Source organism: Rhizobium sp. Rhizsp42 (assembly GCF_047304155.1).
Taxonomy (GTDB): Bacteria; Pseudomonadota; Alphaproteobacteria; order Rhizobiales; family Rhizobiaceae; genus Rhizobium.
Map to the genome: position 1 here is coordinate 115,344 of NZ_JBGLYS010000002.1, position 230,686 is coordinate 346,029.

194 protein-coding genes and 3 riboswitches (2 of these 197 only partly in view) are annotated in these 230,686 nt (G+C 61.9%); of the genes, 102 read left to right on the top strand and 92 right to left on the bottom strand.

Annotated features, from left to right (window positions below; all coding sequences use genetic code 11):
- The 4 genes from ACCD05_RS03310 to ACCD05_RS03325 form a co-directional block, all read left to right on the top strand.
- Nucleotides 1-808, top strand: the 3' portion of a protein-coding gene (locus ACCD05_RS03310) for an ABC transporter permease (protein ID WP_018898013.1). 155 nt of this gene lie to the left of the window's left edge; only the last 808 of its 963 coding nucleotides appear in the window; its start codon lies off the left edge, out of view; the stop codon is at nt 806-808.
- 19 nt (nt 809-827) lie between these two features.
- Nucleotides 828-1,772, top strand: a complete 945-nt coding sequence (locus ACCD05_RS03315) for a sugar kinase (RefSeq protein WP_112949419.1) — start codon at nt 828-830, stop codon at nt 1,770-1,772.
- 1 nt (nt 1,773) lies between these two features.
- Nucleotides 1,774-3,054, top strand: coding sequence for a D-tagatose-bisphosphate aldolase, class II, non-catalytic subunit (locus ACCD05_RS03320; RefSeq protein ID WP_112949420.1), 1,281 nt, complete (start codon nt 1,774-1,776; stop codon nt 3,052-3,054).
- Nucleotides 3,055-3,162: 108 nt separating this feature from the next.
- On the top strand, nt 3,163-4,176 hold the full coding sequence (locus ACCD05_RS03325) for a LacI family DNA-binding transcriptional regulator (RefSeq protein ID WP_112949421.1): 1,014 nt from the start codon (nt 3,163-3,165) through the stop codon (nt 4,174-4,176).
- Between the two features lie 82 nt (nt 4,177-4,258).
- Here ACCD05_RS03325 and ACCD05_RS03330 read toward each other — a convergent pair whose 3' ends face one another.
- A complete protein-coding gene (locus tag ACCD05_RS03330) occupies nt 4,259-5,407 on the bottom strand; it encodes a hypothetical protein (protein WP_112988767.1) in 1,149 nt (382 codons plus the stop codon).
- Nucleotides 5,408-5,777: 370 nt separating this feature from the next.
- On the opposite strand from ACCD05_RS03330, the gene ACCD05_RS03335 reads away from it, so the two are divergent.
- On the top strand, nt 5,778-6,968 hold the full coding sequence (locus ACCD05_RS03335) for an acyl-CoA dehydrogenase family protein (protein ID WP_112949423.1): 1,191 nt from the start codon (nt 5,778-5,780) through the stop codon (nt 6,966-6,968).
- Nucleotides 6,969-7,062: 94 nt separating this feature from the next.
- On the opposite strand, the gene ACCD05_RS03340 is transcribed toward ACCD05_RS03335, so the two are convergent.
- Both ACCD05_RS03340 and ACCD05_RS03345 read right to left on the bottom strand, forming a co-directional pair.
- Complete coding sequence (locus tag ACCD05_RS03340) at nt 7,063-7,191, bottom strand: hypothetical protein (RefSeq protein ID WP_413391131.1); 129 nt, start codon at nt 7,189-7,191, stop codon at nt 7,063-7,065.
- Nucleotides 7,192-7,212: 21 nt separating this feature from the next.
- The gene (locus tag ACCD05_RS03345) at nt 7,213-7,629 is read right to left on the bottom strand and encodes an organic hydroperoxide resistance protein (RefSeq protein ID WP_047504242.1); all 417 of its coding nucleotides are present in this window, start codon (nt 7,627-7,629) and stop codon (nt 7,213-7,215) included.
- 581 nt (nt 7,630-8,210) lie between these two features.
- On the opposite strand from ACCD05_RS03345, the gene ACCD05_RS03350 reads away from it, so the two are divergent.
- A complete protein-coding gene (locus tag ACCD05_RS03350) occupies nt 8,211-9,209 on the top strand; it encodes an NAD(P)-dependent alcohol dehydrogenase (RefSeq protein ID WP_413391237.1) in 999 nt (332 codons plus the stop codon).
- Between the two features lie 97 nt (nt 9,210-9,306).
- Here ACCD05_RS03350 and ACCD05_RS03355 read toward each other — a convergent pair whose 3' ends face one another.
- The 3 genes from ACCD05_RS03355 to ACCD05_RS03365 form a co-directional block, all read right to left on the bottom strand.
- A complete protein-coding gene (locus tag ACCD05_RS03355; RefSeq protein ID WP_112949425.1) occupies nt 9,307-10,623 on the bottom strand; it encodes an ATP-binding protein in 1,317 nt (438 codons plus the stop codon).
- Nucleotides 10,620-11,360, bottom strand: coding sequence for a response regulator (locus tag ACCD05_RS03360; RefSeq protein WP_112949426.1), 741 nt, complete (start codon nt 11,358-11,360; stop codon nt 10,620-10,622). The genes ACCD05_RS03355 and ACCD05_RS03360 overlap by 4 nt, the downstream gene beginning before the upstream one ends.
- Nucleotides 11,361-11,456: 96 nt before the next feature.
- Nucleotides 11,457-12,497, bottom strand: coding sequence for an alpha/beta fold hydrolase (locus ACCD05_RS03365; RefSeq protein ID WP_112949427.1), 1,041 nt, complete (start codon nt 12,495-12,497; stop codon nt 11,457-11,459).
- A gap of 308 nt (nt 12,498-12,805) precedes the next feature.
- On the opposite strand from ACCD05_RS03365, the gene ACCD05_RS03370 reads away from it, so the two are divergent.
- From ACCD05_RS03370 to ACCD05_RS03380, 3 genes are all read left to right on the top strand, one after another.
- Complete coding sequence (locus ACCD05_RS03370) at nt 12,806-14,575, top strand: cytochrome c biogenesis protein DipZ (RefSeq protein WP_112949458.1); 1,770 nt, start codon at nt 12,806-12,808, stop codon at nt 14,573-14,575.
- Nucleotides 14,576-14,623: 48 nt separating this feature from the next.
- Nucleotides 14,624-15,385 carry an alpha/beta hydrolase gene (locus ACCD05_RS03375; RefSeq protein WP_112949428.1) on the top strand — a complete coding sequence of 254 codons (762 nt, stop codon included), beginning with the start codon at nt 14,624-14,626 and terminating at the stop codon, nt 15,383-15,385.
- Between the two features lie 214 nt (nt 15,386-15,599).
- Entirely contained in the window at nt 15,600-17,066 is a 1,467-nt protein-coding gene (locus ACCD05_RS03380) for an MFS transporter (RefSeq protein ID WP_112949429.1), read from the top strand.
- Nucleotides 17,067-17,204: 138 nt separating this feature from the next.
- Here the strand turns inward: ACCD05_RS03380 and ACCD05_RS03385 are convergent, their stop codons facing one another.
- Entirely contained in the window at nt 17,205-19,151 is a 1,947-nt protein-coding gene (locus ACCD05_RS03385) for a methyl-accepting chemotaxis protein (protein ID WP_162724579.1), read from the bottom strand.
- A 294-nt stretch (nt 19,152-19,445) separates the two neighbouring features.
- Nucleotides 19,446-20,057: a nucleotidyltransferase family protein gene (locus ACCD05_RS03390; RefSeq protein ID WP_112949431.1), complete on the bottom strand. Its 612-nt coding sequence runs from the start codon at nt 20,055-20,057 to the stop codon at nt 19,446-19,448.
- Nucleotides 20,058-20,302: 245 nt separating this feature from the next.
- On the opposite strand from ACCD05_RS03390, the gene ACCD05_RS03395 reads away from it, so the two are divergent.
- From ACCD05_RS03395 to ACCD05_RS03405, 3 genes are read left to right on the top strand one after another with little or no spacing between them, the layout of a single operon-like run.
- Nucleotides 20,303-21,433: an ABC transporter substrate-binding protein gene (locus ACCD05_RS03395; RefSeq protein ID WP_112949432.1), complete on the top strand. Its 1,131-nt coding sequence runs from the start codon at nt 20,303-20,305 to the stop codon at nt 21,431-21,433.
- A 2-nt stretch (nt 21,434-21,435) separates the two neighbouring features.
- Nucleotides 21,436-22,500 carry a FecCD family ABC transporter permease gene (locus tag ACCD05_RS03400; protein ID WP_112949433.1) on the top strand — a complete coding sequence of 355 codons (1,065 nt, stop codon included), beginning with the start codon at nt 21,436-21,438 and terminating at the stop codon, nt 22,498-22,500.
- Complete coding sequence (locus tag ACCD05_RS03405; RefSeq protein ID WP_112949434.1) at nt 22,494-23,246, top strand: ABC transporter ATP-binding protein; 753 nt, start codon at nt 22,494-22,496, stop codon at nt 23,244-23,246. The genes ACCD05_RS03400 and ACCD05_RS03405 overlap by 7 nt, the downstream gene beginning before the upstream one ends.
- 4 nt (nt 23,247-23,250) lie before the next feature.
- Here the strand turns inward: ACCD05_RS03405 and ACCD05_RS03410 are convergent, their stop codons facing one another.
- From ACCD05_RS03410 to cysP, 4 genes are all read right to left on the bottom strand, one after another.
- Nucleotides 23,251-24,285 carry a sulfate/molybdate ABC transporter ATP-binding protein gene (locus ACCD05_RS03410; RefSeq protein ID WP_112949435.1) on the bottom strand — a complete coding sequence of 345 codons (1,035 nt, stop codon included), beginning with the start codon at nt 24,283-24,285 and terminating at the stop codon, nt 23,251-23,253.
- Complete coding sequence (gene cysW, locus ACCD05_RS03415) at nt 24,282-25,190, bottom strand: sulfate ABC transporter permease subunit CysW (RefSeq protein ID WP_413391137.1); 909 nt, start codon at nt 25,188-25,190, stop codon at nt 24,282-24,284. Before cysW ends, ACCD05_RS03410 begins: the two co-directional genes overlap by 4 nt.
- A 2-nt stretch (nt 25,191-25,192) precedes the next feature.
- On the bottom strand, nt 25,193-26,014 hold the full coding sequence (cysT, locus tag ACCD05_RS03420; protein WP_112426833.1) for a sulfate ABC transporter permease subunit CysT: 822 nt from the start codon (nt 26,012-26,014) through the stop codon (nt 25,193-25,195).
- A gap of 105 nt (nt 26,015-26,119) precedes the next feature.
- Nucleotides 26,120-27,106 carry a thiosulfate ABC transporter substrate-binding protein CysP gene (gene cysP, locus ACCD05_RS03425; protein WP_112949437.1) on the bottom strand — a complete coding sequence of 329 codons (987 nt, stop codon included), beginning with the start codon at nt 27,104-27,106 and terminating at the stop codon, nt 26,120-26,122.
- A gap of 298 nt (nt 27,107-27,404) precedes the next feature.
- Nucleotides 27,405-27,515, top strand: a riboswitch (TPP riboswitch).
- Between cysP and ACCD05_RS03430 the strand changes: the two genes are divergently transcribed.
- The 10 genes from ACCD05_RS03430 (at nt 27,508) to ACCD05_RS03475 (ending at nt 41,988) form a co-directional block, all read left to right on the top strand.
- Nucleotides 27,508-28,116: a YkoF family thiamine/hydroxymethylpyrimidine-binding protein gene (locus ACCD05_RS03430; protein WP_112949438.1), complete on the top strand. Its 609-nt coding sequence runs from the start codon at nt 27,508-27,510 to the stop codon at nt 28,114-28,116. Its footprint overlaps the riboswitch before it by 8 nt.
- A 36-nt stretch (nt 28,117-28,152) precedes the next feature.
- Complete coding sequence (locus ACCD05_RS03435; protein WP_413391140.1) at nt 28,153-28,977, top strand: ABC transporter permease; 825 nt, start codon at nt 28,153-28,155, stop codon at nt 28,975-28,977.
- Nucleotides 28,974-29,762 (top strand): ABC transporter ATP-binding protein, encoded by a 789-nt coding sequence (locus ACCD05_RS03440; protein ID WP_112949439.1) that lies wholly within the window; start codon nt 28,974-28,976, stop codon nt 29,760-29,762. The genes ACCD05_RS03435 and ACCD05_RS03440 overlap by 4 nt, the downstream gene beginning before the upstream one ends.
- On the top strand, nt 29,759-30,799 hold the full coding sequence (locus tag ACCD05_RS03445; protein ID WP_112949440.1) for an ABC transporter substrate-binding protein: 1,041 nt from the start codon (nt 29,759-29,761) through the stop codon (nt 30,797-30,799). Before ACCD05_RS03440 ends, ACCD05_RS03445 begins: the two co-directional genes overlap by 4 nt.
- 224 nt (nt 30,800-31,023) lie before the next feature.
- Complete coding sequence (locus ACCD05_RS03450) at nt 31,024-32,859, top strand: methyl-accepting chemotaxis protein (RefSeq protein ID WP_112949460.1); 1,836 nt, start codon at nt 31,024-31,026, stop codon at nt 32,857-32,859.
- A 433-nt stretch (nt 32,860-33,292) separates the two neighbouring features.
- The gene (locus tag ACCD05_RS03455) at nt 33,293-38,803 is read left to right on the top strand and encodes a glutamate synthase-related protein (protein ID WP_413391143.1); all 5,511 of its coding nucleotides are present in this window, start codon (nt 33,293-33,295) and stop codon (nt 38,801-38,803) included.
- Between the two features lie 2 nt (nt 38,804-38,805).
- On the top strand, nt 38,806-40,566 hold the full coding sequence (locus tag ACCD05_RS03460; protein ID WP_112949442.1) for a sulfite reductase subunit alpha: 1,761 nt from the start codon (nt 38,806-38,808) through the stop codon (nt 40,564-40,566).
- 254 nt (nt 40,567-40,820) lie between these two features.
- The gene (locus ACCD05_RS03465) at nt 40,821-41,024 is read left to right on the top strand and encodes a hypothetical protein (RefSeq protein ID WP_018898056.1); all 204 of its coding nucleotides are present in this window, start codon (nt 40,821-40,823) and stop codon (nt 41,022-41,024) included.
- Nucleotides 41,025-41,190: 166 nt separating this feature from the next.
- Nucleotides 41,191-41,415 (top strand): hypothetical protein, encoded by a 225-nt coding sequence (locus ACCD05_RS03470; RefSeq protein ID WP_112949443.1) that lies wholly within the window; start codon nt 41,191-41,193, stop codon nt 41,413-41,415.
- Nucleotides 41,416-41,733: 318 nt separating this feature from the next.
- Nucleotides 41,734-41,988: a DUF982 domain-containing protein gene (locus tag ACCD05_RS03475; protein ID WP_081992903.1), complete on the top strand. Its 255-nt coding sequence runs from the start codon at nt 41,734-41,736 to the stop codon at nt 41,986-41,988.
- Between the two features lie 15 nt (nt 41,989-42,003).
- On the opposite strand, the gene ACCD05_RS03480 is transcribed toward ACCD05_RS03475, so the two are convergent.
- From ACCD05_RS03480 to ACCD05_RS03495, 4 genes are all read right to left on the bottom strand, one after another.
- The gene (locus ACCD05_RS03480; protein ID WP_112949444.1) at nt 42,004-42,456 is read right to left on the bottom strand and encodes a hypothetical protein; all 453 of its coding nucleotides are present in this window, start codon (nt 42,454-42,456) and stop codon (nt 42,004-42,006) included.
- 23 nt (nt 42,457-42,479) lie between these two features.
- A complete protein-coding gene (locus tag ACCD05_RS03485) occupies nt 42,480-42,974 on the bottom strand; it encodes a hypothetical protein (RefSeq protein WP_047504318.1) in 495 nt (164 codons plus the stop codon).
- Nucleotides 42,975-43,153: 179 nt separating this feature from the next.
- The gene (locus tag ACCD05_RS03490; RefSeq protein ID WP_112435262.1) at nt 43,154-46,306 is read right to left on the bottom strand and encodes a multidrug efflux RND transporter permease subunit; all 3,153 of its coding nucleotides are present in this window, start codon (nt 46,304-46,306) and stop codon (nt 43,154-43,156) included.
- On the bottom strand, nt 46,306-47,403 hold the full coding sequence (locus tag ACCD05_RS03495) for an efflux RND transporter periplasmic adaptor subunit (RefSeq protein ID WP_112435263.1): 1,098 nt from the start codon (nt 47,401-47,403) through the stop codon (nt 46,306-46,308). The genes ACCD05_RS03490 and ACCD05_RS03495 overlap by 1 nt, the downstream gene beginning before the upstream one ends.
- 788 nt (nt 47,404-48,191) lie before the next feature.
- Between ACCD05_RS03495 and bcsN the strand changes: the two genes are divergently transcribed.
- From bcsN to ACCD05_RS03530, 7 genes are all read left to right on the top strand, one after another.
- The gene (gene bcsN, locus ACCD05_RS03500) at nt 48,192-49,202 is read left to right on the top strand and encodes a cellulose biosynthesis protein BcsN (RefSeq protein ID WP_413391147.1); all 1,011 of its coding nucleotides are present in this window, start codon (nt 48,192-48,194) and stop codon (nt 49,200-49,202) included.
- A 59-nt stretch (nt 49,203-49,261) separates the two neighbouring features.
- Nucleotides 49,262-51,451, top strand: coding sequence for a UDP-forming cellulose synthase catalytic subunit (bcsA, locus tag ACCD05_RS03505; protein WP_112435265.1), 2,190 nt, complete (start codon nt 49,262-49,264; stop codon nt 51,449-51,451).
- The gene (locus ACCD05_RS03510) at nt 51,451-54,027 is read left to right on the top strand and encodes a cellulose biosynthesis cyclic di-GMP-binding regulatory protein BcsB (protein ID WP_112949446.1); all 2,577 of its coding nucleotides are present in this window, start codon (nt 51,451-51,453) and stop codon (nt 54,025-54,027) included. Before bcsA ends, ACCD05_RS03510 begins: the two co-directional genes overlap by 1 nt.
- A complete protein-coding gene (locus ACCD05_RS03515) occupies nt 54,024-55,076 on the top strand; it encodes a glycosyl hydrolase family 8 (RefSeq protein ID WP_112949447.1) in 1,053 nt (350 codons plus the stop codon). The genes ACCD05_RS03510 and ACCD05_RS03515 overlap by 4 nt, the downstream gene beginning before the upstream one ends.
- A complete protein-coding gene (locus tag ACCD05_RS03520) occupies nt 55,073-57,445 on the top strand; it encodes a cellulose synthase (RefSeq protein ID WP_112949448.1) in 2,373 nt (790 codons plus the stop codon). The genes ACCD05_RS03515 and ACCD05_RS03520 overlap by 4 nt, the downstream gene beginning before the upstream one ends.
- Nucleotides 57,446-57,575: 130 nt before the next feature.
- Entirely contained in the window at nt 57,576-57,743 is a 168-nt protein-coding gene (locus ACCD05_RS03525; protein ID WP_165936891.1) for a hypothetical protein, read from the top strand.
- A gap of 99 nt (nt 57,744-57,842) precedes the next feature.
- Nucleotides 57,843-58,541, top strand: coding sequence for an HAD-IA family hydrolase (locus ACCD05_RS03530; RefSeq protein ID WP_413391150.1), 699 nt, complete (start codon nt 57,843-57,845; stop codon nt 58,539-58,541).
- A gap of 72 nt (nt 58,542-58,613) precedes the next feature.
- On the opposite strand, the gene ACCD05_RS03535 is transcribed toward ACCD05_RS03530, so the two are convergent.
- From ACCD05_RS03535 to ACCD05_RS03560, 6 genes are all read right to left on the bottom strand, one after another.
- The gene (locus tag ACCD05_RS03535) at nt 58,614-59,939 is read right to left on the bottom strand and encodes an extracellular solute-binding protein (RefSeq protein WP_112949449.1); all 1,326 of its coding nucleotides are present in this window, start codon (nt 59,937-59,939) and stop codon (nt 58,614-58,616) included.
- An 82-nt stretch (nt 59,940-60,021) separates the two neighbouring features.
- Nucleotides 60,022-60,873, bottom strand: coding sequence for a carbohydrate ABC transporter permease (locus ACCD05_RS03540; protein ID WP_112949450.1), 852 nt, complete (start codon nt 60,871-60,873; stop codon nt 60,022-60,024).
- Entirely contained in the window at nt 60,870-61,805 is a 936-nt protein-coding gene (locus ACCD05_RS03545) for a carbohydrate ABC transporter permease (protein WP_112949451.1), read from the bottom strand. Before ACCD05_RS03545 ends, ACCD05_RS03540 begins: the two co-directional genes overlap by 4 nt.
- Complete coding sequence (locus ACCD05_RS03550) at nt 61,798-62,898, bottom strand: sn-glycerol-3-phosphate ABC transporter ATP-binding protein UgpC (RefSeq protein ID WP_112988771.1); 1,101 nt, start codon at nt 62,896-62,898, stop codon at nt 61,798-61,800. The genes ACCD05_RS03545 and ACCD05_RS03550 overlap by 8 nt, the downstream gene beginning before the upstream one ends.
- Before the next feature lie 247 nt (nt 62,899-63,145).
- Nucleotides 63,146-64,657 (bottom strand): alpha-N-arabinofuranosidase, encoded by a 1,512-nt coding sequence (locus tag ACCD05_RS03555; RefSeq protein ID WP_112950628.1) that lies wholly within the window; start codon nt 64,655-64,657, stop codon nt 63,146-63,148.
- A 107-nt stretch (nt 64,658-64,764) separates the two neighbouring features.
- Complete coding sequence (locus ACCD05_RS03560) at nt 64,765-65,691, bottom strand: helix-turn-helix domain-containing protein (RefSeq protein WP_112950629.1); 927 nt, start codon at nt 65,689-65,691, stop codon at nt 64,765-64,767.
- Nucleotides 65,692-65,884: 193 nt separating this feature from the next.
- Between ACCD05_RS03560 and ACCD05_RS03565 the strand changes: the two genes are divergently transcribed.
- Nucleotides 65,885-66,244, top strand: coding sequence for a hypothetical protein (locus ACCD05_RS03565; protein ID WP_112950630.1), 360 nt, complete (start codon nt 65,885-65,887; stop codon nt 66,242-66,244).
- Between the two features lie 57 nt (nt 66,245-66,301).
- On the opposite strand, the gene ACCD05_RS03570 is transcribed toward ACCD05_RS03565, so the two are convergent.
- The 6 genes from ACCD05_RS03570 to ACCD05_RS03595 all read right to left on the bottom strand — a co-directional run bounded on the left by ACCD05_RS03570 (nt 66,302) and on the right by ACCD05_RS03595 (nt 75,306).
- Nucleotides 66,302-67,672, bottom strand: a complete 1,371-nt coding sequence (locus ACCD05_RS03570) for an alpha-glucosidase/alpha-galactosidase (RefSeq protein ID WP_112427077.1) — start codon at nt 67,670-67,672, stop codon at nt 66,302-66,304.
- A 21-nt stretch (nt 67,673-67,693) separates the two neighbouring features.
- Entirely contained in the window at nt 67,694-69,361 is a 1,668-nt protein-coding gene (locus ACCD05_RS03575; protein ID WP_026282706.1) for an ABC transporter ATP-binding protein, read from the bottom strand.
- A gap of 14 nt (nt 69,362-69,375) precedes the next feature.
- The gene (locus tag ACCD05_RS03580; protein ID WP_111560628.1) at nt 69,376-70,509 is read right to left on the bottom strand and encodes an ABC transporter permease; all 1,134 of its coding nucleotides are present in this window, start codon (nt 70,507-70,509) and stop codon (nt 69,376-69,378) included.
- Nucleotide 70,510: 1 nt separating this feature from the next.
- Nucleotides 70,511-71,518: an ABC transporter permease gene (locus tag ACCD05_RS03585; protein WP_018896863.1), complete on the bottom strand. Its 1,008-nt coding sequence runs from the start codon at nt 71,516-71,518 to the stop codon at nt 70,511-70,513.
- A gap of 108 nt (nt 71,519-71,626) precedes the next feature.
- A complete protein-coding gene (locus ACCD05_RS03590) occupies nt 71,627-73,714 on the bottom strand; it encodes an ABC transporter substrate-binding protein (RefSeq protein ID WP_112988773.1) in 2,088 nt (695 codons plus the stop codon).
- Nucleotides 73,715-73,839: 125 nt separating this feature from the next.
- Nucleotides 73,840-75,306 carry an alpha-glucosidase/alpha-galactosidase gene (locus ACCD05_RS03595; RefSeq protein ID WP_047504373.1) on the bottom strand — a complete coding sequence of 489 codons (1,467 nt, stop codon included), beginning with the start codon at nt 75,304-75,306 and terminating at the stop codon, nt 73,840-73,842.
- A 201-nt stretch (nt 75,307-75,507) separates the two neighbouring features.
- Between ACCD05_RS03595 and ACCD05_RS03600 the strand changes: the two genes are divergently transcribed.
- Nucleotides 75,508-76,398, top strand: a complete 891-nt coding sequence (locus ACCD05_RS03600) for an AraC family transcriptional regulator (RefSeq protein ID WP_112950599.1) — start codon at nt 75,508-75,510, stop codon at nt 76,396-76,398.
- Nucleotides 76,399-76,422: 24 nt separating this feature from the next.
- On the opposite strand, the gene ACCD05_RS03605 is transcribed toward ACCD05_RS03600, so the two are convergent.
- Both ACCD05_RS03605 and ACCD05_RS03610 read right to left on the bottom strand, forming a co-directional pair.
- A complete protein-coding gene (locus ACCD05_RS03605; RefSeq protein ID WP_112950600.1) occupies nt 76,423-76,872 on the bottom strand; it encodes a YbaN family protein in 450 nt (149 codons plus the stop codon).
- A gap of 84 nt (nt 76,873-76,956) precedes the next feature.
- Nucleotides 76,957-79,038 (bottom strand): FUSC family protein, encoded by a 2,082-nt coding sequence (locus tag ACCD05_RS03610; RefSeq protein WP_112988794.1) that lies wholly within the window; start codon nt 79,036-79,038, stop codon nt 76,957-76,959.
- A 152-nt stretch (nt 79,039-79,190) separates the two neighbouring features.
- Between ACCD05_RS03610 and ACCD05_RS03615 the strand changes: the two genes are divergently transcribed.
- The 4 genes from ACCD05_RS03615 to ACCD05_RS03630 all read left to right on the top strand — a co-directional run bounded on the left by ACCD05_RS03615 (nt 79,191) and on the right by ACCD05_RS03630 (nt 84,812).
- Nucleotides 79,191-79,652 (top strand): MarR family transcriptional regulator, encoded by a 462-nt coding sequence (locus tag ACCD05_RS03615; RefSeq protein WP_112950601.1) that lies wholly within the window; start codon nt 79,191-79,193, stop codon nt 79,650-79,652.
- A gap of 345 nt (nt 79,653-79,997) precedes the next feature.
- Nucleotides 79,998-81,299, top strand: a complete 1,302-nt coding sequence (locus tag ACCD05_RS03620; RefSeq protein WP_247750443.1) for an HlyD family secretion protein — start codon at nt 79,998-80,000, stop codon at nt 81,297-81,299.
- A gap of 64 nt (nt 81,300-81,363) precedes the next feature.
- A complete protein-coding gene (locus tag ACCD05_RS03625) occupies nt 81,364-82,665 on the top strand; it encodes a hypothetical protein (protein WP_413391160.1) in 1,302 nt (433 codons plus the stop codon).
- The gene (locus ACCD05_RS03630) at nt 82,650-84,812 is read left to right on the top strand and encodes a glycosyltransferase (protein ID WP_112435284.1); all 2,163 of its coding nucleotides are present in this window, start codon (nt 82,650-82,652) and stop codon (nt 84,810-84,812) included. Before ACCD05_RS03625 ends, ACCD05_RS03630 begins: the two co-directional genes overlap by 16 nt.
- An 86-nt stretch (nt 84,813-84,898) precedes the next feature.
- Here ACCD05_RS03630 and ACCD05_RS03635 read toward each other — a convergent pair whose 3' ends face one another.
- The 13 genes from ACCD05_RS03635 to ACCD05_RS03695 form a co-directional block, all read right to left on the bottom strand.
- Entirely contained in the window at nt 84,899-85,921 is a 1,023-nt protein-coding gene (locus ACCD05_RS03635) for an LLM class flavin-dependent oxidoreductase (RefSeq protein ID WP_112435316.1), read from the bottom strand.
- Nucleotides 85,922-86,398: 477 nt separating this feature from the next.
- Entirely contained in the window at nt 86,399-86,545 is a 147-nt protein-coding gene (locus ACCD05_RS03640) for a DUF1127 domain-containing protein (RefSeq protein ID WP_018896851.1), read from the bottom strand.
- A gap of 165 nt (nt 86,546-86,710) precedes the next feature.
- On the bottom strand, nt 86,711-87,679 hold the full coding sequence (locus ACCD05_RS03645; RefSeq protein ID WP_112435286.1) for a 3'-5' exonuclease: 969 nt from the start codon (nt 87,677-87,679) through the stop codon (nt 86,711-86,713).
- A gap of 204 nt (nt 87,680-87,883) precedes the next feature.
- The gene (locus tag ACCD05_RS03650; protein ID WP_112435287.1) at nt 87,884-89,563 is read right to left on the bottom strand and encodes an ABC transporter permease; all 1,680 of its coding nucleotides are present in this window, start codon (nt 89,561-89,563) and stop codon (nt 87,884-87,886) included.
- A gap of 27 nt (nt 89,564-89,590) precedes the next feature.
- Nucleotides 89,591-90,553, bottom strand: a complete 963-nt coding sequence (locus ACCD05_RS03655) for an ABC transporter substrate-binding protein (RefSeq protein WP_112435288.1) — start codon at nt 90,551-90,553, stop codon at nt 89,591-89,593.
- 28 nt (nt 90,554-90,581) lie between these two features.
- Nucleotides 90,582-91,655: an ABC transporter ATP-binding protein gene (locus tag ACCD05_RS03660; RefSeq protein WP_413391164.1), complete on the bottom strand. Its 1,074-nt coding sequence runs from the start codon at nt 91,653-91,655 to the stop codon at nt 90,582-90,584.
- Nucleotides 91,656-91,792: 137 nt separating this feature from the next.
- The gene (gene pqqE / locus ACCD05_RS03665) at nt 91,793-92,920 is read right to left on the bottom strand and encodes a pyrroloquinoline quinone biosynthesis protein PqqE (protein ID WP_112435290.1); all 1,128 of its coding nucleotides are present in this window, start codon (nt 92,918-92,920) and stop codon (nt 91,793-91,795) included.
- Nucleotides 92,920-93,213 (bottom strand): pyrroloquinoline quinone biosynthesis peptide chaperone PqqD, encoded by a 294-nt coding sequence (gene pqqD, locus ACCD05_RS03670; RefSeq protein ID WP_112435291.1) that lies wholly within the window; start codon nt 93,211-93,213, stop codon nt 92,920-92,922. The genes pqqE and pqqD overlap by 1 nt, the downstream gene beginning before the upstream one ends.
- Complete coding sequence (gene pqqC / locus ACCD05_RS03675) at nt 93,213-93,995, bottom strand: pyrroloquinoline-quinone synthase PqqC (RefSeq protein ID WP_162717988.1); 783 nt, start codon at nt 93,993-93,995, stop codon at nt 93,213-93,215. Before pqqC ends, pqqD begins: the two co-directional genes overlap by 1 nt.
- Nucleotides 93,967-94,881, bottom strand: a complete 915-nt coding sequence (pqqB, locus tag ACCD05_RS03680) for a pyrroloquinoline quinone biosynthesis protein PqqB (protein WP_413391166.1) — start codon at nt 94,879-94,881, stop codon at nt 93,967-93,969. The genes pqqC and pqqB overlap by 29 nt, the downstream gene beginning before the upstream one ends.
- Before the next feature lie 44 nt (nt 94,882-94,925).
- Nucleotides 94,926-95,021 (bottom strand): pyrroloquinoline quinone precursor peptide PqqA, encoded by a 96-nt coding sequence (pqqA, locus tag ACCD05_RS03685; RefSeq protein WP_018896842.1) that lies wholly within the window; start codon nt 95,019-95,021, stop codon nt 94,926-94,928.
- Nucleotides 95,022-95,165: 144 nt separating this feature from the next.
- The gene (locus tag ACCD05_RS03690) at nt 95,166-95,996 is read right to left on the bottom strand and encodes an aldo/keto reductase (RefSeq protein ID WP_112435294.1); all 831 of its coding nucleotides are present in this window, start codon (nt 95,994-95,996) and stop codon (nt 95,166-95,168) included.
- 22 nt (nt 95,997-96,018) lie between these two features.
- Nucleotides 96,019-97,212: an MFS transporter gene (locus tag ACCD05_RS03695; RefSeq protein WP_112435295.1), complete on the bottom strand. Its 1,194-nt coding sequence runs from the start codon at nt 97,210-97,212 to the stop codon at nt 96,019-96,021.
- A gap of 130 nt (nt 97,213-97,342) precedes the next feature.
- Between ACCD05_RS03695 and ACCD05_RS03700 the strand changes: the two genes are divergently transcribed.
- Complete coding sequence (locus tag ACCD05_RS03700) at nt 97,343-98,236, top strand: LysR family transcriptional regulator (RefSeq protein ID WP_112435296.1); 894 nt, start codon at nt 97,343-97,345, stop codon at nt 98,234-98,236.
- A gap of 78 nt (nt 98,237-98,314) precedes the next feature.
- Here ACCD05_RS03700 and ACCD05_RS03705 read toward each other — a convergent pair whose 3' ends face one another.
- A complete protein-coding gene (locus tag ACCD05_RS03705) occupies nt 98,315-99,304 on the bottom strand; it encodes an aldo/keto reductase (protein WP_112435297.1) in 990 nt (329 codons plus the stop codon).
- Between the two features lie 365 nt (nt 99,305-99,669).
- On the opposite strand from ACCD05_RS03705, the gene ACCD05_RS03710 reads away from it, so the two are divergent.
- The gene (locus ACCD05_RS03710; RefSeq protein WP_047504423.1) at nt 99,670-99,957 is read left to right on the top strand and encodes a hypothetical protein; all 288 of its coding nucleotides are present in this window, start codon (nt 99,670-99,672) and stop codon (nt 99,955-99,957) included.
- Nucleotides 99,958-99,992: 35 nt separating this feature from the next.
- Here ACCD05_RS03710 and ACCD05_RS03715 read toward each other — a convergent pair whose 3' ends face one another.
- A complete protein-coding gene (locus tag ACCD05_RS03715) occupies nt 99,993-100,898 on the bottom strand; it encodes a LysR family transcriptional regulator (RefSeq protein WP_162717989.1) in 906 nt (301 codons plus the stop codon).
- A gap of 291 nt (nt 100,899-101,189) precedes the next feature.
- Between ACCD05_RS03715 and ACCD05_RS03720 the strand changes: the two genes are divergently transcribed.
- The 3 genes from ACCD05_RS03720 to ACCD05_RS03730 are packed head-to-tail and all read left to right on the top strand — an operon-like array spanning nt 101,190 to nt 104,861.
- Nucleotides 101,190-102,635, top strand: a complete 1,446-nt coding sequence (locus ACCD05_RS03720; RefSeq protein WP_112435299.1) for a cytochrome c — start codon at nt 101,190-101,192, stop codon at nt 102,633-102,635.
- 50 nt (nt 102,636-102,685) lie between these two features.
- Nucleotides 102,686-103,213, top strand: coding sequence for a sugar dehydrogenase complex small subunit (locus ACCD05_RS03725; protein WP_112435300.1), 528 nt, complete (start codon nt 102,686-102,688; stop codon nt 103,211-103,213).
- Nucleotides 103,214-103,226: 13 nt separating this feature from the next.
- A complete protein-coding gene (locus ACCD05_RS03730; protein WP_112435301.1) occupies nt 103,227-104,861 on the top strand; it encodes a GMC family oxidoreductase in 1,635 nt (544 codons plus the stop codon).
- 117 nt (nt 104,862-104,978) lie between these two features.
- Here the strand turns inward: ACCD05_RS03730 and ACCD05_RS03735 are convergent, their stop codons facing one another.
- Nucleotides 104,979-105,689: a transcriptional regulator NanR gene (locus tag ACCD05_RS03735; protein ID WP_018896831.1), complete on the bottom strand. Its 711-nt coding sequence runs from the start codon at nt 105,687-105,689 to the stop codon at nt 104,979-104,981.
- A gap of 190 nt (nt 105,690-105,879) precedes the next feature.
- Here ACCD05_RS03735 and oiaX point away from each other — a divergent pair, with 190 nt between their 5' ends.
- The 13 genes from oiaX to dhaL all read left to right on the top strand — a co-directional run bounded on the left by oiaX (nt 105,880) and on the right by dhaL (nt 119,622).
- The gene (oiaX, locus tag ACCD05_RS03740; protein ID WP_112435302.1) at nt 105,880-107,139 is read left to right on the top strand and encodes a 3-oxo-isoapionate-4-phosphate decarboxylase OiaX; all 1,260 of its coding nucleotides are present in this window, start codon (nt 105,880-105,882) and stop codon (nt 107,137-107,139) included.
- A gap of 4 nt (nt 107,140-107,143) precedes the next feature.
- On the top strand, nt 107,144-108,478 hold the full coding sequence (locus ACCD05_RS03745) for a four-carbon acid sugar kinase family protein (protein WP_112435303.1): 1,335 nt from the start codon (nt 107,144-107,146) through the stop codon (nt 108,476-108,478).
- Between the two features lie 2 nt (nt 108,479-108,480).
- Nucleotides 108,481-109,239 carry a triose-phosphate isomerase gene (locus tag ACCD05_RS03750; RefSeq protein WP_112435304.1) on the top strand — a complete coding sequence of 253 codons (759 nt, stop codon included), beginning with the start codon at nt 108,481-108,483 and terminating at the stop codon, nt 109,237-109,239.
- Nucleotides 109,240-109,294: 55 nt separating this feature from the next.
- Nucleotides 109,295-109,732, top strand: a complete 438-nt coding sequence (locus ACCD05_RS03755; protein ID WP_018896827.1) for an RpiB/LacA/LacB family sugar-phosphate isomerase — start codon at nt 109,295-109,297, stop codon at nt 109,730-109,732.
- 76 nt (nt 109,733-109,808) lie between these two features.
- The gene (locus tag ACCD05_RS03760; protein WP_018896826.1) at nt 109,809-110,636 is read left to right on the top strand and encodes a phosphogluconate dehydrogenase C-terminal domain-containing protein; all 828 of its coding nucleotides are present in this window, start codon (nt 109,809-109,811) and stop codon (nt 110,634-110,636) included.
- A 76-nt stretch (nt 110,637-110,712) separates the two neighbouring features.
- Entirely contained in the window at nt 110,713-111,654 is a 942-nt protein-coding gene (locus ACCD05_RS03765) for a D-ribose ABC transporter substrate-binding protein (RefSeq protein WP_018896825.1), read from the top strand.
- 84 nt (nt 111,655-111,738) lie between these two features.
- Nucleotides 111,739-112,383 carry a DUF2291 domain-containing protein gene (locus ACCD05_RS03770; protein ID WP_112435305.1) on the top strand — a complete coding sequence of 215 codons (645 nt, stop codon included), beginning with the start codon at nt 111,739-111,741 and terminating at the stop codon, nt 112,381-112,383.
- A gap of 2 nt (nt 112,384-112,385) precedes the next feature.
- Complete coding sequence (locus tag ACCD05_RS03775) at nt 112,386-113,930, top strand: sugar ABC transporter ATP-binding protein (protein WP_112435306.1); 1,545 nt, start codon at nt 112,386-112,388, stop codon at nt 113,928-113,930.
- Nucleotides 113,927-114,991, top strand: coding sequence for an ABC transporter permease (locus ACCD05_RS03780; protein ID WP_018896822.1), 1,065 nt, complete (start codon nt 113,927-113,929; stop codon nt 114,989-114,991). Before ACCD05_RS03775 ends, ACCD05_RS03780 begins: the two co-directional genes overlap by 4 nt.
- A gap of 3 nt (nt 114,992-114,994) precedes the next feature.
- On the top strand, nt 114,995-116,029 hold the full coding sequence (locus ACCD05_RS03785; protein WP_112949644.1) for a Gfo/Idh/MocA family protein: 1,035 nt from the start codon (nt 114,995-114,997) through the stop codon (nt 116,027-116,029).
- Nucleotides 116,026-117,903, top strand: coding sequence for a hypothetical protein (locus ACCD05_RS03790; protein ID WP_112949643.1), 1,878 nt, complete (start codon nt 116,026-116,028; stop codon nt 117,901-117,903). Before ACCD05_RS03785 ends, ACCD05_RS03790 begins: the two co-directional genes overlap by 4 nt.
- Nucleotides 117,904-117,961: 58 nt before the next feature.
- On the top strand, nt 117,962-118,978 hold the full coding sequence (locus tag ACCD05_RS03795) for a dihydroxyacetone kinase subunit DhaK (RefSeq protein ID WP_112949642.1): 1,017 nt from the start codon (nt 117,962-117,964) through the stop codon (nt 118,976-118,978).
- Nucleotides 118,978-119,622 (top strand): dihydroxyacetone kinase subunit DhaL, encoded by a 645-nt coding sequence (dhaL, locus tag ACCD05_RS03800; protein WP_112437470.1) that lies wholly within the window; start codon nt 118,978-118,980, stop codon nt 119,620-119,622. Before ACCD05_RS03795 ends, dhaL begins: the two co-directional genes overlap by 1 nt.
- Nucleotides 119,623-119,650: 28 nt before the next feature.
- On the opposite strand, the gene ACCD05_RS03805 is transcribed toward dhaL, so the two are convergent.
- Nucleotides 119,651-120,850, bottom strand: coding sequence for an ROK family transcriptional regulator (locus ACCD05_RS03805; protein ID WP_112949641.1), 1,200 nt, complete (start codon nt 120,848-120,850; stop codon nt 119,651-119,653).
- Between the two features lie 232 nt (nt 120,851-121,082).
- Here ACCD05_RS03805 and ACCD05_RS03810 point away from each other — a divergent pair, with 232 nt between their 5' ends.
- The 5 genes from ACCD05_RS03810 to ACCD05_RS03830 all read left to right on the top strand — a co-directional run bounded on the left by ACCD05_RS03810 (nt 121,083) and on the right by ACCD05_RS03830 (nt 126,850).
- The gene (locus ACCD05_RS03810) at nt 121,083-122,321 is read left to right on the top strand and encodes an extracellular solute-binding protein (RefSeq protein ID WP_112436530.1); all 1,239 of its coding nucleotides are present in this window, start codon (nt 121,083-121,085) and stop codon (nt 122,319-122,321) included.
- Between the two features lie 99 nt (nt 122,322-122,420).
- The gene (locus tag ACCD05_RS03815; protein WP_112436531.1) at nt 122,421-123,317 is read left to right on the top strand and encodes a carbohydrate ABC transporter permease; all 897 of its coding nucleotides are present in this window, start codon (nt 122,421-122,423) and stop codon (nt 123,315-123,317) included.
- Between the two features lie 5 nt (nt 123,318-123,322).
- A complete protein-coding gene (locus tag ACCD05_RS03820) occupies nt 123,323-124,204 on the top strand; it encodes a carbohydrate ABC transporter permease (protein WP_245206634.1) in 882 nt (293 codons plus the stop codon).
- A 36-nt stretch (nt 124,205-124,240) separates the two neighbouring features.
- Entirely contained in the window at nt 124,241-125,761 is a 1,521-nt protein-coding gene (locus ACCD05_RS03825) for a DUF5060 domain-containing protein (protein ID WP_112436532.1), read from the top strand.
- 24 nt (nt 125,762-125,785) lie between these two features.
- Nucleotides 125,786-126,850, top strand: a complete 1,065-nt coding sequence (locus ACCD05_RS03830; RefSeq protein WP_112949638.1) for a sn-glycerol-3-phosphate ABC transporter ATP-binding protein UgpC — start codon at nt 125,786-125,788, stop codon at nt 126,848-126,850.
- A gap of 319 nt (nt 126,851-127,169) precedes the next feature.
- Here ACCD05_RS03830 and ACCD05_RS03835 read toward each other — a convergent pair whose 3' ends face one another.
- From ACCD05_RS03835 to ACCD05_RS03870, 8 genes are all read right to left on the bottom strand, one after another.
- A complete protein-coding gene (locus ACCD05_RS03835; RefSeq protein WP_112436534.1) occupies nt 127,170-127,379 on the bottom strand; it encodes a hypothetical protein in 210 nt (69 codons plus the stop codon).
- Nucleotides 127,380-127,546: 167 nt separating this feature from the next.
- Entirely contained in the window at nt 127,547-129,364 is a 1,818-nt protein-coding gene (gene atzF / locus ACCD05_RS03840) for an allophanate hydrolase (protein WP_112949637.1), read from the bottom strand.
- Nucleotide 129,365: 1 nt separating this feature from the next.
- Nucleotides 129,366-132,905 (bottom strand): urea carboxylase, encoded by a 3,540-nt coding sequence (gene uca, locus ACCD05_RS03845; protein WP_112949636.1) that lies wholly within the window; start codon nt 132,903-132,905, stop codon nt 129,366-129,368.
- A 3-nt stretch (nt 132,906-132,908) separates the two neighbouring features.
- Nucleotides 132,909-133,559 carry an urea amidolyase associated protein UAAP2 gene (locus ACCD05_RS03850; protein WP_112949635.1) on the bottom strand — a complete coding sequence of 217 codons (651 nt, stop codon included), beginning with the start codon at nt 133,557-133,559 and terminating at the stop codon, nt 132,909-132,911.
- 12 nt (nt 133,560-133,571) lie between these two features.
- Nucleotides 133,572-134,393 (bottom strand): urea amidolyase associated protein UAAP1, encoded by an 822-nt coding sequence (locus ACCD05_RS03855; RefSeq protein ID WP_112949634.1) that lies wholly within the window; start codon nt 134,391-134,393, stop codon nt 133,572-133,574.
- Nucleotides 134,390-135,214, bottom strand: a complete 825-nt coding sequence (locus ACCD05_RS03860; protein WP_112949633.1) for an ABC transporter ATP-binding protein — start codon at nt 135,212-135,214, stop codon at nt 134,390-134,392. The genes ACCD05_RS03855 and ACCD05_RS03860 overlap by 4 nt, the downstream gene beginning before the upstream one ends.
- Nucleotides 135,211-136,029 carry an ABC transporter permease subunit gene (locus ACCD05_RS03865; RefSeq protein WP_112949632.1) on the bottom strand — a complete coding sequence of 273 codons (819 nt, stop codon included), beginning with the start codon at nt 136,027-136,029 and terminating at the stop codon, nt 135,211-135,213. Before ACCD05_RS03865 ends, ACCD05_RS03860 begins: the two co-directional genes overlap by 4 nt.
- Before the next feature lie 64 nt (nt 136,030-136,093).
- Entirely contained in the window at nt 136,094-137,167 is a 1,074-nt protein-coding gene (locus tag ACCD05_RS03870) for a putative urea ABC transporter substrate-binding protein (RefSeq protein WP_112949631.1), read from the bottom strand.
- Nucleotides 137,168-137,240: 73 nt separating this feature from the next.
- Nucleotides 137,241-137,350: riboswitch (guanidine-I (ykkC/yxkD leader) on the bottom strand.
- 183 nt (nt 137,351-137,533) lie between these two features.
- Between ACCD05_RS03870 and ACCD05_RS03875 the strand changes: the two genes are divergently transcribed.
- From ACCD05_RS03875 to ACCD05_RS03915, 9 genes are all read left to right on the top strand, one after another.
- A complete protein-coding gene (locus ACCD05_RS03875) occupies nt 137,534-138,337 on the top strand; it encodes a potassium channel family protein (protein WP_112949630.1) in 804 nt (267 codons plus the stop codon).
- A gap of 85 nt (nt 138,338-138,422) precedes the next feature.
- Entirely contained in the window at nt 138,423-139,193 is a 771-nt protein-coding gene (locus ACCD05_RS03880) for a glucose 1-dehydrogenase (protein WP_112436543.1), read from the top strand.
- Nucleotides 139,194-139,422: 229 nt separating this feature from the next.
- Entirely contained in the window at nt 139,423-140,751 is a 1,329-nt protein-coding gene (gene hisD / locus ACCD05_RS03885) for a histidinol dehydrogenase (RefSeq protein WP_112436544.1), read from the top strand.
- A 4-nt stretch (nt 140,752-140,755) separates the two neighbouring features.
- Nucleotides 140,756-141,769: an alcohol dehydrogenase catalytic domain-containing protein gene (locus ACCD05_RS03890; RefSeq protein ID WP_112949629.1), complete on the top strand. Its 1,014-nt coding sequence runs from the start codon at nt 140,756-140,758 to the stop codon at nt 141,767-141,769.
- Nucleotides 141,770-141,818: 49 nt separating this feature from the next.
- A complete protein-coding gene (gene hutC / locus ACCD05_RS03895) occupies nt 141,819-142,556 on the top strand; it encodes a histidine utilization repressor (protein WP_112436546.1) in 738 nt (245 codons plus the stop codon).
- Nucleotides 142,557-142,597: 41 nt separating this feature from the next.
- Entirely contained in the window at nt 142,598-143,890 is a 1,293-nt protein-coding gene (locus ACCD05_RS03900; protein ID WP_112436547.1) for a hypothetical protein, read from the top strand.
- A 278-nt stretch (nt 143,891-144,168) separates the two neighbouring features.
- Nucleotides 144,169-145,185, top strand: coding sequence for an ABC transporter substrate-binding protein (locus ACCD05_RS03905; protein WP_112436548.1), 1,017 nt, complete (start codon nt 144,169-144,171; stop codon nt 145,183-145,185).
- Between the two features lie 24 nt (nt 145,186-145,209).
- Nucleotides 145,210-146,067, top strand: coding sequence for an ABC transporter permease (locus ACCD05_RS03910; protein WP_112436549.1), 858 nt, complete (start codon nt 145,210-145,212; stop codon nt 146,065-146,067).
- 1 nt (nt 146,068) lies between these two features.
- On the top strand, nt 146,069-146,851 hold the full coding sequence (locus ACCD05_RS03915; protein ID WP_112436550.1) for an ABC transporter ATP-binding protein: 783 nt from the start codon (nt 146,069-146,071) through the stop codon (nt 146,849-146,851).
- Here ACCD05_RS03915 and ACCD05_RS03920 read toward each other — a convergent pair.
- Nucleotides 146,848-148,857 (bottom strand): N,N-dimethylformamidase beta subunit family domain-containing protein, encoded by a 2,010-nt coding sequence (locus tag ACCD05_RS03920; RefSeq protein WP_413391186.1) that lies wholly within the window; start codon nt 148,855-148,857, stop codon nt 146,848-146,850. The two genes, ACCD05_RS03915 and ACCD05_RS03920, sit on opposite strands and share 4 nt — an antisense overlap.
- 244 nt (nt 148,858-149,101) lie before the next feature.
- On the opposite strand from ACCD05_RS03920, the gene ACCD05_RS03925 reads away from it, so the two are divergent.
- Nucleotides 149,102-149,431, top strand: a complete 330-nt coding sequence (locus ACCD05_RS03925) for a hypothetical protein (protein WP_413391188.1) — start codon at nt 149,102-149,104, stop codon at nt 149,429-149,431.
- A 47-nt stretch (nt 149,432-149,478) separates the two neighbouring features.
- Here ACCD05_RS03925 and ACCD05_RS03930 read toward each other — a convergent pair whose 3' ends face one another.
- Nucleotides 149,479-150,093 carry a biliverdin-producing heme oxygenase gene (locus tag ACCD05_RS03930; protein ID WP_112436552.1) on the bottom strand — a complete coding sequence of 205 codons (615 nt, stop codon included), beginning with the start codon at nt 150,091-150,093 and terminating at the stop codon, nt 149,479-149,481.
- 286 nt (nt 150,094-150,379) lie between these two features.
- Here ACCD05_RS03930 and ACCD05_RS03935 point away from each other — a divergent pair, with 286 nt between their 5' ends.
- Entirely contained in the window at nt 150,380-151,084 is a 705-nt protein-coding gene (locus ACCD05_RS03935) for a GntR family transcriptional regulator (RefSeq protein WP_112436632.1), read from the top strand.
- 126 nt (nt 151,085-151,210) lie between these two features.
- On the top strand, nt 151,211-152,152 hold the full coding sequence (locus ACCD05_RS03940) for a dihydrodipicolinate synthase family protein (protein WP_112436553.1): 942 nt from the start codon (nt 151,211-151,213) through the stop codon (nt 152,150-152,152).
- A gap of 65 nt (nt 152,153-152,217) precedes the next feature.
- On the opposite strand, the gene ACCD05_RS03945 is transcribed toward ACCD05_RS03940, so the two are convergent.
- Nucleotides 152,218-155,160 (bottom strand): PAS domain-containing protein, encoded by a 2,943-nt coding sequence (locus ACCD05_RS03945; protein WP_413391191.1) that lies wholly within the window; start codon nt 155,158-155,160, stop codon nt 152,218-152,220.
- Between the two features lie 283 nt (nt 155,161-155,443).
- Here ACCD05_RS03945 and ACCD05_RS03950 point away from each other — a divergent pair, with 283 nt between their 5' ends.
- A complete protein-coding gene (locus ACCD05_RS03950; RefSeq protein ID WP_018896790.1) occupies nt 155,444-155,590 on the top strand; it encodes a hypothetical protein in 147 nt (48 codons plus the stop codon).
- Nucleotides 155,591-155,695: 105 nt separating this feature from the next.
- Here ACCD05_RS03950 and ACCD05_RS03955 read toward each other — a convergent pair whose 3' ends face one another.
- The 3 genes from ACCD05_RS03955 to ACCD05_RS03965 form a co-directional block, all read right to left on the bottom strand.
- Entirely contained in the window at nt 155,696-157,888 is a 2,193-nt protein-coding gene (locus ACCD05_RS03955; protein ID WP_112949627.1) for a TonB-dependent siderophore receptor, read from the bottom strand.
- 171 nt (nt 157,889-158,059) lie between these two features.
- Nucleotides 158,060-158,944 carry a helix-turn-helix domain-containing protein gene (locus ACCD05_RS03960; RefSeq protein ID WP_112436556.1) on the bottom strand — a complete coding sequence of 295 codons (885 nt, stop codon included), beginning with the start codon at nt 158,942-158,944 and terminating at the stop codon, nt 158,060-158,062.
- 119 nt (nt 158,945-159,063) lie between these two features.
- Complete coding sequence (locus tag ACCD05_RS03965) at nt 159,064-160,077, bottom strand: substrate-binding domain-containing protein (RefSeq protein WP_112436557.1); 1,014 nt, start codon at nt 160,075-160,077, stop codon at nt 159,064-159,066.
- A 215-nt stretch (nt 160,078-160,292) separates the two neighbouring features.
- On the opposite strand from ACCD05_RS03965, the gene ACCD05_RS03970 reads away from it, so the two are divergent.
- The 5 genes from ACCD05_RS03970 to ACCD05_RS03990 all read left to right on the top strand — a co-directional run bounded on the left by ACCD05_RS03970 (nt 160,293) and on the right by ACCD05_RS03990 (nt 164,011).
- On the top strand, nt 160,293-161,093 hold the full coding sequence (locus tag ACCD05_RS03970) for an inositol monophosphatase family protein (RefSeq protein WP_112436633.1): 801 nt from the start codon (nt 160,293-160,295) through the stop codon (nt 161,091-161,093).
- Between the two features lie 126 nt (nt 161,094-161,219).
- Nucleotides 161,220-162,137: a DnaJ C-terminal domain-containing protein gene (locus tag ACCD05_RS03975; protein ID WP_112436558.1), complete on the top strand. Its 918-nt coding sequence runs from the start codon at nt 161,220-161,222 to the stop codon at nt 162,135-162,137.
- Between the two features lie 2 nt (nt 162,138-162,139).
- Entirely contained in the window at nt 162,140-162,469 is a 330-nt protein-coding gene (locus ACCD05_RS03980) for a chaperone modulator CbpM (RefSeq protein WP_112436559.1), read from the top strand.
- Between the two features lie 49 nt (nt 162,470-162,518).
- Nucleotides 162,519-163,013 (top strand): cupin domain-containing protein, encoded by a 495-nt coding sequence (locus ACCD05_RS03985; protein WP_112436560.1) that lies wholly within the window; start codon nt 162,519-162,521, stop codon nt 163,011-163,013.
- Nucleotides 163,014-163,612: 599 nt separating this feature from the next.
- On the top strand, nt 163,613-164,011 hold the full coding sequence (locus ACCD05_RS03990) for a helix-turn-helix domain-containing protein (protein ID WP_018896782.1): 399 nt from the start codon (nt 163,613-163,615) through the stop codon (nt 164,009-164,011).
- Between the two features lie 24 nt (nt 164,012-164,035).
- Here ACCD05_RS03990 and ACCD05_RS03995 read toward each other — a convergent pair whose 3' ends face one another.
- The 6 genes from ACCD05_RS03995 to ACCD05_RS04020 form a co-directional block, all read right to left on the bottom strand.
- Nucleotides 164,036-164,305: a hypothetical protein gene (locus tag ACCD05_RS03995; protein ID WP_018896781.1), complete on the bottom strand. Its 270-nt coding sequence runs from the start codon at nt 164,303-164,305 to the stop codon at nt 164,036-164,038.
- Between the two features lie 79 nt (nt 164,306-164,384).
- Nucleotides 164,385-165,128 carry a TfuA-like protein gene (locus tag ACCD05_RS04000; RefSeq protein ID WP_112436561.1) on the bottom strand — a complete coding sequence of 248 codons (744 nt, stop codon included), beginning with the start codon at nt 165,126-165,128 and terminating at the stop codon, nt 164,385-164,387.
- Nucleotides 165,125-166,381, bottom strand: a complete 1,257-nt coding sequence (locus tag ACCD05_RS04005; RefSeq protein WP_112436562.1) for a YcaO-like family protein — start codon at nt 166,379-166,381, stop codon at nt 165,125-165,127. The genes ACCD05_RS04000 and ACCD05_RS04005 overlap by 4 nt, the downstream gene beginning before the upstream one ends.
- Before the next feature lie 11 nt (nt 166,382-166,392).
- A complete protein-coding gene (locus tag ACCD05_RS04010; protein WP_280637067.1) occupies nt 166,393-166,518 on the bottom strand; it encodes a hypothetical protein in 126 nt (41 codons plus the stop codon).
- A gap of 120 nt (nt 166,519-166,638) precedes the next feature.
- Nucleotides 166,639-168,588, bottom strand: coding sequence for a BTAD domain-containing putative transcriptional regulator (locus ACCD05_RS04015; protein WP_413391240.1), 1,950 nt, complete (start codon nt 168,586-168,588; stop codon nt 166,639-166,641).
- Between the two features lie 260 nt (nt 168,589-168,848).
- Nucleotides 168,849-169,889: a glutamine synthetase beta-grasp domain-containing protein gene (locus ACCD05_RS04020; RefSeq protein WP_111560694.1), complete on the bottom strand. Its 1,041-nt coding sequence runs from the start codon at nt 169,887-169,889 to the stop codon at nt 168,849-168,851.
- A gap of 481 nt (nt 169,890-170,370) precedes the next feature.
- On the opposite strand from ACCD05_RS04020, the gene ACCD05_RS04025 reads away from it, so the two are divergent.
- Together ACCD05_RS04025 and ACCD05_RS04030 are read left to right on the top strand one after the other, a co-directional pair.
- Nucleotides 170,371-170,574 carry a DUF2735 domain-containing protein gene (locus tag ACCD05_RS04025; RefSeq protein ID WP_112436564.1) on the top strand — a complete coding sequence of 68 codons (204 nt, stop codon included), beginning with the start codon at nt 170,371-170,373 and terminating at the stop codon, nt 170,572-170,574.
- A gap of 142 nt (nt 170,575-170,716) precedes the next feature.
- Nucleotides 170,717-171,925: a TIGR03862 family flavoprotein gene (locus tag ACCD05_RS04030; RefSeq protein ID WP_112436565.1), complete on the top strand. Its 1,209-nt coding sequence runs from the start codon at nt 170,717-170,719 to the stop codon at nt 171,923-171,925.
- On the opposite strand, the gene ACCD05_RS04035 is transcribed toward ACCD05_RS04030, so the two are convergent.
- The 5 genes from ACCD05_RS04035 to panC all read right to left on the bottom strand — a co-directional run bounded on the left by ACCD05_RS04035 (nt 171,926) and on the right by panC (nt 179,169).
- Nucleotides 171,926-175,012: an efflux RND transporter permease subunit gene (locus ACCD05_RS04035; protein WP_112436566.1), complete on the bottom strand. Its 3,087-nt coding sequence runs from the start codon at nt 175,010-175,012 to the stop codon at nt 171,926-171,928.
- Nucleotides 175,009-176,085 carry an efflux RND transporter periplasmic adaptor subunit gene (locus ACCD05_RS04040; RefSeq protein WP_112436567.1) on the bottom strand — a complete coding sequence of 359 codons (1,077 nt, stop codon included), beginning with the start codon at nt 176,083-176,085 and terminating at the stop codon, nt 175,009-175,011. The genes ACCD05_RS04035 and ACCD05_RS04040 overlap by 4 nt, the downstream gene beginning before the upstream one ends.
- Nucleotides 176,085-177,158, bottom strand: coding sequence for an efflux RND transporter periplasmic adaptor subunit (locus tag ACCD05_RS04045; protein ID WP_112436568.1), 1,074 nt, complete (start codon nt 177,156-177,158; stop codon nt 176,085-176,087). The genes ACCD05_RS04040 and ACCD05_RS04045 overlap by 1 nt, the downstream gene beginning before the upstream one ends.
- Before the next feature lie 320 nt (nt 177,159-177,478).
- Nucleotides 177,479-178,300: a 3-methyl-2-oxobutanoate hydroxymethyltransferase gene (gene panB, locus ACCD05_RS04050; RefSeq protein WP_112436569.1), complete on the bottom strand. Its 822-nt coding sequence runs from the start codon at nt 178,298-178,300 to the stop codon at nt 177,479-177,481.
- Nucleotides 178,300-179,169, bottom strand: a complete 870-nt coding sequence (panC, locus tag ACCD05_RS04055) for a pantoate--beta-alanine ligase (RefSeq protein ID WP_112436570.1) — start codon at nt 179,167-179,169, stop codon at nt 178,300-178,302. The genes panB and panC overlap by 1 nt, the downstream gene beginning before the upstream one ends.
- A gap of 350 nt (nt 179,170-179,519) precedes the next feature.
- Between panC and ACCD05_RS04060 the strand changes: the two genes are divergently transcribed.
- Nucleotides 179,520-180,191 carry a J domain-containing protein gene (locus ACCD05_RS04060; RefSeq protein ID WP_112436634.1) on the top strand — a complete coding sequence of 224 codons (672 nt, stop codon included), beginning with the start codon at nt 179,520-179,522 and terminating at the stop codon, nt 180,189-180,191.
- A gap of 24 nt (nt 180,192-180,215) precedes the next feature.
- Here ACCD05_RS04060 and ACCD05_RS04065 read toward each other — a convergent pair whose 3' ends face one another.
- The 3 genes from ACCD05_RS04065 to ACCD05_RS04075 all read right to left on the bottom strand — a co-directional run bounded on the left by ACCD05_RS04065 (nt 180,216) and on the right by ACCD05_RS04075 (nt 182,647).
- On the bottom strand, nt 180,216-181,250 hold the full coding sequence (locus ACCD05_RS04065) for a Tim44 domain-containing protein (RefSeq protein WP_413391200.1): 1,035 nt from the start codon (nt 181,248-181,250) through the stop codon (nt 180,216-180,218).
- A gap of 107 nt (nt 181,251-181,357) precedes the next feature.
- A complete protein-coding gene (locus ACCD05_RS04070) occupies nt 181,358-181,816 on the bottom strand; it encodes a YbaK/EbsC family protein (RefSeq protein ID WP_112436572.1) in 459 nt (152 codons plus the stop codon).
- A gap of 39 nt (nt 181,817-181,855) precedes the next feature.
- Nucleotides 181,856-182,647, bottom strand: coding sequence for a DeoR/GlpR family DNA-binding transcription regulator (locus ACCD05_RS04075; protein WP_112436573.1), 792 nt, complete (start codon nt 182,645-182,647; stop codon nt 181,856-181,858).
- Between the two features lie 514 nt (nt 182,648-183,161).
- Here ACCD05_RS04075 and ACCD05_RS04080 point away from each other — a divergent pair.
- Nucleotides 183,162-184,655, top strand: coding sequence for a Do family serine endopeptidase (locus ACCD05_RS04080; RefSeq protein WP_112436574.1), 1,494 nt, complete (start codon nt 183,162-183,164; stop codon nt 184,653-184,655).
- Nucleotides 184,656-184,739: 84 nt separating this feature from the next.
- Here the strand turns inward: ACCD05_RS04080 and ACCD05_RS04085 are convergent, their stop codons facing one another.
- Nucleotides 184,740-185,906 carry a dihydrodipicolinate synthase family protein gene (locus tag ACCD05_RS04085; RefSeq protein WP_112436575.1) on the bottom strand — a complete coding sequence of 389 codons (1,167 nt, stop codon included), beginning with the start codon at nt 185,904-185,906 and terminating at the stop codon, nt 184,740-184,742.
- Nucleotides 185,907-186,177: 271 nt separating this feature from the next.
- On the opposite strand from ACCD05_RS04085, the gene ACCD05_RS04090 reads away from it, so the two are divergent.
- The 12 genes from ACCD05_RS04090 (at nt 186,178) to ACCD05_RS04145 (ending at nt 200,553) form a co-directional block, all read left to right on the top strand.
- Nucleotides 186,178-187,224 (top strand): LacI family DNA-binding transcriptional regulator, encoded by a 1,047-nt coding sequence (locus tag ACCD05_RS04090; protein WP_112436576.1) that lies wholly within the window; start codon nt 186,178-186,180, stop codon nt 187,222-187,224.
- Nucleotides 187,221-188,225, top strand: coding sequence for a Gfo/Idh/MocA family protein (locus ACCD05_RS04095; protein ID WP_112436577.1), 1,005 nt, complete (start codon nt 187,221-187,223; stop codon nt 188,223-188,225). The genes ACCD05_RS04090 and ACCD05_RS04095 overlap by 4 nt, the downstream gene beginning before the upstream one ends.
- 5 nt (nt 188,226-188,230) lie before the next feature.
- A complete protein-coding gene (locus ACCD05_RS04100) occupies nt 188,231-189,844 on the top strand; it encodes an acyl CoA:acetate/3-ketoacid CoA transferase (protein WP_112436578.1) in 1,614 nt (537 codons plus the stop codon).
- A complete protein-coding gene (locus ACCD05_RS04105; RefSeq protein ID WP_112436579.1) occupies nt 189,837-190,616 on the top strand; it encodes an enoyl-CoA hydratase/isomerase family protein in 780 nt (259 codons plus the stop codon). The genes ACCD05_RS04100 and ACCD05_RS04105 overlap by 8 nt, the downstream gene beginning before the upstream one ends.
- A complete protein-coding gene (locus tag ACCD05_RS04110; RefSeq protein WP_112436580.1) occupies nt 190,616-192,124 on the top strand; it encodes an aldehyde dehydrogenase family protein in 1,509 nt (502 codons plus the stop codon). Before ACCD05_RS04105 ends, ACCD05_RS04110 begins: the two co-directional genes overlap by 1 nt.
- 104 nt (nt 192,125-192,228) lie before the next feature.
- Nucleotides 192,229-193,491: an ABC transporter substrate-binding protein gene (locus ACCD05_RS04115; protein ID WP_018896757.1), complete on the top strand. Its 1,263-nt coding sequence runs from the start codon at nt 192,229-192,231 to the stop codon at nt 193,489-193,491.
- Between the two features lie 85 nt (nt 193,492-193,576).
- Nucleotides 193,577-194,530: a carbohydrate ABC transporter permease gene (locus ACCD05_RS04120; RefSeq protein WP_112436635.1), complete on the top strand. Its 954-nt coding sequence runs from the start codon at nt 193,577-193,579 to the stop codon at nt 194,528-194,530.
- Entirely contained in the window at nt 194,527-195,462 is a 936-nt protein-coding gene (locus ACCD05_RS04125) for a carbohydrate ABC transporter permease (protein ID WP_112436581.1), read from the top strand. Before ACCD05_RS04120 ends, ACCD05_RS04125 begins: the two co-directional genes overlap by 4 nt.
- A 4-nt stretch (nt 195,463-195,466) precedes the next feature.
- The gene (locus tag ACCD05_RS04130; RefSeq protein WP_112436582.1) at nt 195,467-196,582 is read left to right on the top strand and encodes an ABC transporter ATP-binding protein; all 1,116 of its coding nucleotides are present in this window, start codon (nt 195,467-195,469) and stop codon (nt 196,580-196,582) included.
- Nucleotides 196,583-196,602: 20 nt separating this feature from the next.
- Nucleotides 196,603-198,108 (top strand): GMC family oxidoreductase, encoded by a 1,506-nt coding sequence (locus ACCD05_RS04135; RefSeq protein ID WP_112436583.1) that lies wholly within the window; start codon nt 196,603-196,605, stop codon nt 198,106-198,108.
- The gene (locus ACCD05_RS04140; RefSeq protein WP_112436584.1) at nt 198,105-198,884 is read left to right on the top strand and encodes a 3-ketoacyl-ACP reductase; all 780 of its coding nucleotides are present in this window, start codon (nt 198,105-198,107) and stop codon (nt 198,882-198,884) included. The genes ACCD05_RS04135 and ACCD05_RS04140 overlap by 4 nt, the downstream gene beginning before the upstream one ends.
- A 13-nt stretch (nt 198,885-198,897) precedes the next feature.
- Nucleotides 198,898-200,553 (top strand): GMC family oxidoreductase N-terminal domain-containing protein, encoded by a 1,656-nt coding sequence (locus ACCD05_RS04145; RefSeq protein WP_112436585.1) that lies wholly within the window; start codon nt 198,898-198,900, stop codon nt 200,551-200,553.
- Between the two features lie 6 nt (nt 200,554-200,559).
- Here the strand turns inward: ACCD05_RS04145 and eutC are convergent, their stop codons facing one another.
- From eutC to ACCD05_RS04200, 11 genes are all read right to left on the bottom strand, one after another.
- Nucleotides 200,560-201,345, bottom strand: a complete 786-nt coding sequence (eutC, locus tag ACCD05_RS04150) for an ethanolamine ammonia-lyase subunit EutC (RefSeq protein WP_112436586.1) — start codon at nt 201,343-201,345, stop codon at nt 200,560-200,562.
- On the bottom strand, nt 201,338-202,723 hold the full coding sequence (locus tag ACCD05_RS04155) for an ethanolamine ammonia-lyase subunit EutB (protein ID WP_112436587.1): 1,386 nt from the start codon (nt 202,721-202,723) through the stop codon (nt 201,338-201,340). The genes eutC and ACCD05_RS04155 overlap by 8 nt, the downstream gene beginning before the upstream one ends.
- A 237-nt stretch (nt 202,724-202,960) precedes the next feature.
- On the bottom strand, nt 202,961-203,749 hold the full coding sequence (locus ACCD05_RS04160) for a class I SAM-dependent methyltransferase (RefSeq protein WP_413391242.1): 789 nt from the start codon (nt 203,747-203,749) through the stop codon (nt 202,961-202,963).
- A gap of 12 nt (nt 203,750-203,761) precedes the next feature.
- Nucleotides 203,762-204,532: an ABC transporter ATP-binding protein gene (locus ACCD05_RS04165; protein WP_112436589.1), complete on the bottom strand. Its 771-nt coding sequence runs from the start codon at nt 204,530-204,532 to the stop codon at nt 203,762-203,764.
- Nucleotides 204,529-205,569, bottom strand: a complete 1,041-nt coding sequence (locus ACCD05_RS04170; protein ID WP_112436590.1) for an iron ABC transporter permease — start codon at nt 205,567-205,569, stop codon at nt 204,529-204,531. Before ACCD05_RS04170 ends, ACCD05_RS04165 begins: the two co-directional genes overlap by 4 nt.
- On the bottom strand, nt 205,566-206,597 hold the full coding sequence (locus ACCD05_RS04175) for an ABC transporter substrate-binding protein (RefSeq protein ID WP_112436591.1): 1,032 nt from the start codon (nt 206,595-206,597) through the stop codon (nt 205,566-205,568). The genes ACCD05_RS04170 and ACCD05_RS04175 overlap by 4 nt, the downstream gene beginning before the upstream one ends.
- A 242-nt stretch (nt 206,598-206,839) precedes the next feature.
- Nucleotides 206,840-207,079: riboswitch (cobalamin riboswitch) on the bottom strand.
- A gap of 56 nt (nt 207,080-207,135) precedes the next feature.
- Entirely contained in the window at nt 207,136-207,522 is a 387-nt protein-coding gene (locus tag ACCD05_RS04180; protein ID WP_112436592.1) for a c-type cytochrome, read from the bottom strand.
- A 153-nt stretch (nt 207,523-207,675) separates the two neighbouring features.
- On the bottom strand, nt 207,676-208,908 hold the full coding sequence (locus tag ACCD05_RS04185; RefSeq protein ID WP_402930295.1) for an ABC transporter substrate-binding protein: 1,233 nt from the start codon (nt 208,906-208,908) through the stop codon (nt 207,676-207,678).
- Nucleotides 208,909-208,931: 23 nt separating this feature from the next.
- Entirely contained in the window at nt 208,932-209,984 is a 1,053-nt protein-coding gene (locus ACCD05_RS04190) for an aldo/keto reductase (RefSeq protein WP_112436594.1), read from the bottom strand.
- 10 nt (nt 209,985-209,994) lie between these two features.
- Entirely contained in the window at nt 209,995-210,345 is a 351-nt protein-coding gene (locus tag ACCD05_RS04195; protein WP_018896740.1) for a TIGR04076 family protein, read from the bottom strand.
- Nucleotides 210,338-211,096 (bottom strand): GntR family transcriptional regulator, encoded by a 759-nt coding sequence (locus tag ACCD05_RS04200; protein WP_112436595.1) that lies wholly within the window; start codon nt 211,094-211,096, stop codon nt 210,338-210,340. Before ACCD05_RS04200 ends, ACCD05_RS04195 begins: the two co-directional genes overlap by 8 nt.
- Before the next feature lie 100 nt (nt 211,097-211,196).
- Here ACCD05_RS04200 and ACCD05_RS04205 point away from each other — a divergent pair, with 100 nt between their 5' ends.
- From ACCD05_RS04205 to ACCD05_RS04225, 5 genes are read left to right on the top strand one after another with little or no spacing between them, the layout of a single operon-like run.
- Nucleotides 211,197-212,006: an ABC transporter ATP-binding protein gene (locus ACCD05_RS04205; protein ID WP_112436596.1), complete on the top strand. Its 810-nt coding sequence runs from the start codon at nt 211,197-211,199 to the stop codon at nt 212,004-212,006.
- Nucleotides 212,003-212,743: an ABC transporter ATP-binding protein gene (locus ACCD05_RS04210; RefSeq protein WP_112436597.1), complete on the top strand. Its 741-nt coding sequence runs from the start codon at nt 212,003-212,005 to the stop codon at nt 212,741-212,743. Before ACCD05_RS04205 ends, ACCD05_RS04210 begins: the two co-directional genes overlap by 4 nt.
- Nucleotides 212,740-213,651, top strand: a complete 912-nt coding sequence (locus ACCD05_RS04215; RefSeq protein ID WP_112436598.1) for a branched-chain amino acid ABC transporter permease — start codon at nt 212,740-212,742, stop codon at nt 213,649-213,651. Before ACCD05_RS04210 ends, ACCD05_RS04215 begins: the two co-directional genes overlap by 4 nt.
- Nucleotides 213,648-214,619, top strand: a complete 972-nt coding sequence (locus ACCD05_RS04220) for a branched-chain amino acid ABC transporter permease (protein WP_112436599.1) — start codon at nt 213,648-213,650, stop codon at nt 214,617-214,619. The genes ACCD05_RS04215 and ACCD05_RS04220 overlap by 4 nt, the downstream gene beginning before the upstream one ends.
- Nucleotides 214,620-214,623: 4 nt before the next feature.
- Nucleotides 214,624-216,084: an aldo/keto reductase gene (locus tag ACCD05_RS04225; RefSeq protein WP_112436600.1), complete on the top strand. Its 1,461-nt coding sequence runs from the start codon at nt 214,624-214,626 to the stop codon at nt 216,082-216,084.
- Nucleotides 216,085-216,144: 60 nt separating this feature from the next.
- On the opposite strand, the gene ACCD05_RS04230 is transcribed toward ACCD05_RS04225, so the two are convergent.
- Together ACCD05_RS04230 and ACCD05_RS04235 are read right to left on the bottom strand one after the other, a co-directional pair.
- Nucleotides 216,145-216,672: a hypothetical protein gene (locus tag ACCD05_RS04230; protein ID WP_413391212.1), complete on the bottom strand. Its 528-nt coding sequence runs from the start codon at nt 216,670-216,672 to the stop codon at nt 216,145-216,147.
- A gap of 162 nt (nt 216,673-216,834) precedes the next feature.
- A complete protein-coding gene (locus ACCD05_RS04235) occupies nt 216,835-217,092 on the bottom strand; it encodes a YMGG-like glycine zipper-containing protein (RefSeq protein ID WP_111560741.1) in 258 nt (85 codons plus the stop codon).
- 189 nt (nt 217,093-217,281) lie between these two features.
- Between ACCD05_RS04235 and ACCD05_RS04240 the strand changes: the two genes are divergently transcribed.
- Entirely contained in the window at nt 217,282-218,817 is a 1,536-nt protein-coding gene (locus tag ACCD05_RS04240) for a phospholipase D-like domain-containing protein (protein ID WP_112436602.1), read from the top strand.
- Here ACCD05_RS04240 and ACCD05_RS04245 read toward each other — a convergent pair.
- Entirely contained in the window at nt 218,767-219,738 is a 972-nt protein-coding gene (locus ACCD05_RS04245) for a lysylphosphatidylglycerol synthase domain-containing protein (RefSeq protein WP_112436636.1), read from the bottom strand. The two genes, ACCD05_RS04240 and ACCD05_RS04245, sit on opposite strands and share 51 nt — an antisense overlap.
- Before the next feature lie 45 nt (nt 219,739-219,783).
- On the opposite strand from ACCD05_RS04245, the gene ACCD05_RS04250 reads away from it, so the two are divergent.
- The 3 genes from ACCD05_RS04250 to treZ all read left to right on the top strand — a co-directional run bounded on the left by ACCD05_RS04250 (nt 219,784) and on the right by treZ (nt 225,002).
- Nucleotides 219,784-220,560, top strand: coding sequence for an endonuclease/exonuclease/phosphatase family protein (locus tag ACCD05_RS04250; protein WP_413391215.1), 777 nt, complete (start codon nt 219,784-219,786; stop codon nt 220,558-220,560).
- Nucleotides 220,561-220,638: 78 nt separating this feature from the next.
- Nucleotides 220,639-223,104 carry a malto-oligosyltrehalose synthase gene (gene treY, locus ACCD05_RS04255; protein ID WP_413391217.1) on the top strand — a complete coding sequence of 822 codons (2,466 nt, stop codon included), beginning with the start codon at nt 220,639-220,641 and terminating at the stop codon, nt 223,102-223,104.
- Between the two features lie 113 nt (nt 223,105-223,217).
- Nucleotides 223,218-225,002 (top strand): malto-oligosyltrehalose trehalohydrolase, encoded by a 1,785-nt coding sequence (gene treZ / locus ACCD05_RS04260; protein WP_112436604.1) that lies wholly within the window; start codon nt 223,218-223,220, stop codon nt 225,000-225,002.
- 43 nt (nt 225,003-225,045) lie between these two features.
- Here treZ and ACCD05_RS04265 read toward each other — a convergent pair whose 3' ends face one another.
- Both ACCD05_RS04265 and ACCD05_RS04270 read right to left on the bottom strand, forming a co-directional pair.
- Nucleotides 225,046-226,104: a DNA topoisomerase IB gene (locus tag ACCD05_RS04265; protein WP_112436605.1), complete on the bottom strand. Its 1,059-nt coding sequence runs from the start codon at nt 226,102-226,104 to the stop codon at nt 225,046-225,048.
- Between the two features lie 358 nt (nt 226,105-226,462).
- Nucleotides 226,463-226,999 carry a hypothetical protein gene (locus ACCD05_RS04270; RefSeq protein WP_413391220.1) on the bottom strand — a complete coding sequence of 179 codons (537 nt, stop codon included), beginning with the start codon at nt 226,997-226,999 and terminating at the stop codon, nt 226,463-226,465.
- Between the two features lie 16 nt (nt 227,000-227,015).
- On the opposite strand from ACCD05_RS04270, the gene ACCD05_RS04275 reads away from it, so the two are divergent.
- A protein-coding gene (locus ACCD05_RS04275; RefSeq protein WP_413391222.1) for a DUF4082 domain-containing protein crosses the window boundary here: on the top strand, nt 227,016-230,686 show its 5' portion. Its footprint extends 994 nt past the window's final position; 3,671 of the gene's 4,665 nt are visible here — the first part of the coding sequence; it begins with the start codon at nt 227,016-227,018; its stop codon lies beyond the right edge, outside the window.

Here is a 230,686-nt window from a genome sequence, read left to right on the forward strand (position 1 = left end):
TTCGGTCATCGCGATCGCCGCCTTCGGCATGACCTGGGTCATTCTGCTCGGTGAGATCGACCTGTCGATCGGCTCGATCATCGCTGTCGCCGGCATGGTCGGCGCGCAATGTTTCGCGTTCGGTATGGGCTTCGTTCCCGCACTCGTGCTGACGCTCGCCGCCGGCGCGCTTTTGGGTCTCGCCAACGGCGTGCTGACGGCGAAATTCCTGCTGCCGTCTTTCATCGTCACCGTGGCCACGATGGGTATTTATCGCGGCATGGTCAGCCTGCCGACGAACGGCGCGCCTGCCATGATCATGGAGCCGACCTGGACTGCTATCGGCACCCAGAGCTTCATCGGCATCCCGATCGTCATCTGGGTCGTGGCGGTGCTCTTCCTGTTCAACCACATCCTGCTCAGCAAGACCAAGTTCGGCCGCCGCGCCTATCTCACCGGTGGCAACCGCGAGGCAGCGCTCTATTCCGGCATCAAGGTCGATCGACTGAAGATCATCATCTTCATGATATCAGGCATCATGGCGGCGATCAGCGGCATTCTGCTCTCCTCGCGTCTGTTCTCGGCCCAAACCAACGCCGGCATGAGCTACGAGCTCGACGCCATCGCCGCGGCCGTTCTCGGCGGCACGAGCCTTGCCGGTGGTGTCGGCACCATGATCGGCACGCTGATCGGTGCGCTCATCATCGGCGTCCTCAACAACGGCATGAACATGCTGTCGGTGCCTTACTTCTACCAGCTGATCGTCAAGGGCCTCGTCATCCTCGTCGCCGTCTATCTCGACGTGCGCTCGAAGCGCGCCAAGCAGTAAACTTCAAGAGCAGATAGCCATGTCGAAAATCCTCACCATCGGCGAAATCCTGGTCGAAATCGTCGCCACCAATCGCGGTAATGGCTTTCGCGAAGCCGTGCCGCTGATCGGCCCCTTCCCTTCGGGCGCACCGGCCATCTTCATCGACCAGGTCGGCAAGCTCGGTCAGGAATGCGCGATCATCTCCCGCGTCGGCGACGACGATTTCGGCTGGGTCAACATTAATCGCCTGACCGAAGACGGTGTCGATGTCTCCGGCATCGAGGTTGTCCCGCAGGGCACGACCGGCAGCGCCTTCGTTCGCTACCGCGAGGACGGCAGCCGCGCCTTCGTCTTCAACATCCGCCACAGCGCCTGCGGCGAGATCGAGCTGTCGGAGAAGACGCTGGCGTTGATCGACGGCTGCACGCACATGCACGTCATGGGCACCGCTCTCTACGCCCCAAGCGTGGTAAAGAGCATCCTCACTGCCGTTGAACGCATCAAGGCCGCCGGCGGCACCGTGTCCTTCGACCCGAACCTGCGCCCTGAAATCCTCGATAGCCCCGGCATGCGCGAGGCGCTGCAGACCGTTCTATCGGTTACCGATCTTTTCATGCCGAGCGGTGAGGAACTGTTCCTGTTCGCCGAGGCGAGGACGGAGAAAGAAGCTGTCGCCGAGCTGCTCGCCAAGGGCATCAAGGCCATCGTCATCAAGCGTGGCGAAAAGGGTTCCAGCTACTTCGACAAGACCACCCAGATCGATCTTGAGGGCTACAAGGTCGAGGAAGTCGACCCGACCGGCGCCGGCGACTGCTTCGGCGCGACCTTCGTCACCTTCTGGCTGAAGGGAATGCACCCGGCCGAAGCACTGCGTTACGCAAACGCCTCCGGCGCCCGCGCGGTCACCAAGGCCGGCCCGATGGAAGGCGCATCCACCCAAGCCGAACTCGACGCCCTCATCAAAGCGCAAGGACAAGCCTGACATGCAGAAGAGCTACCTCACGGATATCGCACAATGGCGCCACGGCAACGGCGTAAAGGGCATTCCCTCGATCTGCTCGGCCCATCCTCTCGTCATCGAGGCGTCGATGCTGCACGCGCTGAAGCAGGATGCATGCCTGCTCGTCGAGGCGACCTGCAACCAGGTGAACCAGGACGGCGGCTATACCGGCATGACGCCCGCCGATTTCCGCGCCTTCGTGGAAAAGATCGCGGCCGATACCGGCTTTCCGCTGGGGAAGCTGATCCTCGGCGGCGACCACCTCGGTCCCAATCCATGGAAGAGCCTGCCCGCCGACGAGGCGATGGCCAAGGCCTGCACCATGATAGAGGCTTTCGCCAAGGCCGGCTTCACCAAGCTGCATCTCGACACCAGCATGGGCTGCGCCGGTGAGCCGATTGCCCTGCCCGATGCGATCACCGCTGAGCGCGCAGCAAAGCTCGCCTCAGTGGCCGAGGCGGCGCTGAAGAGCTCTGATGGCATCAAGCCGGTCTACATCGTCGGTACGGAAGTACCGATCCCAGGCGGTGCCATGGAAGAGCTTGATGAGCTCGAGGTGACCAAGCCGGAAGCTGCGCGCGAAACCATTGCCATCCACCGCCAGGCTTTCGAGGCCGCCGGCGTGTCGGATGCGTTCTCCCGTGTTGTCGGCGCCGTGGTCCAGCCGGGCGTGGAATTCGGCAACGAGAACGTCATTGCCTACGCTCCTGAAAAGGCTGCTGCACTGAGCGCCACGCTTTCGGACATGCCGGGCATGGTCTTCGAGGCCCACTCCACCGATTACCAGAGCCGCGACATGCTGCGCCAGCTCGTCATGGATGGTTTCGCCATCCTCAAGGTTGGTCCCGGCCTGACCTTTGCGCTGCGCGAGGCCTATTACGGGCTCGACCAGATCGCCGCCTTCCTGTTTCCCGACATGCGCAAGGAGACGCTGGTCGCGACCATCGAGCGCGTGCTGACGGCGGATCCCAAGAACTGGGACAAGTATTATCACGGCACGGACGCCGAAAAGCACATTCAGCGCCACTTCAGCTACAGTGACCGTATCCGCTACTATTGGCCGCAGCCGGAGATCGACGCGGCGGTGAAGGCACTGTTTTCGCTGCTGGATGGCGTGCAGATTCCGGAGACCCTGATCAACCAGTATCTCACAGGCGCCTATGTCGGCGTGCGTGATGGCAAGATCAAGCCGGAGGCACGTTCGCTGGCGCTCGCAGCCATCGACCGCGTATTGGAAGATTATTTCGAAGCCTGCCGCGCCTAAAGGCGCGGCTTGCACCGGCGCAAAAGTTTTGATTGAACTGCGTCAAATATTTCAATCGATTAAAAAAGCGGGTGGGACGCGCGTTTGTCAGACAGGCCGATCAAAACGATGGAGGACTTTTCCGAGTATGTCGGCCTATCGCGGCCGACGGTCTCGAAGTATTTCAACGACCCGAGCTCCGTGCGGCGCAAGACCCGCGACATCATCGAGGCCGCGCTCAAGGAGAGCGGCTTTCGCCCCAACCTCTTTGCCGTCAATCTCAATCGCCGGCGCAGCAACATCATCGGGATCATTATTCCCAACTCGACCGACCCGTTCTACATGGCGTTGACGCGCCGGGTCGAGCTCATCGCCAACGATGCCGGCTTTCTCGCCTTCGTGCTGTCGTCGGATGGCAATGCCCTGATGGAAGCGCGCGCCATCGAAACGCTGAAATCGATGAACGTCGCAGGCGCCATCATCGCCCCGCTCGGCGTGCAGTCGCATCACGAAACGCTGCTTGCGCTGTCGGCGTCGATACCGCTGATCTTCGTGGATTCGCCACTGGACGATGTCTCGCCTTTCGTCGGCACGAACAACCGCCAGAGCTTCCAGCTGATCGTGGATTATCTGTGCCGGTCCGGGGAACCCCCATGCTACCTGGGGATGCCGTCGGTCAACACCAATGCTTCGACGCGTGAGACCGCCTATGTCGAGGCGATGACAGAACTGCGGATGGAGCCGATCGTGCTGCCCATCGAAAAGGCGGCAGGCTGGGACTTCGAAAAATTTGGCTATGACGAAACGAAGCGAATTCTCGAGGGGGGCGGCTTCCCGACCGCGACAGTTCTCTGCGCGAACGACCGCGTTGCATTCGGGGCCATCGCGGCGGCCTTTCAGGCCGGCGTCAAGATCGGCCGCACGCCCGATTGCAGCCTGCGCATTGCCGGCCACGACGACCACCCACTGTCACGCTATGCCTGCCCGCCGATTACGACCGTCGCGCAGAGCTACAACGACATAGGCCGCATCGCCATGCAGTTGTTGCTGCAGAAACTGGACCAGGAGGCCGAAGGATCGGCGTTGAGCGTGCCTGAGCAAGTCCTGCTGAACGCAGAGATCATTCTCAGACAATCCGCATAAACCAGCCGCCATTCGTTTCACGCGTTGGACATCTGCTCATGTGTATCGGGGCGCCGATGCCGACGCCCCGAATGCAATGACATCAGCGGGTGGCAATGACCATCTTGCAAAGGCTGACCAAGCTGGCTTCAAAGCCACCCGATCGCACGACGTCCTTGCAGCGCGTCTTTGCCTTCGCACGATCCCTGGCCGACATGTCGTTGATCATCGCAAGGCTGCGATCCCGTTCAGGGGTTGCGCCGCTATCGCTGCTATCGTTGTCGCCCGTGCCGGTGCCGGGGGTGCCAGGATCGACGGAACCCGGGCCGGAGGGTGTCGTCGTCGACGGGATGGCAAGGCTGATTTCGGCAAGTGTATTGTCCCCCAGTCCGACGTTGGCCATCGCGTTGGCGCTGGCAAGGCCCGTGCCGCCTACGGTGGCATCGACATCCGCATTCACACCGCCCGAACCGCCGATGCTGGCCGTGACACCGGTGTCGAGCAGCGGACCACTTGTCGAGCCATTGCCACCGGAACCGGCGGTGTTTCCGCCGACCACGACATTGGCGTTGACATCGGCAAGCGTATTATCGCCGGCGCCGACATTGGCGACTGCAACTACGGTCGCGACGTTCGAGCCGCCCACCGCAGCGCCGACATCGGCATTCACGCCATTTGTGCCGCCAACGCTGACAGTTGTGCCAAGATCGACCAATCCGGCAGGGTTACCACTCGTGCCAGCAGCCTCGCCGCCAATCGCGACGTTTGCATTGACGTCCGCGAGCGTGTTGTCTCCAGATCCGACATTGGCGAGGGCGTTCACGGTCGCAAGGTTAGAACCGCCGATCACCGCATCGACATCCGCGTTGACGCCGCCGGTTCCACCGATTGTTGCTGTGGTACCGACGCCCAAGCCACCGGACGAACTGCCGGTGCCGCCGACGGAGGTGGCACTGTTGATGCCGCCGGAACCACCAACCGATGCGTTGACACCAAGACCGCCGCTAGAGTTGCCTCCGACATCCGCGTTCACGCCGCTGGCCCCGCCGACGGAAACATTCGCGAGGTTCGAGCCGCCGCCGACGGTGGCGTTGACCCCATTCGTGCCGCCAATGGACACGTTCAGTCCGCCGCCGCTACCGTTGACGCTGATCCCGTTGGAGCCGCCGATATCAAAGGCTGCGGATGGCAGCGGAACGAGGACGCTGGCACAGCCTGCGGCCAATGCGGCAATAGTTGACTTCATGTACATCATTTTTCTCCTCCGTTATGTCCTGAAGAGGACTGTGCCTCGGGTCAAAAAAAGCGGAAGTGCGCACTTCGAGAGCGATGCGGTGAGACCGATGTGGGCCTGCGACCGTTCGACAATCGTATATGAGTAAAGCTGCGAGCACGCGGTAGGTTCCTGACGTGCGCGGGGCAGCCAACGAAGCTGCCTAACGAAAGCTTAACGCCGCCCCGACATTGACAATAATACCCGCCCGGCAGATCGAACGGAGCCGGAAAGGCGCGCGGCGCTGAGGAAAGGACTTTTCAATCCCGCAATAGTTTATGGATTTAATGTTCTTTCCTTTCCTCTTCCGATCTCCCATCCATTATGAACCTCAGCCTGGGAGAGCGAGATGGACACGATACCCTACCCAACGGATCGAATTCGGCAGCTGACGGCACGTTTGATAAGCGAGGAGGAGGCGATTGCCGCGGCGCACCAGTTGGCGCATCGTCTGCGGGAGAGAGCAGATACCGATCAAGCGCCGACATCGTTACATGAAAAGTGCCAAGCATTGGCGCAATCCGGGCTTCTGGCGATAACGGTTCCGCCGGAATATGGCGGGATTGACGTCTCGAACACCATTCTTGCGAAAGTGATCGCGATCCTGACGGCCGCCGATGAGCATATTGGCGAGATCCCGCGTGACCATTTTTACATTCTTGAGGCATTGCGGACCGATGGTAGTGAAGAGCAGAAGAGCTTCTTCTTCCAGCGCACGCTTTCGGGCGACATCTTCGCCGGCAAGGAACGCGACGCCACCGCAAGCAGCACACTCGGCACACGGATCGAACGCGACGGCCTTGGCTATCGGATCAACGGTCGAGAGTCCTGCTCCGCCGACTTAGCCTCGGCGAATTGGATCGCGATCTTCGCGCTGAATGAAGATGACAAGCTGAGCCTCGCCTTTGTGCCGCCCGGCGCCGCCGGCATCGAAACGATCAGGAACATAAGCGGCAGCGCACCAAGCGATACCGCGATAATCAACAACACCTACGTTCAGGCCGATGCCGTCATTCCGCATTACAAGGGTTTTGAACGCCCGACGACGATCTGTCCCGCTGGCCAGATCATCGACGCCGGCATCCATCTCGGCATCGCGCGCGCGCGATTTGCCGAGACGATCGATGTGATCAAAGCACTTTCGTACCCCTGGACTGTCCGAGGCAAGGCATCGGACGATCCGAAGACGATCGCCAGAGTGGGAGAAATTGCAATCAGGCTGGAGGCGGCAACGGCATTGGTCGAAAGCGCCGGCCTCAAGATCGATATCGCGCAGGTCGAGACAACGGGAGACAGCGTCCTTGCCGCAACGCTTGCCGCCGCCGCTGCTCAAGCCGTAACATCGGAGATCGCCGTCCAGACCTCTGATGCATTGCGCGAACTCACCGATCTGCTCTTTGACAATGACGGCGCGGCAACCGATGGCGCTTGGCATGACGGGTGTACGCATGCAGCGCATGATCCCACACGCCAGCGATACCACGCGGTCGGCAACTACCATCTCAACGGCGTGACACCACAAGCAAGTAGCGTCTTTTAGCGTACCACGCGGGAAGACGAGCGCGCCGGCGTCGCCGCTGGCATCTGAATACGTCGAGGGCAGCGATCGACCACCCGGTCGATCGCTGTTTCCGTCAATACGCCACCTCGGAAAGGGCCAGCGCGCTGGCGAGCGGAGACAACTCGTTCGACATGGCATCGTAGATGCAGGGCGATGCGAGGACCGCCGCGATCATGATCGCGAAGACAGCTATCTTCATCATAACATCTCCCCTGCCGCCCTCTCAGACCAATGTCAGCTCGACGGCGATATTGCCACGCGTTGCCTTCGAGTAGGGGCATGTCTGGTGCGCATCCTCGACGATCGCGCGGGCGAGTTCGGGATCGATCCCCGGCAGGCTGATCGCCAGGCGCGCCTGCAGGAAATAGGCACCATCGGTGGTTCCGAGATCGACCTCGGCGTTGACCGCCGTCTCGGCTGGGAGCCTGAGCTGGCGCTTCCCGGCGGCCTTGGTCATCGCGCCGATGAAGCAGGCCGACCAGCCGGCTGCAAAGAGCTGCTCCGGATTGGTCCCCGGCTTGCCGCTGCCGGGAGGCGACAGGCGAATGTCGAGCTGCGCGTCATCGCTGCGGGCAAATCCCTCGCGGCCGCCTGTGGTGTGGGTCTTGCCAGTGTAGAGAACGGTATCGATCTTGGTCATGGAACACTCCTTTGTTGCGTCGCTTTGTTTTGTCGCTTGGGCGACGTCCGGTGACAGGGAGTGTTTTGATGGATCAGCGTATCCGGCATGTTTCGGAAAATGCTGGAAGTGTATCAGAACGTAGGCAACGGCTTCGTCGACATTTGGGCGTGGGCTGGCTGCCACAAGCTTTTTCATTCTGGTGTGAAACAAGTCGCAAGTGTCTCACCCGCACCCAGGGCATTCAAAGCCGTATCCGTTGATGCTACCCGGCGATATATTTGCCGCCCGTGGCACGTAGGCTTCGCGGAACGTGGCTGGGCTGTTCGTCACCGGCCTGATGTTAGACGACCGTCATTCATGCATGGGCATCATAGGGTTATGCCAGTTCATTCGACTAATCGTAGGCATAAGACGTCGATATAGTTCGGCCTCGCGTGGAGTGCCGGCATCCCGGCTGAGCACGACGCCGGTACGCGAATGCTGCCCATGGCGGGCATTGTCGCGACGTGACGAGAAGCATCATTCTAAAAGGCAGACCAGATATGACCCTTGCAATCAAAGCCGTAGGCACCCAAGCATCGGACCAACAGCTCGGCGTTATGAACATCGAACGTCGTGACTTGCGACCCGATGATGTGCAGTTCAACATTCTATATTGTGGAATCTGCCATTCCGATCTTCATCAGGTGAAGAACGACTTCGGCGCGAGCAGGTATCCGATGGTGCCCGGGCATGAAATAGTGGGACGAGTGACAGCCGTAGGCTCCGCGGTGACTTCGTTCAAGGTTGGAGATCTTGCAGCAGTCGGCTGCATCGTCGATTCCTGCGGCACATGCCCTGCCTGCCACCGTGACCTTGAAATGTTCTGCGAAGGTGTCGAGGGTACGACCTTGTCATATAATTCCCAGGACAGGGTTCTCGGCGGCATCACCTATGGCGGCTTCTCGCAAACATATGTCTGCAAGGAAAAGTATACTCTTCGGGTTCCCGAAAACCTTGATCTCGCAGCCGCCGCGCCACTTCTATGCGCAGGCATCACCGTGTACTCGCCGCTCAAGCACTGGGGCGCCGGAGCAGGGAAAGTCGTCGGGATCGTGGGTATTGGCGGGCTCGGCCACGTAGCGATACGCATAGCAAAGGCGATGGGTGCGCACGTCGTCGTGTTTACGACGTCTCCGTCCAAGGTTGAGGATGCCAAGCGTCTCGGTGCTCACGAAGCCGTTCTCTCCACCGATCCGGAACAGATGAAGAAGTTCAGCTCCAAGATCGACATCCTCCTGGACACGGTCTCGGCCTCTCATGATGTCAACAGCTACCTGAATCTTCTGGCGATCGACGGCAACCTCGTTCTGGTCGGCTTGCCCGCAAAACCGCTCGAAATTGGCGCCTTCAACGTGGTCAAGGGTCGGCGCAGCTTCTCCGGTTCCAATATCGGCGGCATCGCCGAAACTCAGGAAATGTTGGACTTTTGCGCCGAGCATGGAATCGTCGCGGATATCGAACTGATCCGTGCGGACCAGATCAACGAGGCTTTCGAGCGCCTTGAGAAGAATGATGTTCGCTATCGGTTCGTTGTGGACATGTCGACGTTGAGCTAACGTCCGCGCGCTTAAGAGCCCCTCGTAGCAGCATTTTCCATGCTGCTACGAGGCTGGAGTTGCTGGCGTGGCGGCCGAGGTCGCAGGGGACTGGCCCTTAGCGGAACCGAACCTCGGCCGCGAGGCCGCCATCCATGCGATTGTAGAGCCGCACCGAGCCACCGATCGTTCCGGCCAGCTGCTGGGCAATCGCCAGTCCAAGGCCGGTTCCGCCAGTCTCGCGGTTGCGTGATGTCTCGACACGGAAGAAGGGCTGCATGGCGCTTTCAAGCATATCGTCGGGAATACCCGGCCCGCGATCCAAGACGGTGACGACGACCTCGCCTTCCCCGCTCCGCTCGACGGCTATTTCGGCGCTACCGGCGAACTTCAGCGCATTGTCGATGAAGTTCGTGAGAATCCGCCGCAGCGCATGCGGCTTGGTCGACGCCGTGCCTTGAACGACGCCGAGCACGGTCACGGCCTTGCCGGTGTCCTGATAATCGTAGGCGATGCTGTCGATGAAAGAAGAGAGATCGATACGGGAGTTTTTCTCGCCGCTGCCATGCGAGCTTCTCGCATAGGCGATGCCGTCCTGCACCAGCCGCTCGATCTCGCGGAGATCGTTGACCAGCTTGTCCCTCTCCGGCGAATCGTCGGCCATGTCGGCGCGCAGCCGCATGCGGGTGATGGGGGTTTGCAGGTCGTGCGAGATCGCAGCCAGAATCTGCACGCGCTCCTCCAGATAATGCGCGATCCGGTCGCGCATCGCGTTGAAGGCGCGTGCGGCGTGGGCGACTTCGCTCGGCCCCCGCTCGCTCATCGGCTCGCCCTTCTTGGCCGGATCGAGCGTGTCGGCGGCGGCGGCAAGCGCGCTCAGCGGACGAATGGCCAGGCGTACGGCAAACCACGTGCATATGAGGAGAAGCGCCATCTGCGCTGCGAAGACGTAAGGCAGCCACTCCGCCAGCGGCATGACGCCGCGCGGCGTGACGTCGATCGTCAGCGGCGCACCATCGGACAGCGTCAAATGGGCCTGGAGCCTCTTGCCGTCACCGGGGATGGATTCGACCTTGAGCGGAAACTTGTGACCCGCCGCCTCCTCGATCCGTTCCGCGATCTCGGCGCCCCGGCCGGACATGTCGGACACGCCGGGAAGCCCCGGACCGAGAACGAGGCGATAATTGCCGCGGCTCAGGCGATCGACCCAGTCGGCCCGTTCATTGGCGGGCAGACGATCGATGACGGCGATCGAGGTCGCCAAATCGCTTTCCAGCGTGCCCAGCATAACGGCTTTGGCTGACATGTAGCGCTCGGCAAAGAGGATGCTGAACGACAAGCCATAGGCGATTGCCAGACCGGCAAATAGGATGAGAAAGAGCCGGGAGCGCAACGAGCCCGGCCACCAGCCGATGCGAGGGCGCGCCTCACTCATGTCCTCGGCTCCGATATCTCCACGGGAACGGCGAAGACATAGCCTTCGGCGCGCACCGTCTTGATATAAGTCGGCTCGCGCGCATCGTCGCCCAGCCGCTGGCGCACGCGGCTCACCAGAAGATCGATCGAGCGGTCGAACAACTCCGCATCGCGGCCCTGCGTCAGGTTGAGCAGCTGGTCGCGATTGAGCACGCGCTGGGGATGATCGATGAAGACACGGAGCAGCCGGTATTCGGCGCCGCTCAGCGCGATCTCGGTTCCCTCCTTGTCGAGCAGATGGCGGCCGACGGTATCGAGCCGCCAGTCGCCGAATGTCAGGAGTTGCCCGGCCTCGGTGATCTGCAGATTGGGCGGCAGCATGCGCGTCCGGCGCAACACCGCCTTGATCCGCGCCAGAAGCTCGCGCGCTGCGAAGGGTTTCGGCAGATAGTCGTCGGCGCCCATTTCGAGCCCGATGATCCGGTCCATCTCGTCGTCACGCGCCGTGAGCATGACCACCGGTATCGCCTTGTGCTTGCCGGCCCTGAGCTCGCGGCAAAGCACCAGGCCGTCGTCACCCGGCATCATCACGTCAAGCACGATCAGATCGACGGAATTGCCTTCGAGAAAGCTGCGCATCTGGCGGCCATCGGCGGCAACGGTCGTGCGCAGGCCGTTCTTCTTCAGGTAGCTCGATACGAGCTCGCGAATCTCACGATCGTCGTCCACGATCAGAATATGGTCAATGTGCTCCATGTCTCGTCTTTCACACGATTCGCAGCCTTGAAGTGAGCCATTAGTTTCGCGTCGGCCACCGCGAGTAAAGGGGATTTCGCGCGGTGGCCGATCACCTTAGAACGACGCGACGTCGATCACGGCCTGGGCAAAAGCCTCGGGCGCTTCCTGCGGCAGGTTGTGCCCGATGCCACCGGTTATGTTGCGATGCTCGTAGCGGCCGGAGAACTTGACCTTATAGGCCGACGGGTCGGGATGCGGCGCGCCATTGGCGTCGCCTTCCATGGTGATGGTAGGCACGGTGATGACGGGGCCCATGGCCAGCTTCTTTTCATAGGCATCGTACTTCGCTTCGCCTTCAACGATGCCGAGACGCCAGCGATAGTTATGGATGGTGATGTCGACGTGATCGGGATTGTCGAAGGCGGGTGCCGAACGATCGAAGGTTGCGTCGTCGAACTTCCAGGTGGGGGACGCGGTTTCCCAGATCAGCCGCACGAAGTCGCGAGTGTTGGCGGCATAGCCTGCGCGGCCGCGCTCGGTGGCAAAGTAGAACTGATACCACCAGGCAAGCTCGGCCTTCGGCGCGAGCGGCTTCTTGTTGATCTCCTGGCTGCCGATGAGATAGCCGCTGACGGATACCAGTGCCTTGCAGCGTTCCGGCCAGAGGGCAGCCATGATGTCGGCGGTGCGCGCACCCCAGTCGTAGCCCGCTACAATCGCGCTCTCGATTTTGAGCGCATCCATCAGCGCGATCATGTCTGCTGCGAGCGCGGCCTGCTGGCCGTTGCGTGGCGTATCCTTGGAAAGGAATGTGGTGGTGCCGTATCCGCGAAGATAGGGGACGATCACGCGGTATCCGGCCTTGGCGAGGATCGGAGCAACGTCGACATAGCTGTAGATATCATAAGGCCAGCCATGCAGGAGCAGGACGACAGGACCGTTTGCCGGGCCGGCCTCGGCGTAGCCGATATTGAGCACGCCGGCATTGATCTGCTTCAGCGATTCAAACGACTGGTGCCCGCCGACCTTGTTTGCAGGCGAAGCAGCAGCGGTCTGCGCGTTTGCCAGCGTCGCGGCGCCGAACTCGACAGCGGCGACGGTCATTGCGGCGATGCCGAAGAAGCGGCGGCGATCGAGGTTGATTGCGTTGGTCATGGGTCTCTCTCCTGTCCGTGTTGACTATGATCGCCATAAAGCCGGCGCCGTGTATCCCCGATGTGTCGCCGGCGGCCCGTTATTGCATACGACTGTAGCTCCCGCCCGCCCGGATACATTGCGATACAATCGCCAAACCTTTTCGCTGCCGATTGTTTCGCTCTAGCACGGCCCGCGATCGCTACAGTTCGACACACTTCTCCTAGAGGCCGGACACATCCCGGATACGTCATCACAACAGATTGTCGTCACTGCTGATCGAGCCAGTCGCCCTTCAGCATCCGCACCTGGTTTCAAAGGAGACGACGATGACGCTTCTCATCATTGCCTATCTCGGAGGGGCGCTGACCATCCTCAGCCCCTGCATCCTGCCCATCCTTCCCTTCGTTTTCGCCCGTGCCGGCCAGCCGTTTCTGCGCAGCACATTGCCGATGCTGATCGGCATGGCTGCCACCTTCGCGGTTGTCGCGTCGCTTGCGGCGGTCGGCGGCAGCTGGGCGATCCACGCCAATGAATATGGTCGCCTCGCAGCCCTCACCCTGCTCGCCATCTTCGGCGTCAGCCTGCTGTCGCCGCGGGTCGCAAGCACGATCACGCAGCCGGTCGTCGATTTCGGCAACCGGTTGGTGAAGGCCTCCGGCAAGCCGGGCGCTGCGCCGACGGCGCTAAGCTCGCTGACCCTCGGCATCGCGACCGGTCTCCTATGGGCGCCTTGCGCCGGCCCGATCCTTGGGCTCGTTCTGACGGGTGCCGCGCTGCAGGGCGCCAATCTGCAAACGACCTTTCTGCTCATCGCCTATGCAGCCGGGGCGGCCACTTCGCTTGCCGTCGCATTGCTCGTCGGAGGCAAGGTGTTTGCCGGCATGAAGCAGTCGCTTGGTGTCAGCGAGCGTGTTCGCCAGGTACTCGGTGCTGCAGTCCTTGCCGGCGCCGCCGCAATCGCGCTCGGCGCCGATACCGGCCTTCTGGCACGGTTGTCTTACGCCAGCACGACCTCGTTCGAACAGGCCGTTCTCGACCGTTTCAACGCAAGGCGCGATCTGGCGGCACCCGCCGAGGTCGCGAGCAACGGTGCAATGACCGCCGCCGGCAACCTGCCGTTCAAGGCAAGCCTGCCGGTCGAAGGCATCGCGCCATCGCTTGACGGTGCCGTCGAATGGCTGAACTCGCCACCGCTGACCGCCGAACAGCTGCGCGGCAAGGTCGTTCTCGTCGATTTCTGGACCTACTCCTGCATCAACTGCATCCGCACCACGCCCTTCGTTCGGGCCTGGGCCGAGAAGTACAAGGATCAGGGTCTTGTCGTGATCGGCGTACACGCCCCGGAATTCGCCTTCGAGAAGAAGATCGACAATGTCCGCAAGGCCGTCGCCGACGCCAAGATCACCTACCCCGTCGCCATCGACAACGACTACAAGATCTGGCGCGCCTTCGAGAACAACTACTGGCCGGCCCACTACCTGATCGATGCCAAGGGCCAGATCCGCTACCACCACTTCGGCGAAGGCAACTATCGCCAGACCGAACAGGCGATCCAGGACCTGATCCGCGAAAACGGCAGCGCGAAGGTGACCGCCAGCACGGTAGCGCCGGATGCCAAGGGCACGGAAGCAAGCCCTGATCTCAAGGACATCCGTTCCGGCGAGACCTACATCGGCTACGAACAGGCCACCAACTTCGCCTCGCCGGAAGGCCTGCACAACGACGCCAACAGAACCTACTCGGTCGGCGATCTCGGCCTCAACGAATGGGGACTGTCGGGCGCATGGACGATCGGCCGCGAGCAGGCAACGCTTGAGCAGGCGGATGGCGGCATCGCCTACCGGTTCAGCGCCCGCGACCTGCATCTGGTCCTCGGTCCGGACGCATCCGGAAAGCCCGTCCGCTTCCAGGTGACGATCGACGGCAAGGCGCCCGGTGCCAACCACGGCGCGGACACCGACGCCGATGGCAACGGCACCGTCACCTCAACCAGGCTCTATCAGCTTGTCCGCCAGGTCGGCGACATCGAGGCGCACAACTTCCAGATTCGCTTTCTAGACCCCGGCGTCGAAGCCTACGCCTTCACCTTCGGCTGAAGCTAACCCTCTACCCAACCTCACGGTCAATCCAAAGGAGACACTTCCATGAACCGTCGCATTATAGCCACCCTCGCCCTTGCATGCGCCACCAGCGTTGTCGCCTACGCGGCCGAAGCCGCCGAGGTGAAGAACATCGTCATCGTCCACGGCGCGCTCGCCGATGGCTCCGGATGGCGCAAGGCAACCGATATCCTGGAGAAGCGCGGCTTCAACGTCACGATCGTGCAGGAACCGATCACCTCGCTTGCCGACGACGTTGCCACCACCAATCGCGTACTCGATCTTCAGGACGGCCCGACGCTGCTTGTCGGCCACAGCTATGGCGGCATGGTCATCACCGAGGCTGGCCACAACGCCCATGTCGCGGGCCTCGTCTATGTCGCCGCATTCCAGCCGGACAAGGGCGAAAGCCTGCTGTCGCTGGCAAGCTCCAAGCCGGCGGGCGGCATGAACATCCGCGAGACGAAGGACGGACAATATCTCTACCTCGACCCCGCCGCCTTCGCCAACGACTTCGCCGCCGACTTGCCCAAGGACGACGCCGCCTTTCTCGCCAAGTCGCAGGTCTTCGCGGCAAAGCAGGCCTTCGCGGCGAAGATCGGCGCTGATCCCGCCTGGAAGACAAAGAAGAGCTGGTCCGTGGTTGCGACCGACGACCGGTCGATCAACCCCGCGCTTGAGCGCGACATGGCAAAGCGCGCGGGAAGTGCGGTGACGGAGATCAAGGCAAGCCACGCAGTCTTCGCCTCGCAGCCGGACAAGGTCGCGGCCGTTATCGAAGCCGCCGCGCATGAGGCTGGGAAGTAGAGACCTGGCCTTAGGCTATTGTCTGGACATAAGAGACAAGAGGGGAGCGCGAAGACAACGCGTTTCCCTCTCCCGTTCATCCAACCACTTACGAGAAGTTCACGGCCAAAAGCTCTTGACGCGGCGGCTGCGAGGAATAGTAAGGGCACTACCCAATAACCGTCGACGCCGCAGGCTTGATTGTCTACGCCGACGTTTGCCTCGAAAGCCTCCTATGACACAAAGAACTTCGCATCGCGGACTGGTCGTTGTCGCGATCATGGCAAGCATGGCGATGATCGCCATCGAAGCGACGATCGTCTCAACGGCAATGCCGCAGATCGCAGCCCAGCTCGGCCAGATCAATCTATATTCGTGGGTCTTTTCGTCCTTCCTTCTGACGCAGACAGCGACAACCGTGATCTTCGGAAAGCTGGCGGACATCTATGGTCGCAAGCCGATGCTGCTGGTTGGCATCGCGCTGTTTCTGCTGGCCTCCATCCTCGCCGGCTTCGCTTGGTCCATGCCGTCGATGATCGCGTTTCGCTTGCTGCAGGGGATCGGCGCCGGCGCCCTTCAGCCTGTCGCAATGACCGTGGTCGCCGATCTGTTTCCAGGCAACCAGCGTGGCAAGGTGCAGGGATACCTCGCAAGCGTCTGGGCGCTGTCCGCTGTCGTCGGGCCGCTTCTCGGCAGTATCATCATTCACAGCCTGCCGTGGGCCTGGATCTTCTGGATCAACATACCCGTCGGTCTTCTGGCGGCGCTGTGCTTCATCTTGTTCCTGCACGAGGAAAAGCGGCCGCGCGTCGTCTCGATCGACGTGCTTGGCGCCGCACTCTTCGCCGTCTCGATTTCCGCGCTGATGATCGCGCTCACCGAGGTGGAAAACGGCCTCTCCAGCTACACCATAGCAGCCTTCGTCATCTTTCTTTTCGCGCTCGTCGCCTTTATCTGGCAGGAACGGCGCGCCGAAGCGCCGATGGTCGCTCCCGACCTCTGGCTGAGGCGGCCGATCGCCTTCGCCAACCTGGCCGTCTTTTTCGCCAGCATGTCGATCATGGGCCTGACGACCTTCCTGCCGATGTATGTGCAGACCGTGCTCGACCGCTCGCCGCTTGTGGCCGGCTTTGCCCTGACCATGCTGCTGCTCGGCTGGCCCTGCGGCGCGACAATCGCGTCGCGTCAGTTCTCCCGCTTCGGTCTGCGCCCGATCATGATTGTCGGCAGCCTGTTCATACCGGTCGGAACCTGCCTGCTCGTGCTGCTGGCACCGTCCAGCTCTCCCGTGCTGGCAGCTGCCGGCTCGCTCATCATGGGCTTTGGAATGGGCTTGCTGAATATCGGCGCCCTCATCCTGACCCAGGAGAGCGTGACGGCTTCCGACCGGGGCAGCGCCACCGCTTCCAACGTGTTTTCGCGCAATCTCGGCAGCACGCTCGGTGCCGCGGTGCTGGGCGCGGTTCTGACCTATGGTCTGGCACACGCCAACAACGGGCAGGCGATCACGCCCGAGCAACTGCGGGCTCTGCTGAACGGCACCGGCGCAGCCCTTGGCGGCGGCGGCGAAATCCGCCTCGCTTTGCAGCAGGCTCTTCACGCGACCTTCATGGTGATGATGCTGATCGCCGTCCTGATTGTCCCGGCCTGCCTGCTGGTGCCGCATCAGCTAGCGCCGCAGGCGGCTCCGAAGAGCGCCTGATAGGGCCGCGCGCGAAGCCTGGCCGGCAAGGGCATGCATCGTCTGGTTTGGCCTAAGACAAAAAAGATCGGCCATGAGACATGGCCGATCCGCAATCACGTCTGCGCGGCGCCGTCACTCGACGCCGCAAGCTCCAGATCAGAACTCTTCCCAATCATTGTGCGCGACCGCAGCAGCGGCATTTCCACCCTTGAAGCTGGATGCCAGGCGCTGCGTCAACGCCCGCGCGTGCGATACCACCGGTCGCGATGTTTCGGTGGCAACCGAGGGCGATGTCCGCGCCGGCGAGCGAGCATGCTGGTCGAGCGTGAACTGACCGAGCAGCGCATTCAACGCGCTGGCTTCCTTGGCCAGGCTATGGCTCGCGGCATTGGTCTGTTCAACCATCGCCGCGTTCTGCTGCGTGCCTTGGTCCATGGTGTTGACCGCGGTATTGATCTCCTGAATGCCCGTCGACTGCTCGCGCGCGGCCTCGACGATAGCGCGGACATGCCGGGTAATTTCGGTCACTTCCGCTTCGATCTGGACAAGCGCCGTGCCGGTTTCTCCGACGAGATTGACACCGGTGCTGACCTGCGTTTCTGACGTGGTGATCAGGAACTTGATCTCCTTTGCCGCCTTGGCCGACCGCTGCGCGAGTTCACGGACTTCCTGGGCAACAACAGCAAATCCCTTGCCGGCTTCGCCGGCACGCGCCGCCTCGACACCCGCGTTCAAGGCCAGCAAGTTCGTCTGAAACGCGATGTCGTCGATAACGCCGATGATGTTGCTGATCTCGCCGGAGGATTTGGCGATCTCGTTCATGGCCGAGACGGCATTGCGTACAACGCCGCCCGACTTCTCCGCACCAGACCGCGTGCGCTCGACGAGCACGCTTGCCTCTTCGGCGCGTTTGGTCGAATCGCGCACCGTTGTGGTGATCTGTTCCAGAGCCGCTGCTGTTTCTTCGAGAGAAGCGGCCTGCTGTTCGGTGCGGCGCGCGAGATCATCGGCGGCAGAGCGAATTTCCGCGGCGCCGGAATTGATGACACCGGCATTCTGGCCTACCGCCTGCAGGGCAGCCTGCAGCTTGTCGAGCGACAGGTTGTAGCTGTTGCGCAGAGAATCCAGGTGATCGACGAATGGCTTGGATATGCGATGAGAAACATCGCCGTCGGCAAGCCGGCTGAGGCCGAGCGCGAGCGCTTCGACAGCTTCGCGGGTATCGGCGGCGTCCTTCTCCTTGGCAGCTTCACGAGCCCGGCGCTCATGTTCCGACAGCGAGCGGCCTTCATCGGCTTCGCGCTCAAGACGCGAACGTTCGAGCGCGTTATCGCGGAAAACCGCGACCGCCGCAGCCATCTGGCCAACCTCGTCCTTGCGATCCAGGCCTGGGGTCTCGCTTGCCGTATCGCCGGATGCCAGCGTCCGCATCCGCTCGCGAAGACGGTCGATCGGTGTGGTGATGCCGCGCGAGGCGACAAAGAGGCCAAGGGCGACGATGGCAAGCAGGGCAACGCCAAGTGCCGACAGGCCGGTGATGATCGTGTGGTCGGTCGTTGCCTGGAGGTCGGCGGTTCCTTCTTCCATCATCTTGATCAACTGATCGTTGCCACCAGCAAACAGCGGCAGTATCGCCGTCAGCTGATTGCCGGCGCGGCGCATGACCACAACGGCTTCGTCACGCTTCCCTTCCCTGACCAACGAAATGACCTGCTGACCCGTCGTGTCGAAGGCCGCGATAGCGGTCAGCATCGCCGCGGCCGGCTCAGCTCTCGATTCGACGAGGCGTCCGGTGGTTACGATGCGCTCCTTCATCAGAGCCAGGTTGTCGTTGTAGATCTTGATGGACGCCGCGAACTCGGGAGATGCGGGATCGTTGATCATCATCAGGCCCAGCTGGAATCCAAGCTGCAACAGGCCGCCGGTCGCCCTGGCGTTGAGGGTCGCCGCCATGCTTTCATGCGACAGGAAGCTTGCATATCGGCTGTCCGCATTCTTGAATTGCGTGCTGACATAGGCAAGTCCGGCGATCGCGGTGATACCCATCAAGGCAATCACGGCGACAATTTTCGTGCGAATTTTAGCGTTTTGAAGAAAGCTCATGGCAAGGCCTGACGCGCGGCCGATACTGTTCATCGCTCTACCGGCGGGCCCACGCATTCACGGGTCGACCAGGCATGCACGAACATCTACCGACATATGGAGGGGCATGGCAGCGCAACTCCACCGTCATGGCGAATAGCTCCTCCCAGAACTGCCGAGATCCATTCGTCATACAATTAACTTACAAAACCATTAAAACTGTCCGGATTGGCTGGCAACATGCTGATCTCGCCAATATTTTTCCTGGCGGGTTTGGCTGGGTGCGGCAACCAGTGCGCGATGGCGTTTCAGCGGCTAGGCCTTTAGCACCCCACCGGCTTTGACGATCGCTTCCGGCGTGTCGAGATCGAGACGCGCCGCCGCACCGATTTCCACACCGATGATGGGCAGGCCGCATGTTTCGATAATCCCGCGCGCGCCCATATCACCGTCAAGGCGCAGAACCGCGTCTTTAAGGGAGTTCGGCAGAATGACGGGATTGCCGGGTTGACCATCGGCGACGCAACGGACGATCGCCTCTCCCCGCGCGCCTTCAAATGTCTCGATCAACTGATTGATGTTCGCGCTGGATATCCCGGGCATGTCACCCATCATGACGAGGATGCCATCCGCGCCGGAGGATTGCCTCGAAGCAAATCCGGCCTTGAGCGAACTCGCCATTCCCGAACCGTAGGCGGGATTTTCGATGATGTGAAGCGGCAGATCGTGCAGGGCGTTTCTGATCTCGACCTGGCGATGTCCGACCACAACGATAACGGCTGAAGCCTCGGAGGCCAATGCAGCCCGCGCGACGCGACGAATAAGGGGAACGCCATCAAATTCGGCCAGCAACTTGTGAGCGCCGCCTTCTCCCATCCGGCTGGCTCGTCCAGCGGCGAGCACCACGATAGCGACCGAAGGTTTCATCCTCTTTTCAATCTCCCAGATCGCGATCAGGCGAAACCTGCCAGTCCTCGTTCGTACAACGCGGTCAATATGTTAACACCGCCTGCTGGTAGTAGCCAAGGGTCATCGGCGCAAGCAAGATCACTATGGCGTCAATGTCTTGACGACCGGTCGAGCATAGCTCTCGCACGCTAATCAAGATATAACTTGACTAATAAAGTCATAAAATAATAGACGGGGGTCAATTCCAAGGGAGTGACCGACCAATGCGCCTCACCGGCAAGATCCAAGCACTAGCAGCCGCCCTCTTCCTCTCGACCGCCTTGCCGGCTCTGGCCGATACCGTCACCATCAAGGACGTGACGGGCCGAAGCGTCGAAGTGAATACGCCCGTGAAGCATATGATTCTCGGCGAAGGCCGCCAGATCTACTTCCTCGCCGCGCTCGACAAGGAGAACCCCTTCGAACACGTGGTCGGCTGGCGTGACGATCTGCCGAAGGCGGATCCGGAGTCCTATGACGCCTATCTCGCCAAGTATCCCGATATCGCCAAGCTGCCGACATTCGGCGGCATGAAGGATGGCACCTTCGACATCGAGCAGGCGGTGGCGCTGAAGCCCGACGTCATCCTGATGAACATCGACGCCAAGACCGCGACGGAAGAGGCTGGCTACATCGAAAAGCTCGGTAAGGTCGGAATTCCCCTCGTCTACGTGGATTTCCGCGAGAAGCCGATGGAAAACACCGAGCCGAGCATGCGCGTCATGGGCCAGTTGATGGGCAAGGAAGCGGTCGCCGAGGACTTCATCAAGTTCCGCGCCGACAGCATCAAGCGCGTGACCGATGTGCTCGAGAAGAGCAACCCGAAGAAGCCCGTGGTCTTCGTGGAACGTGCCGGCGGCTATTCGGATGATTGCTGCATGTCCTTCGGCAACGAGAATTTCGGCAAGATGGTCGAGATCGCCGGCGGCATCAACATGGCCAAGGATATCATCCCCGGCACGTTCGGAACGGTCAATCCAGAGCAGGTCATCGCCTCCAACCCGGATCAGATCATCGTGACCGGCGGCAACTGGGACAAGTACGTCCCGGGGGGCGCCTGGGTCGGTGTCGGCTATGGCGCTGATCTAAAGGAAGCCCATCGCAAGCTCGAGGCTCTGACCAAGCGTCCGGCCTTCACGGGCGTCAAGGCCGTTGCTGACGGCAATGTGCACGCCATCTGGCACCAGTTCTACAACAATCCCTATCAGTTCGTCGCGATCCAGGAGATGGCGAAGTGGCTGCATCCCGATCTCTTCGCGGACCTCGACCCTGAAGCGACCTTCAAGGAACTGCACGCCCGCTTCCTGCCGCTGGATTACAAACAGGGCTACTTCGTCTCTCTGAAGGACATGTGAGCATGGCTGTCAGCGCCATCGAGACATCGACAACGGGGCGCGTGCAATATCGCGCCCTTGCCTTGCGCCGCATCCTGATCCTGCTCGCGCTCACCATCGCGCTGTGTTTGAGCATCGCGCTCGATATGGCGCTCGGACCGGCCAACTATTCGCTATCGGACGTGCTTGCGGCACTTGCGGACCCGAGCGCCGTGACTGCGCAGCTGCGGGTGATCATCTGGGATATCCGCATGCCGATCGCCCTGATGGCGGTCACGGTCGGCGCATCGCTGTCGGTTGCCGGCGCGCAGATGCAAACCATCCTTTCCAATCCGCTCGCGAGCCCCTTTACGCTGGGGATCTCGGCGGCCGCGAGCTTCGGCGCAGCACTGGCTCTGGTGGGCGGCGTTTCGCTGTTTCCCGGTGCCATCCAGTACATGGTGCCGCTCAACGCGTTCCTGATGGCGATGGCCGCAGCGCTCTTCATCCATTTCGCCTCGACGATGCGCGGCGTAAGCGTCGAGACCATCGTGCTGCTCGGCATCGCGCTGGTCTTCACCTTCAATGCGGCCCTGTCGCTGCTGGAATATCTGGCCTCCGAACAGGCGCTCGCAGCCGTGGTGTTCTGGACCATGGGGAGCCTCACCAAGGCGACATGGCCGAAGGTCTGGTTCACGGCCGCCGTTCTCGTCGTGACCGTTCCCCTGTTCATGAAGGATGCCTGGGCTCTGACCGCACTGCGGCTCGGCGATGACAAGGCGGCCAGTATGGGCGTCAATGTGCGGCGCCTGCGGCTGCAGACGATGATGATCGTCAGCCTGCTCGCGGCCATACCGGTCTCCTTCGTGGGCACGATCGGCTTCGTCGGACTGGTCGGCCCGCATATCGCCCGCATGGTCGTCGGCGAGGATCAACGCTTCTTCTTGCCGGGAGCCGTCATCTGCGGCGCGCTTCTTCTGTCCGTAACATCGGTGGTGAGCAAAATGCTCATTCCCGGCGCCATCCTGCCGATCGGCGTGATCACGGCGCTGGTGGGCGTGCCGTTCTTCTTCGTCCTCATTTTCAGCAACAGGAGACGCGCATGGTAGCGCTCGCGCTCAAGCAAGTTGGCGCGACCTATGGCCGGGTCAAGGTGCTCCAGGATGTCGGGATCGACGATCTTCGCGGCGGCAGCGTCACCGCGATCATCGGGCCGAACGCGGCAGGCAAGTCCACGCTCTTCAAGCGCATCGCCTCGCTGATCAAGGGGCCGGGGCTGGTCGAACTCTCAGATACCGAGGCCGGTCCGCGAACGATCTGCTACATGCCGCAGGACACCGGCGCCAACGCCGTGCTGACGGTCTACGAGTCCGTATTGCTGTCGGCAAAGCAGGGCAGCGGTTGGCGAGTTGCCGATGAGGAACTGGCGGCGATCGACCGACTCCTCAAGGCGCTGCGCATCGACGATCTCGCGTTTCGCGGGCTTGGCGAACTTTCCGGCGGCCAGCGCCAGCTCGTCTCTCTTGCCCAGGCGCTCATCCGCAATCCGGAAGTCCTGCTGATGGACGAGCCGACCTCGGCGCTTGATCTGCATCGGCAGGTGGAAGTTCTGGACTTCATCTCCGCCACGGCCAAACGCGATGGCATGATCGTTCTCATCGCGCTTCACGATCTCAATCACGCGCTGCGCTATTGCGAGAACACCGTCGTCATCAGCAACGGCAAGATGGCGGCGAGCGGCAAGACCGGCGACGTGATCACAAAGACCATGCTGCGCGATATCTACAAGATCGACGCGCGCATCGAACACTGCTCGCAGGGAACGCCGCTCGTCATCGTCGACGGTGCGATCTGAGCGCTTAGACTGCAGCCTGCGCTGCGCCAAAAACCTTGGCGCGGCGTACCGTCACGAAGCCGCGATCTCCCGCCCGGACAGAGCGCTCTGGCTCGACGTCGAATTCCAGTTGCACGCCGCTTTCGGTGCTTGCCAGAATGCGGCGACCATCCGGCCGGTCGAGAACACGGTCGACGCTGGCGTCGATGCCGGGGCCGTCTCCGGACCAATCGAGGTCGGCCGGACGCGCATAAATCTCACCAGTGCCATCGGCAATGCCGGGTGCCGCGACCGAGGCGCCGCCGGCATAGGCGACGCCGGAGCGGATTTCGGCCGGCAATACGTTTGCATCACCCAAGAATTTCATCACAAAAGCCGATTGCGGATCGCGGCAGACCTGCTCTGGCGTGCCTTCCTGAACGATCTTGCCATCCTTGAGGATGACGACGCGATCGGCGAGGTCGAGCGCCTCTTCCTGGTCGTGGGTCACGAAGATGGTGGTGATGCCGAGCTCGTGGTGGATCTCGCGCAGCCAGCGGCGCAGGTCGTGGCGCACATTGGCATCAAGCGCGCCGAACGGCTCGTCGAGAAGTAGCACTTTCGGATCGACCGAGAGCGCGCGGGCAAGCGCCACGCGCTGGCGCTGGCCGCCTGAGATCTGCGCCGGAAACCGGTCGCCCAGCCCCTCCAGCCGCACGAGGCGCAGCAGCTCGCTGACGCGCGCTTCGATCGCGGCCTTGTCGCGCTTGACCTTCGATACCTTCATGCCGAAAGCGATGTTTTCGCCGACCGTCATGTGCGGGAAGAGCGCGTAATGCTGGAAGACGAAGCCGACGCCGCGATCGCGTACCGGAATGTCGGTCGCGTCCTGGTCGCCGAAGAAGATCTGGCCGCCATCCGAGTATTCGAGGCCGGCGACCATGCGCAGGATCGTCGTCTTGCCGGAACCCGATGGCCCCAGCAGCGCGAGAAGTTCGCCGCTGCGGATATCCAGCGAGACGTCGCGCACCGCGCGGAACGTGTCGAAGGTTTTGACGACGTGGTCGAGGCGGATCTTCATGAGTTTTTCTCTGCTGGCTGGGCAACGAGGACAGGACGCGCGGCGGGCTTGGCACTGCTGGAGCGACGGCCGGCCCCCTGGCGCTCGAGCGCCACCTTGGCGACGATGGTGAAGATGGCGATGACCGCCAGGATCGAGGCGGCGGCGAAGGCGCCGGTTGCCTGATAATCGTGATAAAGCAGTTCGATGTGCAGCGGCAGCGTATTTGTCTGGCCGCGGATATTGCCCGAGACCACCGAGACCGCGCCGAACTCGCCCATCACGCGCGCATTGCAAAGCACGACACCGTAGAGCATCGCCCACTTGATATTCGGCAGCGTGACCGAGAAGAAGGTGCGCCAACCGGACGCGCCAAGCGACGTTGCCGCCTCTTCGAGATCGCGCCCTTGCGCCTGCATCAGCGGTATGAGTTCTCGCGCGACAAAGGGCGCGGTCACGAACATCGAGGCGAGAACGATGCCTGGAATGGCGAACAGGATCTTGATGTCGTAGGCCTCGAGCGTCGGCCCGAAGATGCCCTGCAGCCCGTAGACGAAGAGATAGGCAACGCCGGCCACGATCGGCGATACGGAGAACGGCACCTCGATCAGCACCAGCAGGAAGCGCTTGCCCCAGAAATCGAACTTGGTGATCGACCATGCGGCCGCGACACCGAACGCGGTGTTGATGGGCACCGCGATCAACGCGGTCAGCACGGTGAGCATGATCGCAGGCAGCGTATCAGGGTGGCTGATCGTGGCGCTATAGACCTGCCAGCCCTTGGCGAAGGCTTCGACGCCGATGATGACGAGCGGCGCCAGGATGAGGAACGCGCCGATGATCAGCACAAGGCTGATCAAGGTGCGCCTGACGATCGGCTGATCGCCGACGCGCGGCGGTTTGCGGCGGGTGGGAATGCTGCTCATGATCAGTTCCTCACCGTGTATCGCAGCGCCCGCGCCTGCATCCAGTTGGTCAACGCCAGCATGACGAAGGCCGTCAGCAACAGGACGGATGCGATCGCCGCGGCGGCCTGGTAGTCGTATTCCTCAAGCCGGATGAAGACGAGAAGCGCTGTGATCTCCGTCGACATCGGCTGGTTGCCGGCGATGAAGATGATGGCGCCGAACTCGCCGAGCGAGCGGGCGAAGGACAAGGACACGCCGGCCAGCAGCGCCGGCGTCAGCAACGGCAGCATGACCTTGCGAAAGATCGTCCAGTCCGAACCACCCAGCGACTGCGCGGCCTCTTCGTAAGCGGGATCGAGATCTTCCAGAACCGGCTGCACCGTGCGCACGATGAAAGGAAGGCTGGTGAAGCACATGGCGACCATGATGCCGATCGGCGTATAGGCGACCTTGATGCCGATACCTTCAAGCACCGAGCCGAACCAGCCGTTCGCCGCAAACAGCGTCGTCAGCGCGATACCGGCCACCGCCGTCGGCAGCGCGAACGGCAGATCGACCATCGCATCGACAAGCCGCCAGCCGGGAAAGCGATAGCGCGTCAGCACCCAGGCGAGCGCGAAGCCGAAAAACAGGTTGAAGATCGTGGCGCCGAGCGCCGACAGCACCGTGACCCGATAGCTGGCGAGCGCGCGCGAGGATGACACGATGCGCCAGTAATCCTCCGGCCCAAGGCTTGCGGCCTTGAACACCAGGGCGGCCAGAGGCAGCACGACGATAAGGCCGACATAGAGAAGGGTCACACCCAGCGACAGGCGTAATCCGGGCAGGACGTTGCGTCTCAAGCGGTCATTCCCTGTTTCATAAGTCCTGCTCTGCAAGCACGATGACGAAAGCGGCCCGGCGGGCAAACGCCAGCCGGGCAAAGCGATGTAATATCCGGTTAGGGCTTACCGGCTGCCATAAAGCTTGTCGAGAATGCCGCCGGACGCGAAGTGTTCCTTCTGGATCTTTTCCCAACCGCCGAAGGTCTCATCGACATTGACGAGGCGGATCGCTGGAAACTGGTCCTTGAACTCGCCGATCACCTTCTCATCGCGAACGCGATGGCCAAACTGCGCGGCAATCCGCTGACCTTCTTCGGTGTAGAGGAAGTCGAGATAGGACTTGGCGAGCGCTTCGGAGCCATGCTTGGCGGCGACCTTGTCAACGACAGCGACGGGGAACTCGGCAAGCAGGCTGACCGACGGGATCACGCCCTGGACTTTGTCGGAGCCGTACTGCTTCTCGATGCCGCGTGTCTCGGCCTCGAAGGTGATCAGCACATCGCCGGTCTCGCGCTCGACGAAGGTCGTCGTGGAGGCGCGGCCACCGGTGTCGAAGACCGGCACGTTGTCGAAGATCTTGGTGATGTAGGCTTCGATCTTGCCTTCGTCGCCCTTGTAGGCTTCCTTGGCCCAGGCATAGGCGGCGAGATAGGTGTAGCGTGCATTGCCCGATGTCTTCGGGTTCGGGAAGACCGCATGCACGTCGTCACGCGCCAGATCGCCCCAGTCCTTGATGTTCTTCGGGTTGCCGGCGCGCACCAGGAAGGATGGGAAGGAGTAGAAGGGCGACGCGTTGTTCGGGAAGGCCTTGGCCCAGTCCTTGGAGACGAAGCCATTCTTCGCGAGGAAGTCGATGTCCGTCGACTGATTGAACGTCACGACGTCGGCCTCGAGGCCCTCGATGATCGAGCGCGCCTGCTTGGAAGTGCCGGCATGCGACTGGTCGATCGTGATGCCCGGATGCTGCTTGATGAAGGCTTCGTTCTCCGAGGCGAAAAGCTCGCGGGAAACGTCATAGGATGCGTTGAGAAGCTTCGTCGGCTCTTCGGCATGGGCCTGAACGGAAAAAAAGGCGGCAAGCGCTGTGCCGAGAATCAGAAGGCGTTTCATCTATCGCTCCGGTGTTTCACTGTGCGGTGAAACTAATCGGACCGCCTCCAGATCGCGAGGAACCACCGCCCCCGGTTGCGTACAGGCTTAGAAATTCTGTCCCTTTTTCGCCATATTTCGCGGCGGTTTTGCTTCATGCGGCGCGGGAGCATACTTATCAAGCGTTCCTAAGCCTCTGCTAACAAAATGCTTTCCGCGCTCTGGCCATCCGAGCCTGCCGGATGAAAATCGGTGCGAGGTCATGGCTCACCAGCCCAATACATGGCCCTTGCGCTCGTCCGGGCTTTGGCGTATCACCCCGACATCACAGGGGTGCTCCGTAATGCCGGGGCTGAGATACGGTCGCATGATCGTGGACCCTCAAGCTGATCTGGATAATGCCAGCGGAGCGAGGTAGAGCGATGTTTTCCGGCGCGCAGATTTCACTGTATCCCATGACCGACGATTTCGTCGGTGTCATCACCCAGGCGCTTTCCGCGCTCGATCCCCATCGTGACAGGTTGCGGATCGAGACGGACGATATTTCGACGCTGATCATCGGCACGCCCGATGTCGTCTTCGCCGCCATGCGCGACCTGTTCGCGACAGCCGCCAGCAGCGGCAAGCATTGCGTGCTGCACGCGACCATCTCGCGCGGTTGCCCCGGAGAGCCTGACGATCCGATCTGCCAGACACCCGAATTGACCGGCCCCATTGCGCCGCTCGATGAGCGCAAGGCAAGGGCGCACCAGGCGGTCAAGGACGCGCCTGTCATCGGTCAGGAAACGGCCGCCCAGTTTTCGCTCTATACGCTCGGGATCGACGGCCACATGGACGAGATCTACGGCTGCATCGACTTCCTGAGGAATTCCGGTGTCTTCGAGAAATCGAAGAACTTCTGCACGAAGCTGCGCGGCGACACCGGCGCGGTGTTTTCGACCGTGCACGAGGCGCTGGTGCGCTTCGGCCCGCCGGCGGGCCATGTGACGATCGACCTTACCGTCTCGGCAAACAGCCCGTCCAAGCGCTAAGCGCCGACCCACGCTCGCGTTCAGAACGGTTCTATCATGTCGACATCACGTCTGCCTTCGCGGCAGGTCGTTTCCGGCCTGCACCATCATATCCGTACTGGTCTAAGCCGGGGTCTGCCGGCAATCGCGGCGGTCTGCCTTCTGGCGGCGGCCTGGGAGGCTTATGTCCGCCTGTCCGGCATCTCGCCCACGACCTTGCCCGCGCCTTCCCGCGTGCTTGCGCAGACCTTCCAGTCCCGGCAGGCCCTGTTCGACAACACGCTCCCGACATTGCGGGCGACGCTTGCAGGCTTCGGCTGCTCGCTTGCGGCCGCCTTCATCCTGTCGGTGCTGATCGATTTCTGCCAGTCCCTGCGCCGCGCCCTGTTTCCGCTCTTCATCATCAGCCAGACGCTGCCGCTGGTCGCCATCGCGCCACTGATCGTCCTGTGGTTTGGCTTCGGCCTGATGCCAAAGATTATGCTCGTCGCGCTCGTCACCTTCTTCCCGATGCTGGTAGCACTTTGCCAGGGCTATCAATCGACTGAGGACGAGCTGCAGCAACTGGTTGCCTCGATGGGCGCGCCACGCTGGAAGCAGTTCCTGCTGGCCCGCCTGCCATCCGCCCTACCCTTCTTCTTCGCTGGGCTGCGTATATCCATCACCTACGCCGTCGTCGGCGCGATCTTCGCCGAATATGCGGGTGCTGCCAAAGGGCTCGGCATCTACATGCTGAACGCCAAGAACAATTTCCGGCCCGATCTGGTGCTCGCCGCCGTGTTCGTCAGCGCCGCGCTGACCCTCACTTTGTTCGGCCTCACCGTGATCGCCGAACACCTGGCCATGCCATGGGCGAGACGCGGAAAGGGAAGCGCCCGATGACCGTGCCGCGCCTGGAACTCGACCACATCACCTGCCGCTACGGCGAAACGCCGGTCTTGTCGGACATCTCGCTGACGGTGAAGCCCGGCGAATTCGTCTCCATTCTCGGGCCTTCGGGCTCCGGCAAGTCAACGCTCTTCAAACTGCTGACCAGCGCGCGCAGGCCTGAGGGCGGCAGCATGCGCTTCGACGGCCAACCGCTTGACGGAACGATCCGCCCCTTCGCCTTCATGCCGCAGCGCGATGCGCTGATGCCGTGGCGGCGCATAATCGACAACACCACGCTCGGCCTCGAGGTTCAGGGCATGCGCCGCGCCGAGGCCCGCCGGCGGGTGCTGCCGCTGTTTTCAGAATTCGGCCTCGACGGCTTCGAACAGCATTATCCGGCAGAATTGTCCGGCGGCATGCGGCAGCGGGCGGCACTGCTGCGCACCGTGGTGCAGCACAAGCCGATGCTCCTGCTTGACGAACCCTTCGGCGCGCTCGACGCCTTGACGCGTGCCAGCATGCAGCGCTGGCTGGAGCAGATGTGGTCGCAGCACGACTGGACCGCGATGCTCGTCACCCATGATGTGCGCGAAGCGGTCTATCTCTCCGATCGCATCTATATCTTCTCGCCCCGCCCGGCCCGCGTCATCCGCGAGATCACCGTCGATCTGCCGCGCCCACGCATCTTGGACGGCGCGGCGCGGGCGCTTGCGGGCGAGATCGAGGCCGACATTCTCGACACGCTCTTCGATGCCCCGAACGACGCCACAACGACCAATTTGGAAGAACCACGATGAAAAACCCGATGCTGACCCGCCGCGCAGCCCTGGCTTCCGCCGCAGGGCTTGCTCTGACGCTGCCAATGTCACCGCTTCTGTCGAGGCCGGCCCGCAGCCAGGAGAAGCGCCCCGTCAAGGTCGCGCTGGACTGGACGCCGAATACCAACCACATCGGCCTCTTCGTGGCGCGCGACAAGGGATTTTATCGCGATGCCGGCCTCGACGTGGAAATCCTGCCTTATACGGACACATCGGCCGGCACGCTCGTCGCCAACCATGTCGCTGACTTCGGCATTGACGGCGCCATCGGCCTCATGACACAGCGGACAGCCGGCGCCGATCTCGTGGCGACCTACGCCATCGTTCAGACCGAGACCGGCCGCCTCGTCTTCAATGCCGATCGCGATGACATCCGCAGCCCCAGGGATCTCGACGGCAAGACCTATGGCGGCTTCGGCAGCGCCTGGGAGAACGCGCTGATCGGTTCGCTGATCCGGCATGATGGCGGCAAGGGCGAATTCGAGACCGTGACGCTCGGCACCTCCGCCTATCAGGCGCTCGCCAACGGCAGCGTTGATTTCACGCTCGAAGTCTACACCTGGGAAGGCGTGCAGGCGGAGCTCGAGGGTGTGAAGCAACGCGCCTTCCGCTACGCCGATTATGGCGTTCCGGACGAGCACACGACGCTGCTCGCCTCCAGCCAGGCATTTCTAAACGAGAAGCCGGACCTCGCCCGCGCCTTCCTGCAGGCAACCCGCAAGGGCTACGACTTCGCGGTCGATCACCCCGACGACGCGGTCGATCTGATGATCGCGGCCAATAGCGACGCGCTGACCAATCGCGCGCTTGTAGAGGCATCGCTGAAGGCGCTGATCGCGGGGCACTATTTCCGCACAAACGACGGCATTACCGGTCGCATCGATCCGGCCAAGATGACAGCGACCGGCGACTATCTGTTTCAGGCGAAAATCCTGAAGGATGCCGACGGCAAGGCGCTCACCACAGCACCTGACTTCTCGCGCTATTTCACGAACACGCCGCTCGACGCCGCCTGACAGCCGGCATGCCTGCACCATCCACGACACTCCTCCAATCGGTAGCCGATTGGAGGAGTGCTTCCCGTGGCCGAGGTGATCAAAAGCACAAGGCCAAGCGAGTAGCCTAGCGTGCAGTTTGATTAAAGCTTTACCGAAAATTCATGATGTACCGCCGATTGCTAGCAGGCGAATATTTTTACCATTACGGCGTTCTCGCCACTTTGATTTTCGGAGCTTTCATTTTGAAAAACCTAAGGATTTCACGCCAACTTTTTATGCTCGTGGGCCTGCTGCTCGTCATATTCTCGGGCATTGTCTACATGCAGATCAGCACATTGCGTGATGCCATCTACACCGAACGTTTCGAAATGATGCGCTCGCAGGTCGAAAGCGCCATCAGTGTGCTCGACACCTTCTACCAACAGGAGAAAGCCGGAACACTGACGCACGAAGCCGCACAACAGGCAGCCTTCAAGGTTGTCGAGAAGATGAAATACGAGCCTTCAGGCTATTTCGTCGGCTTCGACTACAATGTCGTCCAGATCTTCAAGGAAGGCTCCAAAAGCATCGGTCAGAACCAGTCCGGCACACAGGACAAGACCGGAAAATATATCTCCAAGGAACAGGTTGATCGCGGTATCGCTGGCGGCGGCCGCACGATCTTCTACTGGCAGAAGCCCGGCCAGCCGGCCGATCAGCTCTTCCTCAAGGGCAACTACTCGAAAGCCTTCGAACCCTGGAAGGTCGTCGTTGCGACCGGCGTCTACATGGATGACGTCGAGGCGCAGATCTGGAATGCGACGATTGAAGTCGTTGGTCTCTGTCTCGTCGCGCTGGCCATCGCCGTCGCCATGGCTTTCTACATCATTCGCAGCATTTCGCAGCCGCTGACTGCGATCCATGACGCGTTGGGCGCGGTTGCCAATGAAGATGTCAGCAAGGTCATTCCGCACACCGACCTGCGCAACGAAGTCGGCATGATGGCGAAAGCCACCAAGTCGCTGCAGGAAAAGGTGCGCGATCGCCAGGAGATGACCATCCGCCAGGAAGAGCAGCAGCGCGAGCTGAATGCCGAGCGCCAGCGCAGCGTCGATGCGCAGTTGCTCGACGCCGAGCAACAGGCGCATGTGGTCTCGACCATCGGAAGCTCGCTCGAGCGGCTGGCGAACGGCGACCTCACCGTCCGCTGCGATGATCTCGGCACCAAGTATGCCGGCCTGCGCGACAACTTCAACGATGCGCTCGCACGGCTTGAGCAGGCGATGTCGCGCGTCAGCCTGAAGGGCAACGACATTGCCGTCAGCAAGGAAGAAATTCGCCGCGCCTCCAACGAGCTCGCGCAGCGCACGGAACGCCAGGCCGCGAACCTCGAGGAAACCTCAGCGGCGCTCGACGAACTGACGGTTGCCGTCAGGCAGACTGCTGACGGCGCCCGCGAGGCGGCGCGGCGCGTCTCCAGTGTCAGCACCGAGGCCCGGCAGAGCGACGCCGTCGTCAGCGAAGCGATCAATGCGATGAACGGGATCGAACAGTCCTCCGCCGAGATCACGAAGATCATCGGTGTCATCGACGAAATCGCCTTCCAGACGAACCTTCTGGCCCTCAATGCCGGCGTAGAAGCGGCCCGTGCCGGCGAAAGCGGCAAGGGTTTCGCGGTTGTCGCGCAGGAGGTTCGCGAACTCGCGCAGCGGTCTGCCGCGGCGGCGAAGGAAATCAAAGGCCAGATTTCCAGCTCCTCGACGCAGGTCGAGCAGGGTGTGGATCTCGTCGGACGCGCCGGTGAAGCGCTGAAGAGGATTTCAAGCCAGATCGAAAGCGCCAACGAGATCGTCTCGAAGATCTCTCACAGTGCCCAGGAGCAAGACACGACCTTGCGATCGATCTCGCAATCGATGAACCAGCTGGACACGGCAACGCAGCAGAATGCCGCGATGGCGGAAGAGACGACCGCATCCGCCGAGGTGCTCGCCAACGACACCGGCGATCTGCTCGATCTGATCCGAGGCTTCCGCATTGCTCAGAGGGGTGGGGCGACGGCGCTTCACGACATGGGCCAGAAGATGCGGCTCGCAAGCTAACTCTCCGACGCGATCGAGTCGGCTCGATTATCGGAATAGATGTGGCGGCGTCTCCCCAGGCGCCGCCACATATCGTTGTGCTCATAACCTTTGCCGGCCAGGAAGTTTGCAAGCAGGCCGCGAGGAAAATCGCGCGCACCTCGAGTCAAACTTGACTCCAGCAATCAAGATAAGTAAGCAATGCTGACGTAATCAGAGGTCAGCCATCGGCGGCCGTTACGCGGGTCCATTTCGACGATGACAGCACGCGCCTACAGCAAAGTGACGGTCCTCACGGCAGCGATTGCGCAGCCGGCCGCCACGCGTGCGTCCACGCATACCGCCAATAAAAAACGCCTTTAAATCGCCAGCGGAGGAGCGTGCCAGGTCACCTGCGGCTCCGCCTGCGGGACTGAAACGACACGCGCCAAGGCGCGACCAAGGAGACGGGCAGATGAGCGCACAAGATCGGGTCACGGGCCTCTACGATATCAGCGAAGACAAGAGCAGCTGTGGCGTCGGCTTCATTACCCGCAAGGATGGCGTTCAGACCCATGACGTGCTGAAGCGGGGCCACGAGGCGCTCTGTGCCGTCCCGCATCGCGGCGGCATGTCGGCGGAAGGCGTCGGTGATGGCGCCGGCATCTCGGTCGATCTCTCCCTCTCCTTCTTCCGCGGCCTCACCGGTAAACCTGATCTCGCCGCCGGTCGTTTCGGCGTCGGCAATTTCTTCCTGCCGAACAACCCAAATGAGCACCAGCGCGCGGCCGATATCATCGAGGCGGCGCTCGCCGATGAGGGCTTGCCCGTGCTTCTCGTGCGAGACGTGCCTGTCGACAATGACGCGATCCGCCCGATCTCCGTGCGCTACCAGCTGCCGATCCGCCAATGGGTGTTTGCCGCTCCCGAGGCCGCGAAGACGCCTGCCGAATTCGACTGGCGCATCCACAAGGCGCTGCTTGCGATCGAAGCCGTTGCCTATACCGATCCGGCCTTGGCCGGCTTCTATCCGCTGTCGCTCAGCGCCCGCACGCAGGTCTTCAAGGGCCGGTTGAACTCCAACGAGGTGCTGCCCTACTTCCGCGATCTCGTGGACCCCGCGCACGAAATCCATACCATGTATTTCCACACGCGGTTTTCCACCAACACCGACCCGCACCCCTCCATGGCCCAGCCCTTCCGGCTGATGGCGCACAATGGCGAATTGAACACCGACAAGAAGAACCGCCTCTCCGAGGCTGCGATCGCGCTTGCCCGTAATTCCGCGATCATCCGCCCGAAAGGCCAATCCGACAGCTGCCGTCTCGACCAGACCCTGCAGAGCCGGGTGATGGAAGATGGCCTCGACCTCGTGACCGCCGTCGTCTCGATGATGCCGCCGGCGTGGGAGAATGACGAGACGCTGTCCGAAGACGTCAGGGCAATGTTCGAATATTTCTCGCTCTACGAGGAGAAGAACGACGGCCCGGCCGCGCTGATCTTCGGCAACGGCACCATCGTCGGCGCCAGGCTCGACCGGCTCGGCCTGCGGCCCCTGCGCACCGTCGAGACCTCCGATTATCTCTGCGTCATGTCGGAAGCCGGCCAGATCGCCTTTCCGCCCGAGACCGTTCTCCGGCGCGGCCGGATCGAGGCCGGCGGCATGCTCTACTTCGATCACGCGGCCGGCCGATCCTACTCGACATCGGAAGCGCTCGATATGCTCGCGGAGCAGCGCGACTACAAGACGCTGCTCGCTGACGCCCGCGTCCACCTCGAGGACCTGCCCGAAGTGCCGGCCGACCAGCAGGGATCCCCACTCCGCTACAATGGCGACCTCGAGCGTCATCAGCGCTACGTCGCCTATTCCCACAATCAGGAAAGCTTCAAGTTCCTGATGGATCCGATGCTGGCGACGGGTGCCGAGAAGATTTCGGCAATGGGTTACGGCAATGCCATCAACGCCCTTTCCGACCAGGAGGGCGGCGTTGCCAAATATTTCTCGCAGCGCTTTGCCCAGGTGACAAACCCGCCGCTCGACAGCATTCGCGAAGCCGACGGCATGACCCTGCGCGTGGCGCTCGGCGCCAAGCCGAACATCGGCGCCAAGGCCGCCCGCCAGATCGTCGTGCGCTCACCGATCCTCACTCATCTCGACATGCTGAAGATCCGTGAGCAGTCCGAGACGCCGTTGCGCCGCTTCGAGATGCTATACACGCCCGTCGCCGGCGATCCCAAGGCCAACGAGCAGGCGCTGGAGGCCGCGATCTCAAGGCTTTGCGACGCGGTGGAAGCCTTCGCCGCCGAAGAAGGCGGCATCGCTGTCGTCACCGATCGCCATGTAGCGCGCGACCGCGCGGCCCTGCCGATGATCATCGTCATCTCCGCCCTCAACCAGCGCCTGATCGAAACCGGCCTGCGCCTGCGCGTCTCCATCATCGCAGAGAGCGGCCAGATTTCCTCGTCTCACCATATCGCCGCGGCACTCGGCTTCGGCGCCTCGGCCGTCTATCCGCTCGGCGTCCAGTTCCGGGCCGAGGAGAAGTTCGGCGCCGATGCCGACAAGGCGTTCAAGCGCTTCGCCAAGGCGGCAGAAAAGTCGTTGATGAAGACGATGGGCAAGGTTGGCCTGTGCACGGCCGAAAGCTACATCGCCGGTGAATTCTTCGAGCCCAACTTCCTCGACACCAACGATCCCGTGCTGCGCCGCTATTTCCCGAATGTGAAGACCCCTGTTGGCGGCGTGAACTTCGCCGTCATCGCTCAAGCGGTGTGCGACTGGCACATGCGGGCGCTGACCGTTACCGGTGAAAACGAGATCCCGCTGCTCGGCCTTTTCAAGGAGCGCGCCGAGGGCGCCGGTCACTCATATGGCACGACCGCTGTCCGTGGCTTCGTTGACATGACCGAGGAGAAGATCGATTTCGAGCGGATGGCCGGCGACACCGACCAGTCGGAATTCTTCCGGCTTCTGCCACTCAACCGTCTGGAAGATGCCTTCGGCCTCAACGATGCCGCCTATTACAGCACCAGCTTCGAAAAGCTGACGCCCGAGGCGATCGACCGCTTCGAGATCACGCCCGGCTACCGCGCCTTCGCACGCATGATGATGGAAGAGCGCATGAGGCGCCCAGCGGCTTTGCGTGATGTGCTGGACCTGCCCGCCGATGTCAGCTTCTGCGGCAATGCCGAGGATTTCAGGCGCGAGATGGGACGTTTTTCCCGCAAGGGAAACAACGCCTTCATGGTGCGCGGCCTTTCCTGCGAGCGCGTTGGCGACGACGAGTTCCGGCTGCGCCTGACGACCTCGAATGGCAGCCAGCTGACGCTGCTTTCGGCACTTGCGCAGTCGCTCGTCATGCGCTTCGGAACCGACATCGTCGGCCACTGGCTGGAAGCAGGCGCTCTTGCCGTGCAGGCGAAGGGCGAGGCCCGCGACTATCTCTCGCTGCTGCGCACCGCGCCCGCAAGCATTCCGCTTTCCGAAATCCAGAACGCGAGCGAAATCACGTCGCTGCTCGCCTCGGGCGCCATGAGCCACGGCGCGCTCGTGGCCGCCGCCCATGAAGCGGTCGCCCACGGCACCAACATGGCCGGCGGCATGTCGAACTCCGGCGAGGGCGGCGAGCATCTGTCGCGCTACGGCACGATCCGCGCTTCCAAGATCAAGCAGTTCGCCTCAGGGCGCTTCGGCATCTGGGCGGGCTATCTCGCCGATCCGATGCTTGAGGAGATCGAGATCAAGATCGGCCAGGGCGCCAAGCCCGGCGAAGGCGGTCAGCTCCCCTCGCCCAAGGTGACCGTCGAGATCGCGGCCGCCCGTGGCGGCACGCCCGGCGTCGAGCTCGTCTCGCCTCCCCCTCATCACGACACCTATTCGATCGAGGATCTGGCGCAGCTCATCCATGACGCCAAGGCGGCGCGCGTGCGTGTTGTCGTCAAGCTCGTCTCGTCGGAAGGGATCGGCACGATCGCCGTTGGCGTCGCCAAGGCAGGCGCCGATGTCATCAATGTCGCCGGCAACACCGGCGGCACGGGTGCGGCCGCCGTCACCAGCCTGAAATACACCGGGCGCGCCGCCGAAATCGGCATCGCCGAGGTCCATCAGGCGCTTTGCGCCAACGGCTTGCGCGATAAGGTCACGTTGCGTTGCTCGGGCGCGCACCAGACGGCGAGCGACGTCATCAAGTCGGCTCTGCTCGGTGGCGACAGTTTCGAATTCGGCACCACCGCGTTGATGATGCTGAAATGCGTCATGGCGAAGAACTGCAACATCAAGTGCCCGGCCGGGCTGACCACCAACCAGGAGGTCTTCAACGGCGACCCCCGGGCGCTTGCGCAATATCTGCTCAACATCGCCCACGAGACCCGCGAGCTTCTGGCATCGCTCGGCCTGCCGTCGCTGCGCCAGGCGCGCGGGCGTTCCGATCTTCTTCATCTCCTCGATCACCCCTCAAGCGTCGGGCAGCTTGACCTCCGCGCGATGCTTGCGGTGGTCGAGGAGGTGAAGATTACCGACCCCGTCTATATGGAGAAGGATTACGCCGTCGATGACGGCTTCCGCGACCTCGTGCAGTCGGCGCTGATCGAAAACGGCAAGGAAACCGTCGAGCTCGGCGGCAATCGCTTCCTCAACAATTGCAACAAGAGCGTCGGCGGGCAGCTGGCAGTCGATATCGAGCGTATGCTGAACTACGAGATCGACGCCGCGACGGCAGCCACCCTGCCGGCGGTTCGCCAGGACGAGCGCGGCCGGCGCTTCCTCGAGCCCGGATCGGTCAATATCGCGACCTCGGGTTCGGCCGGGCAATCCTACGGCGCGTTCTGCAATGACGGTATGATGCTCACCCATACCGGCACCTGCAATGACGGTGTCGGCAAGAGCGCCTGCGGTGGCACCATCGTCGTCAAGTCGCCGGGCGGCGGCTCCGACGAGGCGGGCGGCAACGTGCTGATCGGCAACTTCGCGCTCTTCGGCGCCACCGGCGGTCGCACCTTCGTGGAAGGCCAGGCCGGGGACCGTTTTGCCGTCCGCAATTCCGGCGCGACATCAGTTGTCGAGGGCGTTGGCGACTTCTGCTGCGAATACATGACCAATGGCGCGGTTCTCAATCTCGGAAGCTTCGGCAAGGGCTTCGGCAACGGCATGAGCGGCGGTTTCGTCTATCAGTACGACCCGTACGGCGATCTGCCGAAGAAGGTCAGCCACGACTCGATCCTGCTCGGCTCAATCTCCGACGAAGGGGATGAAGCGGCCATCCATGGCCAAGCCGTGCACATGCTGCCCACCTGGCATCTGGCCGCGACCGGCTCGTCCAAGGCGCGCTGGCTCCTGGAGAACTGGGAGAGCGAACGGCACAATTTCGTCTACGGCATGCCGCGGGCGCTGCTGCTCTATCAGGATAGCGATCAGATCCTGAAGGCCAAGCCGCGCAAAGAGCTGATCGAGGAGCTGGCCTCGGCGCTCGCAGCCCATCAGGTCCGCAAGTTCAAGCTGGCCTATCGCGACCGCAAGCCAGTGCTCAACGGCCGCGTACCCGGCTACGGCGAGACAGACACGGACGAAATGTTCGCGCTGCTCAACAATTACACCGTGCTTTCCATGGCGCAGGGCCTGGCGATGGCGCGTGTGCCCAACGCGCTCGGCCCGTCCGAGCCGGCCGTAGAGAAGGCTGTGCGCAACCTCATCCTGACGGAGGATTTCGCGCTTATGAGCAAGCTGATGCGGCACGCGCGTGACGCTATCGACGGCCACAGCGACGAACAGCTGGCGGTGATGATCGCCGCCAAGCGACTTGCCGACTACAAGGAAGCGCTGGCGCGCCGCAACATCCTGTCGATGGATAGCCCCGGCACCTACGGCTGGATCATCCACCAGTACGCCCGCAACATCGAAAGGATCGGTCGCCTGCCGAGCTTCGAGGAGCTGTTCGCCAAGCGCGCGGTCTCCGACCTGACGACATCTGCCCGAACCAGCCGAGTGTGACGATGAAAGTGCCCTATATCCCCGCCGACGCCCCCTTCAATGGCGACCAGCGCGCCTGGCTTTCCGGCTTCCTTGCCGGCCTCCACTCACGGCTGGCGATCGATGGTGACGGCAGCGCCGCCGCCGCGGTAGCGCCGCAGCAGCCGGCATCAAGCCCACTGCATATCCTCTATGGCACGCAAACCGGAAATGCCGAGGGCGTGGCCATGGATGCGGCGGCGGCTGCCCGCGCTGCCGGGATGCAGCCGGTGGTCGAGGCGCTCGACGATATCGACATGGCTCGCTTCTCGACCATGAAGCGGGTGATCGTGGTGGTCTCCACCTATGGCGAAGGAGAGATGCCGGATAATGCGCAACTCTTCTGGGAGGCGCTTTCGGCGGACAGCGCGCCCAGACTGGAGACCATGAATTTCGGCGTGCTAGCGCTCGGCGACACCGGCTATGATGGCTTCTGCCAGGCGGGCAAGCTGATCGACACCCGGCTGGAGCAACTCGGCGCCCAGCGGATGGCGAACCGCCTGGATTGCGACGTGGATTACGAGGATGCCGCATCGGCCTGGGTGAACGAGACCCTGCCGGTCGCAGCAGCGATCGAAGGTGGAGCCACAGAGCCGGCCGAAGCGACGGCCCTGCCTGTCCGCGAGAAATCGCAATGGAACCGCAAGTCGCCTTATCCCTCGACCCTTGCCGTCAACCGGCTGCTCTCGGGTACACGATCCGCCAAGGAAATCCGGCATTTCGAGTTCGATCTCGGCGATAGCGGATTGGTTTACGAAGCCGGCGATGCCCTGGGTGTCATGCCTATGAACAATCCGTCCCTTGTTTCGGCCATTCTGGAGCGTCTGGGCGCCGACGCGGAAGCGGCCGTTTCCGGCCTCGCCCGGCCGCTGGGCCAGGAATTGACGGCCAGCTTCGAGATTTCCACGCCGTCGCGCGAATTCATCGCGGAGATCGAACGGCGCGCCAGCCATGAAGAGCTCAGCCATATCCTGCGCCATGGCGACAAGGAAGCACTGGAGAATTGGCTGTGGGGCAAGGACAGCCTCGACCTCCTGCAATTGCTGCCGGAGCGCGCGATGAGCGCCGCCGATTTCGTCGGCCTGCTGAAGCCGCTGCAGCACCGCGCCTACTCGATCTCCTCGAGCCCGCTTGCTGCCGAGGGGCGCGTGCACCTGACCGTTGCCAGCGTGCGCTACACGCCCAACGGGCGCGAGCACGGCGGCGTGTGCTCGACCTATCTGGCGGATCGTGCGGAGGGTGACATGGCCGGCATTTTCGTGTCGCAGAACAAGGCGTTCCGCGTGCCCTCGGATGATGCGACCCCTGTCATCATGGTCGGTCCCGGCACCGGCATCGCGCCGTTCCGGGCCTTCCTGCAGGAGCGGCAGGCGCGCGGCGCTGCGGGTCGGAACTGGCTGTTCTTCGGCGACCAGCACCGTGCCGACGATTTCATCTACGAAGAGGAGTTGGCTGCGATGAGCAGCGCAGGCCTGCTGACGCGGCTCGATCTGGCCTTTTCCCGTGACCAGCAGGAAAAGATCTACGTGCAGACCCGCATGCGTGAGAACGGCAAGGCGCTCTACGCCTGGCTGGAAGAAGGCGGGCATTTCTATGTTTGCGGCGATGCGACACGAATGGCACGCGACGTGGATCAGGCCCTGCACGACATCATCGCTGTCCACGGCGGCCATTCCGCTGATGCCGCGAGCGCCTATGTCAACGAATTGAAGCGCCAGAAGCGCTACGTTCGCGACGTCTACTAGGGCCAGGACTGGCTGGCTCCGTCACAATCCGAAAATGCTATCGAGCGGTCGAAAACATCGGCCGCTCGAACGCGTTTATCAACCCGGACCATGTGCCGGGTAGGAAAGCGTGCGCGTTCGTGCTCTCCTGGCACTATCAGGTGTCATTTCGGGACGCTGATGGCTATAGTTTATTGGATATTAATAACGTTGAACGAGACTCGCCTAGCCGTGACAGCGAAGCATGTAAATCGATGCAAGCAAGAATCGCTTGCATGAATGGCATGGCGGAAAACATGGAACATGAAGGTTTCGATTTACCGTTCCTCCTCAAGGAGATTGATATCCTTGCGGATGAACTCAGCAAGCTGCCCCCGTCGATGGACAGGACAGCGCTGGAACTTAGACTGGCACAGATGCGCCAGATCGTTGAACTGCGGCATACGCGCCGCGGCATGAAAAACCTCGATCCAAACTAACGGCTCGACTGTTATCATGTGGCACACTCGCCTGCCGCGGCTGCGGCAAGCGCAGACCCAGCCACCCACTCATGCATTGAGCGAGTTGTGGCCGCGTCGAGGATTGTGCTTCGATATTCCCGGTAAAGAGGCTAATAAGCGCGCAAGCGAATGAGAGGAATTGGCCATGGAACCGGAAACCGTAACGATCGACAACCGCAACGACTTCTCGCTTTGGGCGATCGAACGCGCCAAGCTGATCGTCAGCGAGCAGGGCACGGCGCTTGCGCTTGCGGCGCGTGACATGGACAACGCGGAGATCGGTCAGGCCGGCAATGCGCTCGGCCAGGCGATCGCCGACGCCATGCTCGAAGTATTCGACGGGCTGATGAACGGCGTTGCCGAGGAATAACGGGTTCACCGTTGCTCCGTTGACCGAACGATCGGCAAAAATTGCGCCCGATCTTCTTTGGGAACCTTTTCGCAGCTGAAGGGTTTTATCTGCGCAACGTATTGAAATCCGCGTTGCTGGATCAGCAAGCCCAATGCAGTCCAACCAAAAGCCCGGTGCAGCCCCTCGCACCGGGTTTTTTCATGCGCGGTACCGGAGCGCCCACGCTTGATGCATAAAGAACATACTATATGTTAAGGGCGCGGTGGCAGCTTTGCACGGCTGCCGCCAATCAAATGCGCTTCGAGGGGGTATAAAGCGTTGGACACGAGACCATGGATGATCCCTGTTCTGATCGCCTGCCGGCGCAGTGGCGCCGTTTATACGGTCACGAGTACCCGTGAAGCGCTCAAACTGCTTTTTACTGCTTGGCCGGTCGCTGAAGGCAAGGCCTACTTTTCCGCCCTGGAAGTGTGCGACGGCGTGGCAATCGGCAAGGCTTCACCGGAAGATGCGCGCCTCGCCTTTATCGCCGCGGCAGATGAAGCCAAGGTGCCATATGACGTGGTGCCCGCCGCACCGGTTCCGCTTTAGGCAGCGTCGCCGCGCTCACTCCTCGACGCCTTCCTCAAACGTGTAGGACGCGCACATTTCGTCGGAGCTTTTCGGCGCATGCCGACCGGTGAACACCGCAATCGCCGACAAGCCATCGCCGGCGGACCAATTTGCGACATAGGTGACCGGACCGGAGCCGCAGAGACGATTGCCGTTCAGCAACTCGAGATCCGAAGGATCGGCGACGCGATAGACGGAAGCCGGTACACGTTCGCCGTCGACGATGAAGTGATCGCCGACCAGATTGGAAAACGAAAGCTCTTCACCCGTTTCGAAGGTAATGCTGAAGTCGTCCATCGAGATATCGCCGGTAACGGACATGGCGGTGTTGCTGACAGCCTTGTACGCGTCAGCCCATGACGGGCTCGCTGCCGACAACGCAGAGAGCGATAGAATAAGACATGATTTGAAGAAGCGCACGGTGACCTCGGGTGAAAAGGCAGGCACGGCAGAGCCGTGCCTGCGCGATATTATTCGGCTGCAGGTTTCAGGGAGCTGATGATCGCCTGGAGTTCAGGCCCATGCGCCTCCTGCGTTCCCTGCGATCCCCAATAGGTGATGACGAGGAGCTTGCCTGGTTTGGGCGAGAGCAGCGAGAGGCCGATATTGACTGCGCCGTCATTGTCGGTGCCGGTCCAGTCGAAGTTGGTCATGTCCATGCCGTTGATCGGCTCATCGGACTTCTTCTGCGTCGAGCCGTCGACCTTCACGCCGTTCTTTTGAAGAAAGGCGATAGCGTCGTCGATGACCTTGTCGGTGCTCTTTTCGTCGGCGACGTCGATCGAAAGGTAAATAGCCGAGTCATCGGACGTCGCCTGGATCCCGGTTTCCGTTTCCTCGGGCTCCCAGCTATCTGGAATGGCGATCTGAGCGATGGGGGCGTCGCTCGGGAATGCAAGCGTCTTGGCCTGGCTGATGCCGGGTATGAGGGCGGCGAGAAGCGCCCCGACGAGAATCGTCTTCATGTAAGGTCCCTGGGGGTTAGAGAACATGTGTGCGGGCGCATATTAGCGCTGCGGCGTTAAAAAGATCCGCACATCGCCATCGCACGTTCGCTCCGCCCCAGAAATGGTTCAGGACCTGAAACAGTTCGGGCCGGCGTGGACATCATGTCCGCGCCGGCCCGTTGTTCGAAAGACCGTTGTTACTCGCCGGGAACGATCGCCGGGTTGTTGCCGGGAGCCGCTTGCGGACTATCGGCCTGCTTCGGCGCCTTCCAGGCGATCAGGCGGTAGAACATCGGGATGAAGAAGGTCGCGATGAACGTCGCCGCGAGCATGCCCCCGATAACGCCGGTTCCGATGGCGTGACGACTGGCCGAGCCCGCACCCGTGCTGATCGCCAACGGCACGACACCCAGAATGAATGCCAGCGACGTCATGACGATCGGGCGGAAACGCAGGCGGGCGGCTTCGATCGCAGCCTCGCCGGCCGACAGTCCTTCCTGGCGCTTCAGAACGGCAAACTCGACGATGAGGATGGCGTTCTTGGCGGCCAGACCGATCAGCGTGACCATGCCGATCTGGAAGTAGACGTCGTTGGTCAGCCCGCGGAGCATCGTTGCGAGCAGTGCACCGAACAGCGCGAACGGGATGGCCGTGATAACCGCCAGCGGCAGCGTCCACTTCTCGTACTGCGCGGCAAGGATGAGGAACACCATGATGATGCCGAAGAGCATCGCCTGCGTTCCCGCGCCGCCCGTTGCCAGTTCCTGGTAGGCCGAACCTGTCCAGGCGATCTGGTAGCTTGCCGGAAGGGTCTCACTCGCGACCTCCTGCAATGCGCGGATGGCGTCACCCGAGGTATAGCCAGGAGCCGGGTTGCCGGTGACCTTGGCCGAGTTGAACGCGTTGAAGCGTTCGACCTGGTCGGGGCCGATGATGCGCGTGACCTTCACCAACGCATCCAGCGGGATCATGCTGCCATTGTTCGAGCGAACGAAGACCTGACGGAGATCGTCTGGCGACTGCCGGAAAGCCGATTCCGACTGCAGATTGACCTGGTAATTGCGGCCATAGAGCGTGAAGTCGTTGACATAGAGGCTACCGAACGTGGCCTGCATGGCATCGAACACCGTGTTGATCGGCACGTCGAGCGCCTTTGCCTTCTCGCGATCGAGATCCGCGTGGTACTGCGGAACGCTGGCATCGAAGGTGGTGCGCACGGCGGTCAGCTCAGGGCGCTTCGAAGCCGCGGCAACGAGAGCATTCGCCTGTTCGGCAAGGTTCGCGATGCCGTTGCCGCCACGGTCCTGAACATAGGCTTCGAAACCACCCGTGGTGCTCAAGCCCTGGATCGGCGGCGGATTGAAGGCCAGAACCATCCCATCCTTGATATCGCTATTGGCGCCGATGATCGGCCCCGCCATGTTGCGGGCGTCCAGTGCCGCAGTGGTGCGCTCCTTCCAGTCATCGAGAATGATGAAGGACACACCGGCGCTGCTCTTGATGCCGCCGGCGAGGATATCGTAGCCGGAGACCGCGAAGACGTCGTGAACGCCTTCAAGCTTCGAGGTGTTGTCGACCACCTGGTTCATGACCGCTTCGGTGCGCGGAAGCGCTGCTGCCGGCGGAAGTACGGCAACCTGCAGTACCCAGCCCTGGTCTTCGTTGGGAACGAGCGATCCCGGGAGGGTGTAGAAGAGGTAGCCAGTCGCGCCAAGCAGGGCGCCAACGAGGACGAGACCGATGGCGAAACGCTTGACGAAGAAGCGAACGCCCGCCGTATAGCCCGACGTCAGACGGTCAAAGGCGCGGTTGAACACGCGGAACGGCAGCGCCGGTTCATGATGACCGGGCTTCAGGATCAGCCCGCAGAGCGCCGGCGTCAACGTCAATGCCACGATGCCCGACAGGATCACCGAGATGGCGATCGTGACGGCGAACTGCTTGTACATCTGGCCCGCAAGCCCGCCCATGAAGGAGACCGGGATGAAGACCGAGCACAGCACGAGCACGATTGCGACAACCGGTCCCGTGACTTCGCCCATGGCCTTGATAGCCGCGTCCTTGGGCGGCAGCTTGTCTACCGTCATCAGGCGTTCGACGTTTTCAAGAACCACGATGGCGTCGTCCACGACGATACCGATCGCCAGCACCAGGCCGAATAGCGTCAGCAGGTTGATCGAAAAACCGAGCAGATACATGCCGGCGAAGGTGCCAATGATCGAGATCGGAACCGCGATCACAGGGATAAGCGTTGCTCTCCAGTTCTGCAGGAACAGGAACACCACAATGACCACGAGGGCGATCGCTTCGAAGAAGGTGTGAATGACCTCTTCGATCGAGACCTGGATGAACTTTGTCGTATCGTAAGGAATACGATAGTCGATACCGTCAGGGAACGACTTCTTCAGTTCAGCCAGGCGCGTCGAAAGCGCTTCCATCGTGTTCAAAGCATTGGCGCCCGGCTGCAGATAAACTGCGATCGGAACGGCCGGCGTGCCATTGAGGCTGCTCTGTACCGAATAGCTCTTGGTACCAAGCTCGATGCGAGCGACATCCTTCAGCCGCAGCGTCGCTGCGTTGCTGGTCGAGCGCAGGATGATGTCACCAAAGGCTTCCGGGTCAGCCAGACGACCCTGCGTGGAAACGCTGTAGGTAAAGGGCTGTCCGGTGGCGCTCGGCTGATCGCCGAAACGGCCGGCCGCGAACTGCGAGTTCTGCTCCTGGATGGCCGCCGACACGTCGCTCGGCGTCAGGCCGTACTGCGCCATCTTGTCCGGTCGAAGCCAGACGCGCATGGAATAGTCGATATCACCGAGCACGTTGACATCGCCGATGCCGGGAAGACGCTTGAGATCGTCGATGACGTTCAAGAGCGCGTAGTTGCCGACATAGGCGCGGTCATACTGCGTGTTGTTGGAGAACATCGCCACGAAAGCGAGAATGGAGTTCGAGCGCTTGGCGACAACGACACCCTGACGGGTAACTTCCTGCGGCAAGGTCGAAGTCGCACGCTGGACACGGTTATTCACGTTGATCGCGGCCTGGTCGGGATCCGTGCCAAGCGCGAACGTCACCGTGATCTGCATGGTGCCGCTGTTGGAGTTCGTCGATTGCATGTAGAGCATGTTCTCGACGCCGTTGATCTGCTGCTCCAGCGGAGCGGCAACGGTCTGCGCGACAGTTTCAGCGCTGGCTCCGGGATAGTTCGCCGTAACGACGACCTGCGGCGGCACCAGTTCAGGATATTGCGCGATAGGCAGCGCCCGCAGGGCCAGAAGGCCCGCCAGAACGATGACAATGGAAATGACCGCCGCGAAGACCGGCCGGTCGATAAAGAACCTGTTACCCATCAGTTGGCCGCCGTCTCTTTCGTATCCTTGCCGGCATCGGCAGCCGCCGCTTCAGCCGTCGCGTTGACGGCCGAGCCCGGACGCACCTTGATGATGCCTTCTGTGATCAGCTGGTCACCGGCATCGAGGCCCGAATTGATGATCCAGTTGCTGCCGACCTTCTGGCCGAGCGTTACCGCGTTGATCTTGGCCTTACCGTCCTTGCCGACGGTATAGACGAACTGACCCTGCGGGCCCTGCATCAACGCTATCTCCGGAATGACGATCGCGTCATCGGCAGTCACGCCACTCACTGTCGCGCGTACAAACTGGCCCGGAATGAGCTGGCGATCGGGATTGTCGATGATCGCACGTGCCTGAATGGTGCCCGTATTGACGTCGACGGTGGCCGACGTGAAGTCGACAAGTCCCTCGTGACCGTAGGTCGAGCCGTCACCAAAGGTGAGCTTGACCCGCAGCTTCTGCTCCTGGCCCTTGCTCTTCATCAGATCGATGAGATGGCGGATTTCTCGTGCCTCGGAATCCGAGAAGGAGAAATTGACGTAAACGGGGTCCAGTTGGGTGATGTTGGTCAGCAGGCTGGAATCAGTGCTGATCAGGCTGCCTTCAGAGACCTGTTCGAGGCTCGTGATGCCGCCAATCGGCGCAGTCACCTTGGTGTAGCCGAGGTTGAGTTCGGCGGTCTTGACCTGGGCTTCGGCGGAAGCGACAGCCGCTTCGGCGAGTTCGCGCGCGGAAATCGCGTCGTCGCGGCTCTTCTGGCTGCCGACATTCTGATCGAAGAGGCTGATGTTGCGCTTTTCCTCGCGAATGCCCTGGCCGAGCTGGGCCTGAGCCTGCTTCAATCCGGCCTGCGCCTGCATCAGTGCCGCTTCATAGGGCGCAGGATCGATGAGAAACAGCACATCGCCGGCCTTGACCTGAGCGCCTTCGACGAAATTACGCTTCAGCAGGATACCGCTCACGCGAGCGCGTACTTCCGTCTGACGAAATGCCGAGATGCGAGCAGCATATTCATAGCTGAGCGGGACCGAGCTTGCGGCAACATTCACGGTTGTGACGGATGGAGGCGGTGGGGCCTCGGCCTGCTGGGCCATTGCCGCGGAAGACATGAATATCGATACAGCCGCTACAAGCACGCCGCTGCGAACGGTGGAAAAATGCCGCTGATTTTTATTTTGCACTTTTATTCGCCTTTACTTGGGCTCGATTCAACCGAGCAACCTTGGTTCCCTCCTCCCCTTGGCTCCTCCGCCAAGCTTTACTCCGTTGTGAAATTGGCGTGCGAGACCCCATCCACAAGCAACCAAACGAATTCCGCTAGTCGCTCGCCTGCCTCGAAGAACCTGCGCACGTCGATGAGGAAACAGCTGCCACTTCGCATCTGCTTCCGATTTTTCGTTTTTATATCCCGTATTTAACAGCCGACCGGAGCCGGAGCTCGGCCTTAGCATTTACGTAACAGCTCGGTCCGAACATGTTAAGATGCCGAAATCCGCATAAGGCCATGAAGCATGTTCATGAATGGCCTTCGATTGACCACAAGCGCGGACAGCCCTGCGTGCTTCGCAGTCTAGAAAATAGAATTTTGGGCGGCAAAAAATCGCTCTAAAGTATCTTTTTGTCTTTGTTATTATCCGAGCCTAATTTAGTCGTCTCAGCGCGCGGGAAGGCTGTGCCTTGCGACCTGGATGGCGGCGTATCGACGCAAGCAACTTTTTGTGTTCGCGAACCCAATCGCCACTACCTCAATGATCCGTAAATTAACGATTGGTTAACCATATCCGTCGTTTAGAATGATTAACGGCCGTCTGGTCGTTGATTCGAAGTCCGGTTGCCAAAATTGCGCCGGATACGGGGAAATACGATTGCGGCGATCGGAAACATGGGTTTGCTAAGATTGATGGCCCTTGCGGGGTTGGCTGGTCTTGCTGCCGGCTGCACATCGACTGGAAATATCAGACAACCGAGCGCCGCTGAAACAATCGCGAGCGAGAAAGCGCTTGTCCTGCCGCCACCCGGTGGGCCCTCTATCGTGAGCGTCGTCGAGCAGAAGCGCGGCAATGGCGTCGATCAGTCGATTTCGCTGTTCACCTCGTCCTCGGTCCCCGGCCAGAACTTTCTCAAGGTGCAGTTTCTCGGCGGGCGCGGCGAGAACCCAGGCGCCGGGAACTCCACCTACAAGATGGTCAATGAGAGCGCTATTGCGCGCGAGATGGCGACTGCCATCCCCGGTGTGCGGATGGCGCGCTCCGCGACGTTCCTGCAAAACAGCTACGGCCCCTTCGGCTATGCCTTCGGCACCAGCCACAACGGCGACACCTGTGTCTACGGATGGCAGCAGATCCGCTCCAGCCGCTCGGACCAGACACAGGCCCGCAATTTCGGCATGATCCAGGTTCGCCTGCGCCTGTGTGATGCGCGCGCAACCGAGCGCCAATTGCTGGGCGTGATGTACGGCTACACCGTGATCGGCACCTTCAACGGCGAAATCTGGAACCCTTACGGCATGACGCAAGGGGGCGACCCTACCATCGGACGCCCCGGAAACCCGATCTATCCCGACGAAGGCGGCTATCGCTCGACGCCGATGCCGATCGGCTACGAACCGGCCCCGACGCAGACCTACTCAAGGCCCGCGCCGTTGCGCCGCGCAGCAGTTCGCCCTGCCGCCACGGCACCGGTAGCGCCAACCTTGCCGCCGGCGATCGGCCCACGCGTGCCGGGACCTGACCTTTCCGAAAACGCGCCACAGGCGCCGCTGGAAGCGCCTGCGCTGGCCAACGCGTCGGTACGCCAGCCAGCCTCACAACAGACGATGACAGCGAGCGGCGTGAACGTGCCGTCGCCGGAATGCATCGGCAACACGGCGGCAAATGCCGCCTGCCAGAGATGACGATCAGCTAGGCCGGCATCGGAGAAGATGCCCGGCGCAATGCCTTTGAAGGAACGCCGATGCATAAGGCCCGCAGCATCTTGATCTGGGCAGTGGTTGCGATCTGTGTGGTCGCGCTGGTGACCCTGCCGGTGAATTTGCAGGCGCAGCTGATCGCCAGCATCACCGTGGTTGCCGTCATGGCGATCATCAAGGGCTTGAAGGGTGAAGGCACATGGCGCCTGATCGCGCTTGCCTTCGGCACCGCGATCGTCATGCGCTATGTCTATTGGCGAACGACAAGCACCTTGCCGCCGGTCAACCAGCCGGAAAACTTCATTCCCGGCCTGCTGCTCTATCTCGCCGAAATGTACAGCGTCGCCATGCTGGCGCTCAGCCTCTTCATCGTCGCGACACCCTTGCCGCCACGTCCTTCGCGCGTGGGAAAGCTCCAGCGCTTTCCGCACGTCGATGTGTTCGTGCCGACCTATAACGAGGATTCCCACCTCCTCGCCAACACGCTCTCGGCCGCCAAAGCAATGGACTATCCGGCGGACAAGCTGACCGTATGGCTGCTCGACGACGGCGGGACCGTGCAGAAACGCAATTCGAACAAGCTGCTGGAGGCGCAGGCAGCCGTTGCGCGCCACAATGAACTGAAGCAGCTCTGCGAGGAAATTGGCGTCCGCTATCTCACCCGTGAGCGCAACGAGCATGCCAAGGCCGGCAATCTCAACAATGGCATGCAGCATTCGACCGGCGAGCTGATCGCGGTTTTCGATGCCGACCACGCACCTGCGCGCGACTTCCTGCTCGAGACCGTCGGCTATTTCGACGACGATCCGAAGCTTTTCCTGGTGCAGACGCCGCACTTCTTCATCAATCCCGATCCGCTGGAGCGCAATCTGCGCACCTTCGACAACATGCCGAGCGAGAACGAGATGTTCTACGGCATCATACAGCGTGGGCTCGACAAGTGGAACGCGGCCTTCTTCTGCGGCTCTGCGGCGGTTCTGAGCCGCAAGGCGCTGGAATCGCAAAACGGCTTCAGCGGCATCAGCATCACCGAGGACTGCGAGACGGCGCTTGCGCTGCACGGAAGCGGCTGGAACAGCATCTATGTCGACAAGCCGCTGATCGCCGGCCTGCAGCCGGCGACGTTTGCGAGCTTCATCGGCCAGCGCAGCCGCTGGGCGCAGGGCATGATGCAGATCCTCAGGTTCCGCTTCCCGCTGCTTAAGCGCGGACTGACGATCCCGCAGCGCTTCTGCTACATGTCGTCGACGCTGTTCTGGCTGTTCCCCTTCCCGCGCACGGTCTTCCTGTTCGCACCGCTGTGCTACCTCTTCTTCGACCTCGAAATCTTCACCGCGTCCGGCGGTGAATTCCTGGCCTATACGCTCGCCTACATGCTCGTGAACCTCATCATGCAGAACTACCTCTACGGTTCGTTCCGCTGGCCCTGGATCTCGGAACTCTACGAGTATGTGCAGACGGTCCATCTGCTGCCGGCAGTGATCTCCGTGATGCTCAATCCAAGAAAGCCGACATTCAAGGTAACCGCCAAGGACGAGTCGATTGCCGTCAGCCGCCTGTCGGAAATCAGCCGTCCTTTCTTCGTCATCTTCGCGGTGCAGATCATCGCGCTGATCGTCACCATCTACCGCATCTATACCGAGCCTTATAAGGCCGATGTCACGCTCGTCGTCGGCGGCTGGAACCTGATCAATCTGATCATGGCGGGCTGCGCGCTCGGCGTCGTGTCGGAACGCGGCGAGCGCGCCTCTTCCCGCCGCGTGCGCGTCAACCGCCGGGCGGAATTCGGCATCAATGGCAAGTGGTACACGGCGTCGATCGAGGACGTGTCGGTGCATGGCGCTCGCCTGCACGTGTTCGACAAGCAGCTGGAGCAGTCGCTGGTCGGCGTCGAAGGCGAAGTGCGCTTCCGTCCGTTCAGTGGCGCCGATCTCGAAACGCTGCCGCTCGTGGTGCGCAACATTCAGCCGACGGACGGGCTGCTTGCCGTGGGCTGCCAGTATGTTCCGAAGAGCGCGCTGGATCACCGGCTGATCGCCGACCTGATGTTTGCGAACTCGGCGCAGTGGACGCAATTCCAGGAAGGCCGCCGCCGCAACCCCGGTCTGATCCGCGGAACGATCTGGTTCGTCGGCCTTGCGTTTTACCAAACGAGCCGCGGCCTGGTCTATTTCTTCCGCAGCATGCGGCCGGAGCGCGAAGAGCAGCGGCAAGTCTCGAAGGTGAATGGCTGATGCGGAAGATCGCCACCTCCCTCGGCTTCCTGCTTGCCGCTACCGCGCTCGCCTATGCGCAGACGTCGCCATTCGACATGTCGGGTGAACGTCCGCCGGAGGCAATTCCCGCCGTGCCGCGCATGACGCTTCCGGCGACACCCCCTGCTTCCGCTCCGACAACAACGCCGGCGCCGACGATCGCAATACAGCCGCCCGCGACACCCGCACCAGCCGCCCCGCCGGCAGCCGTAACACCTCTGCAGCCTTTCGCCGTCACTCCCGCGACACCGACCGTGCAACAACCGGCATCTCCGCCAGCGCAGGCGGATGCACCCGCCACGCAGCCAGGGCCAGTATCGTCGCCGACGCCAGCCGCGCAGACTGCAACGCCAGCAGCACAGCCGCCGCAGAAATCAGCGGCCGCAACAGCGTCCGCTCCGCTGCCTCCCGGCACATCGCGCCGCTATGTCGTGCCCTTCGCCAAGCTTGGACTGGACGGCGAATATGATCGCAAGTCGTGGTCTGTCTACCTGACGCCAGAGCAGGCAGCGGCACAGGCAACCTTCAACTTCACCTACCAGAACGCCATCGTCGTCGCGCCGGAGAGCTCGCAATTCACGATCCTGATCAACAACAGGGTCATTGGAGAGCAGCCCGTCGGCTCGTCTGATGGAGCGTCCACCGTCTCCCTGAGCATCCCGCCACGTCTGCTGCAGCCGGGGGCTAACCTGCTCACGATCGAAGCAAAGCAACGCCATCGCACCGATTGCACCGTGCAATCGACCTACGAGCTCTGGTCGGATATCGACCCCTCGCAGACCTATTTGACCTTCGTCGGCGAAGAGGCCGCGAAGTTCTCCAGCACCGACGCCATCCGCGCGATCGGCGTGGACGGCGCCGGCCAGACCGCGTTCAATTTCGTGGTTCCCGCGCTTGAGCAGCCGGGAACCACGAAGCCGCTCCTGAGGCTGGTGCAGGGGCTTTCGATCCTGAGCGGCATGCCGAACCAGACCATGTCGTTTACGAGTGGTTCCCTGCCCGCCTCGTCTCCTGGCCGGATGACGGTCGTGGTTGGCACGCCCAGCGAATTGCAGCCGCTGTTTGCCGTGCCGGTCGCCGCGCAGACGGCACCGCTCGCGACCTTCGCAACCGATCCACGCTCCGGCCAGACTGTTCTTTTGATTACGGGACCATCCTGGCCGGCGATCGCCACAGCAATCGAGACCATCGTCTCGACAACCGATCGCGCTGTCACAGTGCGCCGAGACGCGCTGGCCACGCAGCGGTGGACCGCGCCTGACGCGCCGCTTATCTTTTCAGACAGGACGATCGCCTTCTCACAGTTGGGTGTCAAATCGACCGAGTTCTCTGGCCGCCGCTTCCGTACGACCTTCAACATCGCTGTCCCGGCCGACTTTTACGCCAACGCCTATGGCGAGGCGACAGTGCTGCTCGACGCCGCCTATACGCAGAACGTGCTGCCGGGCAGCCATATCGATGTCTACGTCAACGGCAACATCGCCTCGACGCTACCAATCACCACGAAAGGCGGCGGCATCTATCGCCACCTGCCGATCCGCGTGACGATGCGACATTTCAAGCCCGGTCTGAACTCGGTATCGATCGAAACGATCCTGCAGACGGACGAGGACAATGTGTGCGTGCCGGGAACGGCGGCCGGCGCCGGACCGCGCTTCGCGCTGTTCGACACCAGCGAGTTTCACATGCCCGACTTCGCACGGGTCGGCCAACGCCCCAATCTGGCAGCACTCGCCGGAACGGGTTACCCCTACAGCCGTGCCGCCTCTCCGACACCGCTCTTCATCGACCGCGTAGACCCCGACACGCTCTCCGCCACGGCAACCGTGCTCGGCCAGATGGCCTTGATGGCCGGTCGGCCGATCGACGTCGAACCCGCCGCCTCGCCAGGCGCGATCGGCGACCGCGACGCCATGTTTGTTGGCTCCATCTCGCAGATGCCGCAGGCGGTTCTCTCGCAGCTCAACATCGCGACGACCAGCCAGGCAACATGGCGGCCGCTAGCCGCGACGCAGACGACGCCCAGCGAGACCAACGTTATGTTCGACGAATGGCGCTCCAAAGTGAGCGGCGGCGTCTGGCAGGGGCAGATCACCTCCTTCCAGGAATGGCTGCGTCGCAACTTCGATATTTCGCTGAGCACGCTGCAATTCATACCCGGCGCCGAGCAGGTGTTTACGCCCTCCAACACGAACAGCTTCCTGATCGCGCAAGGTGCGAATACGGCCGGTAACGGGACCTGGACGATCGTGACCGCGCCATCCGCCAAAGATCTCAGGGAAGGTGCTGATGCCATGACGTCGCAGCTGAACTGGCCGGAGATCGAGGGGCACGTAACGACCTATTCGGCCGCGACCGGCAAGATCGATACGGTGCCGGTCAGCCGTTTCGATTTCATCGCGACGGAGAGCTGGACCTTCGCCAACTATCGACTGATCGCCGCAAACTGGCTCTCGACCAACGTCCTGTCCTACGCGGTGCTGCTCGTCGTGTTGTCGCTGCTGATCGGCGTTGCGACGGCCGGCATGCTTGGAAGACTGGGCCGCCGCCAATGAGGGGCTGGCTGACGATAATGGTGGCGGTGGCACTAGCATCGCTGCTTTGCTTGCAGCAGCCCGCATCCGCGCAGACGGCAAAGATCGATGCTGCGTCGTGGAGTGCCTACAAGGCGAAGTTCCTCGACCCCACCGGTCGCATCATCGACAATGCCAACGGCAATATCAGCCATAGCGAGGGCCAGGGCTACGGCATGTGGCTCGCCTATCTGGCCAACGACCAGGCCGATTTCGAGCAGATCTGGTATTTTACCCGGACTGAATTGCTGCTGCGCGACGACGGACTTGCCGTCTGGAAATGGGATCCATCGGCCAAGCCGCATGTGACCGACGCCAACAATGCATCCGATGGCGACATGCTGATCGCCTATGCGCTGGCGCTGGCAGGCTCTGCCTGGAAGAACAACGATTACCTCGAAGCCGCCGCCAAGATCGCAAACGCGCTTCTGGCCAACGCCGTCGTCAAATCGGGCGGGCGCACGATCCTTCTCCCCGGTGTCGAGGGCTTCAACGCTCCCGGCCGCAAGGATGGCCCGGTCATCAACCCCTCCTACTGGATCTACGAGGCCATTCCCGTCATGGCGATGCTCGCCCCTTCCGACGCGTGGGGTGCGCTAACCGAGGACGGATTGACGTTGCTGCGCACAATGCAGTTCGGACCACGCAAGCTGCCGGCCGATTGGGTGAGCCTTCACCGTCAGCCGCAACCGGCCGAGGGTTTCGATGCGGAGTTCGGCTACAACGCCATCCGTATCCCGCTTTACCTCGCCCGGGCGGGAGTTTCGGACAAGGAACTGCTCTTACGATTATCGTCAGGAATGACCGCCGGCAATGGTGCGCCGGCAACGATCAACTTGAAAGACGGCCAGCCGAAACAATCACTTGATGACGCTGGTTATCGAATTGTTAACGATGTTGTGGCCTGTGTAGCACAAGGAACGAAGCTGCCCGCGTCGTCCCGGCAGTTCGCGCCATCGCTCTACTATCCATCGACCCTTCAACTCCTGGGGTTGGCCTTCGTCGCGGAGAAACATCCAGAGTGCCTTTGAAATCCTCGCTTGTCGCAGTGTCGGTCGCAGTGGTGGTGGCAGGTCTTGTCACCGCTCTGAAGGATCGCGCCGCCATTCAGGATATGCTCGGCCTCAACCAGCCCGCCGCAGCGCCTCAGCTGATGCTGATGGGCCGGATCAGTGGACCTGACGGTCCACCCAAGCAGCCGGCGGACATGCAGTCGATCGCCGAGCAGATACAGGCAACAGCAGGCGCACAGGCCCCGATCAACGCACAGCCGCAAGGCGAACCCGCCGCCCCGCAGCCAGACGCCGTCGCCCAAGCACAGCCGCAGCCACAACCGCAACAGCCGGCAGCGCAGAGACCGGCAGCCGCATCGACAAACCCGCAGCCTGCGGCGCCAAAGGTCGACGAAAGCGCGCTCCGCTATTTCGCGAGCCGTGGTGACAAGGCGAGGCTGCAGGCCGAGATATCGCGCCTTCAGGCGCTCTATCCGAACTGGGTGCCCCCGGCGGATCCGCTCGCCGTTCCCCAGAGCGGCGACAAGCAGCTCGAGGCGATGTGGCAGCTCTATTCCGAGGGCCGCTACGCCGAACTTCGCAAATCGATCGCCGACCGGCAGGCCGCCGAAGCCGGCTGGCAACCGCCGGCCGACTTGCTTGATCGCCTGGACGTCGCGGAAGCGCGCGCACGCCTGGTCAACGCCTCCGACCTGAAACAATACGCGACCGTCGTGCAGATCGGCGCGGCGACGCCGAGCCTGCTCACCTGCGCCGATATCGACGTGCTGTGGCGTGTGGCGGAAGCCTTCGCCCGCACCGACCGCACGCAGCGGGCGCAGGATGCCTATACCTACATTCTGAAGGCCTGCACCAACCCACAGGAGCGTCTGGCGACCATGCAAAAGGCGTCCGGCCTGTTGCCATATGCGCCGATGCAGGTCCTCCTCGGCCTTGAGCGTCCTGATGGAAACGGTGGTCGAGAATTCGACAGCATCCGCAACGACCTCGCGCGCAATTTCGTCGCCGCCAGCAACGCCAATCCCGACCTCGCCGTGTCGCCCGATTACCTGACGCTGGTGCAGCGACTGGCCGAAACACAAGGGCTCGCCTCCGACAATCTCTTGCTCGGCTGGTATCACCTGCGCCGCGAGAATTACACCGACGCGGAAAAGTGGTTCCGTGCCGCGCGCGCAAAGGAAGATTCCGCCAGCGCGTCGCAAGGTCTCGCACTGGCGCTGATTGCGGAGAAGAAGGAACAGGAAGCCGAAGACGTCATGTACAAGTGGCGCGGCGATTCCAAGGACGCCACCGCAACCTATCTCGCCGCCACCGCCAACCTCATGGCGCTGCAGCCGCCGGCGAATATTCCCGAGGAGGTGCTGAGCCGTATCGCGACCGAGATCATCGCGCAGAAATACGTGCCGACAGCGCAGCAATTCGGCTGGTACGCGCGCTCGCTCAATCAGCCGCAGACGGCTGCGCGCTGGTTTGAAACGGCGCTGCGCTGGAAACCGGATGACGAACCGTCTGCCTATGGCCTGGTGATCACGCGCGAGCAACTGAACGACCACCGAGGCGTCGCGGAAGTGCAGCGCCTGTGGGCGGGACGCTCGGCGCGCATTGCGCAACTCGGCGAGACCTCGGCCCTGACGCCGCAGGTGCGCGCGCCCCTTCCCGGACCCGGTCAGGCTCCGCAGTTTCAGCAAGTCCAGCCGCAACAGCAACAGGCGCCGCAGACGCAGACCTACCAGCCGCAAGTGATCGCCGAGCCCGCTCCCGTCGTGGCTGCAGCCGCTCCGGCCCAGCGCCCCGTGCCGCGGCAGGCAGAGCCAATTCAGCAGGCGTCGCGACCCGCCCCCGCCACGCGTGGCGCTCGCCAGATCCGCGGATGCTCAACGACGGTCGATGCCCGCCTGCTCGATCCCCAAAACGCACTGACCCGCGGCTGGTGCCTGATGGACCTGAACCGCCCGATGGAAGCCGTCGAAGCCTTCGAGGCCGCACTCGCCAGCCCAACCCGCAAGGTCCGCGAGGACGCTGCCTATGGCCAGAGCCTCGCCTATCTGCGCGCCGGGCTCTCCAACAATGCCGCTGTGGCGGCAACCAAAGCGCCGCAGACCCGCCAGCGGGCCGCAGAACTCCAGGTTTCCATCCTCGCCGATCGAGCGCTCGCCGCCTTCACCGCGAAGCGCTACCGCGAAGCGCTTGTCTATCTCGACCAGCGCGCGCAACTGCAGCAGGAACGCATCGATCTGATGGTCCTCAGGGGCTACAGCTACATGAACCTGCAGATGTACGGAGATGCCGAGCGCATCTTCAATGCCGCCGCATCCGTCGGCAGCAAGGATGGATACCGTGGCCTCGCGGATCTGAAGGATGCGACGCATCCCGAAGGCAAACAATAAGCCCTGTCAATCCGGATGATACGCATGGCGTGTCTCCGCAGCCAATCCCTCGCAAAGCGTGCTCTAGCTTGCCGCTCTTGACGTTCTTCTAAAAATGGAACATAATAAGAACAAATAGCGAGGTAAGCGTATGACCAGAACTGAGGAAGTCATAGCAAACGCATTGGCGGTCGTGGCCGCGTCGCGGGCGGAGCGAGAGCGTGATGCCGAACGACGACGCCGCGTCTTCGGCAAGATCGAAATCGGCCTGCCGCTCCCCAAGATCAAGGGGCAGCAACTGAGCCTGGATCTACACTGATCCTGGCTTAGAGGTCGGGTTTTCTCTTTCTGGACGGTTTCAATGTCAGGGCGGATCAGGTATCCCCGCTGGCTAGAAAACGAAGACGGGCGAGCACGTTTGTCCGTCACAGATGAGAAAGCTCGTCCATTGCCGGGTACCACGCCTTCCTGCTTCGACCGCCCCTACTCCGCCTTCCTTTTCGACATGGACGGCACGATCCTGAGCTCCCTTCTGGCCGCCGAGCGCGTCTGGGGCGCGTGGGCCGCACGGCAGGGGCTTGATGTCGAAGCATTCCTTCCGACCATGCACGGCGCACGCGGCGTCGATACGATCGCCAAGCTGAACCTGCCGGGTGTTGATCCGGTTGCGGAAGCAGCCGCCATCACCGAAGCCGAGATCAATGACGTCGAAGGCGTTTTCGCGCTGCCGGGTGCCGCGGCATTCCTGGCCTCGCTCCCGACAGACCGCTGGGCGATCGTCACCTCGTCGCCGCTTCGGCTTGCGCACAAGCGCCTGGAAGCAGCCGGCCTGCCGATCCCGAAATTCATCGTGACCGCCGAGGATGTCGAGATCGGCAAGCCCAATCCGCAGTGCTACATCCTGGGTGCCGAGCGTCTTGGCTTCAGCCCGAGCGAATGCCTTGTGTTCGAAGATGTGCAGGCGGGTATTCTGGCAGGCGAAGCCGCCGGATCCGATGTCCTGGTCATCACGGCGACCCAGCACCACGATCTCGAAACTTCGCACCCGACGCTTCACTCCTACGAGGACGTCAAGGTTCGGATTTACGAGGACGGCAAGGTTGGCCTCGGTAAATAACAGCAGAAATGAAAATGCCCGCCGCGAGACCTGCGGCGGGCATCTGCTCTTCGGCTCGGGAGAGAGTGAGCCTTAGATGTTGGCGAGCAACTCGTTGATGCGCGACTCCATGTCGGCAAGGGCGGCGTCGACGTCCTTCTGACCGGTGATAGCCGCGCTCATTTCCTGGCCGATAATGTCCTGGATCGCGAACTGGCGCTGGACGGTCGAGGGCAATGCGGTGCCGAGCGTTGCGATCGAGGCGATCGTGTCGCGGTGCGGCAGCGCCTTGAACTCCTTGGAGTCGAGAACGGCCTTGACCGCCGGCAGGTGTCCGGTGCGCGACCAGTCGAAGTCATTGTCGTGGAAGAACTTCAGGAACTTGCCGATCGCGGCATTTTCCTCATCGGAACGATCCTTGGTCGACACGGCCCAGCTGTGGCCATCCGCATACTGCGCCTTCTTGCCGGCGAAGAGCTGCGGATAGGGATAGACGGCGTAGCCGCCCTTGTTCAGTGCGGTGCCTGCCGTCTCGGACGAGGCATTATAGTCGCCGATCACCCAAGTGCCGTTCAGGTGCACGCCGCCTTCGCCGGCGAGGAAGGCATTGATGCTGGCGGCGTAGTCGAGATCCTTGACCGTATCGCCGTTGTCATAGATCGCCTTGTACATCTCGAGGACCTTCTTGGCCTCGGGCGTATTGATCTTCACCTGCTTCGGATCGGCGAAGAAGGCGGAATCCTGCTGGAAGAGATAGGTGTAGAGGTTGCGTGTATAGAGCGCGACTTCGTTGGCAAGATTCTGCACGAAGTAGGGCTTGCCGGTCTTTTCCTTGAACTGCTTGGCCTGAGCGAGAAGCTCTTCCGGGCTCGTCGGCAGCTTCGGCGTGCCGTCGGCGTTGACCAGTTCAGCCTTTTTGAAGAGGTCCATGTTGATGTGGTAGAGCATGGTCCAGTTGTCGATCGGCAGACCGTAGATCTTGCCGTCCTTTGTCACGCCGCCGAGGCTGGCGTCGGTAAAATCGGTCGGCGCGACGCCGACGGACTTCAGCACGTCATCGAGCGGCATGATCAGGCCCTTGCTCTGATAGTCCGCGAGAACCGACTGGTGGATGGTAACGATATCGGGCGGATCGCCGGCGGCAAACTGAGCGGTCAGCTGGTCATAGCCCGGCCATTCGACCGTGGTGACGGTCACATGCACATCGGGATTGTCGGCGTTGAACTTGTTGATCAGCGAGGTGATGATGCCGCACTCGCCGACCGCCTTGCTGACATCGGTGTTCTTGCCCCAATCGGCATCGCAGGCGCCGAAGAAGCGCTGCACCGTGAGCTCGGTGGCGGCGAATGCCGGCGATGCACCGATGAGCGCTATCACGGACGCCGCCGCCAGCATGTATTTCCTCAAATGATGTGTCATGCCCTTCTCCTCCTCTTCGGGGCTTTGCCCCTTTGGCTGGCCTCCTCCCCGGAAGCCGGTTGCGACGTCATCGCGTAAAGCCTCAGCGCACGGCGGCGCCAGAGACTGCCGTCACGATGTATTTCTGGAAAAACAGGTAGAGAACGAGAATCGGCGCGCTGGCAAAGACCGCCTGCGACATCAGGAAGCCGAGGCCTTCCGATTGCGCGAAATTGGTCTGTGTCGAGGCGATGCCGACCGTCAGCGTATACATTTCCTTCTTGGTGCCCGAGATCAGCGGCCAGAAGTAATCGTTCCAGGCGCCGAGGAAGGTGAAGATGCCGAGCGTCGCCTGTGCGGGAACCGTCAGCGGCAAAAGCACCTTCCAGAAGATCTTGAAGCGGCTGGCATTGTCGAGCAGTGCCGCCTCGTCGAGTTCCTTCGGGATGGCGCGGAAGTACTGCGTCATCAGGAACACGCCGAAGGGTGCCGACAGGCCGGGTAGGATCAGCCCGTGATAGGTGTTGTGGAACTTCAGCCAGCTGAACAGCTGGTGGCGGGCAATCAGTACCGCCTGCTCCGGAACCGCCAACCCCAGCAGCACGATGATAAAAAGCGTGTTGCGATAGGGAAAGTTCAGCCGCGCGAAACCGTAGCCTGCCAGCGACGAGAGCACCAGCGTGCCGATGGTAAGCCCGCCGGCGACGATCACGCTGTTCAGCACCCAGCGGAACACCGATGAGGTCGCCAAGATGTTGATATAGTTGTTGATCGTATAGGGCGCGTTGAAGACGGAATTCATGTCCGCCATCAGCTCCTTGTTGTCCTTCAGCGACAGGCCGATCACCCACAGCACCGGTGCAAGCATCACCAGCGCGCAGAGGATGGCGAGGAAAAGGATCACGCGGTCGCCCAGCGAACGGCCGACCATGTTGCCACCTGTTGCGACACTCATCCTTCTTCTCCCTTCCGGCGCGAAATGACGTACTGCGCCATGGCAGCGATGAGGATCAGGATGAAGAGGATTTCGGAGGCCGCAGCGCCCAGCCCGAGATCCCATTTGGTGAACGCCGCTTCGTAGATATAGAAAACGATCGGCTTGGAGACGTTATTCGGGCCGCCCATGGTCATCAGCTTGGCCTGGCCGAACAGCTGGAACTGCAAGACGATCTGAATGATCACGACGAGCGCGAAGGTGCGGCGGATCGACGGCAGCGTGATGTACCAGAGCGTTCGCCAACGGCTGGCATTGTCGAGCGCCGCCGCCTCGTAGATATCGCCTGGGATCTGCTGCAAAGCGGAGAGAAAGAGCATCATCGGCAGGCCGATGCACCACCAGATGGTCGCGATCGCGATGCCGATCATCGCCAGCTTCGGATCCGACAAAAACGCCGGCGGCGTGGCGCCGAACCAGCCGTAGATGGTGGCGAGCAGACCGAAATTGCCGATAAAGACGATGCGCCAGATCAACGTGACGATGGTGACCGACAGGACCGACGAGGAGAAATAGATCGTGCGCAGCGCCGCGGCTGTGCGCGTCTTGCGGTTCAAGGCGAGCGCCAGCATCAGGCCGATGATGGCGAGCGCAGGCACGGTCAGCAGCACGAAGTAGAATGTGTTGCCGATCGCCTGGATGAAGATCTTGTCGCGAAACAGCCTGAAGTAATTGTCGATGCCCACGAAGCGGCCGACACCAAAGGCATCCGCCTTGTGCAGGCTGAGCCAGATGCCCCAGAACAGCGGAACGACCAACAATGTCACGAAGAAGAAGAGATAGGGCAGAACGAAGATCGCGTTACGCCAGAGCGGCGCATTGATGTTCTGCACCTTCAGCCGCGCGGAAGCCTTGGCGAGCGTGGCGGCGCCGGACAGTGTAGTCTCAGCCATGGCCCGGCTCCTCGTTATGCCAGGCGCGACCCTCGGCGTCGAAGAGATGCGTTCTGCTGCCGTCGAGCGTCAGCCCCACCTCGTCGCCGATCGCGACGCGGCTGTTGCCGATATCCTCGGCGACGATGACGCTTCCATCGGTGAGCCTGGTGTAGAGCAGCGTACGGTCGCCCAGGCGCTCGAGCACATCGACCTTGCCCGTCGTGGTGGCCGGAACGCCGTTTGCGAGCTTCACGGCCTCGGCGCGGATGCCGAGCGCGTGGCTGCCGCCGTTGAGGCCGGCGGCGCGGATGGCGGTCTTGAGCTGCGTGCCGTCAGGCAGCTTGGCGCTGATGAAGCCGTCTTGTTGGGAGATCCCAACATCGAGGAAGTTCATCGTCGGTGAGCCGACGAAAGTGGCGACGAAGCGGCTGGCCGGGCGGGAGTAGATCTCCATCGGTGAGCCGATCTGCTCGATCTTGCGGTTGTTCATGACCACGATGCGATCGGCCAGCGTCATCGCCTCGATCTGGTCGTGGGTGACGAAAATCATCGTCGACTTCACGCGGTTGCGGAGCTGCGCGAGTTCGACGCGGGTGCGCACGCGCAGCGCCGCGTCAAGGTTCGACAACGGTTCGTCGAACAGGAATGCCTTGGGTTCCTTGACAATGGCGCGGCCGATGGCGACGCGCTGGCGCTGGCCGCCGGAGAGCTGGCCGGGCTTGCGCTCCAGAAGATGGCCGATCTCCAGCATGCGGGCGGCCTCCGCCACCCGGGCCGAAATCACGTCCGAGGGGACCGCGATGTTGCGCAGCCCGAAGGCCATGTTGTCGGCAACAGTCATGTGCGGATAGAGCGCGTAACTCTGGAACACCATGGCGATGTCGCGCTGGCCGGGCGGCAGCGTATCGATACGCTCGCCATTGATCGAGATCGTGCCTTCATCGACGCTTTCGAGCCCGGCGATCATTCTCAGAAGCGTGGACTTTCCGCAGCCGGACGGGCCGAGAAAGACCATGAACTCATTGGCCTTGATCGACAGCGACAGGCCGTCAAGCACGGTCATCGAGCCGTAGCGCTTGCTGACATTGCTGATTTCGATATTCGCCGTCATCCGGCTGCTCCCAAGCTGCAGTCAGAATCCGAAAATCCGATATGAACACATGGCTGGCACGAAACGGCGCGAATGGCGCCTGCTATGACAAGCAGGCCGCCTTCCGTCCATGATGGTGCCAAAACAGAAGCGGTTGCTCCCATCTTCTCCTCCCAGTGGCACGTCAAATCTGGTACGCTGACGTTAAATCATACAATTACGATGTCAACATATCTTCGATATGTATCAGTTATCGTGATTTATTTGATCAGGCCTGCAGCCGGATCACGCGATAGGACAATGGCGCGATCTTCGCCGTCAGCTTTCCATCGGCGAAGACAGAGCCGCTCGCCTTCACCGGCACCACATTGTCGGGCTTTTCGGCCGTGTTGGTGATGGTGAGATCCGAATGGGCGACGACCTGGTCGTCGATGACCTTGAGGTTGCCGAATTCAAGCAGGCTGGCGTCGAGATCGAGCGCTTCCGTGCCGTGGCGGTTGACGATGAAGAAGGTAACGGTCTTGGCATCCTTGTCGTGGACCGCTGAGACGTCGAGATAAGGAACGCTGCCGACATCCTCGACCTCGTAGGCCGGGCTGTCGACCATCAGCTTCAGTGCCGTGCCGCGGCCATAGACCGAGGCAAAATAGTAGGGGTAGAAGATCGTCTGGCGCCATGCGGCACCGCCAGGCGTCGTCATGATCGGGGCGATGACGTTGACCAGTTGTGCCAGGCAGGCGATTTTCACGACATCGGCGCGGTTGATGAAGGTGTTCAGGATACAGCCGACCTGCAGCACGTCCTCGAAGTTGTAGTCGTCCTCGAGCAGCGCGGGAGCGTGCGGCCAGCCGTTGGCGCCGGCGAGCGTCGCCTTGTCGCGTTCCTTGGAGTGGTACCAGACGTTCCACTCGTCGAAGGAGATGTAGACGTCCTTGGTCGAGCGCTTCTTCGCCTTGATATAGTCGATGACGCCGGCAACGGTGCCGATGTAGTTGTCGAGTTCGATGCTGCGGGCCAGATAATTGGCCGTGTTCTTAGCGCGGTTCTCGAAGTACATGTGCAGCGAGATGTAATCGACCTCGTTATATGTGTGGTCGAGAACGGTCGCTTCCCATTCGGGATAGGTCGGCATGTGGGCATTGGACGAGCCGCAGACGACCAGCTCCAGCGAGCTGTCGAAGGCGCGCATGGCCTTGGCGGTCTCATGCGCCAGTCGGCCATATTCGTCGGCCGTCTTGTGGCCGATCTGCCAGGGGCCGTCCATCTCATTGCCGAGGCACCAGAGCTTCACGTCCCAGGGTTCGGCGCGGCCGTTGGCGATACGCTTGTCGCTCCACTCGCTGCCGCCGGGATGATTGACATATTCGAGGAAATTGCGGGCTTCATCCAGGCCGCGCGAGCCGAGGTTGACGGCCAGCATCATCTCGGTCTTGGCGGATACGCACCATTCTGCGAATTCGTGCATGCCGACCTGGTTGCTCTCGGAGGTGTGCCAGGCGAGATCAAGACGCGTCGGGCGGCTTTCCTTCGGGCCGATGCCGTCTTCCCAGTTATAGGCCGAAACGAAGTTGCCGCCGGGGTAGCGCACGATCGGAACGTTGAGTTCCTTGACCAGATCGATCACGTCCTTGCGCATGCCGTTTTCGTCGGCGGTCGCATGGTCGGGTTCGTAGATGCCGGTGTAAACGGCGCGGCCCAAGTGCTCGATGAACGAGCCATACAGGCGCGGGTCGATGTCCGAGATCGTGTATTTGCTGTGCGCGGTGACCGCAGCCTTCATGATATCCTCCACCATATCACTCTTTGTGATCTATATCACAATTTGAGGTGAATAAAGCGGAAGCCTCGGCCGGGGTCAAGGGCAAAATTCAGAAAATCGGGTACAGTCTAGCGTGTTCTGATACGCAGCAGGATGTCCTGGTCGTAATTGCCGAAGCCGCGACCGAAAATATTGATGCCGCCAGGATGCTTGGCGTCGTCGCGAACGCCGATGCGCAGGCGAATCGAATGATGCTCGTCGAGTTTAAGATCCGGAAGCGCCACATCTGAAATGCGCAATCCATCGACGAAAGCGCCCTCGTCATTGATGCGGAAGCTCTTCAGCTTGCCATATTGCGAACCCTTCAATTTCCACCAATCCGGCGTGAAAACCCCACGTTTGTCGCCGAAATCGCCTGGAGACGTCCAGGTCCCGATGTCGATGCCATTGACCGTGAGCGTGATATCGGACGGCCAGTCGGCGCTGGTGCCGGGCACTTCCGAGCTCAGCTCCATGACGAACTCGATCTCGCGGATGCGGGTGTTGGTCAGCCTGGCATTGTTGGGAAACTGGTATTCGACATGCCCGCGCGTAAACCAGATCAGCGCCGTCTTCATGCGATCCGGATCAAGGAAGGTGTTGGGCACGTCGAGCAGGCCGATTATGCCATCCACCGAACAGAGACCGCAGGGCGCGGTCACATCGTAGCTGGTGTAGAGACCAAGCGGCATCGCCACCTCGATCGCATCCGATTCGGTTTCCTTGATTTCATTCTTGAAGACGACGAGGATCTCGTCGTACACGCTGTGACAGACCTTCTGGTTGCCCTTGCGCGCCTTCTGCGTCTCGGTGCGGATCAGCCCCGCCTCCTCCAGCATCTGCACGTTGGTCGAGACGCTGGACTGCGGTAGCTCAAGGATATCAGCGATTTCGTTGACGTTGAGCGGCCCCTTTTCATGCAGGAGCTTCAACACCGAAACCCTTGCCAGCGATGCCAGCCCTTTCAGAATGGGCATGCCCTCCTCGGGATCGACGACAAGAAAGTTGCGGCTCATTTTGATCCCGTTCGCGGAAGATGAAATGCATATTGCTGTTGTATATCGAATATTTTGATTTATTCAATTGCCCGAATTGAAATCGCCTGCGTGTTCATGCATTTCCATTCCCGGCTAATTTTACCGGCTGCGTTTCCGTCGTGGTCATGATCCCATGCTAAAAGTGGGTCATCGCAACATGGGGTCGCCGATCTTGAGAGCCACGTTCCGCACGACATTCCTGCTTCTGACCGCGCTGGCGCCAACGCTCGTCGTAGCCCAAGGCTGGCAGAACGACGGCCGGGGAACCTCCATCTGGAGCGTGGCGCCGTCCGAGGGGCAGTGCAATGTCAGCCAGGCGAAGAACCTCGCGCGGCGCGCAGGCATCATTCGCACCAATGTCGTCTATCAGGACAACGACACGCTAACGCTCCGGGGACTGACGGAATGGGGCGAACGCCGAGACATCATTTTCGCCAATGTTCGCGGCTGCCCCGAGATCGGTTTCCAGGATGTGTTGCCCTTGAATCAACGCCAGCCCCAGCCACAACCGCCGCCAGTTCAGCGACGCTAAAAAAGCCCCGCGGCTGAGCCGCGGGACTTCTTGAGGCCGTGACCGGGAGAGAGTTGGTCAGGCGGCCTGAACCTTGCGCGCGGTGCGCGCCCATGCCGGCAGCCAGTCGCCATGCGCGGCCAGCAGTTCGTCCGTCATCGCCCAGATCTGGTCGAGGTCGAGTTCGGCCGCCGTGTGCGGGTCCATCATCGCGGCGTGGTAGATGTGCTCGCGATTTTCAGTCATCAGCGCCTGAACGGTCAGCTCCTGCACGTTGATGTTGGTGCGCATCAGCGCGGTCAGCTGCGGCGGCAGGTCGCCGACGAAGGTCGGCTGGATACCGGATGCATCGACAAGGCACGGCACTTCGGCGGCGCAATTATAAGGCAGCGAGGTGATGCAGCCGTTGTTGCGGACGTTGCCGTAGATCACGGAGGGTTCGCCGGTCCAGACCGAATTGATGATCGACGAGGCATATTCCTTCGACTGCTTGACCTCGATCTTGTCGGCCGAGCGATAGGCTTCTGCCTGGCCCTTCCAGCGCTCGATCTGCTCGATGCAGCGCTTCGGATATTCGTCGAGCGGAATGCCGAACTTCTCGATCAGGTCCTCGCGGCCTTCCTTGATGAAGTAGGGCGTGTATTCGGCGAAGTGCTCGGAGCTTTCGGTGACGAAATAGCCGAGGCGGGTCAGCATCTCGTAGCGCACCTTGTTCGGGCAACGTGGGTTCCAGCCCGGCTTCGGCGCACGTCCCTCGCGGTAGGCGCGCACGAGATCCGGATAGAGGTCCTTGTAGGAACCGTCGGGCTGGCGATGCTCGAACTTCAGGTAGAAGGCCATGTGGTTGATGCCGGCCGAGCGGTAGCGGATATCCTCGTAGGGGATATCCAGATCGTGGGCGAGCTCCATTGCCGTGCCCTGCACCGAGTGGCAGAGGCCAACCTGCTTGATCGTGGGATACTTCTCGGCGATCGCCCAGGTGTTGATCGCCATCGGGTTGACGTACTGCAGCATGATCGCCTCGGGGCAGACCGCGAGCATGTCTTCGCAAATCTTCCAGAGGTGCGGCACGGTGCGCAGGCCGCGCATGATACCGCCGACACCGAGCGTATCGGCAATCGTCTGGCGCAGGCCGAACTTCTTCGGGATGTCGAAGTCGGTCACCGTGCAGGGCTCATAGCCACCAATCTGGAAGGCGACGACCACGAAGTCGGCACCTGTCAGCGCCTTGCGCTGGTCCGAATAGGTCTCGGCCTTGGCCTTTGCGCCCAGCGTCGAGATCAGCTTGTTGACGACGATCGCGCTTTCTTCCAGGCGCTGCGGATTGATGTCCATCAGGGCGATGGTTGCGCCCGACAGCGCGGGCCGCTGCAGAACGTCGCCGATGATGTTCTTCATGAAGACGGTGGAACCAGCTCCGATGAAGGTGATCTTGGGGTTTCTTGCCATAATATCCTCCGGCATTGGCAATCAGGCTACCTCGAAAGCGGCTTTGACGAGCCGTTCGGTGTAGGCGGTCTTGGGATTGGTGAGAACTTCGTTGACGGGCCCCTCTTCCATGATCTTGCCATGCTGCATGACAATCACCCGGTGGCAGAGGGCACGCACGACCTTGAGATCGTGCGAAATGAAGAGATAGCTGAGGCCGCGCTCGTCCTGCAGCTTGCGTAGCAGTTCGATGATCTGCGCCTGGACCGAGAGGTCGAGCGCTGACGTCGGCTCATCAAGCAGGATGAATTCCGGCTCCAGCGCGATGGCGCGGGCAATTGCGATACGCTGGCGCTGTCCGCCCGAAAATTCATGCGGAAAGCGCGACAGGATATTGCCCGGCATGCCTGCCGCGATCAGCGCCTCGCGCACACGGTCCAGCCGCTCGGCCTTGGTCGCGCCGAGCTTGTTGACCACAAGCCCTTCCTCGATGATCTGGCCGATCGTCATGCGCGGGTTGAGCGATGAGAACGGGTCCTGGAACACGATCTGCATGCGTGAGCGCAGCGGCCGCATCTCGGTGCGCGACTTGCCGTGGATCGGCTGGCGATCGAAATAGATCTCGCCATTGTCGGCGTCGTTCAACCTGAGCAGCGCCTGCCCGAAGGTGGTCTTGCCGGAGCCGGATTCGCCAACGAGGCCAAGCGTTTCGTGCTTGCGCAGCGTCAGCCCCAGGCTGTCGACAGCCACGAGCTCCTTGAGCTCCGGCTTGAAGAAGCTGCCGTGGCGCATCATGAAGGACACGCGCACGCCCTTGGCGTCGAGGATGACCTCGGAGCCCTCCGGCAGCGGGTTGGCCTGGCCGCGCGGCTCGGAGCTCAGGAGATGCTTGGTGTAGCTGTGCTGCGGATTGGCGAAGAGCTTTTCCGTCGTGTTGTGCTCGCGCATTTCGCCGTGTTGCATCACGTAAACGTAGTCGGAGAACTGCCGGACGACGGTGAGGTCGTGGGTGATCAGGATCACCGCCATCCGCATTTCCTTCTGCAGGTTGCGGATGAGGTTGAGGATCTGCGCCTGGACGGTCACGTCGAGTGCGGTGGTCGGCTCGTCGGCGATGAGCACATCCGGCTCGTTGGAGAGCGCCATGGCGATCATCACGCGCTGGCGCTGGCCGCCGGACAGCTGGTGCGGATACTGCTTCAGGCGCGCTTCGGGATCGGGGATCTGCACCTGCTTCAGCAGTTCGAGCGCGCGCGCTTCCGCCTGCTTCTTGCTCACCTTGCGGTGCACGCGGATCGCTTCGACAATCTGGCTGCCGATCGTGTAGATCGGGTTCAGCGAGCTCATCGGCTCCTGGAAGATCATCGAAATCCGGTCGCCGCGCAGCTTGCGGCGCTCGCGCTCGGGATATTTCAGGATGTTGGCGCCGTCATAGTCGACGGTCGATTTCGGCGCGACGACGGCGCGCTTCGACAGAAGCCCCATGACGGTGCGGGCCGTCACGGACTTTCCGGAGCCGGATTCGCCGACGATGGCTATGGTTTCCCCGCGATAGAGCTGGAAGGAGATATCCTTCACTGCCTCCACGGTGCCATGCTCGACCTTGAAGTTGACGCCGATGTTGCGGGCGTCGATGACCGGGCTTTCCGTGTGCGCATCGTGATCGAAGCGGACGGGCGGGGCAAACGAGTTGACGAGTGCGAGAGCCATGTTCTTCACCTCAATCAATAGGGATCGACCGCATCGCGCAGACCGTCGCCGAGCGCGTTGAACGCGAAGACAGTGACGAGCACGAAGCCGACGGGGGCGAGGATCCAGGGATAGGTGCCGATCACCGAATAGTTGGCGGTGTCCTGCAGCATCAGTCCCCAGGAAATCAGCGGCGGCTTCACGGCGAAGCCGAGGAAACCGAGGAAAGATTCGAGCAGCACGACGCTCGGGATGTGCAGCGTGACGGCAACGATGACGTGGCTCATCACATTCGGGAAGATGTGCTGGAAGATGATGCGCCGGTCGGTGGCGCCGACTGCCATGGCCGCACGGACGTAATCGATGCGGGCGAGCGCCAGCGTCTTGCCGCGCACCTCGCGCGACATCTGCGCCCAGCCGAGCGCCGACATGACGACGATGACGAAGGCGAGGAAGACATTGGTCGGCGCCGTCACCGGGATCAGCGAGGTCAGCGCCAGATAGAGCGGCAGCTGCGGAAAGGCGAGCACGATCTCCACGAAGCGCTGTACCCAGGCATCGAACGAGCCGCCGAAGTAGCCGGAGACCATGCCGACGGTCGTGCCGATGACGGTGACGATGAAGACGACAGTCAGCGCGATGGTGAGCGAGATGCGCGAGCCGATGATGGCGCGCGAGAGAACGTCACGGCCGAATTTGTCGGTGCCGAGGAAGTGCACCGGCTGGCCATCGACGGAGCCGAAGAAGTGGCGGTCGGTTGGGATCAGGCCGAGAAGGTTGTATTCCGAGCCCTTGACGAAGAAGCCGAGTACGCGCGGATTGTCGTAATCGGGGCCGACGATCGGCTGGAACGTGACCGGATCGAGCTCCTCGGATTCGCCGAGTGCATAGACGCGCGGCGGATAAGTGAGATTGCCGTCCTTGTCGTGGAAGCTCACCATTTGTGGCGGCGCGAAGCCGGTATCGGTGGCCTTGGGATCCATCGGCGCGAAGAAATCGGCGAACACGGCCATCAGGAGTAGCAGGCCGACGAGCACAAGGCCCATCATGCCGGTCCAGGAACGGCGCAGGCGCCGCCAGACCAGCGACAGATAGCTTTCATTGCCGTTATGCAGACCCTTGACGGTCTCTTCGTGCGGCGGCGGGGGAGCGGAATCGAAGGCGAGCATATCAGGCTCCTCCGTACTGGCGGACGCGCGGGTCCAGCATGGCAAGCAGCATGTCGGCGATGATGTTGCCGACGATCAGCGTCGCCGAAAGAACCATCATGAAGGTGGCGGTGACATAGACGTCGCCGATCGCCATGGAACCGACGATCGCAGGGCCGACTGTCGGTAGCGAGAAGATGATCGCCGTCTCGATTTCGCCGGTGAGCATGTAGGGAAGCACGACGCCCTGGTACATGACGAGCGGGTGGAGCGCATTGGGCACGGCATGGCGCATCACGACCGCGCTGCCTGACAGGCCCTTGGCGCGGGCCGTCTCGACATATTGCGCGTTCAGCGTGTCGAGCAGATTGCCGCGCATGACGCGCATGTTGTAGGCGAGGCCGCCGAAGGTGGCGATGGCCACGACCGGCCAGACGTGGCTGACGAGGTCGACGAATTTCGCCCAGGACCACGGCGCTCCGCCATATTGCGGCGAGAAGAAGCTGCCGATTTCAGAGACGTTGAACTGGAAGACGAGGAGGTAGACGATAATCAGCGCCATCAGGAAGCGCGGCACCGTCATGCCGAGGAAGGAGACGCCCGAGAGCAGGCTGTCGATCCAGCTGTACTGACGGGTGGCCGCCCAGATGCCGAAGCCGATGCCGAGAACCGACGCGAAGATGTGACAGACAAGCGCAAGCAGCAGCGTGCGCGGCAGGCGCTCGGCCACGACGTCGGCGACCGGCTTGTTGTAGAACATGCTGTAGCCGAAATCGCCTTGGGTGACGATGCCCTTGATCCAGGCGAAATACTGGATGACCATCGGCTGGTCGAGGCCATGGGCGACACGGTAGGCCTGGGCCTGCGCGTCGGCGGCTTCGAAGGACGCGCCGCTCTGGTTGATCAGCTGCGACCGGATATAGTCGGCATAGTCGCCCGGCGGAGCCTGGATGATCGCGAAGGTCACGATGCTCAGGATGATCAGGACGGGGATGGCGGACGCTATGCGCACGAGCAGGAAGCGTAACATCGGGCTCGTTTCTCCTTGCTGCCAGTCGCGCCTTTCGGTGCGGCCGGCTTGTTGATCTTGCCCGGCCGCGCATCACGCGCGGCCGGTCCGTTTCTTCGGGAGGAGAACTTAGTTGATCGGACCCTTTTCGCCGGGCTTGCCGGGCAGCTGCTCGGGGAACAGCTCGTACTTGCCCTGCTTGTCGGCGGCCACCCACAGGCGTTCGCGGATGACGGAGTCTTCAGCCCAGTTGAACATGAAGATCGGAGTACCAGCCGGCACGTTCGAGAAGCGCTTGTTGATGATCAGCGCACCCGGATATTCCGTGAGCCCGACGGTATCGACGTTTTCGGTCGCGACCTTCTGGTACTGCTTCATCAGCTCGACGCGCTCGTTGTTGTCCTGGCTCGTCTGGAACTTGGTGACGATATCCACGAGCTTTTCCTCGTAGGGCATCAGGTCGACCTTGCCGTCCTTGCCGGCACGGTGCTGCCAGCTGGTGCGCGGACCGACAGGAGCAAGCTGCTCCGTGTTCTGCACCACGGAAGCCAATTCCGGCGAGCTGCGCTGGATCAACCAATCGAAGCGGCCGCCGTAATGCGCGTCGTCACGCTTCGGACCGTCGAGGGCGTTCAGGATAACCTTGATGCCCAGCTTCTCCATCTGGCCGACGACGCCTTCGGCAAGGCTCTTGTCGGTAGCGTAGCCGTTGTTGACCAGAAGCACGATCTCGACGTTCTTGCCGCCTTCGGTCGATGCCGGGAAGTTCACGAAGCCGTCGCCGTCGGTATCCTTCAGGCCGACCTTTTCAAGCAGCGCCTTGGCACCCTTGAGGTCGAACGGATAATAGACCACCGAATTGCGATCATAGAAGCTCGTGCCCGAGGAAAGTCCACCCGGATAGATCGCCGTGAACGGACCCTTGACGAGCGAGTCGCCGATCGCCTTGCGATCGAGAGCCATGGTGACCGCCTTGCGGAAGTCCTCGTTGCGGTTCAGCTCGCGGATCGCCTGGCTGCGCCCATCCGGTTCGCCCCAGCCATTGGCCGAGAAGTTCATGCGCAGATTGTAGCCGATCAGGCGCGGGCCGAAGGCGAGACGAGCGGGTGCCGTCTTTTCGGCGGCGCGCTTGAGAGACGCCACGAAGTTTTCCGGCTGCTCGAGGTTCGAGATGTCGCCAGAGCCGGCAACGGCCTGCACGTCGCGGTCCGCCCAGGTGGAGAGCTTGTAGTGCAACTCATTGAGGTAAGGCAGCTGGTTGCCCTTCTCGTCGACCTTCCAATAGTAGGGGTTGCGGCGCATCACGATAATATCGTCGGGACGATACTCGACCGGCACCCAGCCACCCATGACAGGCATGTTCATGTACTCAGGCGGAAAAGCGTTCTTGAACTGGTCGTAGGTGTTCTTCGAATATTTCGGATGCTGGGGCTTCAGGATATGCGACGGGCCCGGGCAGAAATTCGGGTAGGCCATCGTGTAGAGATACTGCTTCGGGAACGCTTCCTTGAAGGTCCATTCGACGGTGTAGTCGTCGATCTTCTTCAGTGTGGTACCCTCGCCAAAGGCCTCGGGCGAAGCGCCGCCGCCAAGCGGCGAGACGTTTGGATCGACGACTTCGTCTTCCCAGTAGAACATGATGTCGTCGGCGTTGAAGGCAACGCCGTCAGACCACTTGGCGCCTTCGATCAGATGCATGGTCAGCTTGTGACCATCAGCCGACCATTCCCAGCCCTTGGCGAGGTTCGGAAGGGGCTCGGTGTCCTTGGCTTCGACCTGGAAGAGCGGTGCGGTGCGCGTCAGGCATTCGGAAAGGCCGATGTCGATGCCGCCCCAGCCTTGCGTCTGGCCGGCGCCGTAGTTCCAGCCCTCAGGCCGGCCGCCGATGACGTGGCGCAGCGTGTCGCCATAGACGCCGATGCCATCGACCATGTTGTCAGTCTTGAAGACCAGCGGCTCCTTGGGGAGACGGTCCTTGACGGGGGGAAGCTTGCCGGTATCGACAAAGTTCTTCTTCACCCAATCCGGCTCGTTATACGAGGGAAGCGCCTTGAACTCCTCAATGGAGTCTCTCGATACGTAATTGATCTTGCCTTCCGCCGGAAACTGCGGCGGAACGGGCGGTGTCGTCGGCTCGGAGGCGTAGGCGCTCAAAGCCTGGACCGAGACGCTCAGCGCCAGTCCGGCCAGAATACCAAGGTTGCGGTAATGTCTCATCGTCTCTCCCTTTTGTATCGGGACGCTTGTCGGCTGCCCCGGTTCTCCTCAACGATCCGGAAACGGGCTTGCAGCGATGGCGTCCCCTCCTTGGAACCCCATCGCCACCCGTCCTCCGGGGAAACTTACACGGCCTGCTTGAGCGCCGCCTTCTCGGCGCGGAGCTCGTCGATCGAGCGGACGTTGCGGCGTGCCGCACCCGCCCATTCGCGGGTCTTTACCGTCGACTTCGCCAGACGTTCCTTGGCCGCCGGGACCGCATCCGCATATTGCGGCAACCAGCGTGCCTGGGCGACGACCATCTCATCTACCATCTGCCATACCTCTTCCGGCGTCGCCACCGCGCCGACCAGCGGGTCGTGGAGGACGGCGAGCTTCAGGAGATCGATGTCGCCGCTGATGGCGGCATGAACCGACATGCGCTGGACGTTGATCGAGGCCATGCAGGTCGCGGCACAGGCTTCCGGAATGGTGATGCCGGAGACCATGTTGATGCCGAAGCGATCGACGAAGCCGGGCGACTCGATGATCGCATCCGAAGGCAGGTTGGTGATCACGCCGTTGTTCTTGAGGTTGAAGTGACCGCGATAGACGCGGCCCGTTTCCAGCGCCTCAAGAATGTGGCTGGCGTGCTCGTTGGAGCGCTTGGCCGGATCGATCGGTTTTTCGGCCGAAGCGAGGAACTGCGGGAACTCCGTCTCGAACCAGTTACGGGTTTCCGTGGAGTGGCGCAGATAGCCGCCGGTTTCGCCGTGGATCCAGTCGGACATGTCGATCCACTTGGTGATTTCATCCGGCCGCTTGCGGTACCAGGGCAGGTATTCCGAGAGGTGGCCGTTGCTCTCCGTCGAATAGACGCCGAAGCGCTTCAGGACGTCGATGCGCAGCTTTTCCTGCTGCGAGAACACCGGATGCGCCTCGAAGGCGGCAACCAGCTCATCCTTGCCGATCTTGCGACCGTTGAGCTTCAGGTCGACGAACCAGGTCTGGTGGTTGATGCCAGAGCAGATGTAGTCGAGCTCGGAGACAGACTTCGCGCCGAGCACCTCGGCGATCTGTTCGGCGCCGTGCTGGACGCCGTGGCAGAGCCCGACGGTATCCACCTTGCCGTATTCGATCGCGGCCCAGGTGTTCATAGCCATCGGGTTCGCGTAGTTCAGGAACTTGGCGCCCGGCTCGGCGACTTCGCGGATATCCTTGCAGAAGTCGAGGATGACGGGGATGTTACGCTGGCCGTAGAGAATGCCGCCGGCACAGATCGTGTCACCAACACACTGGTCGATGCCGTATTTCAGCGGAATTCTGATATCGTCGGCATAGGCTTCGAGACCGCCGACGCGCACGCAGCTGATGATGTAGCGTGCGCCGGTCAACGCTTCGCGACGGTTGGTCGTCGCCGTCACCTTGGTCGGCAGCTTGTTCGATGCAACAATCGTGTCGAGGATCTGCTTGATCATCTGCAGATTGTGCTCGCTCATATCCGTGAGCGCGAACTCGATGTCCCGGAACTCCGGAACGCACAGAATGTCGGTGAACAGCTTTTTCGTGAAGCCGACGCTGCCTGCGCCGATGATAGCGATTTTGAAACTCATGATCCTAGCCTCGATGCGATTAGAATGCCGGGATTGGATAACAGGAAGAAGAATAGGCCGCGGACTTGCGTCCGACGCCGAAAAAGGCCAGAAATCCGGCTAATTCTCCTCCCCGCCGCTCCTCAAGCCCGGCGGTGTTCTCTCTCTTGGGGCGGATTATGCGTAAAAAATTCTGGGCCGCCAGAGAAGGATTATGCTTTCATGGGTAATTCTGTGCTGCAGGATTTGATCGATCGCGGACCGTCCATGCGCACGGTTTCGCTGCCGCGCGGCCGACAATCCCTGCACACCATGCCGACAAGCACCGGTTACGAGGTGCGCGAGAATGCCACCTATGACTGGGACGGCCGCAAGCGCGGACAGACACCTTTTACGGTATTGCAGCATACGATCAGCGGCGCTGGCAATCTGCGCTACGAGAATCGCGAGTTGCGAGTCAAGGAGGGCGAGACGCTGCTGGTGCTGGTACCCCACAATCACCGCTACTGGCTGGAGGATGGCGATCGCTGGGAATTCTTCTGGATCTCGATGAACGGCGAGGAAGCGCTGCGCATCCATCGCTCTATCCTCGCTGTCACCGGCCCGATCTTGAAGCTACAGCCGCAGACGATCGAGCATCTTGCCGATTGCAGCCTGCGGCTTATCACCGGCGGCGAAACGCCGGGGCTGGCATCCTCCATCGCCTATGAGGCGGCGATGGCGCTTTATGACGACGTGTTCGGTTCGCATCCGGTGTTCAGCGAGGAATACCGGACGATGCAGCACGTGATCGACTACATCACCGACAATCTGGAAAAGCCGCTACCGGTGGAAGACCTTGCAAGGGTGGCAGGCCTCAGCCGCGCGCATTTTTCGCGCATGTTCGCCGCCAACGAAGGCCTGCCGCCGGCCGAATATGTGCTGCAGAAGCGGCTGAAACGGGCCGTCAAGCTTTTGACGAAGACCGCCCACATGCCGGTCAAGGAAGTGGCGATCCGCTCCGGCTTCGAGGATGCAAACTACTTCTCCAAGGTGTTCCGTCGCGTCTACGGCACCAACCCGACCGAGTTTCGCACGACGGGCATGTATGCCAGCGTGGGCAAGACACGCTGATAGCCGTAGATACCGCGAGGAAGATCAGTCCGCGGGCTTTTCCGGCGCGGCGCCATGATCGGCGTCCGAGGGCGCCGACGGGGATGGCAGCGGCCGCGACCCGACATAATAAGCACAGCCGCCAATCACCAAGGCGACGAACAACGCGAGCCATATGCCCGGGCTTGCCGCGAGATAGAACACCACATAACCGCCGGCCATGCCGGTGAGCGCCATGGCCTTGGCGCGCATCGATATGGCGCCCTGGTCACGCCAGGCCCGCAGCGTCGGGCCGAACGTCCGGTGGTTCAGCACCCAGGCTTCGAGGCGCGGCGACGAGCGGGTGAAGCACCAGACGGCAAGGATCAGGAAGATCGTCGTCGGCATCAGCGGCAGCAGCGCACCGATAAAGGCGAGGACCAGCATCAATATGCCAAGGACGAAATATCCTGCACGCAGAGTATAGGCGGTGACGCGGCCGGGTTTCACAGACATCTTCCGGTTTATAGAGGGCTGGATATCCCTTTCACGACACTGTCGCGGAATGCAAGGGCATAGCCGTCTTTCTGGTGCCCGGCACTATTCCGCCGCCTCTCGCAACGTCAACGGTTCGATATGGTGAAGCTGGTCGGCATTGGGGAACAGATTGTGCCGCAGACCGACCAACGCCATCAGGACCTTGCGCACCGCCGCCGATGACCTGACAGGGGCGCGAACGGTATCGATCGCCGCATCCACCGCCTGCAAAAGCGAAGAGGCTGGCTTCGTCTCGGCCCTGCGACGTCTTTCCATATAGAAGGATGCAACCGCATCGAGGACCTCGTCCACGGCTGCGCGTTGATCGGCGAGAAGCAGACCCTTGTACCCCTGCAGATCGACGACGCTGGTGCCGACCCGCATGTCCTTCAGCATATCCGCCTGGATGACGGCGGAACCCTCCGCGATAGAGGCGAGACGGGGCGCCATCAGCGAGAGCCGGTCGAGCATGGTATAAAGGAGGGCCTGGGGATCGCGCTTCTGCGACTTGCGCGCCACCGAAGCGATATCCGTCCACGCCGCCTTCAAGAGCCTGCGCGCACTCCACTCGGCACCGACCGAGCGAACCACGGCGGCAATGCCGATCGCCATCAGCGTTCCGAGGATGGTCGAGAGATTGGCGTTCAGGAAGGAGGCGAGATCGAAGCTCGGCCGCGATTGCAGGGTCAGCATGGTCGGGATGTTGGCGGACAGGGCCATGCCGAGCAGAAAGGTGGATGGCCGGGCGATCAGCACGCCGAGCGGCAGGAAGAGGAAGCTCAGCGCCAGCACCAGTGAGGAAAATCCGCTGAGAACGGGCATGACCGCGAAGACGAAGACAAAACTCAAAACGACCGCCACCATGCTGAAGATAGTGAACTTTCGGATCATCGGCGTCGGGTTGTCCATCGCGGCGAAGAAGCAGATGAGAATGCCCGCGATGACGGGCGCGCCGGCGCCGCTGCTCCAGCCTGTCATGATCCAGAAGACCGTTCCAAGCACGATGGCCAGCGCCGCCGCGAAGCCGGAGAAGAGCGCCATGCCATAGTCTTTATGAGTTGGGCGCGCGGTTGCCTGCGCGAGACCTGACGAATGCATCTTCCGGGCGGATCGTGATCCCGAGGCAATATCCTTTCGCAAGCCTGCGCACTCGTTCCAAATCTGCAAGAGGTCCCGCAGGCGAGCGACGAAGTCCAACAGGAGGAGATCCTGCCATCGGCTTGAGGACTTCGCTTCGGTCTCAAGCTCCTGAAGTGGCGCCACGAACTCGCTGAAGCGGTCCGCCGACATCGGCTCTTTCGTCCGCATCCACTCATCCGCACCGGCAATGAGCTTCGTTACCGCGGATGTGTGCTCATAGCCCGTCCTAGCGAGCTCGGCATCCACATCAACAAGACCGGAAACCACGGGAAGCAGTGTGATCATCAGCCCCTGAAGTTCACGCGAAGCACCGACGAGATCGCTGTGGCTCGAGGTGTCGTAAGACACATGGGTCGTGAACATTCTGATATCGGCGGCCTCGGCCGCAAGACGGCGGGAAGTGCGGACAAGCGTCGCGTCCTCGGGGCGTCTGTCGAGTGCTGCCGTTATCAGGACGGACGCATCCCTCAGCCAGGCATCAATACGCGCTGTCAGTACCGGCCCGGCATGGCGCGGGAAAACCACTCTGTTGATGATTGCCGCGCAGATGATGGCCACGAAAATCTCGATGACGCGCGAAGTGGTATAGGTGAAGACCGTCGCCGGATTGTCGACCAGCGGAAAGCTGGTCAGCGCAGTCGTATAGCCGGCCAGCATGAAGCCGTAGCTGCGCGGCGTGCGGTCGAGCAGGCTGATCGCAAGGCAGAAGGCGACCCATAGCGCGATCGCTAGGGTCAGCAATTCCGGCGCATTGACGAGATTGGGCACGAGCACGATGCTCATCGCCCCGCCCGCCGCCGTGCCGACCAGACGGTAGACCGCCTTGGACGTGCTTGCGCCCGATAGCGGATGCGCGACGATATAGACAGTGGTGACAGCCCAATAGGGGTTGGGCAGGTCAAAGCACAAGGCGATGAACAGCGCCAGCATGGCTGCGATGAACGTCTTTATCGAGAAAACCATGTCCCACGTATCGGGGAGCCAGGTGAGCTTCTTGCTTGCCATGAAAAACCGGAGGGGAGCGCAGCCGCTCGTCATGAATTAGATCGCCTACGTACTATTTGCATACGAATTAAAATAAAACAATATGCTTTACTGCGCGACCGCGCGCCTTTAGCGCTCTTTCAACGAAGGCCGGCGCGGGGAGGACGAACAGCATGACAAAGCAGACGAAACCCTTGAGCCGCAGGGCGGCGGTCACGTCCAGTATGCTGCAGGCGGGAAGCATCTGGAAGCGGATGGCGGAAAAGGCGCTGGCCGAAGATGGAATTTCGGCGTCACGCGCCAACCTCCTGCTCCTTGTCAGCCGCTCAGGCGGCGGTGTTCGCCAAGTGCAGCTTGCCGACAGCCTGGGGCTCGCCAGCCAATCGCTGGTCCGCCTGCTGGACGAACTGACGGCCAGCGGCCATATCGAGCGCAGGGACGATCCCGATGACAGGCGCGCCAAGACCATATGGCTGACGCGAGACGGACAGGAACTGGCCGATCGCGTCGAACGCGTCATCGCGTCATTGCGCGATCGAGTGCTTCGCAACGTCGAGGACGCGGACATCGAGGCCGCCTACCGTGTTCTCGATGCCATCGTACGGGCAAGTGGCGAAAATTCTACTAATGATTGAGCGCAAGAAGAATTGATACAAAACCGTCACAAATAAAGAGCAGGAAACCACCAATAACGAATACTCTCCTCAACTATTGCTGTCATTATTGCAACAGCAAGCGAATCAAATGAAAATTTCTAGTCAATACATCATTTTGAATACGCACATTTTATTTGCCTGAATATTTGGACTGCTATAAAAGACATTACAAATAAAAAATACTACCCCGGAAACGCCCTTCAAGTTACCTGCAGCATGATGATGTCAGGATTGAAGAAGATGAAGGCCGCAACCACGAGTATCGATCCGAGGGACCGTAAGATACTATCTGTATCGCGTATCCTAGGTTATGCGTTCGCATTTATGCTGATCTTCATCATCGCGATGGCGATGATCCCCAACCAGTTCTTCATCGTCTCGACACGGGCGGTGATCAACGCACCGGTGCAGATGATCGCCTCGCCCATCTACGGCAGAGTGGACAAGATTTCTCTGCAGGTCGGCCAGGTCGTCAATCTCGGCGACGTCATGGCGACGGTTTCGAATCCGAACCAGGATCAGACATCGCTGACCGGGCTCAGGCTTGAGAAGCTGGATCTGACCGAAAAGCTCAACAACACGACGAGCGTGGCAGCCGAGCGCACCGAGCAGCTGAACAAGGTCAAGTCGCAGATCGACAGCGTCAAGGCCGGCGTGCTGAGCGAGTTATCGGCGGTGATCGTCAATTCCGAATTCAATGTGCAAAACTATCAGGCCCGCCTCGCCGAACAGGACGCGCTGCTGCAGCGCCAGCAGACGCTGCTGAAAAAAGGCCTGATCTCGGATACGAGCCTTGAGCCGCAGCGCCAGAAGCGCAATGCGGCCCAGGCCGAACTTGATTCCGCCAAGGGCGAGCTGCGCCGCAACGAGATCGTCCAGTCGCTTGTCGGCCGCGACATCTATACCGGCGGTACCGTTGCCGCGAACCTGCTGACGCTTGAGATGCAGCGCACGAAGCTCGCCGGCGACATCGCCGAGGATAATATCGAAATCAACCAGATGACCGAGCGCAAGCAGCAGGTCGAAAACCTGATCTCGCGCGAAGAAGGACGCCTCGGCAAGACCGGCGCGGCCGAAGTCACCGCCGAGCGCCACGGCCAGATCGTCAGCGTCGATGCATCCTTCGGCGATTTCGTCATGCAGGGCCAGCCTGTCGCCAAGTCACTCGACTGCACCGAGGCTTTTGCGGCCGCCGTCTATCGAAGCCGCGATGTGACCGCGCTCGAGATCGGCACGCCGGCGATGGTCAACTTCCGCAGCCTGGGCGTCAAGCGCAGCGGCCACATCTACAAGATCGTCCGGTACTTCAACTCCGGCCCGGAAAACCGCTATTTCGCGAAATTCCCCGAGGCCGAGGGGCATGAGGTCTATGTTCTCGTCAAGATCGACGAGCCGACCGCCCAGGACGGCAGCGTGGCCCAGCAGAACAACGACAAGTTCTTCGGATGCCATGTCGGCGAGGATGTCATTGTCTCACTCGGCGAGACGATCACCTCGCGTATCGCGCGGTACTCGATGGCTGTCGTTGCCGGGCTGACATCGCCGGCAAGCATTCTCTCGGCTTCCACATCGCTGGACAAGGGCACCGGCCCGCGGCTGCCGGCCAACAAGACTGCGACACCCTGAAAAACCAAGCTGAACGTTTGTCTGCGTATCGCGAGGGGCGAAAATGAAGGGCATGAACTCGTCAATGCGTGAGGTTTGGCGCGCGGTGGTCGCATCACTCCTTGCCACCGTACTGTTTGCAGCAATAGTCGACGCCGCGCGTGCCGATGATGCAGGCAACAAGCAGCTCGCCTGCTCGATGTGCGACGCGCTGGCCGCGAAGATGACGGGCGAGCCGGAGCAGCCCTTCGTCTTTCGCAGTTTCGAGCCGGCCAATGGCGGCTCGGCGCTGCATCCGTCGCTGGAAAACACCGGCTTCACCTACGACAATGCGCTTGCGATGATGGCGCTTTACGGCTGCCAGCGCACCGCCGAAGCCCGCCGTGTTGCCGATGCGCTGGTGGTCGCGCTCGAGACCGACCGCCACTACCACGACGGACGCCTGCGCAACGCCTATCGCTCGGGCGCGGTCATTCCTGGCAAGGAAGGCATGCTGCTTCCCGGCTATTGGAGCACGGCCAGCAATTCCTGGATCGAGGACGGCTACCAGGTCGGCACGGCCACCGGCAGCACGGCCTGGGGCGCGCTTGCCCTGCTGATGGCCTATGAGGAGACCAACCAGCAGGCCTATCTCGACTCCGCCCGCAAGATCATGGATTGGATCCACCGCAGCACGGCCGACCCGAAGAATGTCGGCTATCTCGGCGGCTTCTTCGGCCACGAGCCGACACCCGAGCGGATGACCTGGAAGTCGACGGAGCATAATCTCGACGTCTACGCCGCCGATAGCTGGCTCGCCCGGCTGGACGCGGGTGGCGACTGGACGCATCAGGGCGACAGCGCACTGCAGTTTCTCAAGGCTATGTGGAACGAGCCGGAAGGCCGCTTCTATATCGGCAGCGTGCCCGACGGCAATGCACCGAATGTGGGCATGTCGGGCCTTGATGCCGAACTCTGGCCATTGATCGCTGTTCCGGACTTCAAGTCCAAGGCCGATCGCGTGATGGAATGGACGGATCTCAACCACGGAGTGGAAGGCGGCTACGACTTCAACAACGACCGCGATGGTGTCTGGCTGGAAGGCACGGCGCAGGCGGCGCTCGTGCTTCGCGAGACCGGCCACCCCGAGAAGGCCGAGCCGCTTTTTGCCACCATCGCCAAGCAGCGCGAGCCCGGCGGCCTCGTCTACGCCACGGAAAACGAACAGCTGACGACGGGCCTGCAGGTCGGGCCGAACTCCGCGCCCGGCGACTTCAAATACTACCGACTGCCGCATATCGGCGCGACCGGCTGGGCCGTTCTCGCCGCTCTCGACATCAACCCCTTCGTCGGCCGCAAGGGCCAAGCGACGGCCAGTAGCAAGGATGGTCCATGTCCCCCGAAGTAGTCACCTTGTCGGACTCGATTCTCTTCTCACTGCTGGCGATCGCGCTGATCGTGGGCTGTGCCTGGCTGCTGGACGCCAATCGCGGCAAGGACCGCGTCATCTTCGGCACGATCCTGGTGGTCATGCTCCTGAACTATCTGTATTTCCGCATCACAAAGACCTTGCCGGATTTCGAGTGGAGCGCCTACGCGGTCTGGCCCCGCTTTTATCTCGGCTTCGAAGTGGTCGTTATTTTCTACACGGTGCTTTCGATCGTCTTTTTCTTCAAGCGGACCGACCACAGCGGCGCGGCCGACGCCAGCGAAGCGCTAATCGCGCAGCATTCCCGCCACCCGGCCGTCGATGTCTTCATCTGCACCTACAACGAAGAGCTTTCCATTCTGGAGCGCACCATCCTGGCCGCCAAGGCGATCGACTACAGCAATTTCACAGTCTGGGTGCTGGATGACGGGCGCCGCGACTGGCTTCAGGATTACTGCAACGAGGTCGGCGTGCGCTATCTGCGCCGAAACGACAATGTCGGCGCCAAGGGTGGCAACATCAACAATGCGGTCAGGCGCTCGGCCGAGGACACCAACGCGCCCTTCATCCTCATTCTCGATGCCGACTTCGCACCGCAGCGCGGCATCTTGAAACGAACAGTGGGCCAGTTCATCGACACCGAAATCGGCCTGATCCAGACGCCGCAGTTCTATTACAACGCCGATCCCGTGCAGCATAACCTGCTGGCCTCGAAGGCATGGGTCGACGACCAGCGCATCTTCTTCGACGTCATGCAGCCCTCCAAGGATGGATGGGGTGCAGCCTTCTGCGTCGGCACATCCTGTATCGTCCGCCGTGATGCGCTCGATCTCATCGGTGGCATGCCGCAGGAAACGGTGACTGAGGATATCCACCTCACCTATCGCCTGATGCAGAAGGGCCTGAAGACGCGCTGGCTCAATGAACGCCTCAGCGTCGGTCTTTCGGCCGAAAGCCTCTCCGGTTACATTACACAACGCTGCCGCTGGTGTCTGGGCACGATCCAGGTCGCGCTCTTGAAGGATGGCCCGTTTCTCGGCCGTGGCTACACGCTGATGCAGCGACTGCACTATTTCCACGGCCTGCTCTTCTGGTTCTGCCGACCCTTCATCCTGCTGCTGATGGCCGCCCCCCTGCTCTTCTACTTCCTTGGCCTGCCCGCTATTCTGATGGAGCCGGAGGCGTTCTTCCTCTATGCGCTGCCGATGGTTGCCGGCATGTGGACGTTCCATTCCTGGGTTTCCGGACGGCGCAGCCTGCCGCTTTTCACCGAGGTGTCGCAGATGGTTTCGGCCATTCCGATCACCATCGCCCTTATTCACGCCCTTTTCCACCCCTTCGGCCGCCCATTCAAGGTCACAGCCAAGGGCGAGGATCGCGGGCGTGTGGAAGTGCTCTACCCGATCGCCGCGACGTTCTTCGCCATCATCGTGCTGACCTTTATCGGCATGCTCAACGGGCCGTTGCTCGGCACCTATAACGATCTCGACGGCTTCAGCGTCGCCTGGGGCATGGTTGTCATGGTCTACGCCTTCGTGTCCATGCTCGTCTGTATCGAACTCCCTCGCCCGCCCCTTGAGAAACTCGAGCTTGCGCTTGCCCGCGAGGGCCAGGTCGCCGGCGGCGGGAAGGCCGCTCCCTGCATGATCGATACGATCTCGGTCGATACGGCCAAGATCACGATGCGCGAGGAAAACGCGCTCAGCCAGATGCGCCTTGGCGACATCCTGATCTTCGCACCCTTCGACAATTTCGACGTCGCCGGGCAGATCACCAGCATGGATCGGGCGAATTCGGGCCTGTCACTCGCGATTGTCGCCATCAGGGACCGGCGCGACGATTATGAGATCAAGAAGGGCGCCGAGGACATCCGGCGCAAGATGGTGCAGCGCATGTTCAGCGAAATGCCGGAGGTGATGCCTGCACGCGCCTATCCTGTGCTCGCCGTCCAGGGGCTGATGCAGCGCATGTTCGCACGGCCCGCGGTTCTGGTCGGCGACATCGAGCCCTATACGCTGAATGGACGCGAAGCGCCGCGCAAGTTCCACAAGCCGCGCTTCTTCTCGCCGAAGGTTCCGCTGCTGCAACTTGGCGGTGGCGCCACTCCGCCGGCGGCGGCCGAGTGATGCGGCCCTATTGACGCAAAGAAAAATGCCGGGCCTCCTGGAGGTCCGGCATCTTTGTCAGCGGGTAGCTGTTGGGCCGAAGCGGTTCAGCGCCAGCCCAGGGCGGGCGCGACGTGCTTCAATATCTGCTCGACCACATGAGCGTTGTAGTCAACGCCCAGCTGATTGGGGACGGTCAGCAGCAAGGTGTCGGCCTCGGCGATTGCCTCATCCTTGGCCAGCTGCTTCACGAGCGCATCGGGCTCGGCGGCATAGCTGCGGCCGAAGATCGCCCGCGTCTTCTCGTCGATAAAGCCGATCTTGTCGTCGCCTTCCCCGCTGCGGCCGAAATAGGCCCGGTCGCGATCGTCCACCAGCGCGAAGATGCTGCGGCTCACCGATACGCGCGGCGTGCGCGTGTGGCCGGCTTCCTTCCAGGCTTCGCGGTAAGCGCGGATCTGAGCGGCCTGCTGCACATGGAAAGGCTCGCCGGTCTCATCGTCCTTCAGCGTCGAGCTCTGCAGGTTCATCCCAAGCTTGGCCGCCCAGACGGCGGTCGCATTCGAGCCGGAGCCCCACCAGATACGCTCGCGCAGCCCCTCGGAGTGCGGCTCCAGACGCAGCATGCCGGGCGGATTGGGGAACATCGGACGCGGGTTCGGCTGAGCGAAACCTTCGCCGCGCAGAACATCGAGCAGAACTTCCGCATGGCGACGGCCGATATCTGCATCAGACCCGCCCTCGGGCGGCTGATAGCCGAAGTAGCGCCAGCCGTCGATCACCTGCTCCGGCGAGCCGCGACTGATGCCAAGCTGCAAACGCCCGCCTGAGATCAGGTCGGCGGCGCCCGCATCCTCGGCCATGTAGAGTGGGTTTTCGTAGCGCATATCGATGACGCCGGTGCCGATCTCGATACGGCTGGTCTTGGCGCCGACTGCGGCAAGCAAGGGGAACGGCGAGGCGAGCTGGCGGGCGAAGTGGTGAGCGCGGAAATAAGCGCCGTCGGCCCCAAGCTCCTCAACAGCAACCGCAAGATCGATGGACTGGAGAAGCGCGTCGCCCGCCGAGCGTGTCCCGGATTGCGGCGACGGTGTCCAATGTCCGAACGAGAGGAAACCGATTTTCTTCATAATGTACACCGTGGAAGCGTGATTGACGAATTCATGCTTCATCGCACAGTTCCGGCCGTGGATACAGCGGTCCAGGTGTGACCACAGTGTCAACGCATCATCGCATCGAGCGGCAGTTTCACGTCGATGAATATGGCCCAGAATCGAAAAAGCCTGCCGCGGGAGGAGGTGCGGCAGGCTTTCGAAAAGAACCGAACAACAGCTGGGAGGAGGAGTGCTGTTGTTCCTCAGACGACCCTGGGAGGAGGAGTGGGGCGCCTGAACCACGAAGCTCTGCGGGAGGAGGTGCATCGCTTCGTTGAAATTGACTATATCCAATTCCTGTTCATTTTCTAGGCATCATTGTGCAGTGCAGCTATGCGTCCGGCGCATGGAATAAAATTTGACCTCCATGTGAGGTAATTTGCGGGCCAAAACGCGGAAACGCCCGCTACGATCGAGCGGGCGTTTCCGGACTTCAATGGGTTTTCGAAAGACTTAGAGCGCTACCGAAGCGCGCGCCACAGCGCGGATGTCGCCGCGGTCGATGCCGAGGTCGTTCAGTTCGCGGTTGCTCATGCGGCCAAGTTCAGTGACGGTCTGACGGTACTTGCGCCAGTTGTTCAGGCTGCGTGCTACGTTCATGATGATCCCCTTTCCTGAGGTTCGTTTGACGTCAGCAACCTTGATTGGCTCCGGCGTCGTTTGATGTCGCTAATATAGGTGCTTCTTTCTGAGCAAAACAGCGACAATGCATCACGCCACCCATGCATGAAATGCAGAGGTCAACCTATCGGCGATAAAAGAGAGCTACGCCCTGAAGCGATCGAAGGCCGTCAGGCGCCGGATTGGCGGATCGGCGTCCGGCCAGCGGTAGATATCCGACCGGAGAAAAGCGAGCTCATCCTCGAGCGCTTCCTCATCCACCTCGACCCACCAGGACTTCGGACGACCGTCGCTGCCGTCGGACCAGCGATAGCCGCGCGCCTTCAGGTGATCCTTCATGTCGAAGGGGCTGTTTTCGGCATAGATGCGGATGCGCGCGTGTTGGCTGGCCGCATAGAGTTCCGAAAACGCGGTGCCGGCGCCCGCATTCTGGCAAAGCACTTCGAGCAATGCGAAACAATCGTCGACGGCGCGATGGCCGTCGTGGAAATAACCCGCCTGGCCTACAAGGTAGCCAAGCTTCGTCCCCTCGAAGCCACGGGCCGACCAGTCGATCTCCGCGTTGGAGCAGGCCCAGGCCTTGCCGGCGAAAATCTGCGAGAAGGCCTCGCAGAACGGCCGGTCGAAGCCGGCATTGTGGGCGATGATCAGGTCGGCGGGCTCGATCAGGGCTTTCAAAGCCCCGAGATCGATCTCCTGGCCCGCGACCATCGCATCGGTGATGCCGGTCAGCTTGGTGATCTCTGAAGGTATCATCACCGTCGGCTGCTGCATGCCACCATAAACACCGGTCACGTCGCCGATATTGCCATCGTGGTCGAAGCTGAAAGCGATGACGCCGATCTCGATGATCTCATCCTTGCGATGGCTGAGACCGGTGGTTTCGGTATCGAGGATGACGCCACGGAGCGGAAAGCCGGGGCGCGGCGTTGCTGCGACGGCGCGTGGCTCGAGCTTCTTCAAGATTCGGTAGCGACCTGTTTCAAGCAGGCAATCGACCATGCCCTGTTCGCTGACATCGCTTGGAGGCTGCCTCTTCAGCGATACTTTGCGCGCTGCTTGTCCGGAGGCCTGGCTTGCGCCGCCCGAGAACATGTCGAACTGTTCTGCCATTATCTCTGATCTCTGCCGTCGTCCCCGTTCCGCCGCCGCAGCGAGCGAATCGAGTGGGTATACCCATAAAAACAATGGGGAAATCGAGCCGGTCGGCAAGGATAATCGGCAACCGGAGAGGGCCAGCGCCGGCAAGGCCCATATACGCTGTGGACAAAACGAGGGGCTTGGCCGCTCCCTGAGGGTCAGCAACGAAGCAGGAAACTACTCCGCGACGAGCCCGCTTCGTCTCAGAAGCGACAGCAGTAGCAGCGGGATCAGCGTCGTCAGGACGACAGTAACGAAGGCCATCGCCATGCCGAGACCGATCGATCCCTGCTCGAATTGCCGCCAGATGAAGACCGAGATCGTCTGCATGCCGACGGGCGCGACAAGGATCGACGCAACCAGTTCGCGGGTGGCAACCGCGAAGACGAGCAGCATCGCCGTAACGAGGCTCGGCGCGATCAGCGGCAACAGGATGCGGCGAAACGCGGTGAAGGCACCGGCGCCGCAGACGCGCGCAGCGGCTTCGAGATTGTCGCCGATCTGGTGCAGCGCCGCGGTGGTGTAGCGCATCGGCTGCGGCAGCAGGATACAGCAGTAGGCGAGAAGCAGGATAAGCGGCGTGTTGTAGGGCGTGATCGGCAGCACCGGCTGGTTCCACGCCAGGATGAGCCCGACCGCGACCACCACGCCGGGCAAAGCGTTCGGCAGGGCCGTCAAAAGATCGAGCATCATGCGGCCGCGGAACCGGGTTTTTGCCACCGCGTAGGCCGAGACGGCACCGAGGATGCCGGTCAGCAAAGCCGTGCCCAGTCCGAGCGCGAAGCTGTTGCCGAGCGCCCGCAACGCGCCGGCGCTGTTATCGGCGATCGCGGCGAAATTGGAGAGGCCGAGGTTGCTGACCGCTAGGCCGCCGGAGATCGTGTTCGACAGCGCGGTGGCCAGGATCGCCAGAAGCGGAATCACGGTGGCAAGCGTCGTCACGAGGCCGAAAAGCAGGAGAACCGGAATGGTGAGGATTCCAAGCGGACGTTTGTCCTTGGCCTGCGGCTTGCCGCCCGTCGTCACATAGGAGCGGCGCGCGAGGATCCAGCGCTGCGCCATAAAGGCGGCAAGCGACAGGATTACCAGCATCAGCGAGAAGACAGCGGCGCCGGCAAGGTCGATGGGCCAGTCGGAAATGCGCAGATCTATCTCGGTCACCAGCACATCGAAACCCGACCGCCGCCCAAGTGCCGCCGGCGTACCATATTCCTCGATCGCCGCAGCGAAGACCAGAAGCAGGCTGGCGGCCAGCCCCGGCGTCGAAAGCGGCAGCGTGATGCGCCAGAAGGCGCGCCAGGAAGAAGCGCCGAACACACGGCCTACATCGGCATAACGCGCTCCGACAGCTTCGATGGTGCGCGAGACCGCGAAATAGACCAATGGAAACGTGTTGAGCGCCATCACCGTCGTCATTCCCGCCAGGGAAAACAGGAAGGGCGCGAGGTGAACGCCGGTCAGCTGTTGCAGATAGCCACGCGGCTGCAGCGTCATGATCCAGCCCAGCGTCGCGATATAGGGCGGGATCATGAAGGGAACGAGCAGCGCCACGTCCCAGAAGATAGCAAAGGGCACCTTGAACAAGGCGCGAAAGACGGCAAGCGGCACGGCCAACAAGGCGGCCGCGAGCATGACGCAGATGCCGAGAATGACCGAATTGCCACCCATCCGCAGAAGCTTGGGATCGGACAGCATCTCGGGAAGGTGCAGGAACGGGGCGGCGAGAGAACTCCGCCCCAGTTCAGGGAAAATCGCCTGGAGGACGATGAAGACGAACGGCACGGCCACGACGACAATCAAACCCGATGTCGCCACCCATGCTATCGGCCCGGTGCCGGCTGCGCCGTTCGCTTTCATGCTCTTCAGTCTCGATTATTCTTCAGTTCAGTTGCCGGCAGCGAAGATCTTGGCGAATTCCTTCAGCGTCTCGTCACGCTTGCCGTAAACGGCAGTGGCGTCGATCTGCAAAACCTTGAGATCGGCAACCAGCGGGCGGTTAGCCGGGATGTCGCTGCGGGCAGGCATCAGGTAGGTGGCGGCGACCAGCTTCTGGCCTTCGTCGGACAGCATGTAGTCGATGAACTGCTTGGCTTCATCCTGATGCTTCGACCAGTTGAGGATCATCGCCGGGCGCGGCGCGACAACGGTGCCGGAAGCCGGGAAGATGACGTCGATCGACTCGCCCTTTGCCTTGCCGGCGAGCGAGATGTAATCGACCGCGCCGAAGACGGCGGCCTTTGCACCCTGCAGAACCGGGTTCAGGGCTTCGGCATTGGCGCCAGCGACAACGGCGCCGTTGGCGTCGAGCTTGGTGAAGAGGTCCCAGCCCTGGCTACCGGCAAGTGCCGCCACCAGTTCGAAGCTTGCGCCCGACTGCGCGGGATCCGGCAGGTTGACCAGGTCCTTGTATTCAGGCTTTGCGAGGTCGGCCCATTCGGTCGGCTTCGGCGTGTTGCTTGCCGGGTTCCAGGCGATGCCGAGCGCGGAAACACCCTGGGCAACAGCCGTTTCGGACTTGAGGAAATCAGGAACCTTGGCAGCGTTCGGGCTCGTGTAGGAAACCAGCCAGCCGCGCTTGGTAAAATCGGTCGCCGTATCCCAGGATGCAGAGATCAGCACGTCGACGACAGGATTGGCGGCTTCGGCTTCGATGCGCGCCATGATCTTGCCGGTCGTTGCCTGGAACACCTCGACCTTGTGGCCGGTCTGCTTGGTGTAACCGGCGGCAAGCTTCTCGATCAGGCTGCCGGGGCCTGCGGAGTAGACGGTGATATCAGCGTGGGCGACGCCTGCCGCAAGTACGCCGGCGATGAGGGCGAAGCCCGCACCAAGAAATGATCTGCTCATATGTGCCTCCATAAGTGTTTGATATGCTTCAGTTACGCGTGAACCAGCGCATGTCCCCGCTATCGATGACGAGGTTGACCACCTCACCCGCGACAGCGCGCTGACGCGCCAGGAATGTGAGTTCGCTTGCAGCCGGCCGGGCGCCCAGCGCGACCGTGGTCAGATAGCCATCGCCACGAAACTGCGAGTGGACGACCTCGGCCGGAAAGCCCTCCCCCGATGTCAGGCGCACGGCCTGTGACGGCAGCAGCACATGGGTCGCGCCGGCGGGAGCATTGTCGTCCTTCAGCACGATACCGGTTTGGTTGAGACGAAGACCGCCCTCATCGCGGGCGACAGGAACGACGCAGCCGAGGCGCAGGAACTCCGCGACTTCGGGCGTCGCCGGCGCGCTCACCAGCGTCTCGGGTGCCGCCATCTGTTCGATGACGCCGCCACGCATAACGGCAACCTGATCGGCCAGCGAAAACGCCTCGCTCTGATCATGGGTGACATAGATGGCGGTGAGGCCGAGATCCGATATCAAGGCGCCGATCTCACGCACCATGGTCTCGCGAAGCTCGCGGTCTAGGTTCGACATCGGCTCATCGAAAAGGACGATTGCCGGCTCGGCGACGATGGCGCGGGCGATTGCAACGCGCTGCTGCTGCCCGCCCGACATGTCGCTGATGCGCCGGGCCCCGAAACCGCCGAGACCGACCCGTTCAAGCGCCGCCGCAACACGTCGCTCGCAATCCTTGCGGCCGACGCCGCGCATCTCCAGCGGAAAGGCGATATTGTCCGCCACACTCAAATGCGGCCAGAGAGCGTAGTCCTGAAACACCATGCCGAGGCCGCGCTTTTCCGGCGGCACGAACAGGCCACCGGCAGCATCGGCCACCACGCTTCCGTTAATCTTTACGCTGCCCTTGGTCGGCGCCAGCAGGCCGGCCACAAGGCGCAGAAGCGTGGTCTTGCCGCAACCGGACGGGCCGAGCAGTGCAAGAACCTTGCCCTTTTCAAGCGCGAGATCGACGTTATCAAGAACCGTGTTTGAGCCAAAATGCAGGCTGAGACCCGACACCGACACGGCGGCTGGTTGTGCAGAAAAATTGGTTATCATGACTATCAACGGAAAGAAATTTAGCCGCTTATAGTCAGACGGAATGACACTTTCGTGACACAATTGTTAACGTGGGATGTATGACATCACAGAGTTGTGGGGCAAGGAATGGCCCCACAGCGCTGGAGGACAACCCTCTATCGACCGCGGTAAACGAAATCGCCAGGGACAGCCGCCGCATCCTTGTCGGCCTGTAGCGTCAGCGCATCGCGCAACGGCGAGCGAATGCAGACGGGATCGGTTGCGCTGGCATCGCCGGCAAGCGCCATTGCCTGGCAGCGGCAGCCGCCGAAATCGATCGCCTTGCGGTCGCAGCTTCGGCAAAGCTCCGGCATCCAGTCTTCGCCGCGATAGGCGTTGAAGGCGGAGCCGTGATACCAGATGTCGGACAGCGACTTCTCGCGAACATTGTCGAAGGTCAGCGACGGGATCGTCTCCGCTGCGTGACAAGGCAAGACCCGGCCCGACGGCGTGACGTTCAGGCCGATCCGTCCCCAACCGCCCATGCATGCCTTGGGATAGGACGAGTGGTGGTCGGCCGGCACGTAGTCGATGACCAGAATGCCTTCCAGGCGCTTGCGGGCCTCGACGACGGTCTTGTTTGCCCGCTCGACCTGCTCTCGCGTTGGCATCAAGGCGGCGCGGTTTCTTTCGGCCCAGCCGTGAAACTGCACGGTGGCGATCTCGATACGCCGGGCACCGAGCTTCACAGCGAGATCGAGCATATCGTCCAGCTGGTCCATGTTCTGCTTGTGGCAGACGGCATTGACCGTGAGCGGTATGCCGCTTGCCTTGACCCAGGCGGCGACGGCCATCTTGCGGTCGTATCCGCCCTTGTAACCGCCGACGCGATCGGCGCTTGCGGGGTTCGTTCCCTGCAGCGAGAGTTGCACGTGGTCGAGGCCGGCATCGGCAAGCTCAAGCAGGCGCTTCTCGGTGAGACCGACACCCGAAGTAATGAGATTGGTATAAAGGCCGGCCGCCGCACCCGCTGCTGTCAGCTCGACAAGATCGCGCCGCGAGGCCGGTTCCCCGCCAGACAGATGAAGGTGGAGCACGCCCATTTCGGCGGCCTGCTGGAAGACGCGGACCCATTCCTCGGTCGACAGCTCTTCCTTGATGCCCGTGAGCTCCAGCGGATTGGAGCAATAGGGGCAGGCAAGCGGACAGCGATGCGTGAGTTCGGCAAGCAGTGCCATTGGCGGCGGCGCTACTGAAGACAGCGGAGCGACCGTTTGCTTAACGACCCTTGCCTCGACGCCCATCACAACACCTGCAGCATGCGACGATTGGCGAGCTCACGGATGAATGCCAGGACATCGGTCGCGATCTGCTCGCGCGGCGCCTGGAATTCGGCGGCGAAGTCGTCGGCGATCGTGTCGAGATCGCGCTTGCCATCGAGCGCTTCGATGATCTTCACGGCGATCTCGTCGACCGCCATCGCGAGTTCGGGTGCGAGCAGAACGGTCTGTCCGCGCACCGGATCGTGGCGCAAACGCACGCCACGGGCCAGCTTGACGACCATGCTGCCGGTTATCGCGACCGTGTCTTCGCTCATCACGCGATCTCCTCGAGCTCGCCGATCACGCCTTCACGACCATCCCAGCCACCCGGCGGGATCAGGCCCGGCGTAACATAGGCGAAATGCAGCGCATCGAGCTGCGCCCACAACACCTCGGTCTTGAACGTCAGTGCGGCGGCTGCCGCATCCTGCTTCTCCAGCGTGTTCGCGTTCTCGAGCACATAGGCAAGGCCGAAGGCGACATCGACGGGTGCCTCGTTCAGACGCTGGCGGAAATAGGAGAGCGCCTGATCGTCGGCAAAGGCATAGTGCTCAAGCAGACCGGCGATACGATCGGCATGGATCTTTGGCGCGAAAAGCTCTGTCAGCGACGAGGCAACGGCCTCAAGCAGCGGCTTCTCGCGGACGAAGTGAACATAGGCTTCGACGGCAAAGCGCGTCGCGGGCAGGATGCCACGACCGGAGGCGACGTAGTCGGGATCGAGGCCGACAGCTTCGGCGAGTTTCAGCCAACGCCGAATACCGCCACCTTCGGTGAGCCCGCCATCGTGATCCTCGATGCGCGAGCGCCAGGCGCGCCGCATGTCGGCATCCGTGAGACGCGACATGAAGGCGGCGTCCTTCATGGGGATATGGCTCTGATAGCAATAGCGGTTGATCACCCAGGCGCGGACCTGCGTCATGGTGCATTGGCCGCCATGCAGCATTTTGTGGAACGGGTGCTTGTCGTGGTAGCGGTCCGCGCCGATCGCCATCAGCCGCGCTTCGAATGCCTGCCGGTCAGGTGCTTCAGTCAAAGTCGATCTCCATGCCGTCATGGCCAATCCGGAAGCCGCTCGCCTCGAGCATGTCGCGCTCGGGCCCGGCCCGCCAGATCGGATTGGTGTTGTTGATGTGGACGTAGATTTTCTTGGCGATATCGAGCTTCGACAGGGCCGCGAAGCTGCCATCGGGGCCGCTGATCGCCATATGGCCCATGCGCTGCCCGGTCTTATGGCCGACGCCGAGCGTGATCATCTCGTCGTCGGTGAACACGGTGCCATCGAAGAACAATGCGTCGGCGCCGTCGATCCGCGCGATGAGGCGATCGTTGATATGGGCACAGCCCGGAATGTAATAGACGCGCTTGCCCTCGCCAATCAGTTCGACACCAACAGTCTGCTCGCCTTCCAGCTGAAGCTCGGGTTCGCCGTTTTCCATGAACAGCGGCACCTTGCCAGGGACCGCGAAAAGCCGGGCCACGACGCCCGGGAGTAGCGAAAACGGCTGCTCGAGCGTTATCGTGTGGCGCTTTACAAAGGCGGGATCAAGGGCGCGGAAGACGGGGTTGTCGTCGATGATCTCGGCAATCGCCGCCGTAACGAAGATTTGCAGCGGCTGCTTTTCGCGCAGGATCAACAGGCCAGCCAGATGGTCGATGTCGCCATTGGTGATCAGCACGCTCTTAATCGGACTGTCACGCAGCGCCTTGGGATGCAGCGCGCTATTGTCGATGATCTGCTGCCTGATATCGGGAGAAGCGTTTAAAACCGCCCAGCTGTGGCCATCGAGACTGACGGCGAGCGATGATTGCGATTGTGGCCTGACACCGGATGCCGGATCGCGCGCAAGGCGGCAATTCTGGCAACCGCAATTCCATTGCGGAAGGCCGCCGCCCGCGGCGGCCCCAAGAACCAGACCGCGAAAGCCAGATGAATCTGTCACGCGCGGACCTCAAAAATTACAATACAGATTGGATTTAGCCGACCTTAGAAAAGGATCGGTTCGTTGCCGTCGGCAGGAGCGTAACGGTTGATTTCCATACCGCAGCTGACTTCAATGAACTTAGGGGCGTGCCAAGACATGTGTGTCTCCATTCATGCTGGTTTATCTACAAGAGTTCACCTAGGCCCACTCATGCTGCACTGCAATAGCGTTTTCAGCATGGCTGCCCGCCCAATGTCGCAAAGCCATCACAATCGCGAGATCGGGCGGGCGTACCAGCAAGACTACGCGGCAGAGTCCCATTCAGGCGCCAGGCCATCGGGGCTGACGATGCGGCCGCCGGCCCGCGCAAGCGCGTGGATCCGTGCCATGTCCTCATCGCTCAGGGCGAAATCGAAGATCGCGGCGTTCTCAGCAGCGCGGGTCTCCGAGACTGTCTTCGACAGCGTGACGAAGCCCTGCTGAACGATCCAGCGAAGCACGACCTGCGCGATCGAGCGGCCGTGCGCGGCCGCGATGTCGCTGAGGACAGGATCGCTGAGAACCTTGCCATCGGCCATCGCGTAATATGCGGTGAGTGACATGCCCAGCTCGCGCGCCGCCTCGATGACCGGGCGCTGATCGAGATATGGGTGATACTCGACCTGGTTGTTGGCGAGCGGCCGTTCGCTCAGGCGCGCGGCGTCCCTCATCAGCGTCGTGTTGAAATTGGAGACACCGATGTGGCGTGCCTTGCCCGCCTTGGCCACTTCGTTCAGCGAGGCGATCTGCTCTTCCAGGCTGACGGCGGTGTTCGGCCAGTGCAGCAGTAGCAGATCGACATAGTCGGTCTTGAGCTTCGACAGGCTTTCATCGACGGAGGCCAGGAAGGCGCTTCGCTCATAGTTTGCGACCCAGACCTTGGTGGTGAGAAAGATATCGGCGCGGGCGACGCCCGACGAGACGATCCCTTGGCCTACGGCAGCTTCGTTGCCATAGATCTGCGCGGTATCGATGTGGCGGTAGCCGGTCTTCAGCACATGAGAGACCATCCGCTCGGTATCGGCGGCTTCCATGCGGAACGTGCCGAATCCGAGCGCCGGGATGGAAGCGCCATTGGCGTTGACGAGTTTCATGAGGGGTTTCCTTTCGATCCTATCAGGCCGCGGAAGCGGCGGTTTTGGTTGAAGCAAGCGTCCGGCGGTCGAGCGAGCCGCTCCAGAGCGTCAGAACGAGAGCACCGACGACGAAGATGGCGCCGACCCATGGCGTGGCCCCAAGGCCGAGCGACGAGGCGACCACGAGGCCGCCGACCCAGGCGCCCGCCGCGATGCCGAGATTGAAGGCGGCAATATTCAAGGCCGAGGCGACATCGACGGCAGCCGGGCGAACCACGCCGGCAAGCTGCACGACGTAGATTTGCAGGCCAGGCACATTGGCGAAGGACAGGAAGCCGAGGGCAGCCAAAGTCGGGATCGTCAGCCAAGCCGACACGGCGGTGAAGCTGAAGATGGCGAGAACGATAGCCTGCGCGGAGAAGAGCCAGGCAAGAGCCTTGATAGGATCGCGGTTGGCGAGGCGCCCGCCGGCGATATTGCCGATGGCGATCGCGATGCCGTAGAGCACCAGGATCAGGCTGACAGCCGAGGCCTGGAAGCCGGTGACCTGTTCGAGAATAGACGCCAGGAAGGTAAAGGTGACGAAGGTGCCACCGTAACCGAGAGCGGTCATCGCGAAGACGATCAGCAGACGGCCGCTGCCGAGAACCTTGACCTGCTCGCCGATCGTCGCCGCCGGCGCCTTCTTGAGGTTTGTCGGCAAGAGGATCCAGAGACCCGCGAAGGCAATAACACCGAGGCCGGCGACAGCCGCGAATGTCGCGCGCCAGCCGAAGGTCTGGCCGATAAGCGTGCCGAGCGGAACTCCGGTCACGATCGCGACCGTCAAGCCCATGAACATCATGGCGATCGCCGACGCACGCTTGTTTTCGGGAACGAGGTCGGCCGCGATGGTCGAGCCGACGGAGAAGAAGACACCGTGCGCGAAAGCGGAGAGAACGCGGGCGACGAGCAGGGGCGCATAGCCCGGGCTGAGCGCTGCCATCGTATTGCCGAGAATGAACAGCGCCATAAGGCCGAGAAGCAGCAGCTTGCGATCGAGACGACCGGTGAGCGCGGTCAGAACAGGCGCGCCGAAAGTGACGCCGAGCGCGTAGACGCTGACGATCAGGCCGGCGAGCGGCAGGTCGATGTTGAGATCATTGGCGACGGTGGGCAGGAGCCCGACGATGACGAACTCCGTCGTGCCGATCGCGTAAGCCGCGACCGTTAAGGCAAAAAGGGCAAGGGGCATTGTGAATCCATCCAGTGACGATGCCGGACAAGCGGCGATTTGGGATGGCTGGAATATGGACCACTGACATTACCGCGATAAGCAGCTACATTGCCTCAATAGTTATGAATTGAATTCACAGGGGTGAGCAGTGGATAACACCGTCGGCGAGATGGAAGTCTTCGTGCATACAGCGAAGCTGCAGAGCTTTTCGGCGGCCGGACGCCTGCTGCGCATGTCGCCTTCGGCCGTCAGCAAGCTGGTGAGCCGGCTGGAGGAACGCTTGAAGACGCGCTTGGTGGTTCGAACCACGCGCAGTCTGCAGCTGACGCCGGAGGGTGAGGTCTATCTCGAGCGCGCGCAGCGCATTCTCGAAGACATCAAGGAAGCAGAGCAGATCGTCTCGACAGGCGGCGAGGCCGCGCCGCGCGGACGGCTGCGGGTGAGCGCATCGGTCGCCTTCGGGGTTCGCCATGTCGTCCCGCTGGTGCCGGAGTTCCTGGCCCGCTACCCGAACGTCCAGCTCGATCTTTCGCTGACCGACGGGATCATCGACATCGTCGAGGAGCGTGCCGATGTCGCGATCCGCTCGGGCAATCTCAGGGACACCTCGCTGAAGGCGCGCAAGCTGATGGACAGCCGGCGCGTGGTCGTGGCGGCCCCGAGCTATCTCGAGCGCATGGGAAATCCCGAAAAGCCAGCCGATCTCGACCGGCACAACTGCATGACATTCAACTTCCGGCAAACTTGGGAGGAGTGGCCCTTTCGGGACCCAGCAACCGGACAGACCTTCTCGAAGGCGGTTCACGGCAATGTCGAAGTGAACAACGGGCCGACCATTCGCAGTCTCTGCCTCGCGGGCGTCGGGCTGATCCGGGTGGGGACCTTTCACGTGCAGGAGCACATCGACGAAGGTCGTCTGGTGCCGGTGCTGGAAGCGTTCAATCCTGGTGATATCGAGCATATCCACGCCGTCTATCCCGGCCACCCGCACCTTGCGAGCCGTATCCGGGCCCTGATCGATTTTCTCGCCGAGCGGATCTAGCCGCGAACGTCGGCCAACGAAGCAAGAACGGCGCACCCGAGGCGCGCCGTTTCCAAGTTCGAATTCCGGGCTCGTATCTTAGAGACCGGTCGTCTTCATCAACTGCTCCGGATAACGCTCGCCCTCGACCTGGATGGCGGCGGCAGCCGTCTCGATCTGCGCGAGATCGTCGGCGCTCAGCGCCACATCGGCCGCGCCGAGGTTTTCTTCGAGACGATGCAGCTTCGTCGTGCCGGGGATCGGCACGATCCAGGGCTTCCGGGCCAGCAGCCAGGCCAGTGCAATCTGCGCCGGCGTCGCCTTCTTGTCTTCGGCAATGCGCTTCAGGAGATCGATCAGCGCCTGGTTCTTCTCCATCGCCTCAGGCGTGAAGCGCGGCAGCATCTTGCGGAAGTCGCCTTCGCCGATCTTCGTGTCCTTGTTCATCGCGCCGGTCAAGAAGCCCTTGCCGAGCGGGCTATAGGCAACCAGCGCGATGCCAAGTTCCTCGCACGCTTCAAGAATGCCGTTGGTTTCCGGCCCGCGCGTCCACAGCGAATACTCGTTCTGCAGCGCGGCGACAGGCTGCACCGCATGGGCGCGGCGGACGGTCTGTGCGCCCGGCTCGGACATGCCGAAGTGCTTCACCTTGCCTTCCGCGATTAGATCCTTGACCGTGCCGGCCACGTCCTCGATCGGCACGTTCGGGTCGACGCGGTGCTGGTAGAGCAGGTCGATGACATCGATGCCGAGGCGCTTCAGCGAACCCTCGGCTGCCTTGCGGATCTGCTCGGGGCGGCTGTTGACGCCGGCCATCTTGCCATCGACGATATTGAAGCCGAACTTCGTGGCGATCACCACCCGGTCACGCATGGGCCGGAGCGCCTCGCCGACGATCTCTTCGTTGGTGTAAGGCCCATAGACCTCGGCGGTGTCGAAGAACGTCACGCCGCGCTCGACTGCCTGGCGCACCAGCGTCACGCTCTCCTGGGTGCTCAGCGCATGGCTATAGCTGAAATTCAGGCCCATGCAGCCGAAGCCAAGCGCAGAGACCTCCAGTCCGCTTTTTCCAAGTATCCGCTTTTGCATTTTACGCTCCTTAAGGACGACCTTGGCCGTCTCACATCGGTATAAACAGGAAGTGCCTATGGCGCCTCGGAGCAGAGGTTGAGATGCATCGCTCATGGCTCAAGGCGCCAAATACTCCCGCGCCGTTAAGGTAGCACCGGTGCTGGGATGGCATTAGATCACCATTTCTGCATGGAGTTATGTCTGCGGCTCATGAGTTGGCGAAATGACCGATGACCAGGCAAACAACGCCGCCGTTGCCGTCCGGTCTTCGCCGACGCGCTCAGGGAGAAAAGAGGGTGCATTGATGAACCGGCGATTGCGCCTACATCAAGCATTATTGGCTGCTATCAGCGCGCGCCTTTCAGGGAAGGGGGTCGTCCATCATGAAGGGATCCAAGACCATTGTGCAAATGAGTGTCCGCGAACGGCAGGACATACTGGCGGCCGTTGCCGATGCGCTTGAGACCAGTGCCAAGGAGGCATTGATAGAAGGCAACGCCAGCTTCGCCGCGAGCTCGGGTAACCTGGCGCTGACCATTCGCGGCAGCGTGCATGGTCTCGCCAACACCGATCTCAAGGCCGCCGAATTCCTGCTGCAGCAAGCCATGACGCTGATCGAGCAATTCCGATTCCGCGACCCGCATCGTCCAGAGACGCTGACGCTTCATTAAACCCAATATCCGCGCCGAAGAGATGACGGCGGCTTTCAGCGGCCATCGTCAAACGTCCGCACATACTGCCTCAGGTGCGCCAGCAGCATCCTTGCATAGCCCGGAAGCTGCATCTCGTTTCTGACGCAAACGTAGAGTTCGCGGTCCGCCCAGGGCTCCGCGATCGGCACGACCTTGAAATCCATGAAATGCGCATAACGTCGCGCGGCGCTTTCGGGAATGATCGATACGCCAGCCCCCTGTTCGACAACGCGGCACGTTGCCTCAAATCCGGCAATCAGCATCCGGAAATGCGGCGTGCGCCCGAGCTCATTCGCGTGACGCTCGAGAAACTGCATCAAGGCCGGATTGCCTTGCTGGCCAATCAGCTTGAAATCCAGGACGCGCGGAAACGCAACGGCATCGGATGGCACATCCAGGTCGCGCGGTGCGATCAGCACCAGCCGATCCGGAACGAAGCGAAAGCGCTCCAGCCCGGTCATATCCGCCGAGGAGGCAACGATGGCGATATCGGCCTGCCCCTGTTTCAACAGCTTCACGGCCTCAAGGCTCGGCTTGTCCTCAACGCTGACACTGATATCCGGGCTTGCGGCAAGGAAGGCGCCAAGCGCCTGCGGCAAATGTTCGGCCAGCATATTGGTATTCGACAGCAACCGGACATGGCCGCTGCGACCATCCGCAAAGGCGTCGAGATCGGCCTCGATCCTGCGGGCATCGTCCAGGATCTGGCGGGCATGGCTCGCCAGCATCTCACCCGCCAAAGTCGGCTTGATTCCCCGCCCCGTGCGCTCGAAGAGCTCGAGATCGAAAGCCTCTTCCAGCCTCCTGAGACGCGCGCTCACAGCCGCCACGACGACATTGTTTCGCCTGGCGGCAGCGGTCAGACTGCCGCCATCAACGGCAGCCAGGAACATACGCAAATCGATTAGGTCGAATTTCACTGCTGAGCTTTCATTTTCTGTGAAAACTGTTTGTATGACAAATTGATTTTCAAACGCAGCATAGCGCGGTTATGACGATTGCCAAGTCGCGAACGTGACAGATCGACGCATAAAGTCATATCCTCATTTAGAGTGAATTTGTAGAGCAACTTCAGTAGTTTGCTTTACTAACATTGGCTTTGAGCGGCGCTTGTCGCATTCAGCCTCGCGGCGACGTGGATTGGCTACGCTCGTGGGAGGTGATGCAAAGCCTGTTGTCGTTTATTCATGCTTGATGAAAGCACGTCGATAATGCATTTGCACACCGCTATCTCTCGACCCCAATTCAAACGCCTGCGATCAATCGCACTCTGTCTGTCCGCGCTGGTGTCGATCGCCGGCGCAGCCTCGGCGCAAGATCAGACCGCGACGCAAAACGACCTGATTACGAGGGGACGTTACCTGGCGACCGCGGCAGACTGTGCCGCTTGCCACACCGCCCCGAACTCGGGACAGCCCTTTGCCGGCGGCTATGCGATTGAATCTCCGCTCGGCAAGATTTTCTCGACCAACATCACGCCATCCAAAACCGACGGCATCGGCACCTACAGCGAAGAAGACTTCGCGCGCGCTGTTCGCGACGGCGTTGCAAAGGATGGCAGCCATCTTTATCCGGCGATGCCTTACACGGCCTACGCCAAGATCTCCGACGAGGACATCTCGGCGCTCTACGCCTATTTCATGCAGGACGTGAAGCCGATCGATCACGCGCCGGAGAAGACCGCGTTGCCGTTCCCATTCAGCATCCGCGCCTCCATGTCCGTGTGGAACCTGCTCTTCCTCGATAAGGACCGCTTCCAGCCGGATGCATCCAAGTCCGCCGAGTGGAACCGCGGCGCCTATCTGGCCGAGGCTCTTGAGCACTGCAGCACCTGCCACACGCCGCGCAATCTCTTCATGGCAGAGAGCGGAAGCCAGGCGCTTTCGGGCGCTTCTATCGGCTCCTGGTTTGCACCGAACATCACCTCCGACAAGGTTGACGGTATCGGCGGCTGGTCCGACGAGGAACTCGTGCAGTATCTGCGCACCGGCCATGTCGCCGGCAAGGCGCAGGCGGCCGGCCCGATGGCCGAAGCCATCGAGCACAGCATGCAGCACCTGACCGAGGCGGACCTCAAGTCGCTCGTCGTCTATCTGAAGGATACGAAGCCAATCACGACGGGCGAAGCCAAGCCGCGCTACGATGTCGGTGAGCCCTCCACGGCGGAACTCGATCTGCGCGGCCTGCCTGGCCAAGCCGTGACCGAGAAGGGCTTCCATATCTTCAGCGGTTCGTGTGCCGCCTGCCATCAGGTTGATGGCGAGGGTAACGATCACTATCCTTCGCTCTTCCACAACACCGCGACCGGCGGCAACAACCCGGACAACCTGATCGCAACGATCCTGTTCGGCCTGTCGCGCACGATCGACGGCGTACCAACATTCATGCCGGCCTTTGGCGAGAACGCCGCTTACACGGATCGTCTTTCCGACAAGGACGTCGCCGATGTCAGCAACTACGTGCTTGGTCATTTCGGCAACGGCAAGGTGACCGTCACTGCCGCGGATGTCCTGCGTGTTCGCGAGGGTGGAGAGAAGCCGGTGTTGGCCGCGGTCGCGCCGTTCATCGTGCCAGCAGTCGTCGTGGCGCTGATCCTTGTCGCGCTCGTCATCGCGCTGCTCGTTGCCCGCCGCAGGCGGCAGCCGGCCCACGCCTGATCGTTTCACCCTTTCTCCCAGTTCTGACTGCCTCATCGAGGATATCAGCGATGCCAATCGACCCGAACAATGCGGGCTCCATCGTGAGCCGTCCCCTCCACCGCCGAGACCTCCTGCGCGCCACCGTGGCCGTTGGAGGACTGGCAGTCCTCTCCTCTTTCGCGGCACCCGTATCGGCGTTCGCAGCCGACGACGACGTGCAGGGCTTTACCAAGCTCTCTGAATTCCTGACCGGCTATGAGCTCGATCCGGTGCTCGGCGGACGCTTCTTCGCAGCACTCTCCAAGCGCAGCGCGACGCTGAAGGCCGACATCGCAGCCTTGCAGCAGGCTGTGAGCCAGTCGGGCGCCAAGGACATGGATGGCTTTCTCGCGACGAAGCCCGCCGATCCCGAGATGAAGACTTCCGCGAAGATCGTCTCCGCCTGGTATCTCGGCGTGGTCGGGGAACCGCAGGACGCGGAACTCATCACCTACGAGAAATCGCTCATGTACCGCCCGACCAAGGGCCTCCTTCCCACTCCGACCTACGGTCCCGGCCCGAACGCCTGGGGACCGAAGCCCGGCAGCAAGATCTGACAGGATAAAGACAATGGCAAACGACGCATATGATGCGGACCTGATCGTTATCGGATCGGGTGTCATGGGCGGCATCGTCGCCGCGCAGCTCGCCAAGGCCGGCAAGAAGGTGATCATTCTCGAAGCCGGCCCGCGTGTCGATCGCCGCGAGATCGTCGAGACCTTCCGCAACGCTCCGGTCAAGCTCTCGCTGGCAAACGCCAAGCTGCAGGGCGCGGGTTCCCCCTTCCCAAGCATGCCCTGGGCGCCATCCACCTATGGCGACTATCTGCAGTACGAAGGCCCGGTCAAGTACAACACCTCCTACCTGCGCGTCGTCGGCGGCACGACCTGGCACTTTGGCTCGGCGCTCTGGCGCATGATCCCCAACGACTTCAAGATCCAGTCGCTCTACGGTCGCGGTCGCGACTGGCCGATCGGCTATGACGATCTCGAAGACTACTACAACAAGGCGGAGCTGGAGCTCGGCGTCACCGGCACGGACGGCCAGGACGAAAGCGGCCAGGGCGGTGGCCCGATGCCGCCGCGTTCCATGCCATTCCCGATGAAGCAGTTGAATTCCAGCTACATGTTCACGACGCTGGCGGAAAAGCTATCGGTCGGCGGCTTCAACCCGGTGCTCGAACCGCATGGCCGCGCCTCGCGTCCCTACGGCAACCGCCCGGTCTGCGCCGGCAACAACAACTGCAACCCGGTCTGTCCGATCGGCGCCAAGTACGACGGCTCGATGCATATCGACGAAGCCGAACGCCATGGCGCCAAGCTGCTGGACAACTCGCCTGTTTACAAGGTGGAAGCCGGCGATGACGGCAAGATCACTGCAGTCTGGTACAAGAAGCCAGACAATTCCGAGCATCGTCTGACGGCGCGCTACTTCGTGCTTGCCGCTTATGGCATCGAGTCCGCCAAGCTGCTGCTGATCTCGACCTCGGACAAATATCCGAACGGTATCGCCAACTCCTCGGATCAGGTCGGCCGCAACCTCATGGACCACACCGGCATCAGCATGAACATGCTGACCAAGGAGGACATGTGGCCGGGCGAAGGCCCGACCGAACTGCTGGTCTATCTCAACCAGCGCGATGGCGCCTTCCGCAAGGATTACCCGAGCTACAAGATCAAGGTGCGAAACACGGTACCGACAGCCCAGATGACCGAAGGCTTCATCAAGAAGGGCATCATGGGCTCCAAGCTCGACGAGCAAATCCGCAAATACTCGGCCCGCTCCCTCAACTGGGCGATCGATTTCGAGCCGCTGCCGCTCGCCGAAAACCGCGTCACGCCGTCGAAGACCAAGTTCGACGCGCTCGGCATCCCGGTTCCGGTGCTCTACTATTCGGTCACCGATTACTGGAACGCCGGCCGCGACAGGGGCCTGGAAGATCTGAACAAGATCGCCCAGCTGCTCGACGCCGAGGTTCTGTCGACCGACGTGAAGTGGCAGAACCGCCAGCACGTCATGGGCACGACCCGGATGGGCGACGATCCGAAGGACAGCGTCGTCGACCGCGATTGCCGTACGCATGACCACCCGAACATGTTCATCGCCGGCACCAGCGTCATGCCGTCGGCATCGTGCATGAACCCGACATTGACGGGCGCGGCGCTCAGCGTGCGTATTGCCGAGCAGCTGATCAAGGAGATCTGATTTCAGCGCTCAAGAAGGTCTTGGCCGTACCGGTCGAGACCTTCCCAATCCTAAAATAGAAACAGCGACCGCCTCGCAGGCCGGTCGCTGTTTTCGTATCCACCGATGAAAGCGACGTCAGTCGCGATTGGTATAGAGCGCACTGGAGCGCTCGAGGTGCTTCAAGATCGCGGCTTCCGCGCCATTCGCATCGTTAGCCGCCAGACAGTCGAGGATCTGCTCATGCTCCACCAGCGTGAATTTCTCCTTGCCGGTCCAGATGAGCATGTCCGTGTGATAGGCCTTCAGCCATGCCAGCATTGCCTCGCTGACGGCGACGAAGATCGGGTTGCCGGAGATCTGCGCGATACGCGTATGGAACTGCATATCGGCGGCGATGAAGTCTTCCGCGTTGCCAAGCGACCGGCGCTGCTCTTCGATGATGTCGCGGAGATCGGTGATGTCGGCGGGAGTGGCCTTCACCGCCGCCTCGCGCGCCATGCCGCGCTCGAAGAAGATGCGTGAGCTCTTCAGATGATCGAGCGAGTCGGCGGATTGCGCGAGCATGATCTTTGCCGTCAGATCCACCTGGCGGAAAATCGATCTTGCGGTCAGTTGCAGAACCTTGGCGCGCTCTCCGTGCGATATGTTGACCAAGCCCATGTTGGCCAGCGACTGCATCGCCTCGCGGATCGCCGGCCTTCCCACCCCGAAGCGCTCCATCAGCACTCGCTCCGAAGGCATTTCGTCGCCAGGGCGAAGCTCGCCGGACGTGATCATTCGCTCCAGTCGATCAAAAACCTCATCGGATAGTTTGCGACGCACGATCTGTTCGATTGGCTGATTCATGGTGTCTCGCTGGCTCACAATATCCCTCCTTTATGCATGCTAGCGTCCCGGCACGAAAGGCCGTCGTCTGAAATCGGTCAGTGCTCTTTCAAAAAATTTTCATTGCAGAAATTGGAATACTCATTATACCAGTTCATGAGTTGACGCCATGGCAAACTTTCGGCCTAGGCAGGAGGAGCAACGAAACCTCATGATGATCACAGTTACCTACCGCATCGAAACGACCGGCAGCGTCGAGGCAATGGCCGCCAAGATCGCCAGCGATCAGTCGACCGGCACGTTCGTCCCCGTTCCCGGCGAGACGGAAGAGCTGAAGGCGCGCGTCGCGGCACGCGTTATCGCCATCCGCCACCTGCCCGATGCGGAATACCCGACCTGGCCTGAAGTCGCGCCCGGCAGCGGCCCCATCCACCGCGCCGACGCCGATATCGCCTTCCCGATGGACGCGATCGGCACCGATCTCTCCGCCCTGATGACCATCGCCATCGGCGGCGTATTCTCGATCAAGGGCATGAGTGGCATCCGCATCGTCGACATGAAGCTGCCGGAAGCATTCGCCACCGCCCATCCCGGCCCGCAGTTCGGCCTGCCCGGCAGCCGCCGGCTGACCGGCGTCGAAGGCCGGCCGATCATCGGCACGATCGTCAAGCCGGCGCTCGGCCTGCGTCCGCATGAGACGGCGGAGCTCGTCGGCGAACTGATCGAGTCCGGCGTCGACTTCATCAAGGACGACGAAAAGCTGATGAGCCCCGCCTATTCGCCGCTCAAGGAGCGCGTCGAAGCCATCATGCCGAAGATCCTCGATCACGAGCAGAAGACCGGCAAGAAGGTTATGTATGCCTTCGGCATCTCGCATGCCGATCCGGATGAGATGATGCGCAATCACGATCTCGTCCTGAAGGCCGGCGGCAACTGCGCCGTCGTCAATATCAATTCGATCGGCTTCGGCGGCATGAGCTTCCTGCGCAAGCGCTCGGGCCTTGTTCTGCATGCGCACCGCAACGGCTGGGACATCCTGACCCGCGATCCGGGCGCCGGCCTCGATTTCAAGGTCTATCAGCAGTTCTGGCGCCTGCTCGGCGTCGACCAGTTCCAGATCAACGGCATCCGCATCAAATATTGGGAACCGGACGACAGCTTCGTCGAATCCTTCAAGGCCGTCAGCACGCCGCTGTTCAGCAAGGCCGACTGCCCGCTGCCGGTCGCAGGTTCCGGCCAATGGGGTGGCCAGGCGCCGGACACCTATAACCGCACCGGCCGCACCACCGACCTGCTCTACCTATGCGGCGGCGGCATCGTCAGCCATCCGGGCGGTCCGGCGGCCGGCGTACGTGCCGTGCAGCAGGCCTGGCAGGCGGCAGTCGCCGATATCCCGCTCGACGAATACGCCAAGGATCACCCGGAACTCGCGGCCTCGATCGCGAAGTTCGGCGACGGCAAGGCAGCTTGAGACCATGACCAAACCTCTGCTTACCTATTACGGTGACGATTTCACCGGTTCGGCCGACGTCATGGAAGCGCTCGCTTCCAACGGCGTACCGACCGTGCTGTTTCTCGGCATCCCCAGCGCCGAGACCGCCAAGCGTTTCGCCGATTACCGCGCCTTCGGCATTGCCGGCACCAGCCGCAGCGAAACGCCGGAGTGGATGGAGAAGCATCTGCCGGCGATCTTTGAATGGCTGAAGGTGCTTGACGCCGACATCTGCCACTACAAGGTCTGCTCGACCTTCGATTCCAGCCCAGCGATTGGCAACATCGGCAAGGCGATCGAAATCGGCAAGGCACTCTATGGCCAGCCGGTCGTGCCTGTCATCGTCGGCGCCCCGCAGCTGAAGCGCTTCACAGCATTCGGCAATCTCTTCGCCGCCTACCAGGATCGCTACTACCGTATCGACCGCCATCCCGTCATGAGCCGCCATCCAGTAACGCCGATGGCCGAAGCCGACCTGACGCTGCATCTGGCAAAGCAGACGGCGCTGCCCGTAGCGCTCGCCGATCTCGTTACCACAGCAGCCGCCGATGCCGACCAGCGCATCGACAAGACGATCGCGGACCTCGATGGCATCCTGCTGATCGACGTGGATAGCGCCCAGTCGCAGGCTCTCGCCGGCCGCCAGGTCTGGCGGGCCAAGCGCGACGGCGGCCTCTTCACCGCCGGCTCGTCGGGCGTTGAATACGCGCTGTTGCAGGCATGGAAGGCTGAAGGCCTGCTTGGCGAACCGACGACCTTCACCGAGCCGGGCAAGGTCGATCGCCTCGCCGTCGTCTCCGGAAGCGTCTCGCCCACCACCGAACGGCAGATCCGCAACGCGACGGAAAACGGCTTTGACGGTATCGCCGTCGATCCGCTGGATCTCGTCGGCGAAAGCGGTGACCGCGCCATCGACGCGGCTGTCGCCGAGGGCGTCCAGCGCCTGAAGGAAGGCCGCAGCGTCATCCTGCACACGGCGCTCGGCTCATCGTCGGACAAGGGCACCGATATCGATCGTATTCCCGGATCCCGCCATCGCCTCGGCTCCGCTCTCGGCACCATCCTGCGCCGATTGATCGAGACCGAAAACTTGCCCCGCGCTGTCATCGCCGGCGGTGACACGTCGAGCCACGCGCTGCAGCAGTTGCGTGTGGACGCTCTGACGACCTTGCTGCCACTGCCGCAGACCCCCGGCTCGCCACTCTGCATCGCGCACGGCAACTACGCGCCGACCAACGGACTGCAGATCGCGCTCAAGGGCGGCCAGGTCGGAACCGACGGCTATTTCGCACAAATCCGCGACGGACGGAGGGCTTGAACATGCGCTACTGGGTTGGCACCAGCTTCAAGATGAACAAGACGCTGGGCGAGGCTCTGTCCTTTGCCGAAAAGCTTGCGGCTGCCGATGGCGATCGCCACGCCGATATCCAGCGCTTCGTCATCCCGCCCTTCACGGCGGTGCGTGAAGTCAAGAACACTCTCGCCGATAGCTCGGTGAAGGTCGGTGCGCAGAACATGCACTGGGACGCGGCCGGCGCCTGGACCGGCGAGATCTCGGCACCGATGCTGAAGGATTGCAACCTCGACATCGTCGAGCTCGGCCACTCCGAGCGTCGCGAGCACTTCGGTGAGACCGACGAAACTGTCGGCCTGAAGGTAGAAAGCGCCGTCAACCACGGCCTGATCCCGCTGATCTGCATCGGAGAGACCCTTGCCGAGCGCAATGCCGGTGATGCCGACGCGGTGCTGAAGCGGCAGGTTGAGGGCGCGCTGGCGCGCGTCACCACATCAGGCAAGGACGCGGAAATTCTGCTTGCCTACGAACCGGTCTGGGCGATCGGCGTCAATGGCATTCCGGCGACCGCCGACTACGCCGACGAGCGCCACGCGCGCATCGCCGATGTGGCCGCCAAGGCGCTCGGTCGCGCGGTTCCGGTTCTCTACGGCGGCAGCGTCAATCCAGGCAATTGCGAGGAACTGATCTCACAGCCGCACATCGACGGGCTGTTCATCGGCCGCTCTGCCTGGGCCGTCGAAGGCTATCTCGACATTCTGAAGCGCGTTGCCGCGGTCATCTGATCGCAGCCACCAATTCCACTCATCCAGCCCCCGAATGATTGAAAGGACACGGACCATGAAAATCGCCATCGGAGCGGATAGCGCCGGCAAGCCCTTGCTTGACGTGATCGCCGCCCACCTCGCCACCAAGGCGGGCCTCGAAGTGCACGATCTCAGCCAGGCCGGCTTTTACGCCGACCTTTCGCAGAACCTCGCGCAGACCATCGTCGACGGCCAGCACGAGCGCGGCATCCTGATCTGCGGCACCGGCATCGGCGTTTCGATCTCGGCCAACAAGGTTCCCGGCATTCGCGCCGCGCTGACGCACGACACCTACTCGGCCGAGCGCGCCGCGAAATCCAACAATGCGCAGATCATCACCATGGGCGCACGCGTGATCGGTCCGGAACTTGCCAAGTCGATCGTCGACACCTGGCTCGCCTCCGAATTCGATCCGAAGGGCGCTTCCGCAGGCAACGTCGACGCCATCAACAGGCTCGACGCGGTTAAGTAATACTTATTCTGGGGTGGTGATTGACTCATCATACCAGCAACGTTAACAATTCCAGCAAAACACGAAGTGAGGAAACATGACTTCCATTGCTCTGTTCGGCGCCGGCGGCAAAATGGGCTACCGGCTTGCAAAGAACCTCAAGGGTTCGCGCTACGACGTTCGCCACGTCGAAATCAGCGATATCGGCAAGGCACGCCTGAAGGACGATCTCGGCCTTTCGACCGTGGACGTAGACGTTGCGCTTGATGGCGTCGACGTCGTCATCCTGGCCGTTCCAGACACGCACATCGGCAAGGTTGCCGCCGGCATCAACGACAAGCTCAAGGCCGGCACCATGGTTGTCGCGCTCGACGCTGCCGCGCCGTTCGCTGGCCACTTCCCTGAGCGCCCTGACCTGACGTATTTCGTCACGCATCCGTGCCATCCGCCGATCTTCAACGACGAAACCGACATGCAGGCCAAGAAGGACCACTTCGGCGGCCTCTTCGCCAAGCAACATATCGTTTCGGCTCTGATGCAGGGTCCGGAAGAAGCCTACGCCGTTGGCGAAGAAATCGCCAAGACGATCTGGGCACCGGTCATGCGCTCGCACCGCGTCACCGTCGAGCAGATGGCGATGCTGGAGCCGGGTCTCTCCGAGACCGTTGCCGCTTCGCTGCTCGTCGTCATGAAGCAGGCCATGGATGAGTGCGTCGCCCGTGGCGTTCCGGAAGAAGCTGCGCGCGACTTCCTGCTCGGCCACCTGAACGTACTCGGCGCCGTCATCTTCGGCGAAGTCCAGGGTGTGTTCTCGGACGCTTGCAACAAGGCTATCGAATTCGGCATTCCCGCCCTGATGAAGGACGATTGGAAGCGCGTTTTCGAACCTCAGGAGATCGCTGACAGCATCAAGCGTATCACCTGATACCGATCCCGGGAGGGGGCAACCCCTCCCCTTTCACCGCCCTGCTGGGAACAGGGCTTCTTTTGGGAGGAAACCAATGAGACTGACACGTAGACTGACCGTCGCTGCCTTTGCCAGCGCGCTCGCATTCGGCGTTGCCATGCCCGCTTTTTCGGCGGACCTGATCGCCATCATCACCCCCGCACACGACAACCCGTTCTTCAAGGCTGAAGCCGTTGGTGCGGAAGCCAAGGCGAAGGAACTGGGCTATGAAGCGCTCGTCATGACCCATGACGACGACGCCAACAAGCAATCCCAGATGATCGACACCGCCATCGGTCGTGGTGCGAAGGCCATCATTCTCGACAACGCCGGCGCCGATGCAACCGTTGCCGCCGTCAAGAAGGCCAAGGACGCGGGCATTCCGTCCTTCCTCATCGACCGCGAAATCAACGCCACGGGTGTTGCCGCAGCGCAGATCGTCTCGAACAACTACCAGGGTGCCCAGCTGGGTGCGCAGGAGTTCGTCAAGCTGATGGGCGAGAAGGGCAATTATGTCGAGCTCGTCGGCAAGGAATCCGACACCAATGCCGGCATCCGTTCGCAGGGCTATCATGACGTCATCGACGACTATCCGGATCTGAAGTCGGTCGCCAAGCAGTCGGCCAACTGGAGCCAGACGGAAGCCTACGCCAAGATGGAAACCATCCTGCAGGCCAACCCGGATATCCAGGGCGTCATCTCCGGCAACGACACGATGGCCATGGGCGCCATCGCCGCTCTGCAGGCCGCCGGCCGCAAGGACGTGATCGTCGTCGGCTTCGACGGCTCCAACGACGTCCGCGACTCCATCAAGTCCGGCGGTATCAAGGCCACCGTTCTGCAGCCCGCCTACGCGCAGGCGCAGATGGCTGTCGAGCAGGCCGATGCCTACATCAAGAACAAGACTCTTCCCAAGGAAGAGAAGCAGCTGATGGATTGCATTCTCATCAACGCCGACAACGCCTCCAAGCTCGAAACCTTCGCGATCGCCAAGTAACGACAGCTTGAGACCAATGGCGAAGAGCGCACTCATTTGCGCTCTTCGTTCTTTATCCTATTCCATAAGATTGGAGTTTCGTGGATGGCGAGGGTCAGAAGCGCGGTTGTGATCGCATTGCTTGCGATGGCACTGCCGGGCTGCAAAATCATCAAAACGCCGACGGCGGAAGAAAAGGCTGCGGAAACGGCCAAGAGCGCTTTCGATCCTGCGGCAAAGGTCGAGGCCATCTGGCAGTCGCAGGCAATTCCCTATCTGCAAAAGCGGGCTGGTGAGCTGAAGGACGTCGTGGCACTTGCCGCGTCGAGCCCGGATCAGGCCGGCGAGAAATACGGCAACACACGCAAGCAGGCGAGTGCGCCCTGGACCTATGCGGTCAAGCTGAGCGGCAAGGTTGTCGCCGCCGATACTGCGTCGCGCGCGGCCACGATCGATCTGGACGCCGATGGCGATGGCAAGGCCGACGCCAAGGTGCAGATCGGTCCCGCCGTGCGCGGAACGGCGCTGCGCGATACGCTTGAATTCGTCAATTTCAACGAGTTCAAGAACCAGATCGAGTGGGCGCAATTCGGCAAGGCGTTCAACGAGAAGATCAACACCGCGCTCCTGGCGCCGCTACCGCGCGACGGTCTGACCGGCAAGACCGTGACGGTCACCGGCGCCTTCCCGCTGCCGGCATCCGGCCAGTTGCCGCTGGTGACCCCGGCCGAACTGACGGTGGGGCCGTAGCGATGAGCGAGACGATCGAACACGACGTTATCCTTCGCCTCGAAGAGGTCTCCAAGGTCTATTCCGGCATCGTCGCCGTCAAGCGCGCCGATCTTGAGCTCAGGCGCGGCGCGGTCAACGTGCTGGTCGGCGAGAACGGCGCTGGAAAATCGACGCTGATGAAGATCATCGCCGGCGTCGAGCGGCCCACGCTTGGACGTATCGTCCTCGATGGCGAGACGGTCTCCTTCGACAGTCCGGCCGACGCGCAGGCGCACGGGATCGGCATGATCTTCCAGGAGCTCAACCTCTTCGCCAACATGACGGTGGCCGAAAACATCTTCGCCACCCGCGAGATCACCCGCGGCATTCGCGGCATCGATCACAAGGCGCAAATCGAAAAGGCAAACGCCTTTCTGAAGCGTCTGGATGCCGGCATCAACGCCGAAACCATGGTCGAGGACCTGCCGATCGGCCAGCAGCAGCTTGTCGAGATCGCCAAGGCGATGTCGCTCAACGCCCGCATCCTGATCATGGACGAACCGACATCGGCGCTGTCTGCGGCCGAGGTCGAGATCCTGTTCAAGGTCATCGCCGAACTGAAGGCACAGGGTGTCGCCATCGTCTATATCTCCCACCGGCTGGAAGAGCTGATGCGGATCGGCGATTACATCACCGTGCTGCGCGACGGCCAGATCACCGGCCATGCGATGGTCCGCGACATCGACACGAAGTGGATCGTCCGCTCGATGATCGGCTCCGACGCCAAGGACTTCGCCAAGGCGGCCGACCATGAGCTCGGACCGGAAGCCTTCCGCGCCGAGGAGATCAGCCTCCCGCGCAGAACCGGCGGCCTGGCCGTCGACCACGTCTCGCTCTCGGTGCGCGCGGGCGAGATCCTCGGTATCTACGGCCTGATGGGGGCTGGACGCAGCGAGTTCTTCGAATGCGTGATCGGCCGTCACAAGCACTCGACCGGCAAGATCTTCATCGATGGCCAGGAGGTGCGCGCGCAGGATACGACGGGGCGGATCAGGAAGGGGCTTGCCCTCATCCCCGAGGACCGGCAGCGCGAAGGACTGGTGCAGGTGCTCTCCATCGCCAGCAATCTGACGCTCGCCAGCCTCGATCATTTCACCCGGATCTTTCACATCAAGGCCGGCGCCGAAAGGCAGGGCATCAACGACATGATCCGTGACCTCTCCATCAAGGCGCCGAACCCGGAGTTCGAGGTCACCTCGATGTCCGGCGGCAACCAGCAGAAGGTGGTCATCGGTAAGGCACTGATGACCAATCCGAAGGTTCTCCTGATGGACGAACCCAGCCGCGGCATCGACGTCGGCGCCAAGGCGGACGTGTTCCGCACAATGCGCAGACTGGCCGCCAAGGGCCTCGCAATATTGTTTTCAACCTCAGACCTTGAAGAGGTCATGGCCCTTTCCGACCGCATCGCCGTTCTCAGCAACGGCAAGCTGGTCGCCGTCTTCGACAGAAGCGAAGCAACGGAAGAGGCTATCATCGCGGCATCTGCCAAAGGTCACGGACACCAGGGAAAGCTCGCGTCATGACGGCGGACACCTCATCCACATTCGGGGCAAAGCGTTCGAGCGGCTCCATTCTTCTCACGCTGATGAAGCTCAGAACCTTCATCGCCCTTTTTGCCGTGATCATCTTCTTCGCGATCTTCGCGCCGAATTTCACATCCACGGCCAACATGATCCTGATGTCGAAGCACGTCGCGCTCAATGCCTTCCTGGCGATGGGCATGACCTTCGTGATCATCACCGGCGGCATCGACCTTTCGGTCGGCTCGATCGTGGGTCTGTGTGGCATGGTCGCCGGCGCCTTGATCCTCAACGGCGTGGAACTGCCGATCGGCTACACGATCTTCTTCAACATCTATGAGATCGTGCTGATCACGCTGGCCGTCGGCCTGGCGATCGGCCTGATCAACGGCTTGTTGATCACCAAGCTCAACGTCGCACCGTTCATCGCGACGCTCGGCACGCTTTATATCGCACGCGGCCTCGCGTTGCTCTCCTCCGACGGCCAGACCTTCCCCAATCTCGTCGGCAAGCCGGAATACATGACGACGGGCTTCGACGTCTTCGGCGCCGGCCGCATGCTGGGCCTGCCGGTTTCGATCTGGATTCTGATCGTGCTCGCCCTAATTGCCGCCTACGTGGCGCGCTCGACGCCGATCGGCCGGCATATCTTCGCCGTCGGCGGCAACGAGCGTGCGGCGCGCATGTCGGGCATTCGGGTCGATGTGGTGAAGATCTTCGTCTACATGTTCTCGGGCCTATGCGCGGCGATCGTCGGTCTCATCATCTCGTCCGAACTGATGGCCTCGCATCCGGCCACCGGCGAAAGCTTCGAGCTCAACGCGATCGCCGCGGCGGTTCTCGGCGGGACCTCGATGTCGGGCGGGCGTGGCACGATCGGCGGCACGATCATCGGCGCCTTCGTCATCGGCATCCTGTCGGACGGACTGGTCATGATGGGCGTCTCGTCCTTCTGGCAGATGGTCATCAAGGGGTTGGTGATTATCATCGCGGTTGTGGTGGATCAGGCCCAGCGCCGTCTGCAACAGCGCGTGACTCTCATGCAAATGGCAAAGGCAGGGTAAGCAATGACGGAATTGAATGGCGCACTCATCGGCTGCGGCTTTTTCGCGGTCAACCAGATGCATGCGTGGCAGGACGTGGCCGGGGCTTCGATCGTGGCGATCTGCGATCGCGACCCCGAGCGGCTGAAGATCGTCGGCGACCAGTTCGGCATCGACAGGCGCTATAGTGATGCTGCCCAGATGTTCGCCGATGGCGGCTTCGATTTCGTCGATATCGCCACCACCGTCCAGAGCCACCGCGCTTTGGTCGAGATGGCAGCCGCACACAATGTGCCGGCAATCTGCCAGAAGCCATTCGCAAAAACGCTCGACGACGCCAAGGCCATGGTCAAGGTTTGCGCTGATGCCGGGCTACCCCTGATGGTGCACGAAAACTTCCGTTGGCAGACGCCGATCCAGGCCGTGAAGAAGGTTCTGGAATCCGGCGCGATCGGCCAGCCTTTCTGGGGCCGCTTCTCGTTCCGTTCGGGCTATGACGTTTTCTCGGGCCAGCCCTATCTGGCGGAGGGCGAGCGCTTCATCATCGAAGACCTCGGCATCCACACGCTCGATATCGCCCGCTATATCCTGGGCGATGTGACGGCGCTCAGCGCCCGCACAAAGCGGGTCAACCCGAAGATCAAGGGCGAAGACGTCGCCACCGTCCTGCTCGACCATGAAAACGGCGCGACCTCGGTCGTCGATGTCAGCTATGCCTCCAAGCTCTCCACCGAGCCCTTCCCCGAGACGCTGATCGAACTCGACGGCACCGAAGGCAGCATCCGCCTGTCGCAGGGCTACAAGCTCGAAGTGACCGGCAAGAACGGCACCGAGATCTCGGACGTGTCGCCGACGCTGCTCTCTTGGGCATCGCGCCCCTGGCACAATATCCAGGAAAGCGTCTACGCCATCCAGCAGCACTGGGCCGAGCGCCTAGCCTCCGGCGGCGAAACCTCGACCTCGGGCGCCGACAATCTCAAGACCTTCGCGCTCGTCGAGGCCGCCTATGACAGCGCCGCCAGCGGCCAGACGGTTGATGTCAAGGCGATGCTGCGATGAGCACGCCGTCGGACAGCTTCCGGATTTACGGAACGCATGCGCTCGAGCAGAAGCCGGTCCGCCTCACTGCGGGCAGGCTGACTGCTGCTCTCAGTGACGGCAATCTGCGCACGATCGCCTATGACGGCGTGGAAGTCCTGCGCGCCGTCTCCTATCTCGTGCGCGATCGCGACTGGGGCACCTATTCGCCCGAGATCGCCGACCTGACAATCGAGCAGGGAGACGATGCCTTTTCGGTCCGCTACACCGCCCGTTGCAAGGGGCCGGATGCGACCGAGTTGTCGATCGGCGTACGGATCTCGGCGCAAGCCGGCTCGCCCCTCGTTTTCGAGGCCGATGCGATCTCGGGCACGGGCTTTGAGACGAACCGCTGCGGCTTTTGCATTCTCCACCCGATCGTCGGCGTCGCCGGCACGCCTGTCACGGTCGAGCATGCCGACGGACAGCGCGTCGAAACGCGGTTCCCTGATCTGATCGAGCCGTGGCAGCCGTTCATGAACATGAGCGCGATTACCCATACCGTCATGACCAACGTGACAGCGCGGTGCGGCATGGAAGGTGACGTGTTCGAGATGGAAGACCAGCGCAACTGGTCGGATGCCTCCTACAAGACCTATGTGCGCCCGCTCGCTTTGCCCTGGCCCTACGTGATACCGGCCGGTGAAACGGTCACGCAGCGCATCGTCCTCGATATTGCCGACAAGCGCCCGAAGCCATTGGCCGCGACGACGAATGGGCATTCGTCGCTGACGACACTGACGCTCGGCGAGCGGCGTGGGCGCATGCCCGCGATCGGCGTGATCGTCACGCCGGAAGAAGCAGGCGCCGTGGTCAAGGCAAGCGCCGTGCTCGCCGAGATCAAGCCGCAGGAACTGCTCTTCCACTTCGACCCGGCAGCGGGGCATGGGGCGGAAGCCTTCAAGCGCTTCGCCGAGGTGACCAGGCTTCATCCGGGCACGTCGACGCTCGAGATCGCCCTGCCGTGCAAGCAGCCGCTCCTCGACGAGACCACGCTGATCGCGACGCAGATGCGCGATGCGGGCTTCAAGCCGGACGCGATCATAATCTCGCCATCGGTCGATCGCCAATCGACACCGCCGGGCAGCAAGTGGCCGGAATGCCCGCCGCTCGAAGATGTCTACGACGCCGCGCATGCGGTATTCCCCGATATTCGCATCGGCGGCGGCATGCTCAGCTATTTCACCGAGCTCAACCGCAAGCGCGTTCCTTCCGAACCGCTTTCCTTCATCAGCCACTGCACCAACCCGATCGTCCATGCCGCCGACGACCTCAGCGTCATGCAGACATTGGAGGCCCTGCCCTTCATCACCCGATCGGTCCGCGCCATCTATGGCGACAAGCCCTACCGTATCGGCCCATCGACCATTCCCATGCGGCAGAATCCTTACGGAAGCCGAACGATGGACAATCCGAATGGCGGCCGGATACCGATGGCAAACACCGATCCGCGTCACAACGGGCTCTTCGCGCAAGCCTTCGCCATGGGCTATGTGTCGAAGGTACTGGACGCCGAGCTGGAATGCCTGACGCTCTCGGCTTTGACGGGGAGTTTCGGGCTCCTTGCCGGACAGAATGAGCCCTTCACCGCTGATGGACGCCGCCCGCTCTTCAACGCGATCAAGACACTCGCCGGTCTCGCCGGCACCGAGTGGCGGGAGTGCCTCTCTTCCAACCCATCGCGCGTTCTGGCGTTCGCGACAAAGACGGCGACGGCGTCGGCACTCTGGATCGTCAACATCACCGGCCAGGACCAGGAGGTTGATCTCGGATCGCTCCGGCTTTCCGACGCGCTGATGGGCGGCGTGCTCACTCTTTCCCCATATCAGGCGACCTCCATCGCGCTTTCGGATTGATCTTGCGTCTGGAAGGCGTAGCTATAGCCTTCCAGGCGCGGCAATCGGGAGGACCAGCGTGAAGACCAAAAAGCTTATCAATGACGGCGGCGCGGCGGTCGACGAAATGCTCGAGGGCATCCTCGCGGCGCATCCCGATCATCTCTACGCCATCGACGGATCGCCGCGATCGATCGTTGCGAAAAACGGGCCTCGCGATGGCAAGGTGGGGCTGGTGATCGGCGGCGGCTCCGGCCATGAACCGAGTTTCCTCGGCTTCGTCGGCAAGGGGCTCGCGGACGCGGCCGCTGTCGGCAATGTCTTTGCCTCGCCTCCGCCCGATCCGATCATCGAATGCGCAAAGGCGGTCGATCACGGCGCCGGCGTTCTCTTCATGTACGGCAACTATGCCGGCGACGTGATGAACTTCGACATGGCGGCGGAAATGCTTGCCATGGACGATATCGATGTGCGCACCGTGGTGACCACCGACGACGTCGCCTCCGCACCGCGCGACCAGAGAGAAAAGCGCCGTGGCGTGGCGGGTAACGTCTTCGTCTTCAAGGCGGCCGGTGCTGCCTGTGATCTGATGTACTCGTTCGACGAAGTCGAGCGTGTCGCGCGCAAGGCCAACGACCACACCTTCACCATGGGCGTCGCCCTATCCCCCTGCTCTCTGCCACAGACGTTGCGGCCGAATTTCGAGATCGGCGACCACGAAATGGAAGTCGGCATGGGCATCCATGGTGAGCCCGGCGTCTCGCGCGAAACGCTGAGACCGGCCGATGCTGTTACCGACGAACTGCTCGATGCGATCCTCAAGGATGCCAACATCGCGCCGGGAACCCGCGTGGCCGTCCTGATCAACTCGCTCGGCTCCACACCGCTGATGGAGCTCTACATCATCATGCGCCGGGTGAAGGCGCGGCTGGACGAGGCTGGCCTTATCATTCACACCTCGCTCGTCGGCAATTACTGCACTTCTCTCGAGATGGCCGGCGCATCGGTCACGCTCATGGCGCTCGATGACGAATTGCAGACGCTGATCGATCATCCGTGCGACTGCGCGATGTTTCGCAGCGGAAAGGCGATCTGATGGGTGACGTGACGACAAAGGACCTTCAGCGCCTCTTCCAGGACATCGCCAACGTGATGACCGCCGAGCGGGACAATCTGTGCCAACTGGACGGCATCATAGGCGACGCTGACCATGGGATCGCGATGGAGCTCGGCTTTTCGGCGGCAGGAAAGGCAACCGAGGCACTCGAGCCTGCCGCTACAGACCCGACGACAGTGTTCAACACGGCTGCCAAGGCGTTCCTGAATGCTGTCGGCGCCTCATCAGGCCCGCTTTACGCGACTGCCTTCATGCGCGCCGGCGCAGCGGTGAAGGGCAAGGCTACTCTTAGCGATGACGATCTGCTCGACGTCTTCGCCGCGCTGGCAAAAGGTATTCAGGACCGCGGCAAGGCCGAGATCGGCGAGAAGACGATGGTGGATGCCTGGGCACCGGCCGCCGCGGCTTGCGAAGAGGCCAGGGCACGCGGCGACAGCTTGCGGCAATGCCTTTCACAAGCGCTGCAAGCGGCCGAAAAGGGACGCGATGCGACCAAGGACATGGTTGCGAGCAAAGGGCGCTCTGCGCGGCTGGGCGAGCGGTCCCTTGGCCATATCGATCCAGGAGCGGCGTCCGCCACCATGGTCATATCGAGCATCCGAAGCGCCCTATCGGCGGAATAAGGCATGCGCTGAACTGCCGTCTCCGTAATCAGGACACAGCCGACGCTTCGTTGGTGATGCGTCCGTGTTGCCGCAACACGAGCGCGACCGCGCCCATGACCGTGTCGTCATTGCCGCGGAAGGTGCCGACGACGAAGCGCGGCCTGCGCTTTTCCGGTGAGTGGGCGGGCGGGGCGACGGAGTGGCGGGCGAAACTTCGCTCGAGGCCATCGATGAAACTCTCCCCCACCTCGGCCAATTTGCCGGCGATGATGAACAAGGGTGGATTGAGGATGGTGAAGGCAATCCCCATTCCCCAGCCCGCCATCTCGGCCGCGTCATCGACAAGCCGCGCATATCCTGGATCGCCATTGCGGGCGCGCTCGACAAACTGTTCGATGCTGACGGGCTCACCGAAGGACTGCTCGGCGTATCTCAGCAGCTGGAACCCGCCGGCGAAGGTCTCGAGACAGCCACGATTACCGCAGCGACACAGCGGTCCGCGCGGATCGAGCGACATGTGGCCGAACTCGGCGGCATATCCATGGGCGCCGCGCTGCACCGTGCTGTCGATGACGATCGCGCCGCCGATGCCGAGGTCGAACTTGAAGAGGACGAAGTTCGTCTCGCCCACGGCGGCTCCCCAGGTCATTTCCGCAAGCGCGCCGCAATGGCTCTCGTTCTCGATGTGGATCGGGCAACCGAGCTGCTCGGAAAACACATTGGCGATATTGGTGCCGCACCATGTCGGCAGGATGGAGCCGTTGAGGATTTCGCCGTCATAGGAGACAGGCGCGGAAATCGCCAAACCCACACCCAGCAGCTCGGACATATCAATGCCGAGCAAGGCACATTGCTCCTCAAGGCTGGCGCGCACGCATCTGGCGGCGTCATCAGGCGTATAGTCCGTATCCATCGCGAACCAGATGTCAGACAGCACGGTGTGCGCGAGGTCGCAGATCGCGATCCGAATTTCGCCGAGCCCGAGGAGCACGCCGGCGCAGCGACCCGCCGCAGGGTTCAGCGACAAGAGCTGCGACGGTCGTCCGAAACCGTTGCTCTTCGTGTCGACGTCGAGCACGACGCCGCTGTCTTTCAGCTCGGTGAGAAGCGTGGACACGGTCGACCGCGCCAACCCCGTCGATTTCACCAATTGCGTCGCGGTCGCCGACCCGATTGCCGCGATGGCGCGCACGATACGTCCCGCCGGCGCGGTCTGATCCTCGAAAAGTTCCCTGATGCCAACCATTCATAGCTCCTCTCCATGAAATAGGCCTGACTCGCCACTCGGCGGCAAGATATTTCTGATTAGAAAATAATCGCGCCTATTTCATAAGCGTTATCCGCCGTTTCGAAATATTAAGCCCGACTATGGCCACTTATGCAATCGACTTTGTTCATTTACGAAATAAGTCTTGACTCCGATCGGAATTTTCGAGAGTGTGCACATTAGCGGAGAGGACCGCACAAGGGAGGGTTTAATGACGATCAAGACTACACTCATGGCCACGCTATCCGTGCTCGCGATCACTGCGACGAGCCTGAAGGCGGAAGACCTGACGCTCTGGACACTGAACTTCGACAACAACGCCGCCAACGTCGCGCTCAAGAAGGTCGCAACCGACTTCGAAGCTGCAAATCCCGGCACCAAGGTTGAAATCGTTCAGCGCGCCATCGATGAGCACAAGACCGCGCTGCGTGTCGCGGCCGGCTCGAACAAGGGCCCCGACATCTACTTCAGCTGGGCAGGCCTTGGCCTGGGCGGCGAATATGTGAAGGCCGGCCTTTCGGCGCCGCTCGACAAATATTACACCGAATACAAGTGGAACGATGAGCTGCTGCCGGCAGCCGCCGCATTCGCCGATCTCTATCCGGGTGGCAAGCATGGCGTTCCCTTCACCTTCAAGGGCGAAGCCGTCTATTACAATAAGAAGCTGTTCCAGCAGGCCGGCATCACCGAAGAGCCGAAGACCTATGAAGAGTTTCTGGCTGACGCTGAGAAGCTGAAAGCCGCCGGCATTCCCGCCTTCACCTTCGGCGGATCGGTCAACTGGCACGTCATGCGCCTGATGGACGTCATCCTGGAAACGAAGTGCGGCGCCGAAAAGCACGACGCGCTGAAGGCCATGAAGGCGGACTGGTCCACGGAGCCTTGCGCCACCGACGCCTTCACCGAATTCGCCAAGTGGACGAAGGATTATACGCTGCAGCCTTTCATGGGCATCGACAACAAGCAGTCTTACAGCCTGTTCACGGCCGGACGCGCGGCGATGATGCTCGAAGGCGACTGGCTGGTCAGCCAGCTGGAAACCAGCGGCACCAACCTCGACGACTACGGCATGTTCCCGTTCCCGACCAATACGCAGCGCCTCTACGGTTTTGCCGAGTATAACTACATCAGCACCAAGAGCCCGCATCCCGATCTCGCCGCGAAGTTCCTCGACTACTTCCTATCGGCCAAGGTGCAGCAGGATCTCGTCGGCCAGATCAGCTCGACATCGGTCAACAAGAACGTCCAGTACGCGAACCAGAAGCCGCTCGAAGCCGAATGGCTCGATGTGTTCAAGACCTACGGCAAGGTCTACATGAACGGCGACCAGGCCTTCCCGCTTGACGTCACGACCGAGTATTTCCGCGTGATCAACGACGTCGCCGCCGGCAACACGGCACCTGCCGATGCAGCAAAGCAGCTGCAGACGTTCATCGCCGGTCGCACCTAAGTCCTCCCAGGACATTGGTCGGTCCCGCACGTCGCCGGGACCGACCACCGCTCAATCCAATGCCACTCGCCAGACACACGTCGCGCGGAGCAGATACCCATGTCATTGAAAAATCGAACACACGACCCGCGCTTCCAGGCGTTCCTGTTGCTCGCGCCTGCCATGGCGATCTACGCGGTCTTCGCGCTTTACCCGATGCTGAACGTCGTGGTCCTCAGCTTCCAGAAGTGGAACGGGCTGGATCCGCAACGCCCATTCGTCGGCCTGGCGAACTACCAGTACATCTTCACGCGCGATCCGGTGTTCTGGGTCGCCTTCAAGAACACGGTCATCTGGACCATCATGTCGGTGGTCTTCCCGCCGATGGTCGGCCTTCTTCTCGCGCTGACGCTCAATCAGAAGATCTTCGGGCGCAACACGTTTCGCGCCATCTTCTACCTCCCCGTCATCATCGCGCCGATCGCGGTCGCGACGATGTGGAAATGGATGTACGACCCCTTCTTCGGCCTGTTCAGCCAGCTCATGACCAATATGGGCCTGCAGATGTGGATCAAGGACTGGCTCGGCGACAAGAACATCGCGCTCTACTCGGTCTTCGTCGCCTATCTCTGGCAGTCCGTCGGCTTCTCGATGGTGCTGTTCCTGGCCGGCCTTCAGAACGTGTCGCAGACGCTGGTCGAAGCCGCCCGCATCGATGGCGCCGGCCGTTGGGCGATATTCAAGCATGTGACCTTCCCAGCGCTGCGCACCACGATGACCATCGTGCTCGTTCTCTCGATCATCTCGTCGCTGAAGGCATTCGATATCGTCTACGGCCTCACCGGCGGCGGACCGGCGCAATCCACGCAGATGCTGGCGCTCTGGGCCTTCACGCAGGCGATGCAGATCTTCGACTTCGGTCGCGGCGCCGCCATCTCGGTCGTCCTGCTGCTGATCACCATCGCGATCGTCGTGCCGTACCTGCGCTGGACGCAGAAGCATGAGGACACCGAATAATGACGATGACATCATCAGGACCGATATCCGTGTCTGAAACCATCACCACCACGAACAAGCCCGGTCGCGACCCCGTCCTGATCGGCCTGTGGATCGCGCTGATCATCGTCGCGCTTATCTGGTTCGCGCCTTTCGTCTTCATCGTCTTCACATCGCTGAAGACGAAGGCTGCGGTGACAAGCACCGGCGCGTTCATGCCGCCGGTCGAGTTCGCCTTCGAGAACTATGCCAGTGCATGGAGCCGCGGCAACTTCGCCGAGTCGTTCATGAACAGCGTGATCATCACCGTCTTCAAGGTGCCGCTCGGCCTCGCGATGTCGGCGATGGCGGCCTACGCACTGGCGAAGATCAAGATGAAAGTGAGCAAGCTCCTGCTGCTCATCGTCGTCTTCGGAACGATGATCCCCTTCCAGGTGATGCTGGCGCCGCTCTTCACGCTGGTTAACTCGTTCGGCCTGATCGACACCTATCCCGGCGTCATCCTGCCTTACATCGCCTTCGGCGTTCCCTACCAGGTCTTCATCCTGCACGGCTTCTTCAAGGGCCTGCCGAAGGAGCTGTCCGAGGCAGCGCTGATCGACGGCGCCACCCATTTCACCATCTTCCGGCGCATCTTCCTGCCGGTCTGCCTGCCGGTTCTGGCTGCGCTCCTCATCCTCGATTTCGTCTCAACCTGGAACGAATTCGCAATGGCGCTCGTCCTTCTGCAGGATCAGCACATGTGGACGCTGCCGCTCGGGCTGATGTCCTTCCAGGGCCAGTTCTCCAGCGATTACGGCCAGTTGAACGCCGCCATCGTGATGACGGTCCTGCCCGCGACGCTCGTCTATCTCATTTTCCAACGGTACTTCGTCTCCGGCCTCACCTCTGGTGCGGTCAAAGGCTGAGCGACCGAAATTTAAAGTCTTTCGAGGAGATCTTTCATGTCCACAGCAACAGTCGAAAAATGGGGTGTGTTCGAAGCGGCCTTCAACGGCCCGTCCGGCGGCAATCCCTATATCGACGTGAGCCTCGACGCCGTCTTCACCCACAAGAGCCGTGAAGTCCGCGTGCCGGGCTTCTATGATGGCGACGGCGTCTATCGCGTGCGCTTCATGCCCGATGTCGAAGGCGAGTGGTCTTTTCAGACGCGTTCGCAGACCGTTGAGCTCAACGGCAAGACCGGCGCATTCGTCGCGACCGCACCGTCTGCGGGCAACCATGGCCCGGTTCGCGTGCGCAACAAGTTCCATTTCGCCTATGCCGACGGCAAGCCGTTCCTCTCCTTCGGCACGACCTGCTATGCTTGGACGCACCAGCCGCTGGAGATGCAGGCGCAGACGCTCGAAACGCTGAAGACCGCCGGTTTCAACAAGATCCGCATGGGCGTCTTCCCCAAGGATTACCCCTATAACACCAACGAGCCGCTCTACCCCTCTTTTGAGAACGGCGCCGACGGCAAGGAAGATTTCGATCGTCCGAACCCGGTCATGTTCCGCCATTTCGAACAGCAGGTTGCGGCTCTTTGCAAACTCGGCATCGAAGCCGACATCATCATGTTCCACCCCTACGATCGCTGGGGCTATGCCGACATGTCGGCCGAGCAGGACTTCCGCTATGTCGCCTATCTCGCGGCACGCCTCGCCGCCTATCGTAACGTCTGGTGGGCGCTCGCCAACGAATACGACTTCCTGCTGGACACCAAGCCGGTGGAGCAGTGGGACCGCTACTTCCACATCCTGGAAGAGAACGATCCCTACCAGCACCTGAAGTCGATCCACAACGGCGAAGTGTCGATGAACTTCGATCACCGTAAGCCATGGGTTACACACACCTGCATTCAGAACCCCGATGTCAAGCTGACGCAGACCTGGCGCGACGCCTATGGCAAGCCCGTCGTCAACGACGAGCCGGAGTATGAAGGCAACATCGTGCAGTGCTGGGGCAACCTGACGGCGCAGGAACTGGTGCACCGCTTCTGGATCACCGTGACGCGCGGCGGCTATGCCGGCCACGGCGAGACCTATTCGCACCCTGATGATCTGATCTGGTGGGCCAAGGGCGGCGAGCTGCGCGGCGAAGCGTGGAAGCGCATCAGCTTCTTCCGCGACATCCTGGAGCAGGACGTGACGCACGGCCTCGATCCCATGGGTGCCGTCGGCGAATGGCCGTGGACCCGCGTTTCCGGCGTGCGCGATGGCAGCACCGACCTGCGCTACATCTATCTCGGCGAGCATCAGCCCGTCGTATGGTCTTCGGGCTTCCCGAAGGATGGCGACAACTACGAAGTCGACATCATCGACACGTGGAACATGACGATCACGCCCGCCAAGAAGGTGGAAGCGCCGATCCCGCATCCGACACGCCACGGCGCGATCGTGCGCGGCGGCAAGGCCGATGCTGCATTCGGCGTCGAGCTGCCGGGCAAGCCATATCTGGCACTTCGCGTGCGCAGCAAGCGTTGAGCAGGTCTCACAGGGAGGAATTCTATGTCCGGATTGGCCATTAGAAACGTCAAGAAATCCTACGGTGCCGTCGACATCATTCACGGCGTGGACGTCGATATCGCCGATGGCGAGTTCGTCATTCTCGTTGGCCCGTCCGGATGTGGAAAATCGACCCTGCTTAGGATGATCGCTGGGCTGGAGGAGATCACCGGCGGCGAGATTTCGATCGGCGGCCGCGTCGTCAACAATCTGCAGCCCAAGGATCGCGACATCGCGATGGTGTTCCAGAACTACGCGCTCTATCCGCAGATGACGGTGGCCCAGAACATGGGCTTCGCACTGGAACTGGCCGGCGTGAAGAAGGCGGAGATCGACAAGAAGGTCGGCGAGGCCGCCGGCATCCTCGGCCTCCAGCCGCTGCTTGGCCGCAAGCCGGCGCAGCTGTCCGGCGGCCAGCGCCAGCGCGTCGCCATGGGCCGCGCCATCGTGCGCGATCCAAAGGTGTTTCTCTTCGACGAGCCTCTCTCCAACCTCGACGCCAAACTGCGCGTCAAGATGCGCGCGGAAATCAAGGCCCTGCACCAGCGCCTGAAAACCACGATCGTCTACGTCACGCACGACCAGATCGAAGCCATGACCATGGCCGACAAGATCGTCGTGCTGCAGGGCGGTAAGGTCGAGCAGATCGGCACGCCGCTCGAGCTCTACGACCGGCCGCAGAATGTTTTCGTCGCGGGCTTCATGGGCTCACCGGCAATGAACTTCCTCGAAGGCAAGTTGACGGGCGACGACACACCGCGGCTGACACTGCCGTCAGGCCAACAGGTCGAGCTCTCGCAGGGTGCTGCGAACGCCGATGGCCGCGACGTCATCGTCGGCATTCGCCCTGAGGATCTCGCCTTCGCGCAAGACGGCGGCGTGCCGGCAACCGTCAGCGTGGTAGAGCCGACTGGATCGGAGACGCATGTCGCGCTAGAGGTCGAAGGCAAGGAGATCACCTGGGTCATGCGCGAACGCGCCGACCTGACACCGGGCCAGGTCGTCAAGCTGTCGCTGAAATCACCGAACGTGCATTTCTTCGACAAGGCCACGCAGCGCCGCATCTAGACTACGATGCAACGAACAATATCTCGCATCCTCCGTATCAGTGCGGTGGATGCAAGGTTTTGGCAGGCAGTATTGCCTTCAAGGCGTGTATTGTCCCCATCGCGTGGCTGGTAACCTTACCAGCTAACCAAGCAACGTACTTTCAGTTGCATGGCAACATGAAGCAATGCCATCAAACGGAAAGCGGTCCCAAACACCGTGGTCCGTGGGGTTACGGATCGGTAAACCCGTCCTCGCGGGGCGAGGACGGGTTCTAAATTTTCGATTATGCGATGAGATAGCTTTCAACGCCCGAAACCGGGCGTTGGCAGACAGTGGCTCAAGACGCCGTCTTGCCCTGTGTTTCAGCCTGTTCGGCACGCATGCCGGCACAAAACGCGGCCGTTCCGTTTGCGGAAAAGGCATGCGCACGCTTTTTGGCCGCCGTTTCGAGCAATTCGGCGAAAACGCCGAGGCTGATCCGATCGGCCCGCAGCATCTGGCGGATCATCGGATCCCTCAAGACTTCCGACATGGTCATGTCCTGCATGGCACGCTCCTTTGTTGCAAGGAGGAATACTACGCGCATGTAACACCCAAATGTCGCCAGCGTGGCAGGATCAAGGCAAACGACACGTTGCAGTTGCCGTATGCTGCCGGCAGATGACCCGCCACGCAGAGCAGCGGGGCATCCTCTTGGTTGGCCGAACGTATCCGTCAGTTGACCGGGGCCGAAGCCTTGAGCGAGGCGATGTAGGCACGCCAGCCGCCATGCGATGTCACCTCGACGGCATTGGCGACGGCATGCGCTTCGCAAAGGAAGCCCGAAATGCTGGCGCCATCATCGAGCGCGACCTTGCCGATCCCGAGCGGCGCCGGGATTTTCTGGACGAAGCGGCCAAAGCCGTCAGCGGGCAGCGTCCAGACCTCGACCTCCAGTCCATTTCCCGCGAACCCCGGCTCGCGGATGAGGCCGGGCTTTGCCGGCACCGTACCGCTCAGCGCAAACAGCCTGTAATCGCCAGCCGTTCGGCAGGTCTTCACCAGCCGCCCGCCCAGCGTGGTGAGCTCGTGGTTGAGTGGCATACCGGTCAGATGCGCGCCGACCACGACGATCGGAATGCCCGCAGGCGCGGTCTCGATAGGCGCCGATTGCGGCAGCGCGGCCGACTTGTCTTTGCCCATACCGCAGGGCGCTGCACGATGCAGCGCGTCGGCGACGAGCGCCAGGGCATCGTCGGTGAACGCCCGGCCGACGAGGGTGACGCCGGCAGGCAGATGATCCGCGCTGTCGAAGCCAGCAGGGATGGCGATCGCGGCGCAATCGAGGAGATTGACAAAGTTGGTGTACCGGCCAAACCGCCCATTAAGCTCCACCGGATTGGCGAGCATCTCCTCGACCTTGTAGGTCGTCGGCGAAGTGGGAAGCAGCAGGATATCGACCTTCGCCCACTCCTCTTCCGTCACCTGTTTCAATTCCGCGAGACGATACTGACCGTTGAAAGCATTGACGGCCGTCTTGCCTCGGGCGCCTTCGATGATCGACCGCACGGTTGGATCGAAATCATCAGCGTTGGTGGCCAGGAACCCTTCGACGGCAGCGAGCCTCTCAGCAACCCACGGGCCATTGTAGAGCAATTCCGCCGCCTGGCGGAACGGCGCGTAGTCGAAGGTCACGATGTCGGCGCCAAGCGCCTTCGCCCGCTCGATCGCCAGATCGTAGAGCCGCTCGACCTCGCGATCGCCGAAGAACTCGCGTTCCGTTTCGCCGAGCACGCCGATCCGCAAACGATCGGTCGGGAGCGACACCTCGCGTGGGTGCCGCGAGAAGGCGTCGCTGCGATCGAAGCCCTGCAGGACCTTGCGAACGGCAACGCCATCGCCGACCGTTGCCGCGAACACCGTGACACAATCCACGCTCTTGCAGGCGGGGACGACCCCCGTGTTCGGCACCAGCCCCGGCGTCGGCTTGATGCCGACAAGATTGTTGAAGGCTGCCGGCACACGGCCGGAACCGGCGGTGTCCGTCCCAAGACTGAAGGCCGCGAGCCCTGACGCTACTGCCACGGCCGACCCAGAGCTGGAGCCGCCTGACACATAGTCCGCGTCGAAGACAGAGCGCGGCGCGCCATAGGGCGAGCGCGTGCCGTTGAGACCGGTCGCGAACTGATCGAGATTGGTCTTGCCAATGAGGATCGCACCGGCTCCGAGCAACCGGGCGATAACGGTGGCGTCTTCATCAGGATCGTAGGCAAAGGCCGGGCATGCCGCCGTTGTCGGCAGGCCCTTCGCGTCGATATTGTCCTTGGCGGCAAAGGGGATGCCCCAAAGCGGCAGGCTGTTGGCTTCAGGCGCCCGCGCCATCAGCGCCTTCGCCGCTTCGCGCAGCGCATCGTCTGTGACCTTGGTGATGAAGATCGCCGGATCAGTTGATGCGGCGCGCCGTGCGATCACCTCTTCGACCACATCGAGCGGCGTCAATCCAGACGCATAGGCGGCGCGCAACGTCGCGATATCGAGAATGGTTGGCAACATGTCAGATCTCCTCGAGCACAACGATAATATCACCCGCCTTTACGTTTCTTCCCGTTCCCGCGCGCAATTCGCGCACGCGGCCGGGGGCGTGGGCCGTGACGTTGATTTCCATTTTCATCGATTCAATGATGGCAAGCGTGTCGCCAGCGGCGACTGGCGTGCCGGGTTCGACCAGCAATTTCCAGATATTGCCGGGTACGGCGCTGGCAACGCCGAAGCAATCGGCGGGGATATCGCCATCCATGCTTTCGGCGGCACCTTCATCGGTCACGAACGTGTCGAGCCCGGCTTCTTTCCAGCGATGGCGCTCGGCGTTGAACGCATCCTGCTGGCCGGCCTTGAAGTTGCCGATCGACAGCGCGTTGGCCTGCAGCTCCTGTTCATAGGCCGCGTAGGAGAATTCCGTCTCCTCGATCCTGATCGGGTACCCGCCATGCGGAAAGGCGCTACGCGCTTCCGTCAGCTCCTTGTGGTCGACAGGGAAGAACTTGATCTGATCGAAGAAGTTCAAGAGCCACGGCTTGTCCTTGGCAAAGACCGGTGTCCGGCGCCAGGTGTTCCACATCTGGATCGTGCGGCCGAACAGCTGATAGCCGCCCGGCCCCTCCATGCCGTAGATGCACATGTATGCGCCACCGATGCCGACCGCGTTCTCCGGCGTCCATGTCCGGGCCGGGTTGTACTTGGTTGTGACCAGCCTGTGGCGTGGATCGACCGGTGTGGCAACCGGTGCTCCGAGATAGACGTCCCCAAGGCCAAGCACGAGATAGTTGGCGTCGAAAACGACGTCGCGCACAGCCTGCTCATCGGCCAAGCCATTGATCCGCCGGATGAACTCGATGTTATCGGGGCACCATGGCGCATTCGGCCTGACGAGCTCCTGGTATTTCCGCATGGCAAGTTCGGCATCCGGATCGTTCCAGGAGAGCGGCAAATGAACGATGCGGCTCGGCACCTTCACATCCTGGGCGGCGGGCAATGTCTTCTCGATCTCGCCAAGCAATCCCAACAGGCGCTTGCGGGTGATCGTCGTGCCATCATAGTGGATCTGGAGCGACCGGATGCCGGGCGTCAGATCGATGATCCCCGGCAACCGGGACTGCGCGAGGGCCTCCATTAGCAGATGCACGCGAAGGCGAAGCGCGATATCCAGCGTCATCGGTCCGTATTCGACCAGCAGGTTGTCGTCCCCCTGGCGCCGGTAGACCACGGAAACCGGCCCCTCGTCGCTTGTGCCGACAATCGGCGAGCCGGCATCGGGGCGGGACCGGTGAACGGCCGGTGTCGCGATCGGATCGTCTGGCCGCGCGACGGGAACGAAGCGGACGCGGTCGCCCGGCTTCAGCTGGCCCATCTTCCATTGTTCGTCGCGCGCGATGACGGCAGGGCAGACGAAGCCGCCGAGGCTCGGGCCATCAGGCCCGAGAATGATCGGCATGTCGCCGGTGAAATCGATCGCGCCGATCGCATAGGCGTTGTCATGCAGGTTCGACGGATGAAGCCCCGCCTCGCCGCCATCGGTGCGCGCCCATTTCGGCGTCGGCCCGATCAGTCGAACGCCCGTGCGGGCGCTGTTGAAATGCACCTCGTAGGACGCCTGGAAAAGCTCGTCGATGTCTCCATCCTGGAAGAAGTCGGGGGCACCATGCGGACCATAGACGACGCCGATCTCCCAATCGCCGGTCAAAATCGGCGCCTCGACCGCGACCGTCGATGAGGTCGTCTGCGCCGCACGCGCCAGGCGCAGCACATGGCCCGTCTTCAACGTTCCTGTAGCATTGCCACCGAACTGGCCAAGGCCGAAGGTCGCGCGCGAGCCGAGGACGACGGGCGCGTCAAACCCGCCGGAGACGGCGAGATAAGAGCGCTGCCCCGCCCCCGATATGCTGCCGATGGACAGCACAGCGCCGACCGGAATCGCAATTGCCTGGCCATGCGGCACCTCGGCGCCATCAAGCGTCATCGGCATTCTGGCGCCGGACAGGGCGACGGTGACATCGCGAAAGAACTTCAGCGTCGGGCCGGATACGGTGAGCTCCAGCGCCGTCGTCGTTTCGTCGTTGCCAACAAGGCGGTTGGCATGGCGGAACGAACGCTCGTCCATCGGCCCGCTCGGCGGCACGCCGACATGCCAAAGCCCCAGCCGTCCCGGAAGCTCCTGCATGCTCGATTGCGCGCCGGGCGCGAGCACCTCGACAACATCGGGCACGAACTCGAGCCTGCGCAGCGCGGTTGTCGATACGTTGCCGCTTTCCAGCAACTCGGATTGCGCGATGACACGGAGATAATCGACATTGGTCTCGATGCCATAGATAGAGGTCTCGCCGAGCGCCGCTTTCAGCTTTTCGATGGCAGCCGACCGATCCTCGGCGGCAACGATGATCTTCGCCAGCATCGGATCATAAAAGGGGCTGACTTCGGTGCCCGTCTCGATCCAGCTATCGACGCGCGCCGTCTGAGGGAACTGCACCTGCGTCAGCAGGCCGGCGCTGGGGCGGAATCCGGCATGCGGCATCTCGGCGTAGACGCGCACCTCGATAGAAGCGCCCTGCGGCTTCAGATCGTTCGCGCGCGCCAGAATATCTTCCCCGGCCGCCTGGCGGATCATCCATTCGACGAGATCGATGCCATAGACCGCCTCGGTGACCGGATGCTCGACCTGCAGGCGGGTGTTGACCTCAAGGAAGTAGAACTCCTCGCGGGTCGGGTCATAGATGAACTCGACCGTGCCGGCGGACGCGTAGGATACCGAAGCGCCAAGCTCGGTAGCCGCGCGATGCAGGCGCTGACGCACGCCATCGCTCAATCCCGGCGCCGGCGTTTCCTCGAGCACCTTCTGATTGCGCCGCTGCAGCGAGCAATCCCGCTCGCCCAGCGCAACCACCCTGCCGTTGCCATCGCCGAAGATCTGCACCTCGACATGGCGGGCATCGGCGACGAAGCGCTCGATATAGACGCGTGCATCGCCGAAGCTTGCGGCCGCGGTGCGCTGCACACTCTCGAACGATGCCTTGAGGCTCTCAGGATCGACGCACAACTGCATGCCGATGCCGCCGCCGCCGGCGGTGCTCTTCAGCATGACCGGGTAACCGATCCGCTCGGCGGCTGCCAAGGCCTCGTCAGCGGACTTGAGCAACCCGCTGCCGGGGAGTAGCGGAACGCCGCTTTTCTCGGCGAGCTCGCGTGCCGTATGCTTGAGGCCGAAGACTGAGAGATGTTCCGGCCGTGGTCCGATGAAGGCGATGCCTTCATCAGCAAGCCGCTCGGCGAAGCCGATGTTTTCGGAGAGAAAGCCGTAGCCCGGATGCACCGCATCCGCGCCCGTCTCTTTACACGCGGCGATCACCGCGTCGACGTTGAGATAACTCTCGGTGGCCGGCGCCGGACCGAGGCGCACCGCCTCATCCGCCATCAGCGCCGGCATGGCGAAGCGGTCGGCATCGGAATAGACCGCTACCGAGGCAATGCCCATTTTTTGCAATGTGCGGATCACCCGGACGGCGATTTCGCCCCGGTTCGCAATTAGAACTTTCTTGAACATGGATCAGCCCTCTGCGTCCCAGATCAAGACCCGGATCGGCGTCGGGTCGAAGCCGTTGCATGGGTTGTTGATCTGCGGGCAATTGGAGATGACGCAGAGCACGTCCATCTCGGCGACGAGTTCGACGTAGTCGCCGGGCGAAGAAATGCCGTCGACGATGGTCATCTCACCATTCGGCTTGATCGGCACGTTCATGAAGAAATTGATGTTCGGCACGATGTCGCGCTTGCTCATGCCGTGCTTGGTCACTTCGAGCACGAAATTGTCGCGGCAGGCGTGGAGATACTTGGTCGCGTGGCCGAAGCGCACGGTATTGCTCTCGCACGAGCAGGCGCCGGCGGAGGTGTCGTGGCGGCCGCAGCTATCGGCGGTCATGCGCAGCATGACATTGCCCTCGCTCGACATCACCTTCGTGCCGACGCCGACATAGGCGGCACCCTGCGCGCGCATCGTGTCCTGATTGGAATAGCGTTCCGAGAAATCGTCGGCACGATAAAACAGCGTGTCGATCGCCTGCTGGCCGTAGCTGTCCTCGATGCGGATCGTCTGTCCTTTCCTGACGATGCCCGACCACGGCGCCTCGGCCGGTATGAAATGATCCTGCACGGCGTTATCGAGCGTGCGGGTATTGGATGTCTGAATAAAAATGCTCATGATCGCCCCTCCTTACGCCGATGCCATCGCGTTGTTTTCGAAACCCCTCACGGCTTCGGCCGTCGCCGTGCGCGCCAGATCGTCGGGCGCAGGTGCGGCCGCGCGGAAGCGGGTGATCGTGACCGGCTGCGGGGCGTAGACCGGGCTCGGGTCCAGCGGATGCGGGCAATTGGAGAAGCCGACGAGCATATCCATCTCGGCGCGCAGCTCGGTATAGTCACCGCTGTTGGAACGCTTGGCGCGCCAATGGAAACCGCCATCCTCATCCAGGCTGACGGGTGCGAAGAGATTGATCATGCCGGGAATATCACGACGGTGGAGCCCGAGCTTGGCCGCCAGGAGAACCAGGTTGTCGCGGGTATTGCGGGTCTTTTCACCCGGATATTTCGTAGCGTTGGTTGCGGCCGTGGAGCCGCCCATCAGGCAATCGTGAGCACCGGAGCTGTCTTCGGTGAGCGAAAACATCACGCGCCCCATATCGGAAAACAGCACGCGGCCTTTGCCAAGCGCCGTCGTCCATTGGACCTTCGCGGTATCGACCAGATTGAGCCGCTCGCTCGTATCATCGGCGTTCCAGGCAACGACGGCCACCGTTGAGCCACCCTCGCCCTGATCGACGCGAATGGCCTCGCCGCGCTTCAGCACGGTCGACCAGTACCAGCCACCCGGAATGACCTCCTGATGAATAACGGCGCTGCTCTCAAGCGTTGGTGCCGGCAGCGGGCTGGGCGTCGGAAGCGCCTTCGGCGCGAATTGCAGTCCTTTTCTCTGATGCTCTTCATAGCGGGCGCGGTTTGCCGCGATTTCTTCCGCAGAGCGGCTTACATGGATCATGCCTTATCTCCAGATGATGCCAGGTCGTCCTGGCGTTGCCCCGGAAATGCGATCGGGTCGTCCCGGTCAGGGCTGAAAATGGATGGCGTGCCCGCAAGGCGCGGGGGCCAGATCGAAATGTCGTTGGTGATCGACGCGCCGTAGCGCAGTTTCTCTTCCGGACGGTCGCGCCGCCGCTCGAAGGCAATGACGCGGCTCGCCAGCGTGAAAGCTTCGCGCATGTCGTGCGTGACCATGATGACGGTCATCTGCGTCTCGTTCCACAGCCGCTTCATCAGCGTATGGATTTCGGCGCGGATGCCGGGGTCGAGCGCGCCGAAGGGCTCGTCGAGCAACAGCACCTTGGGCTTCATGATCAATGCCTGCGCAAGTGCCAGGCGCTGCTGCATGCCGCCGGAGAGCTGCGACGGATACTTGCCCTCGGAGCCCGCCAGACCGACCTGCGCGATCAGATGCCGCGCCTCCTGCATCGCCTGCCTGCGCGCGGCGCCGAAGAGCTTGGCGCGATATCGGGCAGCGGTGAATTCCTTGCCCAGCATCACATTGCCGAGCACCGTCAGATGCGGAAACACGGAATAGCGCTGGAACACGACGCCGCGATCAGGCCCCGGTTCAGCCGGCAGCGGCTCGCCATCGAGCAGGATTGTTCCGCGCGTCGGCTGCTCCTGGCCAAGAAGCATGCGCAGGAAGGTCGTCTTGCCGCAGCCCGACGGGCCGACCAGCGCGACGAAGGCGCGCGACTGTACCGTCAGCGACACATCCTCGAGCACGATCTGGTCGCCATATTCCTTCCAGACCTTTTCAATCCTGAGCTCGCTCATGCCGGCTTCTCCAGCACGGACCAGGGGAAGACGGCGGCCGAGATGCGGTCGAGCACATAGTTCATCGCGACCGCAAGCAACGTGATCCAGATCACATAGGGGAAGATGATATCCATCGAGAGGTAGCGACGAACGAGGAAGATCCGGTAGCCGAGGCCGGAATCCGACGAGATCGCTTCGGCGGCGATGAGAAACAGCCAGGCCGGACCGAGCTGCAGCCTGAGACAGGTGATCAGCCGTGGAAGCACCTGCGGCAGCACCACCCGCAGGGCGATCTGCCAGGATGAGCCGCCCAAGGTCTCCGCCTTGACGATCTGCTCGCGCGGCAGTTCGAGCGCCTTCAGCGCCAAGTCGCGGATCATCGTCGGCGCGACGCCGATGGCGATCAGCGTGATCTTCGATGTCTCGCCGAGCCCCATGACGATGAAGAGGATCGGCAGCAGCGCCAGTGGCGGCACCATCGATATCACCGCCACAAAGGGCGCCAGCACTGCCCTGAGATAGGGCAGCATGCCGATCAGCATGCCGACAACCAGCGCGATCACGGTCGAGATGCCAAGGCCTGACAGCAGTCGGACGAGGCTCGCCGATGTGTCCGACCACAGCAGATACGCTCCCGTCCTCGGATCGGCGATGAAGGCCATGCGGTTGATCGCATCTCCAAGCACGGAGAGCGTGGGCAGAAGTTTGTCGTTGGCGTTTTCCGCCAGCCGCGCCGCCGAGCCGAAGGCATAGGCGATCACCAGCAGCACGAACGGCAACAGCATCAGGGCGAGTTGCGCCCCTTTGCTCGGCCTCGTGTTTATCCAGCGCATGAAGATGCTCCGTTCACGTTAGACAACGAACCGGCGCGAGTTCCCGCGCCGGCATCGGCGTCGCTTAAAGCGCGCCGTCGGCGGCGGCCTTCATGTAGGTTTCCGTGAAGCGGAGCTTGACGTTGCCGGCGTCGCCGAGAACCTTGCCATCGGGCATCTCGATGCCGATGACATCGGCGGACGGCGCGCCATTGCCGAGCAGCCCCTTCTCGAACAGGAAGTTGCGTACGAGATCCATGGTCTTCGGCAGGTTCGGCGAAGCGGTGAAGGCGACGGCATCCGCCGCCTTGTCGAACAGGCGGGTGACGGCCAGTTGCGCCTCGTATCCCTTGAGATCGGTTCCGGAGGCGGAGCCCATCGCCTCACGCGCCGCCTTGCCTTCGGCGCTATCGGCGGTCATCAGGGCGGTCGTCTCGTACCAGATGCCGGCGAGTGCCTTGCCGAAATTCGGATTGTCCTTGAGCACACCTGTATTGGCGACCATGAGGTCGATGATTTCGCCCGGGATTTGCGAGCTGTCGAACACCTTCTTGGCCGTCGGGTCTTCGAGAATGGTGGAGACGAGCGGGTTCCAGGTGACGACAGCCGTCACTTCGGGCGTCTTGTAGGCGGCGACCATGTCGGCATCCGACGTATTGACCACCTTCACGTCGCGCTCCGTCAGCTTGATGCTCTCAAGCGCGCGCGCCATCAGGTAGTGCGAGACGGAGAACTCGACGAGATTGACGTTCTGTCCCTTGACGTCGGCGAGGCTTGCCTTGTCCTTGAGGATGACGGCGTCATTGCCGTTCGAGAAGTCACCGACGATGACGGCAGTGGTATCAACGCCACCGGCCGCCGGAATGGAAAGGCCGTCCATATTGGTGAGCGTAACCGCATCGAAGGCACCGGCGGTATATTGGTTCATCGACTCGACGTAATCGTTGAACTGCGTGACCTCGATCTTGATGCCGTATTTATCGGCCCATTTCTTGACGATGCCGTGGTCAGCGGCGTAGCCCCAGGGCATCCAGCCGACATAGATGGACCAGGCGACCTTGAAATCGGTCTTCTGCTCGGCCCGGGCGCCAGCTCCGAAGCCGAGTGCCAGCGCTGTCGACAGCGCTGCGACTGAAATGATCTTCGAAAAAGTCTGCATTGAAATTCCCCTTTTGCGTATAGAAAAAGGGATTGGCACAGACCATCGCACCGCCAATCCCTTGGCTTACGAGGTCTCCCGGGCTTTTGTCCCGCCGTGCACCCGGTGGGATTTCTCCCCCAACCGGTGGCAGCTCTCGGACCAGTCACACATTTACGTGCCGGAACCCTAGCCACCAACTCTGCCCTTTCAAATGCAACATGCGTGCCAACTCGAAAATCGCGGTATTTCCGCATGGCTTGCTCGCGCATGCCAAAAAAAGCGGCGGCAGGGGCGGCGATTTTAGGCAGCTGCATCGGGGCCTGGATTTAATAGGTGCGGCAGCTTGGCGGTTGAAAAGCTGAAAGCGATTGATAGTTCTGGCGCATGAGCAACGCGCATACCGACTCAGGCGATGCAAACGGCATCGTCAAGAAACTCCGAAAACAACTGAACTGGCTGCAACGCGGGAGGGATATCCGTTCGCTTCAGCTGCAGGGTCTACTTGCCTTCGTGGATCTCGCCATCCTGGCCTTCTTCCTGTTCGGGCCATATCTGCGGACCGGGCCCTCCTATCTCATCATCGACTATATGATTGCCGTGTGGGTCACGATCGAACTGATCGCCCAGGCGATCGTCGCCGGCAGCCTGAAGGCTTTCGTGAAGCGGCCGATGAGCTGGATCGATCTCTTCATCCTGGCGACGCTGCTGCTTCCAGACTTGCTCTTCAACTTCACCTTTCTTCGGGCCATGCGGATCTGGGCGATCGGCAACAGCCCCTTCCTGAAGGAAGGCTTGAGGCGTCTCGGCTGCGCGCATCTGCTTGATGTGGTACGCGCCTGCGTCAACCTCGTGGTCTTCCTCTTCATCGTCACCGGCTTCGTCTATACGACGTTCTTCTACGGTCAGGGCGGATGGGAAGGCTTCGTGGATGCCCTCTATTTCACCGTGGCGACCGTCACGACGACAGGCTTCGGCGATATCACACTTCCAGGCGTCATGGGAAAGCTGACATCAATCGTCACGATGATCGTCGGCATTTCGCTCTTCGTCCGCCTCGCGCAGGCGGTCGTTCGGCCCTACAAGGTGAACTTCCCCTGCCCGCAATGCGGCCTGCAGCGCCACGATGCCGACGCCGTGCATTGCAAGGCCTGCGGACATCTGCTGAACATCCCCGACGAAGGCCAGTGACGGCGGCACCATCAGCCACGACCGTTATATGTATAGATATGATCGCGGAAAGATGCTTTCCTCGGCGCAACATCGGAGGGATCACATGTCCGGACATTCATTCAATCTGAAGGGGCGGGTCGCCGTCGTAACCGGCGCCAGCCGCGGCCTTGGCCAGGCGATCGCCCTTGCGCTGGCGGATGCTGGCGCGGACCTCTGCATCACGGCGAGAGAGCTGGCGTCGCTGCAGGACACGAAGGCAAAGGTTGAAGGCCGTGGTGTCCGCTGCATCGCCGTCGCGCAGGATGTCAGCGACCTTACCTCGATCGACGCCGCGCTGGAACAGGCCTGCGCTTTGACGGGCGGGATCGACATCCTCGTCAACAATGCCGGCATCGAGCAGGTCGCGCCTTCGCTCGACGTAAACGAAGCGCTGTGGGACCGCATTGTCGGAACCAATCTCAAGGGCGCGTTTTTCTGGTCGCAGGCGGCGGGCAAGCGCATGTCCAAGCAGGAGACCGGCGGGAGCATCATCAATCTCTGCTCGCTGACGTCGTTTGTCGGCGTACCCACTGCCGTTCCCTACGGCTCATCCAAATCCGGCTTGCTCGGAATGACCCGCGCGCTCGCCGCCGAATGGGCCGAGGCCGGCATCCGTGTGAACGCAATCGCGCCCGGCTATTTCAGGACAGCGATGACCGACGGCTTCTATGAGGACGAGGACTGGCAGGCGCGCATGCTGGCAAGGATCCCCCAGCGCCGCTTTGGCGAAGCAGCCGATCTCGGGGGCGCCGTCGTGTTTCTCGCCAGCGATGCGGCGGGCTATATCACCGGCCATTGTCTACCTGTCGATGGTGGCTTCCTCGCTTCCATCTGACGCATGACCACGCTTAAGTTGCAGCGCACAATTCTCGTCGCAAAGTGCGTTGACATGGCATGTATATACATGTTTCACTCGGCCAAAATAATAAAGCGGAACATCAATCCTCGACCTGAGCCACTGGTTTGAGTAGACAGCCGATCGAACGGACATCGGCGGCGAAGCTGTGCCCACTGCTGGGTTTTCGCCGGCGCTTGCCCAAGACGCCAACAAGGTTACGTGCACAATGACTGAAGTCTCCTTTTACGAATATTCGAAGCTTTCTTCAGACGAGAAATCGGCTCTGCTTCGCCGGTCGGAGACCGACATCTCCGGCTTTATCGAGAAGGTGGGCCCGATCCTTGAGGCCGTTCGCACGGAAGGTGACCGGGCCGTTGCACGCTTCGGCCGCGAACTTGACAAGGCCGACGTGTCGGAAAGCTCGATCCAGGTGACCGAGGCCGAGTTCGACGCTGCCTTCAAGCTCGTCGAGGACGACGTCATCGAGGCGATCAAGTTCGGTATATCCAATATCCGTACCTTCCACGAAGAGCAGAAGCCCGAGGCCATGTGGCTGAAGGAAATTCGCCCGGGTGCATTCGCCGGCGACCGCTTCACGCCGATCCAGTCGGTCGCGCTTTATGTGCCACGCGGAAAGGGTTCCTTCCCCTCGGTCACGATGATGACCTCAGTTCCGGCCGTGGTTGCCGGCGTGCCGAACCTTGCGATCGTCACCCCGCCGGCGCCGGATGGAAGCGTCGATGCCGCAACACTGGTCGCGGCCCGTCTCGCTGGCGTCAACACCGTCTACAAGGTCGGCGGCGCGCAGGCAGTCGCCGCCGTCGCCTACGGCACGGAAACGATCAAGCCGGCGCTGAAGATCGTCGGGCCGGGCAGCCCGTGGGTCGTCGCAGCAAAACGTCTTCTATCAGGCGTTATCGACACAGGCCTTCCGGCCGGCCCTTCCGAGGCGATGATCTTCGCCGACGACACCGTGCATGGCGGCCTTGCAGCACTCGACCTCTTGATCGAAGCCGAGCACGGCCCGGATTCGTCCGCCTATCTCGTCACCCACAGCCGCCGTGTCGCCGAAGAAGCGATCGCGGCCCTTCCGGAGCATTGGGGTCGGATGACGGAACAGCGCGTCGGCTTCTCCAAGACGGTGCTCACAGGCAAGTGCGGCGGCGTCGTGTTGACCTCTTCGATCGAGGAGAGCTATGCCTTCGTCAACGCCTACGCGCCCGAACACCTCGAGATTCTCTCGACAGACGCCTTCGCGCATCTCGGCCATATCACCGAGGCCGCCGAGATCCTGCTTGGACCACACACGCCCGTCAGCATCGGCAATTTCTGCCTAGGCCCGAACGCCGTTCTGCCGACCAGCCGGTGGGCGCGCACCTATGGCCCGCTTTCGGTGACCGACTTCGTCAAGCGGAGCTCGATCGGCTACGTCACGGCGCCTGCTTATCCCGAGTTTGCCGCGCATGCGCACAAGCTGGCGCTCTACGAAGGCTTCTCTTCGCACGCCAACGCCGTATCCGACGTGCGCGACGCCTATCTGAAGACGAAAGGCTGAGCCCTTGAAAGCGGTGCGCCTCCACGATGCGATGGATTTGCGGGTCGAAACGATCGACCCGCCGTCGGCCCCACCCAGTGGCTTCGTCAATGTGGAGGTCCGCGCAGCCGGCATCTGCGGCTCTGACCTGCACAACTTCCGCACCGGCCAGTGGATTAGCCGACGCCCCTCGACGGCAGGTCACGAGTTCTGCGGCCGGGTGACCGATGTCGGCGAAGGTGTCGAGCATCTAAAGGTCGGCGACTACGTGGCGGCTGACTCACGCGTCTACTGCGGCACCTGCCCGGCCTGCATGTCCGGCCGCAGCAACATATGCGAGGCGCTGGGCTTCGTCGGAGAAGCATGCGACGGCGGTTTTGCCGAGCATGTTCAGCTGCCAGCAAAACTGCTCTTCAAGCACGAGCCATCGCTGGCACCCAAGGTCGCGGCGATGGCGGAGCCGTTGGCGGTGGCGCTGCATGCCGTGCGACGGCTCAACCCAAGACAAAATGAACCGGTTCTCGTCATCGGTTGCGGCACGATCGGCGGCCTGAGCGGTCTGCTGCTATCGAGACTTCATAGGGGCAAACTTCTGTTTGCCGATACCAACGCCGAGCGCGCGGCGCTGGTCGCGCGCATCTGTGGCGGGACGGCTGTCGCCCTGGACAAGGCCGCGATCGATACGGCGCTGAATGGCGAACGGCTGCGCTATGCCATCGACGCGACGGGCAATGTTCATGCGATTGCCGCCGGACTCGATCTGCTTGCCGGTGGCGGCGCCTTGGCGCTTGTCGGCATCAGCCATGGCAAGCTGGATCTCGATCCGAATATCCTGGTCGAACGGGAAATATCGCTGGTTGGCTGCCACGCTTTCGCATCCGAGCTGCCGGAAGCGATCGCCGTGCTGCCTGAGTTGGAGCCGGCCCTTATCGAGTTCAGCGAGGTCCTGGCGTCGCTCGACGATGTCCCGGATGCCTATCAGCGGCTGCTCGAAGGCCGGAGCCAGAAATTGAAGACCATCGTCGAGATCGCGGATTGAGGTTCGCCACGCGATAGCCGGTCACGAGAACGAACTGGAGAGCTTGTCATTGAGTGCACTTTCGGATTCGGCATCGCCGCTCTACGAGAAGGTCAAGGACTTCGTGCTCGCGAACATCGGCAGCGGCAAGTGGGCGCAGAATGCCCGGCTGCCCTCCGAAAACGATCTCGTGAATTCGCTGGGCGTCTCCCGAATGACCGTCCATCGTGCGCTGCGCGAGCTCACCTCGGAAGGCCATCTTCGCAGGGTCCAGGGCGTCGGCACCTTCGTCGCGCCGCCCAAGGCGCAGTCGACGCTGATCGAAGTCAGCAACATCATCAACGAGATCCGTGATCGCGGCGGCAAGCATCGCGCCGGCGTCATCCTGCTTGAACGCGTCGAACATCCCGCGGCCGCGATTATCGACGCATTCGAGTTCGATCGGATCAAACCCGTCGACCACTCACTCGTCGTGCATTTCGAAAACGACATTCCGGTGCAACTGGAAGAGCGGTACGTCAACCCAGCGCTCGTCCCGCATTATCTCGATCAGGACTTCACCTCGATCGCGACACTGGAATATCTGCAGCGCTGCACGCCGCTGACCGAGGTCGAACATTTGATCAGCGCGGTGCCGGCCGGCCCGGAGCAGGCGCGCCTGCTGCAGATGCCCGAGCGCGACAGCTGCCTCGTTCTGCACCGCAAGACCTGGACCGGCGCCACGGTCGCGACCGTCAACACCTTCACCCATGTCGGCAGCCGTTACTCCCTCGGCAGCCGGTATCGCCCAACCCACAAGCCTGCCTGACAACACGCGTCAACACCAAGTATATTCGAGAAGCGCATTCCATGAGCCAGACCAACAGCCGAACCGCCATTATCCGCGATCACGCCAAGAAGCGTGATGGCGTGGCTGAGACACTTCTCGCCAACTTGCTTTTCGATCTGTTCGAGCTCGAGGCACAGAACCTCGCGATCAATTTCGACCAGTACAGCCTGAACTCGTTGAACGGCTTCTTCGAAAGTGGCGAGGAGAAATACTTCTTCAAGTTCCACCAGGAGGAAGGCGAGGAGAAGATGGGCGGCGAGTATTACCGCGCGGATATCCTGACGCGCGCGGGCCTTCCCGTCGATCAGCCGGTGATGATGTCGACCCTGCCAGGCGAACAGATCCTCGTCTACAAGCGCCGCTTCGACCCCCGGTTCTCCGACGTGCTGCGCGCGATCGATCTCGAGCCGGATGCGGCGGCAGCCGCTGACGCGGTGGATGCCGAGCGCAAGCTCAGCGAGGCCGTGCTGAAGGTCTATCTGGAGACGCTGCACCCGGTGACGCCGGGACAGGTGGCTGAAGAGCCCGTACACCGCCTGTTTTCCGCCCGCCTCGTCAGCGAACCCGGCGCGACATTCCCGGGTGGGCGCTACGAGAGCTTCTACATCGGCAAGCACTTCGCCTTCCCCGGCGTTTCGCTTGATTGGAGCGAATTCGCGGCGGCGCGCTTCGTCATCAACGGCATTGCCTATGAAAAGACGGTCGGCGAATTGTTTGACGACGCGCACGAGCGGCTGGCGCCGCTTCGCCTTGCCGATGCCGGCGGCGTCACCGCTCATGGCGACGCGCACAACGCGAACGTCTGGTATCGCAAAAGCGAGGACGGTGCGTCGCTGGCCTTCTTCGACCCGGCTTTTGCCGGCGAGCACATTCCAACCTTGCTTGCCGAAGTCAAAACCACCTTCCATAACATCTTTGCACACCCGCTCTGGCTCTACGAGCCGGCGTTGGCCGAGCAGAAATTCGACGCCCGAGCGCGCTACGCAGATGGCACCCTGCATGCCGATTTTGACTGGCAGCCAAGCCCGGTCCGTCAGGCCCTTCTCGACGCCAAGGCAACGGCGCTATGGAAGCCGTTGCTTACGGAGCTGAAAAACCGTGCGCTGCTTCCACAGGATTGGCGAACGGTGATCCGGCTCGGGCTCTTCCTTTGCCCAACGCTGGTCATGAACCTTCGCGCCGGCGCGGCCACGCATAATCCGACTTCCTCGCTGATCGGCTTTTCAACCGCCGTCATGGTGGGCAGCGAGCCGACAGAGGGGACGGATATCGTGACCCGGTTCCTCGACGCGATCGATCCGGAGCATGTGTAAGATGAGCGCTTCCAGCCATCACGAATTCGCCAAAACGCGACATCAGCGATTGCCGAAATCGACAGGCACATTCATAGAGGGGTAGAGGTTTTCTGACTTTTCGCGGCGTCAATTGGCGTTGTCGCGCAGATTCAGATTTACAAGTTCGGGCAAAGAAATGACTATACATAATGCTGTTCAGCCGACCGCCCAAAATATAGGCTGAACATACAAAACACACGAATGACGTCTCGGCTTCGAGCCTAGCGAACACATCATCGTAGAAAAGAGGGGTTACCATGACATACGCATCGATCAAGTCTCACATGTCGCGCCTGGCCATCGTCGCCGGCGTTATCGGCGCTCTCACGCAGGCCGTCCCGGCTGCAGCAGCCGACATTCCCGCCAAGCCGGAAGCAGGCACCTTCAAGCTCGGCATCGAGCCGTGGCTCGGCTACGGCCAGTGGCACGTCGCCGCCAGCAAGGATCTGTTCAAGAAGTCCGGTCTGGAAGAGGTTGAACTGGTCAACTTCACTGAAGACAAGGACCTGAACGCGGCGCTCGCCAGCGGCCAGCTGGACGCGGCCAACATCGCGACCCACACCGCGATGGGCATGGTCGCCGCCGGCCTGCCGGTGAAGATCGTCTCCCTCCTCGACTTCAGCCTCACGGCCGACGCCATTCTCGCCGGCAGCGACATCAACAGCGTCGCCGACCTGAAGGGCAAGAGCGTCGCCTATGAAGAAGGCACGACCAGCGACATCCTGCTCAACTACGCGCTCGCTGCCAACGGCATGACCATCGACGATATCACCCGCGTTCCGATGCCGGCCGCCGATGCGGGCTCCGCTCTGATCGCCGGCCGGGTTCCCGTTGCCGTGACCTACGAGCCCTACATCTCGACCGCACGCGCGCAGGACAAGGCCATCAAGCTTCTCTTCGAAGCCGGCAAGGATCCGGGCCTCGTTTCGGACGTGCTGGTTGTTCGCGAAGACGTTCTGAAGTCCAAGCCGGGCCAGGTTCTGGCCATGCTGAAGGCGTGGGACGCAGCGCTTGCCGACTATAAGGCCAACACCGCCGAGGACCGCGCGATCATCGCCAAGGCTGTGGGCGCATCGCCTGAGGACCTCGCAACCGCATTCGATGGCGTTCAGTATTACACGACCGCTGAAGCGTCCAAGGCCTTGGCCGGTGAGTTCAAGACCAAGACCTTCGTCGATGTCTTGAAGGCTGCAAAGCTTGCCAAGATCCTCGCCCAGGACGTGACCGCCGAACAGATGATCGACTCGTCCTTCGTCGACGCGGCCAACAAGTAACGCGCTACCCGAGACGGATCATCCATGTCGGCATCACAATCCTCGTCTGCCAGCACCGACACTCGCGCGCCTTCGCGCGCGGGTGTCGGGCGACCGCCCAGTGCATTCCGCATCGGTGATCCGCTCGGCGCAAAAACGTTCCTCCTGATCGCGATATGCGTCTTCGCGCTGCTGTTTGCCTTTTGGTGGGCGGCGACCGCGACCGGATGGGTCAAGCCCATCTTCCTTCCGAGCCCGGGCGCTGTCTGGACCAAGATGGTGGAACTGACGCTTGACGGGACGTTGCTGAACGATGCCGGCATCAGCATCTATAGAATGCTCGTCGGCTTCGCGCTGGCGTCCTTGATGGCGATCCCGATCGGCATCATGATCGGCTGCTACCGCACCTGGGAAGCGGCGATCGAACCGTTCATAGACTTCGTCCGCTACATGCCTGTCGTCGCCTTCGTGCCGCTGACGATCCTGTGGGCCGGAACGAGCGACATCCAGAAATTCGTCATCATCTGGATCGGCACGTTCTTCCAGCAGGTGCTGATGGTGATGGACAGCGTCAAGCGCGTGCCGCCCGACTTCGTTGGGCTTGGCCGAACGCTCGGCCTGTCGGAACCGAAGATCCTCTGGCGCATCGTTCTGCCGTCGTCGCTGCCGGGCATCTGGGATACGCTCCGCATCAGCATGGGTTGGGCCTGGACGTGGTTGGTTCTGGCGGAACTTGTCGCGGCCACCTCGGGGCTCGGCTACCGCATCGTGGTGTCACAGCGCTATTTCCAGACGCAGACGATCATAGGCTACATCCTGCTTCTTGGCATACTTGGTCTGATCACCGATCAGAGCATGAAGGCTCTCGAGCGTGTTTTCTTCCGTTATACGTCGAGACATTGATATGACTGAACCGAAACTGAAGATCCAATCGCTCAACAAGTGGTACGGATCGGGCAAGCGAAGCGTTCACGCCCTCAGCAACATCGATCTGGAACTGGCCGACAACGAGTTCGTGTCGCTGGTCGGCGCCTCCGGGTGCGGCAAGAGCACGCTTCTGTCGATCGTCGCCGGCCTCCAGAAGTTCAACGACGGCGTGCTCCTGACCGATGGCGCGCCGATCGTCGGCCCCGGCCTCGATCGCGGCGTCGTCTTCCAGTCCTATACGCTGCTGCCATGGCTGACCGCGCAGCAGAACGTCGAGTTCGCCCTTCAGGCGGCAGGCCTTTCGGCTGCAGAACGCAGGGAAGTCGCGCGGCACCATATCAACCTAGTGAAGCTCGACCGTTTCGCCGATGCCTTCCCCTCGCAGCTATCAGGCGGCATGAAGCAGCGCGTCGCCATCGCACGCGCGCTGTCCTATCGGCCGAAGATGCTCCTGATGGACGAGCCCTTTGGGGCGCTGGATGCGCTGACGCGCCACCAGATGCAGGAACTGTTGACGCAGATCTGGGAGGAGCATCGCCTGACGGTGCTGTTCGTCACCCACGACGTCGAAGAGGCCGTCTACCTCTCCGACCGCATCATTTCGATGAGCATCAATCCCGGCCGCATCAACGCCACCTTCCATGTCGGCCTGGCGCGCCCGAGACATCAGGACATGATCTCGACCGCGGACTTCATCTCCATTCAGAAGGAAGTGCTGGCGGCGATCCGCGCGGGTTCGCAGCAAGACGATGCGCTTTAACCCGTAAACCGGCCGACGAGATTGAGCATGATGCGGCCAACGTCGTTGTCTTCTCCCGGCGCCGGCAGCGCGCCGATCCACGCGACAGAGCTGGCGGAAAACACCAATCCGCCGGCCTCGTGCCGGTAGATCGTCATATCCGATCGCCGCATCGCGGCCCGCTCCGCTTCACCATCGGCAAGCCAGAGATCGGGGCGCACCTGAAAACTGTCGTCGAAGCCATCCGCGACCGCCAGCCGAACCAGGTTGGCGGGCGTTTCCTCCGAGCGCAGCACCGCATCCACCTCATATCCCGCCGCACCACCGAGCACCGCGCCGCTGTCGCCAAAGACGTCGCCGACGCCATCGAACAGCCATGCATATTCGGCGCCGTAGCTCCCCTCCAAGCGGCGGTAAGGTCTTGATGGGCCAAAGCTCATGATCACATAGGTGACACCAACCAGCGCCTGGGGATGGCGGTTGCCGCGATCTTCCCAGTTTCCGCCCGGCTCGCCCGTCATCGAGAGATGCATCTCGCCCGGGCGACCGCTCCAGATGTCGTTCTTGCCGCGCCGCAATTCCATCTTGTCGCCGTCGAAGGCGACGACCCAATAGAAGCCGTTGCCACCGAGATAGCCGAGGCTGCCGCCGGAGCCTAGATAGCGATCCAGCCCGATCATCATCGCCGACGACCAGTATTCCGGATGACTGCCCGTGAGCACCAGGCGATAGGGCGAGAGGCTGTCGACGCCTTCGTCGTGAAGATCGCGATCGGTCAGCACATCGACCGCGATGCCATGCCGCGCGTAGAATTTCAGCAGCTGCAGATCGACAGAGAGCAGATGCGGCGAGTTCGACAGAGGGTAGTGATAGTCATCCCTTAGCGTCGCGCGCGGGCGCCGGCTCGAGGTCAGGTTGACACCGCTAAGGTCGCTGTGCGTGTCGTAGAGGCCCAAGAAATTGTTGTCGATCGCGAACAGATGCGCGCGGTCGCTGCCATGCCAAGGGTAGCGATGCGGTGGCAGCTGTTCGTCGGCGTAGGCGAGATAGGTCGCGGTCGGCATCAGCACCGCCACGTTCGATTGAGGCTCGCGTGGGCGAACGAAGAAAGGTAGCGTCTCCACGCCGCGATCCGTCCTTATCTCAAGCGCATAGACGCCAGATCGGGCGTCCTCGGGAATGTTAACACTCAGATCAGCCGCCCAGTCGAAGCCGCCGAAGTCATCGTCGTGCAGGTGGATGGCATCGAAATGATCGGGGGCCAGACGAGGATCATGCATCTCGCCGGAAAAGCGCGGCGAGGCGACCGCAAATGTCGGCGTATTGTGGAGGATGATCGGCGGGTTACCTTGCTGCACGGGCGGAATGTCGCTTACCGGGCCACGGGTGGGAAAGCGCCATTCCGTCTCGTGGTCAGCGCTGGTTAGCCGGATGCGGCCGAGCCTGGCATTCAAGGTCTGGCGCGATCGATCCGAGACGCCGCCGATGCAGATCGGCCCGGTGATATCCACCGCGACGCGCGGGATCGTGCATTCCGCTATGGCCGACAGGTCGGCACGCCTGACCCTGTAACCTACCGCGCTCGGCGAGACCGAGACATCGAGCTGATACCATCGCTCGTTACGAACGCCGGCGACGGCATGGCTTTCGCCCTCGATCACGGCAACCAAGCGGCCATCCGGCTCCAGGTTCAAGAGCAGCGGACCGATCGCGACAACCGGCTTCGTTGTCTCGTTCCGGGTGAAGAGGATTTCGAGGGATAGTCCATAGATGACAGACCGAAGAGCCGTAGCCGGAATCTCGGCCCAGGAGCCAAGGTCATACTCGCGGATCGAAAACGCATCCGAATGCCGTGCAATCTCCCATTCGACTGCAACCGGCTCGTCGCGATCAAGCGTGACGATCCTCACGCTTGCGTTCGGATCGACGCTGGAGAGAAAGGCGCCCGTAGCGGAGCCTGCCTTCACGCTCCACGGCTCGATGAAACCAACCGCAGCCATTGCATCGTGGTTCAATCGCTTTCGCATGCGGCACCCCGTATTCTCAAAGTCGGGCGGCAATCCGATGGCGACCCGGTTATCAGCAGGAATTTTGTCTATACATCTTGGCGCCGTCAAGCACGGCGCCGGCCGAGATATTTCTGCGATGCGTACCAAACCGACAGATTCTGGCCTGTTAACGACGCCATCAATGCGCTAAGAGCGCGTTGGTCGCATTCGTTTTCCCCGATGCGGCCGAAACTTCAGCCTCGCCCTTCGCGAGGCTTTTTCTTTGTCCGCCACCCCTTCTCCAAAAGGTGGACAACCCTTTCCAAGCGTTGAACTTTTTATCTCCCTAATGCACGATATGTGCAATGCGAGGGAGGCTCACATAATGCGTTCAGGATTGGGGACGATCACTATTGCCGATGACGGGCATAACGGCCATGTCGCCTACGAAATGACCGAGAAAGACGGGCTATTGTTTGCCGGCGAAGAATTGCTGCGGCGCGCGAAGGCCGCCAAGCGGGTTATTTTCCGGCCGCTGTCCGCCGCGACCGAACACCGAATCCGCATCGGAAGCGTCGATGCGAGTTGCGCCAACTTCTTGATCCTGACCTGAGCCGGCTGGAGCGCCGGCACAGGCTGGGCCGATAAGGCTCGGCGACTTCAGCGTCGCGCGAAGGCGAGCTCCGCGAAATCGTAGACGCGCGCGAAGGCGGCGTCCGCCCCGGCGATGGCCGCCCGTTCCTCATCATCAGTCAACTCGACGCTATCGAGCGCTGCCGTGAAGGTGCGCCAATGCAGGCCACGTCCTTCCGGCGCACCGGCGAGGTGGCGCGCGCCCATGTTCTCGTCGAGGCCGAGCTTGGCCGCGTATTTCAACAGGAAGGCGGCGCCGAGATTGGAGCCTTCGATCACATAGAGCCATCCGAGGGCTTCGCCGAGGGCGACCTTCTCTCCCCTGGGGAATATCGGTGCGCTATCCGCTTTCGGCATCGCAACACCGAGATCGGCAAAATCCTGCTCGATCAGCGCCAGCCTGCGGCGACCGGCGAGATCCGGCAGCAAGGCGTCGAGCTCTTCATTGAAGAACAAGGCATCGAGATCCCGGTGAAACAGATACTGCATGGTGACGAGGCGAGCGTAGCTCCCCCGATCCGCGAAGGGATTGAGCTGCATGATGCGCTTGTCCAGGCGCTCATGCGCTGCATGCGTCGCAGCTTTCAGTCGCTTGGTGCGCGTGTCCTCGATTACCGGCGAGATCTCAGTCGCAATCGACATACATTCAATCCTTCAATCAGTTTCGGCCTTCAAACGGGCCATAGCGGATAAATCTATAACGGCATTATCGTCCATCCAGCCCACAAGACCAAAGATCTCATGGAGGCGGGCCGAGCCATATCACGACGCCAACATGGCCGCTTGATTCATGACAATAGTCCTCAGCTTTTTATGAGTGATGCATGGGCCAGTGTCGACATGGAATATATTATTTGATGCTTCGTCGCGTTCGCTGATATGCAGCAAAAGACAAGAATTTGCGGCAGCCTATGGAGGACGACAGTTGTTGGATGACACGGAGAAGCAGCCGGTACACAAGCGAGGCTACGGCGTCTCGACGGTCTATGAAACCCTGCGCAACGAGATCATCGAGCTCAAGCTGGCGCCCGGCAGCCCCGTGGACGAGCAGCAGCTTTCGGACCGTTTTTCGCTGTCGCGCACCCCTATCCGCGAGGCGCTGGTGCGGCTGGCGGCCGAGGGCCTGATCACCACACTCACCAATCGCACAACAATTGTCTCCAACATCGACTTTCTCGGGTTGGGCGAATTCTTCGATGCGCTGACGCTGATGTACCGCGTGACGACGCGGCTCGCGGCAGCCAATCATCAGCCATCCGACATCGACGGCATCCGGGCGCTGCAGCTGCAATTCCAGACCGCCGTCGAGGCGCGCGACGTGCTGGGGATGATCGCCACCAACCGCGATTTCCACGTCGCCATCGCCGAGGCCGGCCGCAACCGCTATTACACGGACCTCTTCACGCGATTGCTCGACCAGGGCCGCAGGATCCTCAGGCTCTACTATTCGTCCTTCAACGACGTGCTACCACGCCAATATGTTGGCGAGCACGAGGACATGATCCAAGCGATCATCAATCGTGACATCGACGGTGCCGATAAGCTTGCCGCCGCCCATGCCGACCAGATCGTCAGCCAGATCCGCTCCTACATCACCGCCGACAACCGGCAGACCGCACGGTTGCCGCTCTAACTCTCACAGCGATCCTCTCTTGTATTTTTATTGTCGACACGAAGTCGGCATGATGATAGATACGGCTTCAGCAAATGGGCGGAGCTTTCTTCTGGCCTCGTTCGGCGATCAAAAGAGGAAAAACAGATGGCAGATTCAGTTTTCAAAGGTTGCATCCCGGCGCTGATGACGCCGTGCAATCCCGACCGCAGCCCGAACTTCGACGCGCTGGTGGAAAAAGGTAAGGAACTCGTAGCGGCTGGTATGTCCGGCGTCGTCTATTGCGGCTCGATGGGAGATTGGCCGCTTTTGACCGACGAACAGCGGCAGGAAGGCGTCAAGCGGCTTGCGGAAGCGGGCGTCCCTGTCGTCGTCGGCACCGGTGCGATCAACACGCGGTCGGCCGTCAGCCATGCCGCGCACGCCGCCAAGGTCGGTGCCAAGGGCCTGATGGTTATCCCGCGCGTCCTGTCGCGTGGCTCTTCCGTCGCAGCACAACGTGATCATTTCTCGGCCGTGCTCGCCGCCGGCAAGGACCTGCCCGCCGTCATCTACAACAGCCCGTACTACGGCTTCGCGACGCGCGCGGACCTGTTCTTCGACCTGCGCTCGCGCTTCTCCAACCTTGTCGGCTTCAAGGAATTCGGCGGCAAGGCTGATATGACCTATGCGGCCGAAAACATCACCGCCGGCGATGACGCGCTGACCCTGATGGTCGGCGTCGACACGGGCGTCTACCACGGCTTCGTCAATTGCGGCGCCGGCGGCGCGATCACCGGCATCGGCAACGCGCTTCCCAAGGAAGTGCTGCACCTCGTCTCGCTCTGCGAGAAGGCCGCCAAGGGCGATGCCCAGGCACGCCGCGATGCGCGCGAACTGGAAGAAGCGCTGATGGTGCTCTCGACCTATGACGAAGGCCCGGATCTCGTGCTGCACTACAAGTATCTCTTGGTGCTGAACGGCGACGACCGCTATTCGCTGCATTTCAACGAGAGCGACAAGCTTAGCGCCTCGCAGCGTCGCCATCTCGAGAAGCAGTACGAACTCTTCCGCAACTGGTACGCCTCGCGCTACCCGACGGCTGCCTGAGTTTCACGACAACAGCATAAGCGCCGGCCAATCGCGTGGCCGGCGTAATTGTTATCTGGATCGGGCTACGTTTGACGCTTGGTTGCCCAGGCCCGCTCGACAGCCGATTTCAGTTCCGTCTCGGAATAGGGCTTGCGCAGCAGGAAGGCCTTGGCGGGAGCGCCAGCCGGCAGACTGTGTTCGCCCGTCGCGAACACGACGGCGACGTCTGGATGCAGACGAAGCACGGCAACGGCAAGGTCGATGCCGCTTATATCGGGCAAGCCGATATCCGCGACCAGCACGTCGATCTCGTTCGCCTGCAGGAATTCCAGCGCCTCCGCGCCATCCGCCGCTTCCGTCACCTGATGCCCCAGATCGAGCAGCATTTCGGCCGTGTTGGAGCGGATCAGGAAATCGTCCTCGACAAGCAGGATTCGCGGCCCTACCACCGCAACGGGCTGATCGATCGGCGCCGTGTTTCGCGGCGACGACGCCTGGCTGATCCGCTTCTGGTTGGCGATCACATGCCGAAGCCGGCGCGCCAGCGCCTCTCTCGTATAGGGCTTCGATAGCAACTCGACGCCGGGGTCGAGCCTTCCACCGTGCACGATCGAGTTTTCCGTGTAGCCTGACGTGAAGAGCACCGCCACGCCGGGTAGCCGCTCCTTCGCGCGGCGCGCCATCTCACTGCTCTTCAGCGGTCCGGGCATGACCACGTCGGTGAAGATCACGTCGATCTGCATGCCACTTTCGATGACATTCAGCCCGGCCTGCGCGTCCTTGGCGGTCAATACGCTGTAGCCGAGATCGGACAGCGTCTCGACAACGATCGAGCGGACTTCCTCGTCATCCTCGACCACAAGCACCGTTTCAGTGCCGCCGACCACCGGCCCGCCATGGACGGTCACCTCACGGTCCTCGTCGGCCACCGAACGCGGCAGATAGATGCGCACCGTCGTTCCCTGATCCACCTCGCTGTAGATCTTCACATGTCCGCCCGACTGCTTGACGAAGCCGTAGACCATGGACAGCCCAAGCCCCGTTCCCTTGCCCTCGGGCTTGGTAGAGAAGAACGGCTCGAACACCTTGTTCAAGATATCAGGCGACATGCCCGTGCCGGTATCGGTGACCGCGAGCATCACATACTGGCCCGGCATCACCTCCTGGTGGCTGCGCGCATATTCCTGGTCGAGTGCAGCGTTGCCCATCTCGATCGTCAGCTTGCCGGAACCGCTCATCGCGTCGCGCGCGTTGATCGCCAGGTTGAGCAGCGCGTTTTCCACCTGCGTGGGGTCGGCATAGGTGTTCCACAGCCCGCCGCTGGTGATGACCTCGATCTCGACCGCTTCGCCGAGCGAACGCCTCAACAGATCGTCCATGCCGCTAATGAAGCGGGCGATGTTGATCACCCGAGGCTCCAGAGCCTGCCGGCGGCCGAAGGCGAGCAGCTGGCTTGCGAGCTTCGCGCCGCGATTGACGCCGGCCAGCGCATTGGCCAAGCGCCGCTCCGCCCGCTCATTGCCCATCAGGTCCTTGGACAGGAGTTGCAGGTTGCCGGAGACCACCTGCAGCAGATTGTTGAAGTCATGCGCCACACCGCCCGTCAGCTGGCCGATCGCTTCCATCTTCTGCGCCTGCTGCAGCGCGCGCTCGGTCTGGTGGCGCTCGGCGATCTCGGCTTCGACCCGTGCCTCAAGGCTTTCGTTGAGCTGCCGCAGCTGCTCCTCGGCCCGCACGCGATGGCGAACCTGCCGTTCGAGGCTGGTGGCGTGCTCCTGAAGGCTGGCCTCGGCCTCGCGCTGCTCGGTGATATCGGTGTGAACGCCGACCCATTCCTCGATTTCGCCCGAAGCGTCGAAGATCGGAACGCCGCGAATGGCGAACGTCCTGTAGACGCCATCGGCGCGCCGCACCCTATGCTCGTGGACATAGGTCGATTTCGCCGCGACCGCAGCCTTCCAGCTCTCGACCGAGCCTTCCTGGTCATCCGGGTGAACGGCGTCCGCCCAGCCGTAACCCTGATAGCTCTCGAAAGGTTGCCCCGTCAGCGCCGACCATGCCGGCTGCTCGCCGAGCATGCGTCCGTCAGCGGCGTTCGTCCAGATCACCCCGTGAACGGCGTTCACCGCCGCGCGGAAGCGGCCATTGCTCCGCTGCAGGGCGACTTCGGAGCGCTTGCGATCCTCGATGTCGATCATCACCACGTAGATGCCTTCGACATCGCCGCTGGATGTTCGCCGCGGTACGTAGCGTATCTCGACGTTGCGGTCGGTTCCATCAGGCCGGACGATCGATGTGTCGGTGATGATGCGGTCGCCGGCCATCGCCTGCTCGACCAGCGGGAGGCGTGTCTGGTAGCTCGCCTGGCCGATCACCTCGGACACATGCTTGCCGACGACATCGGCAGCATCCAGGCCGAACCATTCCATGTAGCCCTGATTGGCGAAGCGGTAGATATGGCCGCGATCGATGAAACCGACGAGGATGGGGAGCGCATCCGTCAGCCGTTTCAGCTCCTCGCGGCTTTCCGCGAGCTCAGCCACCGCTTTCACCTTGTCGGTGTTTTCAAGCACGGTGCAGAGAACACCGTTCACCTTGCCGTCGTCATCATAGATCGGCGTGTAGAACAGGTCGAAAACGACTTCCTCAGGGACGCCGTGGCGATGCAGGACCATCTTCTGGTCGCGGTAGGACTGGACTTCGCCGCGGAAGCCGGCCTCGAGAATCTTGCTGTTCCAATCCCAGATCTCCGGCCAGATGCCGGGAACCGTCGCGCCAAGCGCGCGCGGATGATAATTGCCGGCAATTTCCACATAGCCGTCGTTATAGATCATCACATGATCATCGCCCCACATCAGCACCTGCGGGATGGGCGAATTGACGATCGAATTGACCTTGATTCTCAGGTTCTGCGGCCACGCGCTGATCGGGCCAAGCGAGGTTGCCGCCCAATCGAAACGGCGAACGAGTTCTCCGGTTTCGCCGCCACCGATGGGCCAATGGCCGGACGTGAACTGATAAGTCATAAAGCCACCAAATGAACCAGAAATTCTCTTGTTTCATAGGGGACGGGAATGGCCCTGTCCATGGCGCTGGGGCGAGAACAAGCGCCCCGGCAGACATAATATGCTGGCGCTGACACGCGCCGGAAAACCGCAAAATGTAGAAGCTGATATGACGGCCGCTGGAGTTGCACTTCGGTTGCCATAAGCAGAAAAAAGACAGGCGGCGCGATCACCGGCTTTTTCATTTAAGTTGACGCTGCTATGGGAGCATGATGTCGTCCGTTAGAACGAGGAAACAGGCGAGATGAGCGATAACGTCATCCAGTTCCGCAAGCCCGCGCCGCAGAAGACGCCGAAGCCGCCACGCCCATGGCTGCGCAAGCTGATCTCGATCGTCGTGGTGATCGCTGCCTTTGTCGCGGCCTGGATCTATTTCACGCTGGCTGGCTGATCCGGCCGCCCCGCACGACGCATTTAAGATTCGACCGCATTAAAACGACAACGGCTGGAGAGCGAAACAAATCGCCCTCCAGCCGTTGTCGCAAATACGGTCAGCTTACCACTTCTTAGCAAGCTTGAAGGTGAAGGTCCGGGCATCGCCGTAGCCGCAGGCGCCGTTGGTGCGGCAAGCCTCGACATATTCCTTGTCGAACAGGTTGGCGACGTTGAGCGATGCCGTCCAGTTTTCCTTTTCGTAACGGATCGCCGCATCGAACACGGTCGATTCCGGAACGCGAAGCGTGTTGGCTTCATCCGCCCAGGAACGGCCCTTGTGGCGAACGCCGGCGCCGAGGCTAAGGCCTTCAAGCGGACCGTTCGTCACCGTGTAATCGACCCACATGGACGCCGTGTAGTCAGGCACGACGTAAGGCGTCTTGCCGATCAGGCCGGGGTTCGGATCATTCTGGATGACGGTGACATCGGTCGCAGCGAAGGCGCCGAGCAGCTTCCAGTTATCGTCGATATTGACCTTGGCCTCGAGCTCGAAGCCCTTCGATTCCACTTCGCCGAGCTGGTCCGTCCACGGCGCGACCGGGATCGAAACAGAGTTGTTGCGCTTGTTGATGTGGAAGACGGAGGCGGTGAAGGACGCATCCATGAAGGTCGGCTCATACTTGATACCGGCCTCATACTGTTCGCCCTCTTCCGGCTTCAGCGGTCCGTGTCCGCCACGGCCGACCAGCGGGTTGAAGAAGGTCGCGGCACTGACATAGGGCGTCAGGCCATTGTCGAACTCGTAAGCGAGACCCGCGCGACCACTCCAGGCGCCGTCGGATTTGTCGAAGCTCTTGGACGCATCCAGGCGGTCGGTGAAGTCGGTGTTGACGTAATCGTAGCGGCCGTTGAGCGTTGCCAGCCAGCCATCGCCGAAATGGACTTGGTCCTGAGCATAGACGCCCAGCTGATTCATCGTGACGTCTTCGCTGTAAAGCGCTCCGGGCGTCGGCTGGGGCTGGCCATAGATCGGGTTCAGCACGTCAAGATTGCCGTTGTAGGGCTGGGCCGGGTAGCCTGCGCCGAAGACGGAATTCTGCACGTTGTCGATGCGGTACAGCCGGTAATCAACACCAACCATCACCTTGTGCTCAGTGGCACCGAGGTCGAACGTGTTTTCGATGCGATTATCCCAGGCCAATGTATTGACCCCGGTGTCGCCCTCGAAGTTGAGGCGCTGGAGTTCCGTCTGGCTGGCATAGAGCGAGGGATAGACAAGGTACTCATATTTATCGAGATGGCCGTAGCGGGCATTCGATGAGTATTTCCAGCCGCCTTCGAACTCGTGCTCGAATTCGTAGCCGATCATCTGCTGATCATAACGCCCCGTATCCAAATCCGGCTCGCCTGGGAAGAAGCGGCGCGAAATCTTGCCGATACCCGGCCTGTCAACGACCGTGCCTTCGTAAGGCAGGAAGCCGTTGCCTGTGTGAACCTGATCGAGACCACCGGCATAGGCCCAGACGGTCAGTCTCGTGGTGTCATCCGGCGAGATGGTGAGCTGCGGCATGACGAAGCCGCGCAGGTCATGCGTGTAATCGGTATAGCCGTCGCCGCCGGCGATCTTGCCGGTCAGGCGATAGGTCATCGTATCACTCGACCCGACCTTGTCGGAAACGTCGAAGCCGGTGAAAGCGTTGCCGTTCGAGTTGATGCCGATCTCGGTATAATAGAGCGGATCGTCGGTCGGACGCTTCCTGATCATGTCGATGATGCCGCCGGCATTAGCGCCGCCGTAGAGAACCGAAGCCGGCCCCTTCAGGACGTCGACGCGCTCCAACATGAAGGGGTCGATCTGGAAATTGCCGAAGCCATAGGAAAACAGGTTGAGGCCATCGAGATAGATGCCGCTCTGCCCGGCATCGAAACCACGGATGTAGAACCAGTCGGTATCCGGATCGGTGCCGAAGGTCTGCGTGGCGACGCCCGCCGTGTAACGCAGGGCCTCATCTACCTTGTTGACGACAGCGCGATCATCGAGCTCCTGGCGACCGACGACGGAGACGGACTGCGGTATTTCGTTGATTGGGGTATCCGTCTTCGAGCCCGCCGTGCTCTTCTTGGCCACATAGCCCTTCACGGGGCCGGTTGCCTCGCTGGCTCCGTCAGCCGCCGCAGTTCCGGCGCCCTGGATGACGACGGGCTTCAGCTCGGTCGCATCCTGCGCGACCGCGAATGTGGCGCTCGCGCCGAAGATGGCGACACCCGCCAGAAGCTTTGCCTTGAAGATCACGCGGTCTGCTCTCGCACCCATATTTATTGTCACCCTACTCACGCCACCGTCGTCCCAACGGCCCGGCCAACATCACGAATAAGGTGAGTGATTAACTCAATTTTAACGGCCCAGCTTGTCGCGATCCCGGACGAATTGAATGTTTTTGGGCAATTTTTCAACGCGCGGCCAAACGCTCACATTGTGTGTCGTTCAGGCAACGCGGGCCTTCTTCCAGGTGGCGGGCGTCGTGCCGATGTTCTTGCGGAAGACGCGCGTGAAATGCGCCTGATCCGAGAAACCGGTCTCGGCGGCGATGACCATAAGCGGCTGGTCGCCGTGCAGCAGGAGCTCTTTCGCACGCTCCAGCCGGGCGTTCATCTGCCACTGATGCGGCGCCATGCCGGTGGAGGCCTTGAAGGCGTGGCTGAAGTGAGATTGCGAGAGCCCGGCCAGCGTTGCAAGCTCTTCCAGCCGGATATTGCGCATGCAATTCTCGGTGATGAAATCCGTTGCCTTGCGCAACTGCCATGAAGCGAGCTTGCTGCGCTTGCGCACCTCGCTCTTGCCAAGCTTCATCACGTCTATGATCAGCGCCAGTGCTAGACCATCGCCATAGAGATCGTGCAGCGGCGCCGGGTTCATGCATTCGGCCGCGATCATGCGCGACAGCGTCAGCACGCGCTCGTCGGAAAACAGCAAGCGTGGGCTCGTCAGCCGATCGGGATCGAGCTCCTCCATCAACCGGCGCGCCACGATCTCGGCGTCGAAATGCAGATCGAGATGCCGAAGAAACTGCACGTTCTTCAGATTGGCCCAGAGCTCCATTCCCGCAGGCACATAGGAAATCGGCTGGTTCTCGTCCTCTTCCGCGGCGCCCGCGCCCTTCGAGCTCAGCTTCATCGTCGAACGGCCGGCGCCATTCATATCGAGCAGGATGAAAAGCCTGGGGTCATTGGACACATAATAGCCACCGGCATAGGGCGCGCATTCCACATCCCAAACATCCGCAACGATGCCGTTCCATGATCGCCTGTGAAGGCCGCCGACGACGGAGAAACCTTCGATCTTGTTCTGCATGCGGGGTTGAAATGTCATGGATGGGGCGCACTATACCTTCTTGATAAACTCAAGTTTATGGCAAGCGCTGATATAACGCAATCCCGCGCTAAAAAAGCCCCCACATTTTAAGGGCCGCAGTGTCTGTATCGGCTCGTTCAACCCTTGCGGATGGACCCGCGCCAGATGAGTTCGGCTTTCAAGCGAACCGAATGAGCCTCCTCCGGCTCGTCCTCATGGCCACCCGAGGCGAGCCATTTCACCGCTTGCGTGGCGATCGCCATGACCGGCTGCGCGAAGGTCGTGAGATTGAAGGACGACCACGAAGCCTGCTCGATATCGTCGAAGCCGGCAACGCACAGCTGATCCGGGATCGACAGTCCGAACTGGTGGCGAGCGGCATCCATGAAACCGCAGGCGAGCAGATCGGTCGCGCAGAACACGCCATCCGGCCGCTCAGCGCGCGTCAGCATGCGCTGCGCGAGCACACGGCCCGCCTCGTATCCCGTCGATCCATAGCGCTCGACGATAACCTCGAGACCGAGCTTCGTGGCGGCGGCGATAAAGCCGCGCTCGCGACCCATCAGGCTTGGCGTCCCCGCTTCGGAATTCGCGAAGGCGAGCGTTTTGCACCCCGCGCGCACGAATGCGGTCGCGATCTTGCCGCCGGACTCATAGTCGTCGAGGTTGATCTTCAACGGACCCGGCTGATCGTCGTCGCGGTTGATCAGCACTAGGCGCTGACCGCTGCGGAGGCAGAGCTGGGTGATGGATTTGTCCGGCAGGCCGGAGAGAATGATCGACGCATCGGCCCGGTAGCGGATCGCCTGCTGCAAAGCGCGGTCGACGCTGCCATCCGAGCGATCGGTATTGACGAACATCGCAACCTTGCCTGCGTTCTGCAGCTGGATGGTCAGTTCCCGCAAAAGCGCCGAGCGATAGGGCGTCGCGACATCGGACACGATCAGGCACACGATGCCGCTCTCGTTGCGCATCAGGCCACGTGCCAGATGATTGACGTGATAGCCAAGCGCTTCGGCCGCTTCCAGAACGCGCCTGCGGGTATCGGCGGAAACGCTCGCTCCCGGCGTGAAGGTTCGCGATACGGCGGAACGCGACACCCCTGCCCTCTCGGCAACTTCCTGCGCGCTGACGAATAATTTAGACGGCATGGCGATCCTTTTGCTGCACGCACCTTTGCATCGAGTTGCACTTGCGTGCAATCCGTAACGACCTCAGCCAATATGAAGTTTTCATGACGAATATTGACATCGAGCGCGGCGAAGTGTTCGCTTTGCACGCGCTTGCAACAGTACCCCAAGCGGCTTGCAAGCGCGACTTTCAGCGGCTGTATCCAGCCATCGTTTCCGATAAAGGACATGTTGCGATGACATTGCGCGTTATTCCAGGGCTCGAAGCTCGTCTGGCCCTAGCCGAGGCCGTTGCCCGCGAGGCAGGCGCCGTGGCGCTCGACTACTTCAAGCGTCGCGACACGCTGGTGATTGAGACGAAGCGCGACCCGCAGGACGTGGTGTCGATCGCCGACCGGGAGGTCGAGAATTTGATCCGTGCACGGTTCGCGGAAGCCTATCCCGGAGATGGCGTTCTCGGCGAGGAGTATGGTCTCACACTAGGTACGTCGGGCTTCACCTGGGTGATCGATCCTATCGACGGCACCAGTCCCTTCGTCAACGGCATGCCGAACTGGTGCGTCTCGATCGGCCTGCTGCACGACGATGTGCCTGTCGTCGGCGTCATCGCCTCGCCTTGCCATGATGAGGTCTACGCCGCTGCCCTCGGCATGGGCGCGACCTTGAACGGCAAAAAGCTCGAGCTCAGCCCCGAACGCAATATCCGCAACGCGGTGACCGGTATCGGCGCGAACAGCCATGTTTCGCCCGCCACGGTCGCCAAGATGGTCGAGGAACTGCTGGACGCAGGCGGCAATTTCATTCGAAACGGCTCCGGCGCGCTCATGCTCGCCTATGTCGCCGCTGGCCGCCTCGTCGGATATTACGAGCCCTACATGCACGCCTGGGACTGCCTGGCCGGATATTGCCTGGTCAAGGAAGCCGGCGGCTGGTTCCATCCCTTCCCGGCCAACGGCGAGGGATTGACCAAGGGTGCCAAGGTGCTCGCGGCGGGACCCGGCGCTATCGACGATCTCCGCAAGATCGCTGACGTCTAAGTACGCTCGCCGCGGCGATCGGTTTGAGAACAGGAGCGACATCGCGCCTCTCGTCCCGCGCGATTTTGCAACCTATATATATGTCAAAGATTGCCGGCGATCCGCGCCGGCTGAACGGAGACATGTATGAGCCGAGATCCGTACGAGCTTCTGGGCGTCAAGAAGGACGCTACGCAAAAAGAAATCCAGAGCGCGTTCCGCAAGCTCGCGAAGAAACTGCATCCCGACCTGAACCCCGGCGACAAGCAGGCCGAGGACCGGTTCAAGGAAATCTCCGCCGCTTACGAGATCGTCGGCGACGAGGACAAGCGCAAGCGCTTCGACAGAGGCGAGATCGACATGACAGGCGCCGAGCAGGCGCAGCGCAACTATTATCGCGACTACGCCTCGCAGGCCGGCGCCGGCGGTCGCTATCAGAACAATGCCGGCTTCGCCGACTTCGGCGACAGCGACGACATATTCTCAAGCTTCTTCTCCGGACGCGGACGCGGCGGTGGGCAATTCCGCTCGCAGGGGCAGAACCGGCAATATTCAATGGAAGTCGATTTTCTCGACGCCATCAACGGCACCAAGACGCAGATACGCCTGCCGGATGGCCCTGCACTCGACTTGCAGATCCCGGCCGGAACCCGCGACGGCCAGACGCTGCGCCTGAAGGGAAAGGGCGAGCCGGGGATCGGCGGCGGTCCGCCGGGAGACGCGCTGGTGGAGATCCGCGTTCGCCCGCACAAGTTCTATGTTCGCGATGGCGATGACATCCGCATCGATCTACCGATATCGCTGTCCGAGGCGGTGCTCGGCGGCAAGGTGCGTGTGCCGACGCCATCGGGCGCGGTCAATCTGACGCTGCCCGCGAATTCCAGCACCGGCAAGGTCTTGCGCCTGAAGGGCAAGGGCGCGCCAAAGCGCGGTGGCGGCGCCGGCGATATCTATGTGTCTCTGAAAGTCGTCTTGCCGGATGAGCCAGACCCGAAGCTTGCCGAATTCATGAGCGAGTGGACGCCGGCCAATCCGCAGAATCCGAGAAAAGGCATGGAGGAGTAGCCATGAATGATCTTGAATTCCGCCGAACCCTGAAGATCGACGTGACCGTGGTGGACGTGTGGATCGAGCAGGGCTGGCTGATCCCCGAAGCCCATGACGGCGATCGCGAGTTCCGCGACGACGACGTGGCGCGGGCGCGGCTGATCCTCGACCTCACCCGCGACATGGGCGTCAACGAAGCCGGCGTCGATCTCATCATGGATCTCGTCGACCAGATACACGGGCTGCGCGGCACCGTCCGTGACATGCTTGGCGCCATGGAGCAGCAAGACGACGACGTCCGCCGCCGACTGCGCCGCAAGCTCGACGCGCTTTCCACGCGAGCAGGCTGAGCGGCGCCGGCTTGCGGGCGATGCTGCCCGAGAACGAAGGAGACCCGACTTGAGCAACGATCCCGGCTCCCACGACGCCGATCATTCCCATGGCCCCATCGACTGGCGCGAACACGGCGTGAAGGTCATCCCGGGCAATGCGCTCGATCCGAACACTGCGCAGACCCCGGGCATGAACCGCGCGACGGCGATCAACAATGCCCGCGCCGGCGCTGAGAAGATCTGGGCCGGTACGGTGACAATCCACGCCAACGCGAAGACCGGCGCGCACCATCATGGCGATGTCGAAAGCATCATTTATGTCGTGAAGGGCAAGGCGCGCATGCGCTGGGGCGAAAACCTCGAGTATACCGCCGAGGCTGGGCCCGGCGACTTCATTTTCGTGCCGCCTTACGTGCCGCATCAGGAGATCAATGCGAGCCAAAACGAGACGCTGGAATGCGTCCTCGTCCGGTCCGGGCAGGAGCCTGTGGTGGTCAATCTCGATATTGAACCGGTTGAAAAGCCGGAAGACGTTCGGTGGATCGATCCGATACACAAATAATCCACTCTCGGTAGTGTGCTAATGAAGAATTGATCGACGGCCGCTCCCGCAAATTTCTTCAGATAAATCTCTCGTCCAGGCGAAGCGATGCATCGATCCCCGCGCTCGAAATTTGCGAGAAAACGACAGCCGGATTCATGTTTTCATCCAGCACCTTACGTCAAAAGCACTGCTCAGCAGGGACTCTCACCAACCGGCGCGAACAAATGCAGACCACAACAATAAGTTCAGCGACCACTAATCCAATCGTCAATTCGCCGCGTACACCGTTTTGTTACCGCGCGGAAAAGCCCTGAAAGGAACGTTCCCAGCGGATATAACGGCCTTCGATGCTAATCTCAAATTCCGGCGATTTATCTACCGGAGGATGTATATAAGCCCCGTTTGGTCAGATTGAACTGGAATACTTACTTATGATTGCATTCGACGTCACATAAATTTGCTGGTCCAAGCGCTGTTTTCAGTTGAAAGTCAGGGTCTTCAGGCACATGAGTTGGCGGGAATAAAAATGGGCGGCACAATTGATCCGTTCAAATATCTTGGTAAGGTTGCCGCAGGGAATAATAAGCACGCCGCACTGGCGTTAGAAGGATAAGGCCATGAAAGAAGCTCCGCATACCGTCGACGTCCACGTAGGCAAGACGATCCGCATCAAGCGCCTGATGCGCAAGGTTTCGCAGACCGAACTGGGTGATCGCGTCGGCGTCACCTTCCAGCAGATTCAGAAATACGAGAAGGGCTCGAACCGCGTTTCGGCAAGCATGCTCGTTGAAATCGCCGGTGCGCTCGATGTCGACGTCCGCTCATTCTTCGAAGACATTTCGGCCAACGCCAACGACAATCCTACCCCGAGCGACGAATTCGTCGTATCGCGCGACGGCGTGCTCCTGAACGCTGCCTTCCTGTCGATCAAGAACGAGCAGGTTCGCAAGAAGATCGTCAAGCTGGTGCAGGCGATTGCCGGCATGGAGCAGATCGAAAGCGAAGCCGCCGAGTAAGCGGCTTCGCGGATACCATAGCGATTAGTGGCGTTCCAGGACGACGAGGTTTTCTCGTGCGTCTTTCATTGCCACTTTCGTCTTGGTACCGATCAGCTTTTCCAGATTCACGTCCAGCTCACGCTCCGGGTCGATTCCATCCCAATCGATGACGACCTGCAGCAGAGCCATGTTTGTCAGATGCGTCAGGTTGTTCAACTTGAGCTTCTGCGCTTCGTCCTTCGCGGCCGACAGCAAGCGGAAAATCCTCGCGTATTCGCTTCCGCTTCCCTCGTCCATCGTCTGAATGTTCATCTCGTCCGCTCCGCCTCTCTGAGATGCCCCAAACACCACTTTGGGGCTCCAGTGCTTCCATCATTCAGGCGTGGCGTTATTAGAGCGTTACAGGCGTTACCGGGGTGCTGATTTCCGCATGCAGCAACTCCCAGTGTGACGTTGCCGCGAAGCCCCAGCTGCGCTTTCCAGCGGTGAATTTCACGCTTTCGAGGTAATCCAGAACCATATCGGCATCGGCGCGTTTGCGCTCGATCTTGTTCGCGCGAATCAATTTCACGATTTCCTTGGCGCGCGCGGCGTTTTCGAAAGCGCAGCGTTCCACCGCCTTCGGATAGGTCCGCTCGGAGAAATGCAGCGCGCGGCCCGACAGAAGAAGCTTCTTGTATTCCCCCGACAAGAACAGGCCTTGCCTGTTCAGCGCGTCGATGGTCGGCTGATAATCGACCCACGGAACGGAGAGCGGCAGCCAGCCCAGCTCTGCCGGTGCGTGAACCAGCGCAACGGCCTCATCGTCGATGAGCCGGCCGTCAGCGTAATCGTCATAGATCGAGCCGATGCCCACCATGCCGAACGCCGAGCACTCGGCGGCTCTGAGCGCGCCCATGCTGGCGCCGCCGGCGACGACAACGTTTTGCTCAAGCGCGAAGAGGATTTCCTTGTGCCAGACGGACGGCATCTCGCCGAAATAGCCATCAACGATGCCAATGGCGCGGGCGCCATCGCGCACCGCCTGCAGGATATCGCCTCGCGCGGCTGGCCCGCGAAACTCGATCGACGGATGCTCCGCCTGAAGCCTGTCGAGATCCCGGCCGAAGCTTGGTCCTGCGAAAATTACTCTCATGCCTGGGCTCCCTGCATGGCGCCGATCGCGCGCAAGCCAAGTTGAATGAATTCGCCGCTGACATCGACCTCGAGACCGGGCACGATGACGCGAACGACGGAGACCGGAAGGCGCGGATGCGGGATCGGCACGGCCACGACCTGTTCGATACCCCGCGCACGCAGCCGATCCAGAATGTGACGGATGGTCTGCTGGATGCTGCGCTTGGCAGGCTCGGCAAAGCGCGGCGCCACCGGCGTCTCGTCGCAGAGCTCGATCAGCTGTTGCATCGGTCCGTCGCCATCAAGGCGCTGGTAGACGCGCGGCGTGAAGTCGTCACGGCTGCCGGCAATCGCCGTCAACCGGCTCTGCGCTGCCTCGGTGATGGCGCGCAGCGCCGCGCGGACAGGATCCGGATGGCAACCGCAGCCGCCACAGACATTCGTCCAGCGCGCATCCACGCGGTCGCCGAGGTCGCCGGGAACGATGACGGCAAGGAAGCTCGGCACGCCGATATCGGTCGTCATGTCGAGAAGCAAAAGCCGCATGCCGGCGCGGGCGATGCGGTCGGTAATGATGTCGATGACGGAATCGCCGAACCCGGCCGGATCGATGCGCGAACCGCGCAGTTCATCGAAGGGGCGAAGCTGCGTCAGCGCCCATGCGTCGCGCTCGACCAGTTCGCACAGGCCGTGTAGCACGGCTTCGGCAGGACGATTGCCCGATGCCAGGCCGTCGCTGGACTGCTCGAAGCCAGAAGGGCGCGTGCCACGATGGTCGAGGCCGACAAGCGACCACGGCACGAAAACCGGCCTGTCGTTCATGATGTCGAGGCCTTCGCTCCAGGCGAGCGGGCCAGTATCAATGTCCGACGGCACGCAGCGCGCGACGGAATCGAGATCGATCAGCGGCGCCCGCTCGGCCTTCATGCCGGCGAGCGTGGCGATGACCAGATCATCCGGCTGCATTTCGGCAACCCGGGTTTCGACCGCTTCCATGGCAGCCGAGGTCATCGCGGCTTCCTCGTCGATGCCTTTCCCCTGGAAGACTGACAGCGTGTAGCTGTTCGGGCGAGTCGCGAAGGCGACCGGGATTTCAAGAAGATCGAGCGCCGTCAACAAGCCGACGCGCGTTATTCCAAGCTCGGCAAAGTGCGGCTTGATCGCCGCGAATGTCTGTCCAGGCGTCAGGGAGCGGTCGTGGTAGGCACTGACGCCCGCCGCGGAAAGACTTAGATCCCCAGCCAGATCCGTGAGTGCTGCCTGAACAGACATTCGCAAAAACCTCAACGGAACTTCAGAGCGTGAACGATGTTCGCGGTCGCGTTGGTGTCGAGCTGAACGGCGTTCTGCTTCAGGACGGCCTGGGCAGCAGCGGAAAGGCGAACGGTGGACTTGATTGCGTTGGTCATTGTTTTCTCCTTTTGGTGGCAGCATTTGCTGCGAACAGGAGAGACTGTGAACGGCCGGCGTTATTCCGGTGTGACTGGAAATTTCGCTAATTAACGGCCAAAATCGCCATGTGTAGCACTTCAGGACAGGCCAGCCATCCTGAGTCCGTCTATCAGCTGGCGAGTATCGTCAGGGTTGCGATCCGGCACGAAACGCCAGACATCTTCCGTGCGAAAATCCGGAAAATTCTCGAGGACAACCGAGGCATAATGCGCTGCGGTGGCCTTGTCGCCGTTTTTGGCATGGGCTGCAGCGAGCAGACGCGAGGTCGCCGGCCGGTCCTTGACGCGGTCGAGCACCTCGATCGCCTTGGCGTAATTCTCCTGGACGAAATGAATGCCGCCCAGGTTCCAGTAGTAATAATCCGGCGGCAGCGGATTGAGCTTCAACGCGGCGTGGCTGAGTTCCAGCGCCCTGTCGCTTTGCCCGTCATGCAGAAGCGCATCCGCATGATCGGCCAGAATATCCGCGTCGTTCGGATTGAGCATCTGCGCTTCGGCGAAGAAATCGAGGCTATCGGCAAAGCGGCGGCGATAGAGCGCGACGAAGCCAAGCTCGCGCATGGCTCTTCCGCTGTTCGGATCGCTGTCGCGCGCCTGCCATGCCGACCGATCGGCCTCTTCCAGAAGTGCCGTGTCCTTCATGCCGCGAACGAGCCATTCCATGCCCAACACGCGAGCCATTCCGGCATGGGCGGAGGAGAAGCGGTCATGTCTCGATAGCGCCGACTTGAACCATTTGCGCGCCTGCCGGAGGTGCTGCAGATCGGTCTTCGATACGAGCCGCTTGCCCTCGAGATAGAGCCGATAGGCCGAGGGCGAGACATCGTGCATCATATCCGTCAGCTCGCGCCGCTCGATCGTATCGGCAAGCGTCATGACGATGCGCCGCGCCAATTGGCCGAAGGACTGGTTGACCTTCTGCATGGCAAGCGGCAGGTCGATCGCCCACAGCACTTCGGCGGTCGATGTCTTGGTCAGCCTGCAGGTCGCGTAGATCTCGTCCTCGCGGCCGTGGATCGTCACATAGACGGTGTAATCGAAACGCAATTCCGGCGGCATGGGCTGCAGTTCGCCGCTGGCGAGGCTGCGGTTTAGAATCTCGACGCTCGTATGCGCCGCAATGACCTTGAAGCCACGCTGCTGGCTGAGGCCGATCGTGACATCCTCGAGCAAAGCTCTGCCGACACGCTGCAGCAGCGGCTCTGATAGCATCGTTTCCGGTGGAAGAATGAGCACGCGCGGCTGGCCAACCGGGTCGGCGGTCGCGGGCCTAACGGCGGCGGCTTCCGACACGGCAGGTGCCGCCGGTGCAATGATGCCGAGCTCCAGCGCGAGCGCCTGGGTTGCCGCATCCGGCTCGGCGCCATACTCAGCCTTCAATTCGTTGCGGCAGCGGAAATAGGCTTGCCGCGCCGAGCCAAGATCGCCCGCCGTCGCATGCGCCTTCATCAGCGCGCGGCAGGCCGCCTCGTTCGCCGGATCCGTGGCCACAAGCAGCCCGGCCAGCAATACGGTATCGGCGAGTGTCAGCTTTTCGGGCGAATCAAGCAGCGTCATCAGATGCGCGTCGCGGCATTCGGCGACGCGGCGGCGCTCGATCGTGACCCACTCGTCCGCTTCCATCGTTGGCGCGCGGAAACCCTCAAGCAGCTCGCCCTGAAGTAAGGCCCAATCGGTTCGCGCCAGCGGATGCGTGGCGTCTCGCAGGAGCAGGACATCGGTCGCCCAGTGCTCGGCGTTTAGCATGATATGAGTGTTGGTGGCGGTGATCAGGCGGGGAAGCCCTTCCGGCACGCTGCGATCGATGCGGGCAAGGAGCTGCCGAAGGCTGCCGGCGCGCTGTTTCGACACATCGGACTGCCAGAGCATGCCCCGCAACGTCTCGCGCTCCATCGAGAACTGCGACGACGCAGCCACGAAGGCCAGGAGCGGATAGGCTTTTTCCGGAAGCACGATTTCGCCGTCATTGGCGAAAAGCGCGGGCTTTCCGAGCAAGCGAAGCAGGAGGCTGTGCTTAGCCACTGACACCAAGGGTAACTCGCGTTTGGATGATCCAACACAAGTATAGTGAAAAGAGACTATAACGCAAAAGGAATGCGGCCGTTCGGTTGAGTTTTTCAACCGTTAGACGATGGCGATCTCAAACAGGGTTTAGAAAAATCGGGATCGGCGGGAAGAAATCGCGACCATCGTCGCTCACCGTGCCAATGCGAGGCACATCAGCCGTGATCCAAAAGAAATGGCGCCGGTCTTTCGACCAGCGCCATCACAATCAATCAGGATTTGGCTTAAGCAGCAGCCGAAGCGAAACCAGCCGTCGGAACTTCCGAGATCGTCTTCAGAACCTGGGAAGCGATCTGGTAAGGGCAACCCTGCGAGTTCGGGCGGCGGTCTTCCAGGTAACCCTTGTAGTCGTTCTTTACGAAGGAGTGCGGAACGCGGATCGAAGCGCCACGGTCGGCAACGCCGTAGGAGAACTTGTTCCACGGAGCAGTTTCGTGCTTGCCGGTCAGACGCTTGTCGTTGTCAGGACCGTAGACAGCGATATGAGCTTCCAGGTTCTTGTCGAACTGGGCCATCAGAGCTTCGAAGTAGGCCTTGCCGCCAACTTCGCGCATGAACTTGGTCGAGAAGTTGCAATGCATGCCCGAACCGTTCCAGTCGGTGTCGCCGAGCGGCTTGCAATGATATTCGATGTCGATGCCGTACTTTTCAGTCAGGCGCTGCAGCAGGTAGCGTGCCATCCAGATCTGGTCGGCGGCGCGCTTCGAGCCCTTGCCGAAAATCTGGAATTCCCACTGGCCCTTGGCCACTTCGGCGTTGATGCCTTCGTGGTTGATGCCGGCAGCGAGGCAAAGGTCGAGATGCTCTTCGACGATTTCGCGTGCGATCGAGCCAACATTCGAGTAGCCAACGCCGGTGTAATAAGGACCCTGCGGAGCCGGGTAGCCCTGCTCCGGGAAGCCGAGCGGACGGCCGTTTTCGTAGAAGAAGTATTCCTGCTCGAAGCCGAACCATGCATCTTCGTCGTCGAGGATGGTTGCGCGGGCGTTGGAAGCATGCGGGGTAACGCCATCAGGCATCATGACTTCGCACATGACGAGTACGCCGTTGGTACGAGCCGGGTCCGGATAAACGGCGACGGGCTTCAGCACGCAATCGGAACTGCGGCCTTCGGCCTGCATCGTGGAGGAGCCATCGAAGCCCCAGAGCGGCAGCTGCTCGAGCGTCGGGAATTCTGCAAATTCCTTGACCTGCGTCTTGCCACGAAGGTTCGGTACCGGGGTGTATCCATCGAGCCAGATGTACTCGAGCTTATACTTGGTCATTTGCGAGTCTCTCAAAACAAAGGTGTCAGCAGGTCCCAAGGACGCGGAAGCCGAGGCTGCCTTGCCCGTGGAGGGATGCCAAAGAGTATGCATGTAGCGTGCCAGTTCGCGACGAGGGGTGAAATGACCACGCGGAAGGGCGCCTTTAAAGTGCTGTTCAGGCAGGCACTCATCAATCGCAGCAGGCACTGAAGTGCCAGTGGACTCAAGCGGTTACGCTGCCTATTGATCGAACACTCCGCTGGAAAAAGATGAATAAGACGGCGGTCGATTTTTTCCGCACAGCGGCCAAAATGATCATTTATTGTGCAATTGCATATTTTATGTATTCTGTAAATTTCTGATATAAAGCTGTTCAAATCGCGATTGCCCACGATTCAAACATTTGTTGCACTTTTTTCAATCAAATAGCGCATTCTCTGTGCAACTGTGTTATTGTCCCTCTTAACGCTTTAGGGCGGACTCAATTTGGAGGCATGACATGGTTACTGGTGTGCATCACGAGTCGGCAACGATTTACGCTTTCCCGACGAAGCGCTTCGCTTCATCGGCGCTTCGTCAGAAGGTTGACCTGGAAAAAGATCTGGAACCCTGCGTCTACGACAGCTGCTGGTACCACGAAGACGCCATAAAAGAGGAAGAAGCCTCAGCCCAGCCGCGCTTTATCCCGCGTTTTGTGGACTGACGCCTTTTTTTGTCGACGAGGCTTGGTGCGCGCTGTTTGCATCGGCATCTAACGTGATTGCACGCGGCTCCGCCTTGGCGGGGTTGCGTATATTGAGCGTACGCGTCATGACGGGCCTGCGAATTTAATTGCGGGCGTATGTATGTCGAACAAAGAGGTAGCCATCATCGGCGGCGGGCCGGCGGGGCTTATGGCGGCAGAGATTTTGTCTTCAGCCGGGCATAGGGTCACGGTCTACGAGGCTATGCCGACGGTCGCGCGCAAGTTTCTGCTTGCCGGAAAATCCGGTCTCAACATCACTCATTCGGAAGACTATCAACGCTTTGCGACGCGCTTCGGCACCGCCAACGGGCGCCTGCGCGACGCGCTCGACGCCTTTTGCCCTGACGATATCAGGCAATGGGCCGCCGATCTGGAGACCGAGACCTTCGTCGGGACCTCCGGACGCGTCTTTCCCGTGGCGATGAAGGCATCGCCTTTGTTGCGCGCGTGGATCAGGCGGCTGGACGCGCAGGGGGTTACAATCCGGACCCGGCACCGCTGGCAGGGCTTTTCCGACGGTGGCTATCTGTTCCAGACGCCCGAAGGCGACCTCGTCGTGCAGCCCGATGCCACCCTGCTCGCACTCGGCGGCCAGAGCTGGCCGCGGCTTGGCTCGGACGGTCGCTGGGTCAATTGGTTGCGAAATGAGGCCGTTCCGGTTCACGATTTCCAACCGGCCAATTGCGGCTTCGATGTCGACTGGAGCGCGGTGTTTCGCGAGCGCTTCGCCGGCGCTGCGGTCAAGTCCGTGGTGGCGACCTCGCCGGCGGGATCGACACAGGGCGAGTTTGTCGTTACCCAGCACGGCATAGAGGGAAGCCTGATTTACGCCCATGCAGCCGCATTGCGAGACGCGCTGGCATCTGGACAGCCTGCCGAGCTCATCGTCGACCTTATGCCCGGGCGTGCGCTGGAGCGGCTCGAACGCGATCTTGCGAAGCAGGACGCCAAGACGAGCTTCGCCAACCGGCTGCGCAAAGGCGCCGGCCTTGATGGCGTCAAGGCAAACCTCGTTCGCGAGTGCGGTGATGACGCCGATCTGCGTGACCCCGCTCGGCTGGCGCGGCTGATCAAGGCGTTGCCGATCCACGTCGTCGCCCCGCGCCCGATCACTGAAGCCATTTCATCGGCGGGCGGCGTCGCATGGGACGAGATCGACGAGCACTACATGCTGAAGCAGCGCCCCGGCCTGTTCGTCGCCGGTGAGATGATCGATTGGGAAGCCCCAACGGGTGGCTATCTGCTCACCGCGTGCTTCGCCACCGGTCGCGCCGCCGCGCGCGGCATTGCAGACTGGCTGCGGGCCTGATCAACCCGCGCTTCCAGTCACTTCTTTTTCCGCAACATGCTCATCCCCGTCCGGCCGCTTGATCCGGAACCAGGCGAGATAAAGCGCGGGCAGAAAGAGCAGCGTCAGCACCGTGCCGACGATGATGCCGCCCATCATGGCGTAGGCCATCGGCCCCCAGAACACCTCGCGTGAAATCGGGATGAGCGCAAGGCTCGCCGCCGCCGCCGTCAGCAGGATCGGACGCATTCGATGCTGCGTCGCCTCCCGCACCGCATCCCAGGGATGATGCCCCTCTCGCCTGAGTTCCTCCACCTGCACGACAAGGATCACCGAGTTGCGGATCAGGATGCCGATCAGGGCGAGGATGCCGAGGATCGCCACGAAGCCCATCGGCGCGCCGCTCGACAATAGCGCGATCACGACGCCGATCAGCGCCAGAGGCGCGACCGCGAAGACTAGAAACAGCCGAGAGAAGCTCTGAAGCTGGATCATCAGGATCGTCGCCATCGTAAACAGCATCATCGGCACCACGGCGGCGATCGGCGCCTGGCTCTTGGCGCTCTGTTCCACGCTGCCGCCCACCTCGACCGTAAAGCCCGTTGGCAGCTGCGCGGTGTAGGCATCGATATCCTTGGCCAGCTGATCGACAACCGTCGCCGGCTGCTTGTTGTCGATGACGGCGGCCTTGAGGGTGACGGTCGGCAGGCGGTCGCGGCGCCAGATTCGTGGCGGCTCGGTCTCGTAGCGGAAATTCGCGATCGCCGCCAAGGGAACGGAGTTGCCATTGCTGGTGCGCAGCTGCAGGTCGCGCAGGGTCTCGATCGACCGCCGCTCGGATGCCTGGGCGCGCGCCAGGACGGTGATCAGGTAGATGTCGTCGCGCACCTGCGTCACCGACGCACCACCAACGATGCCGTTCAACGCCGACGCGATATCCTCCGAGGTGACGCCGAGCTGGCGTGCCTTGTCCTGGAGAACATCGACCTTCACGACACGCTGCGGCTCGTTCCAGTCGTAAACCACATCGCCAAGCGACCGGTTCTGACTCATGACCGCGCCGAGTTCCAGCGCGCGCTGGCGGACCTGTTCGATGTCAGGACCGCTGAGACGATAGGCAACCGGGCGGCCGACGGGCGGGCCGATGTCGAGCAGCTTCACATAGGCATCGGTGCCGACGAAGGTCTTGGTAAGATATTCTTGAAGATCCACGCGAAGCTTGTCGCGCACTTCAAGGCTCTTGGTGATGATCACCACCTGGCCGAAAGACGGGCTCGCCGGCTGCACGTCGAAAGACAGAACGAAGCGTTGCGCGCCCTGCCCGACATAGGTGGACCAGCGCTCGATATCGGGATTGCCCTGCAGCTTCTCCTTCTCGAACTGCGCCATCTGCTTGTCGGTTTCGCTGATCGAGGCGTTGTTGGGCAGCGCGAAATCGACGATCAACTCCAGTCGGTCGGACGACGGAAAGAACTGTTCCTGGACGAAGCGCATGCCGTAAACCGCGCAGGCAAAGGCGATCACCGTCAGCGCGATGGTGATCCAGCGGAACCGCATGCAGACATCGAGGATTTTCGCGAAGCCGTTTGCGAACCAGCCGCTCTTCTCCTCATGCCGCTTCATCGTCTTGGGCAGGATCGTCACCCCGAGCAAGGGCGCGAACACCACCGCCACGATCCACGACACGACCAGCGACACCGCGATGACCACAAAGAGCGAGAAGGTGAACTCGCCGGCCGCGCTGTTGTTGAGGCCGACAGGCATGAAGCTCGAGACGGTCACCAGGGTTCCCGTCAACATTGGGAAGGCCGTATGCGAATAGACGTAGGTCGCAGCCTTGGTGATCGGATCGCCGGCCTCCAGCCGCGCGACCATCATTTCCACGGCGATCATGGCGTCATCGACAAGCAAGCCGAGCGCGATGATCAGCGCGCCAAGCGAGATGCGCTGTAGTGAGATGCCGTCATATTCCATGAAGACAAAGGTGATCGCCAAGGTCAGCGGGATCGCAAAGGCGACGACCAGCCCCGCACGCCAGCCGAGACTGACGAAACTCACCAGGAGCACGATGATGATCGCTTCCGCCAGCGCCCGCGTGAACCCCGACACTGCCTCCTCGACGATGACGGGCTGGTCGGCCACGAGATGCGGTTCGATGCCGATCGGCAGCGTGGCATGCACCTTGCGCAATTCGGTCTGCAGCGCCTTGCCGAACTCGAGCAGATTGGCGCCCTGCTTCATGCCGATGGCGAGTGCGATTGCCGGCATGCCGTTGACCCGAAAGAGCGCGGTGGGTGGATCGGTGTAGCCGCGCGTGATGGTCGCGATATCACTCAGCCGGAAGAAGCGGTTGTTCACCTGCAGATTGACGCTGCGCAGGCTGTCTTCCGAGGTGAACTGGCCGCTGACACGCAGGCTGACGCGTTCGCCCTGCGCCTGCAGCACGCCCGATGGCGTGATCGCGTTCTGCGATTGCAGCGTGTTGAGCACATCCGCCTGGCTGATGCCAAGCGCGGCGAGCTGGCGCGTCGAGAATTCGAGGAAAATCACCTCGTCCTGGGCGCCGACCAGATCGACCTTCCCGACATTCGGAACGGTCAGGATGCTGCGGCGCACGCTCTCGACATAATCCCGCAGCTGGCGCTGCGTGAACCCATCGGCAGTGAAGGCGTAGATGTTGCCAAAGACGTCGCCAAAGCGATCGTTGAAGGTCGGCGCTTGCACGCCCGAGGGAAATTGCCCCTCGATATCGCTGATCATGTTGCGAACGTCGACCCAGATGCCCGGCACATCGCGCGCCTTGGTGGAGTCCTTGAGATAGACGAAAACCGTCGTCTGGCCCGCGATCGTCAGCGAGTTGGTGTAGTCGAGCGAATCCAGCTCCTCGAGCTTGCGCTCGATCCGTTCGGTGACCTGCCGCGTGGTCTCCTCGGCGGACGCGCCGGGCCACTGCGTGGAGATCGTCATCGTCTTGATGGTGAAGTTCGGGTCTTCCTCGCGCCCGAGGTTCATGTAGGAGAAAATCCCCAGCAGCGCGAAGACGATCATGAAGTACCAGATCATCGACCGGTGTTCGAGCGCCCAGTCGGAGAGGTTGAACTTGTTCATGAGCGCGCCCCACCCTCGACCTTGATCTTCTGCCCCTCTTTCAGGCTATGGACGCCGGCGATGACGACGCGCGTCCCCGGCTCCAGACCCGAGACGACCTCGGGATGCGCCGACGTCTTGTCGCGCAGCTTCACCTCCTGCGATCGAACGGTTTCGGCCTTCTCATCCACGATCCACACCAGCGTCTTGCCGTCCTGATTGAGGACGGCCGAAGCCGGCAGGAACAGCTTTTTGATATCGCGGGCCTGCCGGATCGCCGTGATCGTTGTTCCTATCCTGAAGGCGTCGGGCGGGTTATGCAGCGCGATCTTGACGCGGCGCGTGCGGGTCGCGGCATCGGCGGCCGGCGCCACCTCGCGCACGACACCCGCCGATGTGATCGACGGATTGATCTGCAGCAGGATGGAATAGGCATCCCCTATCGCGGGGATCAGTTCGCCCTCGGGAATGTCGATGACCGCATCACGCTCACCTGGCATGGCGACCGTCAGCACGGATTCGCCGGCCGATACCACCTGCCCCACCTCGACGGAGGTGGCGGTTACGACCCCGTCGAAGGTCGCGAGAAGCTGCGCGTAGGAAAGATCCTCGTTCGACTTGTCGAGCGCGGTCTGTGCCTGCACCACGGCCGATTGCGCGGTCTGGGTTGCCTGCACGCTGCTCTCAAGGCTGGACTTGGTGGCCGTTCCGCCTTGGAAAATCGCGCGGGCGCGCTCCTCGGAGGACCTTGCATTGGCGAGCTGCGCCTGCGCATTGGCAAGCTCAGCCTGCGCCGATCTGACTGCAAGCTCCAGCGAGGTCGGTTCAAGCGACGCCAGGAGCTCGCCCTTGGTCACGACATCGCCCGCATTCACATCGCGCGCCACCATCAGGCCGCCGACGCGAAAGCCGAGCGGCGTCTCCGTCTTCGGCGCAACCGTTCCGGCGAAGCTCGGGGTCGGCAAGTTCGAGAGCTCGATGATGCTCGACAGGACTGGCCGTATCGGGGAAGCGGTCTCCTTTTCTTCGCTGCACGCGCTGAGCGCGATGATCATCGGGATAACAAGAAGCTTGGGGATAGAAGACCGCCGCATCAGCTCTGCCCTCCTTCGACCGTCACCTTCTGGCCCGGTCGCAGCATCTTGCCACCATCGGTGACGACCATTTCGCCGACATCAAGCCCGCCCGATATGATCACACGGCCGGTCTCGTAGGTCGCGACTTTGACCGGCTTCAGGCTGACGGTTTCATCCTTCGGGTCTATCACCCACACCGCCGGTTTGCCGTCGATGGCAAACAATGCCGTCCAGGGCAGGATGATCATCTTCGTCGGCGCCGATTGAGCAAAGCCCGTCACCGGCGCGCCCAGCGTCATCCTCGCAGGCGTCTCCTCAAGCGTGATCTTGACGCGCACGGTGCCGGTGGACGTATCGATCGTCGGCGAGATCTCGGTGACCTTGCCGAACGCCGTGACGCTGGGATCGCTGACGAGTGCTACCTCGATCCTCGGCGTATCGGGCCTCGACTGCAGCAGCGTCTCGTAGATGTAAAACACCGCGTCGCGCGGCCCGTCCTGCGCCAGGGTGAATGCGGTCTGCGCCGCCTGCATCACCTGCCCTACTTCGACGTTACGAGCAGTGATGATGCCATCGGCATCCGTTCTCAGCTCTGTATAGCCGAGCGCATCCTTGGTGGTGCCGAGTTGCGCCTTGGCGTTATCGAGCGAACCCTTCGATGTATCAAGCGCCGTTGCCGCCTGATCGTAGGATTCCTTGGAGATCGACCCGCTGGCGAGCAGCGTCTTGCGCCGCTCGAACTCCGAGGTCGCCTGCTCGACGTCGGCCTGCGCGGCGACGAGCGCGGCCTGCGCGGCCTCGACATCGGCCTTCTGCTGCTGTGGATCGACCCGCGCGATCACCTGTCCGGCGGTCACATGCGCGCCGACATCGGCGGTCCACTCGGTCACCTTGCCGCTTACGCGGAACGAGAGATTGGATTCGATATGGGCGGCGATCGCACCGGTGAGCTTGATGCTGTAGCGGAAATCCTGAAGCGCGACTGGTTCGGCACGAACAGGAATGGTCAGTTCGGCGGGCTCGCCGCCCTCTCTTTGGCAGGATACGAACGAAAGGCATAAAAGAAGCAGGCTGAACGTCTTGATGTGCATCTTAGGAGTTCCCCCGAATTCCAAAACTGACACAAGCTGAGTAGGCCTTAAAGGCGCTGCAGACCCGTCGGCGGATGGCCTAAGGCTACAGCATGAAATCACTCCTAAAAATCTTATCTCCGCCGCGAACGCGCGAGTATAGACATCATGCCGTCACTGCTTCACGAAAAGGCGGTATGCGATCGGTATTAGCTGAACGCAACTCGGCCTTGAAGCAAATCGAGTGTAGCGCACTTCCGCAAAGATGCAATTAAGCGCAGGTTTTCGCTACCAAAGCGCGACCAAACATCGCGGGGACACGCCCATGGCATAAACCTCGACTACTTGCGCGGCTGGAAGGTGTGCTCGGCGCCCGGAAACCGGCCGGCGCGGACGTCCTCCGCATAGGTCTCCACCGCTTGCGACACCAGCGGACCCAGCTCGGCGAAGCGCTTGACGAAGCGCGGCTTGAAATCGCTGAACAGGCCCAGCATGTCGTCCGACACCAGCACCTGGCCATCGCAGGCGACCGACGCACCGATGCCGATAGTGGGGATAGACAGAGATGCCGTGATCTCGCGCGCCAGTGGCTCGACAGTTCCCTCGATGACGACGGCAAAGGCGCCGGCATCGGCGACCGCCGCCGCATCGCGGCGGATCTTCGTCGCCTCCTGCTCGGAATGCCCCAGCGAGCGGAAACCGCCCGCCGTGTTGACCAACTGCGGCATCAGGCCAACATGAGCGAAGACTGGCACGCCGCGCGATGTCAGGAAAGCGATTGTCTCGGCCATCTCCTCTCCACCCTCGAGCTTGACCCCGTCGCAGCCCGTTTCCTGCAGGATGCGGACAGCGTTTCGGTAGGCCTGCTCCTTGGATTCCTGGTAGCTGCCGAATGGCAGATCGACGATCACGCAGGCATGCGACACGCCGCGCATGACGGCGCGGCCATGGGCGATCATCATGTCGAGCGTGACGCCGACCGTCGTCTCCATGCCGTAAAGCACCATGCCCAGGGAATCGCCAACCAAAAGCAGATCGCAATGCGGGTCCAGCAGGCGAGCGATGGGTGTCGTATAAGCGGTGAGGCAGACGACGCGATCACCGCCCTTCATCGAGCGGATCGAGGCCGTGGTCAGTCGCTTCTGCTTGCCCTGCGCGCTCATCAAGCAGCCCTCGACTGTGCCGCCAGGCCGATGACGCGGTTATCGAGCAGGCGCGTGCTTCCGATCCGCACGAAAAGCGCCACGAGCGCCGGCGCCGATTGCAGCGAGGTCAGCGGTTCCAGCGTTTCGGGATGCCTGACGGCGACAACCTCGGCACTCGCGAGCGGTTCGGATGCGACAAATCGGGTCAATGCGGCTTCCAGTTCCACGGGATCATCGCAGCCCTCGGCATAGAGCCGGGCCGCTTCGTCGAGCGTCCGCGGCACGATGACGGCAGCGGCGCGCTCCGTCTCGCTCAAGTAGACATTTCTGGAAGAGCAGGCCAGCCCATCGGCTTCGCGCACCGTAGGCACCGCGACCACGTCGACCGGCTGCGCGAGATCCTCGACCATCCGCTTGATCAGCACCACCTGCTGATAATCCTTCTCGCCGAAATAGGCGGCATGCGGCTGGACGATATTGAAGAGCTTGGTGACGACAGTGGCGACACCGGCAAAATGTCCCGGACGGACCTCGCCCTCAAGCTGCCGGCCAATCTCCGGCACATCGACAACTGTCAGCATCGGGCGCGGACACATGTCCGTCACCTCCGGCGCGAACAGAAAGTCGACGCCGGCATTCTTGAGAAGCGCAGAATCCCGCTCGAGATCGCGCGGATAGCGGGCCAGATCCTCGTTGGCGCCGAACTGCAGCGGATTGACGAAAATCGACACCACGGTCACGTCGTTTGCAGCCTTGGAGCGAGAGACGAGCTCCATGTGACCGACATGCAGAAAGCCCATGGTCGGCACCAGGCCTATCTTCTTGCCCTCACGCCGATAGATCTCCAGGCACGCCCTAAGATCCGCTATCGATTTGATAATACGCACGAAACCGTCCTCCGAAGCTCTCCGCCAGCGGGGCTGGCGCAAGAAGGTGGCGGATAGAACTCGATTTGACTGACAGCGTCAACGCAAGCGGCGCCATTATATCGATTAAGCTTCATTGCGACATGCGATTTTCCTATTGCTTTGATTTCCGCGCGGAAAAGGACGTGGCAAGCACGTGCGCCCAATCAAACTGTGGACAGACGGTGGATGCCTTCAGGCAATCCGGGCCTTCACGCAAACTTATGCATTCTTTTGTCCAAACTCTGCCCCAGTGATGGTAGAAGAACGGCATTGATAGACGAATGCCCTTCACGGGTGTCACGACGATGTCCGACAGCAGCGGAGGGACAGTGACCAATCCATACGAGATTCTCGGTGTCCGCAGGGACGCGAGCGATGACCAGATCAAGTCGGCCTACCGCAGGCGCGCGAAGACGACGCATCCGGATTCCGGTGGCGATCCCAGTGCCTTCGGGCGGGTGCAGAAGGCCTATGAACTGCTGCTCGATCCCGTTCGCCGCAAGGTGTTCGACGATACCGGCTATGACGTCGAACTCGCCGATCCCGTCGATCTGCAGGCGCTGATTGTGATCGAGAAGCTCGTCAATGAATTGACGCTGGATGAGCGTGAGCCCGGCACCTTCGATCCGCTCGCGCGCATGCGCGACGATCTCTCCGAGGACATGCGCAAGGCGCGCTTTTCCAAGCGCGAACTCGAGCGCCACGCCGCGCGTATCGAGCATCACCTGGAACGCCTGGAAAAGCGCCCTTCGACCGATATTCTCGGCTCGATGCTGCGCGCCCGCGTTAAGGCGATCGCCTCGGCGATCAGCGAGACCGAGGCCAAGATCAAGGCCAGCGAACGCGCCTGCGAGATGCTTTACGACTATGCCTATGAAGTGGACGTCAGCGAAAACGAAGACGGCCTCCTCACAGAAGAGGAAGCCGCTCCAACCATTGCCGCGCCACGGCGCGAAGATCGGCCGCTCTGGGTCGTGCCTGCCGCAGCCCAGGAGGGCTGAAGCAGGGTTTCAACTCGATAGATATCAGGCTGCGCGCTGTTCGGTGCCCTGGATAGCTGCAAGCTTCCAGTCGGTGCCGGATTTGCGCACGAAGGTCCAGACCTCGGTGCTCTCGGTCGGCGAGCGCGTGTCGCCGCTGACCACCCGGCCGCCATCGCGCTCGATGACAGCGTCGATGGACTGATAGCGCATGGCGAGCGTCGCGTAGTCAGAACCATCTTCACGCCAGGCTTCGGCGACATCGCCCTGCAGCAGCTTGACGTCGCTGACCTGATTGCGAACGCCGTTGGTGGCGTTTTCGCCCAGTTCCTCGGCGAGATAGGACATGGCTTCCGGCGTCGTCAGCTTGCGAAGCGTGCCGTAATCCTCGGCGCCATAGGCGGTCTGAACTTCGGTGAGAAGCTGCTCGAACCGGTCGAGGTCATCAGGCTTGATGCCGATTTCATCGCTCGGCTGATCGTTGCGCGGCGGCTGCGGAGCGGCATTCGAGCCGCCAAGGCCAAAGCCGGCCACGCCCGAACCGATGCTCGGGATACGGAAGGACGAGTTGCCGTTCGATGCCATCGGGCTGACGCCGCTCGGACGCGCCGAGCCATAGGCCGGCTGCTGGCTGCGATTGGCGAAGAAACGCACGGCGAGCATGATGGCGCCGGCGATCAGAGCGAACTGCAGGAGCATGCCGAGGAAGCCGAAGCCGCCGCCGAACCCGTGACCGAGCAGCATGCCGAGGAGGCCGCCGGCGACGAGACCGCCGATCATCGACCGGCCAAAGCCGCCAAACAGGCCACCACGCTGCTGAGCACCACCCATGGCCGGCTGCGTCGCGGCGCCAGGCGCGTTGGTTTCCGGGCGCTGGCTCATCGAACGATCCATAGGGGCGGCAGGGGCCGGCGCGGTGCGGGTGACCGGCGGCGCCTGGAACGTACGCGTGCCGCGGCTGCCGAAACCGGAGCTTCCTGCCCGCCGCGCATCCGCATCCCCGATGGACGCAAATACGGTAACGCCTGTCAGGGCGGCAATCGCCGCAACCTTGGCAAAACGTGAAACGGCACGAGGCATCTAAAGTCTCCCATATGGCAACAGTTGAGTTTCGACCCCTTATATAGGTTTCTTTTTCTGCGTTTTAAGCTTTGCGTTGAATCTGGTTCAATTGTTCGTGTGTCGGCCTACTGGCAGACGTCAACCCACGTCGCCTTGGTCAGCTCCGCCAGGCGATCCGTCGCGATCCGGACAGCCGAATTGGTCGATCCCGCAGCGGGCACCACCACGTCGAATTGCTTGAGGGAAACGTCACAATAAATGCGCAAAGGCGAAGGAAGCCCGAACGGGCAGACGCCGCCAACAGGGTGGCTGGTCGCCTCGACGACCTCCTCGGCATTCAGCAGCCGCGCCTTGGTGCCGAACGTGTCCTTGAACTTGCGATTGTCGAGCCGCGCCAGACCGCCGGCAACCACGAGGATCGGCGCGTCATCTAGCCGCAGGCAGATCGTCTTGGCGATCTGCGCCGGATCGACCCCATGCGCTTCGGCTGCCTGCGCGACGGTCGCGGAGCTCATTTCGGTTTCGATGATGTCGATATCGGGAGCGGATGCGCTGAGGAATGCGCGGACGGTCTCTAGGCTCATGGGCAACAATCATCCTTGATGGGAGTATTGGAAAGCGTGTCACGCCAGCTCGGTCTGGGGTTGCCTTTGCGTGCTGGTCTCGATCAGCCGCACATCGTTCTCAAGACAGAACTGCCGCACGGATGGAACCGGGCAACGATCAGTAATGAAGGTGTGCACCTGGGAAAGCTGGGCAATCCTGACCGGCGCGGTGCGCTCGAACTTGGTGGAATCGGCGACAAGGATGACATGGCGGGCATTGGCGATGATCGCCTGCGCCACCTTCACCTCGCGGAAATCATAATCGAGAAGCGCGCCGTCCTCATCGAGCGCGGAGGCGCCGATCACGGCATAATCAACCTTGAACTGCCGGATGAAATCGACCGCCGCCTCGCCGACGATGCCGCCATCGGCGCTGCGCACGACACCGCCGGCAATCACCACCTCGATGGCCGGCAGAAGCCTCAGCCGGTTGGCGACGTTGATGTTGTTGGTGATTACCATCAGCTCGTGATGATTGACGAGGGCCTCGCCGACCGCCTCGGTTGTCGTGCCGATATTGATGAACAGCGACGCATTGTTGGGAATGAGGCTGGCAGCGGCCAGGCCGATTGCCTGCTTTTCGCTCGACGCGATCTGACGTCGCGCCTCGTATTTGACGTTCTCGGTTCCACTCGGGAAGACCGCGCCACCATGCACCCGGGTCAGGATCTGAGCGTCGCAGATGTCGTTGAGATCCTTGCGAATGGTCTGCGGCGTCACGGAAAAATGCGCTGCCAGGTCCTCGACGAATATCCGGCCTTTCGACTTGGCCATATCGACGATTTCGGTTTGACGGTCGCTCAGGAACATTGTGCGAGTGCTTTCGCTTCAGTTTCGTTTTCTGCCCGAATACCCATAACAGAGCCGAAGCCGGCACGCAAAATGCGGTGATGACTTTCATTTATGACAAAAATTCGCGGCTCGGGTCACTTTACTGTGTATCGACGCGCCGGTGGTGCCGGGCTAGTGAAGCGCCGCGTCCCAGCCCTGCGGCGGACCACGCAATGCCTCCCAAGGCTCTTCCGCGATCGGCAGCTTGTCCGAGGACAAAGCACGGCCGATCGCGGTCGAAATTTCCCCTCAAAACCACCCAGATATCGGCCCGGAAAACAGCATCCGGCCTGCGATAGTTGTCGCATTCGCGAGCGCGAAATATACTTCGCCACGCATCATTAAAGTCCTGTAATAAATGACGAAAACGTAACAATTACCTAATCTATATTTAATTTGAAAATACAGTTCGGCCGGCAGATATGTATCTCACGCGTCTATTACTGGTGAAAGCCATCACGCGATCGAGCAACACATCCAAAGGACAGACATCATGTCGAACATCCTCAATCGCCGCCGGTCAGCAGCCCTTCTCGGTGCGGCAATCATCGTTGGCGCGGCCTCGCTTCCTTATGCGTTCGAAACGTCATCGGCCGTAGCGTCGCCGGCGTCAGTCGCCACCTCCCCCAACGGCAGTGGTTCGTTTGCCGATGTCGTCGATGCCGACAAGCCGGCGGTCGTGACCATCGTCACGACGATGAAGGCATCGGGCGCCTACGACGGCACCGACAATTCCGAGATGCAGCAGCAGTTCAAGCAGTTCTTCGAACAGCAGGGCATTCCGGTCCCGCATCAGGCACCGCAAGCGGGTGAGCATGCGCAGGCCCTCGGCTCCGGCTTCATCGTCAGCCCGGACGGCTACATCGTAACCAACAACCACGTCATCGCCAACGCCACCGATATCAAGGTAACGCTCGACGACGGGACAGAACTGCCAGGCAAGCTGATCGGCGCCGACGCCAAGGCCGATCTCGCCGTGGTGAAGATCGAGGCGCCGAAAGCGTTGCCGACCATCGCCTGGGGCGATTCCGGCAAGCTCAAGCTCGGCGACCAGATTCTGGCGATCGGCAACCCCTTCGGCATCGGTACGACGGTGACGGCGGGCATCGTCTCGGCGCGCGGCCGGGATCTGCACAGCGGCCCTTATGACGACTTCATCCAGATCGATGCGCCGATCAACCACGGCAATTCGGGTGGCCCGCTCGTCGATCGCGACGGTCATGTCGTCGGCATCAACACCGCGATCTATTCTCCGAACGGCGGCAGCGTCGGCGTCGGCTTCGCGATCCCGTCCGATGAAGCCAAGACGATCGTCGCCAAGCTGCAGAAGAACGGCTCCATCGAGCACGGCTATCTCGGCGTTCAGATTCAGGGCGTCACCCAGGATGTCGCCGATGCGATCGGCCTTGCCAAGCCGCAAGGCGCGCTGGTCGCCGATGTCTCGGAAGGCTCGCCCGCGGCCAAGGCCGGCCTCAAGGCCGGCGACGTTGTCACCAACGTCGGAAGCGACAGCGTGACATCGCCGAAGGATCTCTCGCGCCTCGTGGCCGACCTCTCGCCCGGCGACAAGCAGACCGTAACAGTCTGGCGCGGCGGCAAGAGCGTCGAGCTCAAGGTTGCGATCGGCGGAGGCGATGACGGACAGCAGCTTGCAAGCGCCGGCGGCGCTGAAAAGCATGCGCAGAGCGGACCGAGGATCGGCGTCGCACTTGCCGATCTCACCCCCGATATCCGCGCCCAGCTTGGCCTGTCGCAGAAGGTCGAAGGCGCTGTCATCGCCAACGTGGCGCCGGACAAGCCCGCCGCAAAGGCCGGCCTGCAGACCGGAGACATCATCCTGTCGGTGAACGACAAGACCGTTCACGACGCGAGCGAAGCTAAGAACGCGGTGGCGGATGCAGCAAAGACCGAGAAGAAGTCCGTGCTGCTCCTCGTACAGCGAGGCGGCAACAAGACCTTCGTGGCTGTTCCCTTCGCTGCGGCCTAGCGTTCGGAAGGACCGGCGTCACCACACGCCGGTCCTTTTATTCATTGATACGACCACCATAAGCGGGGCGGCCTTCCGCCCGGCTTATTGCACGCCGAAGACACCCACGAAGTTCTTCATGCGCTCAGTCGCCAGCTCCGGCCGATCGAGCACATTTGCCTTATCGGCCAGGCGGAAGATATCCGCGTAATGATTGATGCCGCGTGCCGATTGCATGCCGGCGGGCAGGCTGAAATGGCTCTGATGGCCGTTCAGCCAGGCCAGGAAGACCACGCCCGCCTTGTAATATTGCGTCGGCGCCTCGAAGATCTTGCGCGACAGCGGCACCGTCGGCTCGATCACGGAGCGGAACGTCGTGGTATCGCCCGCAGCCAGCGACGCAAGCGCCTTGGAGGCCGACGGCGCCACGGCGTCGAAAATGCCGAGAAGCGCGTGGCTGTAGCGCTTGCCATCACCCTCGATCAGTTCCGCGTAATTGAAGTCGTCGCCGGTGAAGCACATCACGCCCTCGGGAAGCCGGTCGCGAAGCTGCACTTCCTTGGCGTTGTCGAGCAACGAGATCTTGATGCCTTCGACCTTGCTCCGGTTTTCCTTGATGATATCAAGCGCGCACGCAAGCGCCGGCTCGAAATCAGCACTTCCCCAATAGCCGGCAAGGTTGGGATCGAACATGTCGCCCAGCCAGTGAAGGACGACCTTGTCCTTCGCCTGCGATAGAATACGGCTATAGACCTTGATGTAATCGTCGGGCGATTTGGCGACGCGGGCAAGCGCGCGGCTCGCCATCATGATGGCGCGGCCACCGTTCTTTTCCACGAATTCGATCTGCGTCTCGTAGGCCTTGATCACGTCGTCCAGCGAGCGTGCATCGGCGGCCGCCAGATGGTCCGTACCGGCACCGCAGGCAAGATCGGCGCCCTCGACATGGCGCGCTTCTTCCAGCGAACGGCGAATGAGTTCCTGCGCGCCTGCCCAATCAAGCCCCATCCCGCGCTGCGAGGTGTCCATGGCTTCGGCGATCTTGAAACCCAGGCTCCAGAGATGGCGCCTGAAGGCGATCGTCGTATCCCAGTCGATCGCCGGCTTGCCCCAGGGGTCCAAATCTCGGCGCGGATCGGAGACGACGTGGGCCGCGGCGTAGGCAATCCGATTGAATACCGGTGGCTTGGACGGCCGCTCGATCGGGGTTCCGACAAGGCGATATTCGCGAACGGCACCATCGGCGTCAGGCAGATTCAAGGTCAAGCTCATGGGGTCCTCCTCAAGACGTGGACAATGCAATAATTTGGATCGTTCCAAATTGCAAGCCTGTTTTCGGCATCAAAAGCAAGGCGTCGCTTATCGCTTTAGAGACGTTAGCTAGCGGCAAAACTGAATGTTTTGTGCCATTTTGCACCGCAACAGATGCTTTCCGGTGAATTCGCCCGCAGACATCGACGCGGCTCGATTAACTCCGCTTGACAAAGTTGGAACGTTCCAATTATTAACAGTGAAAATTGGCGCAGACCAAGGGAGGACATTCATGGGCAAGGGACGGGTCACCGTCATCGACATCGCGAAGGCTGCCGGCGTTTCCAAGTCGACAGTTTCGCTGGTGCTGCAAGCCTCGCCCCTGGTGAATGAGAGCACCCGCACGAAGGTCAACGCCGTGATGCGGGAACTTGGCTATGTGTATAATCGCGGCGCGGCGAACCTTCGCCAGGCGAATGCGCGATCGAAGATCATCGGCATCGTCGTCAACGACCTGACCAACAGCTTCTTCGCCGAACTTGCCGTGGGCGTGGACACGGTGGTGCAGTCGGCCGGCTTCGTGCAGTTCCTGTCCAACACCAGCGAAAGCATCGATCGCCAGCGCGAGGTCATCGCCTCGATGCGCGAGCACGGTGTCTCGGGCCTGATCATCTCGCCGGCGCGCGGCACCGAAGCGGTTGATCTGAAGCCGCTTGTCATGGCCGGCATTCCGGTCGTGCTCGTCGTGCGCAACATCCCCGGCGCCAAGGTGTCGTCGCTTGTCTCCGACAATCATGCCGGCACCTTTGCCGCCGTCGAACATCTGGCGGCACTCGGCCACAGCCGTATCGCATTCGTCGGGGGCTTCCCGGACACCGCCGTATTCGACGAGCGCCTGGGCGGCTATCGCGACGCCATGTCCAAAACCGGCACCGGTTTCCAAGAGCAGCTGGTCGTCTCGTCCGCGCCATCGCGCGCCGGCGGCGTCGATGCGCTTGCCCGCGCCATGGCCATGCCCGAGCCGCCGACGGCGGCCGTCTGTTTCAACGATGCGGTGGCCTTCGGGGTCTGTGACGGGCTGAGAGCGCGCCGCATCGAACCCGGCAAGGACTTCGCCGTCGTCGGTTTCGACGACGTGATCGAGGCGAAGACGACGGTGCCGGCACTGACCACGATCTCGGTCGATCCGCAGGGAATCGGCCAACGCGCAGCACAGATGCTGCTGAAGCAGATCAACGCTGGAAAGCCGGAAGCGGAATCGGCCGTGAGCTCGGTGCGCCTGATCGTGCGTGAAAGCTGCGGCGCGGCGATGAACAAGCCTGGGAGGAAAATGGCATGACGGTTCGTTGGGGTCTCATCGGCGCGAGTACGATCGCGCGCGAATGGGTGATCGGAGCAATTCGCGCCACTGGCGGCGAGGTCGTCTCCGTCATGAGCACCAGCCCGGAGCGCGCCCGCTCTTATGCCGCCGAGAACAATATCGGCAAGCATGTCTCCGATCTCGACGCTCTGCTCTCCAACCCCGAGATCGATGCCGTCTATATCTCGACCACAAACGAGTTGCACTGCGCCCAGGCAATCGCCGCCGCGCGCGCGGGCAAGCACATTCTCTGCGAAAAGCCGCTGGCTCTGTCTCTCGAAGATGCCCGCGCGATGGCCAAGGCCGCCGATGAGGCGGGCGTCGTTCTCGCCACCAACCACCATCTGCGCAATGCTTCGACCCACAGGGCGATGCGTGACGCAATCGCGGCCGGCAAGATCGGAAAGCCGCTCTCGGCGCGCGTATTTCACGCCGTCTACCTGCCGCCGCATCTGCAGGGCTGGCGGCTCGACAAGCCGCAGGCCGGCGGCGGCGTCATTCTCGACATCACCGTGCATGACACGGACACGCTGCGCTACGTGCTCGGACGTAACCCGGTCGAGGTAATCGCGTTCTCGCAGGCCGGCGGCATGGGCAAGGAAGGCCTGGAGGACGCCGTGATGGGCGTCATGCGCTTCGAAGACGAGATCATCGCGCAGTTCCACGATGGCTTCACCACGAAATACGCCGAGACCGGTCTGGAGGTTCACGGCACCGAGGGCTCGCTGATCGGCCGCAATGTCATGACCCAGCGGCCGGATGGCACGGTGACCTTGCGGACCGCAGACGGCGAGCAGTCGCTGCCGGTCACCGGCGGCAATCTCTACGAAACCGCGCTCACCGCGTTTCACGCCGCCGTCGCCGGCAACGGCAGGCCGTCGGCAACGGCCAAGGATGGCATCTGGTCGCTGGCGACGGGTCTCGCGGTCGCCCAAGCGGCGCGCACGGGCGCTGCGGTGCCGGTCAAGACAGGACTTTGAGAGAGATGAGCAAGCACATCACCCCATCGCAAGCCGCTGACCTGATCCCCGATGGCGCCGTCGTTTCGGTCTCCTCGTCCAGTGGCCTCGGCTGCCCCGACCTGATGCTGAAAGCCATCGGCGAGCGCTTCGAGGCCACCGGCCATCCGCGCGACATCACCACGCTGCACCCGATCGCGGCTGGCGACATGAGCGGGATCAAGGGCATCGATCACATCGCGCGCAAGGGTCTCCTGAAGCGGATCATCGGTGGCTCCTACCCTTCCGGCCCGTCGACCGCCGAACCGCCGCTGATCTGGCAGATGATATCAGGCAACGAGATTCCGGCCTACAACATTCCCTCCGGCGTGATGTTCGACATGCACCGCGAGGCAGCCGCAAAGCGGCCTGGCGTTCTGACGAAAGTGGGGATGGACACGTTCGTGGACCCGAAGCGTCAGGGCTGCGCGATGAACGCCGCCGCCCAGGAAACGCCCGTGGTCAAGCGTGTCTCCTTCGAGGGAGACGACTGGCTGTTTTTCCCGGCGATCAGGCCCGATGTCACGATCGTCAGGGCGACGACGGCCGACGAGCACGGCAACCTGACCTATGAGCACGAGGGCGCCTATCTCGGCGGGCTCGACCAGGCTCTCGCGGCCCGCAACAATGGCGGCATCGTCATCGCGCAGGTCAAGCGCCTCACCAAGCAGGGCTCGCTGAAGCCGCATGATGTGCGCGTACCGGGCATGCTGGTGGACTACGTCATCGTCGATCCAGAGCAGAAGCAGACGACACAGACGCTCTACGATCCCGCGATTTCAGGCGAAATCTTCCGCCCGCTCGATACGTTCCGTGTGCCCGAATTCAACATTCAGAAGGTGATCGCGCGTCGCGTCGCGCAGGAACTGCAGGCCAATAGCTGCGTCAATCTCGGCTTCGGCATCTCGGCGAATGTGCCGCGTATCCTGATGGAAGAAGGGCAGCACGGGGCCGTCACCTGGGTGATCGAGCAAGGTGCGGTCGGTGGCGTCCCGCTGCTCGACTTCGCCTTCGGCTGCGCCTCAAACGCCGATGCCTACATGCCATCGCCCTACCAGTTCACCTATTTCCAGGGTGGCGGTTTCGACGCGTCGCTCCTGTCCTTCCTCGAGATCGGCCGAGATGGCTCGGTCAATGTCTCCAAGCTCTCCTTCCGTCCGCATGTGACGGCTGGAGCCGGCGGCTTCGTCGATATCACCGCTCGCGCGCGCAAGATCGTCTTCTCCGGCATGTTCAATGCCGGCGCCAAGCTCGGCATCGCCGATGGCAAGCTTGTGATCGAGAAGGAAGGCAAGCTGAAGAAGCTGGTCAACGAGGTCGAGCATGTGACCTTCTCCGGCCGCCGGGCGATCGAACAAGGGCAGGACATCACCTATGTGACCGAGCGCTGCGTAATGAAGCTCACCGCCGACGGGATCGTCCTGACCGAAATCGCACCCGGCATCGACCTGCAGGCACATGTTCTGGATCAGTCGGAGTTCCCGCTCTTGGTCGCCAAGGACCTCAAGGTGATGGACGCCAGGCTGTTTGCAGAAGAGCCGATCGGATTGTCGCTTCCAGTGAAAAGTGCCCGCGTTCTGGAGGGCACCTTCCATGACTAGCGGAACCGTGCGCATCGATATCGACGGCTCTCTCGCCATCATGACCGTATCGCGGCCCGAGAAGCTGAATGCGCTCGACCTCGACATGCTGAAGGCTCTGTCGGAAGCCGCCGACGCGGTGGAAGCCAATCCGGATGTGCATGTCGCCATCCTTACCGGCGAAGGCAAGGCCTTTTCGGCCGGCGGAGACATCAAGGCTTGGGGGCACATGGCGCCGCAGGAGTTCGGGCACGCCTGGGTGCGCTACGGCCATCGCGTCTTCGAGCGTCTCGCCACGCTTCGCGTTCCCCTGATCGCCGCGCTGAACGGACACGCGCTCGGCGGCGGGCTGGAGCTTGCCGGCCTTGCCGACATCAGGATCGCCGAAGAGCAGATCAAGATCGGCCTTCCGGAAACCGGCCTCGGAATGATCCCCGGCTGGTCGGGCACACAGCGTCTCGTCAAGCGGTTCGGCGCGCAGATCGTCCGCCGCATGGCATTGGGCGGCGAGATCTTCACCGCTGAGGAAGCGCGCCAGTGCGGCATGGTCGACATGGTCGTCGCCACGGGCACAGCCCTCGATGCGGCACGAGACTACGCACGCCGCGTCGCGACGCGTGGACCGGCGGCACTCGAGATCACCAAGCTGATGATCGCATCGGCCAATGGCGAGGACAACGGCACGGCGGTCGAGGCGCTCGGCTCGATCCTGGTCGCCAAAACCGGCGACCTCAAGGAAGGCGTTACCGCATTCAGCGAGAAACGCCCGGCACAGTTCAAGGGAGAATGGTAATGACGGTTCTGGTCACCCCGAAGGCGCTCGCCAATCAGACGGTCCGCGACTTCAAGATGCTGATCGACGGCAAATGGATCTCCGGCAATGCCGCGCCGATCGAGCGCGTCGCACCAAGCCACGGCGTCGTTGTCAGCCGCTTTCAGGCCGGTTCCAACGCCGACGCCGAGCGCGCGATTGCAGCCGCGCGCAAGGCGTTCGACACCGGCCCTTGGCCGCGCATGACGGCATCGGAGCGCTCCGCGATCCTGCTCAAGGCCGCCGATCTCATCGCCGCCAGGGCCGATGAGCTTGCCTATCTCGATGCGATCGAGGCCGGCAAGCCGATCAGCCAGGTCAAGGGCGAGATCGCAGGATCGGTCGATATCTGGCGCTATGCCGCGGCGCTCGCGCGCGATCTGCATGGCGAAAGCTACAACACGCTGGGCGACGGCACGCTGGGTGTCGTGCTGCGCGAAGCTATCGGCGTCGTCTCGATCATCACGCCGTGGAACTTCCCATTCCTGATCGTCGGCCAAAAACTGCCCTTCGCGCTCGCGGCAGGCTGCACCTGCGTGGTCAAGCCGTCGGAGCTCACCTCGGGCTCGACCGTCGTGCTCGGTGAAATCCTGCAGGAAGCCGGCGTTCCCGATGGCGTCGTCAACATCGTGACCGGCACGGGCGCCGAGGTCGGCGCGATCATGACGTCGCATCCCGACGTCGATATGGTTTCGTTCACGGGCTCGACCGGCGTTGGTAAGCTGACGATGACCAATGCGGCGCAGACACTGAAGAAGGTCTCGCTGGAGCTCGGCGGCAAGAACCCGCAGATCGTGTTCCCGGATGCGGACCTCGACGCCTTCATCGACGCGGCGGTGTTCGGCGCCTATTTCAACGCCGGCGAATGCTGCAATGCAGGCTCGCGGCTGATCCTGCACAAGTCCATCGCCAGCGATGTCGTGGCGCGCGTGGCGGCGCTCGCCAAGCATGTGAAGGTCGGCGATCCCCTCGACCCGACCACGCAGGTCGGCGCGATCATCACGCCGCAGCATTTCGACAAGATCGCTGGCTACGTCGCGGCCGCAAAGAGCGCCGGCGCCGAAATCGCCCACGGCGGTGAAGCGCTTGATCTGGGCATGGGCCAGTTCATGGCGCCGACCATTCTCTCTCAGGTCACACCGGGGATGACGGTCGCGCGCGAGGAGGTGTTCGGCCCCGTTCTCTCGGTCCTCACCTTCGAGACCACCGAGGAGGCGATCGAGATCGCCAACTCCATCGATTACGGCCTCTCGGCCGGCGTCTGGAGCAAGGATTTCGATACATGCCTGACGATCGGGCGTAGAGTACGCGCGGGAACCGTTTGGATGAACACATTCATGGACGGCGCATCGGAGCTGCCGTTCGGGGGATACAAGCAGTCCGGCCTCGGACGCGAACTCGGCCGCCATGCGGTAGAGGATTACACCGAGACGAAGACGCTCAACATGCATATCGGCAGCCGCACCAACTGGTGGATGCCCAGGAGCTGAGGACCGGCGGGGAGCCGGTCTGCAGAAACCACGCTCGAGGAGGGCGGGGGATACGGAACGAGAATGGGTCTCGTTTCGCGAACTTGAAAACGGGAGGTTTTCAAATGCGCAGATTTCTAACGGCGACCGCCGTGGTCGCATTGGCAGTTGGTGCTGTGGGCGGTTTGGCCCGCGCTGCCGATGTCAAGGAAGTGCAGATGCTGCATTGGTGGACGTCGGGTGGCGAAGCCGCCGCGCTCAACGTGCTGAAGGGCGACCTGGCGAAGGAAGGCTACGCGTGGAAAGACGTGCCCGTCGCCGGCGGCGGTGGCGACGCCGCGATGACCGCGCTGAAGGCGATGGTTGCGGCAGGCACCTACCCGACCGCTTCGCAGATGCTCGGCTACACCGTTCTCGACTACGCGCAAGCCGGTGTGATGGGCGATCTCACCGAAACCGCGAAGAAGGAAGGCTGGGATAAGTCTGTTCCGGCAGCGCTGCAGAAGTTCTCCGTCTATGACGGCAAGTGGGTCGCAGCTCCAGTCAACGTTCACTCCGTCAACTGGCTCTGGATCAACAAGGCCGTGATGGACAAGATCGGCGGCACGCAGCCGAAGACTTTCGAAGACCTCGTTGCCCTGCTCGACAAGGCGAAGGCAGCCGGCGTCACGCCGCTCGCTCTCGGCGGTCAGAACTGGCAGGAAGCCACCATGTTCGACAGCGTCGTGCTCTCGACCGGCGGACCGGAGTTCTACAAGAAGGCCTTCAACGAACTCGATGAGGAGTCGCTGAAGTCCGACACGATGAAGAAGTCCTTCGACAACCTGGCCACGCTGATCAAGTATGTCGATCCGAACTTCTCCGGCCGCGACTGGAACCTTGCGACCGCCATGGTCATCAAGGGTGATGCGCTGGTGCAGGTCATGGGTGACTGGGCGAAGGGCGAATTCGTCGCCGCCAAGAAGACCCCCGACACCGACTTCCTTTGCTACCGCTTCCCGGGCACCGATGGCAGCGTGATCTACAACTCCGACATGTTCGGCATGTTCAATGTTCCCGACGATCGCAAGGCCGCCCAGGTGGCGCTTGCGACGGCAACGCTGTCGAAGAGCTTCCAGTCGGCGTTCAACGTCGTCAAGGGCTCGGTTCCCGCTCGTACCGACGTGCCGGATACCGATTTCGACGCCTGCGGCAAGAAGGGTATCGCCGACCTGAAGGCAGCCAACGAAGGCGGCACGCTGTTCGGCTCGCTGGCACAGGGCTATGGCGCGCCTCCGGCCGTTGCCAACGCCTATAAGGACGTCGTCTCGAAGTTCGTTCACGGCCAGATCAAGACCTCCGACCAGGCCGTCGAGGAACTCGTGAAGGCAATCGACGACGCCAAGTAATCGGCTCCGAGCATGGTCTTCCCCGCCTCGGATGGCGGGGAAGATATCGACTGCCAACGTCACCCTTGGGAGGGGGATGAATGTTATGAGCACTATCGCTACCACCAAACCAGAAGTCACAGCGCAGCGCGGAACCTCGTTTTCCTTGCGCGGCTGGCTACAGGATGCGCTGCCGAAAATCGTGCTCGCGCCGAGCTTCGCCATCACGCTGGTCTTCGTCTACGGCTTCATCCTCTGGACGGTCTATCTGTCCTTCACCAATTCAAAGACCTTTCCGTCCTACGCGCTGACCGGGCCTCGCGCCTATCAACGGCTCTGGCGCTGGACCTTCGAAAGCGATCCGCCGTCGTCCTGGTACACGTCGATCACCAATATGGGGATCTTCGGCTTTCTTTATATCGCGATCTGCCTGGGCCTCGGGCTGCTGCTTGCCATCCTGCTCGACCAGAAGATCCGCGGCGAAGGCATTCTGCGGCCGATCTTCCTCTATCCGATGGCCCTCTCCTTCATCGTGACAGGCGTTGCCTGGAAATGGTTCCTCGATCCGGGCCTCGGGCTGGAACAGACGCTGCATCATTTCGGCTGGACGAGCTTCCACTTCGACTGGATCAAGAACAAGGACTTCGTGATCTACACCGTCGTCATCGCCGGCGTCTGGCAGGCCTCGGGCTTCGTCATGGCGATGTTCCTCGCGGGCCTTCGCGGCATCGACAGCGAGATCATGAAGGCGGCGCAGATCGATGGTGCCTCGACGGTGCAGCTCTACCGCCGCATCATCATTCCGCTTCTGAGACCCGTCTTCCTCTCCGCCTTCATCGTGCTCGCGCACATGGCGATCAAGTCCTACGACCTTGTGGTCGCGCTGACCTCCGGCGGTCCCGGCGGCTCGGCCTGGCTGCCGTCCAACTTCATGTACGAATACACCTTCAAGCGCAACGAAATGGCCGTCGGCTCGGCCAGCGCCGTGATCATGCTGATGACCATCTCGGCGATCATCATTCCCTATCTCTATTCGGAACTGCGGGAGAAATCGCGATGAGCACGGTCACATCGGATGCCTCCAGCATGGCACGCATGCGGATGCTCAACCGCATCGTCATCTACGGCGTACTGGCGATCTTCGCGATCATCTACCTGATGCCGCTTTTCGTCATGCTGGTCACCTCGTTCAAGACCATGGACGAGATCCAGGGCGGCAACATGCTGTCGCTGCCCAGCGCGCCAACGCTGGAGCCCTGGTTCAAGGCCTGGGGCGAGACCTGCGTCGGCCTCACCTGCGCCGGCATCAAGGGCTACTTCTGGAACTCGATCAAGATGGTCGTCCCCGCCGTCGCCATCTCGACCATCCTCGGCGCGTTGAACGGCTACGTGCTCACCAAATGGCGCTTCCCCGGCCATACGCTGGTCTTCGGGCTGATGCTGTTTGCCTGCTTCATTCCGTTCCAGTCGGTGCTGCTGCCGATGGCGACCATTCTCGGTAGCCTCGGCCGCTTCGGCAACATGCTCACCAATGATATCGGCATGTCGCTCGGCTTCGGTAACCCGACCGTCAACCTCGTTATCGTCCACGTCGTCTACGGTCTCGGCTTCACGACGCTGTTCTTCCGCAACTACTACGAGGCGTTTCCGACGGAACTGGTGCGCGCGGCGCAGGTGGATGGTGCAAGCTTCTTCCAGATCTTCCGCCGCATCATGCTGCCGAACTCGCTGCCGATCATCGTCGTGACCGTGATCTACCAGTTCACCAACATCTGGAACGACTTCCTGTTCGCATCCGCCTATGCGGGAACCGGCGAGTCCATGCCGATGACGGTGGCGCTGAACAACGTCGTCAACACCTCGACAGGTGTGGTCGAATACAATGTCAACATGGCCGCCGCGATGATCGCCGCCATGCCCACGCTTCTCGTTTACATCCTCGCCGGCCGCTACTTCGTTCGCGGTCTTATGGCGGGTGCGGTCAAAGGATAATCCCATGGCTTTTCTCGAAATCTCAGGCCTCAGAAAGCGCTTCGGCGCACTGGAAATCCTCAAGGGCATCGATCTTGAGCTGGAAAAGGGCGGCTTCCTGGTGCTGGTCGGTCCGTCCGGCTGCGGCAAGTCCACGCTGCTCAACACCATCGCCGGGCTGGAAGCCATCACCGAGGGCGACATCAGCGTCGATGGCCGCAGCATCTCGGATCTGCATCCATCCAAACGCGACATCGCCATGGTGTTCCAGAGCTACGCGCTCTATCCGAACATGACGGTCGCGGGAAACATCTCCTTCGGCATGGAGATGCGCGGCGTGCCAGCCGACGAGCGCAAGGCCGCGATCGACAAGGTGGCCAAGGTGCTGCAGATCGGCCATCTGCTGGACCGCAAGCCGAGCCAGCTTTCGGGCGGTCAGCGGCAGCGCGTCGCAATGGGCCGCGCGCTGGTGCGCGATCCCAAGCTCTTCCTGTTCGACGAGCCGCTCTCCAACCTCGATGCCAAGCTGCGCGTCGACATGCGCATCGAGATCAAGCGGCTGCACCAGGCGACGGGCAAGACGATCGTCTACGTCACGCACGACCAGATCGAGGCGATGACGCTTGCGACCAAGATCGCCGTGATGAAGGACGGCGAGGTGCAGCAGTTCGGCACGCCAGCCGAGATCTACAACAACCCCGCCAACATGTTCGTCGCCGACTTCATGGGCTCTCCGGCCATGAACCTGCTCTCCGGCACCATCGAACAGGGCGCGACGGGCCTCTCTGTCTCGCTCGCCCGCCCCAGCGGCGAGCCCATCCGCCTGCCGATCGCGCCGGGCCGCGAAGCGCTGCAGGCGCATGCCGGCCGACAGATCGTCTTCGGCATCCGGCCGGAAGCGCTAACCGACCCCGACGGCGCCGACCGCAACGCGCGTACACTTGCGGAAGGCGATTGCCTGATCGACGTCGTCGAGCCGGCCGGGTCCGACACCTTCGCGGTCACGAAACTGGGCGGCAAGGAAGTCGTCGCCCGCCTGCGCGCCGATGCCCGGATTCAGCCCGGCCAGAACGCGCGGCTGGCATTCAACCTCGACAAGGTGGTCTTCTTCGACCCGCAGAGCCAGGCGCGGATCGCGTGATCTGACGGCGGGACAACAATATGAACAGAACACCTGATATCGTCATCATCGGCTCGGGCATCGGTGGCGCGACCGTCGCTGCCGGGTTGGCTGCCACCGGAGCCGAAATCCTTATTCTCGAAGCCGGCGAACGGATCGCCGACCACCCCGTCAACCGCGACCAGCGGGCGATCTTCCAGCGCGGCCATTTCCGCCCGAAGGAAACCTGGTACGAGGCAGACGGTACCGGCTTCAATCCCGGCAACTACTACAATGTCGGCGGTAATTCGAAATTCTTCGGCGCCGTGCTCTCGCGCTACCGCCGCGAGGATTTCGAGGAAATCCATCACCGCGAAGGCGTGTCGCCGGCTTGGCCGTTTCCCTATGAGGAACTGGAGCCGTGGTATGGCCGCGCCGAGAAGCTGTACCGGGTGCGCGGCGCGCTCGGCGATGACCCGACGGAGCCGGCGCATTCGACAGCTTATGATTATCCGCCGGTGCGCGAAGAACCCGCCATCGCCGATGTCAGGGCACGGCTGAAGGCGAAGGGGCTGCACCCCTTCTCGCTCCCCTTGGGTGTCGATATCGACAAATGGCTGGCGAAGGCGCCAACCCCCTGGGATGCGCATCCGAACTCCGACGACGGCAAGATGGACGCGGAAACGGCGGCGCTGGCGCAGGCGCTGCAACACGACAATGTCCGCCTTCAGACCAATTCTCCCGTCATCAAGCTGGAAGCGGATGCGGACGGCCGCATCTCTGGCGTCACCTACCGCAAAGGCGGCGAAACCCGCACGCTTCATCCAAAGCTCGTGATCCTGAGCGCAGGCGCGGTGCAATCAGCGGTGCTGTTATTGCGCTCTGCAAATGACCGGTTTCCCGATGGCCTCGCCAATTCGTCAGGTCAGGTCGGGCGCAACTTCATGAACCACAACTCGTCGGCCGTGATCGGTGTCTCGCCGCGATATCGAAACACCTCGATCTACCAGAAGACCTTCGCCTTCAACGACTTCTATCTGTCCGACGGCAATGGCGGACCGCCGCTTGGCAACGTCCAGCTTCTTGGCCGCATCTCCGGCAAGGTCCTTAAAGGATCGCTGCCGAATGTCCCGGAATGGCTGCTAAATCGGATCACCGGCCATGCGATCGATTTCTACGCGATGAGCGAAGACGTTCCCAATCCGGAAAGCCGGGTCATGGTCGACGGCGACCGCATCGTGTTGAAATGGCAGCGCACCAACTGGGATGCCCACCTTTCGCTCGTCTCCAAGCTCAAGGACATCCTGAAGTCGATCGGCTTTCCGCTGGTGCTCAGCCGGCCCTTCGACAAGCGCACGCCCTCGCACCAGTGCGGAACCATCAGGATCGGCCGCGACCCGGCGTCGGCTCCCCTCGACATCTATTGCCGCGCCTTCGATCACCAGAACCTCTTCGTCGTCGATGCAAGCTTCCTGCCGACCTCGGCGGCCGTCAATCCGGCCTTGACGGTGGCGAGCCAGGCGCTGCGCGTCGCCGACCACATTGCATCAAAGGATTTGAGAGCATGACGACGCATTCGGACAAGCCCGTCGCCGTGGTCACCGGCGGCCGTCGTGGCATCGGGCTCGGCATCGCCGGCGCTCTGGCGAAATCAGGTTTCAATGTCGTGATAACAGGCGTCGGTGCCGTGGAGACCGCGGACGAGACCGTCGCGCAGCTGAAGCAGCACGGTGGCGATGCGATCTACCTGCAGGCAGATATCTCGGCTGTCGAAAAGCACGAGGAAACCATTCACGCGATCTTACAGGCGTTCGGGCGCATCGATTGCCTGGTCAACAATGCTGGCATGGCCGCCGTGGTCCGGGGCGACTTCCTCGGCCTGACGCCTGACAATTTCGACGCGATCATGGCCACGAACCTGCGCGGCACCGTGTTCTTCACCCAGGCGGTGGTGAAAGCGATGCTCGTATCCGGCAACAAGCCGCACCCGCGTTCGATCATCAATATCACCTCGGTATCGGCCGAGGCGAGTTCGCCGGAGCGGCTGGACTATTGCATCAGCAAGGCGGGTCTTGCCGCCTTCTCGCAAGGGCTCGCGCTGCGTCTGGCGGAATCGGGCATTTCCGTCTTCGAACTCCGGCCGGGCATCATCCGCACCGACATGACGGCAGGCGTGACCTCGAAATACGACGCTTTGATCGAAGGCGGGCTCGTGCCGATGAAGCGCTGGGGCGAAGCCGACGATATCGGCCGGATTTGCTTGGCACTCGCCTCGGGCGCCTTCGCCTTTGCAACCGGCACCGTCATCGATGCCGATGGCGGCCTTTCCATTCCCCGCTTGTGACAGGATAGAACCAATGGGCTTTGACTATATCATAACGGGCGCGGGTCCCGCCGGCTGCGTGCTCGCCAGCAGGCTGAGCGAAGATCCAGAGGTCAGCGTGCTGCTTCTGGAAGCTGGTGGCGGCGACTGGAATCCGCTGTTTCATATGCCGGCCGGCTTTGCCAAGATGACCAAGGGTGTGGCCAGCTGGGGATGGGAAACCGTTCCGCAGAAACACATGAAAGGCCGGGTACTGCGCTATACGCAGGCAAAGGTGATCGGCGGCGGCTCGTCGATCAATGCCCAGCTCTACACAAGGGGCAATGCCGCCGACTATGATCTCTGGGCCAGCGAGGATGGCTGCGAGGGCTGGGACTACCGCTCGATCCTGCCTTACTTCAAGCGCGCCGAGGACAACCAGCGCTTCGCCGACGATTACCACGCCTATGGCGGGCCGCTCGGCGTCTCGATGCCCGTCTCTGCGCTGCCGATCTGCGACGCCTATATCCGCGCCGGCCAGGAGCTCGGCATTCCCTACAATCACGACTTCAACGGCAAGCAGCAGGCGGGCGTCGGCTTCTACCAGCTGACCCAGCGCAACCGCCGGCGTTCGTCCGCGTCACTCGCCTATCTCTCGCCCATCAAGGGCCGAAAGAACCTGACCATCCGCACCGGCGCCCGCGTGAGCAGGATCGTGATCGAGGGAACGCGGGCCGTCGGCGTCGAAGTGGTGACGGACAAGGGCTCCGAGGTGATCCGCGCCGAGCGCGAAGTGCTGGTGTCATCAGGCGCGATCGGCTCGCCGAAACTCCTGCTGCAATCCGGCATCGGCCCGGCCGATCATCTGACATCGGTCGGCGTCAAGGTTCAGCACGATCTACCCGGCGTCGGCGGCAACCTGCAGGACCACCTCGACCTCTTCGTCATTTGCGAATGCACCGGCGACCACACCTATGACGGCGTCGCCAAATTGCACCGGACCGTCTGGGCGGGGCTGGAGTACATCCTCTTCCGCACCGGCCCGGTTGCTTCCTCGCTCTTCGAGACGGGCGGCTTCTGGTACGCGGACCCGAATGCGCGTTCTCCCGATATCCAGTTCCACCTCGGCCTCGGCTCCGGCATCGAGGCGGGCGTCGAGCGGCTGAAGAACGCCGGCGTGACGCTGAACTCGGCCTATCTCCACCCACGCTCACGCGGCACCGTCAGGCTCAAATCATCCGATCCGGCGGCAGCGCCGCTGATCGATCCGAATTACTGGTCCGATCCACATGATCGGACGATGTCGCTCGAAGGCCTGAAGATCGCGCGCGAAATCATGCAGCAGGCGGCGCTGAAGTCCTTCGTGCTGGCCGAGCGGCTTCCCGGGCCCAAGGTGATGACCGACGACGAACTCTTCGACTATGGCTGCGCCAACGCCAAGACCGATCACCACCCCGTCGGAACTTGCAAGATGGGCACGGGCGCCGACGCGGTCGTCGGCCTCGATCTCAAGGTGCACGGGCTGGAAGGGCTGCGTGTCTGCGATTCCTCCGTCATGCCGCGCGTTCCCTCTTGCAACACCAACGCGCCGACGATCATGGTGGGAGAGAAGGGCTCGGACATCATTCGCGGCAAGCTGCCGCTCCCCGGCGCCATCTTCGAGCACGAGCGCAATGACACACGGCCGCGCGCAAGGGCGGGCATCCGGTGAAACCGATTACGAAGCGCTGGGCAACCTGACCAGCGCTTCCTTCAGGCCGACGCCGCTGACACCTGTCTTCGTCATGTCGGCGATCAAACCGGCGATGGTCTTCGCCGCCTGCTCCATCGACAGGCCACCCTCGCGCATGTTCGACACGCAGTTGCGCCGGGAATCCGGCGTGCCGACGGATGGCTCGTAGGTGATGTAGGCGCCGAGACTGTCGGCAGCGGAGAGACCCGGCCTCTCGCCGATCAACACAATCGTCATCCGAGCACCGAGAATTTCGCCGACCTCATCGGCAAGCGCCACCCGCGCCTGGCGGGCGACTGTAACCGGGCCGATCGACAAGCCAGCTAAGCGCAACAGGCCCGAGAGTTCGCGCACGAGCGCGACCGCATTGATATCGACCGCACTCGACGAGAGGCCGTCGGCAATGGTGATGACGACGTCGCATCCTTTGGCCTCAGCCGGCAGAGCATCCAGCCGCTCGACCGAGGCGCGCGACAACTTGCGGCCAAGATCCGGCCGGCGCAGGTAGCTGCCGCGATCTTCGGCCATGCTCTCCACCGACACGACATCCAGCCCGAGCGCGTTGAGATCGCTCTCCAGCCTGTTTTCGTCGACGGTCGACCATACCGCTTCGCGGGCCCGTGCGTGATCGAGCAAGAAGGCCAGTTGCGCTTTGGTCGGGGCGCCGGATCCAAAGCGCCCGAGCGCGACGCGCGCATCGGTCATCTCAGTGAGATCGACGGTGGCCGGCTGGTAATCGGCTCTGAGTTCGGTGGCGGTGGATTTAGACAAGAGCGGCCCTCGACAGGTAATCGGTCAGCATCGCCGGCGCACCGGATAGTGCCCCGGCTTCATTGGTCAGTCCGACATCGCGAAGCCACGTCTCGAACTCCGGCGCCGGCGGGCGGCCAAGGGTCTCGCGGCAGAACACGGCGTCGTGGTGAGAGAGTGACTGATAGTTCAGCATGATGTCGTCGGCACCCGGGACGGTGATGACGAAATTGACGTTTGCCGCGCAGAGCAGCGTCAACAGCGTATCCATGTCTTCTTGGTCGGCATCGGCATGGTTGGTGTAGCAGACGTCAACACCCATCGGCAGGCCGAGCAGCTTGCCGCAGAAATGATCCTCGATACCGGCGCGGATGATCTGCTTGCCGTTGAAGAGATATTCCGGACCGATGAAGCCGACCACGGTGTTGACCAAGAGCGGATCGAACTCGCGCGCGACCGCGTAAGCTCTGGTTTCCATCGTCTGCTGATCGACGCCGAAATGGGCGTCGGCCGAGAGCGCTGCCCCTTGCCCGGTTTCGAAATACATCAGATTGGCGCCCGGCATGCCGCGCTTCAGTGATCGCCCGGCATCCTGCGCCTCCTTCAGCAGCGCGAGATCGATGCCGAAGCCTTCATTGGCCTTCTGCGATCCCGCAACCGACTGGAACATCAGATCAACCGGCGCCCGCGCCTCGACCGCACGGATGGCGGTGGTGACGTGGCCGAGACAGCATGTCTGGGTGGGTATGGCGAGCCGCTCGCGGATTTCGTCGAGCAGCGAGACGATCCGCACATAGTCCTCAACACTATCAGTCGCCGGATTGACGCCGATGACGGCGTCGCCGGAGCCCATCAACAGACCATCGATCGCCGAGGCGGCAATGCCGCGGCTGTCGTCGGTCGGATGGTTCGGCTGGTTGCGGGTCGACAAGCGGCCGGTGAGGCCAAGCGTGTTGCGAAAGCGCGTGACGACCTGCCGCTTGGCGGCGACGGCGATCAGATCCTGCAGCCGCATGATTTTTGAAACGGCCGCCAGCATCTCCGGCGTGATGCCATAGGTGATCGCTTCGAGCGTCCGCTGGTCTGTTTCCGGCTTCAGCAACCACTCGCGAAACTCGCCCACCGTGAACGAACTGATCGGCGCGAAGGCTTGCCCGTCGAACTGTCTCGCGATCAGCGCGGAGACCTCGTCACTTTCCGATGGGATAACCTCTTCGGCGAGAAACGCCTTCAGTGGCAGATCGGCAAGCGCCATCTGCGCGGCCAAGCGCTCGACCGGTCCGCTGGCCGCGATGCCGGCGAGCTGATCGCCGGAGCGTTCCGGCGTCGCTTTTGCGAGGAGGTCCTTGAGATCGCGAAAGCTGAAGCGCGTTCGCTCGATCGTCGTGCTGTATGCCATTCCGGGAGTCCTAGCGTTCAAGGGTCTCAGCCCATCCCGATCCGATCGGGCTGGCTGACAGGCGTATTCCTCCCTTGAGCCAGCCGGCGCTCTGCCTTTCGAGGCGATGATCCGGCCTCCCGTGCCGATCACCGCAAGCATGAGCACCATGCCGTGATGCACAGATGACCCCGTCTAGCCGATCACGTCAACATGCTGCGATGGCAGCAGGCTGCAAAATTCGCAATTCAGCTATTCCTAGTCTTGCGAAACGCCAGCGGATTTGGCGATGAGAATGAAGCGCCGATAGACCAGCGTCCTGAGCTTGTTGCGCAGGTTGGCGCCACGCCGCTGCGCCTTCGCGATCGGTCCATGCGACGAGATCTCGAAGCTCACGAAACCGGCCTGCTTCAATTGTGGAATGAGATCATCCGTCCGCAGCCCGGCGCCGAAGGGGAGTTCAGCCATGATCGTCGAATGACGCTCGCTCATCGCGCCGTCATAATGCCGGTCCGCGCCGCAGAAGCGATCGATCTGCCGGATAATCCATGCCGCCGCGCGTCCAAGGCGCGTTGGCTTTGCCCAATCGCCGTCGAAGACCAGAAGCGTGCCACCCGGCTTCAAGACCCGATGCCACTCGCCGAATGCCTTTGCGGGATCTGTCAGCGTCCAGACCAGATGCCGGCAGATGATCGCGTCGTAGCAGCCATCCGGCTCCATCGGATTTTCGGCATCGGCGAGCACGAAGCGCAGCCGTTCCTTGCCGGCGTGCTTGGCTTTCGCGATGGACAGCATGGCCTCGGAGAAATCCAGCGCGGTCACATCGTGGCCGAGATCGTGGATCACCGCCGTGACCTCGCCGGTGCCGCAGGCAAGTTCGAGGACACGCAACGGCTTGGTCCCCAGATGGTCGCGCATCGGCTGCTGCCAGGCGTCGAACTCCGGGCCACGCGGTATCCTGTGGCCGAAGGCAAGATCGAAAGTCTGCGAGCGCTTGGACCAATAGTCCCTGATCTCTTCCTTCAAATCGAAATTGGTTTGTCTGATGGACATCGGACCTCAAGAAATACAGCCAAGAAAATGGATATGCTGCCGACCATGATGCGGCGAGCGCTCGATATGGGCGCGCACCCCGAACACGTCGGCGATCAAGTCTTCGGTCAATACCTCGTCCGCCGGTCCGACCGCAACAAGCCGACCCTGGCTAAGCACAGCAATCCTGTCGCAAAACATGGCGGCGAGGTTCAGATCATGCAGCGCGACGATGCTTGTGACCGGCAGCTTGGCAACCAGCGACAGGATTTCGAGCTGATGCTGGATGTCGAGATGATTGGTCGGTTCGTCGAGCAGAAGCTCGGTCGGCGTCTGCGCCAGTGCGCGCGCGATATGCACACGTTGGCGCTCGCCGCCAGACAGCGTATGCCAGAGCTGCCGCGCCTTCTCGACCATGCCCACCTGCCGCAGAGCATTCTCGACCGCCTCCTCGTCATTGGCGCTCCACGGCGCCAGCGGACCACGATGCGGCGTGCGCCCGAGACGGACGACCTCGGTCACCGTCACCTGTGTCTCCGTCGTGGCCTGCTGCTCGACAAAGGCAACGCGCCTCGCGATATCGCGGCGCGCCAGCGTATCGATACCGGTATCGCCGAGGGCGATGACGCCGCTCTTGACCTTGCGCAACCCGCCGATCAACCGCAGCAGGCTGGATTTTCCCGAACCGTTCGGCCCGATGAGACCGAGCGTCTGGCCGGTAGGGACCTCAAGGCTCACGCCCTTGACGACAAGCACGCCTGATGTTGCCCAATGCACGTCGCTGATGGAAATGCTCATGCTGGCCGCCTCGCCTTGTAGAGAATGAGCGCGAATGCCGGCGCGCCGAAGAGCGCGGTGACGACGCCGATCGGCAACACCTGCTGCGGAATGATGACGCGTGAGACGATATCGGCGATCACCATGAAGATCGCTCCGGATATCGCCGTTGCCGGCAACAGGCGCCCATGCCCCGGCCCGACCACGAAACGCGCCGCATGCGGAATGACCAGCCCGACGAAGCCGATCGAGCCAACGATGCAGACCATCGTCGCCGTAAGCAGCGCCGTGAGTGCGAGCAGCACGATCCGGATGCCAGCGACAGGAATGCCGAGCGCTGCCGCAGCGTCGGTGCCGAAGGTGAAGGCGTCGAGCGCACGGGCATAGAGCATGCAGACGAGAAAGCCGGCGATCGCAACAGGAGCGGCGAGATAGACATCCGGCCAGCGCACACCGGACAGGCTGCCGAGAAGCCAGAACATGACGCCGCGCGCCTGCTCGGCATTGGCCGATGTGGTGACGATATAGGATGTCAGCGCGTTGAAGAGCTGCGAGCCAGCGACACCGGCGAGAATGATACGGTCCGTCCCGCCGCCGGAGCCTGCCGCCAGCAACGACACCAGCAGGAACGCCGCGACTGCGCCGACGAAAGCGCCGGCCGAAAGCGTCAACACGCCATAGCCGAAGCCGAGGATCATGACCGCGACGGCCCCAGTTGACGCGCCGGCCGAGATGCCGAGCACATAGGGCTCGGCCAGCGGATTGCGCAGCAGCGCCTGCAGCACCGCGCCGCATAGCGCAAGAGCGGCTCCGGCGCTGGCTGCCACAAGCGCGCGGCTCAGGCGATAATCCCAGATGATGCCTTCATGGATGCGGCTGAGTTCAAAGCCGGTGCCGAAGACACGGTTCGCCACGGCCTTGGCGGTCGTGCCGACAGGAATGGAGATCTCGCCGATGGACACGGCGAGACTGATGACAAAGCCCAATGCCACGATGGCAAGGACGAAGAGCGCGACCAGCGTTCTCCATCCCCGGTGGGCAATCGACGCGTGCCTCACTTGGAAAGACCGAAGGACTTGATGCCGACGGCGAGGCGTTCCAGGCCATCGATGGTGCGGATCGTCGGGTTCATCGACTGCGCATCCATCTCGACGAAGTGCCTGTTCTTGACGGCATCGAGCTGGCTGGTGACAGGGTCCTTTTCAAGGAAATCGATCTTCACCTTCGGATCGTCGGCTGCATAGCGGCGGCGGTCCATGGTGGCGATGACGATGACCGCAGGATTGGCCTGCGCGATGGTTTCCCATCCGACCAGCGGCCACTCTTCCTCGGTGCTGACGACGTTGCGGGCGCCGAGCGTTTTCAAAATATAGGCCGGAGCGCTGTTCTTGCCGGCGATAAAGGCATCGCCCTGCACTTCCTTGCTGGAAAACCAGAAGGCGACAGGCAGATCCTTAGCCGACCCGCCAAGCGATGCCACGGCATCCGCTTCGCGCTTCTTCAAGTCGGCGATCAGGGCCGCGCCGCGATCCTGGATGTCGTAGATTTCCGCCAGTTCGGCGATCTCCTGGTAGATCAGCTCCATGGTGAAGAGCTCGCTACGCACCCCGTCGCCACCATCGGTATTGACCTTCGCGACGCAATCGGCCGGCGAAACATAGGTCTTGATGCCGAGCCCGGCGAACTGCTCGCGCTTGCCGACCGACCCTTGCGTGCCGACATGCCACTCGAACTCGGCCGCAACCAGATCCGGCTCCTGACCGACGACGGATTCAAAGCTCGGATCATTGTCGGCCAGCCGCTTGATCTTCTGGTTGACCTCGGCATAGGCGGGCAGCACCGGCCCGACCCAGACCGCCGTGCCGACGATCTTGTCGGCGAGGCCGAGCGAATAGAGAATTTCGGTCATGCCCTGACCGATCGACACCGTCTTCTTCGGCGCGCTGTCGAATGTCACCTGCTGGCCGCAATTGGTGATCGTCAGCGGATAGGTCGTTGCCGCGGCGTGGGCAGAGGGTAGAAAGGTGGTGAAAGCGCAAGCCGTCGCGATCGAAAGCAGCGCGGTTCGCAGGATGATGCGGTTCATATTGGTCCTCATGTATGGCTGAAGCCCGCAGCCGACTGGCCGTGGCTGTGAAACTCGAAGCGGGACCGCCACGGATGATGCAGGACGAAACAGCAAAGCGCTCGCCTGACATCATGCGGCGGCGAAAGCTATCGCGGAATCACGGCCATGAGATTGCGGAGGGGAATAAAGCGGGACCGCGCCAGCGGCTGACGTCAAAAACCATCATATGATGCTCCTCTCCGGACAACCCCGTCCGGGATGGTGGACACTGTTTTGACGGCAGGTCTCCTGGCTTGCGAATATGCGCCTAACATCTGCCTTCCCACGAAGAGCTTCGCAGTGGCATGGCGTTCGAGACGAACACCACAAGGACATCAGGCAATCCGCTTACAGTTGCGGGGGCAGCCACGGTCTTGGCCCCATTCGGGTCATCCGCACCGTGTTCCCTATTAATCCCGTCGGAAGTCATCCCTTCGGGAACCATCGAGGCTGACTTAGGCGATCCGGCGTCAAGACGTCAAGACGTCAAGACGTGACGAGCCGACATTTGGCGCGTCTAGGGATTGGCTCGGAGATAGCCGATCAGGTCGCTGATCTCCGACGTCGTCCAGAGGCCGCCGAAGCTCATCTTCGTTCCCGGCACTTTCTTCTTGGGGCTGGACAGAAATTCCGAGAGCGCCGCCTCATCCCAGACAAGCCCACCCGCGCCGGCTGTCTTCATCGCGTCGGAATATCTGTAGTCGGGCAAGCTTCCGGCTGGGCGACCAACGACGCTCTTCAGATGCGGGCCGAAGCCGTTGCGTTCGGAATCGACCGTGTGACAGGCGACGCACAGCCTGAACACCCGCCTCCCGTGCTCGATGTCCTCGGCGGATGCCGCGGATGTCATGACGAGCAGGCTGGCGATCGAACAGATCGACGAAAGGATTGAGCGCTTTTTCATATGTCGATGGCCTGTCGTGTTGGTTGCCAAATGCATGGTGCCGTTTTTACGTCGCGCGATCCGCGAACGACACTGCTTACCCAACAAAGCACATATGCGCCCAGACCGGACTGGTGCGACATGGGAGCACAGCTCCCATGTCGCCTGGTACCTTTACTGCGCGGTCTTGATCTTGGTGACCTCTTCGGCGCTCAATTCGCCGACCGTCGTCACCTCGCCATTGCTGATCTTCCACAGGCGGAAGGGACCGGTGATGTCGCCATACGTGTCGAAGCTGACAGGGCCGATGACACCTTCATACTTCACCGGCTTGCCTTCCTTGATGAGCTGCAGCGCCTTGGCGAACTCTTCCTTGCCGGCATGGATAGGCGTGCCACCCGCGGCGACAACTTCCGGCATGGCTGCCTTGATGGCTGCCGCATCGGCCTTGCCGGCCTTGGCGATCGCCAGCGCCACGATTGCACCGGCGTCATAAGAGCGGTCGGCGGCCGGGGCCGAAGGCGAGATGCCGCCGGAGAAGGCCTCGTAATTGCCGTTGAAATACTCAGTCGACGCCGTCGGGCTGGTGCCCGAGGAGGTGCCGTAGGCGTTTTCCAGATACTGCGCGCCGACGCTCTCGATGAAGTCCTTGGAGTTCATACCGTCGTTCAACAGGAAGGTCTGCTTGCCACCGCCGGAAACCCAGGCGCGGGCGATGGTCGCGCCATCGACGGGGGTGCTGACGAGATAGAGCGCATCGGGATCGCCAGCCATGGCGGCGCTGGCCTCGGACGCGTAGCTCGACTGCTTCTCGTTATAGGGCGTCGTCGAGGTGATCGTGCCGCCGAGCTTCTGGTAGGCGGTCGCGAACTCCTTGACCATGTTGACGCCGAAGTCGTTGTTGACGTTGATGATCGCGATCTTCTTCAGGCCCTGATCCATCGCGAACTTCGCGGCCGCCGTGCCCTGCAGCGCATCGGACGTGATGGTGCGGAAGAAGACGCCGTTGGTCTTGCCGCTGCGGCCAAGCTCGGTCAGTGTTGGCGAAGAGGATGCTGGCGAGACCTGCACGACGCCGGCCGGTGCCGTCACCGAAGTCAGAATCGGGATCGATACCGACGAGATGATGCCGCCGATGATGACCGGCACCTTCTTGATGTTGACGAGCTGCGTCGCCTGATCGACGGCGACGTTGCCCTGGCTCTGGCTGTCGCGCGTATCGGCAACGATCTTGCAACCATTGACGCCACCGGCGTCGTTGATATCGCGGAAGGCCATCTCGACGGACTTCGCGCCCGCCTGGCCATATTCACCGGCAGGGCCGGTCAGTTCCATGACGAGGCCGACGGTGATGTCGCAATCGGCAGCAAACGTCGGCGCCGTCGATGCAGCAAGCGCAGCAACCATGGCGGAAAGCAGGAATGTCGTTCTCATTTTTGTTCCCCTTTGTTGAGATTGTACTTCATGATGCTGCCGTGGCGGCCTTCCCTGTCCCGCTCCAGCGTATAGACGTCGCCGTCGAGCGGCTTTGATTGCGCAAGGATCGCATCGATCTCGGCTCTATCCGTTTCGCTGAGCGCGATATCGGCGATGGCGAGATTGGACTTCAGATGCTCCCTGTTGCGGGCGCCGACGATGACGGCCGCGACGCCTGGCTTGGTCAGCATGGCGGCGCTGGCGATGGTGGCGATATCGGTGTCGTGCCGATCGGCGATCCCGCGCAGCGTCGATAGCAGCGCCTGGAACAGGTCCCAGCCGCCGAAATCATCGATGATCAGCTTGTATTTCGTCAGCGAGCGGTTTTCGAGCGGATGCTCCGGCTCCTTCTGGCCAAGCCAGCGGTCGCCGAGGAAGCCGCCGGCCACGGTGCCGTAGCAGAACAGCGCGAAGTTCTTCTCCTGAGCAAGCGCCACCATGCGCTTTTCCGGGCGCCGGTCGAGAAGCGAATATTGCTGCTGCAGCGAGGTGAAAGGCACGCCGGAGCCGATGATCGCCTCGATATGATCCGTGTCGAAATTGGTGCCGCTGATCTTGCCGATCTTGCCGGCCTCATGCAGTTCTTTCAACCAGCCCGCCGTCTCCAGCCAGCCCTCGATATCATAGGCCCACCAGTGGAACTGCACGAGATCGAGGCAATCGAGGTTGAGCCGCTTGCGTGAAGTATCGATGACGCTTTCGACATAAGCCTTGCTGATGTTTGGCAGCACCGTCAGATCGGGCACGAACTTGGTGTGGACGCGGATGCGCGACAGCGCCTCGGCGCCGCGCAGGTTCCTATAGGCGACGCGGAAACGGCCGATCAGCTCTTCGACACCGGTATAGATGTCGGCGCAGTCGAAGGTGGTGATACCGGCATCCGCGAATGCGATCATGTCCTCGACGGCGCTGTCGCCATCGATCGCGCCGTGCCCACCGGCCAACTGCCAGCCGCCGCGGATGACGCGGGAGATTTCGTAACCGGGGGCGATGGTGATGCGCTGCATATCTTTCGGCCTATTCGTCATTCAAAGGAACCGCCGTGGTGGCGGCATGGCTGAAACGGCGGATACCCGTGCGGGTGATCCTCAGCCGTGTCGAGCAATTCGGGTCCGGGCAAGCGATGTCGGCATCCGTCGTCATCCAGTCGTTGCGATCCGTCGGGCGCTGCTTGGCCGCGAGCAGCGGCAGCACGGAGGAGAGCGAGTAGATCGAGATCCCCTGCCCCTCCGGCAAATGCAGCATCTCGCCCTTGAGTTCGAAATGATCGCCCGGCCTGGCGCCGCAATAGACGGCACCGCCCTCTGGAATGATCACGTCGACCCTCAGATCGAACAGGTCGAAGCCGTCGTCGATGGGTTCAGCCATGGTGGTCTCCCGATGCATTGCCGTCAGGTTCGACATCCAGCCGCCCGCGGATGAGATCGAAGGAGCGGCTGATGTCGTTGGACAGCGATTGCATCGCGGCCTCGACATCGCGCTTTTCCAACGCATCGATCAGCGCCCAATGATGATTGGTGGCGGCAAGTCCGCCCTGTTCGTCGTGAATATGCGCGGCCTTGCGAATGATCGCGCCTGATTGGAGCCACAGGCTCTCGACGATCGGGATCAGCACCTGCGAGCGCGCCGCATGATAGATGTGGAAATGGAATTGCTGGTTCAGCGCCGAGGTGACATGGCCGATATCCTTGCCATGCTGCTCGAAAGCGAGATCGCAATCGACATTGATCTGCTTCAGCACGGCAAAGTCGTCATCCGTCAGATTGGGCAGCGCCAGCGCAACCATCTGGCCCTCGATCAGGATGCGGGCGCGGGCCAGATCGTCGAGACGGTCGCGGGTGATCAGCGGCACGCGCACCGAGCGATTGGGCAGCGATTCCAGCGCCTGTTCGGACACGAGACGGCCAAGCGCCTCGCGCACCGGCATGGTGCTGGTCTGAAGCCGCTCGGCCAGATCGACGATGCGCAGCACGTCGCCGGCATCGAACATGCCGTTGATCAGGGAATTGCGCAGCTGCGCGTAGACGCGGTCCTGCAGCGTCTCGCGCCCGACCGGCGACAGCGCGTCGTCGCGATCGGCCGGCTTGCTCGCATAGGCGCCAGCAGAGGGGACTACCATCGAGCCTGCTCCGTGGAACGCTGCTTTTTTCGGTTGCTTTTCACCATGGGGTGAAGTTTGATCAAACATCACCAATCAAATCAAGAGACTTCTTTCCTCCATGCCTTTGCCAGTGCCAGACGCCCCACCGAAAGCGGCAGAACCCGCCAGAGCCGTGATCGACGCGCGCGAGCTGGTGAAGTCGTTTCAGGGCAACATGGCCGTCGGCGGCATCTCGCTCCGGCTCAGCGAAGGCGAGATGGTTGGCCTCATCGGCCCGAACGGCGCCGGCAAGACGACGCTGTTCAACCTGATCGCCGGCAGTCTCAAGCCGACATCTGGCGAGATCTGGATCGGTGGACGAGAGGTATCGCAAGAGAGCCCGGAACAGAGAATTGGCCGCGGCGTCGGACGCACCTTCCAGATCCCGAAGCCCTTTCTCGAGATGACCGTGCTCGAAAATGTGCTCGTCGGCGCTCAGGCGCAGGACGGCGAGCGGCTGTTTGCCAACTTCCTGCGCTTCGGCCATGTCAGACAGCAGGAACGATTGGCGATCGAGAAGGCGCGCGCGCTGCTGGAATTCGTCACCTTGTCGGGCCTCGAAGGGCAGCCGGCCAAGGTTCTCTCAGGCGGACAGCGCAAGCTGCTCGAACTCGCACGCATCCTGATGGCCGATCCCCAAGCAATCCTGCTCGACGAGCCGGCGGCGGGCGTCAACCCGGCGCTCTTGGAAACGATCATGGAACGCGTGCTTGATCTCAATGCACAGGGCAAGTCGATCCTGCTAATCGAACACAATATGGATATGGTGTCGCGGCTGTGCACCCGCGTCGTCGCCATGGCCCTCGGCAAGCCGCTGGCCGAGGGCACGCCTGCCGACGTCGCCTCCAATCCCGATGTCATCGAAGCCTATCTCGGAGCGGCCGCATGACCGCGTCGGCCCTTCAAGCCCGTGCGCTCGTCGCCGGATACGAACCTGACCTGCCGATCGTGCGCGGCGTCGATCTCTCGGTGGAGCCCGGAGAGCTGCTGGTCCTGCTCGGGCCGAACGGGGCCGGAAAATCGACCTTCGTCAAGGCGATCGCAGGCGTCGTGCCGATCCACTCGGGAAGCGTCATGCTCGGCGAGCGGGAAATCACCCGCGTCGCGTCTCACCGCAAGATCGCCGAAGGCCTAGCCTTCGTGCCGCAGACAGAAAACATCTTCGCGACGCTGACCATCCACGAAAACCTGCAGCTTGCCGCAGCCGTCCTGCCGAAGGCGCAGCGGTCAGACAGGATCGCCGCGCTCTATCGTCGTTTCCCCGATCTCGCCAGTAAGCCCTCGCGCCTGGCCGGCGCGTTATCGGGTGGACAGCGGCAAATGCTGGCGGTCGCCCGCGCGCTGATCGTCGATCCCTCCGTGCTCATCCTTGACGAACCCTCGGCCGGTCTTTCGCCGAAGATCGTCGGCGAAGTGTTTTCGATGCTGAAGGAGATCAACGCCGGCGGCGTCACCGTCATTCTCGTCGAGCAGAACGTCAAGGCGGCGCTGGCGATCGCCAGCCGCGCCGTCATTCTTGTCGAAGGCAGGATCAGGCACGAGGGCGAGGCCTCTTCGCTGCTCGGCGACCCACTGATCGCCAAGCTCTATCTCGGCACCACCAAGCAGGCGTCGGAGGCACCATGAACCCGCAATTTCTCATGGACGGGCTGGTCGCCGGCGCAATGATCGGCCTTGGCGCCATCGGCGTGACGCTCACCTATTCGATCCTGCGCTTCGCCAATTTCGCGCATGGCGAGATGCTTTCCTGGGGTGCCTATCTGGCACTCGCCGTCAGCGGCGGCCTCGGCCTCCTCTCGACGTCGCTGACCAAGCCGATTGGCCCCTTCTCCTTCGGCTGGTCTTTGCCGCTTGCGGCCGTTGTCGCGATCCTGCTCACGGGTCTGCTGGCGCTCGCCGTCGATGCGGTTCTGTTCGGGCGCCTGCGGGCGCGCGGCGGCGCGATCATCATCCTCGTCATGGCGAGCTTCGGCGCCTCGCTTGCGCTTCGCAGCCTGCTCGAATTCATCTTCACCTCCAAGCCCGCCTATTACACCAAGGCGCTGCAGATCGCCGTGAAGATCGGCGGCGGACTGCGCGCCACGCCCGACCAGCTCCTGTCGCTTGGCCTGTCATTGGTCGCGGTCTTCGCCATCCACCTGCTGATGACCCGCACCGATATCGGCCGCTCGATGCGCGCCGTCAGCGAAAATCCGGCTCTCGCGGGTATTGCCGGCGTGGATGTGCGCCGCGTGATCCGCGTCGTCTGGTTCGTCGGCGCCGCCCTTGCCTGCATCGCCGGCATCATGACCGGCCTTCTCGTGCAGATCCGCCCCTATCTCGGCCATGACCTGCTGCTGCCGCTGTTTGCAGCCGCGATCCTCGGCGGGATCGGCAGCGTTCCCGGCGCGATGATCGCGGGGTTGATCGTCGGCCTATCGGAGGCGGCGGCCGTGCAGATCGTCGGCGCCGAGTGGCGGGCGGCTGTTTCCTTCGTGATCCTGGTGGCAGTCTTGCTTCTTCGCCCGCGCGGCCTGTTCGGGAGAGCAGCATGAGCCTTGATCTGATCGCCTACGCCGCCTTCTTCCTCACCATGGCGCTGACCTATGCCATCATGTGCCTCGGGCTCAACGTGCAATGGGGCCAGACCGGCCTGTTCAACGTCGGCATCGCCGCTTTCGTCGCGATCGGCGCTTACGTATCGGCGCTTTTGACGACGCCGGATGCGCCCGGCCGCTTCGGCGGCTTCGACATGCCGATCGCCGTCGGCTGGGTCGGCGGCGCCCTGCTCGCGGGGCTCGCCGCCTGGCTGGTCGGCGCGCTGACCATTCGGCTGCGCTCCGATTACCTCGCCATCGCCACCTTCGGCGTTGCGGTCACGGTGCAACTCTGCGTGCTCAACCTGCAGCCGCTGACGGGTGGCGCCTTCGGCATCGGCTTCATTCCGCGCCCGTTCGGGAACCTTGCCGCCGATCCGCTGGCGTTTTCCCTTTCCAATCTCGCGCTGATGGCCGCTGTCGTGCTGGCGCTCTATCTGGCGCTCCAACATCTCGCCAAGAGCCCTTGGGGCCGTGTGCTGCGCGCGATCCGCGAGGATGAGAGCGCCGCGCAGGCGCTCGGCAAGCGGCCAATCCGCTTTCGCCTCCAGGCCTTCACCATAGGCGGCGCCATCATGGGGCTGGCCGGCGCCGCGCAAGGACATTTCATCGGCTTCATCGCGCCCGACAACTATCTGCCGATCCTGACCTTCCAGGTCTGGGCGATGCTGATCGTCGGCGGCTCCGGCAACAATCGCGGCGCCATTCTCGGCGCAGTGCTGGTCTGGGGTCTGTGGGCGCTGTCGGCCGCGGCCGTCTCCGCCTTCGTACCACCGGAACAGCAGGCGCGCGCGGCATCGCTGCAGATCGTCATGATCGGCGTCGGGCTCTGCCTCATCCTGCTCCTGCGCCCCCGGGGCATTCTCGGCGCTTCCAACGCGCTGGCCTCGCTCACCGGCAAGCGCAAACAGACATCCAGGGAATAGAAACATGTCGACCACGCCACCACGCACAGCACTCACCAAGAATCTCTCCATCAGCCGCATCGTCTGCGGTCTCTGGCAGGTTGCCGACATCGAGAAGAACGGCACAGTGATCGATCCCGACAAGGGCGCCGATGTGCTGCAGGCCTATGCGCGTGATGGCTTCGACACGTTCGACATGGCCGATCACTACGGCTCGGCGGAACTGATCACGGGCCGACTGCTCTCGCGCTATCAGAATGGCCAGCGACCTGTCGCCTTCACCAAATGGTGCCCGGAGCCGGGACCGATGACGACTGATGTCGTGCGCCGCGGTGTCGAGGAGCGGCTTACGCGGCTTGGTGTCGACAAGGTGGATCTCCTGCAATTCCACTGGTGGAGTTTCGAGCATCCGGCATGGCTCGATGCCCTACACGAAATGCAGCGCCTGCGCGAGGAAGGCCTGATCGGCGCGCTCGGCCTCACCAATTTCGATGCCGGACATCTGGCACTGGCGCTTGCCGACGGCATCGAGATCGCCAGCAATCAGGTCTCGTTCTCGCTGATCGACCGCCGCGCGGCAGGTGCGCTCTCGAAGCTCTGCGCCCAAAGCGGCGTCAAGCTTCTCGCCTATGGGACGCTCTGCGGCGGATTTCTCTCCGAGAAGTGGCTGGGCCAGCCCGAGCCGACATCGATCGCGGACTGGAGCCGCTCGAAATACAAGCGCTTCATCGACACCGCCGGCAGCTGGGAAGCCTTTCAGGGCATTCTCAGCGCCGCCCAAACCATCGCGACCAAGCATGGCGTGTCGATCTCAAACGTCGCGAGCCGCTGGGTTCTGGAACACGACGCGGTCGCTGCCACGATCGTCGGCGCACGCATCGGCGAAAACGAGCATCGCGGCGACAATCTGAACGTCTTCTCCTTCGCCCTCGACGAAGAGGATCACGCCGCGCTGAACGCCGCATTCGCCAGGACGCGAGCCATTCCCGGCGACTGCGGCGACGAGTACCGCAAGCCGCCTTTCCTTACTGCATCCGGCGATCTCAGCCACCATCTGGATGCCATTCCGTCGGTCTACACAGCTCAACTCGTGCCCGGCCGTCCGGGCCGTTCGCGCGTCTCATCCGGCAGCATCTGGGAGCCGATCGCCGGCTATAGCCGCGCCGTCAGGGTAGGGGATCGCATTCTCGTTTCCGGCACGACCGCGACGCACGGCACGAACCGCTGCGTAGCACCAGGCGACGCCGGCGCGCAGGCGACCTACATCCTCGACAAGATCGCCGCCTCCATATCGGCGCTCGGCGGCAAGATGGAAGACGTCGTCAGGACGCGCATCTATCTGCGCGATGCCAATCAGTGGGAACCGGTGTCGCGCGCGCACGGACGCGTCTTCGCCGAGGTTCTGCCCGCCAACACGCTGATCGAGGCCGGCAATCTGGTTGGCGATTACGAAGTCGAGATCGAGGCGGAAGCGATCTGCGATTGATGGGCTAAAAGCACAGAGGCCCGTCGCAGATGTCCGCGATAGGCCGCTCGTTGTCAGAATTTATGCCGCCGAACCGAGCGCGGGACGGACCAGGCGATCGCCCTCATCCGGCGCCGGCGGCTCGGCCGCGTTCAAGTAGAACCGTGCAGGCGCCGTCAGCGAGAACCAGAGGCACGCGCCAAGCATGAAATAGGCGCTCGCCACATCGTCGACGGGCTTGGCGAGAGGCAGAACCAACGCGCCGACGAGAACCGCAAGCCTGAGTGCCCATTCGTTTTCCCGTTTCTGCAAGGCGACCGCGCGCAGCGCCTTGTAGTCTTTCAAGTCATAGTCGGCCGACGCCGCGCTCGCCTTGTATAGCTTCAGCACTGATGGCAGCGCGAGCATGACGAGGGCAGCCTCGCTCAGCCACAGCGCTTCGCCTCCCAAGCATTGCATGGCTGCGATCAACAGAAACGCGATGGAGAGAAGGTTCCAGACCGGCTCGAGGAGATCAGGTCGCTGGCCGGTATGGCCGTGCCAGAGTTTCATGACCGTTGCGGCGCCCTGCAGCAGCGGTTCATCAATATAACGATTTATCCAGTTCATGCGCTCGCCCAAGACGCGTTGCCGACGATTTCTCATCAGCAAAAGATTTGGTCGGCATCATGGCGCGAGCGGAATGTTTGCGCCGATTGCACAAAATTCGACGCACGCGATGTCGGCAGGCATCACGCACGTCGAGAATTCAAATCTATCCGGCTCAGCCGGTTATCGGCAACGCGCCTCATAGGTGCGGCCATAGCGGTCGCGATAGACGCAGTAGCCGCGACGTTCCTGCGACTGGCCGATCAAGGCACCAACAGCACCACCGGCGACAGCGCCTACGGCCGCGCCGCCCCAGCTATTGGTGGCCACGCCGCCAATGACAGCGCCGGTCCCCGCACCGATCGCCGTGCCTTGTTCGGTCGCGGTGCACGATGCAAGACTGCCCGCCACCGCGGTTACCAACAGAATAGCTCTGATCATGATTTTACTCCTCGGCTCATCCTTTACCGTGAAGTAAACAATTGAAATGGCTTTTCGTTCCGCAATTGTTTTCGCGCGACGCCCGATGGGCCGGCATCCCCCGGAAAATGCGGTGCACCTCGACGGAACAAGTCACGCCTTCGAGCGTTACGGCCACGTCAAATACCAAGCGGGGCGCCGGACAGCAGAATGACAGAATTTCAACCCATCGCCGATCGACTGAAGGCGTCCAAGGCAACCGAGTTCCTGAAACGCGCAACCCGCAAGACAGAAGCTTCTCTTCCCGTTTTGCCCGACGGCATCATTCGCCAGAGACGAAACGCCTGGCAGGTCGGCCAGGTCGAGAAGGCCGCCTTCCTGATCGATGGCGCCGCCTATTTTCTGGCGCTCGACCAGGCGCTTCGCAAGGCGGTGCATACGATCTGGATCGTCGGCTGGGACTTCAACCCGGATATCAGGCTCAGACCGCATCAAAGCTCCGAGACGCTGGGTGAGCTTCTCCTGTCGCTCGCCGATGAGAAACCGGACCTTTGTATCCGCATACTGGTATGGGGCATGGGGCCGATCTATTCCGGCAAATCGCTGCGCCTCTTCCGCGAGAGCGAATTTTCCGCTCACCCGCAGATCAGCATGCGCTTCGATCTCCGCCACCCGATCCGCGGCTGTCATCACCAGAAGCTCGTCTCGATCGACGACAGCCTTGCCTTCCTCGGCGGCATCGATCTGACCGCCAGACGGTGGGACGAGCCGGACCACAAGATGAGCAATACGCTGCGGAAATCGCCGGATGGCATACCATATGACCCGGTACATGACATGCAGTCCATGGTATCGGGCGACGCGGCCCGGTTGATCGGCGATGTTGCCCGCAGACGATGGAAGCGCGCCACGGGCGAACGCCCGGCGCCGGCGCCGGCGGGCGGGGCATCGTGGCCTGCAGGCGTAGCCCCCGACCTTGCGGACGCGACCGCCGCGATCGCGCTGACGGAGCCCGGGTTGATCGGCAAGCGCGGCCACTACGAAGCCTTTCGGCTGACACGCGATGCGATCAAGGCGGCGCGCAGGCTGATTTACATCGAGACGCAGTATCTCGCCTCTTTCGGCGTAGCGCGCACCATCGCCAAGCGGCTGAAGGAGAGCGACGGGCCGGAAATCACCGTGCTCGTCACCAAGAGCTCCCACGGCTTTCTCGAGAAGCTGACGATGGGCAACAACCGGGACAGGCTGATCCGCCGGCTGAAGCGCATCGACCAATATGACCGGTTGCGGGTCATGTATGCCGTGGTGCCCGACAGGCAGGGCGGCGAGAAGGAGCTGGTCATTCACTCCAAGCTGCTGATCGTCGACGACCATTTCATTCGCGTTGGCTCGTCCAACCTGAACAACCGCTCCGAGGGGCTGGATACGGAATGCGATCTGGCGATCGAAGCCTCGACCGCCGCACATCGTGAGGCAATTTCAACGCTGCGTTACCGGCTGCTGGCGGAGCATCTGGAGACGACGCCGGAGACGGTGCGCGAGACCGAGCGCAGCATGCAGTCGCTGAATGCCGCAGTGGACGCGCTGAATGTCGGCAAGCGTGGGCTGAGGCACTTCGCGATCGATGTCTCGAAAGGCGAGACGTCGCCGCTGACGGGCACCACGCTCGTCGACCCGCGACGTCCCTATTGGCCGCTACAGAAGCTGCGCCTGCGCGTCGGACGGCTGGCCGCCGCGATCTTCTGACGCGGCTTTGCCGCGCTTGCGCAGCACCAGCTCGCTGATCGCGAAGACCGGAATGCCGATCAACAGCGGCACAATGAAATAGATCACGCGGAACGCCACAAGCGCGCCGATCGACGTGGCACCCGGCAGGACATGGCTGACGGTTGCCTCAAGCACGCCGAGGCCACCGGGCACATGGGTGACGAGGATGGCAATGTTGGCAAGCACGAAGGCCGTCGCCGTCTGCACGAAGCTGACATCACCCTGGGCCGCCAGCATCTGGTGAAGGCAAGCGGCGACAAAGATAAAGTTCAGCGTACCGATGACGACCTGACCGATCGCAAGCCCGAGACGCGGCATCTCGAAGCGCCACTTCCACAGGCGCAGCGGCGCACGCACGGTAGCGGCGAGAAGGACATAGGCGGCCGGGATGGCGAGGCAGGCCAGGCCCAGCATGAACAGGCCATCGGCGTTCATGGCGAGCAGGTTGGCCGCATCGCTTGGATTGACCAAGAGCGCCAAGCCGGCCAGCACCGATAGCCCGATGCCCACAGTGACGCCGCAAAACAGGATGACCTTCGCCACTTCCTCGGCGCTCAGGCCCCACCGCGCATAGTAGCGATAGCGAACGGCACCACTGCTCAAGGCGGCGACGCCGAGATTATGCCCGATGGAAAGGCCGGTGAAGGAGGCAATCGCCGCTTTCGGATAGCTCAGCGGTTTGCCGGCATAGCGCAACCCCATCCAATCGAAGCCAGTGAGGCATAGATAGGAGAGTGCGGCGAACCCTAGCCCGGAGAGCAAACGTGACATGGGGATTGCGGCGATCGACCGTGTGATCTCGTCGATCGAGTAGCGACTGAAGACCTTGTAAAGGAGATAGGCCGCGAGCAGCAGTCCGAGAACCAGGGTTGCATTGATGAGGACGCGCTTCGCCGACATGAACATTCCATTCCGATTGATCTTTCAGCAATGGAACGAAACAGGATGAAATCGGGTTCCCTCTCGATGAGCGTATCGACAGAGACTTCGCACCGAACTGCAGACCAGGAACTGAAAATCCTTACATACAATGTGCACAGCTGCATCGGCACCGACCGGCAGCTCGACCCCAACAGGGTCGCCGACGTGATCGCGCAATCGGGCGCCGACATCATCGCGCTTCAGGAGCTCGATGTCGGCCGCAAGCGCACCGGTGGTATCGATCAGGCGCAGATGATCGCAACGCTTCTGAAGATGGAGGCCCATTTTCACCCGGCGCTGCATGTACAGGAAGAGAAATACGGCGATGCCATCCTGACCGCCCTTCCGGCACGACTTATGAAGGCCGGTCCCCTGCCCTCGGTCGGCGAGACACGGGGGGCGATCTGGACGCAGGTGGATGCCGGTGGACGGAACCTCAATGTGCTCAACACCCATCTCGGCCTGCGCAACATCGACCGCATAAAGCAGGTGCGGACGCTGCTCTCGGATGAGTGGATCGGGAACCCGGATTTTCACGCGACACCATCCGTCATCTGTGGCGACCTCAATGCGCGACCGTCATCGCCGGCCTATAGGATGTTGGCCGGGCAGTTTCGTGACGCTCAGCTCAGCGCGGCGGAACGGTCGAGGCCGACTTTTCCGTCCCGCTTCCCGCTGCTGCGGATCGATCACGTGTTTCTATCGCAGGAGTTGAAGGTCAGTACCGCCAGCGTCATCTCCACCCCCTTGGCAAAGCGCGCCTCCGATCATCTGCCGTTGCTGATCACGCTGAAATTCTGACGGCCTCTAAGCCTCATGCAGGGGAACAAAAGACGCGTTGGCGCTGTTGCTGTGTCGCGATCCCACCAGAGGCGACAGATGCACATACCGACATCGACCTACAGGCTGCAATTTCGAGATGGCATGACCTTCGACACTGCCATCGAGTTCATCCCCTATCTGAAATCGCTCGGCATCAGCCATCTCTACGCCTCGCCGATCTTCACGGCCACCTCAGGATCGACGCATGGCTATGACGTCAGCGATTGCAACGAGATCGAGCCGGCGATAGGCGGACGCGAGGGTTTCAAGCGCCTCAGCGCCACCTTGAAAGCCGCCGGCCTCGGCCTGATCCTCGACATCGTGCCGAACCATATGGCGGCCTCGACCGAGAATGCCTGGTGGGCCGATGTTCTCAAATTCGGCGCGGACAGCAAATATGCCGGCCACTTTGATATAGACTGGAGCCAGCGTCTGACGCTGCCGATCCTTGGCAAGAGCTTCGATGAGGCGCTTGCCGATGGAGAGTTCGATTTGCAACGCGATCCGCAAACCGGCGATTGGTCGCTCGCCTATTTCGAGACCCGATTGCCGCTCAACCCGGATAGCACCGCGCGGATATCCGGAGACCTCAAGGATCGGTCGCTGATATCGAGCGTCCACGATCAGCAATCCTGGCGGCTGACCTTCTGGCAGGATGCGGCGCGGACGCTCAGCTATCGGCGCTTCTTCGAAGTCACCGGGCTGGTCGGGCTGCGTGTCGAGGACGAGCAGGTCTTTGCCGACAGCCATGAGCTGGTGCTCGACTTGGTGCGCGCCGGCCATGTGCAGGGGCTGCGGCTCGATCATATAGATGGGCTCGCCGATCCCTCGGCCTATCTCGACCGCCTGCGTGCGGCCGTTGGCCCCGATATCTATATCGTCGCCGAGAAGATCGTCGGACACGGCGAGACACTGCCCGCCGACTGGCCGATCGAGGGCACGACCGGATACGAGTTCATCTCGGCGCTCAGCAATCTCTTCATCGATCCCGATGGCATGCGCGAACTTGGCCATGCCTATGCCAATCTCTCGCCGGATGCGGCCGATTTCGCCGCCGGCCTGCGACAGGCCAAGCTACTGATGATCGAGCGCAACTTCGAAGGCGAGACAAGCCGACTGGTGGCGATCGCGCATTCGCTTCTGGCCGATACGGATGAGCAGCGGCTTGCATCCGCGATCAAGGAGCTGCTCATCGCGTTTCCCTTTTATCGCACCTATGGCCGTGCCGGAAAATTGTCGGACAGCGATCGAAGGCTGATCGAGCAGGCCGTTGACAAAGCCGCTATGCAAACCGGAGACCGCGATGCGCTGGACGCTGTAGCCGGGCTCCTCGATGGCGGCCCTCGTGCAGAAGAATTCCAGCGACGCTTTCAGCAACTGAGCGGACCCATCATGGCGAAGGCCATGGAAGACACGCTGTTTTATCGCCACAACCTGCTGCTCGCCCCCAACGAAGTTGGCGGCGAGCCCGACAGGCCGGCAAGTGGCGTCGATGCATTTCACGCGCTGATGCAGCAAAGAGCAAAACTGCAGCCGCACGGGCTGTCGGCCACTTCTACCCATGACACCAAGCGCGGCGAGGACGCCCGCGCCCGTCTTTACGCGCTCAGCGAAGAGCCGGACGTGTGGAGGCTCGGGGTAGAGTGCTGGCGTGACATGAACCGCAGCCATCTGACAGAGCTGCCGGCGGGTCTGACACCTGACGCCAATGTCGAATGGATGCTCTATCAGGCATTGGCCGGCATATGGCCGGAGGAGTTTCGCGATGGCGCGGCTGCAAACCTGACGGATCGTTTCGTCGCCTATGCCGAAAAGGCGGTGCGAGAGGCGAAGCTTGTGACGGACTGGAACGCGCCGCACGAACAATACGAGGCAGCGATCAAGAGTTACGTGGCGGCGCTCACGGCATCGTCCAACCTGACCTTTCACGAAGACTTCGCCGAAACGCTCCGGCGGGTGATGGCCGCGGGGTATCTGAACAGCCTGTCGCAGACGCTGATCAAGCTCACGGCTCCCGGTGTACCCGACATCTATCAGGGGTCGGAAGCCTGCGACTTCAGCCTCGTCGATCCCGACAACCGGCGGCCGATCGACACCAAGGAGTTGGCGCGCATGCTGGCAACGCGCGAGCCGATTTCGGAGCTCACCGTTCCAGCCCTCAAACAGCGCATTATCAGCATTGGCCTCAACCTGCGCAAACGCCTGCCTGCCCTGTTTGCCGAGGGAGATTATGTGCCTTTGTCGGTGACAGGAATTCGGCGCGACCATGTCATTGCATACGCTCGGTGGCTGGGCGATGCTTTCACCATCACGGTGACACCGCGCATGATGCTGGGGCAGATGGAGCAAGGAAAACTCTATGCCGGTCCCGAATTCTGGGGCGACACCGCCATCATCTTGCCTGCGGAATTACAGGGCCCGAAACATGATCTTCTGACGGAGCGATCGATCGCCGGTGCGGCATCTGTTCCCGTGGCGCAGCTGCTGGGAAGGCAACCAGTTGCTTTGCTGCAGGGCGAGTGACCCGTTCAGCGGCGTGGATAACGCCACCGCGACAAACTGCCTTCCAGCCGCCGCGAACTTTTCGGCCTCGGCTGCGTTGAGTGCTGCCAATCATATTTGTCGAAAGGCTTCACGTGACTGACTTGCAATTCGGACCCGTCATTTCCGACAGGGGTGTCACCTTCCGGCTTTGGGCGCCTCTTCTCGACAACATCCGTCTGAAGCTGGAAGACCACGAGCCGCAACCCATGCATCGCCTTGCGGACGGGTGGCACGAGCTGGAGAGGGCAGGCGTCGGTGCCGGCGCGCTTTACCGGTTTGTTCTGCCCGACGGCTTACAGGTGCCCGATCCGGCCTCACGCTTTCAGCCGCACGACGTGCATGGCTTCAGCGAGGTCGAGGACCTCGCGACCTATGATTGGAAGGAAGAAGCCTGGCGCGGACGCCCATGGGAAGAGACCGTACTCTACGAATTGCATATCGGCACCTTCACCGAGGAGGGCACCTTTCTCGCGGCGATCGGGCGCCTCGATCACCTCGCACCGCTGGGCGTGACGGCGATTCAAATCATGCCGGTTTCCGATTTTCCGGGACGTTACGGCTGGGGCTATGACGGTGTGCTGCCCTATGCGCCCGATAGCAGCTATGGCAGGCCCGAGCATCTGATGGCGCTGGTGGATGCGGCCCACGCGCGCGGGATCTCGGTCTTCCTGGATGTCGTCTACAATCACTTCGGCCCCGATGGCAATTATCTACCGCTCTATGCGCCTGTCTTCACCGACCGGCATAAGACACCCTGGGGAAAGGGTATCGATTACGATGGCGCGATGTCGCGGCCGATGCGCGAATTCGTCATCCAGAATGCCATTTACTGGATCACCGTCTTCAGACTGGACGGGCTGCGGCTGGATGCCGTTCATGCCATCAATGACGGCAGCGAGGAGCATTTGCTGCTGGAACTCGCACGCCGCGTGCGCGCAGCCGCTGCCGCTGCCGATCGCCATGTTCACCTGATCGTCGAGAACGAGGAAAACGACAGCGATCTCCTGAAGCGCACGAGCGATGGCGCAACAACCCTGTTCACCGCCCAATGGAACGACGACATCCACCACACGCTGCATGTCGCCGCCACCGGCGAGCGCTTCGGCTACTACGCCGACTACGCTGAGGATAGCGAAGCGATTGCGCGTTCGCTCGCGGAGGGCTTTGTGTTTCAGGGCCAGCACATGCCCTATCGCGGCGAAAGCAGGGGCAAGAGCACACGCGACTTGCCACCAACGGCTTTCGTCTCCTTCATCCAGAACCATGACCAGATCGGCAACCGCGCGATGGGCGACCGGATCATCGCCGCGCAACCGGTTCATGTCTCGAAAGCAATGGCCGCCGTCTATCTACTCGCACCGCAAATACCGATGTTGTTCATGGGCGAGGAATGGGGTGCGCGGGATGCGTTCCCCTATTTCTGCGACCTCAATGAAGAGCTGAACGAGATGGTGCGAAACGGACGCCGCGAGGAGCTCTCGCGTCTGCCGGGCTTCGACACGGATGACCTGCTGGACCCGACCGCGCCATCGACATTCGAGATGGCCAAACTCGATTGGTCCAATCTCACCGAGCCTGAAAGCGTCGATATGCACGACTTCTACACCTCGCTGCTTGCGATCCGCCACCAGAAGATCGTTCCGCTTCTGGCCGGGATGCGCCGTGGCGAAATCGTCGCCGAATCCGGCTTCACGGCAGTCGCGGTCGATTGGCCATTGGCGAGCGGCGGCCGGTTGTGCCTGCGGGCAAACCTTGGAGACGAGGCGATTGCAATGGACCCGGCCACGGATAAGGCCGAGGCCATCTTCGGCCTTGTCGCGTCATCTGGCAGCAACCTGTCGCCGTGGTCAGTCTACTGGAGCGTTTGCCGCGAGTGATGAAGTTTTGCTGGGCAGTCCATCAACCCGAAAGCGCGTCGGTTCAAGACACCGACTTCAGCCACCCCAGCACACGGGCCTCTTCCGCATCCATCCACTTCAAGAGCCGCTTGCTTCGCGTTGGTCTCGTGCGCAGCAACTGGCCCAATCTGCCGGCCTTGAATTCATCGAACACGGCGGGATGGATATAGGACGAGCGACAGACCGCGCGCGTATTGACGAGCATGGCCGCAATGGCGTCGATCACTTCGTTCATCTGTCGCGCGATTGCGGCCTCGGTGGCGGCGACTTCCAAAGGCGTGAAGGCAGTGACGGCCGCACAGGTCGCGCCCCATGTCCGAAACTGGCGGGAGCTGAACTCGGCGCCCGATACCTCCCGGATGTACTCGTTGACGTCCTGCGACGATATTTGCCGGCGGGTCCCGTCCTCGCAGACATACTGAAACAATTGCTGCCCCGGCAATTCCTGCAGGCTGCGGACAACACGCGCAATGCGCCGGTCCGTATGCACCAGATTCCACTCCTTCCCGGACTTTCCCTTGAAGCGGAATTTGACCTTGGAGCCGTCGATCTTGACGTGCCGCCGCCGCAGGGTCGTCAGGCCGAAAGAACCGTTATCCTCTGCATATGCGGCATTTCCGATGCGGATATAGAGGTTGTCGAGCATCCAGACGATGGTGGCCAAGGCCTTTTCCATCGTCGGCGCGCGGCCCCGCAGATCGGCATCGACACGCTGGCGTATATCCGGCAGGCGTTCTCCGAACTCCAATAATTGGTCGAACTTGGCGCGTGCGCGCTCTAAATGCCATTCCGGATGATAGCGATACTGCCTGCGTCCGCGCGCATCGATGCCGATCGCCTGCAGGTGCGAGAGAGGATTGGGCGATATGCGGACGTCGACATAAGCGGGCGGGATCGCCAGTGCGTTCAGCCGCGCAATTTCCGCGCTATCCGTGATCCTACGCCCATCGGGAGCATAATAGAGAAAGCCATTTTTTCCCGCCTTGCGCGTGATGCCGCTCTCGATATCCGTGGTGTAAACCAGTCGAGACGACGCCAAGGCTGCGACAGTGATTTCCGGTTGATTGATCGCTTGGTCCATGTCGCAGAAACACCGTGACAGAGGATTCAGTTCCCGCCGCAAGTTCAAAGGGTTGGGTGGATTGTCGCCGCTCCTTTCGGGTGATGCATCTGGCCACTATTCGCATTGTTCGATGGCGGCTGAATGCCCGCGGCGGCGATTTTCAAATCGTTATATGCGAAGCAACGCAAACACATCGGCACAGATATTCAAATAAAATCCAGATATAACACTTCCCACTAAGTAATCAAAACGAAGTACAAACCGCTTTTCTGCGTACCACTGATTGCCGTCGTTTCCTGCAACGCGAAAAATGGCACCATGGCCACTCATTTGGGGATGGGTGGCAGATGATTAAAATACGCGGTCGTAATAACAGCTATCTCAGTGCGTTCGGTGGCGCCACGGCAGTGTATACCGCAGCCCAGAACTGGAGCATTGGCGCCGCGCCAACCGCTTCCGATGACACCAGCGGCCAGCCGAGCACAGCGGCCGCGGCTTTCCAAGTGTCAGCAGGTGTTGCCGCGACCAGCACGGCAGCCGTATTCAGTTCTGCCAGCGATGCCGCGTCAACCTCGGTTTCGCAAACCGCAGCGCTGATCGACACCCCCACGACCACGGCCTCGACGACGGAGCCGCGGACGGTCTTGCCGGTCGACGCGGCGCCGATCACCCCTCGCCCGGTAACAGCAAGCACCAGCATCGTTCTTCCGGACAGTAGCACCAGTGCGTCATCGGTCGACGCACCCTCGTCCATTGACGCTGCAACCGCCGCCGTTTCAGCGACCCTGCGGGTCGCTTCGGCGGCAGCGGCATCGACGGCCGTGGCGTCGGCGGAGAGCGCGAGCGAGCCCAGCGCGACGGCAACCGCGCTGGTAGCGCCGGCGGCCGCAGCGGTTGCCGCCACTCCGAACAAGATCGCCCTCGAGAACATGCAGCAGGGCACAGCGCGCAGCGAGTGGACGCTCGATGGAGACGGCAACGGCACCATTCAGGGCTTTGCGACAGAAATCAGCACCAACATCGGCCAGACCGTCGACTTCAAGATCGCAACGGATTCGACGCATTACCGCATCGATATCTATCGCATGGGCTATTATGGAGGCGATGGCGCCCGCAAGGTCGCTTCTATCGACAAATCGCTGACGACGGCGCAGATTCAACCGCACCCGATCGTCGATATGTCGCTGGGGCTGATCGACTGTGGCAACTGGTCGGTATCGGCCAGCTGGGAGATCCCAGCGGACGCCGTCTCGGGCGTCTACTTCGCCAAGCTTGTGCGCGAGGATGGCGTCGAGGACGCGGGCATCATTCCGTTTATCGTGCGGGACGACGCATCGACCAGCGACATCGTCTTCCAGACATCGGACACGACGTGGCAGGCCTATAACGCATGGGGCGGCGCCAGCCTTTATTACGGCGAAGTCCCGGTCGATCCGGCCGACATGATCGGTTATCTGCCGCCGAACTGCAGCTGTGGCCTGACCGCGATCGGCCGTGCCTCCGCCGTCAGCTACAACCGTCCGATCATCACCAATACCAGCCCAATCGGCGGCACTCACGATTACATCTTTGGCGTCGAAGCCTCGGCCATCTCCTGGCTGGAGCAGAACGGCTACGACGTCTCCTACATCTCAGGCGTCGATTCCGCACGAAGCGGCAGCCTGCTCCTGAACCACGATGCCTTCCTCTCCGTCGGCCACGACGAATATTGGTCGGCCGAGCAGCGCGCCAACGTGGAAGCGGCGCGCGACAACGGCGTCAACCTGGCCTTCTGGAGCGGCAACGAGGTCTATTGGAAGATCCGTTGGGAAACCAGCATCGACGGCAACGGCACGCCTTATCGCACGATGGTCTGCTACAAGGAGACCTGGGGAACCAGCAGCGATCCGAGCAATATCGGCACCGGCACCTGGCGCGATCCGCGCTATGCCGATCCGGGCCAGGAACCGGAAAATTCGCTGACGGGCACGATGTTCACCGTGGACAGCTACCGGCAGGACACGATCACCATCCCTTACGACTATTCGAACCTGCGTTTCTGGCGAAACACCGATGTCGCCAACCTGCAGCCGGGTGAAACCTACAGCCTGGTGCAGAACCTTCTCGGCTACGAGTGGGACTCCGATGTAGAGAACGGCTTCCGGCCGGCCGGCCTGATCAACCTGTCTCTCTCCAGCGTGTCCGTGGACACGTATCTGCGGGACTACGGAACGACCGTCGGCAGCGCCATCGCGACGCACAGCCTGACCATGTATCGCGCCGAAAGCGGCGCGCTGGTCTTCGGCGCCGGAACGGTCTTCTGGTCATGGGGCCTCAATGCCGACCATGAGGGTCCGGCCACGCCGACCGATCCGAATGTCCAACAGGCCATGGTCAACATGTTCGCCGACATGGGCATCCAGCCGACGACGCTGGACGCCAGCCTGGTTCTCGCCACGCAATCGACCGACACCCTCAAACCGACGTCGACGATCACGTCGCCGACGCTCGGCGGCAGCTTCCTCGAAGGTCAGCATGTCACCGTGACCGGAACCGCGATCGATTTCGGCGGCGGCATCATCGCCGGGGTCGAGGTCTCGACCGACGGCGGGCAGCACTGGTTCAAGGCGACCGGCCGCGAAAACTGGAGCTACAACTGGGTTGTCCAGGCAAGCGGCAGTTACACGATCATGTCGCGCGCGGTCGATGACAGCGTCAATCTGGAGACGCCATCGGCCGGCACCCAGGTAACCGTGTCGCTGCCGCAGACGCAAGGTCTCTGGACGCTTGTATCGAAGCCGACGACCGAAACGGCTATCGACCGTGATCCTGTCGAGCTGGGCGTCCGCTTTCAGTCGACCACAGGCGGTTTCGTTCAGGGCATCCGCTTCTACAAGGGCTTCTACAATGTCGGCGAACATGTCGTCAGCCTCTGGAACGCTGACGGAACGCTGCTCGCAACAGGCATTTCCACGAATGAATCGCTCTCGGGCTGGCAGACCGTCATGTTCTCGAGCCCCGTGCAGATCACGGCGGGAACGACATATACCGCCTCTTACCACAGCAACGGCTACTTCTCAGTCACCGAGAACTATTTCGGATCGACGTACAGCAGCGGACTGTTGAAGACCGTCGACGGCGGCGGCGTCTTTGCCTACAGCCCCAGTTCCGTCTTCCCGAACCTCAGCCCCGGCGGCTCGAACTACTGGGTAGACGTCGTATTTGACGCTGGTGCCAACACCGCCCCAGTCGCGCATGACGACGGCGGCTTCACGATCGGGCGCAACGATGCGCTTACCGTCTCCATCGCGGCACTCGTCGCGAACGACACGGATGCGAATGGCGATGCTCTGACGATAACCGCTGTCGGGAATGCCGTGAACGGGACGGTGTCCTTGAACACCCAGGCCGGTACGGTGACTTTCACACCGACCGCTGGATACAGCGGCCCCGCGACATTTAGCTACACGCTATCGGACGGACGCAATGGCACCAGCCAAGGCAATGTCAGCCTGACGGTTCAGGAGGCTCCGGCAGGGGTCGGGCTGTTTACCGCTGGCGAAGGACCGACCGGTTCGGCAATTCACGACGCGATGCCGGTGGAACTCGGGATGAAGTTCGTCTCGTCGGCCAGTGGCACTATAACAGGTATCAGCTTCTACAAGGCCGACGGTGACACGGGCGCCCATACAGGATCCATCTGGACCGCGGACGGGCAGCTGGTGGGAACCGTAACCTTCACCAATGAATCGCTGAGCGGCTGGCAAACCGCGACGTTCGGCAGCGCGATCCAGATTACCGCCGGCGTCACCTATATCGCATCCTATCATACGACCGGCTCCTACGTCGCAACCACCAATTACCTCGCGACCGACCACACAAACGGTGTGCTGACGGGGCTTTCGAGTGCCGCAAGCGGCGGCAATGGCCTCTATGCCTACGGTGCGAACCCGCTTTTCCCGACCTCAAGCTACCAAGCGTCGAACTACTGGGTCGATATCGTCTTCAACCAGTCGACGGTCAGCAATACGGCACCGGTCGCGGCAAACGACAACGGGCTCCAAGCCTATTCAAACACGGCTCTATCGATTGCCGCGGCGACGCTTCTTGCAAACGATACGGACGCGGATGGGGATGCGCTTTCGATAACGGGCGTGAGCGGGGCGACGAACGGTACCGCTACCTTCAATAGTCAGACGAATTCCGTCATCTTTACCGCGGCGAGCGGCTATGTCGGCGCCGCAAGCTTCACCTACACGATCTCGGACGGGCGTGGCGGCACGGCGTCGGCGCAGGTCAACCTGACGGTCAGCCAGCCAACCACTCCACCAACGACATCAAGCCTGTTCTCCTCGTCTCAAACGCCGACCATCGCGGCCGATAGCGACCCAAGTTCGGTCGAACTCGGCGTCAGGTTCGTTGCGTCCGCCGGCGGACAAATCACGGCTATTCGCTATTACAAGAGCGCTCAAGACACCGGCACCCATGTCGGCGCGCTCTGGAGCAGCACGGGCGCCCTCCTCGCCTCCGCAGTCTTCACCAACGAGACGGCAAGCGGATGGCAGACGGTCACGCTCAATGCACCGATCACCATCACCGCAGGCACTACCTACGTCGCCAG

What these genes read in the sequence shown, in the direction of transcription:
- ACCD05_RS03950 (WP_018896790.1), top strand. Translation starts at nt 155,444, where the DNA reads ATGAGCGATAACGTCATCCAGTTCCGCAAGCCCGCGCCGCAGAAGACG.
- ACCD05_RS03320 (WP_112949420.1), top strand. Translation starts at nt 1,774, where the DNA reads ATGCAGAAGAGCTACCTCACGGATATCGCACAATGGCGCCACGGCAAC.
- ACCD05_RS04165 (WP_112436589.1), bottom strand. Translation starts at nt 204,532, where the DNA reads ATGAGCATTTCCATCAGCGACGTGCATTGGGCAACATCAGGCGTGCTT.
- ACCD05_RS03560 (WP_112950629.1), bottom strand. Translation starts at nt 65,691, where the DNA reads ATGAGCCGCAACTTTCTTGTCGTCGATCCCGAGGAGGGCATGCCCATT.
- ACCD05_RS04065 (WP_413391200.1), bottom strand. Translation starts at nt 181,250, where the DNA reads ATGCCTCGTGCCGTTTCACGTTTTGCCAAGGTTGCGGCGATTGCCGCC.
- ACCD05_RS03905 (WP_112436548.1), top strand. Translation starts at nt 144,169, where the DNA reads ATGACATACGCATCGATCAAGTCTCACATGTCGCGCCTGGCCATCGTC.
- atzF (WP_112949637.1), bottom strand. Translation starts at nt 129,364, where the DNA reads ATGTTGCCAACCATTCTCGATATCGCGACGTTGCGCGCCGCCTATGCG.
- oiaX (WP_112435302.1), top strand. Translation starts at nt 105,880, where the DNA reads ATGATGATCACAGTTACCTACCGCATCGAAACGACCGGCAGCGTCGAG.
- ACCD05_RS03990 (WP_018896782.1), top strand. Translation starts at nt 163,613, where the DNA reads ATGAAAGAAGCTCCGCATACCGTCGACGTCCACGTAGGCAAGACGATC.
- ACCD05_RS03625 (WP_413391160.1), top strand. Translation starts at nt 81,364, where the DNA reads ATGCGTGAGGTTTGGCGCGCGGTGGTCGCATCACTCCTTGCCACCGTA.
- ACCD05_RS03760 (WP_018896826.1), top strand. Translation starts at nt 109,809, where the DNA reads ATGACTTCCATTGCTCTGTTCGGCGCCGGCGGCAAAATGGGCTACCGG.
- ACCD05_RS03475 (WP_081992903.1), top strand. Translation starts at nt 41,734, where the DNA reads ATGATCCCTGTTCTGATCGCCTGCCGGCGCAGTGGCGCCGTTTATACG.
- ACCD05_RS03510 (WP_112949446.1), top strand. Translation starts at nt 51,451, where the DNA reads ATGCGGAAGATCGCCACCTCCCTCGGCTTCCTGCTTGCCGCTACCGCG.
- ACCD05_RS03575 (WP_026282706.1), bottom strand. Translation starts at nt 69,361, where the DNA reads ATGGCTCTCGCACTCGTCAACTCGTTTGCCCCGCCCGTCCGCTTCGAT.
- ACCD05_RS03855 (WP_112949634.1), bottom strand. Translation starts at nt 134,393, where the DNA reads ATGATCCATGTAAGCCGCTCTGCGGAAGAAATCGCGGCAAACCGCGCC.
- ACCD05_RS03940 (WP_112436553.1), top strand. Translation starts at nt 151,211, where the DNA reads ATGGCAGATTCAGTTTTCAAAGGTTGCATCCCGGCGCTGATGACGCCG.
- ACCD05_RS03605 (WP_112950600.1), bottom strand. Translation starts at nt 76,872, where the DNA reads ATGTCTGTGAAACCCGGCCGCGTCACCGCCTATACTCTGCGTGCAGGA.
- ACCD05_RS04075 (WP_112436573.1), bottom strand. Translation starts at nt 182,647, where the DNA reads ATGTTCCTGAGCGACCGTCAAACCGAAATCGTCGATATGGCCAAGTCG.
- ACCD05_RS03750 (WP_112435304.1), top strand. Translation starts at nt 108,481, where the DNA reads ATGCGCTACTGGGTTGGCACCAGCTTCAAGATGAACAAGACGCTGGGC.
- ACCD05_RS03980 (WP_112436559.1), top strand. Translation starts at nt 162,140, where the DNA reads ATGAATGATCTTGAATTCCGCCGAACCCTGAAGATCGACGTGACCGTG.
- cysP (WP_112949437.1), bottom strand. Translation starts at nt 27,106, where the DNA reads ATGAAACGCCTTCTGATTCTCGGCACAGCGCTTGCCGCCTTTTTTTCC.
- ACCD05_RS04070 (WP_112436572.1), bottom strand. Translation starts at nt 181,816, where the DNA reads ATGAGCCTAGAGACCGTCCGCGCATTCCTCAGCGCATCCGCTCCCGAT.
- ACCD05_RS03390 (WP_112949431.1), bottom strand. Translation starts at nt 20,057, where the DNA reads ATGAAACCTTCGGTCGCTATCGTGGTGCTCGCCGCTGGACGAGCCAGC.
- ACCD05_RS04125 (WP_112436581.1), top strand. Translation starts at nt 194,527, where the DNA reads ATGAGCACGGTCACATCGGATGCCTCCAGCATGGCACGCATGCGGATG.
- ACCD05_RS03345 (WP_047504242.1), bottom strand. Translation starts at nt 7,629, where the DNA reads ATGACCAAGATCGATACCGTTCTCTACACTGGCAAGACCCACACCACA.
- pqqA (WP_018896842.1), bottom strand. Translation starts at nt 95,021, where the DNA reads ATGTCTTGGCACGCCCCTAAGTTCATTGAAGTCAGCTGCGGTATGGAA.
- ACCD05_RS04205 (WP_112436596.1), top strand. Translation starts at nt 211,197, where the DNA reads ATGCCTTTGCCAGTGCCAGACGCCCCACCGAAAGCGGCAGAACCCGCC.
- ACCD05_RS04250 (WP_413391215.1), top strand. Translation starts at nt 219,784, where the DNA reads ATGAAATCGGGTTCCCTCTCGATGAGCGTATCGACAGAGACTTCGCAC.
- ACCD05_RS03755 (WP_018896827.1), top strand. Translation starts at nt 109,295, where the DNA reads ATGAAAATCGCCATCGGAGCGGATAGCGCCGGCAAGCCCTTGCTTGAC.
- ACCD05_RS03360 (WP_112949426.1), bottom strand. Translation starts at nt 11,360, where the DNA reads ATGGAGCACATTGACCATATTCTGATCGTGGACGACGATCGTGAGATT.
- ACCD05_RS03380 (WP_112949429.1), top strand. Translation starts at nt 15,600, where the DNA reads ATGACACAAAGAACTTCGCATCGCGGACTGGTCGTTGTCGCGATCATG.
- ACCD05_RS04045 (WP_112436568.1), bottom strand. Translation starts at nt 177,158, where the DNA reads ATGCACATCAAGACGTTCAGCCTGCTTCTTTTATGCCTTTCGTTCGTA.
- ACCD05_RS03810 (WP_112436530.1), top strand. Translation starts at nt 121,083, where the DNA reads ATGACGATCAAGACTACACTCATGGCCACGCTATCCGTGCTCGCGATC.
- ACCD05_RS03765 (WP_018896825.1), top strand. Translation starts at nt 110,713, where the DNA reads ATGAGACTGACACGTAGACTGACCGTCGCTGCCTTTGCCAGCGCGCTC.
- ACCD05_RS03880 (WP_112436543.1), top strand. Translation starts at nt 138,423, where the DNA reads ATGTCCGGACATTCATTCAATCTGAAGGGGCGGGTCGCCGTCGTAACC.
- panB (WP_112436569.1), bottom strand. Translation starts at nt 178,300, where the DNA reads ATGAGCGCGCAGGGCAAGCAGAAGCGACTGACCACGGCCTCGATCCGC.
- ACCD05_RS03485 (WP_047504318.1), bottom strand. Translation starts at nt 42,974, where the DNA reads ATGAAGACGATTCTCGTCGGGGCGCTTCTCGCCGCCCTCATACCCGGC.
- ACCD05_RS03815 (WP_112436531.1), top strand. Translation starts at nt 122,421, where the DNA reads ATGTCATTGAAAAATCGAACACACGACCCGCGCTTCCAGGCGTTCCTG.
- ACCD05_RS04185 (WP_402930295.1), bottom strand. Translation starts at nt 208,908, where the DNA reads ATGGTTGCTGCGCTTGCTGCATCGACGGCGCCGACGTTTGCTGCCGAT.
- ACCD05_RS04145 (WP_112436585.1), top strand. Translation starts at nt 198,898, where the DNA reads ATGGGCTTTGACTATATCATAACGGGCGCGGGTCCCGCCGGCTGCGTG.
- ACCD05_RS03975 (WP_112436558.1), top strand. Translation starts at nt 161,220, where the DNA reads ATGAGCCGAGATCCGTACGAGCTTCTGGGCGTCAAGAAGGACGCTACG.
- ACCD05_RS03620 (WP_247750443.1), top strand. Translation starts at nt 79,998, where the DNA reads ATGCTGATCTTCATCATCGCGATGGCGATGATCCCCAACCAGTTCTTC.
- ACCD05_RS03610 (WP_112988794.1), bottom strand. Translation starts at nt 79,038, where the DNA reads ATGGCAAGCAAGAAGCTCACCTGGCTCCCCGATACGTGGGACATGGTT.
- ACCD05_RS03405 (WP_112949434.1), top strand. Translation starts at nt 22,494, where the DNA reads ATGGTAGCGCTCGCGCTCAAGCAAGTTGGCGCGACCTATGGCCGGGTC.
- ACCD05_RS03830 (WP_112949638.1), top strand. Translation starts at nt 125,786, where the DNA reads ATGTCCGGATTGGCCATTAGAAACGTCAAGAAATCCTACGGTGCCGTC.
- ACCD05_RS03350 (WP_413391237.1), top strand. Translation starts at nt 8,211, where the DNA reads ATGAACATCGAACGTCGTGACTTGCGACCCGATGATGTGCAGTTCAAC.
- ACCD05_RS03595 (WP_047504373.1), bottom strand. Translation starts at nt 75,306, where the DNA reads ATGAGTTTCAAAATCGCTATCATCGGCGCAGGCAGCGTCGGCTTCACG.
- ACCD05_RS03525 (WP_165936891.1), top strand. Translation starts at nt 57,576, where the DNA reads ATGACCAGAACTGAGGAAGTCATAGCAAACGCATTGGCGGTCGTGGCC.
- ACCD05_RS03710 (WP_047504423.1), top strand. Translation starts at nt 99,670, where the DNA reads ATGAAGGGATCCAAGACCATTGTGCAAATGAGTGTCCGCGAACGGCAG.
- ACCD05_RS04010 (WP_280637067.1), bottom strand. Translation starts at nt 166,518, where the DNA reads ATGACCAACGCAATCAAGTCCACCGTTCGCCTTTCCGCTGCTGCCCAG.
- ACCD05_RS03655 (WP_112435288.1), bottom strand. Translation starts at nt 90,553, where the DNA reads ATGAGCAGATCATTTCTTGGTGCGGGCTTCGCCCTCATCGCCGGCGTA.
- ACCD05_RS03915 (WP_112436550.1), top strand. Translation starts at nt 146,069, where the DNA reads ATGACTGAACCGAAACTGAAGATCCAATCGCTCAACAAGTGGTACGGA.
- ACCD05_RS04030 (WP_112436565.1), top strand. Translation starts at nt 170,717, where the DNA reads ATGTCGAACAAAGAGGTAGCCATCATCGGCGGCGGGCCGGCGGGGCTT.
- ACCD05_RS03365 (WP_112949427.1), bottom strand. Translation starts at nt 12,497, where the DNA reads ATGACCAACGCAATCAACCTCGATCGCCGCCGCTTCTTCGGCATCGCC.
- ACCD05_RS04245 (WP_112436636.1), bottom strand. Translation starts at nt 219,738, where the DNA reads ATGTCGGCGAAGCGCGTCCTCATCAATGCAACCCTGGTTCTCGGACTG.
- ACCD05_RS03730 (WP_112435301.1), top strand. Translation starts at nt 103,227, where the DNA reads ATGGCAAACGACGCATATGATGCGGACCTGATCGTTATCGGATCGGGT.
- ACCD05_RS03555 (WP_112950628.1), bottom strand. Translation starts at nt 64,657, where the DNA reads ATGAAGGCTGCGGTCACCGCGCACAGCAAATACACGATCTCGGACATC.
- ACCD05_RS04035 (WP_112436566.1), bottom strand. Translation starts at nt 175,012, where the DNA reads ATGAACAAGTTCAACCTCTCCGACTGGGCGCTCGAACACCGGTCGATG.
- ACCD05_RS03585 (WP_018896863.1), bottom strand. Translation starts at nt 71,518, where the DNA reads ATGTTACGCTTCCTGCTCGTGCGCATAGCGTCCGCCATCCCCGTCCTG.
- pqqD (WP_112435291.1), bottom strand. Translation starts at nt 93,213, where the DNA reads ATGAGCGAAGACACGGTCGCGATAACCGGCAGCATGGTCGTCAAGCTG.
- ACCD05_RS03820 (WP_245206634.1), top strand. Translation starts at nt 123,323, where the DNA reads ATGACATCATCAGGACCGATATCCGTGTCTGAAACCATCACCACCACG.
- pqqC (WP_162717988.1), bottom strand. Translation starts at nt 93,995, where the DNA reads ATGACGGCATGGAGATCGACTTTGACTGAAGCACCTGACCGGCAGGCA.
- ACCD05_RS03400 (WP_112949433.1), top strand. Translation starts at nt 21,436, where the DNA reads ATGGCTGTCAGCGCCATCGAGACATCGACAACGGGGCGCGTGCAATAT.
- ACCD05_RS03780 (WP_018896822.1), top strand. Translation starts at nt 113,927, where the DNA reads ATGACGGCGGACACCTCATCCACATTCGGGGCAAAGCGTTCGAGCGGC.
- ACCD05_RS03770 (WP_112435305.1), top strand. Translation starts at nt 111,739, where the DNA reads ATGGCGAGGGTCAGAAGCGCGGTTGTGATCGCATTGCTTGCGATGGCA.
- ACCD05_RS03995 (WP_018896781.1), bottom strand. Translation starts at nt 164,305, where the DNA reads ATGAACATTCAGACGATGGACGAGGGAAGCGGAAGCGAATACGCGAGG.
- ACCD05_RS04000 (WP_112436561.1), bottom strand. Translation starts at nt 165,128, where the DNA reads ATGAGAGTAATTTTCGCAGGACCAAGCTTCGGCCGGGATCTCGACAGG.
- ACCD05_RS04175 (WP_112436591.1), bottom strand. Translation starts at nt 206,597, where the DNA reads ATGAACCGCATCATCCTGCGAACCGCGCTGCTTTCGATCGCGACGGCT.
- ACCD05_RS03490 (WP_112435262.1), bottom strand. Translation starts at nt 46,306, where the DNA reads ATGGGTAACAGGTTCTTTATCGACCGGCCGGTCTTCGCGGCGGTCATT.
- ACCD05_RS03465 (WP_018898056.1), top strand. Translation starts at nt 40,821, where the DNA reads ATGAATGGCATGGCGGAAAACATGGAACATGAAGGTTTCGATTTACCG.
- ACCD05_RS03455 (WP_413391143.1), top strand. Translation starts at nt 33,293, where the DNA reads ATGAGCGCACAAGATCGGGTCACGGGCCTCTACGATATCAGCGAAGAC.
- ACCD05_RS03745 (WP_112435303.1), top strand. Translation starts at nt 107,144, where the DNA reads ATGACCAAACCTCTGCTTACCTATTACGGTGACGATTTCACCGGTTCG.
- ACCD05_RS03965 (WP_112436557.1), bottom strand. Translation starts at nt 160,077, where the DNA reads ATGCCGTCTAAATTATTCGTCAGCGCGCAGGAAGTTGCCGAGAGGGCA.
- ACCD05_RS04210 (WP_112436597.1), top strand. Translation starts at nt 212,003, where the DNA reads ATGACCGCGTCGGCCCTTCAAGCCCGTGCGCTCGTCGCCGGATACGAA.
- ACCD05_RS04195 (WP_018896740.1), bottom strand. Translation starts at nt 210,345, where the DNA reads ATGGCTGAACCCATCGACGACGGCTTCGACCTGTTCGATCTGAGGGTC.
- ACCD05_RS03410 (WP_112949435.1), bottom strand. Translation starts at nt 24,285, where the DNA reads ATGAAGATCCGCCTCGACCACGTCGTCAAAACCTTCGACACGTTCCGC.
- ACCD05_RS03775 (WP_112435306.1), top strand. Translation starts at nt 112,386, where the DNA reads ATGAGCGAGACGATCGAACACGACGTTATCCTTCGCCTCGAAGAGGTC.
- ACCD05_RS03535 (WP_112949449.1), bottom strand. Translation starts at nt 59,939, where the DNA reads ATGACACATCATTTGAGGAAATACATGCTGGCGGCGGCGTCCGTGATA.
- ACCD05_RS04240 (WP_112436602.1), top strand. Translation starts at nt 217,282, where the DNA reads ATGACAGAATTTCAACCCATCGCCGATCGACTGAAGGCGTCCAAGGCA.
- ACCD05_RS04230 (WP_413391212.1), bottom strand. Translation starts at nt 216,672, where the DNA reads ATGAACTGGATAAATCGTTATATTGATGAACCGCTGCTGCAGGGCGCC.
- ACCD05_RS03550 (WP_112988771.1), bottom strand. Translation starts at nt 62,898, where the DNA reads ATGACGGCGAATATCGAAATCAGCAATGTCAGCAAGCGCTACGGCTCG.
- ACCD05_RS04135 (WP_112436583.1), top strand. Translation starts at nt 196,603, where the DNA reads ATGAACAGAACACCTGATATCGTCATCATCGGCTCGGGCATCGGTGGC.
- ACCD05_RS03315 (WP_112949419.1), top strand. Translation starts at nt 828, where the DNA reads ATGTCGAAAATCCTCACCATCGGCGAAATCCTGGTCGAAATCGTCGCC.
- uca (WP_112949636.1), bottom strand. Translation starts at nt 132,905, where the DNA reads ATGTTCAAGAAAGTTCTAATTGCGAACCGGGGCGAAATCGCCGTCCGG.
- ACCD05_RS04100 (WP_112436578.1), top strand. Translation starts at nt 188,231, where the DNA reads ATGAGCAAGCACATCACCCCATCGCAAGCCGCTGACCTGATCCCCGAT.
- ACCD05_RS03370 (WP_112949458.1), top strand. Translation starts at nt 12,806, where the DNA reads ATGACGCTTCTCATCATTGCCTATCTCGGAGGGGCGCTGACCATCCTC.
- ACCD05_RS03325 (WP_112949421.1), top strand. Translation starts at nt 3,163, where the DNA reads ATGGAGGACTTTTCCGAGTATGTCGGCCTATCGCGGCCGACGGTCTCG.
- ACCD05_RS03945 (WP_413391191.1), bottom strand. Translation starts at nt 155,160, where the DNA reads ATGACTTATCAGTTCACGTCCGGCCATTGGCCCATCGGTGGCGGCGAA.
- ACCD05_RS03495 (WP_112435263.1), bottom strand. Translation starts at nt 47,403, where the DNA reads ATGGCCCAGCAGGCCGAGGCCCCACCGCCTCCATCCGTCACAACCGTG.
- ACCD05_RS04235 (WP_111560741.1), bottom strand. Translation starts at nt 217,092, where the DNA reads ATGATCAGAGCTATTCTGTTGGTAACCGCGGTGGCGGGCAGTCTTGCA.
- ACCD05_RS03515 (WP_112949447.1), top strand. Translation starts at nt 54,024, where the DNA reads ATGAGGGGCTGGCTGACGATAATGGTGGCGGTGGCACTAGCATCGCTG.
- ACCD05_RS03385 (WP_162724579.1), bottom strand. Translation starts at nt 19,151, where the DNA reads ATGAGCTTTCTTCAAAACGCTAAAATTCGCACGAAAATTGTCGCCGTG.
- ACCD05_RS03630 (WP_112435284.1), top strand. Translation starts at nt 82,650, where the DNA reads ATGTCCCCCGAAGTAGTCACCTTGTCGGACTCGATTCTCTTCTCACTG.
- ACCD05_RS03970 (WP_112436633.1), top strand. Translation starts at nt 160,293, where the DNA reads ATGACATTGCGCGTTATTCCAGGGCTCGAAGCTCGTCTGGCCCTAGCC.
- ACCD05_RS03805 (WP_112949641.1), bottom strand. Translation starts at nt 120,850, where the DNA reads ATGGTTGGCATCAGGGAACTTTTCGAGGATCAGACCGCGCCGGCGGGA.
- ACCD05_RS04095 (WP_112436577.1), top strand. Translation starts at nt 187,221, where the DNA reads ATGACGGTTCGTTGGGGTCTCATCGGCGCGAGTACGATCGCGCGCGAA.
- ACCD05_RS04140 (WP_112436584.1), top strand. Translation starts at nt 198,105, where the DNA reads ATGACGACGCATTCGGACAAGCCCGTCGCCGTGGTCACCGGCGGCCGT.
- ACCD05_RS03650 (WP_112435287.1), bottom strand. Translation starts at nt 89,563, where the DNA reads ATGAAAGCGAACGGCGCAGCCGGCACCGGGCCGATAGCATGGGTGGCG.
- ACCD05_RS03790 (WP_112949643.1), top strand. Translation starts at nt 116,026, where the DNA reads ATGAGCACGCCGTCGGACAGCTTCCGGATTTACGGAACGCATGCGCTC.
- bcsA (WP_112435265.1), top strand. Translation starts at nt 49,262, where the DNA reads ATGCATAAGGCCCGCAGCATCTTGATCTGGGCAGTGGTTGCGATCTGT.
- ACCD05_RS03430 (WP_112949438.1), top strand. Translation starts at nt 27,508, where the DNA reads ATGTTTTCCGGCGCGCAGATTTCACTGTATCCCATGACCGACGATTTC.
- cysW (WP_413391137.1), bottom strand. Translation starts at nt 25,190, where the DNA reads ATGAGCAGCATTCCCACCCGCCGCAAACCGCCGCGCGTCGGCGATCAG.
- ACCD05_RS03395 (WP_112949432.1), top strand. Translation starts at nt 20,303, where the DNA reads ATGCGCCTCACCGGCAAGATCCAAGCACTAGCAGCCGCCCTCTTCCTC.
- ACCD05_RS04225 (WP_112436600.1), top strand. Translation starts at nt 214,624, where the DNA reads ATGTCGACCACGCCACCACGCACAGCACTCACCAAGAATCTCTCCATC.
- pqqE (WP_112435290.1), bottom strand. Translation starts at nt 92,920, where the DNA reads ATGGGCGTCGAGGCAAGGGTCGTTAAGCAAACGGTCGCTCCGCTGTCT.
- ACCD05_RS03340 (WP_413391131.1), bottom strand. Translation starts at nt 7,191, where the DNA reads ATGATGAAGATAGCTGTCTTCGCGATCATGATCGCGGCGGTCCTCGCA.
- ACCD05_RS03590 (WP_112988773.1), bottom strand. Translation starts at nt 73,714, where the DNA reads ATGAGACATTACCGCAACCTTGGTATTCTGGCCGGACTGGCGCTGAGC.
- ACCD05_RS04130 (WP_112436582.1), top strand. Translation starts at nt 195,467, where the DNA reads ATGGCTTTTCTCGAAATCTCAGGCCTCAGAAAGCGCTTCGGCGCACTG.
- ACCD05_RS04110 (WP_112436580.1), top strand. Translation starts at nt 190,616, where the DNA reads ATGACGGTTCTGGTCACCCCGAAGGCGCTCGCCAATCAGACGGTCCGC.
- ACCD05_RS03720 (WP_112435299.1), top strand. Translation starts at nt 101,190, where the DNA reads ATGCATTTGCACACCGCTATCTCTCGACCCCAATTCAAACGCCTGCGA.
- ACCD05_RS04115 (WP_018896757.1), top strand. Translation starts at nt 192,229, where the DNA reads ATGCGCAGATTTCTAACGGCGACCGCCGTGGTCGCATTGGCAGTTGGT.
- ACCD05_RS03640 (WP_018896851.1), bottom strand. Translation starts at nt 86,545, where the DNA reads ATGAACGTAGCACGCAGCCTGAACAACTGGCGCAAGTACCGTCAGACC.
- ACCD05_RS04090 (WP_112436576.1), top strand. Translation starts at nt 186,178, where the DNA reads ATGGGCAAGGGACGGGTCACCGTCATCGACATCGCGAAGGCTGCCGGC.
- ACCD05_RS03960 (WP_112436556.1), bottom strand. Translation starts at nt 158,944, where the DNA reads ATGACATTTCAACCCCGCATGCAGAACAAGATCGAAGGTTTCTCCGTC.
- ACCD05_RS04005 (WP_112436562.1), bottom strand. Translation starts at nt 166,381, where the DNA reads ATGTCTGTTCAGGCAGCACTCACGGATCTGGCTGGGGATCTAAGTCTT.
- ACCD05_RS03540 (WP_112949450.1), bottom strand. Translation starts at nt 60,873, where the DNA reads ATGAGTGTCGCAACAGGTGGCAACATGGTCGGCCGTTCGCTGGGCGAC.
- ACCD05_RS03615 (WP_112950601.1), top strand. Translation starts at nt 79,191, where the DNA reads ATGACAAAGCAGACGAAACCCTTGAGCCGCAGGGCGGCGGTCACGTCC.
- ACCD05_RS03580 (WP_111560628.1), bottom strand. Translation starts at nt 70,509, where the DNA reads ATGCTCGCCTTCGATTCCGCTCCCCCGCCGCCGCACGAAGAGACCGTC.
- ACCD05_RS04265 (WP_112436605.1), bottom strand. Translation starts at nt 226,104, where the DNA reads ATGGACCAAGCGATCAATCAACCGGAAATCACTGTCGCAGCCTTGGCG.
- ACCD05_RS03440 (WP_112949439.1), top strand. Translation starts at nt 28,974, where the DNA reads ATGACCGTGCCGCGCCTGGAACTCGACCACATCACCTGCCGCTACGGC.
- ACCD05_RS03545 (WP_112949451.1), bottom strand. Translation starts at nt 61,805, where the DNA reads ATGGCTGAGACTACACTGTCCGGCGCCGCCACGCTCGCCAAGGCTTCC.
- ACCD05_RS03920 (WP_413391186.1), bottom strand. Translation starts at nt 148,857, where the DNA reads ATGCGAAAGCGATTGAACCACGATGCAATGGCTGCGGTTGGTTTCATC.
- bcsN (WP_413391147.1), top strand. Translation starts at nt 48,192, where the DNA reads ATGGGTTTGCTAAGATTGATGGCCCTTGCGGGGTTGGCTGGTCTTGCT.
- ACCD05_RS03645 (WP_112435286.1), bottom strand. Translation starts at nt 87,679, where the DNA reads ATGGCAGAACAGTTCGACATGTTCTCGGGCGGCGCAAGCCAGGCCTCC.
- ACCD05_RS03705 (WP_112435297.1), bottom strand. Translation starts at nt 99,304, where the DNA reads ATGCAAAAGCGGATACTTGGAAAAAGCGGACTGGAGGTCTCTGCGCTT.
- ACCD05_RS03660 (WP_413391164.1), bottom strand. Translation starts at nt 91,655, where the DNA reads ATGATAACCAATTTTTCTGCACAACCAGCCGCCGTGTCGGTGTCGGGT.
- ACCD05_RS03445 (WP_112949440.1), top strand. Translation starts at nt 29,759, where the DNA reads ATGAAAAACCCGATGCTGACCCGCCGCGCAGCCCTGGCTTCCGCCGCA.
- ACCD05_RS04085 (WP_112436575.1), bottom strand. Translation starts at nt 185,906, where the DNA reads ATGAGCTTGACCTTGAATCTGCCTGACGCCGATGGTGCCGTTCGCGAA.
- ACCD05_RS03435 (WP_413391140.1), top strand. Translation starts at nt 28,153, where the DNA reads ATGTCGACATCACGTCTGCCTTCGCGGCAGGTCGTTTCCGGCCTGCAC.
- hisD (WP_112436544.1), top strand. Translation starts at nt 139,423, where the DNA reads ATGACTGAAGTCTCCTTTTACGAATATTCGAAGCTTTCTTCAGACGAG.
- ACCD05_RS03695 (WP_112435295.1), bottom strand. Translation starts at nt 97,212, where the DNA reads ATGCCCCTTGCCCTTTTTGCCTTAACGGTCGCGGCTTACGCGATCGGC.
- ACCD05_RS03835 (WP_112436534.1), bottom strand. Translation starts at nt 127,379, where the DNA reads ATGCAGGACATGACCATGTCGGAAGTCTTGAGGGATCCGATGATCCGC.
- ACCD05_RS03825 (WP_112436532.1), top strand. Translation starts at nt 124,241, where the DNA reads ATGTCCACAGCAACAGTCGAAAAATGGGGTGTGTTCGAAGCGGCCTTC.
- ACCD05_RS03910 (WP_112436549.1), top strand. Translation starts at nt 145,210, where the DNA reads ATGTCGGCATCACAATCCTCGTCTGCCAGCACCGACACTCGCGCGCCT.
- ACCD05_RS04020 (WP_111560694.1), bottom strand. Translation starts at nt 169,889, where the DNA reads ATGACCAAGTATAAGCTCGAGTACATCTGGCTCGATGGATACACCCCG.
- ACCD05_RS03600 (WP_112950599.1), top strand. Translation starts at nt 75,508, where the DNA reads ATGGGTAATTCTGTGCTGCAGGATTTGATCGATCGCGGACCGTCCATG.
- dhaL (WP_112437470.1), top strand. Translation starts at nt 118,978, where the DNA reads ATGGGTGACGTGACGACAAAGGACCTTCAGCGCCTCTTCCAGGACATC.
- ACCD05_RS03900 (WP_112436547.1), top strand. Translation starts at nt 142,598, where the DNA reads ATGAGCCAGACCAACAGCCGAACCGCCATTATCCGCGATCACGCCAAG.
- ACCD05_RS03460 (WP_112949442.1), top strand. Translation starts at nt 38,806, where the DNA reads ATGAAAGTGCCCTATATCCCCGCCGACGCCCCCTTCAATGGCGACCAG.
- ACCD05_RS03865 (WP_112949632.1), bottom strand. Translation starts at nt 136,029, where the DNA reads ATGCGCTGGATAAACACGAGGCCGAGCAAAGGGGCGCAACTCGCCCTG.
- ACCD05_RS04200 (WP_112436595.1), bottom strand. Translation starts at nt 211,096, where the DNA reads ATGGTAGTCCCCTCTGCTGGCGCCTATGCGAGCAAGCCGGCCGATCGC.
- ACCD05_RS03690 (WP_112435294.1), bottom strand. Translation starts at nt 95,996, where the DNA reads ATGAAACTCGTCAACGCCAATGGCGCTTCCATCCCGGCGCTCGGATTC.
- ACCD05_RS03725 (WP_112435300.1), top strand. Translation starts at nt 102,686, where the DNA reads ATGCCAATCGACCCGAACAATGCGGGCTCCATCGTGAGCCGTCCCCTC.
- ACCD05_RS04040 (WP_112436567.1), bottom strand. Translation starts at nt 176,085, where the DNA reads ATGCGGCGGTCTTCTATCCCCAAGCTTCTTGTTATCCCGATGATCATC.
- ACCD05_RS03850 (WP_112949635.1), bottom strand. Translation starts at nt 133,559, where the DNA reads ATGAGCATTTTTATTCAGACATCCAATACCCGCACGCTCGATAACGCC.
- ACCD05_RS04180 (WP_112436592.1), bottom strand. Translation starts at nt 207,522, where the DNA reads ATGAAAAAGCGCTCAATCCTTTCGTCGATCTGTTCGATCGCCAGCCTG.
- ACCD05_RS03375 (WP_112949428.1), top strand. Translation starts at nt 14,624, where the DNA reads ATGAACCGTCGCATTATAGCCACCCTCGCCCTTGCATGCGCCACCAGC.
- ACCD05_RS03470 (WP_112949443.1), top strand. Translation starts at nt 41,191, where the DNA reads ATGGAACCGGAAACCGTAACGATCGACAACCGCAACGACTTCTCGCTT.
- ACCD05_RS04215 (WP_112436598.1), top strand. Translation starts at nt 212,740, where the DNA reads ATGAACCCGCAATTTCTCATGGACGGGCTGGTCGCCGGCGCAATGATC.
- ACCD05_RS04025 (WP_112436564.1), top strand. Translation starts at nt 170,371, where the DNA reads ATGGTTACTGGTGTGCATCACGAGTCGGCAACGATTTACGCTTTCCCG.
- ACCD05_RS04080 (WP_112436574.1), top strand. Translation starts at nt 183,162, where the DNA reads ATGTCGAACATCCTCAATCGCCGCCGGTCAGCAGCCCTTCTCGGTGCG.
- ACCD05_RS03930 (WP_112436552.1), bottom strand. Translation starts at nt 150,093, where the DNA reads ATGTCGATTGCGACTGAGATCTCGCCGGTAATCGAGGACACGCGCACC.
- ACCD05_RS03570 (WP_112427077.1), bottom strand. Translation starts at nt 67,672, where the DNA reads ATGGCAAGAAACCCCAAGATCACCTTCATCGGAGCTGGTTCCACCGTC.
- ACCD05_RS04105 (WP_112436579.1), top strand. Translation starts at nt 189,837, where the DNA reads ATGACTAGCGGAACCGTGCGCATCGATATCGACGGCTCTCTCGCCATC.
- ACCD05_RS03355 (WP_112949425.1), bottom strand. Translation starts at nt 10,623, where the DNA reads ATGAGTGAGGCGCGCCCTCGCATCGGCTGGTGGCCGGGCTCGTTGCGC.
- ACCD05_RS04220 (WP_112436599.1), top strand. Translation starts at nt 213,648, where the DNA reads ATGAGCCTTGATCTGATCGCCTACGCCGCCTTCTTCCTCACCATGGCG.
- ACCD05_RS04120 (WP_112436635.1), top strand. Translation starts at nt 193,577, where the DNA reads ATGAGCACTATCGCTACCACCAAACCAGAAGTCACAGCGCAGCGCGGA.
- ACCD05_RS03635 (WP_112435316.1), bottom strand. Translation starts at nt 85,921, where the DNA reads ATGAAGAAAATCGGTTTCCTCTCGTTCGGACATTGGACACCGTCGCCG.
- ACCD05_RS03955 (WP_112949627.1), bottom strand. Translation starts at nt 157,888, where the DNA reads ATGGGTGCGAGAGCAGACCGCGTGATCTTCAAGGCAAAGCTTCTGGCG.
- ACCD05_RS04155 (WP_112436587.1), bottom strand. Translation starts at nt 202,723, where the DNA reads ATGGCATACAGCACGACGATCGAGCGAACGCGCTTCAGCTTTCGCGAT.
- ACCD05_RS03860 (WP_112949633.1), bottom strand. Translation starts at nt 135,214, where the DNA reads ATGAGCGAGCTCAGGATTGAAAAGGTCTGGAAGGAATATGGCGACCAG.
- ACCD05_RS03735 (WP_018896831.1), bottom strand. Translation starts at nt 105,689, where the DNA reads ATGAATCAGCCAATCGAACAGATCGTGCGTCGCAAACTATCCGATGAG.
- ACCD05_RS03335 (WP_112949423.1), top strand. Translation starts at nt 5,778, where the DNA reads ATGGACACGATACCCTACCCAACGGATCGAATTCGGCAGCTGACGGCA.
- ACCD05_RS03875 (WP_112949630.1), top strand. Translation starts at nt 137,534, where the DNA reads ATGAGCAACGCGCATACCGACTCAGGCGATGCAAACGGCATCGTCAAG.
- ACCD05_RS03785 (WP_112949644.1), top strand. Translation starts at nt 114,995, where the DNA reads ATGACGGAATTGAATGGCGCACTCATCGGCTGCGGCTTTTTCGCGGTC.
- treY (WP_413391217.1), top strand. Translation starts at nt 220,639, where the DNA reads ATGCACATACCGACATCGACCTACAGGCTGCAATTTCGAGATGGCATG.
- ACCD05_RS03330 (WP_112988767.1), bottom strand. Translation starts at nt 5,407, where the DNA reads ATGTACATGAAGTCAACTATTGCCGCATTGGCCGCAGGCTGTGCCAGC.
- ACCD05_RS03870 (WP_112949631.1), bottom strand. Translation starts at nt 137,167, where the DNA reads ATGCAGACTTTTTCGAAGATCATTTCAGTCGCAGCGCTGTCGACAGCG.
- ACCD05_RS04190 (WP_112436594.1), bottom strand. Translation starts at nt 209,984, where the DNA reads ATGCAGCGCATCACCATCGCCCCCGGTTACGAAATCTCCCGCGTCATC.